Below are 227,872 nucleotides of genomic sequence, written 5' to 3'. Positions count from 1 at the left end.
TGACCACATCGAACATTCCGGGCGGCGCCTGATTGATCAGGCCGAGCATGGCTTCCCCACCCACATACTCACGGGCTACCACGGTACAGTTATGGAGCTTCTCGAACTCGGCGACAGCAAAGGGATCAGCGTGGCCCGGCCAGGTGAGGATGTTCAACGTCCGGTGCGGTTGTTGCGCAGAGGTGAAGGGAGAGAAGCCTACCGCGGCGGCTCCCATGGCTAACCCCGCAGCCTTGAGCATCTGGCGGCGAGATAAGGACGGGGCACCTGAATCAGACTTTCTAGACATGGTTGATTTCCTTGAGCTGAAGGAGGGATGTCCGGGGAAGTGCACTGCGGCGCACCGGTACTGCCCATCCCATCCAGGTAATGTCACTGCAGCGGTCGCCTTCGCACACCGCTCGCCATGAGGCGCTGCAACAGGCATGCCAGCCTTGCATAGGTATTGTTTGCGGCTTTCAGCCTGGTCCGAAGACGTGAGTGAACCCGTTTGGTGCGCTTGGCTGGCGGGGTGTCGCCGTAGTGGGACAAACCGGGGCAGGGATTCCCCGCTGTGGGGGTGTATCAGGATGTCTGTCCGACGCTGGGACGGAGGGTAGTACTGGCAGGCCGGTAGGGCGGGATCTGGCCCAGCCACTGTCGTCCCGCTACGCGACCACGGCCAGCACCTGCCGACTCTCGAATAAGAGCGTCGCCTGCTGCATGGCGGTTACAAGAAGATCAGAGCGGGTATTAGCGAAGTCTGCGAGGCTGCCGGGAGGGTCGGCAGTGGAGGTTTGGTGGATAACATGAATGGCGCACCCGACAGGATTCGAACCTGTGACCCCTGCCTTCGGAGGGCAGTACTCTATCCAGCTGAGCTACGGGTGCGTAAGGGCCGCCATGATACTCATAGATAAGCCGTTCGTCCATGGTTTCGGTACAATACCGCTGTGTTGATAAGCAACGCCCGGGTGCGGCGGCTTGTCGCTGGGCAAGGTTGCTGTTTTGCGGGATATGGGTTTACCGGTATACTCGCGCAATTGTCCGGGCACTGTACTTGGGCTCATACCTATAGCCATGATGAGGATGTATAAGTGACGATCTTGAAAAAATATCTGGCTGCGTCCGCCGCCACGCTTGCCCTTGTTGCCGGTAACTCCTTCGCCGCGACCGACGAGGCCATTGCCGAGCGTCTCAAGCCGTACGGTAGCGTTTGCTTGGTGGGTGATGAGTGCGCCAATGCAGTTGCCGCGGCACCCGCTGCTGCTGCCGCTGGTGGCGAAGAGGCTGCCGGTGGTTCCCAGGGCGAGGCGCTGTTTTCCGCCAAGACCTGTGTGGCTTGCCACAGTGTCGATAACAAGGTGGTTGGCCCGGCGATGAAGGAAGTGGCTGCCAAGTATGCGGGTGATGCAGACCACATCATTGCCAGCATCAAGAATGGCTCCCAGGGCAACTGGGGTCCGATCCCCATGCCGCCGAATGCTGTTAACGATGAAGAAGCCGCCGCGCTGGCTGAGTGGATCCTGTCCCTCAACTGAGCTGAGTCAGGCTTGACCGAAAAACCACCCGTTGCGGTGGTTTTTCTGTTTCTGGGGTGGGCATTGTGGGCGCACCGCGGTGGTACTGCTCCGGGATCTGCGGCCCTAGCGGCCGAGCAGGCTGCGGATATCCGCCAAGGCAGTATTGCCGCGGGCCTGCTTCTGCTCCACCGGAACGTCCTCGGTGCCTTCCCATTCCAGGTCTTCGGACGGAAGCTCATCGAGAAAACGGCTGGGCAGGCAGTCAATGATCTCGCCGAACTGGCGCCGGCGCGCGGCGAAGGTGAAGGTGAGATTGCGCTTGGCCCGGGTGATGGCCACGTAGGCCAGCCGGCGTTCCTCGTCCACGCTATCGGCTTCGATGCTGGAGCGGTGTGGAAGGATCTCCTCTTCCATGCCGAGCACGTAGACATGGGGATATTCCAGCCCCTTGGAGGCGTGCATGGTCATCAGCTGCACGCGGTCGGCGTCCTCTTCCTCTTCCTGGCGTTCGAGCATGTCGCGCAGCACCAGTTTGGCGATGGCGTCCTCGAAGGTGGTCTCGCCGGTTTCGTCGCGGTCCATGGTGGTTTTCAGCGAGTCCAGCAGGAACCAGACGTTGCCCATGCGCTTGGCGGCGATCTCGTCGCTGGAGCAGTTCTGCCGGATCCAGTTCTCGTAGTCCAGGTCCATCACCATGCTGCGCAGGGCGGCGATGGGCTCGTTCTGGGCGCACTGTTGGCGGACCTTTTCCAGCCAGTGACCGAAACGCTGCAGCCGCTCGCAGTAGCGTGGTTCCATGTGCTCGGCCAGGCCCATTTCGGTGCAGGCGGCGAACAGGCTGATGCCGCGCTGGTTGGCGTAGGTGCCGAGTTTTTCCAGGGTCGCCGGGCCGATCTCCCGGCGCGGTACGTTGATGACCCGCAGCAGGGCGTTGTCGTCGTCGGGATTGACCAGCAGGCGGAAGTAGGACATCACGTCCTTGACCTCCTGCCGGCTGAAGAAACTCGTGCCCCCCGACAGGTGATAGGGGATCTGATGATGCTGCAGCTTGAGTTCGATCAGCCGGGACTGGTGGTTGCCCCGGTAGAGAATGGCGATGTCCTTCCAAGGTATCCGATGCTTGAGGTGCAGGTTCTGGATGTCGGTGGCCACGCGCTCGGCCTCGGCGTCCTCGTTACGGCAACGGATCACGCGGATCGGGTCGCCGTAGCCGAGCTCACTCCACAACTGTTTTTCGAACACGTGGGGGTTATTGGCGATCAGGGTGTTGGCCGCCTTGAGGATGCGGCTGGTGGAGCGGTAGTTCTGCTCCAGCATCACTACCTTGAGCGAAGGGAAGTCTTCCTTCAGCTGGGCCAGGTTCTCGGGGCGGGCGCCGCGCCAGGCGTAGATCGACTGGTCGTCATCGCCCACCACGGTGAAGCGCGCCTGGCTGCCCACCAGCATCTTGACCAGCAGGTACTGGCTGGCATTGGTGTCCTGGTATTCGTCGACCAGCATGTAGCGGATACGGAACTGCCACTTTTCCAGCACGTCCGGGTGATCGCGAAACAGCAGGACCGGGATCAGAATCAGGTCATCGAAATCGACCGCGTTGTACGCCTTGAGGGTGCGGTTGTAGTGCATGTAGACACTGGCCGCGGTCTGCTGCTGGGGCGTCTTCGCCTGCGCCAGGGCTTCCTCGGGGGTGATCAGGTCGTTCTTCCAGGCGGAGATCTGCGCCTGGATGCCGTCTGCCCCGTCATCGGCGCCGTAATCCTTGTGCATCAGGTCGTTGATCAGCGCCTGGGCATCGTTCTGGTCGAAGATCGAGAAGCCGGGTTTGTAACCCAGGCGCTGGTGTTCCTTGCGGATGATGTTCAGGCCCAGGTTGTGGAAGGTCGAAACCGTCAATCCGCGACCTTCGGCGCCGCGCAGCAGTGCGCTGACGCGCTCCTTCATCTCCCGGGCGGCCTTGTTGGTGAAGGTGACCGCGACAATATTCTGCGCGCGCAGGCCGCATTCCTTGATCAGGTAGGCTATCTTGCGGGTGATCACGCTGGTCTTGCCGCTTCCGGCACCGGCCAGCACGAGCATGGGGCCACCGATATAGTGGACAGCTTCCTGTTGACGGGGGTTGAGTTGCGACACAATGACCTCACGCAAAGCCGGGTGCGCGATTCTAGCATAGGGTATGCTAACCGCCGGGCTGGAAATGCTCGACAGCATAATGGCCAAAAGCTAGTCTGACATGACAGTATTCAGACCCGGATTCGAGACGAGGTGCACTGTTGTCCATGGAAAGGTCATTACAACGGATTGTATTGCTGGCAGGCGACGCCGCTGCTCGGCAATTGACAGCCCGTCTCACCGCAGACGGTGCGCCGCCCGTGGTGTTGGCTGATACCTGGCAGCAGACCGCGGAGCTGGCCCTGGCCGAGCCCGCGACGGTAATCCTGGCATCCCACCGGTTTTTCCCCATTCCCCCACAGTATCAGGACAGCATGCCGGTTGTGCATCTTGCCGAGCATGATCTTCCCGCAGTGTTGCCCGCTGGTGCCGGGGACAGTATTTCCATCCAGGCCGGTAGCGGTGAGTTCCTGCGCTGCCTGCGCTTTGCCGGTGAACGCTTCGAGCTGCAGCAGGCTTTGCTGCGGGCAGCCAGCAACGATCCGCTGACCGGGTGCTGCAACCGGCAAATGTTGCAGGACCGGCTCCAGCAGGGCATCCAGCGCGCGCTGCGCTCCAATCAGCCCCTGGCGGTGCTGTCGCTGGACCTGGACAACTTCAGTCACGTCAACGATAGCCTCGGCCATGAAGCCGGCGATGCGATCATCCGCCAGGTGGCGGATCGCTTGCGCCAGGTGCTGCGCTCCACCGATACCGTCGGGCGCATGGGCAGCGATGAGTTCACGGTCATCGTTGAGGATTACCAGACGCCCGCCAACCTCATGCTGGTTGTGAAGAAGCTCATCGATGAGTTGGCCGAACCTTACCGGGTGGATCATGAAAGCCTGTTGCTGGGCTGCAGCATCGGGATCGCGACCTACCCCCAGGGCGGGGAGACGGTCGATGATCTGCTGCTGCACGCCGGACTCGCGATGCAGCAGGCGAAGGCGCAGCGGGGCTGCCATTTCCATTTCTACGACGAGCGCATCAACCTGGAGGCGTCCAGCCAGATCGAATTTGAAGCCCAGCTGCGCCGCGCCCTGCGCAATAACGAGCTGGAACTGCACTACCAACCCCGGGTGGAGCTGAGCAGCGGTCGCATCGTCGGCGTGGAGGGGCTCATTCGCTGGCGCCACCCGCAGCGCGGCCTGCTCGGGCCCAACGAGTTCATCCCCCTGGCCGAGGAAAACGGCCTGATCGTGCCGATGGGCTACTGGGTCATCGCCCGGGCCTGCCATGACCTGGCCATCCTCCAGCGCCGCGGGATCGATCTGCTGGTGGCGGTCAACATGTCCTTCCGGCAATTTCTCGACCGGCGCTTGCTGGCGACCATCGAACGGCTGGTGGAGACGACCGGCATCGATCCGCGGCGGCTGGAATTCGAGTTGACCGAAACCGCGGTGATGCAGCGCCCGGAACAGGTGCAGGTGGCCATGGCCGGCATGGCCGGGCTGGGTGTGCGCTTTTCCCTGGATGATTTCGGCACCGGCTTTTCCTCCTTCGTGCACTTGCATCGGTTGCCGATCAACATGCTCAAGCTGGACCGCAGTTTTGTCCGCGGCATCGTGGATCGCCCGGCGGACCGTCAACTGGTGGCGGCCATGATCGACATGGGCCATAGCCTTGGTTTGCAGGTGGTGGCCGAAGGCGTCGAGCTGCGGGCCCAGATGGAACTGCTGCGAGGGCTGGGCTGCGACCAGATCCAGGGCTTTTTCATCAGCCCCGCGCTGCCCTTTGACGAGTTGTGCTATTTCGCCGATGCCTATGGCGTCGGGCGCGACGAGGCCGTGCAGGGGGCAATACAGTCCCGGATGCTCAGTTGAGCGGCCGCCGGTCCAGTTGCCGGTATTGCAGCGCTTCTGCCAGGTGCGGCTTGCCGATATCACGCTGCTCCTCAAGGTCCGCCAAGGTTCGCGCTACCTTCAGGGCGCGGTGACTGGCCCGCCGGGATAACCCCAACCGTTCCACCGCCTGCTCCAGCCAACGGGCATCGGCCTGCTGCAGGGCGCAGTGCTGGCCTACCCCTTGCAAGTCGAGATGGGCATTCAGGCAACCCTGGCGCCTTAACTGGCGATCCCGGGCGGCGGCTACCGCGGCAGCGGCCTCGGCGCTATCGGGCTTGTTGTCGGTCTGGCCAGCCAGGCTGAAGGCTTCGTTGTGCATGGCCAGGTGCAGGTCGATCCGATCCAGCAGCGGGCCGGACAGCTTGCTGCGATAGCGCTCGACCTGTTCCGGTGAGCAGCGGCAGCGGCCTGAAGGGTCACCCTGGTAGCCACAGGGGCAGGGGTTCATGGCCGCGATCAATTGGAACCGGGCAGGAAACGACAGCTGTTCCCGGGCCCGGGCAATATGAATTTCCCCCGACTCCATGGGCTCGCGGAGCATCTCCAGCACCTTGCGATCGAACTCCGGTAGCTCATCGAGAAACAGCACGCCGTGGTGAGCCTGGCTTATCTCGCCGGGCCGCGGTTGGCTGCCGCCGCCGACCAGGGCCGCAGCGGATGCGCCATGATGGGGCGCGCGGAATGGGCGGCTCGGCCAGTGTTGCAGCATGCCGCGCCCACATACCGATTGGATCGCTGCCACTTCGAGCGCCTCGTCTTCCTCCAGCGCCGGCAGGATGCCGGGCAGGCGGCTGGCCAGCAGGGTCTTGCCGGTGCCCGGCGGGCCAAACAGCAGCAGGTTATGGGAGCCGGCCGCCGCCACGATCAGCGCCCGCTTGGCCTGTGCCTGGCCCTGCACGTCGCGCAGGTCGGGCAGATTGTCTGCCAGCGGCGGTCGTTGCCCGGGCGCCACCGGAGGCAGGAGTTGCTCCCCACGCAGATGCTCGCACAGCTCCAGCAAATGATCGGCGGCGATGATCTCCACACCGCGCACCAGGGAGGCCTCCGCTGCATTGGCGCGGGGCAATAGCAGGGTGCGCTGGTTATCGCGGCAGGCCAACGCCGCCGGCAGCACGCCCTGCACGGGGCGCAGTTCGCCTGACAGCGCCAGTTCGCCCAGTACCTCGCAGTGCTCCAGGCTCGTCGCCGCGATCTGCCCGCTGGCAGCGAGCAGCCCCAGGGCGATCGCCAGGTCGAAGCGGCCACCCTCTTTAGGCAGGTCAGCGGGTGCCAGGTTGATGGTGATGCGTTTGAGACTGGGGAACTCGAGCCGGGCGTTTTGCAGCGCGCTGCGCACCCGGTCCTTGCTTTCCCGTACCGCGGTTTCCGGCAGCCCGACCAGCGTCAGGCTCGGCATGCCGTTGGCCAGATGCACCTCCACCATCACGGGGGGTGCCTGGATCCCCAACTTGGCGCGGCTGTGAACGATCGCCAGGGACATTGATCACTCCTTGATCGCCTCCGCTATGGAGGCTGTGACGGCGGCGCCGTCAGGGTTGCTGTTCCAGCTCCGCCACGCGTTTTTCCAGCGCCTCCAGGCGTTCCCGGGTGCGCAGCAGGACGATCTGCTGGGTCTCGAACTCTTCACGGCTGACCACATCCAGCTTGGCCAACGCGCTTTGCAGCATGGCCTTGAGCTGTTTCTCCACCTCGGCGGTGGGCCGGGCGCCATCGTTCATCAGCAGTTTCGCGGCCTGAGAGCCGACGGTATCAAACAAGACTTTATGCAACATGGGCGTTTCCGTTTCCGGTCAATTGGGTGGCGCCGGCGACGGCCGGATCAGCTGGCAGTCTAGCATCCGCAGCCGCCTGCCCCAAACCGTAGCCGGTCCGCTGCCCATCTGTGGCGCATCGGCTCGCTCGCGCTGCACCACGCCGGTGCAAAGGCCGTGTTCAGCGGCCTCGGCAACGCCTTGGAATATCCTTAACTTGCTGAAAGAAAAGAAAATTTCAAATGTGGCAGGGTTTCTGCAGTGGTGCAGGGTAGCCGGATCATGGGCGGAACCGAAATAGCGCAGTGTCGGAACTGTGACACAGCGCACGCCGCGACGCCCCTCGGTGCGGCTGGCCCCTACAGAGCAGGGGCCGACGCCGGCGGCCAGCCGGGGTGCTGCAGGTTCTTTCTGCACACATCCGTGCAAAGTCCGATTTTAAAAGGCTTTAACTCGGCATAGACTTGTCCTGTCCCCCAGGGCAGTCCATTTAACGGGAGTATGAACATGAAATTAGTAACGGCTGTAATCAAGCCATTCAAGCTGGACGACGTGCGGGAGTCGCTTTCCGAGATCGGCGTCCAGGGCATTACCGTGACCGAGGTGAAAGGGTTTGGCCGGCAGAAGGGCCATACCGAACTGTACCGGGGCGCGGAATACGTTGTGGACTTCCTGCCCAAGGTGAAAATCGAAGTGGCCATCGGCGACGACATGCTCGACCGCGTCATCGAAGCCATCACCAAGGCGGCCAACACCGGCAAGATCGGTGACGGCAAGATCTTCGTCGTGGCGCTGGAACAGGCCATCCGCATCAGGACAGGCGAGACCGGCACCGACGCCATCTAACGTTCGTTTGCCGATTCGCTGACAGTAGTAATAAAGCCTATCTGGGGGGCTTGATTATGGAAGACATCGTACAACTGAAGTACGCGCTCGATACGTTCTACTTTCTGGTGTGTGCCGTGCTGGTGATGTGGATGGCCTGCGGTTTTGCCATGCTCGAAGCCGGTCTGGTACGCACCAAGAGTACAACCGAAATCCTCGCCAAGAACATCGCACTCTTTGCCATTGCGTCGATCATGTACCTGCTGGTCGGCTACTACATCATGTACTCATCCACCGGCCCGATCTTTCCGAGCCTGGGCATGCTGATCGGGGATGAAAACACCCTCGATGCGGTCATGGCCGGAGGAGAGGATGCGCCCTATTATTCCAGCCGCGCCGACTTCTTCTTCCAGATCGTCTTTGCCGGTGCCTGCATGTCCATCGTCTCGGGCGCCGTGGCCGAACGCATGCGCCTCTGGGCCTTCCTGCTGTTCGCCGTCATCATGACCGGCTTCATCTACCCGATCCAGGGCGCCTGGAGCTGGGGTGGTGGTTGGCTGAGCGAGATGGGCTACTCCGATTACGCGGGGTCCGGCATCGTGCACATGGCCGGCGGGGCAGCTGCGCTGGCCGGCGTCATCCTGCTGGGGCCGCGCAAGGGCAAATACGGTCCGAACGGACAGATCAACGCGATCCCTGGCTGCAACCTGGCGCTGTCTACCCTGGGTATCTTCATCCTGTGGATGGGCTGGTTCGGCTTCAACGGCGGCTCCGAGCTGAAGATCTCCGACATTGAATCGGCCAATCATGTGGCCCAGGTCATGGTGAACACCAACCTGGCGGCCGCCGGTGGCCTGATCGCCGCGATGATCGTGTCCCGCCTGCTGTTCGGCAAGACCGATCTGACCATGCTCCTCAACGGCGCGCTGGCGGGTCTGGTATCCATCACCGCTGACCCGCTTTCCCCGACCGCCCTCGGCGCGATGCTGGTCGGTGCCGTGGGTGGTGTGATCGTGGTGTTCAGCGTGCTGGCGCTGGATCGGCTGAAGATCGACGACCCGGCCGGCGCCATCTCGGCCCACGGCTCGGCCGGTATCTGGGGTGTGCTGGCGGTGCCGCTGAGCAATGCCGAGGCCACCTTCGGTGCGCAACTGGTTGGTGTGCTGGCGATCTTCGGCTGGGTGTTCATTGCCAGCCTGCTGGTCTGGGGCATCATCAAGGTGGTGATGGGAATTCGCATCTCCGAGGCGGAAGAATACGAAGGTGTGGATATCTCCGAATGCGGTATGGAGGCCTATCCCGAGTTCACCGGCAAGAAATAAACGCGGCGGGGCCTTCGCCTCGCCTCGCCATGCAACGCAAACAGGGCGCTTCGGCGCCCTGTTTGCGTTGCGCCGCCAGCCGATCATGCGCTGATTGCCCGAGAAACAGCAAACTTGCCGCCCTGGCCAGGGTCCAAGCTGGTGAACGCGTTATTTTTTACCAGGGAGATCCGCATGAAAGCCGAGACGTTCGATTATCTGCTGGAATGGACCAGAGACCTGCACACCACCGTCGCCGAGGCCCTGGAGCGCGACCTCGCGCCCGAGTCCGACCAGCGCAGTCGCTGGTTGATGGAATATATCGCCGAGCACGAGCGGGAGATCGCCGACAAGGTGGAGCAGTTCCGGGTTCAGGCCGGCGAGGCGGAAAGCCGCACCTGGCTCTACGAACACCTCGGTGAGGATCTGCCGCCGCGGGCCGACTGGGAGCTGAGCTTCGCCGGCAAGGATTTCAACGGCATCAGCGAGCAGGTATTCAAACTGCATGACCAGTTGATCGAGGTATACACCTCCATGACCGGTCGGGCTGCTATTCCGGCAGCGGCCGAACTGATGCGTAATGTGCTGGCCCTGGAGGAGGGTGAAACCCGGCGTCTAGCGGAGCAATGTGGTCGCCTGCAGGACTTGTGAGTCTTCTCGAGAGAAAAATTTTCGTTCACCCTCTGTTCAAATCCCTCTGTTGCGCTATATATAGCCAGGTTTCAAGCGGAGGAATGCCATGAGTGATGACGATATCGAAGATGAAGACCTGCAGGATGAAGAGGTAGACAACAGTGACGTTGATGAAACCGACGCCATGGAGGACGATGACGAGCCAGCGGTAAAACCGCGCAAGAAGGCGGCCAGTCAGGACGACCCGCTGGAAGGGTTATCCCTGGAAGCCAAGGCTCGTGAGCGGGAAATGCTGGCGCGGCAGATGGAGGAGTTCCTCGCCCGTGGCGGCAAGGTTCAGGAAGTCGACAACAACGCGCTGGGCGATCCGCCGAAGAAGCCTGAAGGCAAATACGGTAGTCGCCCGATCTGACGTATCGTGGTATTGGCGAGCCCGCCTCTGCGGGCTCGTTGCACGCCGAGCAGAGTAATCAGCCCCGATAGCTGCGCAGCCAGCCGGGGATCTCACTCAGGCAGCGCACCTCCCCATGGGGCCGTTCCGGCTCCGCCCATTCCAGCCCCAGTCGATTGAACCACAGCGTACGCAAGCCGGCGTCACGTGCGCCCTGGATGTCGTCGATCGGGTGATCGCCAATGTGCAGCGCCTCATGCGGCTCTACGCCGGCGCGTTCCAGCGCGGCGCGAAAGGGCGCGGGATCCGGCTTGCTCAGGCCGATCTCGTCGGCTGATACGATGATCTTGAAGTACTTTTCCAGGCCCAGGCGGCGCACATCGGCATTGCCATTGGAGATGGTCGCCAGCTGGTAGTGCCGGGACAGTTCCTCCAGCAGGGGCTCACAATGCGGGAAGAAGGTCAGCGCATGGCGGGCTTCGAGAAACACCTCAAAGCCTGCCAGGGCCAGCTCTGCGGCTTGCTCGGGCGAGTAGCCGGCCTTGCGTAACCCATGCTCCAGCACCGCGATGCGCAGGGCGGTCACCCGGTGGCGCAGCTCGGGGTCGGCCGCCAGCACCTCCTGGCGCAGGGCGCGCCGCGCCGCCTGGTCGAGCCGCTGGTTGAACAGCGGCGCATGGTGGTCCAGCCAGTTCAACAGGGTCTGTTCGGCGGCGGCGACCACCGACTCGGTCTCCCACAGGGTGTTGTCCAGATCGAAGGTCAGTAGTTGAAACATGGCATCTCCCGCGGATCAGTCGTCGGACTTGCGTTTGGCTCGGGGGTGAGCGCTATCGTACACCTCGGCCAGATGCTGGAAGTCCAGATGAGTGTACACCTGGGTGGTGCTGATATCGGTGTGGCCCAGCAGCTCCTGCACCGCGCGCAGATCGCCGGAGGACTCCAGCAGATGGCTGGCGAAGGAGTGCCTGAGCATATGCGGATGCAGGTGCTGGCCGATATGCTCCTCGCCGTAACGCTGTACCCGCAGCTGGATCGCCCGGGGCGTCAAGCGCCGGCCCTGCAGGCCGACGAACACCGGCTGGCCGGCGGCGGCCGTTGGCGGCCGGACCTTGAGCCAGGCGCGCAGGGCCTCGCGAGCCTTGCGGCCGACCGGCAGCACCCGGGTCTTGTTACCCTTGCCAAGCACCCGTACCTCGCCGCCATCGAGGTCGAGTCGGTCCAGGTCCAGGCCCGCCAGTTCGGACAGCCGCAGGCCGGAGGAATAGAAGAGCTCGAGCATGGCGTGGTCGCGGAGGGTCAGCCAGTCGTCGCTGTCGCCCCCATCGAGCAGTCGGGACGCCAGGTCCGCATCCAGGGTGCGCGGCAGCTTGCGGGGGGACTTGGGCGGACGCAGGTCCAGGGCCGGGTTGTGCCGGCACCGCCGCTCGCGCAGCAGATAGCGGTACAGGCTGCGGATGGCACTGAGCTCGCGCTGCAGGCTGCGCCCGGTCAACCCGGCCTGATGCCGACTGGCGATGTACAGGCGCAGTAGCGCGCTGTCCACGGTGTTCCAGTCGCCGATGCCACGCTCATCCAGGAACCGGCTCAGGCTGGTCAGATCGCGGCGGTAGGCCTCCAGCGTGCGGGGCGACAGCTGTCGTTCGCTGTGCAGGTGGCCGAGAAAGTTGTCCAGCTCTGCCTGCAGCGGCGCGGCGTCCATTACCGGAGCCGCGGCTCGCAGCTCAGCGGCCGCTGGCGCAGCAACACCCGCGCCAGGGCGTCGGCGATATACCCGAGAAACAGCGTGCCGGTGGCGCTCCGGTACTGCTGCGGGTCCCGGCTGCCCAGCGCCAGCACGCCATGCAAGCCCTGGTGCTGGATCGGCGCCAGGGCGGTGGAGGCCACTTGCTCTCCCTCGGGGCCGAACAAAAACAGCAGCTCATGATTGCGCAGCACCCCGCTGAGGGTCTTGTTGCTGTCCAGCAGGTGACCGATGGCGTCCCGGGCTTCGCTGTGGGTCGCGTAGCGGGCATTGCCGACGCGGGGCGTTTCGCTGAACAGGATCAGGCTGACGAAGGGCACCTGGAAGTCGTCCCGCAGGCTGTCCTCGATGTTGGCGATGACCTCTTCGACGTCCTGGGACTCCAGCAGGCTGAGAATCAGCCGGCGGCTCTTTTCGAACAGTCGGTCATTTTCCCGGGCCACGTCCATCAGTTGGCTGAGCCGGTGGCGCGCATCGATGTTGCGCTCGCGTAGCAGCTTCACCTGCCGCTCCACCAGGGACACGGCCTGGCCGGACTGGTGCGGAATAAAGAGGTCGAGCAACAGTTCGTCGTGCTCAACGAAGAACGCCGGATGGCGGCGCAGGTAATCTGCAACCACGGCGGAATCCAGTTCGGTCACGTCAGTCACGCTGGTGTCGGTCATATGCGTATCTGTCCTTCATAGACCCGGGCGGCCGGGCCGGTCATCAGCACCGGCTGGCCGGGACCGGCCCATTCGATTTTCAGGGTGCCGCCGGGTAGGCGGATGGTGACCGGTGACTTCAGGTGGCCGAGCCGGATACCGGCCACCGCTGCGGCGCAGGCGCCGGTGCCGCAGGCCTGGGTCTCGCCAGCGCCGCGCTCGTGCACACGCAGCTGGGCCTGGTGCTGGTCGATCAGCTGCAGGAAGCCGGCATTCACGCGCTTGGGGAAGCGGGGATGATGCTCGATCAGCGGGCCGAGCTCCGCCACCGGATAGCTGTCCAGATCGTCCACCAGCGTCACGCAATGGGGGTTGCCCATGGAGATGGCGGCGACCTCCAGGGTGCGAGTGCCGACCTCCAGTGGGTAGCTCACGGCTTCTCGATCGGCGGTAAAGGGGATCTCTGCCGGGGTGAAGCGGGGCGCGCCCATGTCCACCGTCACCTGGCCGTCGCGGCGAACCTTCAGGGTAATCAGCCCGCCGGCGGTCTCTACGCGGATTTCCGCTTTGGCCGTCAGGCGCTTGTCCTGGACGAAGCGGGCGAAGCAGCGCGCGCCGTTGCCGCACTGCTCCACTTCGCTGCCATCGGCATTGTAGATACGGTAGCGAAAGTCCACGTCGGGATCGCCCGGGGGCTCGACCACCAGCAACTGGTCGAAGCCGATGCCGGTATGCCGATCGCTCCACTGGCGGATCAGTCTGGGGGACAGCTGGGCGTGCTGGGTCACCAGGTCAATGACCATGAAGTCATTGCCCAGACCATGCATCTTGGTGAATCGCAGCAGCATCTCAGGCCTCGGGCAACAGCGACTCGCCGGCGAACAGCTCGCTGATCGTCTCCCGGCGGCGGATCAGGTGGGTTGTGGTGCCGTCCACCATGATCTCGGCCGCCCGCGGGCGCGAGTTGTAGTTGGAGCTCATGACGAAGCCGTAGGCGCCGGCCGAACGCACCGCCAGCAGGTCGCCCTCGGCCAGTGCCAGTTGCCGGTCCTTGCCGAGGAAGTCACCGGTTTCGCAAACCGGACCGACCAGGTCCCAGGCCTGGGCCGGAACATCATCGCGCGGGCGCACGGCATCGATCCCCATCCAGGCGCTGTACAGTGCCGGGCGGATCAGGTCGTTCATGGCGGCGTCGATGATGGCGAAGTTCTTGTGCTCGGTGGGCTTGAGCAGGTTGACCTGGGTCACCAGCAGGCCGGCATTGGCGACAATCGAGCGCCCCGGCTCGAACAGCAGGGTCAGGTCGCGGCCCGCCACTTTCTCGCGCACCTTGGCCAGGTACTCGCCGGGCGTGGGGGGCGTTTCGTCGTCATAGGTCACCCCCAGGCCACCGCCCAGATCCAGGTGACGGACTTCGATGCCTTCCTCAGCCAGCTGGTCGACCAGCAGCAGCATGCGGTCGAGCGCGTCGATCAGCGGGGTATCGTCAGTCAGCTGGGAGCCGATGTGGCAATCCGCGCCCTGCACGTCCAGGTTTGGCAGCTCGGCCGCGCGGCGATAGACCGCCAGCGCCGTGGTGATGTCGATGCCGAACTTGTTTTCCTTGAGGCCGGTAGAAATGTACGGGTGGGTCCGGGCATCCACGTCCGGGTTGACGCGAAGGGATACCGGCGCCTGGACGCCCAGCTCCGCCGCCACCTTCTGCAGGCGCTCCAGCTCGGCGGCCGACTCCACGTTGAAGCACTTGATGCCGACCTGCAGCGCCCGGCGCATTTCCTCCTCGGTCTTGCCCAGCCCCGAGAACACCACCTTGGCCGGGTCGCCGCCAGCGGCCAGAACCCGCTCCAATTCACCGACGGAGACGATGTCGAAACCGGCGCCGAGGCGGGCCAGCACATTCAGCACGGCCAGGTTGGAGTTGGCCTTGACCGCGAAGCAGACCAGGTGCGGCTGGCCCGCCAGCGCAGAATCCCAGGCCAGGAAGGCCTGCTCGATGGCGCGGCGTGAATAGACGTAGCAGGGCGTGCCATACTGCTCGGCGATGGCGGACAGGGCAACGGCTTCGGCATGCAGTTCGCCGTTCTGGTATTGAAATTCACTCATGAAAAGGGTCAGTTTCCGGTAGGTTGCTGGGTCAGTTCTTCCCGCGCCGGATCAACCGGCTGGCCGGCTGTCTCTTCGGGCATGAACAGCGGGCCTTTCTGGCCACAGCCGACGAGGATCAAAAGCATGAAGAATGCCGCAATGGATTGTTTCATGGTGGAATCCCGGTTGATAAATGGACAATATCCGGCAGTATACCCAGCCCGGGAGTCCGGCGCACCCGCCGCAGAAGTAGGGAAGGAAGGCAATGCAAGAGTTGAATGAAAGCGAGTTCCACCATCAGGTTGACCTGATCCAGGACCGGATCGAGCAGGCCCTGGATGCCGCGGATCTGGACCTGGAAATGGACCAGACCGAAGGATCACTGATATTGATGCTGGCCGCCGGGCCGCGGCTGGTCCTCGGTCGCCAGCCGGCTTCGCGGGAGCTGTGGCTGGCAACCCCGGATGGCACGCTGCATTTCGGCTATCAGCCGGGGCACGGTTGGATCCACGACAGCGACGGTGAGTCCCTGGGTGTGGTATTGGCGCAGGTGCTGAGTGATCTTTCCGGAGATGAAGTCGAGCTGGAACTGGAGGACTGATTCGATCGCAGTGGTTGGCCGCCGCTCTGTCAGCCGAGCGGCGGGTCAGGTCATCGACTTACTTGGCGCGCAGTATGGTCACCAGCGCCTGGGCATGTTCCGCCGCTTCCAGGCCAAGGCTGGTCAGATAGCCCCCATCATCCATCGTGGTGAGCCCGCGATGATGCAACCGGGCGGCCGTTTCCACCGTGGTGGCTGACGCTTCCCGCTGGTGAATCTTCAGGCCCGCCTGGGTATTGGCGAGGTCGTACTGGATCAGCAGGTTGATATCGTCGATTTCTTCGGCAGTCAATGACATGGGCAGTACCTTTTCTGATAGACGGTAAACTACCCCTGCAGTCTAGCCACGGGGTGCGGGGGTAGCAATGGGCTATTCATCCCGCCGGATTCACCGCTGTGATGTAGTGGACGCGGCCCTGATATCTGATCGACACTGGTTGCCACCAACAACAAGACGGACAGACAGGCGATGCTCAGACTTCACGGATTTGCGGTCAGCAACTACTTCAACATGGCCAAGCTGGCGCTGCTGGAAAAGGGCGTGGACTTCGAGATCAATACGGTGCGTGGCAGTCAGGATACCGAGTTCCTGGCCAAGAGCCCGCGCGGCAAGGTGCCGGTGCTGGAGACCGAGCAGGGCTTCATCAGCGAAACCAACGTCATTCTGGAATACATCGAGGATACCCAGGGCGGCAAGGCGCTGCTGCCGAGCGATCCCTTTGCCCGGGCGACGGTCAGGGCGCTGACCAAGGAAATCGAGTTGTATATCGAGTTGCCGGCGCGCAGCTGCTACCCGGCGGTGTTCTTCGGCGGCCAGGTGGACGACAACATCAAGGCCAAGGCCAAGGCTGACCTGCAGGCCGGCATCGCCGCCCTGCGCCGGCACGGCCGCTTCGCCCCCTACGTGGCGGGCAGCGAGATGAGCATCGCCGACATCATGTTCCTCTACAGCATCGACCTGGCGCAGGCCGTCGGCAAGAAACTGTTCGGCATCGACCTGTTGGGCGACTGGCCGGAAGCGCGGGCATTGCTGGAGTTACTGGGGCAGAACCCCCACGTGCAGCGCATCGAGGCCGACAAGAAAGCCGAAATGGCGGCCTTTATCGCGGCCATGTCCGGGCAGCGCAAGTAGCGCCCAACCCGTGTGGGAGCGGCCAGGGCCGCCCCACACATAAGCCGACCGCCTGCTCAGTCGAGCATGTCGGAAAAGCGCCCATCCTTCTTGAATACCAAGGGCTGGCTGAAGCCGGGGATGCGCATCTGTTCGGTGCTGATCTGGATGTCGCCTTCGTCGATCATGTCCTTGCCGAAGTTGTAGATCACATCCAGTTGCCCCAGCAGGGCTCGCTGCCCATAGGCGGCGGCCGCCTTGCGCACTTCCTCGCGGCGGATCTCGTAATCGGCGAAGCGCTCGGCGCCGTAGCGCTTGCGCAGCATGCGCTCGACCGGCTGCGGCCCCAGCACCACGGCACTGGAATTGTTGCCGCCAAAGCCCTTGGAGTTGATGAAGCAGACCTCCAGCGGATTATCGGCGCGTGACACATCGGTAGTGCTGAAGCGCAGGTGCTGCTGGTAGACATCCGGGGCAATGCTGTCGATGGTCTTGATGCCAGGGATGAGCTGATATTTGAAGGTGCCCAGGGCCGAGGCCAACTGGTCGGCGCTGGCGCTGGCCAGGGAGTGGCCGACGAAGGCCTTGACCGCGGCCACCGGCAGATCATTGATGCCGAAGGCACCGGCCACCTCATCCAGCAACTGCGACTCGGTCACCCGGTTGGCCGGGGTGCTGGAGCCATGGGCATGCACGAAGCTGCGCTGACGAACCGCCTCCGGGCCGAGGATCTGCATGGCGCTGTGCACACACTTGGCCATGGTCAGGTAGTTGCCCGGGCCGGGGGCGGAAATGGACTTCTTGAAGCCGTCGGCGCCGATAAACACATCGGTTACCGCGCCATGGATATCGGCCCCCAGCTCCAGTGCCAGCTCGTCGTCCATGAGCATGAAGAACTGCCCGGACTCGGCCAGGGTAAAGCCGCAGTTCTGGCTGAACGGGCGGCTGGCGCGGCGGAAGTCCACCTCGTCCCGGCCTTCGATATTGCGCAACCCTTCCTCGGTCGCCAGGGCGCTCATGGCGCCGTAGCCCTCGATACACTCCGCCGTGATGGGCGCTTCGCTGCTGCCAACCAGCACCACCCGGGCGCGGCCGCTGCCGATCATCTCGATGCCTTTCTGCAGGTTGTACAGGAAGCTGGCGCAGGCGCCGGTGATGGCGCCGGTGGTGCCGACGCTACCGAGCACATAGGCGTTGATAAAGTCCGCCGGCATGCTGTTCAGGCCCAGGGCCAGCTGCTTGGCGCTGACCCGGTGACCCTTCAGGCGCGACTGCATCATGCCGCCGAAGCTGTATTCATCCAACTGGCTCATGATGCTGCTGGCGAACACCGCAATTTCGTCGGGCTCGACGTGATCGAGGATATGCTGCCAGGCCAGGCCGGTGGAATGCAGGGCATCGGCCGCTGCGACGATGGCCATCTGCAGGCCGCGGGGGTGGAAGCGGGAATTGTAATGCTCGCCCGGCTCGAAACCGGTGGGCAACTGGCCGGCAGACTTGACCGGCAGCGGCCGATAGCTGTCGACCTTCAGTTCACAGTCACCAGCCAGGCTCACCCGCGCCTCGCCATTGTCCAGCAGCTCCACGCTCCAGCCTGCCGGCAGCGGCTCGGGCAACTGCTTGGCCAGAGTAATGAAGGACAGGGGCTGGCCGCCCTCCAGGCCGACCGGCAGGGTCTTGTGCCAATGCGTGGCGTCCACGTCCAGGTGGTTTTTTTCAATCCGGCGGACCAGGGTACCGTCGAGCACCTGCTGGCCGAAGCGCTGCTCGATCTCCACCGGGGTGATGACCTGGCCCGCGTCATCCAGATAGCGGTCGTTTTCCACGCGCACCAGCCCCATCAGCACAGCCAGGCCGGCCAGGGTTTCCTGACGCTCGGCAGCGGGTAGCGATTCGATCACCGTACGCCGAAAGCCATGGTGGAACGAACTGCGGCCGGCGGCGTTATAACCCCCGAAACCGACAATGACCGGAAGACGCGACATCAAGCAAGACTCCTCGCTGTTTCGTTGCGCGGGCACCGGCGCGTAGCGGCCGGAGCGGGCTGGCCTCCTGCGGTGTCGACAAGAGCATCATCCACGGGCCAGCGGGCATCGAATTGGGTTTGATTGCATAGGCAGACGAAGAATGTAACCCGGTGGTCACGTTTAGACTAGGGTGTTTTCACAACAGAGCTGCCGATCAGCATGGCAGCTCTGCACGAGCGGCAGCATCAGGGAAGGCCTGCTGCCGGCAGCGCGGTCAGGCAGTGCGCCGGATCACCCGGCCCAGGGTATCCATGATGCGATCGATATGGGCGTGGTCGATGGTCAGCGGTGGGGACAGGGCCAGGGTGTCGCCGGTGCAGCGCACCATCAAGCCTTCCCAGAAGCAGCCTTCGAATACCTCGTAGCCGCGGGTACCGGGCGCGCCGTCGCGGCTGGCCAGTTGTACCGCGCCCACCAGGCCGGTGTTGCGAATATCGATGACGTGCGGCAGGCCGGCCAGGCCGTGCAGCGCTTCCTGCCAATAAGCTTCGAGTTCGCTGGCCCGAGTCAGCAAACCTTCATCCTGGTAGATATCCAGCGTCGCGAGCGCCGCGGCGGCGGCCACCGGGTGCCCGGAATAGGTATAGCCGTGGAAGAACTCGATCTGCTCCACCGGGCCCTGCATCAGCGCCTCCTGCAGCTGCTCGTTGACCAGCACGGCGCCCATCGGAATGGCGCCGTTGGTCAGCCCCTTGGCAGCGGTGATGATGTCCGGGGTGACACCCCAGCGCTGGGCGGCAAAGGGCGCGCCGACCCGGCCGAAGCCGGTGATCACTTCATCGAAGATCAGCACTATGCCGTGCTTGCGGGTGATCTCGCGCAGCCGCTGCAGGTAGCCGACCGGCGGCAGGATGACCCCGGCCGAACCGGACAGCGGCTCGACGATCACGGCGGCGATATTCTCCGCGCCATGCAGGCTGACCAGCCGCTCCAGGTGCTCGGCCAGCTCGACGCCATGCTCAGGCAGGCCGCGGCTGAAGGCGTTACGTTGCAGATCGAGAGTGTGGGGCAGGTGATCGACCGCCGGCAGGCTGGCGAAGGCACGGCGGTTGTTGACCATGCCGCCTACCGACAGACCGCCGAAACCGACGCCGTGGTAACCGAGTTCGCGGCCGATCAACAGGGTGCGGGTGCCTTCGCCCCGGGCACGCTGGTAGGCCAGGGCAATCTTCAGTGCCGTGTCCACCGCCTCGGAACCGGAGTTGGTGAAGAACACCCGGTTCAGGCCCGCCGGGGCAAGTTCCGCCAGGCGATCGGCCAGTTCAAAGGGCAGGGGGTGGCCCATCTGGAAAGTCGGGGCGAAATCCATATTGCTGATCTGCCGGCTGACCGCCTCGGCAATTTCCCGGCGCCCGTGCCCGGCGTTGCAGCACCACAGGCCGGCAGTGCCGTCGAGCACCTCCCGCCCATGCACGTCGGTATAGAAGAGGCCCTGGGCGCTCTGCAGCATGCGGGGCCGCGCCTTGAACTGGCGGTTGGCGGTAAAGGGCATCCAGAAGCTGTCGAGATCGGCAGCCTGGGACAGGGGGAGCGCAGCCAGCGGGCTATTCATGGGACACCTTCCTGCAGTGGGAGAGTCGATCTTGTTTGTATCGAGTCTATGTCAAATAAAACCGACAGGAAAGCAGAGTGCTCGGTATCGGCATCCGCATATTTCCCGTGGGTGGGCGGCCATCTGGAAGGGTAGCAGCTGTAAAATATATTGAATGTCTGGCGTGGCCGGCGTATGTTTTTCGCCCCTTTTTCGAGCGGAAAACAGTCGATGCGCTGGAGCACCTACTGGATTGTCACGGTGGCGGTAGTCGTCGTCGGCCTGGCGATGGGCGTTACCCTGCCGCTGGTGTCCCTGCGCCTGGATCAGTGGGGATATGACGCCTTTGCCATTGGCGTGATGGCGGCCATGCCGGCGATCGGCATCCTGCTGGGCGCGCGACTGGCTGGTCGGTTGGCCGGCTATCTGGGGTCGGAAAGATGCATGCGCCTGATGTTGATCAGCGCGGCCATCTCCGTGGGGCTCCTCACGGTCTTGGCGAATTACTGGGTATGGCTGGTGTTGCGCCTGGTTCTGGGCGGCTGCCTGACCATCACCTTCATCATCGGTGAGAGCTGGATCAACCAACTGATCGAGGATCGGCTGCGGGGTCGCCTGGTCGCGGTCTATGGCAGCGCCTTTGCCTTGAGCCAGCTATGCGGGCCGCTGCTGCTGGGCGCGCTGGGCACCACCACCGACGCCGGCTTCTGGCTGTCGATCGTGCTGCTGTTGCTCGGCACCGTCGTGCTCTGGCCAGCCGATGGTGCGCCGCAGGTGGATGGCGCCAACGCCTCGGGTCGAGGCGTGATGAAATTTGTGCGGCGGATGCCCGCGGTGGCCTGGGCTGTGATGCTGTTTGCCTGCTTTGAGGCTATGGCGCTGACGCTGTTGCCGGTCTACCTGATCCGTGAAGGCTTCGCCCAGGGGCTGGCGCTGTTGATGGTCAGCACCGTGGTGGTGGGCGATGCGGTACTGCAATTGCCGATCGGCTGGTTGGCGGACCGGATGCAACGCACCACTCTCTACCGCGTCTGTGGCGCACTCCTGCTGGGCAGCAGCCTGAGTATTCCCCTGTTGCTACATACGCCCCTTATCTGGCCGGCGCTGGTGTTGTTCGGTGCGGGTGCGGGTGGGTTGTATACGCTGTCGCTGATCCTCGTCGGCCAGCGCTTTCGCGATGATGCGCTGGTCCGCGCCAACGCGCATATTGCCCTGCTCTGGGGGGCTGGATGCCTGATCGGCCCGCTCAGCACCGGCGCGGCCAGCCATTGGTTGAGCAGCCATGCACTGCCCTGGTGGATGGCAGGCATGGCGGCGATCTTCCTGCTGCTGGCGCTGCGGCGCGGCGCCTTTGATGCGGTGGTGGTAAGCCGGCCCGCCAGGGAGCCCGGCGCGGTCTAGTTGCGCTCCTTGTCGCAGGCAAAGATGTGATCCAGCGGTGGTAGCGGGGTTTCTCCGGTCAGCGGCATGTCAGCGTCGGTCTGCAGATGGAAGTTTTCCAGCGGTGCGCTGTCGCGGTCGTCATGTTCAAACACCGGCGGGCTGTACATGTAGGCGATCATCAGCCGGGTGAGGGCCTCCAGGCTGTCGTTATGGGTGCGCTCGTAACCGTGAGTGGCATCGGTGCCAAAGGCAATCAGCGCCACCCGGGTATCGTTGCCCGCGCGCACTGCCGACTCGGCATCGCTGTGGTAGTAACGGAAGATATCGCGCCGCACCGGAATCTCGTCACGGGCGCACAGCTTCAGCAGATGCCGGGTCAGATGATAGTCGTAGGGCCCGCTGGAATCCTGCATGCACAGCGTCACCGCGTGCTCGGTGGAGGTCTGGCCGGGCGCCACCGGGGCGATATCCACTCCGACAAACTCGCTCACGTCCCACGGCAGCGCCCCCGCAGCGCCGGAGCCGGTTTCCTCGGTGATGGTGAACAGCGGGTGGCAGTCCAGGGGCAGCGGCTGGCCGCTCTCCACGATCTGCTTGATGGCAGTGAGCAGGGCAGCGGCACCGGCCTTGTTGTCCAGGTGGCGGGCACTGATGTAGCCGTTGTCGGTGAACTCCTGCAAGGGGTCGAAGGCGACAAAGTCGCCCACGGCGATGCCCTGGGCCTCGGTTTCGGCACGGCTGGTGGTGGGGATGTCCAGGCGCAGCTCGATGGTGTCCCAGCTCACCGGCAGGGTGTCGACCTCGGTATTGAAGGCATGCCCCGAGGCCATCAGCGGCAGCACGCTGCCCCGGAAGCAGCCCTGCTCCGTGAACACGCTGACCCGGCTACCTTCGGCGAAGCGGCTTGACCAGCAGCCAATGGGCGCCAGGGTCAGGCGGCCGTTGTCCTTGATGTGGCTGACCATGGCACCGACGGTGTCCAGGTGACTGGCGATGGCCCGGTCGGGGGAACCCTGGCGGCCCTTGAGGGTGGCGCGGATGGTGCCGCGCCGGGTCAGTTCATAGGGCACGCCCAGGGCATCGAGATGTTCGGCAACATAGCGCACTATGCCGTCGGTGAAGCCGGTGGGGCAGGGAATGGCGAGCATTTCCAGCAACACCTGTCGCAGGTACTGCATGTCGGGTCCATGGCTGAATTGCATTGATCCTCCGTCCTGTCGGTTAGCCGGGCTGGCTGAGTGGGAACAGCAGATCGATGAAACACTCCGCTGTCGGCTGGGGTTCATGATTGGCCAGCCCCGGTCGCTCATTGGCCTCGATGATGACGTAATCGGGTTGGTCGACGGCTGGCACCAGCAGGTCCATGCCGACCACCGGGATGTCCAGGGCGCGGGCCGCAGCAATAGCGCACCCGCGCAGCGCCGGGTGCAGCGCATCGGTAACATCCACCAGGGTGCCGCCGGTGTGCAGGTTGGCGGTGCGCCGTACCTGCAGATGCTGGTCGGCAGGCAGGATGCTGTCCAAGGTGAAGCCGGCAGCCTCCACGGTGCGGATGGTTTCCTCGTCCAGTGGAATGCGGCTCTCGCCGCCGGTACTGGCCTGGCGGCGCCGGCTCTGCTTCTCGATCAGTTCCCGCACGGTCTTGCATCCATCGCCGCGGATCTCCGCAGGCTTGCGGATCGCCGCCGCCACCACCTGGAAATTGATCACCACGATCCGCAGGTCGTCCCCTTCGTGGAAGCTTTCCAGCAGGACGCAGCTGTCGAAGCGGCGCGCCGCCTCGATGGCCTGCTCCAGGGTCTCGGGGTCGCGGATGTTCACCGCCACGCCATTGCCCTGCTCGCCGTTGTCGGGCTTGACCACCAGCGCGCCGTGCTCGGCGAGGAAGGCGGCATTGGCCTCCGGATCGCCGGCGAGTTGCCAGGTGGGGGTGTTCAGGCCGTGGCGCTGCAGGCAGCGATGGGTGAGTTGCTTCTGCTGGCACAGGGTCATGCTGACGGCGGTGGTCAGGTCGCTGAGCGACTCACGGCAGCGGATACTGCGGCCACCCTGGGTCAGGGTGAACAGCCCGGCCTCGGCATCGTTGACCTGCACCTCGATACCCCGGCGCTGGGCTGCTCGGGTAATGATGCGGGCATAGGGGTTGAGTCCTTCATTTTGGTCCGGCCCCAGGAACAGCGGCTGGTTGATGCTGTTCTTGCGCTTGATGGTGAAGGTGCGCAGCTGGCGAAAGCCCAGCTTGCTGTACAGGGCCTTGGCCTGGGCATTGTCATGCAATACCGACAGATCCATATAGGCGCTGCCACGGCTCATGAAGTATTCGATCAGATGGCGCACCAGCATCTCGCCTACGCCGAAGCGCTGGGTCTGGCTGTCGGCGGCCAGGCACCAGAGGCTGGAGCCCTTGTCCGGGTCCCCATAGGCTCGGGCGTGGTTGAGGCCCATCACGGTGCCGATGATGTCGCCGGTGTCGGCGTCCTCGGCCAACCAGAAATCCGGACCCCCGGCTTCACGGGGGGTCAGCCGCTCCGGGTTGACCTGGACCATGCCGTTGGACAGATACAGGGTGTTGATACCCTGCCAATCCGCCTCGCATTGCGGCCGACGGATATGGAAACCGCGCATGCCGTTCTGCGCCGGACGGTAATTGCTCAACCACAGCCGCAGGGTATCGGACGGGTCGAGGAACAGCTGTTGTGGCGCGTAGGACAGCACCACGTGGGGATCGGCGACATAGAGCGCTATATCCCGCTCGCCGGGGGTTTCATCCAGCAGGGCCTCGGCCAGCCGTTGCGGCTCCTGGAAGGTATGGCCGACCAGCAAGCGACCCCAGCCACAGTCGAGGATCACCTCGGTCAGGTCCTCGGCAGGGGGCTGACCCTGCTGGGCGTGGGCGGCTTGCAGCCGCTCCCAGGTGGGGGTCTGGCCGCGCTTCAAACGCTCCGCCTTGGGCGGTATCGGACGACTCATGTTCATAGCCCCTGTGCATCAAGCCAAAGATCCAGCACTGCCAACTGCCACAGCTTGGAGCCGCGCAGGGGAGTGATGTGGTCCAGGGGGTTACGCAGCAGCGTATCGACATAATCGCTATTGAACAGCCCGCGCTCCCGGGCACGCTCGCTGGTAAGACTGTCGCGGACCCAATCCAGGGTGCTGCCCTGCAGGTACTTCAGGCCCGGCACCGGGAAATAGCCCTTGGGCCGGTCGATGACGGCGGCCGGGATAACCTGCCGTGCCGCCTCCTTGAGTACGTACTTGCCGTCGCCGGGGAGCTTGAAGCGCCCCGGGATGCGTGCCGACAGCTCCACCAGCTCGTGGTCGAGGAAGGGCACCCGGGCCTCCAGACCCCAGGCCATGGTCATGTTGTCGACCCGCTTGACCGGGTCCTCAACCAGCATCACCGTGCTGTCCAGCCGCAGGGCCTTGTCCAGCCCGGACTCCGCGCCGGGGCGGGCGAAATGGTCGCGCACGAATTCGCCGGCATGATCCTGCTGCGCCCAGGCGGGCTGCACGGTATTGCGATATTCATTGAAGTCGCGGTCCATGAACGCCTGCTGATAGGCCGCGACGGGGTCGGCGGCCTGGTCCACCTGGGGATACCAGTGGTAACCGGCAAAGATTTCGTCGGCGCCCTGGCCGCTTTGCACCACCCGGCAGTGCTTGGATACCTCCCGCGACAGCAGGTAGAAGGCAATGCAATCATGGCTGACCATGGGCTCGCTCATGGCCCTCAGCGCATCGGGCAGGCCGGTGAGGATCTCCTGCTCGGGGATCATCAACTGGTGGTGCCGGGTGCCGTAATGCTCGGCGATCAGGTCGGAATAGCGGAACTCGTTACCGGCCTCGCCGTTGACGTCGGCAAAACCGATGGAAAAGGTCTTCAGGTCCCGGGCGCCGGCTTCGTCCAGCAGGCCGACCAGCAGGCTGGAATCCACCCCGCCGGACAGCAGCACGCCGACGTCAACCGCCGCCAGGTTACGCCGTTTGACCGCCGCGCGCAGGCTGTCCAGCACCCGCTCTTGCCACGCCTCGAAGGGCAGCTCGCGCTCGTCGTCGCGGGCGCCATATTGCAACTGCCACCAGCACTGTTGCTCGCGCTGGCCCTTGGCGTCGATCCGCAGCCAATGGCCGGGCGGCAGTTTTTGCACGCCGTTGATGATGGTCAGCGGCGCCGGCACCACCGAATGAAATGACAGATAGTGGTTCAGCGCCACCGGGTTGATCGAGGTATCCAGGTCGCCGGCGCGCACCAAAGCCGGCAGGCTCGAGGCAAACCGCAGGCGCTGGCCCTGCTCGGACAGATACAGCGGCTTGATGCCCAGGCGATCGCGGGCCAGGAACAGGCTCTGCTTGTCACGCTCCCAGATCGCCAGGGCAAACATGCCGTTGAAGCGCTCGAGCATCTTCTCGCCCCAGGCATGGTAGGCCTTGAGCACCACCTCGGTATCGCCATCGGAGAAGAAACGGTAGCCCAGGGCCTCCAACTCGCCCCGCAGCGCCGGGTAATTGTAGATGGCGCCGTTGAACACCAGGCTCAGGCCCAGTCCGGGGTCGGTCATCGGCTGGCCGGAGGCTTCGGCCAGGTCCATGATCTTCAGCCGCTGATGGCCGAGGGCGACCGGGCCAGCGGACCAGGCACCGGAGGCATCCGGCCCGCGACTGATCATCTGCCCGGTCATCCGGGCGAGGGCCGCCAGGTCTGCCAGCTGCCCGTCAAAACGTAATTCTCCCGCCAATCCACACATCTACTGCTCCTCGGTCTGGGTGGGCCGTCAGGACGACCTGCTATATATATTCGTTTGATGTAGAAACGCTTTGCCGTTCGCTAACGGCCTGTTACTTGGGCAGCAACAACGCTGTTTGGTTTAAAGGTTTTTTGCTGGAAGCAATCGCTGCGCTTGCCGACGGGCTTTGATCCATCTACAGGCGGTTGGCTTTGTGGCAGAATGCACGCCCATTGATGATGCTGTCTGGCGGGAGTTACTTGAGATGATGCACGACCTGTATCTGGCCCTTCGGCGGCTGCAACGCGCCACGGAGATCCACGCCAAGCGCCTCGGCCGCAACAGCGGACTGACGCCCATTCAGCTGCTGATCCTGCACAGCATCCAGGCGATGGGGCAGAGCACCCTGGGAGCGCTGGCCAAACAGGTCAGCCTGTCCCAGGCGACCCTGAGTACCATTATCGACCGCTTGGAAAACCGCGAGCTGCTCAAGCGGGTACGCAGCCAGAGCGACAAGCGCAAGGTCCACCTGACCCTGACCGCCAAGGGTGAGGCGGCCATCCAGGCCGAACCGGCGCTGCTGCCCAGCGCCTTTCTCGAGCGCTTCGGCAAGCTGGCCGACTGGGAGCAATTGATGTTGCTCGCCAGCCTGCAGCGCGTAGCTGGGCTGTTCGAGGAGGGGCAGCAATCGTCCCATGTGCTGATGGATGACGAGCCCTTGGTCTGACCGCGAGCTGCACGCCTCCGAGCCGCCCCCGGGGCGGCTTGTCCGAACGGCATTTCCGCCTTAGCATGTTTGAAATTTCAAACGCTGCCGTGGCAGATGCAGGACAGGGTCGCCGTGCCGCTGCCGCAAAGAGGACTCCCCATGGAACTACTATCCCCCGATCTGTTTCGCCAGCAGGCCTTCATCGACGGTAAATGGTGTGAAGCCGAGCGCGGTCAGCGTACCGAGATTTTCAATCCCGCCACAGCCGAGCGGTTGGGCAGCGTACCGGATATGGGAGTCGACGAAACCCGCCGGGCGATTGCCGCGGCCCAGGCGGCGCAGCCGGCGTGGCGCCGGCGCACGGCGAAGGAACGGGCCGGGGTTCTACGCCGCTGGTACGAGCTGATCCTGCAGCACCAGGATGATCTGGCGCGCATCATGACGGCCGAGCAGGGCAAGCCGCTGGCGGAGGCGCGGGGGGAAATTGCCTATGCCGCTTCCTTTATCGAGTGGTTCGCCGAGGAGGCCAAGCGCGTCTACGGCGATGTGATCCCCGCCCACCAGGCCGACAAGCGCATCCTGGTGCAGAAGGAGCCGGTCGGGGTGACCGCCGCGATCACCCCTTGGAACTTCCCTTCAGCCATGATCACCCGCAAGGCCGGTCCGGCCCTGGCCGCCGGCTGCGCCATGGTACTCAAGCCAGCACCGCAAACCCCGTTCTCGGCGCTGGCGCTGGTGCATCTGGCCGAGCAGGCGGGTCTGCCCGCTGGGCTGCTCAGCGTGGTGACCGCTGGTGTCGAGAATTCCCGCGAGGTCGGCGCCGAGCTGTGTGCCAGCCCCATCGTGCGCAAGCTGTCCTTTACCGGCTCCACCGCCGTCGGCATCCAGTTGATGCAGCAGTGCGCGCCGAGCCTGAAGAAACTGTCCCTCGAGCTGGGTGGCAACGCGCCATTCATCGTCTTCGACGATGCCGATTTGGACGAGGCAGTAGAAGGCGCGATGATTTCCAAATATCGCAACGCCGGGCAGACCTGCGTCTGCGCCAACCGCCTCTACGTGCAGGACGGGGTATACGACGCCTTTGCCGAGAAACTGGCCGCAGCGGTGCGCCGGCTGGAAGTGGGCGATGGTATGCGCGAAGGCGTGACCACCGGCCCGCTGATCAATGCCGAAGCGGTACACAAGGTCGAGCGGCATATCCGCGATGCGGTGGACGGCGGCGCCACTGTCCTGGCGGGCGGCCATCCCCATGCCCTGGGCGGGCTGTTCTTCGAGCCGACCATCCTCACCGACGTCAACAGCAGTATGCTGATCGCCCGGGAGGAAACCTTCGGCCCGGTGGCGCCGCTGTTTCGCTTCAACGACGAGGCCGATGTGATTCGCCAGGCCAACGACACCGAATATGGCCTGGCCGCGTACTTCTATGCGCGGGACCTGAGCCGCGTGTTCCGGGTGGCCGAGGCGCTGGAATACGGCATGGTCGGGATCAACACCGGCCTGATTTCCACCGAAGTGGCGCCTTTTGGCGGCATGAAAGCCTCCGGGCTGGGCCGCGAAGGGTCGAAGTACGGCATCGATGAGTACCTGGAAATAAAATACCTGTGTCTTGGCGGTATCTGACGGCGAAGGAGCAGTGACATGATAGACAGCAACGAATCCCTCATGCAGCGGCGTGAGCGGGCCGTACCCCGTGGCGTGGGGCAGATCCACCCGGTCTTCATCGAGCGTGCCGAGAACGCGACAATCTGGGATGTGGAAGGGCGCCAGTACATCGACTTTGCCGGCGGCATCGCTGTGCTCAACACCGGCCATCGGCACCCGAAGGTGATCGAGGCGGTAAAGCGCCAGTTGGAGCTGTACACCCACACCTGTTTCCAGGTGGTGGCCTACGAGCCCTATGTGGAACTGTGCGAGCGCATCAATGCGCTGGTGCCGGGTGCCTTCGCCAAGAAGACGTTGCTGGTCACCACCGGCTCCGAGGCCTTGGAAAACGCGGTGAAGATTGCCCGCGCCGCCACTGGCCGGGCCGGCGTCATCGCCTTCGCCGGCGGCTACCACGGCCGCACCATGATGACCCTGGCGATGACCGGCAAGGTCATGCCCTACGCCTCCGGCATGGGCCTGATGCCAGGCGGGGTGTTTCGCGCGCGCTTCCCCGATGCCCTGCATGGTGTAAGCGAGGACGATGCCATCGACAGCATCGAACAGATCTTCAAGAACGACGCCGAACCCCGGGATATCGCTGCCCTGGTGGTCGAGCCGGTGCAGGGCGAGGGCGGCTTCCGCGTGGCTTCGCCGCAGTTCATGCAGCGGCTGCGGGCGCTCTGCGACCTGCACGGCATTGTCATGATTGCCGATGAAGTGCAGACCGGGGCCGGGCGTACCGGTACCTTCTTCGCCATGGAACAGATGGGTGTCACCGCCGACCTGACCACCTTTGCCAAGTCGGTAGCCGGTGGCTTTCCGCTGGCCGGAGTCTGCGGTCGCGCGGAACTGATGGATGCGATTTCCCCGGGCGGCCTGGGCGGCACCTACGCCGGCAACCCGGTGTCCTGCGCCGCTGCCCTGGCGGTGCTGGAGGTATTCGAGGAAGAGAACCTGCTGGCCCGCGCCCGTACTCTGGGCGACCGCATGACCGAGCGTCTGCGACAGTTTGCCGAGGGAGATAAGCGTATCGCCGAGGTACGCGGGCTCGGCGCCATGGTCGCCTGCGAGCTGATGACCGTCGACGGCGCACCGGATCCGGAACTGGCCAGCCGCCTGGTCATCCGCGCCCGGGAAAAGGGCCTGCTGCTGCTGTCCTGCGGGCAATACGCCAACGTCATCCGTATCCTGGTGCCGCTTACCGCGACGGATGTGGAGGTGGAGGAGGGGCTGGATATCATTGAAGCCTGTTTGGCGGAGATGGGCTGAGGGTTGGGGTTGGCCGGGACCTTCGCCGGTGTCGAGATGGAACTCGACACTCCCGGGGGGGGGCGGTCGGCCGGTGTGGTTGAGGCTCGACGCTGCAGTGCGTGGTTCGCCTGGGAGGGGCGAGTTCCATCTCGACCCAGAGGTTGCCTGGAGCTCCGGGCTTGTAGGTCAGTCCGTTGCCCGTGACGACTGAGCCAGCGGTAGAACGAGGAGAACAGCATGCAGGCATATGATGTGGTGATTGTGGGAGCGGGCCATGCCGGCGCGCAGGCGGCCAGCCTGCTGCGTCAACGTGGTTTTACCGGGTCGGTGGCCATGGTTGGGGAGGAACCGGAGTTGCCCTACGACCGCCCGCCGTTGTCCAAGGAATACCTTTCGGAGGAGAAACCCTTCGAGCGCCTGCTGCTGCGTCCCGAGGAATTCTGGCGCACCCACAATATCGAGGTGCTGCGCAGTACGCGGATCGTCGCAGTGGATACCGAAACGCACCAGCTGCAGACCGAGGGCGGCGAACGTCTCGGCTACGGCAGCCTGATCTGGGCAACCGGTGGCGCGCCGCGGCGCCTGGCCTGCGCCGGGCATGACCTGGCAGGCATTCATTATGTGCGCACCCGCGCCGACGTCGATGCCATGCGCACCGAACTGGCCAGCGTCGACACCGTAGTAGTCATCGGCGGCGGCTATATCGGCCTGGAGGCCGCGGCCGTGCTCAGCACCCGTGGCAAGCAGGTCACCGTATTGGAGGCCCAGGATCGCGTGCTGGCGCGGGTCGCCGGCGAGCCGCTGTCACGCTTTTATGAAAGTGCCCACCGCGCCCGGGGGGTGGATATCCAGCTCAACAGCCAGGTTGAGCAGATCCTTGGCGACGCCGGCCGGGTCAGCGGCGTGAAGCTGGCCGACGGCCGCGTGCTGCCAGCGCAGATGGTGGTGGTCGGCATCGGCATCCTGCCGGCGGTGGCCCCCCTGGCCGAGGCCGGGGTGGATATCCAGACCGGCGGGGTCATGGTCGACGAATTCTGCCGCAGCAGCGTGGCGGATGTGTTTGCCATCGGCGACTGCGCAGCGCACCACAACGGCTTCTGTGCCAACACCGGGCCGATCCGCCTGGAATCGGTGCAGAATGCCAACGACCAGGCCAGGACCGTGGCGGATTTCCTGACCGGCAATCCGCAACCCTACAACGCACTGCCCTGGTTCTGGTCCGATCAATACGACCTCAAGCTGCAGACCGTGGGCCTGTCCGCCGGGCATGACCAGATGGTGTTGCGCGGCGACCCCACCAGCGGCAGCTTCTCGGTGGTCTACCTGAAGGACGGTTGCGTGCAGGCGCTCGATAGCGTGAACCTGGTGCGCGACTTCGTGCAGGGCAAGGCCCTGGTGAAGAACCGCGTGGTGGTGGACCCGGTCGCCCTGGCGGATGCCTCGGTGCCGCTGAAATCACTGGCGGTGCTTGCCTGATGCCAATGACCTCTGCCTCAACGGGCGCATCGCCGGGGACGAGTGCCCAGCCCAATGCCGTCAACGTGGCGTGTGCCGGCCCGCCTGCTCAGAAAGTCGACAACCCCGTCGCTTCCATCAACCGGTACAGCCCGTAACGCGCGACGTTATGGTCGGCAAAGGCCGAGTAGGGCAGGCTGTACTCAACCCCCTCCGCGTTACCCCAGAGACGGTCGAAGGCGGTCCGCGCCTGCTGCAGGGCGGGGTGGTCCTGCGCCGCCACCAGCTGCACATCGGTCTCCAGGTTCAGGTTGTCCAGATTGCGCCGGGTAAAGTTGGCCGAGCCGCTGATCAGCTCGCTGCGGCCATCGCTCCGGTCCAGCCGGATCCATTTGCGGTGGCACTGCTCGCCATGGGTATTGCACCAGCGTACCGGGATGCCGGCGCGGTAGAGGTCCCAGCCGGCCTGGCGGTTAGGGATGCCGTTCTTTTCCCGCCCGAAGGCGTCCCGGTTGGGATCAAGCAGCGCGCGGATCACCACGCCCCGTTCCCGGGCCGCGATCAGCGCGTCGATCAGCGGGCGGTGGGAGAGATAGAACACCTCCATATCCAGGCGATCTCCCTCTGCGGCGCTGTTGACCAGTTCCAACAGGGCGTCGCGTATGGCGCCCTCGGTGAGCACCCGTAATTCTGCGTCGCTATCCACCGGGGCGGCTGTCGGCGGCTGCGGCCAGTGACGGGTATCTATCCTTCCCAGCCGGCCGACGGCCTGCTCCGTCTGCAGCAGGTCCAGCGCCGCGGGGCCGCTGAAGCGTAGCGCCTGGTTGGCGTGGCGACTGCTGGCATCGTGGGGGTTGGCCGAGGTCACCAGGGCGGTCCAGTGGTCGCCCGCATCGGTTATCAGCGTCTTGCGGTGATTGGCGCGGAAGTTGGCCAGATGCAGGTAGCTGCGCAGGGTGACCTTGCCGTCGCCCACCGGGTTGGGTAGCCAGCCGCCCGCCATATCATTGCCGATGAAGCGGCAGCACAGGCTCCACAGCGCGGACCACAACGGGTTGGACGCCGGCAACTCGTGCACCGGCGTCATTACCACCTTGACGCCAGCCTGCCGCAGACGCTCCAGCTGCGTATTGGGTACTCCGCCATAGAGGGTGTTGAAAGGGTCGGTGATCAGTACGACCTCGGGTGGGGCCCGCCGCTGGCGCGCGGTGATGAGCGCCTGGGTCAATTCCGACGACAGTGGACGGAAGCTGTCCTGCCCGGCGAAATCGTTGAACAGGAACATGTCCAGGACGATCAGTTCGCGGGCCTCGGCGATCATCGTCAGCGCCTGGTCGAAGATCTGCTGGTCACTTATGCGCTCACCACTGGGGTTCTGCCAGGTCTGATCCAGCAGCAACTGGACCTCGGTAGCGGGCCGCCAGGGCTGGCTGACCGCCAATCCCTCGGGCATGGGCCGGCTGGCTTCGAACACACCCATGCCGATCCACAGCAGGAGCAACAGTGGAACCAGCAGCTGGACGCGTCTGGGGCGGCGCTTGCGACGGTTGACCCGGCGGAGAATATCCATATATCTGCCTTCATGATCGGGTGGATCCCGCATGCTAACCTTGAAGCCGGTTGCTTGTCTCGTGGAGGGATGCATGCGCAAAGCGGTGGTCGGGGTGGGGGCAGTACTGGCGCTGTTGCTGCTCGTTACGGTGCTGGCGGGCCAATGGCTGCAGCGCACCCTGACGGCGGCCGGGTTTGAACAGCTGCACTGGCAGCAGGTGCGCTGGGCCGATGGCGCGCTGTGGCTGGGCGAGGCCAGCGGCGTGCAGGTGACGGAACAGGGGCGGCTGGGCTTTCGCCTGGACGGGGTTCGACTGCAGCCCACCTGGCGCGAGGGTCCGCGAATCGAGCGGCTGCTGGTCGAGGAGCTGCAACTGATCTGGCAACCGGCCCAGCAGTTGCCACCGCGGGAGGCGGAAGCCGACTGGCGTCTGCCGGATCTGGACCAACTGGCGGGTCCGCTGTCCTGGTTGCCCCGGGAATTGGCGGTGTCGAGCCTGCAGGTCCAGCTCCCCTGCGAAAACCAGTACTGCCGGCTGCAGGGCACATTGCAGTTGACGGCGCAGCAACAGCCCCTGGCGGTGACCGCCCAGCTGGGCCTGCGGGCCGACGGGCAACAGCTGCAGGGCCAATTGCAGCTGCGCGAAGACGCTGACCGCTACCTGCTGCAGGCTGAACTGGATCTGCCACAACCCCTGCCCCTGGCCGGGCTCGGTCAGCTCAGCGGCAACCTGCGGCTGGATCTGGAGAACCGCGGCGAGCAATGGTTGCTGCACGAGGGCCAGTTGGCCGCGCGGCTGGCCGAGCCGCAGCTGGCGGCACTGGCGGCATGGCCCCAAGGCCTGCGCCCGGCGGCCATCGCGGTGCAGATCAACCCGGAGCCCGGCAGTCTGGCGACCTGGCGGGACAGTATCCCCCTGGCCGTGCAGATGGTGATGGAAGGGGAGGTCAGCGGACGCCTGGATACCTTGCTGGAGCTGAAAAGCCAGCCGCAGTGGCAGGGCCAGCTGCGGGACGGGCATCTGCACCTGAGCGCACCAAGATTGGATATATCCGGGGTCCAGGCCCGCGCCCTGCAGCTCGACTGGCCGTTCCTGGCGGAGCTGAGTCAACAGGGGCTGACCCTGCAGTTGGGCAAAGATGCACGCTTAACCGCCCAGAGCCTGGCGTTACCCGACGCCGGGCTGCGGCTGACCCGTCTGCACGCGGATCTCGCTGACGCTACCCTGGCCTTGCCGTTCGCCAGCCCCGATCAATTGGCCCTGGAGATGCCGCTGCGGCTGGGCGCGGCCCGGTTGGAGCACGCTGCGCTCAAGCCCCAGGGCTGGAACTTCAATGGCAGGCTGCAACAGTCCGCAACAGGCTTGGCACTGTCTGGCAATCTGGCCCCCTTGAGTGGCCTGAACACCGAACTGCAGTTTGACTGGCCCAGGGATAAGGCCTGGCAACTGACGGTGGCCCTGCAGGACATATTCCTGCGCGCCGCCGACCCGTTGGCGGCGACCTTCGCCGACTGGCCAGCCCTGCTGAGCTTCTCCAGTGGCCGCGTCACCGGGCAGTTGCAGGCCAGCGGGCGGAGCGGGCTGGACCTGCTCACGGGCACGCTGTCACTGACGGGCGGCCAGGGCATCTATGATCGCGCCAGTTTCACCGGGTTGGCCCTGCCGCTGGCGGTCTCCCTGCGCGGCGACCAGCTGCAGCTGGACACCGAGGCCCTGCGCATCACCAGCCTGGACCCGGGCTTGCCCCTCGGCCCGCTGCAGGCCAGCGTCCGTTACCGCACCACACTGGATGCGATAGCCGCGGGCGCGCTGGATTTGCGTAGCGCCAGCCTGGGCGTGCTGGACGGACGGGTGCTGCTGGAGCCGGCGGTCATCGACCTGGGGCAAGCTCGGCAGACGCTGGTCGCGGTGGTGCAGGGTGTCGAACTGGCCCGGCTTTTCGAGGTCTACCCCGCGGAGGGATTGAGCGGGCAGGGCACCCTGGACGGGCGTTTCCCCGTGAGCCTGGTGGACGGGCAGCTGGTGATCGACGATGGTCGGCTGCAGGCCCGGGAACCCGGTGTGCTGCGTTACCAGGCCGAACAGCTGCAGGAGCTGGCGGCCAGCAACCCCAATCTGGAGCAACTGGCCCTGGCGCTGGACAACTTCCAGTATCAGGTGCTGGCCAGCGATCTGTCCTATGATGAGCAGGGCGTGCTGGTGCTTGGCTTGCGCCTGGAGGGCAGCAACCCGGCCTTCCAGCAGGGGCGACCGGTCCACCTCAACCTTCGCCTGGAAGAGGACATTCCGGCCCTGCTGACCAGTCTGCAATTGACCGGGCAGGTCAACGAGATCATTCGCAAGCGGGTCGAGCAATACTATCTGCAACGGCGCAGCCCATGACAGGAGAGGCATATGCATTGGCGTCTGGCGGTAATGGCAATGGTGGTGACAGGGTTGGCAGCCTGTACGCCCAAGGTGCAGCTGGCTGCGCCCAGTGAGCCGATCAACATCAATTTGAACGTGAAGATCCAGCATGAGATCTACATCAAGGTCGACAAGGAGCTGGACGAGCTGTTCAGCGAATCCAGCGGGCTGTTCTGAACAAGGAGACTGACATGCGTATGAGTGTTCGAGTGGGCGGGCTGTTGCTGGCCCTGCTGTTGAGTGCACCCGCGTTGGCGTTATCACTGAACCAGGCCATGTCGGCGCTGCCTGCGGCCAAGGCCGCAGGCCAGCTGGGCGAGCAGCCTGACGGTTATCTCGGAGTGGTGGCCGCAGGAGGCAATGCCGCAGAGATCGCCCGGCAGATCAACCAGGCCCGGCGGGATGAATACCAGCGCCTGGCCAAGGAAAACAACATCCAGGTGCGTGATGTCGAGTCCATGGCTGGCAAGAAGGCGCTGGAACGCACCCCCCGGGGGCAGTACATCCTGGTCAATGATGTCTGGATGAAGAAGTAGGCCTCAGTTCATCAGGCGCAACCGCTCGGTCTCGTTGAACTGCTCCTGCAACAGGCCGTTTACCGCGGCCTGGCGGTCCGCGTCGGCCAGCCCCGGCTGCGCCAGGATCTGCTCCCGTTCCGCATTGAAGGCGGCCACGCGCCGTTGCCATTCGCTCCGTTGTCGATCCAGCGCCGCCAGGCGGCTGGTGGCTTCCGGCCCCAACAGCTCCAGGCGCAGCTGTTGCACCTGCGCTTCATCCGCGCCGGCTGCCCGCAGGGCCAGCGTCTGTTGACGCAGTTCCTGATGGATCTGCGGTATCAGCAATTGCTGCATGGCCTCGGGCAGGTTCTCCCGCAGCGCTTCGATCGCGCGTCGCTGTTGCTCCTCATCCAGCGTCGGGTCCTGCAGGATGGCCAGCCGCTCCAGGGTGAAATTGTTGTAGATCTCCTCCCCGGCAAAGAAGGCTTCGTGCGCCTCGCGACTGAATAGCGTGGCGCGCAGCCGTTGCACCGCCTGCTCCCGGGCGGCCAGGTCCGCCAGACTTTCGGTGACCGGGAAGCGACTCTCCAGGTCGGCCAGTTGCTGCTGATAGGCCAGGTAGTCATCCAGCAGTGCCAGCGCCTGTCCCCGCGCCGGTTGCGCCAGCTGTTGGTTCAGGTAGCTGCGGATACGCTGTTGCGCAGTGGCGATGGACTCTTCACCCACCAGGCTCAGGAAGTAATCGAACAGATGGCGGATCTGCCCGGTGATCAGCAGATTGCCCTGGGCATCCAGTTCCAGCCGGCCATCCACCTCGGTGCCGCGCACACTGGCGGGCAACGGGGTGACAGCGGTTGCTGGCGCGGCCTGGCTGACACCTATTGGCGCGGGGCTGGTTGGGGGCGCTGCCGAGCTGGCTGCCGACACCGGGCGCTCGGGCGCAGGGTCGCGCTCGGGAGCAATCTGCCAGCCGAGCAGCAGCAGGCTCCCCAGCAGCGGAAGATAGATCAGTGCTTTCATGGGACGGCTACCATCGGCAGGTGAGGCAGGCCCGTTGCCGGGCCCGCGGTACGCTAGTTTCAGGTTCATGGGCGTTACAGGCCGGCCTTCTTCAGCCGATTGGCCTGCTGCCGATACACCGTCACCGGATCGGTCTCGAAGATGCTGGTCAGGCCGAAGAACTGGTTGACCTCGTCCAGGTGATTCATCCGGTAGTTGTCCCGGATCACCATGCCCATGCGCGAGCTGCAGCGACCGACCATGCCGTCATTGGCCTCGCCCCGGGGGAAGGTCAGCGAGGCGGTGACCATCATCAGGTCTGATGGATCCAGCGGGTTGGTCGCCGGGCTGGTACCGCTCCAGGAATAGTAGCGCACGCCATTGACCTGATAATCCCCCTCGCCGCAGGCCGTGGTGGGAATGCCCTGGGGGAACCTGGCATTGAAGCGTGCGGCCCCTTCCGAATACAGCGATTCCAGGGAGCCGAGGGAATTCATCGGGGTATCGATGGGGCTGTCGGAAATGAAATTGATCATCTTGCCGACGGCATTGACCAGGCCGGAGACGATGGCTTCGCCCGCCGAGTCCTCGGGTATCTGGCGCAGGAAGTCAGCCAGGGCCGAGCCCTTGTGGGGCGCGCCGATGCTGGTGACCGAGGCGACCAGGTCAGGGCGCACGGCGGCTACGTAACGCACGGTCGGGCCGCCATGGCTATGGCCGAACAGGTTGACCTTGGGGGCGCCGGAAATGGCGATGATTTCCTCGACCTGTTCGAGCAACTGCTCACCCCGGGCCTCGGACGTATCGAGCTGACTGACCTCGGTGATATAGACGCTGGCACCGTCCTTGCGCAGCGCCTGGGGAATGCCATACCAGTAATCGATGCCGAGCATGTTGTCCCAACCCAGCATGCCGTGGGTCAGCACTATGGGGTAGCGGGTCTTGGTGTAGTCAGAGGAGCTGAACCAGGAAGCCTGGGCCTGGCTGGTCATCCCCAGCAGGGCCACCACGCCCAGGGCCAGTGAAAGGCGGTTGTTCTTCATATTGTCTACCTTTGCCGGTTGAAGGGTGGCTCTGACTGCACAGGCGCAGGGACTCCCGACAGGCCTGACAGAGACCTGTTGAGCATAGATGCGCCGCTGGTGACCGACGAGTCCTGCTGCCAGCGGACTCATCAGCCGTGGGTCGACCGGCAGGTCATCCGCTCTGGCTGCGTTTTATTCATTGGACTTATCCGACAGGCGGTAGCGAGCTGGCGCTGTGCCGGTATTGTGTAGTCGATCGCAAATCCGGAGGTAATGCTTACCGCTGGCCTGCAGCGATCTGCTAGGCTGCGAGCTGATGCCCGTTGGGGTGCTGCAAGGATAAGGCAATGTTGTTGAACAGCTTTCTCAATGGTTATGCCTTCTGGCTCCTGCTCGGTTTCGCCCTGCTCATTTCCGAGTTCTTCGTCCCGGGGTTGGTAGCCGTTTTCTTTGGCCTGGGTGCGTTGGTAGTGGGTGTGCTGACCCTGGCTGGGGTCATCGAGAGCCTGGCAGTGCAGCTGCTGTGTTTCGGCCTGATCAGTCTGCTCGCCCTGTTTGGTCTGCGCCGCCACTGCGCCCGGTGGCTGCGCGGCAGCGTCGGTGGCCGGGCCGATACCGACCTGGATGATGTTGGCGTGGTGGGTAGCCGGGTTACTGTGCTGACCGATTTCGTCGACGGGACCGGTGATGTCCAGCTCAACGGCGCCAAGTGGGACGCCGAGTCCGCTGAGCCACTGCGCGCCGGTGATACCGCCTGGGTGGTTGGTTTGCGCGGCATTGTCCTGCGCGTCAGTGCCCGTCCCGCTACAACCGCCTGAATCAATTATTGGTAGAGGAGTTTTTCGCAATGGAATTCGCAACAATCCTGTCCCTGGCGCTGCTGGTACTGATCGTCATCACCGTCGCCAAGACCGCGCAGATCGTACCCCAGCGTTCCGCCTATGTGGTCGAGCGGCTGGGCAAGTACGCCAAGACACTGGAGGCGGGCTTTCACCTGCTCATTCCCTTCGTCGACCGCATCGCCTATCGCCACACCATGAAGGAAGAGGCGATCGACGTGGACCGCCAGGCCTGCGTCACCAAGGACAACATCCAGGTGGTGGTCAACGGGGTGATCTACCTGCAGGTCGTCGATCCCAAGGCTGCCAGCTACGGTATTTCCAACTACCGCTTTGCCGCGACCCAACTGGCGCAGACTACCCTGCGTTCGGTGATCGGCAAGATTGACCTCGACAAGACCTTCGAGGAGCGCGAAGCCATCAACAGCCAGGTGGTCGCCGCGCTGGACGAGGCGGCCCAGCCCTGGGGCGTGAAGGTCATGCGCTATGAGATTGCCGATATCGAATTGCCGGCGACCATCCTCGATGCGCTGGAAAAACAGATGCGCGCCGAGCGGGAGCGTCGCGCCGTGGTGGCGCAGTCCGAAGGCGAGCGGGAAGCCAAGATCAACATCTCCGAAGGGATCAAGCAGGAGACGATCAATCTGTCCGAAGCGGACAAGCAGCGCCAGATCAACGAAGCCGAGGGCAAGGCGCGGCAGATCGAGCTGGTGGCCCAGGCGACCGCCGACGGCTTGCGCCTGGTTGCCGATGCCATCACCACCCCCGGTGGCAAGGACGCGGTGGCGCTGCGCGTCGCGGAGCAGTACGTAACCGAGTTCGGCAAGCTGGCCAAGACCAACAACACCATGATCCTGCCAGCGGAACTGAGCAATATCGGTGCGGCAGTGGCGGCGATTACCAAGACCCTGGATACGGTGAAGCAGTAACGCTCGCAGCGCTGCGGTCAGCATTGCCTGTCTGTTGTCAGACAGGCAATGGCGCGATTGTCATCCCCGTGTCATCTGGCCCGTGCATACTCGGTGTCATCGAAGTTGAACACAACCGGCTAATGCAGTAAGTTAACTGCACGTCAACGGAGAACCCCATGTCATCCAGCACATCCATTCAGCATCATCGCAACCCGGCTCAGGCCGTGGCGACTGCTGCCTGCGCTGCTGACGCGGTTGCCGTTTATTTTTATGGGTATTGGTTTAGCCAAGGGCTGGCCTGATACCCAGGCGGCCCACTCCAGACGGGCCGCCCACCGCACTACTCAGAAACCCCCGGTCGGCCACCCGACCGGGGGTTTTGTTTTTTCGGCCAATAACGGCCAATGCATTGAGAGGATTCAGACATGAGCACTTACTTTACCTGTTCTTACCGTTACTGCAGCTGGCGATTTAGTGGTCGCGCCCAGAATCCACAGACCTTACAACGACTAACACGATAGAGCGCTGCGCGGACTGAACCGCGCAGCTGAGGACAGCACTGATGAATTCTTCCGCATCCGCCCTGCAGCTTTCCGTTGTATCCAGCCTCGAGCCGGCCCACAACCTTATCCCCCATGCCCAGCGACGCACCCGCCCGTTACCGAGCCCAGCGGTATTGCGCCAGCGCCTGCCGCTGAATGATCGGCAGGCCGATCAGGTCCATGCCCAGCGCCAGGCCATCCGCAATATTCTCAACGGCGACGACCAGCGCCTGCTGGTAGTGGTTGGGCCTTGCTCGATTCATGATGCCGACGCGGCGCTGGAATACGCCCAGCGGCTGGCCGATCTGGCCCCACAGGTTGAGGATCAACTGTTGCTGGTGATGCGTGCCTATATCGAGAAGCCGCGCACTACCATCGGCTGGAAAGGGCTGGTCTACGATCCGCAGCTGGACGGCAGTGGCGATATGGCCGGTGGTCTGGAGCTGTCGCGGCGGCTGATGTTGCAGATGATCGAGCTGGGTCTGCCGCTGGCCACCGAGCTGCTGCAACCGCTGGTGGCAGGTTACGTGGATGACCTGCTGGGCTGGGCGGCGATCGGCGCGCGCACCAGTGAGTCGCAGGTCCACCGGGAATTGGTCAGCGGCCTGGATATGGCGGTGGGTTTCAAGAACGGTACGGATGGCAGCATGGGCATCGCCATCGATGCCATGCGCTCGGCGGCCCATGGGCATCAGCACTTCGGTATCGACGAGCTGGGCCGGCCGTCGCTGGTGGAAACTCTGGGCAACTCGGATACCCATCTGGTGCTGCGGGGCGGCAATCAGGGGCCGAACCATGACGCAGCAAGCGTCGCCATGGCGCGGGCAGCACTGGAGCAAGCCGGCTTGGAGCCGAGCATCATGGTCGACTGCAGCCATGCCAACAGTGGCAAGAACCCGCTACGCCAGCCGGCGGTGCTGGAAGATGTGGTTGATCAGCGGCTGGCCGGGGATATCAGCCTGCGAGCGGTGATGCTGGAAAGTCATCTGTTCGACGGTAACCAGCCGCTGTCCGAGGACCTGCGTTACGGCGTATCGATTACCGATGGCTGCCTGGGGTGGGACGGGACCGAGCGGATGTTGCGCGGCGCTGCTGAGCGGCTGCGGCGGGGTTGAGCGCTTCGGGGTTGTCGCGCCCCCGAGCGCAAACTCAGTAGTGATACCAGCGCAGCTGCAGCATCACTTCATTCTGTGGCGCGCTCCACTGGGTGAATTCACGCTGGGCGGTCAGCCGTAGCCCGAGGTTGCGGCCCAGCTCCAGCTGCTGGGTTAGCCCCAGACTGCGGCGCACTTCGCCGTTGTGGAAATAGTCGGCCTGGGCCTCCAGCAGCAGGTTGCCGGCGCGATTGCGCCATAGCAGACCGCTGTCAAAACCGGCCGCCGGGCTGAGTTTGGCGGCAAAATCCTGATGGTGTTCGACGCGCAGTGTCGCCAGTGCGTACCCCAGTACATTCTCAGCGAGAGGCGAGGTGAAACCGGCGCCGCCATTCAGATGGCCGACCAGACGCTGCTGACCATCCTTCCCGGCTACCCGCTCCAGGCCGGTCTCGACCTGCCACGACCAGGGTTTGAGCAGCTGATTGCGAGCTGTCAGCGAGCGGATGTTGACCAGCCCCAGCTCCTCCAGCTGCCATTGGTTGCCTTCATATTGGCGAATCCGCAGCTTGCCCAGTTCGATCTGTGCGCCCAGCGGGAAACCGGCCAGATTGTCGTTCAGATCATGATAGGCCATGCGTAGACCGTATTCGGCATAGGCGCGCTGGTCCTGACTACCCAGCGCCAGTTGCCAGGTACGCGATTCGTGTCCGTCCTCGGGCAGGGTCGGGGTGTCGATTTCGAGTCGTGCCGGTGGATTCTGATTGATTGCCTGCAACAGCCGGAAACTGCGCGCCGCATTGTCCGGGTCACGCTCCTGACCAGCAGCCTGATAGCGCAGCAGGCGGTAGGCGGTTTCCTGAATCTGCGCCTGACGAGCGACCGGCAGGGCATTGAACCCATCATCTCCCAGCAGCTCGGTATCGGCGGCCACGGCCTGGGCCCAGCTGATCTCCTCCGGCTGCAGTGGCGCGGCACGGGCCAGCAGTTCCTTTTCCCGGGAAGGACGATAATTCACTTTCTGCACCAGCCCGGCGTCCTTCACCGCCCGCACCGTATCGGCGGGGATGGCGGTCAGCGGAAACTGGTCGATCAGTTTCAGACCGGGGCGGGCGATCTCCAGCAGCTCAAGCAGGCGATACGAGCAGTTTTCGTCGAAGAAGAAGTAGTCGAAGCGGATCTGCCGCAACTCCCAGACATGCTCGATCATGCGGCCGGTTTCCTCGGGTGTCAGATCGAGGCGGTATTCCCACAGGTCGCGGTTCTCCAGACTGCTGTACTCGCTGAGTTTCTCGCGGTAGGGCAGCAGCGCGAACTGGCCGGGGTAGCCGCCTGCAAGGCCTTTCCAGGCATACAGAATGCTGTTGTCCAGGCCCTCGATCATGGCGCCGAAGTTCAGCGCGTAGCTGAGCAGGGCGGTGCCGCTGTCCGCGGTCGCCGCCGAGTCGATACGCAGCAGGGTGTGGCCGAACATGGACGAGGGGCTGTTCAGATAGGCATCGGGGAACACCAGCACCGTGCTGTGCGGGTCGATGTCGGCGTACCAGGTGGCGAACTCCTGGCACCGCACCGGGGGCAGGTCAGTCAGGGCGAGTTGCTGGCGCAGCCACCGCGTGCGCGAGGGGAAGCGGCACTGCGGGTGGGCGTCGCCCAGCGACGGGTCGGCATACAAGCCGTCGAGGGTGGCCTGCAGTTCCGCCAGGGGCGAATGCTCGCCCTCGGCCGCGAGGAAAAACCCGGCATCATCCACATAGCTGCGCCAACCACCGGACAGGCGTTGCTCATAATGCCCCAGCGCGATCCAGTACGGGTGCTGTGCCAACTGCGCCAGCGGGGCGGGAGCTGGGGGTGGTGCCGCCTGGGAAGCGGTGCCGAGCAGGCTCAGCAGCAGGGGAAGGAGACGTAGGAACATGCGAGGCCGGCGTGGAAAGCGATGGGGCAGGATGCCAGAGAATCACCGGCCAGCACGATTGCCGGCCGGTGATGCACGAAGATCAGACCTGGTCGGCGTACTGCGCCAGGACCGCATCCTGCTTCATGACCGCCAGGGTGGCGGCGTGGACCTGTTCGGCGGTGACTTCGGCGGAGCTGAAGATGTCCGCGAAATGCGCGCTGGTCACTGCAGCAAAATGTGCCCGGTCCTGGGCGGGCACACCCAGTACCACGGCGTAGGTGGTCAGGGCTTCGCCCTCGCCACGGGCCATGTCTTCGGACAGTTCATCCATGATGCTGCTCAGCACCAGCATCGGCTTGCCATGGTAGGCCAGCGCGCCGCTGGTGTTGCAGCCGTTGGTGCCCGAGGTCATGCCGAAGGTGGCATTGCCGGAGGTACCGTTGGTGATGGACGCAACCAGATGTGAGGGCAGGCCACGCTGACCTTCGAACAGCATGTTACCCCAGCCGCAGCCTGGGCCGCCCGGTGCGGTAGCGAAGGCGTTGAACGAAGCAGCAGCAAGCAGGGAACCGAGCAGGATCCGTTTCATGGATGTATTCCGTGTAGGTATGAAGAAGCCCCGGAATCTACCAACCCGCTTCGCTTATTGCAATTTGATTGCCGACCCATTCAATAAACTGCGAGTGATGTCACATGCTGGCCTGGCGGGAGGTATCAGCGTTCTTATGGCGGCGTATATCCTTGCTGGATTTGCCTTTGCACAGCGTGCGCGCAGCGCTAGGGTCAGCTAACCAATAATTACAATCAAGCCGAGGAGGCGTGTCATGAACGCGAATGGGCAGTTACGCTGGCTGGACTCCTATCCCGACCCCCTGCGCTGGGATGTCGAGCTACCCACGGGGCCGGTATGGACCCTGCTGGAACAGGCCGTCACCCAGTACCCCGACCACCCGGCACTCAACTTCCTAGGCCACCGCCTCAACTATCGTCAGCTCAACGAGCTGGTCAACCGCGCCGCCTGCGGCTTCCAGCGGTTGGGCGTGAAGCCCGGCGTGCACGTCGGGCTGTACCTGCCCAATACGCCCCATTACGTCATCGCCTTCATGGGCGTGCTGCGGGCTGGCGGCACCGTGGTCAATTACTCACCCCTGGACGCCGAGCGCACCCTGGCGCACAAGATCGAGGACAGCGAAACGGCGCTGATGGTTACCCTCGACCTGGCTGCGCTGTACCCGAAAATGGCGGGGCTGTGCGCCAACAGCCGGCTGCAGACACTGATTGTCGGCCACTTCACCGAGTTCGCGCCCGATGCCAGCGCCGAGCAGGCCAACCTGCTCGGGCCGGCTACCGAGGTCGCCTTCGGTGAGCACTGCCGCTCGTTCGCCAGCCTGTTGGATAACGACGGCGACTACACGGCCTACCCGCTGGATGACGCGGCAACCGCGCTGGCGGTATTGCAGTACACCGGCGGCACCACCGGCGCGCCCAAGGGCGCCATGCTGACCCACGCCAATATCACCGCCAGCTGTTCCCAGCTGCAGGCGATCCTCGATGAGTCCCTGCGGCCCGGCGAGGAGCGGGTGCTGGCGGTGCTGCCGCCGTTCCACATCTATGCGCTGATGATCAACATGCTGTTCAGCCTGCGCATGGCGGCGGAGGTCTATCTGCACCCGCGCTTCGATGCCGAAACGGTACTGCGGGAGATCCACGACAACCGCATCACCACCTTCCCCGGCGTGCCGACCATGTTCATCGGCCTGTTGGCCCACCCGCTGACCGCGCAGCTAGACCTCACCTCGCTGAAACTGTGCAACTCCGGCGGCGCGCCGCTGCCGCTGGAAGTGCAGCAGCGCTATTCGCAGATGGCCGGTTGCGCCCTGCGCGAGGGCTGGGGCATGACCGAGACCACCACCACCGGCACCTTTACCCCACGCGATGCCACGCCGCGCCCCGGCTCCTGCGGCATCCCGGTGCCGGGTGCGCAGATCCGCATCGCCCCGCTGGATGGCGCGCCCGGCAGTTTGCCGCCCGGCGAGCGGGGCGAGGTCTGCATCGCCGGGGCGAACGTCACGGCTGGGTATTGGAAGCGTCCCGAGGCCACCGCCGAGGCGATGACCGCTGACGGTTTCCTCCGTACGGGCGATGTAGGTTACATGGACGAGGAGGGCTGGCTGTATATCGTCGACCGGACCAAGGATATGATCCTGTGCAGCGGGTACAACGTCTATCCGCGGGTAATCGAGGAAGCCATCTATGAGCACCCGGCGGTGGAGGAGGTCTCGGTGATCGGTATCGACGACGCCTACCGCGGCCAGGCGCCCAAGGCCTTCATCAAGCTCAAGGCCGGCGCCGACCCCTTCGATTTCGCCCAGCTGCAGGCCTTCCTGGAGTCACGTCTGGGCAAGCATGAGCGCCTGGCGGCGATGGAGATCCGTGCGGCGCTGCCACGTACCCCGGTGGGCAAGCTGTCGAAGAAGGAGTTGGTGGAAGAGGAGCAGCAGAAGCGGCACCGCGCGATCGCGTGATGCCGCCGGGGTTGGCCGGTCGGGTCAGACCCGGAACCGGCTGACCAGCACCTGTAATTCATTGCCCAGCCGCGCCAGCTCAATGCTGGATGTGGCGGTCTGGTCACTGCCGGTAGCGCTCTGCTCGGCCACATCGCGCACATTGACCACGCTGCGGCTGATCTCCTCGGCCACCGCGCTCTGCTGCTCGGCGGCGGCGGCAATCTGCTGGTTCATCGATTGGATGTTGGCCACGCTGTCGGTGATGCTGCCCAGGGCGGCGCCCGCGGTGCGGGTCAGCTCGACGCTGCTGCCGGCCAGGGCATGGCTGCTCTGCAGGCGGCTGGCGACCTGCTGGGTGCCGCTGTGCACCGCGGCGACCAGGGCTTCGATTTCCTCGGTGGACTGCTGGGTGCGCTGGGCCAGCGAGCGCACCTCATCGGCTACCACCGCGAAACCGCGCCCGGCCTCGCCGGCGCGCGCCGCTTCGATGGCAGCATTGAGCGCCAGCAGGTTGGTCTGGTCGGCCACGGCCTTGATCACGTCCATGACGGTGCCGATCTTGCTGCTTTCCTGCTTGAGCATTTCCATGGCTTCGGTCGACCGGGTCACCTCGTCGGCCAGGCGCTCGATCTGGCTGATGGCCTGGTTCACCACCTCATCCCCGTTGCGCGCTTCGCCGTTGGCGCTGGTGGCTGCCAGGGAAGCCTGCTCGGCATTGCGTGCCACGTCATGGACGGTCGCCGACATTTCCTGCATGGCGGTGGCCACCTGGTCGGTTTCTTCCTTCTGACTGTTGATGCCGACCCGGGTCTGTTCGGTGACGGCGGACAGTTCCTCGGCGGCGCTGGCAATCTGGGTAACACTGTCGTGGATCCGGCCGATCAGTTCGCGCAGGCTCGTGGCCATGCGCTGTACCCCGAGCTGCAGCTCACCAAACTCGTCGCGGCGGGTTATCTGCTCCTGGTGGGTCAGGTCACCATCGGCAATGCGCTGCAGGGTCAGGCGGGTAGCGTTGAGCGGCCCGGTGATCTGGCGGGTGATCAGCACCGCGCTCAGGCTGCCAATCAGCAGGGCGAGGAGGGTGACGGTGAGCTGCAGGGAGCGGGTGGCGGTGGCCTGCTCATCGCCACGCTCCAGCTGGGCCTGGCGCAACTGTTCGGTGATGCCCATGATGCCGTTGCCTTGCACGACGTTCTCCTGGCGCGCCTGGGCGATCTGCCGGGTGCCGGCTTCATAGCGGTGCTGCTGCGTCACATAGTCCGTCATTATCTGCCGGGCCTGGACCAGCGACTGCTGCTGGCCGCCCAGGGCCAGGCGCTCGAGCCGGGCGAGATCGCGGTTGGCGGCCTCGATGGCGCGGGCCAGTGCCTGTTCTGCCTCGGCGCCGCCTTCGGTCATGACCATGCGGATATCGAAACGCACTTGCAGGAAGCTGTAGGCGAAAGCGTCGACGGCCCGCGCCAGTTGCGGATCGTCGCTCTGCGCCGCCTGGCTGGTCAGTGATGCGAGCAGCTCAACCATCTTGCCGGCCTGCTGGTTCATGCTCTGCAAGGCAGCGCTGCGGTTGGCGAAGGCGTCGCGCATGCTGTCCAGGGTGGCCTGGTAGTCCGCAATGATCTGTGGCAGGGGTTCGGCGGTTTGCCGATCCTCCGGGTGCGCCAACGCACTGACCAGCTGGCGCTGTTCGGCGCCGAAGGCGTCCAGCTGCTCCTGGACCTTGGCGGAAATGGCCGCATCGCCATTGGCCGCCAGATATTGCATGCGGGTAATCCGCAGTTTGCTCAGGGCATTCTCGAGCCGGGCGAGGTCGCCGGCCCGTTTGCCGTCATCGATCAGGGTGCCCAGGCTCTGCCAGGCAGTAACCGACAGGACCAGGGTAAACAGCAGAACCAGCCGAAGCCCAGGCCGAGTTTCAGGTTGACGCTCAGGTTGGCAAACCAGCTTTTCATCTATGCTTCTTCTCCGGTGTATAAAAAATGTACAGCTGGTTGTTGTTCTTATGAATCGTGGTGTCTGGGCCCGGGATGCGGCGGCCCGCTTACGCCTGCAGCCGCGCCGCCAGTTGGTTGAGTTCGGCGGATAGTTCATGCAGCGTCGCGCTGGCCTGGGCTGTATGGTCGACATCCTGCTGGTTGGTCGCGGCAATCTGGGTGATCTCGGTGATATTGCGCGAGATGTCCTCGGATACGCTGGTCTGCTCCTCGGCCGCGGTAGCAATCTGGCGGTTCATGTCGCGGATGGACTCTACCGCCAGTGCGATCTGCTGCAGACTGTCGCCCGCCAGGGTCACCTGTTGCATGCTGGTATCACCACGGTGCTTGCCGCCTTCGATCGCCCGGGCGGCTTCCTCGGCGCCATTCTGCACGTTGCTGATGATGGTCTGGATCTCGGTGGTGGACTGGCTGGTGCGCTGGGCCAGGGTGCGTACCTCATCGGCGACCACGGCAAAACCACGGCCGGCCTCGCCCGCACGGGCGGCTTCGATGGCGGCATTCAGCGCGAGCAGGTTGGTCTGCTCGGCAATGTTCTGGATCACCTCCAATACCTTGCCGATGCGCAGGCTGTCATTTTCCAGCTGGTGGATGACCTTGGCGGTATGGCCGATTTCCCCGAGCAGCGACTGCATGGACTCGATGGTCTCGTCCATCACCAGGCGGCCCCGGCGCGCGTTATCATCGGCGGCATCTGCCGCGCCCGAGGCATCCGCGGCGTAGCGCGCCACCTCGGCGGAGGTGGCGGACATTTCCTGGATTGCGGTGGCGACCTGGTCGGTGCGGGAGAACTGTTCCCGGCTGCCATGGGCCATGCGGGTCGCCACGGTATTGAGCCCGCCGCTGGCGCGGTCGAGTTCGCTGGTGCCATGGCGTAGCCCCCGGGCGGTTTCGGCGAGAAAGCCGCGCAGTTCATTGGCGGCGCGGGCCAGTACACCCAGTTCATCCTGGCGCTGGCTGCGGATCTCTTCCTCGAAGCGGCCCTGGCTCAGCTGCGCCACCTGGCGGATCAGCCCGGTGATGGGGGTGATCAGTTGGGTCGTGATCAGCCAGCTGGCCAGGGCACCGATCAGCAGGGTCGCGCTGATCATGATCACCAGGGACAGCCAGACCGTACGCTCGACGGTGCCGCGAATCCGCTCGACCTCGCTGGCCGCATGCTGGTTGACCTCCAGCACCAGGGCCTCCAGTTGGTAGGTGGCCTCCCGGTCGATGCCGCGGACGTGGTCGTCGCCGGCCACCGGGTCGTGGCCAGCCGCCAGGAAGTATTCCAGTCCTTCCCGGTATTCGGTGCCGAGGGTCTGGTGCCGGGCCTTCACGGCCGCTACGCGCTCACGGAACGGCGGCGGCAGGTCCAGTTGGGCAACCCGTCCGAGCAGCTCCTGCACCTGTTTCTCGCTGTTCTGGAACTGCAGCCAGTAACGGTCCAGGTCGGCCTGTTCACCGCCGCGCAGCAGGACGTTCTTCCATTCCTGGACCTGGGTCTTGAACGTGAGATTGGTTTCTTCAATCAGCCTGGCGGTGGCCTGGGGGCCTTCCATCAACAACCGGTAATTGCGCAGTTCATCGGCCAGTGACCATACGCTGACCAGGGCAACGGCCAGCATCAGCAGCAGACTGCCTATGATCAGCGCCAGGCTCTGCCTGCGCAATGACGACTTGAGTAACATCTGAACCTCGTGGAAACGGGAAATGAGTACGCAGCGCTTCGGTAAGCGGCGGCGCAGAGCGTTGGGGATAGTTATTGGATGTGTGGGGTGGTATCGGCTGGCGAGGGTAATAACTTTAACTCATACTGCCCGCTTCTGATTAATTGGAATCTCGATACATGTTGTTAGCTATAGCTGCCATTATCATCGGACTGGTCGTTCTGGTCTGGAGTGCTGATCGTTTTGTTGAAGGGGCCTCGGCTGCCGCAGTGCACGGCGGAATGCCGCCGCTGCTGATCGGCATGCTCATCATCGGCTTCGGTACCTCGGCACCGGAGTTGTCCGTTTCCGCGCTGGCCTCCCTGCAGGGCAATTCGGGGATCGCCCTGGGCAATGCCTGGGGGTCTAATATCACCAATATTGCGCTGATCATCGGCCTGGTGGCGCTGATCAGTCCGATCACCGCCCATGGCCAGGTGGTGCGCCGTGAGTTGCCAATATTGCTGGGGATCACTGCCCTGGCCGGTTGGCAGGTAATTGATGGGGCACTCAGTCGCACGGACGGTATCGTGCTGCTGGTGGTATTCGCCCTGTTGATGGCGCTGTCGATCCGTGACGGCGTGCGCAACCGCGACAATGTCGCTGGCGATGAGGTCCAGAAGGAATACCTCGCCGATATCATGCCTTTGGGGCGAGCCATCATGTGGCTGGTGCTGGGGCTGTTGCTGCTGATCGCCAGCTCGCGATTGCTGGTGTGGGGGGCGGTGCATATCGCCAGCGATCTGGGCATCAGCGACATGATCATCGGCCTGACGGTGGTCGCCATAGGCACCTCGCTGCCAGAGCTGGCCTCTTCGCTGGCGGCCATTCGCAAGGGCCAGCATGACCTGGCGCTGGGCAATATCATCGGCTCGGGCTTGTTCAACACCCTGGCCGTGGTAGGGATTGCGGCGGTCATCCACCCGCTGCAGGTTGCCCCGGAGACCCTCAGCCGTGACTGGTTGCTGATGGCGGGACTGACCGTGGCGCTGCTGCTGATGTGCATCGGCTGGCGCGGGCGCCCCGGGCGCATCAATCGGCTGGAGGGGGCGGGGCTGCTGGCGGTCTTCGGCGGCTATACCGGCCTGCTGGTCTGGACGGCGATGAACGCCGCGGGCTGATGCCGCATGGCAGCTGGTCGGCTGCGCACCGCGCGCGCCCGACCACTGCGTGTATGATGTGTGCAACGAAGAAGAGAATTCCCCGGATATCATGAACGAAGCTCTGCGCGACACCCCGCAACACAAACCCCGCCCCATGGTAGATCTGCTGGTCAGCATCGTGATCCCCTCGGTGATCCTGATGAAGCTCAGCGGCGAGGCGCATTTCGGCCCCCATCAGGCCCTGGTTCTGGCGCTGGCCTTTCCCCTGGGCTGGGGCTTGTTCGAGCTGATCCGCTACCGCAAGTACAACTTCATCGCGGTACTGGGCGTCATCAGCGTGTTCCTCACCGGCGGCATCGGCCTGTTGGAGCTGGACCCGCAGTGGCTGGCCATCAAGGAAGCAACCGTGCCTGGCGTCATCGGATTGGCGGTGCTGTTTTCCACCCGCACGCGTTATCCGCTGATTCGCACCCTGCTGTACAACGAGAAGGTCCTGAATGTGCACCGCGTCGATGAGCGGCTGCAGGAGCGCGGGCTGCGCGAGGTCTTCGAACAGCGCCTGCTCAAGGCGACCTATTTCCTGGCCGGGACCTTCTTCTTCTCCTCGATCATGAATTACCTTGTCGCCAAGTGGATCGTGGTTAGCCCGGCCGGTACCGAGGCCTTCAATGCCGAGCTGGGTCGCATGACCCTGGTCAGCTACCCGATGATCGCCATCCCCTCGATGATCATGATGATGGCGATCCTGTTCTATCTGTGGCGCACCATCCACGGCCTGACCGGGCTGAAGATGGAAGAGATCATGGCGGTGAACCCGGCCGACAAGCGCTAGAGCGCTTCCAGGGCCTCCCGCAGGCTGGCTACCGTGCGCTCACGGTTATGCAGCTTGTCCAGGCCGAACAGGCCGATGCGGAAGGTCTTGAACCCGGCGGGCTCATCGCACATCAGCGGTACGCCGCTGGCCGTCTGCAGGCCGCCACTGCGAAAGCCGCTGCCGCTGTGGATCCGGTCGTCTTCGGTATAGCAGACCACCACGCCCGGGGCCTCGAAACCCGCGGCGGCCACACTGACAAAACCCTTCTCCCGCAGCAGCTCCCGCACGGCTCTGCCCAATTCCAGCTGTTCCTGCTTGACCCGGTCAAAACCGTATTCGCGGGTTTCGTGCATGGTATCGCAGAAGGCCTTCAGCGCATCGGTAGGCAGGGTGGCGTGGTAGGCGTGGCCGCCGTTCTCGTAGGCCTGCATGATCTGCAGCCACTTCTTCAGATCGGCGGCGAAGCTGTTGCTGGTGGTGTGCTCGATACGTTCCAGTGCGCGCTCGCTGAAGGCGACCAGGGCGCAGGACGGCGAAGAGCTCCAGCCCTTCTGGGGGGCGCTGATCAGGATGTCGACGCCGCAGTCCTGCATGTCCACCCAGAGCGTGCCCGAAGCCACGCAGTCCAGCACAAATAGCCCGCCTACTTCATGTACGGCTGCGGCGACCGCCTGCAGATAATCATCCGGCAGCAGAATGCCCGAGGCGGTCTCCACATGGGGGGCGAAGACCACGGCGGGCCGGTATTCCCGGATGGCCGTGACTACCTCGTCGATCGGCGCTGGTGCGAAGGGGGCCTGGTCGCCGGAATCGACCTGGCGGGCCTTGAGTACCCGCTCCTCGGCGGGGAGTTCGGTAGCGGCGAAGATCTGCGACCAGCGGTAGCTGAACCAGCCGTTGCGCAGCACCAGGCAGCGCTGGCCCCGGGCAAACTGGCGGGCCACGGCTTCCATGCCGTAGGTTCCACCGCCTGGCACCAGGGCCACGCCCTGGGCGTTGTAGACTTCCTTCAGGGTCGTGGAGATATCGCGCATCACCTGCTGGAAGGCAGCCGACATGTGATTGAGCGAGCGATCGGTAAATACCACGGAGTATTCGAGCAGGCCGTCAGGGTCGACAGTCGGAACCAGATGGGACACAGGTAATCTCCTTCGCGTCAGGGCACCGGGTGCGGTGATCCTCTGACCCTAGCCCAACGGGGGGAGATTGCAAAGGGGAAGCGCTGTCAGCCGGTACAGAGCGTCCAGCAGGCATGCCGGGCGGCGTGGATATCGGCCTCGTTCAAGCTGATATGCCCGTCGCGCACGGCCTTGATCAGGCTGACGAAGGCGCCCCAGACCAGGGTCATCAATACCTCGGCGCGCAGATCGCTGCGGAAGACGCCGCGCTGCTGCAGTGCCGCGTACTGTGCGAGGATCGGCGCCAGCACTTCACGCTCCAGCTTCCGGCTGGCCTCATCCAGGTAAGGCCGGTGGTCCTGCAGCTCGAGAAACCGGTAGGCATCCGGCGCTTCCCGGGCGAAGGACACCATGCGCTGCCAGATCTCGTTGAATACGTCCCGGGGCGCCTGGCGCAGGTCGAGGCCGCCATACAGGCGTTGGTAGAGCATCGATTTCTGTTCGCGGAACAGTTCGTTGACCAGCAGTTCCTTGCTGTCGAAATAGCGGTAGATGGTGCCGGTACCGACATTGGCCTGCTGCGCGACGACCGGGATGGGCACGCCATTGACGCCCCCTTCGGCAAACACCTTGAGGGCCGCCTGCAGGATGGCGCTGCGCTTGTCCTTGATCCGCGGTCGAACTGCTCTGACCGGGGCCGGTGTCTTTTTGTTGGCGGAACTGGAGCGAGTGTTCATGGCCGCATTCTAACCATTTTCAGCGTTACGTACAGGGTTCCCGAGCGGGGCTCGGGCCAGGGGCTATCCCGCCTGGCCGGTCGGTTCCTCATCCGGTGGGAGCATGCGGCTGCGCTTGTCCGCCCGGCGGGCGACGAACCAGATCAGCAGGGTCAGCAACGAGATGGCCAGCAGGATGACACTGGCGATAGCGTTGATCTCCGGTTTGACCCCCAGGCGCACGGCAGAAAAGATCTCCATCGGCAGGGTGGTGGAGCCTGGGCCGGAGACGAAGCTGGCCAGTACCAGGTCATCCAGCGACAGGGTGAAGGCGAGCAGCCAGCCGGCGAGAATCGAGGGTGCGATCATCGGTACGGTGATCTGCAGGAAGGTTTTCCAGGGTGGCGCACCCAGGTCCAGGGCCGCTTCCTCCATCGACTGGTCCAGCTCACCGAGGCGGCTGCTGACGACGATGGCGACATAGGCCACCGCGAAGGTGGTGTGGGCGATCCAGATGGTCAGCATGCCGCGGTCGAAGAACACCCCGAACAGCGACTCCAGTACCTGTGCCAGCGCCACGAACAGCAGCAGCAACGACAGACCGGTGATCACCTCGGGCATCACCAGCGGGGCGGTGACCATACCAGAGAACAGGGTGCGCCCACGGAAGCGGTCAAACCGGCTCATGGCGAAGGCCGCCAGGGTGCCCAGGGCCACCGCGGCCGTGGCCGTGTAGAAGGCGATCTGCAGGCTGCGCTTGACCGCGCCCATCAGCTGGGAGTTGTCCAGCAAGCCCACATACCAGTGGATCGACCAGCCGCCCCACACCGTCACCAGGCGCGAGGCGTTGAACGAGTAGATCACCAGGATGACCATCGGCAGGTAGATGAACAGCAGGCCCAGCCACAGTATCACGCTGGAAAAGTCGGGACGCCTCATCTGCTCTTCTCCATTTCCCGGGCCTGGTTGTAGTGGAACAGGGTGATGGGAATCAGCAGGATCGCCAGCATCACGATCGCCAGCGCCGAGGCTACCGGCCAGTCGCGGTTATTGAAGAATTCCTGCCAGAGCACCTTGCCGATCATCAGGGTTTCCGGGCCGCCGAGCAGCTCGGGGATGACGAATTCGCCCACCACCGGAATGAATACCAGCATGGAGCCGGCAATGATGCCGGCCCGTGACAGCGGGACCGTCACCTTCCAGAAGGCCTGGATGCGCCCGGCGCCGAGGTCGGTGGCCGCTTCGATCAGGGTGTCGTCATGCTTGACCAGGTTGGCATACAGCGGCAGCACCATGAAGGGCAGGTAGGCATAGACCACGCCGATGTATACCGCGATGTCGGTATTGAGGATCTGCAGCGGCACGTCGATCAGGCCGAGGCTCAGCAGTACCGAATTGAGCAGGCCGTTACTGCTGAGGATGCCCATCCAGGCGTAGACGCGGATCAGCAGCGCCGTCCAGGTGGGCATCATGATCAGCAGCAGGTAGATCATCTGCCGTTCCCGCGGCGCCCGGGCGATGGCATAGGCCATGGGGTAACCGAGGGCCAGGCAGATCAGCGTGGCCACCAGGGCAATCTTCAGCGAGCCGAGGTAAGCCGCGAAATACAGGCTGTCCTGGGTCAGGAAGATGTAGTTGCCCATGTTCAGGACAATCGTCAGCGCCTGGTTGGCGTACTGGAAGATCGCCTCGTAGGGCGGAATGGCAATGGCCGCCTGGGAGAAGCTGATCTTCAGCACGATGATGAAGGGCAGCAGGAAGAACAGGAACATCCACAGATAGGGAATGCTGATGACCAGCGTCTTGCCGCTGGGCCGCCGCAAACGCTTCATCATGACGGCAGCACCACGCCGCCGTCGTCATCCCAGCTCACGTAGACCTTGTCTTCCCAGGTGGGGCGGGGCAGGCGGCGTTCGGAGTTGGCGAAGAACGCCTGCACCATCTTGCCGCTGTCGAGCTTGATGTAGTAAACCGAGTGGCCCCCTAGATAGGCGATGTCATGCACTTCGCCATGGGCCCAGTTGTATTGCTGTTCCGGTTGTTCGGTAGTGACGAAGACCTTTTCCGGGCGCAGGGCGTAGATGGCGCTCTTGTCCTGGGCGCGAGTGCTGACGCCATGGCCGACGTAGATGTGCCGGTCCAGCTGCGGGCAGTGGATCATGGCGTGGTCTTCCATGTCGGCAACGATCTCGCCCTCGAAGATGTTCACGCTGCCGACGAACTCGGCCACATGCCGACTTACCGGACTCTCGTAGATATCCACCGGCGTGCCGACCTGGACGATCCAGCCCTGGTCCATGATGGCAATGCGCTGGGCCATGGTCATGGCCTCTTCCTGGTCGTGGGTGACCATGATGCAGGTCACGCCGACCCGCTCGATGATCTCCACCAGCTCCAGCTGCATCTGCGAGCGCAGCTTCTTGTCCAGAGCGCCCATGGGCTCGTCGAGCAACAGTAGCTTCGGCCGCTTGGCCAGGGAGCGGGCCAGGGCCACGCGCTGGCGCTGGCCGCCGGAGAGCTGGTGGGGCTTGCGCTTGGCATACTTGCCCATGTGTACCAGCTTGAGCATTTCCGCCACACGCTCGTTGATCTCGGCCTTGCTGAGCTTGTCCTGCTTGAGGCCGAAGGCGATGTTCTGTTCCACGGTCATGTGTGGAAACAGGGCGTAGGACTGGAACATCATGTTGATCGGCCGCTTGTGCGGCGGCAGGTCGGTGATGTTCTGGCCATCGAGCAGCACCCGGCCTTCGCTGGGTTTCTCGAAGCCGGCCAGGATCCGCAGCAGGGTCGACTTGCCCGAGCCGGAGCCACCCAGCAGGGCGAAAATCTCGCCCCGGTTGATGGTCAGTGTCACGTCATCGACGGCGAGCGCATCATCGAACTGCTTGCTGATGCGCTCGATCTTGACGAACTCCACCGGCTCGGCCTTGGCCATCGCCTGTTTCATGGCCCCAGCGGCACCCACCATATAACTCTCCTGTCTGTCTGGGGCTGCCGGTGCAGCCCCGGAATGGTTCAACGGCCGGACTTGATACGATTCCAGGCGCGGGTAATGATCCGCTGCGACGCCATGGGGCGTGGTTTGGCCACAAACAATTTGGCCATTACGTCGTCAGTGGGGTAGATCGCCGGGTCGCCCAGCACTTCGGGGTCGACAAACTCGTTGGCCGCCAGGTTGGGGTTGGCATAGGCCACGTAATCGGTAATCGGCGCGACCACTTCCGGGCGCAGGATGTAGTTGATGAAGGTATGCGCGTTCTCGGCGTTCGGCGCGCCCTTGGGAATGGCCATCATATCGAACCACAGCTGGGTGCCTTCCTTGGGAATGCTGTAGCCGATGTTGACGCCATTGTCCGCTTCCTCGGCCCGGGCCGCGGCCTGGAACACGTCACCGGAGAAACCGACGGCGACGCAGATCTCGCCATTGGCCAGGTCGGAGATATAGCGCGAGGAGTGGAAGTAGGTCACATGACCGCGCACGCTCATCAACGCTTCCTCGGCCTTCTTCAGGTCGGCGGCGTCGTTGCTGTTCGGGTCCAGGCCCAGGTACTGCAGGGTGGAGGTCAGCATGTCGTCGCCGGAGTCGAGCATGGAAATACCGCAACTGGACAGCTTGGCGGCAATCTCCGGATTGAACACCAGCTCCCAGGTATCCAGCGGGGCGTCGTCACCGAGGATGGCGCGGACCTTGTCGATGTTGTAGCCGATACCGTTGGTACCCCACATGTAGGGAATGGAGTACTGGCTGCCCGGGTCGATGCTCTCCATGTCATCCATCAGGTCGGGGTTGAGGTTCTTCATGTTCGGCAGCTTGCTGTGGTCCAGCTTCTGGTACACGCCGGCCTCGATCTGCTTGGTCAGGAAGTGGTTGGACGGCACGACGATGTCGAAGCCGGAGCGGCCGGTCAGCAGCTTGGCGTCCAATACCTCATTGGAGTCGTAGACGTCGTAGGTCACCTTGATGCCGGTTTCCTTCTCGAAATTGGCGATGGTGTCCTCGGCGATGTAGTCGGACCAGTTGTAGATCTTCAGCTGGCCGGCGGCCTGCACGGCGCTGCTGAACAACCCGGTAACGGCCATGGCCACCAATGTCTTGCGCATTGTAAGTTTCATGTCTTCTCCTTGTGCCGGCGTCGCCCGGTGACCGGGTCGGCCTGCTGCTTCTGGTGACCGGAACCCCGGCCGTCATCGGTTGTTCAGTACCCTCCAGGCTACTGTCGCGCCCCGGAAGTCGCTGCTTCCCGGGTCGGCGCTGGCTAGTGTAAGCAAGCGCGACTCGGGCGGATAGACCCCGGGGGACATTGTGCCTGCTTTTGCCCCCATCCTGCTCTAGCGCAGCTGTTCTGCCGCCATATTCAGGCTGCGCCAGGCCTTGTCGAACAGCTCGTCGATCTCCTCCGGCTGGATCACCAGCGGTGGCGACATGATCATGGTGTCGCCCACGGCGCGCATTACCAGGCCGTTGCTGATACTCAGATCGCGGCACAGGCCGCCGGCGGCGCCCTTACCCGGGAAGCGCTCCCGTGTGGCCTTGTCGCGTACCAGCTCGAAGGCCCCGAGCATGCCGACGCCGCGCACTTGGCCGACCAGCGGATGCTCGGCGAGGGCGGCAATCTTGTCCTGCAGGTAGGGCGCTGCCTCGTTACGAGCATAGTCGACGATATGTTCATCGCGCAGGATACGCAGATTCTCCAGCCCGACTGCCGCCGCAACCGGATGCCCCGAGTAGGTGTAACCATGGAAGAATTCGCCACCATCGGCGATCAGGCTAGAGGCCACCCGGTCGCCCACGATGACCCCGCCCATGGGGATGTAGCCCGAGGTCATGCCCTTGGCGATCGGCATCAGGTCCGGTTGCAGGTTGTAATACTGGCTGCCGAACCATTCGCCGGTGCGGCCGAAACCGCAGATCACCTCGTCGACCACCAGCAGGATGCCGTACTTGTCGACGATGCGCTGGATCTCCGGCCAGTAGGTGGCGGGGGGCACTATCACCCCGCCAGCCCCCTGGATCGGTTCGGCGATAAAGGCGGCGACGTGGTCGGTGCCCAGCTGCAGGATCTTCTCTTCCAGTTGCCGGGCGGCCCACAGGCCGAACTCGTTTTCATTCATCTCGCCGCCTTCGCCATACCAGTAGGGCTGGGCGATGTGCACAATGCCGGGAATCGGCAGATCCCCCTGCTCATGCATGGCGGCCATGCCGCCGAGACTGGCGCCGGCGATGGTGGAGCCGTGGTAACCATTGATGCGGCCGATGATGGTCTTCTTCTCCGGCTGGCCCTGCAGGTCCCAGTAGCGACGCACCATGCGCACCACGGTGTCGTTGGCCTCCGAGCCGGAGCCGGTGAAGAACACGTGGTTCATGTGCGCCGGAGCCTGCTCGGCGATGGCGCTGGCCAGCTGCACCGCCGGCGGGTGGGTGCACTGGAAGAAGCTGTTGTAGTAGGGCAGTTCGAGCATCTGCCGGTGCGCGGCGTCGGCCAGCTCGGTGCGGCCGTAGCCGATGTTGACGCACCAGAGGCCGGCCATGCCGTCGAGCAGGCGGTTGCCTTCGCTGTCCCAGAGATAGACTCCGGACGCCCGCTCGATGATGCGCGTGCCGCGGTTGCCCAGGTCCCGGTGATCGGTAAAGGGATGCAGATGGTGGGCTGCATCCAGTGCCCGTAGTTCGGCGGTGGTGAGTTTGCCTGCTGTCGTCATTACCCGTACTCCTGTAAAAACCACTGCATTACCGGTGGGCGCGCCGCCGTGTCGTCATACGCTGAGCAAGAGAAACTCCCGTTCCCAGGAACTGATGACGCGCTTGTAGTTCTCGTTTTCCACCCGTTTGACTGCGATATAACCGCGGCAGAATTTTTCCCCCAGTACCTCCTGGATATCGGTGCACTGCTCCATGCGCTCCAAGGCCGACTCCAGGGAGAAGGGTAGCCGCAGGTTGCGTCGCTCATAGGCGCGGCCCTGTACCGGTGCGGTGGGCTCGATGCGGTTGACCATACCCAGGTAGCCGCACAGCAGGCTGGCGGCGATGGCGATGTAGGGGTTGGCATCGGCGCCCGGCAGGCGGTTTTCCAGACGCATGTTCTGCGGCGTGGAGTCCGGCACCCGCAGCCCGGCGGTGCGGTTTTCCACACCCCATTCCACGTTCACCGGCGCGGAGGTATCCGGCAGGAAGCGGCGGAACGAGTTGACGTTCGGGGCGAACAGCGGCAACACCTCGGGGATGTAGCGCTGCATGCCGCCGATGTAATGCAGGAACAGCTCGCTCATGTTGCCGGATTCGTTGGCGAAGATGTTCTCGCCGGTCTCGGCGTCGACGATGCTCTGGTGCAGGTGCATGGCGCTGCCGGGCTCATTGGTAATCGGCTTGGCCATGAAGGTTGCGGTCACATCATGCTTGAGCGCCGCTTCGCGCATGGTGCGCTTGAATACCAGGATCTGGTCGGCCAGGTGCAGCGGATCGCCATGGCGGAAGTTGATCTCCATCTGCGCGGTGCCTTCCTCGTGGATCAGGGTATCCAGATCCAGCCCCTGAGCCTCGCACCAGTCGTACATATCCTCGAACAGCGGGTCGAATTCATTGGCCGCATCGATGGAGAAGGATTGGCGCCCGGTCTCCTGCCGTCCGGAGCGGCCGATCGGCGGTTGCAGCGGCAGGTCCGGGTCTTCGTTGCGCTTGGTCAGGTAGAACTCCATCTCCGGCGCCACCAACGGCTTCCAGCCTTTCTCGGCGTACATCCGCAGGATCTTCTTCAGGATGTTGCGCGGCGACATCTCGATCGGTTGGCCCTGCTTGTCATAGCAGTCGTGGATGATCTGCGCCGTCGGTTCGATCGCCCAGGGCACCAGGTAGATACCGTCATCATCCGGCTTGCAGATCATGTCGATGTCCGCCGGGTCCAGCAGGTCGTAGTAGATGTCATCTTCTACATAGTCGCCGGTTACCGACTGCAGCAGGATGCTTTCGGGGAGGCGCATGCCCTTTTCCGACATGAATTTGGCCGTGGGGGCAATCTTGCCCCGGGCGATGCCGGTGAGGTCGCTGACCATGCACTCGACTTCGGTGATTCTGTGTTCCTTGAGAAAGGCTTCGATCTTGTTCATACAGTCCTCTTGGGCTGGGCGGCATGCGCCCGGCAGGCGTCACCAAACGCCTTGAATATACGCAGGTAGAACGGGTTTTCCAGCACCTTCCACTCCGGGTGCCATTGCACGCCGAGGGCGAAGCTGCTCGCTCCGGTCACGGAAAACGCCTCGATAAGGCCGTCGGGCGCGGTCGCTTCAGGCTGCAACCCGGGCGCCAGACGGTCCACGCCCTGGGTATGCAGGGAGTTGACCCGCGCCGTGCTGCAGCCAGCGACGCGGTCGAGCAGTCCTCCCGGCTCGATACGGATATCGTGGGCGGGGCCATATTGCACGTCCACCGGCTGGGTGGTGTCCTCCCGGTGTTCAATAAACCCGGGCACTTCATGCAGCCGCTGGTGCAGGCTGCCGCCAAATACCACGTTCATTTCCTGGAAGCCACGGCACAGACCAAGCACGGGGACGCCGCGTTCCACCGCCAACCGGATCAGCGGCAGGGTGGTCGCATCGCGCCCCGGGTCGTGGTGGGTGCCCGGGGCGCTGGCCGGTCCGGCGTAATGGTGCGGCTCGACATTGGATGGTGAGCCGGTGAACAGCAGGCCATCGAAGGTGTTCAGTAACTGCTCGAGGGGCAATTCGTCACCCAGGGCGGGGATCAGCAGCGGCAGGCCGTCGGCGGCCTGGAGAGCGCCGCGGATGTATTTTTCACCGGCCATATGGAAGGGATGCGGGCCGAAGTGCGTGGTACAGCAGGAAATGCCGATCAACGGCTTGATAGCGGGCATGGTATGCATCTGCGCGGGTAGCGGCTTGCTTAGTGGTTGTTCAATTTTTCATACAATAGCAATAAAAATTGCCGACCAGCAAATACCGCTGCTGGCCCACCGCAGCCCCGGAAACGTCCGGACCACAGGGCCGAGCCAAGGGCATAAACGGTGCGACATGCCCTGTTTTTGAGCGCGTCGGGACTCTATTGACTCCCTGTGACCTTTCGGATTTACTCTCAACATACAGCGTCATGATTGATATTTTTTACAATAAACAGGTGACCATCATGTCCTTCCAAGCCGATGTCACGGGCGTCGGTACTGAGTCCGCTGAAGTTGTTGCCCTTACGCCAGTGGCGGTGACGCCTGCTCCGGTGCAGGAAGCCGAGGCCTTTCTCGAGGCCTATCCGGAGGTCCACTTCATTGACCTGCTGATTGCCGATATGAACGGTATCGTCCGCGGCAAGCGCATCGATCGCTCGGCGCTGGTCAAGGCCTTCGAGCGCGGTATCGCGCTGCCGGCGTCGGTATTCGCGCTGAACATCCAGGGCACCACCGTCGAGGAAACTGGCCTGGGGGTCGAGATCGGCGATGCCGACCGTATCTGCCTGCCCATCCCCGGCACCCTGTGCATCGAACCCTGGCAGAAGCGCCCGACCGGGCAACTGCTGATGACCATGTACGAGCTCGACCGCAAGACCCCGTTCTTTGCCGACCCGCGCTACGTGCTGCAACGGGTGGTGGAGCGCTTTACCGCGCTGGGGGTAAAGCCGGTCTCGGCCTTTGAGCTGGAATTCTTCCTGATCGACCAGGAAAATATTACCGGTCGACCGCAGCCGCCGCGCTCGCCCATCTCCGGCAAGCGCCCCAATTCGGTGCAGGTCTATTCCATGGACGACCTGGACGAATACGCGGAATTTCTCGAGGACGTCATCGAAGCTGCCCACGAGCAGGGCATCCCCGCTGACGCCATCGTCGCCGAATCGGCCCCTGGCCAGTTCGAAGTCAACCTCCATCACGTCGACTGCCCGGTCAAGGCCTGCGACTACAGCGTGCTGCTGAAACGGGTGATCAAGAGCGTGGCCTACGACCACGAGATGGACACCACCTTCATGGCCAAGCCCTACCACGACCAGGCGGGCAACGGCATGCACGTGCATATCAGCCTGGAGCGCGACGGGCGCAACCTGTTCGCGGCCAATGCCGATGGCAGCCTGCCCGACCACCTGCGCTGGGCGATCGGCGGGCTGCTGGAAACGCTGCCGCAGTACATGGCGTTCCTCTGTCCGAACGTCAACTCCTATCGTCGCTTCAGCCCCAGCTTCTTCGTGCCCTGCGCGCCGACCTGGGGCATCGACAACCGTACCGTAGCGGTCCGGGTGCCCGGCGGGGAAGCCGAGGCAATGCGCATCGAGCACCGGCTTGGCGGTGCGGATGCCAACCCCTACCTGTTGATGGCGGCGCTGCTGTCGGCTATCCACTACGGCATCAGCAATCGCATCGAGCCCCCACCGATGACCGAGGGCAATGCCTACGAGCAGCACGAACCCTCGCTGCCGACCAACCTGCGCGATGCCCTGCGCCAGCTGGAAGGCTCCGAGGTAATGAAGGAATACATCGGCGAGGAGTACCTCGACGTCTTCGTGCTGTGCAAGGAAAGCGAACTGGAGGAATTCGAGAAGACCATCTCGGATCTGGAATACATGTGGTACCTGCACACCGTATAGCGGGTATCGATAACCGGGGCAGGAGGCCGGGCTAACCCGCGATTGCCTGGTTGTTGAAGGTACGTCGATAGCTGGACGGTGAGGTGCCCAGCTGCGCCGCGAACTGCTGACGGAGCGCCAGCGGCGTACCGAAACCCACCGCCGCGGTGATGCGCTCGATCGACAGGTCGGTGGTCTCCAACAGCTGCTGGGCTCGGGCTACCCGCTCGGCGTTCAACCATTTGGTGACGGTAGTTCCGGTGGCCTCCCGGAAGCGCCGGGTAAAGGTGCGCCGGCTCATTTTCGCCACGTCGGCGAGGGCGTCGACGGATAGCGGCTGCGCCAGATTCGCCCGCGCCCATTCCAATACCCCGGGCAGTCGGTCGTCGTTGGCACAGCGTGGCACCGGTCGCTCGATATATTGCGCCTGGCCGCCGGCCCGGTGCGGCGGGGTGACCAACAGCCGGGCAACATGGTTGGCCGCCTCGGAACCATGGCGCTCGCGCAGCAGGTGCAGGCAGCAGTCGATGGCGGCCACCGTGCCAGCCGAGGTAACGATATTGCTGTCGGCGACATAAAGCACATCGGGCCGGAACAGGGTCTGCGGGAAGCATTCGGCGAACAGTTCGCGTGATGCCCAATGGGTGGTCGCTGCGCGGCCCTCCAGCAAGCCCGCATGGCCCAGCGCAAAGGCGCCCAGACACAGGCCCACAATCAGTTTGCCCTGCTCGTTGGCCTGTTGCAGTGCCGCTGTGAGCTCGGGGGAGGTGGGCTCCAGGGGATCGCTCCAGGCCGGCACTATGATGATGTCGGCCTCTGCCATGGCATCGAGACCGTGGGGCACTTCGATCACCATGCCCTGATCACTACGGATCGGGCCCGGCTTCTGAGCGCAGTACCGCACCTCATAGCGAGCCAGGGCGTTACCCTCATCGGCGCCGAAGACCATACCGGGGACAGAAAGGTGGAACAGGCTGACGCCATCGAAAGTCAGCACGACTACGCGGATGTCGGGCATGGATTCACCTCAGCGGGAAGTAGCAGCGGGGGGGAATGATCGGGTTGCCCAAATCTATCTTATGTAGGGTATTGGGTCAAAGCGGCATGCCACACGATTACGGCAGGGTTGGCCCGTTTATATCGAATATTGTCGTATAGGCCACTTTTCGGGGGGTGCTGCGGGGGCCGACAATGGCGCTCACGTTCATTGGCTGTTCCCTGGAGAAACACATGACCATCAAAACCCTTGCCAGCTCGCTTGCTGTGGCCCTGAGCCTGGGCGTCGCTGCCGCATTTGCCCAGGCGCAACCGGCAAGCGCACCTGCTACAGCCGACGCCGAAGCCGTGCAACTGCAGCAGATCCGTAATGCCACGGTAAAGATCACCTACGGCGACACCACCTTTCTCATCGACCCCATGCTGTCGGAAAAAGGCAGCTACCCAGGGTTTGAAGGCACCTATCGCAGTGGCCTGCGCAACCCGCTGGTAGATCTGCCCATGTCCGCGAAGGAAGTTATTGCCGGCGTCGATGCGGTGATCGTTACCCATACCCACCTCGATCATTGGGATGACGCTGCCCAGCAGTTGCTGCCAAAGGACATTCCGCTGTTCGTGCAGAACCTGGCTGATGCGCTGATGATCCGCGGGCAGGGCTTTACCAACGTGCGCGTCCTTTCCAAGGCCGAGTTCCAGGGGGTGACCCTGAGCCAGATCGGCGGCCAGCACGGCACTGACGAAATGTATGCCGTGGCGGAAGTGGCTACGGCCCTGGGCGAGGCCATGGGGGTGGTATTCCAGTCACCAGGCCATGACACGCTGTACCTGGTAGGCGACACCATCTGGCGCGATGAAGTCGATATGGCGCTGGCAGACTATGCCCCGCAGATCGTCCTGATCAACGCCGGCTATGCGGTGATGGACGGTTTTGATGGCTCGATCATCATGGGCAAGGAGGATGTGCTGCGGGCGGCCAGGACGGTGCCGGATGCCACCATCGTTGCCACGCACATGGATGCCATCAACCACATGGCGCTGACCCGCGAAGAGCTGAAGGACTACGTGCAGCAGAAGGGTATCGCGGATCGGGTTGAAATCCCCGAAGATGGCGCGACGCTCAATTTCTGAGGCTGAAAAAGCCAAGGTCAAGCCCGGCTGCTGCCCAACGCAGCCGGGCTTTTTGTGCCTGGGCTCCGCTGGCACCCGGTTGCCGGGAGGCATGCTATGGTGATGCCGTAACATCACAGGAGAACCGACATTTCCAAGGCACCTCTCATCCCGCGGTCAGGTTCGGGCTGGTGGCAGCGTCTGCGTCATTGGCGCGAAGATCGCCAGTTACGTCGACTGACGGTCAGCGCCGCGCAGTGGCAACAGGCGCTGGGCGACTGGGCGGTCTACCAGCGCTACTCACCAGCGCAGCAAGGCCGGATCCAGGAGCTGGCGCTGCGCCTGCTGCTGCGCAAGCACCTGGTGCCGGTCAACGGCGCGGAACTGGACGACAACCTGCGCCTGCGCATCGCGGGGATGGCCGTCGTCCCGGTACTGGAGCTGGGGCTGGACTGGTACGACCGTTGGCAGACGCTGATCCTGTACGAAGGCCCCTTCGTTGCCGAGCACAGCTGGGAAGACGAATTCGGCATCGTCCATGCGGAAACCAGCGAGCGCAGCGGTGAGGCCTGGGAGCGCGGGCCGGTGGTGCTGTCCCTGGAAGACGTGCGTCATTCGGGGCAGGGTGATGGTTACAATGTGGTGATTCACGAACTGGCCCACACCCTGGACATGCGCGACGCCAGCGCCAATGGCGCGCCACCCCTGCATGCAGGCATGGACCCGGCAGCCTGGCAACGGGACTTTGCCGCCGCCTGGAACGACCTGGCGCGCCGTGCCGATAACGACGAGCCGTTGCCGGTGGACGAGTATGCCCTGGAGGACCCGGCGGAATTCTTTGCGGTGTTGTCGGAGACCTTCTTCGAACAGCCCGAACCGCTGCATGCCGCCTGGCCGGCGGTGTATCGACACCTGGCTGCCTTCTACCGGCAGGAGCCGCTAACGTCAGAAAATGGCACCTACTTGCGCATCACACCCCAGCCGGCGGTGGAGACCGGCCTGGATGAAGCGTTTCCAGAGTAAAGGGACGTGGCGGCGGGTCATTCCGGCGCCACTTCCTGTCCTCGGCGTGGTCATGGGTTATGCTGTAGCCCATGTCCACTCTGCCGGAGAATGCCATGCCCCGCCTCGTTACCGTCGCCGCCACCCAGATGAGCTGTAGCTGGGATCGCCAGGCCAATATCGCCAAAGCCGAACAGCTGGTGCGTCAGGCTGCTGCCAAGGGGGCGCAGATCATCCTTATCCAGGAGTTGTTCGAGACGCCGTATTTCTGCCAGAAGCCCAATCCCGAATACCTGCAGATGGCGACCACGGTCGAAGAGAACCCGGCCATCGCCCATTTCAGCAAGCTGGCCAAGGAGTTGGAGGTCGTGCTGCCGATCAGTTTCTTCGAGCTGAGCGGTCGGGCACGCTTCAACAGTATTGCCATTATCGACGCCGATGGTCGCAATCTGGGTGTGTACCGCAAGAGCCACATTCCTGATGGCCCCGGTTACCACGAGAAGTACTACTTCAACCCTGGTGACACCGGCTTCAAGGTATGGAAGACCCGCTACGCCACCATCGGCGTGGGTATCTGCTGGGACCAGTGGTTTCCGGAAACCGCCCGGGCCATGGCGCTGCAGGGCGCGGAGATCCTGTTCTACCCTACGGCCATCGGCACGGAGCCGCATGATGCGTCGATCACCTCCAAGGATCACTGGCAGCGCGTGCAGCAGGGCCATGCCGGCGCCAACCTGATGCCGCTGGTGGCCAGCAACCGGGTCGGGCTGGAGGAGCAGGACGGTTACGACATCACTTTCTACGGTGCATCCTTCATTGCCGACCAGTTCGGCGCCAAAGTGCAGGAAGCCAACGACCGGGACGAGACGGTGCTGGTGCAGCAGTTCGACCTCGACCAGCTGGAGCATATCCGCTCCGCCTGGGGCGTGTTCCGCGATCGCCGACCGAACCTGTACGGGCCGCTGAAAACCCTGGATGGTTCGCTGGAGTCCTGATTCATGTACACCTTGCACAGTACGCCCCGCGCCGACGGTTATGCCATGCCCGCCGAGTGGGCACCCCACAGCCAGACCTGGATGATCTGGCCGGAGCGTCCGGACAACTGGCGTCTGGCCGGCGAGCCGGCCCAGGCCGCCTTTGCCGAGGTGGCGAAGGCAATCGCCAGTTTCGAGCCGGTGACGGTCGGGGTATCAGCGGCGCAGTATGCCCGGGCCAACCAGTTGCTGGACCATCCGGCTATCCGCGTGGTGGAGCTAAGCAGTGACGATGCCTGGGTGCGCGATACCGGCCCGACCTTCGTTACCAACGGCCAGGGCGGGCTGCGCGGGGTCGATTGGACCTTCAATGCCTGGGGTGGCCTTGACGGGGGGCTGTATTCCCCGTGGGATCGGGACGATCAGGTGGCAGACAAGATCCTCGGGCTGGAGCGCTGCCCGCGTTACCGTACCGAGGGCTTTGTGCTGGAGGGCGGGGCGATTCATGTGGATGGGGAAGGCACGCTGATCACCACCGAGGAATGCCTGCTCAACTCCAATCGCAACCCGCATCTGCAGCGCCACGAGATCGAGCAGATGTTGCGCGAGTATCTGGGGGTCGACAGCATCATCTGGCTGCCCGAGGGGTTGTACAACGACGAGACCGATGGGCACGTGGACAACTTCTGCTGCTTCGTGCGGCCCGGCGAAGTGCTGCTGGCCTGGACCGATGATGACAGTGACCCCAATCATGCGCGCTGCCAGGCCGCGTTGCGGGTGCTGGAAACGACCCGGGACGCCCAGGGGCGCGAACTGGTCGTGCATCGGATGCCCATTCCGGGGCCGATCCATGCCACCGAGGCGGAGTGTGCGGGCGTCGAGCAGGTCGCTGGCAGCCAGCCGCGCGATCCCGCCATTCGCCTGGCCGGCTCCTACGTGAATTTCCTTATCGTCAATGGCGGCATTATCGCGCCGAGTTTTGATGAGCCGCAGGACGCCGAGGCCCAGGCGATCCTGGAGCAGCTGTTTCCCGAGCGCCGGGTCGTGATGGTGCCGGGGCGGGAGATTTTGCTGGGGGGCGGGAATATTCACTGCATCACCCAGCAGCAGCCGGCGGTTTAAGCGAAACGGCTGCCGACGAATAACGGTTCGTATTATAGTTCATTGCCCTGGTCGGCCTTGCCGGTCGGTTTTGCCTTGAGCCCATAATAAGGACACTCCATGCGCTTCGCACTTCGTGCTGTCGCCCTGCCATTGGCAGGGTTTGCGATCCTGCTTTCCGGTTGTAATGAACCCCACCAGGCTGCCGCCCCGGCAGCGGCTGTGGTTACCACCATGCCGGCCACGCTGACCGGTGAGCTGACCAGTCAGAGCGCCGTCAACCTGAATGACGGCTCCCGTACCCAGAGCTTCGCGTTGCAGTTGCAGGCCGATACCTTCTACCGCGTCACCAGCAGTGGTGCGCTGCAGCAGCCCCTGCTGTTGCTGCTGACCGAGGACAATCGCCCGGTGGGCGGGCCGCGGGCCGAGAAACTCTATATCCAGCCAGAGCAGGACGGCGTCTATCGGCTGGCTGTCAGCGGCAACAACGCCAAGGATTTCGGGCCGTTTCAGCTTGAGGTCAATACCGCCGAGACCACCAATGAAGGTGAGCTGCAGCCGGGTGCGGATATTCTTGGCCGCCTGCAGGCGGACGGCAACCGCGCCGGCAACCGCTACACGCTGAAGATCGCCGACAGGGGGCTCTATGAAGTTCTGCTGCGCTCGGATGAATTCGATACCGTACTGAAGTTGCGCGGCAAGGGCATCAACCTGAACGACGACGATGGCGCCGGTAATACCGATTCCCGTCTGTTCACCAGCCTGGAAGCAGGGGATTACCAGTTGAGTGCTGAGGGCATTGAGGGGGGTGAAGAGGGTGTTTACAACCTGATCGTCACCCAACGCGAGATGCCCGAGGGCATTGATCTGAGCGAAGGTGCACGCTTGGAGGTGGGCAAGGAATATACCGGCCTGCTGGCAGGGTCGGCCCAGACCTATCGGCTGGTGGTCGAAGAGTCCGGGTTGCTGGAGCTGAGCATGCGTTCGCAGGATATGGACAGCATGCTCGAACTGCACGGCCCCGGTGTGGCTGTGCGCGACGACGACAGCGGCGGCGATCATGACGCGCTGATCAGCGCCGTAGTCGAGCCGGGTACCTACCGGGTCAAGGCGTCCCAGCTGAATAATCAGGAAGGGGTCTTCACGCTGCGGGGCGACATCACCGCGGTCGCCGTGCTGGGAGATGGTATCGCGCCGACGGAGACCCGGATCGGGCGCCTCGCTGCTGGCGAGCCCCATATCAGTCGCCTGCGGATCGCCGAAGCCGGATTGTATCGGGTGACCCTGCGCTCATCGGAGTTCGATGCCATGCTGCAACTGCAGGGCCAGGGTTTGAATGAAGAGGATGACGACAGTGCCGGTGGCAGCAATGCCATGCTCGAGCTTTATCTCGAAGCTGGGGAGTACGAGCTGGTCAACGGCAGCTATGGCGATGAAGGGCAGGGCGGTTTCGTCCTGTCGGTCAGCGCACCGCTGTGACCCCGACCCTGTGCCTGCTCGGTGAGCCGGCACAGGGTAACTGCAGCAAGCTGGGTTAAATTACTGGCCCAGCAGCTCCCGCCCACGCTGGACGGCAGCCTTGACCTGGGCCGGTGCGGTGCCGCCGATGTGGTCGCGGGCGTTCACCGAACCTTCCAGGGTCAGCACCTCGAAGACATCCTGGTCGATCTGGTCGCTGAAGCGGCGCAGCTCGTCCAGGCTCATCTCAGCCAGATCCTTACCGCTGTCCACACCGTATTTCACTGCATGGCCGACGATTTCATGGCAGTCGCGGAAGGGCAGGCCCTTGCGTACCAGGTAATCGGCGAGGTCAGTGGCGGTGGAGAAGCCGCGGCGGGCGGCTTCGCGCATCACCTCGACCCGCGGCTGGATCGCCGGGATCATGTCAGCAAAGGCGCGCAGGCTGTCGCGCAGGGTGTCGGCGGCGTCGAACAGCGGTTCCTTGTCTTCCTGGTTGTCCTTGTTGTAGGCCAGCGGCTGGCTCTTCATCAGGGTCAGCAGGCCCATCAGGTGGCCGTAGACGCGGCCGGATTTGCCGCGTACCAGCTCGGGTACGTCGGGGTTCTTCTTCTGCGGCATGATCGAGGAGCCGGTGCAGAAGCGGTCGGGCAGCTCGATGAAGTTGAACTGCGCGCTGGTCCACAGCACCAGCTCCTCGGAGAAGCGCGACAGGTGCATCATCGCCAGGGCGGCGGCGGCGCAGAATTCGATGGCGAAGTCGCGGTCGGAAACACCGTCCAGCGAGTTGCCGGAGACCGCCTCAAAGCCCAGCAGCTCGCAGGTCAGCTGGCGGTCGATGGGGTAGGTAGTGCCGGCCAGGGCGGCGCTGCCCAGCGGCATGCGGTTGACCCGCTTGCGGCAATCCAGCAGGCGCTCACGGTCGCGGCAGAGCATCTCGAACCAGGCCAGCAAATGGTGGCCAAAGGTGACTGGCTGGGCGGTCTGCAGGTGGGTGAAACCGGGCATGATGACCTCGGCGTGCTTTTCTGCCTGGTCCAGCAGCCCCTGCTGCAGGCGTTCCAGCTCCGTGACGATGACGTCGATCTCTTCGCGCAGCCACAGGCGGATATCGGTAGCCACCTGGTCGTTGCGCGAACGGCCGGTGTGCAACTTCTTGCCGGTGATGCCGACGCGCTCGGTCAGGCGCGCTTCGATGTTCATGTGCACATCTTCCAGATCCACCCGCCAATCGAACTGGCCAGCCTCGATCTCACCCTGAATCGCCTGCAAGCCGTCGATGATGCTGTCGCGCTCGGCTTCGCTGAGCACGCCGACCTTCGCCAGCATGGTGGCGTGGGCGATGGAGCCCTGGATGTCATGCTTGTACAGGCGCTTGTCGAAATCGACCGAGGCAGTGAAACGGGCGACAAAGGCGTCTACCGGTTCGCTGAAACGGCCACCCCAGGATTGGTTGGTAGTCTGATCTTGGCTCATGTGTCGGATCGGTCCGCTGCAATGGTGGTAAAAGGGGCATAGCATAGCATTTTCACACTTGCCTGATGGCGCCCGGCTGGCGGACACTGCGCGGATGAAGAATGGATTCTGGTCATTGTTGAGCAAGCCCCAGGCGGGGGAGGATTTCTTTCTCCCGGACCTGTGTTCGTCCGTTGCGGTCTTCACCCTGGTGGTACTGGCCGAGCTCATGGTGCTGGTGTGGGTGCTGGCGCAGCCGGTCACTGGCGGCTTCGATTGGCTGCAACTGGCGATGGCGTCGCTGTTCGTGCAGTGGATAGTGCTGTTGTCAGCCGCCTTGCTGTGCCGTTTGCGTGGATGGATGCGCCGCCGCCCGCTGGGGCTGGCGATCGGCTGCTGCTACGCCGTGGTAGTCGGGCTCGCCCTGCTGTTCACCGTGGCTGCCGACTGGGTGCTCTACCAGGGGCTGGCCGGCGCGCCGCCGGTGAACGGCAATCAGTTGCTGCGCCACGGCTTGATCGCCCTGATCATGACCAGCCTGCTATTGCGCTATTTCTACCTGCAGCAGCAGTGGCAACTGCACAACCAGGCCGCTCTCCAGGCGCGGCTGCAGTCGCTGCAATCACGCATCCGCCCGCATTTTCTGTTCAACAGCCTCAACAGCATCGTCAGCCTGATCGCCACTCACCCTGACAAGGCCGAAACTGCGGTGCTGGACCTGTCCGACCTGTTCCGCGCCAATCTCACCGAGACCGACGCCCTGGCCACCTGGGCCGAGGAATATCGATTGTGCCGCGGGTATCTGCGCATCGAGCAGTATCGCCTGGGGGATCGTTTGCGGGTCACCTGGGACGTCGGTGGGTTGCCGGACAACCTGCCGATGCCTCTGCTGACACTGCAGCCACTGCTGGAAAACGCCATTCTCCATGGGCTGCAACCAAGCATTGATGGTGGAGACGTCAGCGTTACGGGGCGCTACCGTGAGGGCTGCGTTGAACTGGTGGTGTCTAACAGCTGTCCACAACAGTCAGAGCACCGCGGAGCCAGCATGGCGCTGAACAATATCCGGGCGCGCCTCGCCGCCCTGTTCGGGCCCGCTGCCAGGGTGGAGGCATGGCAGGATGGACCGCGCTACTTCAGCAAGCTGGTCTATCCTTATAAGCAACCTTCAACGCACAGGAAGTCATTCAGGCATGAAAGTACTTATCGCCGATGATGAACCTCTTGCCCGAGAGCGCCTGGCCAGACAGGTTTCGGCTCTGGCGGGATACACCGCTCTGCCGGACATGGCTGCCAATGGGCACGAGGTGCTGGATCTGGTGGAGAAATTGCACCCTGACATTGTCCTGTTGGATATCCGCATGCCGGGCATGGACGGCCTGCAGGCAGCGGCGCGGCTATGCGAGCTGCCGGACTCCCCCGCCGTGGTGTTCTGCACCGCCCACGGTGAATATGCCCTGGAAGCCTTCGCGGTCAGCGCGGTTGGCTATCTGCTCAAACCCGTGCGCAGCGAAGACCTGGCCGAGGCCCTGGGCAAGGCACAGAAGCTCAACCGCCTGCAACTGGCCAGTCTGGGCAGGGCCGGCATCGCCAGTGAAACCCAGCAGGCGCGCAGCCATATCAGCGCGCGCACCCGCAAGGGCGTGGAGCTGGTGCCGATCGAGGATGTGCTGTACTTCGTGGCCGACCACAAATATGTGACCCTGCGCCACAGCGAAGGCGAGTTGCTGTTGGATGAGCCGCTCAAGGCGCTGGAAGACGAATTCGGTGAGCATTTCGTGCGGATTCACCGCAATGCGCTGGTGGCGCGCAATCGCATCGGCCGGCTGCAGCGCAGCTCCATGGGCCATTTTCATCTGCAGCTCAAGGGCTTGCCGGATGAGACCCTGACGGTCAGTCGCCGCCATGTGCCCGGGCTGCGCAAGCTGATGGAAGAGTTGTAAGGGGAGCTGCGTCACCGTCCCACGTGGATGATGGACGGGGCATCGCGTATCATGCCCGTTGGTACAGGACGAGAATCCCATGAGTCGACATCTGCGAATTGCCACCCGCAAGAGCGCATTGGCCCTGTGGCAGGCCGAATACGTTAAAGCGCGTCTTGAACAGCTGCACCCGGGGCTGACCGTCAGCCTGGTGCCCATGGTCAGCCGCGGCGATAAATTGCTCGACTCGCCGTTGGCGAAGATCGGCGGCAAGGGCCTGTTCGTCAAGGAACTGGAAGCGGCCTTGCTGGCCGATGAAGCCGATCTGGCCGTGCACTCCATGAAGGATGTGCCCATGCAGTTCCCCGAGGGGCTTGGGCTGTACGTTATTTGCGAGCGGGAAGACCCGCGCGATGCCTTCGTTTCCAATAGCTACGAATCCATTGATGCGCTGCCCCAGGGCAGCGTGGTTGGCACCTCCAGCCTCCGCCGTCAGGCCCAGTTGATGGCCCGGCGCCCGGATCTGCAGATCCGCTTCCTGCGCGGCAACGTCAACACCCGGCTGGCGAAACTCGATGCTGGTGAATACGACGCCATCATCCTCGCCGCGGCCGGGCTCAAGCGCCTGGGCTTCGACGAGCGCATCCGCAGCTGCATTCCCCCGGAACTGAGCCTGCCCGCCGGTGGGCAGGGCGCCGTCGGCATTGAATGCCGCAGCGACGACACCGAATTGCACGCCCTGCTGGAACCCATGAACGATCTGGACAGCGCCCTGCGGGTGCGCGCCGAGCGCGCGCTGAACAGCCACCTCAACGGCGGCTGCCAGGTACCGATTGCCTGTTACGCCGAGCGTGCCGAAGGGGAGATCTGGTTGCGGGGGCTGGTGGGTGATCCGGACGGCCAACGGCTGCTCACCGCCGAGGCCCGCGGCCCTGAGTCCGAGCCGGAAAAGCTGGGCGTGGCGGTCGCCGAAGACCTGCTGCGCCAGGGCGCGCAGGAGATCCTCGATGCGGTCTATCGGGAAGCCGAAGGCAAGTGAGCACGGCCGTACTGCTGACCCGTTCGGACGCTGACAACCAGCGTCTGGCCGAGCGGCTGCAGGCGCAGGGCATCCGAGCACTCAGCCTGCCACTGCTGCAGATCGATCCGCAGCCGGAGACCGGGGCCCAACGCAGCCTGATGCTGGACCTGGATCGCTATCACGCGGTGATGGTGGTCAGCCCGATTGCCGCGCGGTTGGGCCTTGAGCGGCTGGACGCCCTCTGGCCGCAGGCGCCGGTCGGCATCGAATGGTTTGCCGTGGGCGCAGGTACGGCAGCGGTGCTGGAGGACTATGGCCTGCCGGTGCAGATTCCGGTGGACGGCCAGGACAGCGAAGCCCTGCTGCGCCTGCCTGCTTGGCAGCGACTGCTGGCGCAGCCGGATCTGCGTGTGCTGATCTGGCGCGGGGTTGGGGGGCGGGATCACCTCGCTTCGACCGTTCGCGCGGCCGGGGGGCAGGTGGATCTGTTGGAGCTCTATCAGCGCAACATGCCGGCGACGCTGGCGCAGGATCTGGCCGCGGCGGCCGAGCAGGGCGCCGGGGCCATCGTGATACTCAGCGGTCAGGCGCTGCAACATTGGCAGCGTGCGGCTGGAACAACATGGGAGCAGCAGCGCCACTGGCGCTGCTGGGTACCCGGAATGCGGGTGGCCGAACTGGCCAGGGAACTGGGCTGTACTGATGTCATAGCCTGCCAGGGAGCGGATGATGACAGTGTACTGGCTGCCGTGATGGCGCATCCGCTCACGCCATAAGGGGAAACGCGTGGAACCGACTAAAGACAATAATCAGGGTGCCGACGCGCCCGCCACCGATAGCACCACCCCGCCCTTGGCGAGCCCCTCCTCCGGCGGTGCGTCCGCCGGCCCGGACAAGCCCGCCGCGGGGCAAGAAACCATCGCCGCGCAGTTCGGGTAGCGGCGGGGGCCGCGGCGTGGCCCTGCTGGCCCTGCTGGTGGGTCTTGCTGCCCTGGGGTTGTCTGGTTGGCAATGGTCCCAGAGTCAACAAGAGGCCGAGGCGCGGCAGCTGCAACTGGACAACCAGTTGACCGAGCTGCGCAACGCCCAGCGCCAGGAGCAGCGCAGCGCTGAACAGCGACTGGCTGGGCTACCGACCGAGGATGAGTGGCAGCAGTTGCAGCGCCTGACGGCCGATCTGCAACGCAGCCAGCAGGCGCTGAGCCAGCGCCTGGAAACGCTGCAGGGGGATGCGCGGGCCGACTGGAAGCTGGCCGAGGCCGAATACCTCCTGCGCCTGGCGTCCCTGCGGCTGATCGCCGCCCAGGATGTGGCCTCGGCCCAGGAGTTGCTCGACGCGGTCGACCATATCCTGCAGGCCCAGCCCGACAGCGGAGTGTTCGCCGTGCGCGAACAACTGGCGCGCTACCAGAGTGAGCTCGAGGCCCAGCCAATAGTGGACCGCTCCGGGCTCTACCTGCGGCTTGCCGCCCTGCATGACCAGGTCGCCAACCTGACCGCCCTGCCGGTGCCGGTATTCGATCCGAACGAGGTCACCCCCGAAGAGGAGTTCGAAGACCGCCTGGCCCGGCGCACCCGTGGTGAGCGTTTGCTGATGCGTCTGGAGCGCTATGTGCGCGTCGATTTCCAGCGTGGCAAGGTCATCACCCCCTTGCTGGACGAAGCGGAAATGCAGCGCATCCGCCGCACCCTGCAGCTGACCCTGGAGCAGGCCCAGTGGGCAGTGCTGCGTGGTGAAGGCGATATCTATCGCGACAGCCTGGAGCGGGCCGGCGCGATGCTGGAGCAGTTCTTCGAGGTGGATAACCCGCAGGTCCAGGCCATGGGCAACCGGCTGAAACAGCTGGCCGAGCAGCGCATCACCATCACCACGCCGGACATGTCGCCGCTGCAGCAGACCCTGGCGGCCTACATCCAGAGCCGCAAGACCCCCGCCAGCAGTGGGGAGAATGCCGATGAGTAAAAGCTACATTGCGGTACTGGTGGTCCTGCTGGCCGCGGCCCTGCTGGGCATGGCGGTCGCCGAGGATCCGGGCTACCTGCTGATCGCCTGGCGCAACATGTCGATCGAGACCAGCATCTGGGTGGGACTGGCCTTTCTGCTCGCCCTGTGGCTGCTGTTGGCGCTGCTGCGGGCGATAGTGCGGCTGATCAACTTCTCCAGTCGCCGGGTCAATCCCTGGTCCCGCCGCAACCGTGGCCGCCGTGCCAACCAGGTCACCACCCGGGGCCTGCTGGAGTTTGCCGAAGGCCACTGGTCCAATAGCCTGCGCCTGCTGCGCCGCGCAGCGCCCCACGCCGAGCAACCGCTGATCAATTACCTGGCCGCGGCCCGCGCCGCCCACGAGCTGGAGGATTACCGCGAAGCCGACGATCTCCTGCGCCAGGCCCACGAAACCACCCCCAACGCCGATGTCGCCATCGCCGTGACCCAGGCCCAGCTGCAGATTGCCCGCGGACAGCTGGAGCAGGCGCTGGCGACCCTGACCCGGGTGCGCAAGGATCACCCCAAGCACCTGTATGCCCTGAAGTTGATGGGTCAGCTCTACCTGCGGCTGGAGGATTGGGAACGGCTGGAGCAGTTGCTGCCGGAGCTGCGGCGCAATCATCTATACAGCGAGGCGGACCAGGTGGCGCTGGAGCGGCAGGTCTATCTGGCGTTGCTGACCCAGGCCGGCCAGCGTGGCGAGCGGCTGCCCCCCGGCGAGGCCAACCCGGTCAGCCAGGTGTGGGATCGCCTGCCCAAGCCGCACCGCCAGGACGTAACGCTGCTCGAGGTCTATTGTCTGCAGCTGCGCGCCTCGGGCGCCGAGGTACACGCGGAGAAGACCCTGCGCGAAGCACTGCAGCATGGTTACCACGACCGGCTGGTGCATATCTACGGGCTGGTACGGGGCGCCGATCCGGCCCGGCAACTGGCCACCGCCGAGCAGTGGCTGCCCGAGCACCCCCATGACGCCACGCTGCTGCTGGCGCTGGGCCGGCTGGCCCTGCGCAACAGCCTGTGGGGCAAGGCGCGGGAATACCTGGAAGCCAGCTTCGCCAGCCGCCGGGATATCCAGACCTGCGCTGAACTGGTCAGACTGCTCGAGCATATGGGCGAGCACCAGGCCAGCCAGAAGATGCTGCGCCAGGGCTTTGCCTTGATGGTGAATGATCTGCCGGAACTGCCGCAGCCAGGAAAGAACTTGCTATAACCCGGCAGTGGTGCACTCCTGGGATTGTCGAGCACCAGCTCGACAGTAACTCTGTCGGCGGGCCCATTGGTCGAGCTGGTGCTCGACCGTCCCAGGCGTTACCGGGCCCGGCTACACTGAGTCCGGCCCGTCTGGCGTCGTCTCGCGCGGCGCGTAGGCGAACACATCCGAATGGATCTGCTGTTCGACCGCGCCGGCAGCCAGCAGCGCGTCCAGCGTGCCGTACACCATGCCGGGTGATCCACACAGGAAGAACTCATAGTCCGCCAGCTCGGCCAGGTCCTCGCACACGGCCTCGGGCAGCATGCCCTGGCGGCCGCTCCAGTCCGGCGCATCACTGACCACCTGGTGCAGATAGATGTTGGCCTGTTGCTGCCAGTGCTCCCAATGCGGGGCCTGGTAGAAATCCTCGGGTTGGCGCACGCCCCAATACAGGTGAATGGGCTGGGTGAAGCCCTGGTGCAGACAGTATTGGGTAAGGCTCTGGATCTGCGCCAGGCCGGTACCGGCGGCGATCAGCACCAGCGGCCGTTCCGGCAACCGCGGCAGGCTGCAATCGCCGAAGGGGGCCTTGATGCGGGCCATGCCCTGGCGCCGGATATGCTCTACCAGCGCGATGGTGTTCTGTTCCCGGACCAGGATGTGCAGTTCCAGTAGCCGCCCCTCCGCCGGAGCGGAGGCGATGGAGAAGGCCGATAGCTCGCCGTCGAAGCGTTCCAGCAACAGGTACTGGCCGGCGTGGTAACGCAGGGGCTTGCCCGCGGGCGTGCGCAGCAGCAGCTGACAGACGTCGCCCCCCAGGTCACGGATGTCCACTACCTGGCAGGCCAGAGTGCGTAGCGGCAGTTCATCCGGCGCCAGCACGTTTTCCCACTGCACTTCGCAGTCTTCCAATGGCTCGGCGATGCAGGTGAACAACTCGCCACCGCGGCGTTCGGTGCCGTTCTGCAGCACCCGCCCGCTGATCAGGTTGGCGGCGCAGATATGGCAGTTGCCGTTGCGACAGCTCTGGGGCGCGTCAAAGCCCAGGCGGCGCGCGGCATCAATGATACGCTCGCCGGGTAACAGCTCGATGACATGCCCGGAAGGCTGGAGAGTCACTTTCATCAATCGATTCCCAGTTCCGACCAGATCGCATCGATCCGCTGTTTTACTGCGGGGTCCTGAACGATTGCCGTGCCCCATTCCCGGCTGGTCTCGCCAGGCCACTTGTTGGTGGCGTCCAGGCCCATCTTGCTGCCCAGGCCGGATACCGGCGAGGCGAAATCCAGGTAATCGATCGGGGTGTTATCGATCATCACGGTATCGCGCTTGGGGTCCATGCGCGTGGTGATGGCCCAGATCACGTCATTCCAGTCGCGTACGTTGATATCGTCATCCACCACGATAACGAACTTGGTATACATGAACTGGCGCAGGAAACTCCAGACGCCGAGCATCACGCGCTTGGCATGGCCCGGGTACTGCTTCTTCATCGACACCACCGCCATGCGGTAGGAACAGCCTTCCGGCGGCAGATAGAAGTCGGTGATTTCCGGAAATTGCTTCTGCAGGATCGGCACGAAAACTTCGTTCAGCGCCACGCCCAGTACCGCGGGTTCATCCGGCGGGCGGCCGGTGTAGGTGCTGTGGTAGATGGGCTTTTCCCGCTGGGTGATGCGCTCGACGGTAAATACCGGGAAGCTGTCCACCTCGTTGTAGTAACCGGTGTGGTCACCGAAGGGACCTTCTGCGGCCATTTCGCCGGGATGGATCACGCCTTCCAGCACGATTTCGGCACCGGCCGGCACCTGCAGCTCGGAGCCGCGGCACTTGACCAGTTCGGTGCGTTGCCCCCGCAGCAGGCCGGCAAAGGCGTATTCGGACAGGGTATCGGGTACTGGGGTGACCGCGCCGAGGATGGTGGCCGGGTCGGCGCCCAGCGCCACGGCGACCGGGAAGGGTTGGCCGGGGTGCTTCTCACACCATTCACGGAAGTCCAGGGCGCCGCCGCGGTGGCTCAGCCAGCGCATGATCACCTTGTTGCGGCCGATCACCTGCTGGCGGTAGATGCCCAGGTTCTGCCGGTCCTTGTTCGGGCCCTTGGTGATGACCAGGCCCCAGGTGATCAGCGGGCCGGCATCGCCGGGCCAGCAGGTCTGCACCGGGATCTGCGACAGATCTACATCATCGCCTTCGATCACAGTGGCCTGGCAGGGCGCGTCACGCACTACCTTGGGCGCCATGGAAATGACCTTCTTGATCAGCGGCAGCTTGGACCAGGCGTCTTTCAGGCCCTTTGGCGGATCGGGTTCCTTGAGGTAGGCCAGCAATTTGCCGATCTCGCGCAGTTCGCTGACATCATTGGCGCCCATGCCCAGGGCGACCCGCTCGGGGGTACCGAACAGGTTGCCGAGTACCGGCATGGTGAAGCCTGTGGGGTTTTCGAACAGCAGCGCCGGGCCGCCCTTGCGCAGGGTGCGGTCGCAGACTTCGGTCATTTCCAGGATGGGGGAGACGGGTGTCTGGATGCGCTTCAACTCACCGCGCTGTTCCAGGCCCTTGATGAAATCGCGAAGATCGGAATATTGCATCTGAGCTTCAAGCCTCAAGCGGCAAGCTGCAGGCAGTCCGAGGAATGCCGCAGCTCGAATGTCTGGTCGGAAGCGGGGCCGACAGCGGCTTGCCGCACAGGGCAGCCTGATCGCCGTAGGCTGCAAGCAGCACCGGACTGCTTGCAGCTTGCAACTCGCCGCTTCCGGCTGGGGGTCAGTTCTTGCTGCGCTTCATCGACTGGAAGAATTCGTCGTTGGTCTTGGTGTCCTTCAGACGATCCAGCAGGAATTCGATGGCAGCGATTTCGTCCATGGAGTGCAGGATCTTGCGCAGGATCCACATGCGCTGCAGTTCGTCCTCGCTGGTCAGCAGTTCTTCACGGCGGGTACCGGAGCGGTTGATGTTGATTGCCGGGAAGACGCGCTTCTCGGCAATCTTGCGATCCAGGTGGATCTCCATGTTACCGGTGCCCTTGAATTCCTCGTAGATCACCTCGTCCATCTTCGAGCCGGTATCGACCAGTGCGGTGGCGATGATGGTCAGGCTGCCGCCTTCTTCGATGTTCCGAGCGGCGCCGAAGAAGCGCTTGGGCTTTTCCAGGGCATGGGCGTCGACACCACCGGTCAATACCTTGCCGGAGCTGGGGATGACGGTGTTGTAGGCGCGGGCCAGACGGGTGATGGAGTCGAGCAGGATGATGACATCCTTCTTGTGCTCGACCAGGCGCTTGGCCTTCTCGATCACCATCTCGGCGACCTGTACGTGACGGCTCGGCGGCTCGTCGAAGGTCGAGGCAACCACTTCGCCGCGCACGGTGCGCTGCATTTCGGTCACTTCTTCCGGACGTTCGTCGATCAGCAGCACGATCAGGTGGCACTCGGGATTATTGCGGGCAATGTTCGAGGCGATGTTCTGCAGCATCAAGGTCTTACCGGCCTTGGGCGGCGCCACCAGCAGACCGCGCTGGCCCTTGCCGATCGGGGCGCACAGATCAATGATCCGCGCCATCAGATCCTCAGTGGAGCCATTGCCGGCTTCCATCTTCAGGCGATCATCGGGGAACAGGGGGGTGAGGTTTTCGAACAGGATCTTGCTTTTTGTGTTTTCCGGACGGTCGAAGTTGATCGAATCGACCTTCAGCAGCGCGAAGTAGCGCTCACCATCCTTGGGTGGCCGGATCTTGCCGGAAATGGTATCGCCGGTGCGCAGGTTGAAACGGCGGATCTGGCTGGGGGAGACATAGATGTCATCGGGGCCGGCCAGATAGGACGAATCGGCAGAGCGCAGAAAACCGAAACCATCCTGCAGAATTTCCAGCACGCCGTCGCCATGAATGTCTTCGCCGCTCTTGGCATGCTTCTTCAGGATGCCGAAGATCACATCCTGCTTGCGCGATCGGCCCATGTTTTCCAGGCCCATCTGGTCGGCGGTTTCCAGCAGTTCGGTTATAGGTTTTTGCTTGAGTTCAGTCAGGTTCATAGGTTCGGTGAGTTGTGGCGTCTTTCGGCAGGACGGGGTTAGTAAACAGCCGCCATATGGGATGGGGCGATGAGTTTGGCAAGTAGGGAAGCCATTGCCGCAGGGTGCGACAGAGAGTTGGAAAGCAAATCTAGCACCGCTGCGCGGTGACGTCTACATCCGGGGGTAAGAAAAGTACATCCCCGGCGGGCCGGGGATGGCGAGTCACTCAGATGTTGCTGTCGAGGAAGGCAGCCAGCTGGGACTTGGACAGGGCGCCGACCTTGGTGGCTTCCACATTGCCATCCTTGAACAGCATCAGGGTGGGGATGCCGCGCACGCCGTATTTCGGTGGCGTGTTGGCGTTCTCATCGATATTCAGCTTGCAGATCTTGAGTTTGCCTTCGTAGTCCCGGGCAATATCGTCCAGAACCGGGGCAATCATCTTGCACGGACCACACCATTCAGCCCAATAATCAACCAGAACGGGGCCGTCGGCCTTCAGCACTTCTGCTTCGAAGCTGCCGTCGGTGACGTGCACGATCAAATCACTCATGAGTTTCTCCAGGGAAAGGTTCGCTAGGTGCAATGCAAGGGATGATAGCATCACCCATGGCAACTGTGAAACGCATGGGCGTCACCGGTAATCGGTGCATATGTTGTCGCAGCATGCGGACATGCTGGCGAATGGCAGGTACCATTCCGTCCATCACGAACAGGGGATATGCATGGCGCAGACAGAACACACGGATTTTCCGCTGGTGGCGACCATCGATCTGGGGTCCAACAGCTTCCATATGGTGCTGGCGCGGGTGGATCACGGGGAAATACGAATACTCGAACGGCTGGGGGAAAAGGTCCAGCTCGGAGCGGGCCTGGATGACCAGGGCATGCTCGACGAGGAAGCCATGCAGCGGGGGGTGGACTGTCTCCGGCGTTTTGCCCAACTGATCAATGGCCTGCCTACCGGGGCGGTGCGCATCGTGGCCACCAATACGCTGCGCGTGGCGCGCAACCGCGATGTCTTCATCAACCGCGCCAAACAGGTCCTGGGGCATCCGGTGGATGTGATTTCCGGCCGGGAGGAAGCTCGGCTGATCTACCTGGGCGTCGCCCATACGTTATCCGACGATGCCGGCAAACGCCTGGTGGTGGATATTGGCGGCGGCAGCACCGAGTTCATCGTCGGCGAGCGCTTCGAATCGATCCTGCGTGAAAGCCTGCATATCGGCTGCGTCTCCTTTGGCCGACAATTCTTCGCCGACGGGCGCATTACCGCTGCCCGCTACGGCCAGGCCTATACCGCCGCGCGGCTCGAATTGATGCCCATCGAACAGAGTATCCAGCGCCTGGGCTGGGAGGGCGCGGTTGGCGCCTCCGGCACCATCCGTGCCATCGGCCAGTGTCTGCGCGGCGCTGGGCTGACCGATGGGGAAGTCACCCGGGATGGGCTGCAGTGGCTCAAGCGCAAGGTGCTCAAGGCCGGTCACGTGGACAAGCTGGACTTGCCTGGCCTGAAGGCCGACCGGCGACCGATCCTGCCCCCCGGTCTGGCGATTCTCGACGCCCTGTTCGATGCCCTCGGCGTACAGACCATGCAGCATTCCGAAGGCGCCCTGCGCGAGGGCGTGCTGTACGAGATCTACGGGCGTCGCCAGCACGAGGACGTCCGCGAGCGGACCCTCACCGCGCTGGCCGAGCGTAGCCATGTGGACACCGAACAGGCTGCCCGGGTCGAAGCCAAGGCGCTGAGCCTGCTGGGCAAGGTGGCCGATTCCTGGGAGCTGACCGACAGCAAGCATGCCGACCTGCTGCGCTGGGCCGCGCGGGTGCACGAGATCGGTATGGACATCGCCCACAGTCAGTATCACAAGCACGGCGCCTATCTGATCGAGCACGCCGATCTGCCGGGCTTTTCCCGCCAGGAGCAGCAGTCCATGGCGTTACTGGTGCGCGGCCACCGGCGCAACCTGCCGAATGATGAGCGGGTCGCCGAAGTGGGTGAGGAGGGGCCGGCACTGCGGCGGTTGTGCATGTTGCTGCGGCTGGCGATCCTCTATCACCACATTCGCGGCTTCCAGGAAATGCCCGCGCTCGAGGTCAAGGCGGCGGGCAAGCAATTGACCCTGCGCTTTCCGCCGGGCTGGCTAAAGGCCAACCCGCTGACCCAGGCCGACTTCGCCCAGGAGGCGCAGTACTGGGCGAAGATCGGTTACACGCTGACGGTGCGCTGAGGCGAGTTGGCCAGTTTCTCCAGCAGGCTGCTCTGCGCGCTGCGGGGCAGCTGGTTGCCCGTCGGCGCGCTGCGGATGTAGCTGCCGTCGGGCTGCAGCACCCAGGCCTGGGTATTGTCCGCCAGGTGCATCTGCAATTCCTGGCGGGCCCGGCTGATCAGTTTCTTGCCTTCCAGCGGGAAGCAGGTTTCCACCCGGTGATCCAGGTTGCGCTCCATCATGTCGGCACTGGACATCCAGATCTGCTCATGCCCCTCGTGGAGAAAGTAGTACACCCGGCTGTGCTCCAGGAACCGGCCGATGATCGAGCGCACGGTGATATTGTGTGACACGCCGGGAACCCCCGGGCGCAGGCAGCACATGCCGCGGATGATCAGTTCGATCTTCACCCCCGCCTGGGAGGCTTTGTACAACGCCTTGATGATCTTGGCATCGGTCAGCGCGTTGGCCTTGATGATGATGTGCGCCGGCTTGCCGGCCTGCGCTGCCAGTCCTTCCCGGTTGATCAGTTCCAGCAGCCGCTTTTTCAGCGTGAAGGGCGCCTGCAGCAGTTTCTTCATGCGCAGCGCCTTGCCCATGCCGATCAGCTGGTTGAACATCTTGTGCACGTCCTCGGTTATCGCCAGGTCCGAGGTCAGGATGCTGTAGTCGGTGTACAGGCGGGCGTTACCGGCATGGTAGTTGCCAGTGCCCAGGTGTACGTAGCGGCGCAGATCCTTGTCCTCGCGGCGCAGGATCAGCATCATCTTGGCGTGGGTCTTGAACCCGACCACCCCGTAGATCACCACGGCCCCGGCCTGCTGCAGGCGGCTGGCCAACTGCAGGTTCGACTCCTCATCAAAGCGGGCGCGCAGCTCGATCACCGCGGTCACTTCCTTGCCGTTTCGCGCCGCCTCGACCAGGGCATTGACGATTTCCGAGTTGGCGCCGGTGCGGTACAACGTCTGCTTGATGGCCAGCACACTCGGGTCCTGGGCGGCTTGGCGCAGCAGGTCCACTACCGGACTGAAGGATTCATAGGGATGCAGCAGCAGGATGTCCTGCTTGCGGATGGCCTGGAACAGGTTGTCGGCACTGGACAGCAGCTTGGGTATGCCCGGGCTGAACGGTGGAAATTGCAGCTCCGGATGGTTGTCCAGGCCGGTGATGGAGAACAGCCGGGTCAGGTTGACCGGGCCATTGACCTCATACAGCTCCGACTCGCTCAGCCCGAACTGCTTGAGCAGGAAGTCCGACAGCGGCTTGGGGCAGTTGTCGGCCACTTCCAGCCGCACCGCATCGCCGTAGCGGCGCGACAGCAGCTCGCCGCGCAGGGCGCGGGCCAGGTCATCGACCTCGTCGGGGTCGACGATCAGGTCGGCGTTGCGGGTCAGGCGGAACTGGTAGCAACCGCGTACCTTCATGCCGGGGAACAGGTCATCGGCGTGGGCGTGAATCATCGATGACAGGAACACGAAGTTGTCCCCGCCATCACACAGCTCGTCCGGCACGCGGATCAGCCGTGGCAGCGAACGGGGCGCCGGAATGATCGCCAGCCCGGAATCGCGGCCGAAGGCATCGACACCTTCCAGTTGCACGATGAAGTTCAGGCTTTTGTTCACCAGCAGCGGGAAGGGGTGCGTCGGGTCCAGCCCGATGGGGCTGATGATCGGCGCGATCTCATCGCGGAAGAAGCGGCGCACCCAGAGGGCGTGTTGCGGCGTCCACTGGCGACGCCGGATAAAGCGGATCTTCTGCCGGGCCAGCTCAGGCAGCAGGACATCATTGAGGATCGAATACTGGCGGCTCACTTCCTGGTGCGCGATCTCGCTGATCTTGTTCAGCACCTGCTGCGGTTGCAGGCCGTCGGGCCCGGTCTGCTCGCGGGCGAAGGTGATCTGCTTCTTCAGGCCGGCCACGCGGATCTCGAAGAACTCGTCCAGGTTACTGGAGAAAATCAGCAGGAACTTGAGCCGCTCCAGCAGCGGATAGGACTCATCCAGCGCCTGTTCCAGCACCCGGATATTGAACTGCAGCTGGGACAGCTCGCGGTGGATGTAGAGCTCCGGGGCGTTGATATCCGCCGCAGGAGCAACCTCTTCCAGTGGCGCCGGCGGCGCGATGACGGCCGGCACCGCCGTCGGGCGCAGGGGCGTGGCGGCGCTGGGCCGCTCTGCGGAGGACTCCGGCGGCAATTCGATCTTGTTATGGATGTCCTGCATGGCGGCCTCTAGGGGGTTATTCCAGCCCGCGCAGCTGCCGCGCGGCATGTTTCGCGTAATAGGTGAGGATGGCATCGGCCCCGGCGCGCTTGATCACGGTCAGCGACTCCATGATGACTGCCTCGCTGAGCCAGCCGTTGGCGATCGCCGCCTGGTGCATCGCATACTCGCCACTGACCTGGTAGACGAAGGTCGGCACCTTGTGCACGTCCTTCACCCGGCGAACGATATCCAGGTAGGGCATGCCGGGTTTCACCATCACCATGTCGGCGCCTTCGGCCAGGTCCTGGGCCACCTCGTGCAGGGCTTCGTCGCTGTTGGCCGGGTCCATCTGGTAGGTCGCCTTGTCGGCCTTGCCGAGGTTGCCGGCCGAGCCCACCGCGTCACGGAACGGGCCGTAGTAGGCACTGGCGTACTTGGCGGAATAGGCCAGGATGCGGGTGTTGATATGCCCGGCCGACTCCAGCGCCTCGCGGATGGCGCGGATACGGCCATCCATCATGTCCGAGGGCGCGACTATATCGGCACCGGCGTCGGCGTGGGACAGCGCCTGGCGCACCAGCGCCTCGACCGTGATGTCGTTCAGCACGTAGCCCTGGTCGTCGATGATGCCGTCCTGACCATGGGTGGTGAAGGGGTCCAGGGCGACGTCAGTGATGACGCCAAGCTCGGGAAAGCGCTCCTTCAGGGCCCGCGTGGCCCGTTGGGCCAGGCCCTCGGGGTTCCAGGCTTCGGCCGCGTCGAGGGATTTGGCCGAGAGCGGGGTCACCGGGAACAGCGCCACCGCCGGGATACCCAGTTCCACCAGCTCGGCTGCTTCTTCCAGCAGCAGGTCGATCGACAGGCGCTCGACCCCGGGCATGGAGGCTACCGCTTCGCGCTGGCCGGTACCGTCCAGCACGAACACCGGATAGATGAGGTCATCGGTGCTCAGGCGGGTTTCGCGCATCAGGCGGCGGGAAAAGGCGTCCTTGCGCGAACGGCGCATACGGGACAGGGGGAAGGGGCGAGGGGCAATCTGGTTCACTGAAACTCCCGGGGTGTCGGAACACCGGATAATGAATGACGAGAAGACCGGGGCGGGGATGGGCCGATGCCGGCAGCGGGTGCGGCTGGGTCCAGCCCGGCTACTGCTAGGCCTTCCTTATACGTCCAGATTATGACGGAATTGCGAGAGTAAACGTAGGGCCATCTTGTCGCGTAGCGGGGAATCGAGCTCGCTGCACAGCTCGACGCGGTTGCGGCCCATCGCCTTGGCGCGGTACAGGGCGGCGTCGGCGGCCGATACCAGGGCCGTGTAATCATGGCCGTGCAGGTCGGTGCTGGCCACCCCCAGGCTGATACTGAGCATCACCGGCTGGTCGGAAATACTGTCGGTATGATTGTTCACCGCCAGACGGATACGCTCGGCGATGTCCATCGCCGCCCGGGCATCCACGCCCGGCAGCAGGACCACGAACTCCTCCCCACCGAAGCGCCCCAGCAGGTCATTGCTGCGCATGTAGAGGCGGATGCGGGTCACCAGGTGACAGAGCACCGCGTCGCCGGTCTGGTGGCCGAATTCGTCGTTGATCCGCTTGAAGTGATCGGCGTCGATCATGATCAGGGTGGCGGGCTGACCCTGTTGTCGCAGCGCGTCGAGGCGACCCTGGGACTGGTCGTGCATGCTGCGGCGGTTCAGGGTGCCGGTCAGGGCGTCGTGTTCGGAGAGCTGCTGCAGCGCCATGATGGTGCGGTAGTGGGTCATCAGGATAAAGCCGCCCGCCATGCCGATCTGCGCCACCAGCACCCCCAGCAGGGTAATGTGCTGCATCGTCTCGCTGTCGCTGCTGAAGGCCATGATCGGGTCGAGCAGGCCGGTGCCGGCCCGCAGCAGCAGGCCGATGCCACTGAGCAACATGATGCTGCCGGTGAACCAGTAGGCCCGGCGCAGCGGGGCGATGGCCGGTACCAGCAGTTCCCGCGCCGACAGCAGGCAGAAGACGCCGAGGCAGAGGCCGGCCACGACCATGCGCGCGGCGTTGCTGTCCTGTACATAATGGAAATAACCCAGCACCGGCATCACTACCATGGCCGCGACGATCGGGCCCGACTGGGGTTGGCTCAAGCCCTTGAAGGCACGTACGCCGAGCCAGATGACACCGAGCCCGAGCACCATCAGGCCGACGGCAAGAATGTGGGAAAGACTGTGATAGAGCAGCCCCTGGCTGATGTCCAGAACCAGGCCGACGGTCAATGCCAGGTTGCCCAGGGCCCAGTGCCGCAGCCCCTTCTCACTGCCCGAATGGTAGGCGGCCATGAGCAGCACGACGGTCATGCTCAGGGTGGCCAGTACCAACGCTATGGCCAGGGAGAATGTATGCATATCGGTTTGCATAAAGCGGGATGATCCTTGTCCGCGATGCGGGCCGGCCTGTCCGGACATATCCTGCATGGAGCACGCAGATTAATGCGCGCCGGGAATAGGTTAAAGTCCATTCTTTACAGGATGTGCGTAGGTTGGCAGAACATGCGACCAGCGGTTTCCGGTCGCACAATGGTGTGGGCAACGGCGACCCGTTCTGTTGTAGCCATAAGCCACTATCATCCTGGGGTCGGAGTATAGACATCTTCGAGGGACACGCATGGTTTTTTTTCGACGGGCGCTGCTGGTGGCCCTGGCGGTGTGCTGGGCTGCGGGGCTGGGCTGGGCCTGGTGGTGGTTCGATGGTTATCACGCCCGCACCTTCGAGGGCGTGGCGCATTTTGCCGCGGCGCAGGTGGATCCGCCCTTCGCCCCCGGGCAGATCCAGGTGATGCATGTCTGGCAGGCAGGGTGTCCGTGCAACGCTGGCCACGAAGCCTATATCGCCGACATGACCCGGCGTTTCAGTGCCCAGGGCGTGCAGTTCGTCCGCAGTGGCAGCCCGGCGGCGCCCGGCGGTGCCCTCGCCGAGCTGTCCTACTGGCCGCTGCCGGCCGGCTGGTCCGACTGGCCAGGCGGTCCGGCCCTGGCGATCTGGGATGTCCAGGGCAAGCTGGCGTATGTCGGGCCCTACAGTGATGGCGCCAGTTGCAACAGCGACAGCAGTTTTGTCGAGCCGGTGTTGCGGACGTTGCAGCAGGGGAGGGCGGTGAATATCACCCGGCAGGATACGGTGGCCTGTCTCTGCGCGCTGGAAGAAGGCTAAACGTGCGGCTACTTGCCCAGCCCCTGGGCCAGCAGGCGGTCCAGGGCGTTGGCGAAGGACTGTTTGTCCTTGTCGCTGAAGGGGGCGGGGCCGCCGCGGCCGGCCAGGCCCGCACCGCGCAGTTCATCCATCAGGTTGCGCACGGCGAGCCGCTCGCCGATGCTGCCCTTGTCGTAAATCTCGCCACGCGGGTTGATCGCGGTGATGCCGCGGCGCACCAGCCCGTCGGCCAGGGGGATGTCAGCCGTCACCACCAGATCACCGGGCTGCGCATGCTCGATGATATAGAGGTCGGCGACATCGGCCCCGCCGGGCACCACCACCTGGCGTACGCCTGGGGCAGCGGCGAGGCCGAGGGAGCTGTTGGCCACCAGCACCAGTTGCAGTTCCCGCCGGCGAGCAGCGCGCAGCATGATGTCGCGCACCGGGCGTGGGCAGGCGTCCGCATCGATCCACAGGGTCATGTAGTCATCCTCACGAGTCCGCCAGCTCGGCCTGCAACTGTTCCAGCGCCTCGTGGGCGTCCAGCCATTGCAGCTCGAGTTCGTCGATGCGCTGGCGGCAGTCGGCCTGGCGCGCCAGCAGCTCCTTGAGGCGCTGGCGGTTGGCGTCACTGTAGAGATCGGTATCGGCCAACAGGGTTTCGATGTCCTGCATGTCCTGCTGGGCGGCTTCGAGTTGCTGCTCCAGCTTGCCGGCGACCTTCTTCAGTGGGGCCAGTCGCTGGCGCTGCTCGGCAGCGAGGCGACGCTGGGCCTTGGCGTCCACCTTGGGGGCGGATGGCGCCTGGTCGCCCGCGGCGGCGTTGGCCTGCTGCTGGCGGAACTGCGCCAGCCAGCGGGTGTAGCTGTCCAGGTCGTCGGTATAGGTGGTCAGCTTGCCATCGGCCACCAGCCAGAGTTCGTCCGTGGTATCGCGGATCAGCGCGCGGTCGTGGGAGACCAGCAGCATGGCGCCTTCGAAGTTCTGCAGCGCCATGGTCAGGGCGTGGCGCATCTCCATATCCAGGTGGTTGGTCGGCTCGTCCAGCAACAGCAGGTTGGGCTTCTGCCAGGCGATCAGCGCCAGCGCCAGGCGGGCCTTCTCGCCGCCGGAGAAATGCAGTACCGGCTCCTCGGCCCGACTGCCATGGAAGTCGAAGCCGCCGAGGAAATTGCGCAGCTCCTGTTCCCGCTGCTGCGGAGCGATGCGCGCCAGGTGCAGCAGGGGGCTGGCCTGCGGGTCGAGGCTGTCGAGCTGGTGCTGGGCAAAATAGCCGATCGCCAGGTGTTCCCCGGTCTTCAATTCACCGGCGATCAGCGGCAGGGTGCCGGCGAGGGTCTTGATCAGGGTGGATTTGCCGGCACCGTTCGGGCCGAGGATACCGATGCGCGCACCGGGCGCCAGCTGCAGCTTGACGTTGTGCAGGATGGCCGCGCCGTTATAGCCCAGCACCCCCTCGCGCAGATCCAGCAGCGGGTTGGACTGGTTGTCGGCCTCACGGAAGCTGAAGTTGAACGGGGAGTCCAGGTGCGCGGGGCTCAGCGTCTCCATGCGTTCCAGGGCCTTGAGGCGGCTCTGCGCCTGGCGGGCCTTGGTCGCCTGGGCGCGGAAGCGGGCGATGTATTTCTGCATGTGCTCGCGCTGGGCCTGCTGCTTCTCGAAGGCGGCCTGCTGCTGGCTCAGGCGCTCGGCGCGGGTCCGCTCGAACTGGCTGTAGCCGCCGCGGTAGAGCGTCAGCTTCTGGGACTCCACATGCACGATATGCTCGACCACAGCATCGAGGAAGTCCCGGTCATGGGAAATCAGCAGCAGGGTGCCCTGATAGCTCTTCAGCCATTCTTCCAGCCAGAGGATGGCGTCCAGGTCCAGGTGGTTGGTCGGCTCGTCGAGCAGCAGCAGGTCCGAGGGGCACATCAGCGCCTGGGCCAGGTTGAGCCGCATTCGCCAGCCGCCGGAAAAGTCCCCGACCCGGACATCGCACTGGGCGGCACTGAAGCCAAGCCCGGCCAGCAGGGTGCGGGCGCGGCTGTCGGCGCTGAAGCCGCCATGGGATTCCAGTTCGGCATAGAGGCTGCCGAGGCGGGTGGCGTCCTGCAGCCGTTCGGCCTCCGTCAGTTGGCCCTGGATCGCCCGCAGGCGCTGGTCGCCATCGAGCACATAGTCGACGGCCAGGCGCTCCAGGTCATTGATTTCCTGGCGCATGTGGGCGATGCGCCAGTCCGCCGGCAGCGAGCAATCGCCACCGTCCGGGGTAAGCTCGCCACGCAGCAGGGCGAACAGGCTCGACTTGCCGGCGCCATTGGTGCCAAGCAGGCCGGCCTTCTGGCCCGGGTGCAGGGTCAGATTGGCATTTTCCAGCAGCCGTAGCGGGCCGCGTTGCAGGGTCAGGGCTTCGATCTTTATCATGGCGCGGAGTATATCAGCGCGGGAGCGAACGTCGATGGGCCGATTGTCACTGCCCGAATACGCGGGTCAGCTGTATGCATGGCCGGGTGTCGAGCCCCTGCTATTGGAGCTGCAGGACGCTGCCGGGCAGGATGTCCTGCTGCTGCTCACCGCCTGCTGGCTGGGCGTGCGCGGCAGTCCGGCGGATGGGCATCATTGGCAGCTGCTACAGGCGCGGCAGGCACCCTGGCGGCAGCAGGTAATCGAGCCACTGCGGCAGGTCCGTCGGGCGCTCACCGGCAACCCCGCGGCCGCGGCGCTGCGGGCCCAGGTGAAGGAGTGCGAGCTGGCTGCGGAGTGGCACCAGCTGGCGCAGCTGGAGCATTATTGCGAGGCGCTGGAGGTCGGCAAGGTCCGGTCGGACGCGGCGGTCGCGGCGCACCTGGCGCTGTGTGTTGGCGCGGCGGAGTCTGCAAAACTGACAGCCCTGGCGCAACTGGTCCTGACGAGGGAGGAAACTGTCGCCGCCGGCTTGGCGGCGACAGCGGGCGTTACTCTGCCGGGTCCGGCGCAGCCTCGGTAGTCGCTCCGGGCTTACGCCGGCCGCGGCGCGGGGCCTGGCGATTGCCGGAGCGAGGGGTAGCGGTCGGGTTGTCGCGTTTCTCGATGGCCTGGGTGACCTGCAGATCAATGCGATCCAGGCCCTTGGCCAGACGCAGGGTCTGGCGCACATCCTGTTGCAGCTGGCGGATGTAGCCCTGGGCATCGTCACGGGCCTGATCCAGCGTTGCCAGCGAGGCGGTCAGCTCCTCGATCCTGGCGGTCACCTTTTCCACCGGCTTGCTGCCTTCCTGCTGGCGTGCGGCCAATTTTTCCTGGGCTTCGGCGAGCTTTTCCTGCAGTTTCGCCTGTTCGCGGTCGAGCTTCTCCAGCGCCTTGTTGGCATCGGCTTCGGCCTGGGTGCAGGCATCGGCCAGATGCTCGTTCAGCGTGCGCGCCAGCACCTGCAGCAGGTGCAGCGGCGTCGGTACGCGGGCGGACTTCTGGTCTTCAGTTCTACCGGTCACGAATTACTCCATTGTTTCGGTAACGGGGGTGTTGCGATAAGCGGTGTGCAGCACCTCGATCAAACAATCCTCCAGTTCGAATCGCTCCAGCAACAGTCCGCCCAGCTTCAGCAGGCGCTTGTGCATGACATCGACCTTGAGCTTGCGGGTATGGTTGACACCATAGTAATCGTTGAAGATGACCGCGAACTGGGTGATGGTTTCGATCCGGGGGATGACCTGGCGAATGAGGGCAAGGGCGCGTTCGTCCCCGGCTTCCTCGGCGCCGCGCACCAGTTGTTCGTATACTGCGAAATGACCGGCGGAAGCGTAGTCCAGCAGGCTGCTGCAGAAGTTATTGAGCAGATCCTGGGTATCGACGTCGGGATCCTCAAGATCGCGCAGAGCAATGTAATGATCTACCAGCTTCTTGCGTTCAGCCAGCCAGCGGTCGATGAGCTTGTCGACCCCACCCCAGCGTTCCTGGGCTGTTCTGCACCTTTCCAGCATGATCCACCTCATCTGTGAGTCGGGATTGGGGTTGTTTTTCCCGGGGAGGCAACAGAATAGGCCAGTCAGTGCTGCGGTATCAAGACTTGCGGCGGTCCGGCTGCCGGCGATCAGTCCTGGCGTCGGAACAGCTGCACCAGGCCAAACAGGCCCAGGCCGATGAAGGCCAGCAGGGTGCACTCGGCGATACTCAGGCCGAGGAAAGTCCAGGTCACCTTGGCGCAGTCGGCGGTACCGCTGAACAGCAGGGTCAGCATTTCGACGACCGGCAGCACGTCGATCATGTAGTCGAGGCTGGGCAGGCAGGAGGGCAACTGGTCCGCAGGCTGGTGCTGCAGCCAGATCTGCCGACTGGCGGTGGCGCCGCCAAACAGGGCGAACAGCAGGACGCCAGCGGCATAGAAGCGCGTCGCCAGGCTGCGTTTGCGGCCGGGCCGGGGCTGCGGGTTGTGCAGTACGGCCGCCAGGCAGACCAGGCCGATGAGCAGGATGGCAAAGCGCTGCACTATGCACAGCGGGCAAGGCAGTAGCCCCATGACCAGTTCCATGTAGTACGCCGCTGCCAGCAGCAGCACGCAGGCAACGAACGCGATCAGGTATAGCGGGCGTGAGGCAGGCAGGGTCATGCGCACATCCATTGATGAGGGAAAGCGGGAGCTACCTTAGATGAAGGCCAGGGCAACTGACAAGGTATCGCCGGCTGCAGGGCAGCCGGCGACCAGGACGTCAGGCGCCGGCGTCGGCTGCCTCGGCGACCCGCCGCTGTTCGGACTGGGCGAACAGGGCATCGAAGTTCACCGGAGCCAGCATCAGGGGAGGGAAGCTGCCACGCAATACCAGGTTGTCGATGGCTTCGCGGGCATAGGGGAACAGGATGTTCGGGCAGAAGGCGCCCAGCGTGTGGCGCATGCCAGCTTCATCCAGGCCGCTGATGGCGAAGATACCGGCCTGCTGTACTTCGGCAATGAAGGTCACATCCTGCTCGCCGTTGGTCACGGTCACCGACAGGCTCAGCACTACTTCGTAGATACCGTCCTGCAGCTGGTTGTGGCGGGTGTTCAGGTCGAGGTTGACCTGCGGGTTCCACTGGCTCTGGAACACCGCCGGCGCCTTCGGTGATTCGAAGGAAAGATCCTTGACGTAGATGCGCTGCAGATTGAACTGCACCTGCGGCTGGTTGCCCTGTGCGCCATTGGCAGTGGTATTGTTCTGTTGCTCGTCAGCCATGTTCGGTCCTTGTTGGTTCCATTGTCTCGGGACGCCTCTGCAGGCCAGCGTCGCTGGCCCTGAGGGCCCTGTGTGCAGGCAATCAGCCTGCCAGCATTGTATCCAGTTTGCCTGAGCGTTCCAGCGCTATCAGATCATCACAGCCGCCCACGTGCGTGTCGCCGATCCAGATCTGTGGCACCGAGGTGCGGCCAGCCAGGCGCGCCATTTCCGCACGCACCTCGGGTTTGCCGTCCACCCGGATCTCGTTGTAACTGATGCCCTTGCCGTCAAGCAGTTGCTTGGCGCGGATGCAGAAGGGGCAATAGTTGCTGCTGTAGAGGGTGATCTCAGTCATATCGTCAACTCTTTACCAGGGGCAGGTTGTCCGCACGCCAGCCACCCACGCCCTGTGCCAGGCGGTGCACATGGGTGTAGCCAGCCGCTTTCAGCTGCTTGGAAAGAGGGCCGGCATTCTGGCCGTTGGCACATACCAGGATGATGGGTTTGTCCTTGTGCTTCTCCAGTTCGACCATGCGATTGGCGAAGCTATCCTGGGGAAGGTTGATCGAGCCGACGATATGACCGGCGGCGTAGTCCTTCTTCGACCGCGTATCGACGACCACGGCGCCTTCCCGGTTGATCAGTGCCGTGGCCTGCTGCGTGGTGATGGCTTTACCGGCCTTGCGGCCCTCGGTGATGATCAACAGCGCAAGTACAACCAGAAAGGCGCTGGTGAGCCAATAATGGTTGCCTATGAATTCGATAAGGTGCTGTAGAAACTGCATGGAGGTATGATTCCGGAACCGTTGAAGGCCGCCAGTATACACAGCCCGGTCGGGCGGCAGAACCTCCGGCGTGCATGACACACCGGAGCCGGCCAAGTAAACTGGCGCCAGCATGCCTGCCGGGCACGGCAGTGCACTCCTTGCCTCTTTCATACAGCGAGTCTAATCGGATGACAGCAACTCCCAAACCCGTGGTATTGATGATTCTGGATGGCTTTGGACACAGTGAATCCCCCGAGTCCAACGCCATCATGGCCGCCAACACCCCCGTATGGGATCGTCTGTGGACGACCGCACCGCGTACCCTGGTTTCCGGCTCGGGCATGGATGTCGGCCTGCCGGACGGGCAGATGGGCAACTCCGAGGTCGGCCATATGAACCTCGGCGCCGGTCGCGTGGTGTACCAGGACTTCACCCGGGTCACCAAGGCGATCGCCGATGGCGACTTCTTCACCAACGAAGCCATTTGCCAGGCGGTGGACAAGGCGGTGGAGGCCGGCCGCGCGGTGCATGTCATGGGGCTGCTGTCCCCGGGTGGCGTGCACAGTCACGAAGAGCAATTGGTAGCCATGGTCGAGCTGGCCGCCCGCCGGGGCGCCGAGCAGATCCAGGTACATGCCTTCCTCGATGGCCGCGATACCCCGCCCAAGAGCGCCGCACCTTCCCTGGCGCTGCTGGAACAGGCCTATCAGCGTCTCGGCAAGGGTCGCACCGCCAGCCTTATCGGACGCTATTTCGCCATGGACCGGGACAACCGCTGGGAGCGGGTCGAAGCGGCCTACAATCTGATTGCCGAAGGCCAGGGTGCCTTCCAGGCCGAGACCGCGGAAGCAGCGCTGGAGGCTGCCTACCAGCGTGGCGAGAGCGACGAGTTCGTCAAGGCCACGGTGATTGGCGCGCCGGTCCGGGTGGAGGATGGCGATGCGGTGGTGTTCATGAACTTCCGCGCCGACCGTGCCCGCGAGCTGACCCGCGCCTTCGTCCAGCCGGACTTCGACGGCTTTGCCCGGCCGCGCCCGCTGAACATGGCCGGCTACGTCATGCTGACCCAGTACGCTGCCGACATTCCCGCACCCTGCGCCTTCCCGCCGTCGGCCCTGACCAACGTGCTGGGCGAATACCTGGCCAGCCAGGGCAAGACCCAGCTGCGCATTGCGGAAACCGAGAAGTATGCCCACGTCACCTTCTTCTTCTCCGGCGGCCGTGAGGAGCCCTTCGAAGGCGAAGAGCGCATCCTGATCCCGTCGCCCAAGGTCGCCACCTATGACCTGCAGCCGGAGATGAGCGCGCCGGAAGTGACTGACCGCATCGTCGAGGCTATCGAGCAGCAGCGCTACGACGCCATCATCGTCAACTATGCCAATGGCGACATGGTCGGGCATACCGGCGTGTTCGAATCGGCGGTCAAGGCGGTCGAGTGCCTGGATCACTGTATCGGTCGCATCGAGGCGGCCCTGGCCAAGGTGGGTGGTGAAGCGTTGATTACCGCTGACCACGGCAACGTCGAGCAGATGGCTGACGCCAGCACGGGGCAGGCCCATACCGCCCATACCTGCGAACCGGTGCCCTTTGTCTATGTCGGTCCGCGCAAGGTGAGCATGCGCGACGGCGGCATCCTGTCCGATGTGGCGCCCACGGTCCTGACCCTGCTGGGGCTGGAGCAGCCGGCGGAAATGACCGGCCGCTCCATCGTCAGCCTGCACGACTGAGCGCCGCCATGGGCTCGCGGTCATGGACCGGGATACTGTTGCTGTGCCTGCTGCTGCCGGTCATGCCGACGTTGGCGCAGCCCAACGACGCCGAACAGGCCCGGGCTGAGCTGAAACAGGCCGAGCAGGAAATCAGCCGCCTGAAGAAGCTGCTGGACTCGGTCAAGCAGGAAGCCTCGGGGCTGGAAAAGGAGCTGCAGGACAGCGAGCGCGAGATCGGCCGGTTGCGGCGCGAAAGTTCCGAGCTGGAGCAGCAGATCCGCGAGGGCGAAAGCCGGCTGCAGGATCTGCAGCAGCAGGCCCAGGGGCTGCAGGTGGCGCTGGAGGCCCAGCAGGAACAGATCGCCCGCCAGGTGCGGGCGGCCTATATGGCTGGGCGCCAGGATTACCTGAAGATGGTCCTCAATATGGATGATCCCTCCCGGGTCGCGCGCATGCTGCGCTATTACGGCTATGTCAGCCGCGCCCGGGTGGAGGAGATCGAACGATACGGCGAGACCATCGAGCAGATCCGCCAGGCCAGCGCCGAGATTGCTAGCCAGCAGACCGCCCTGCAGCAGGACCGGGAGACATTGGCGGTCCAGGAGCAGCAGCTGCAGGCTGAGCGGGACAAGCGCGGTCGGGTGCTGGCCGGGTTGCGCGAACGCAGCCAGTCGCAGCAACAACAGATCAGTCAGCGTGAGCGCGAACGGGCCGAGCTGGCGGCGCTGATCAAGAAACTCGATGAAGCCATCACCAGCATCGCAGCCCCCGCCGGCAGCTTGCCCTTCGCCCAGGCCAAGGGCAAGCTGCCCTTGCCGGTCAACGGGCGTATCCAGGCGCGCTTTGGCAGCCAGCGCGGTGCCGATGCCCGGCTCAAGTGGGATGGCCTGATGATTGCCGCCCGCGAGGGCGCGCCGGTGCATGCCGTGCATGGGGGGCGGGTGGTGTTCGCCGACTGGCTGCGGGGCTCGGGGCTGCTGCTGATCCTCGACCATGGCAATGGCTATCTCAGCCTGTATGGCCACAACCAGAGCCTGCTGCGCGATGTCGGCAGCTGGGTCCAGCCAGGCGAGGCGATTGCTACCGTTGGCAGCAGCGGCGGAATGGGTGAAGCCGCCCTGTATTTTTCCATTCGTCACCGCGGCCAGGCTCTGGATCCGGCTGCCTGGTGTATGCTTCCTTCCTGATTGCTTTGAAAAATCTCCGGCGCTCGGCCATGCTGCAGGGGCTCGTTACGCTTTTTCAGGCGATCGGGAAGTGTTGAGTGACCTCAAGTGGCGGCAGATCATCAATACTGTCTGGCCCTATCGGGAATCGTTCGTGGATCCAATGCCTTGACCTGGAGAATTTGATGACCGCTGTGCAGAATTTGTCCGTCGCCTGCCTTTGCCTCATGCTCGGCTGGATCCCCGTTCAGGCTCAGGAGCGAGAGGCGGCCGCGCCCTTGCCGCTCAATGAGTTGCGCACCTTCACCGAGGTGCTGGAGCGGATTCGCACTGCCTATGTCGAGCCGGTCGACGATGCCACGCTGCTGGAAAACGCCATCCGCGGCATGCTGGAGGGGCTGGATCCACATTCTGCCTATCTGGAGCCTGAAGCCTTCCAGGGCCTGCAGGACACCACCACCGGCCAGTTCGGCGGGTTGGGCATCGAGGTCGGCCAGGAAGACGGTTTCATCAAGGTCATTTCGCCAATCGACGACACTCCCGCGTCCCGGGCCGGCATCGAGCCGGGCGATCTGATTGTCAAGATCGACGATCACCCGGTCAAAGGCATGAGCCTGGTCGATGCGGTGGAGCGGATGCGTGGGCCGGCCGGCTCCAAGATTACCCTGACCCTGGTGCGGGGCGCCGGGCGACCCTTCGACCTGGAGCTGGAGCGGGCGGTGATCAAGGTCAAGAGCGTGCGCACCGAAACCCTCGAGCCGGGCTATGCCTACCTGCGAATCACCCAGTTCCAGAACAACACCGGCGAAGAGGTTCGCCGCAGTCTGCAGACCCTCACCGCCAAGAACGAACTCAAGGGGCTGGTGCTGGATCTGCGCAACAACCCCGGTGGGGTACTGCAATCCGCAGTGGAAGTAGCGGACGCCTTCCTTACCGAAGGGGTGATCGTCTACACCAAGGGTCGCCTGCCCAATAGCGAGATGCGCTTCAACGCCTCGGCGGCGAATCCCGGCAAGGAGATCCCCATGGTGGTGTTGATCAATGGCGGCTCGGCCTCGGCCTCGGAGATCGTCGCTGGCGCCCTGCAGGATCGGGGTCGGGCGGTGATCATGGGGACCGACAGTTTTGGCAAGGGCTCGGTGCAGACCGTACTGCCGCTGAACAATGACCGGGCCCTGAAGCTCACCACGGCGCTGTACTACACGCCCAACGGCCGCTCGATCCAGGCCCAGGGCATCGTGCCGGATATCCGCGTGGACCGGGCGCGGCTGACGCGCAACGATGAGGACCCGGGTTATCGCGAGGCCGACCTGCTTGGCCACCTGGACAATATCGATAGCGAGGAGGCGCCGCCCCTGCGCACGCCGCCGACCGATGCCACGGCTGAACGGGACGCCGACTACCAATTGAATCAAGCCCTGAACCTGCTCAAGGGACTCAATATTACCCGCGCTCGATGATCGCCTGGTGGCGGACGCCGGCCAGCCGCGGGCTGCTGGCCGGTTGTCTGCTTGTGCTACTCAACGGTTGTGGCGAGCCGGATGCCCCGGCGCCTGAGCGTTCCGCCGAGCCGGTGGCGACCCTCCCGCCTGAGCTCCCTGCTCCGGAGCCGGCCCGGCAGGACGAGGCCCATTACGATGAGCTGCGGGCGCGCTGGCTGGAACTGGAACATGCGGCCCGGCCGCCAGCGGCGGCCGCAGACGCTATACCCGAGCCGGCGGCAGAGCCTGTCGAACCAGCTCCCATCCCCGTTACCGATCCCGGTGCGACCCCGGCGATCGGGATCATCATCGATGATGTCGGTCATCACCTCAGTCGGGGCCGCCGGCTTATCGCCCTGCCGGTGCCGGTAGCCCTGGCGATCCTGCCCCATACCCAGTCAGCCGATGCGCTGGCCGCGGAGGCCGCCGCCGCAGGCCGTATCGTCATGCTGCACCAGCCCATGGAGAACGGCGCGGCGCTACCCATCGGGCCGGGTGGTTTGTATAGCGACATGGAGCGTGCGGAGCTGGAGCGGACCCTGCGTGCCAACCTGGACAGCATTGCGGGCATTCGTGGGCTCAACAACCATATGGGTAGCCGCCTGACCAGCGATCGCCAGGCCATGGATTGGGTGATGCCGCTACTGGCGCAGCGGGGCCTGTTCTTCGTTGATAGCCGCACCTCGGCGGCGACCCAGGCCGCCTTCGCCGCCGAGGCGGCGGGCGTACGGCACCTGTCGCGGGATGTGTTTCTCGATAACGACCGTTCCGCCGCCGGCCTCGAAGCGGCCTTCCAGCGCGCCTTGGTCCTGGCGCGCCAGCGCGGCACCGCCCTGGTGATCGGGCATCCCTATCCGGAAACGCTGGCGTATCTGGAGCGGCGGCTACCTGATCTGCAACGGCAGGAGGGAGTGGAAGTGGTCAGTGTGGAAGAGCTGCTGGCGCGCAAGTACCGGTAAGGTGACTAGGCGCGCCGCCAGCAGAACAGCGAAAGGCCTGGGTTACAAGCGCATCTCGATACCGCGCTCGGCCATATAGGCCTTGGCTTCGGCAATGGTGTATTCGCCAAAATGGAAGATGCTGGCCGCCAGCACCGCGTCGGCGCCGCCGAGCAGTACCCCGTCAGCCAGGTGCTGCAGGTTGCCCACACCCCCGGAGGCAATGACCGGCACACTGACCGCATCGCTGATGGCGCGGGTCACGCCCAGGTCGTAGCCGCTCTTGACGCCATCCTGGTCCATGCTGGTCAGCAGGATTTCACCGGCGCCGAGGCTCTCCATCTTCTTCGCCCACTCGACAGCGTCGAGCCCGGTGGGCTTGCGCCCGCCGTGGGTGAAGATCTCCCAGCGGGCCGGTTCGCCAGGGGCGGACACCCGCTTGGCGTCGATGGCCACGACGATGCACTGGGAGCCGAAGCGATCGGCGGCCTCGCCGACGAACTCGGGCGTGAATACCGCCGCGGAGTTGATCGACACCTTGTCGGCGCCGGCGTTGAGCAGGTTGCGAATGTCCTGCACGGTGCGCACACCGCCGCCTACGGTCAGCGGAATGAACACCTCGCTGGCCATGCGCTCGACGGTGTGCAGGGTGGTGTCACGGCCCTCATGGGTGGCGGTGATGTCGAGGAAGGTGATCTCGTCGGCACCCTGCTCGTTGTAGCGCCGGGCAATCTCTACCGGGTCACCGGCGTCGCGGATGTTCTCGAACTTGACGCCTTTGACGACGCGGCCATTTTCCACGTCGAGGCAGGGGATAATGCGTTTGGCGAGGCTCATGGGCAGCTCCAGGTCAGGGTGTCAGGCGATCATCGCGGCGCGGGGCCGCTCCTACTTCTGCGCGGCCCGGTCACACAGCGCCTGGGCTTCGGCCACGTCCAGCGTGCCTTCGTAGATGGCGCGGCCGGTGATAGCGCCGATGATGCCGGGGGCATTGGCATTGAGCAGGCTCTGGATATCACCCAGGTTATGGATGCCGCCGGAGGCGATCACCGGGATCGAGGTTGCATGGGCCAAGGCGGCGGTGGCGTCCACGTTGCAGCCCTGCATCATGCCGTCCTTGGCGATGTCGGTATAGACGATCGCGGAGACGCCATCGGCCTCGAAGCGCTTGGCCAGGTCGATGACCTGCAGCTCGCTGACCTCGGCCCAGCCGTCGGTGGCGACGAAGCCATCCTTGGCATCGAGGCCGACGATGACCTTGCCGGGGAAGGCGCGGCAGGCTTCACCGACAAACTCCGGCTGCTTGACCGCCTTGGTGCCGATGATCACGTAACTCACGCCGGCGCGCACGTAATGCTCGATAGTCTCCAGCGAACGGATGCCGCCGCCGATCTGGATCGGCAGGTTGGGGTAGCGCTTGGCAATGGCCGTCACGACTTCGCCATTGACCGGCTGGCCTTCGAAGGCGCCGTTCAGATCGACCAGGTGCAGGCGGCGGCAACCGGCCTCGACCCACTTGGCGGCCATGGCCACCGGATCATCGGAGAATACCGTGGCATCGTCCATCAGCCCCTGGCGCAAACGCACGCAGGCGCCATCCTTGAGGTCAATAGCGGGGATAATCAGCATAGCTTTTTCCTTCGGAAAAAGAGCTTCAAGCTTCAAGCTTCAAGCTTCAGGCGGAATGCCTTGAAGCCTGAGCTGGCAGCTTGCGGCTCGGTTTTTACCACCGCCCATCCCACGCCAGAAAATTCTGCAGCAGCTGCAGGCCGTTGGTGTGGCTCTTTTCCGGGTGGAATTGGGTGGCGAATATATTGTCCTGGGCCAGTGCGGCGGCAAAGTCCACGCCGTAGTGGCAGCGCCCGGCCATCTGGGTCTGCTTGCCCGGACGGGCGTAATAACTGTGCACGAAGTAGAAGCGCGCGTCCTGCTCGATGCGGTGCCACAGGGGGTGGTCGGCGCTCTGCTTGACCTGGTTCCAACCCATGTGCGGCACCTTCAGCCGGACATCGTTTTCCTGCAGGTCGTTGCCGAAGAACTTCACGGTGCCGGGGAACAGGCCCAGCCCGTCCACGCCGCCGTTTTCCTCGCTACGCTCGAGCAGCATCTGCATGCCAACGCAGATGCCCAGCAGGGGCTTTTCCTCGACCAGGTCACGCACCAACTGATCCAATCCCAACCGGCGCAGCTCGGTGATGCAATCGCGGATGGCGCCGACGCCGGGCAATACTACCCGGTCGGCATCCAGCAGTTGCTGCCGGTCACTGGTGACCAGTACCTGGCGCGCACCGGCGTGCTCCAGCGCCTTGGCAACCGAGTGCAGGTTGCCCATGCCGTAATCGATGACGGCGACCGAGCTCATTTACAGCGAACCCTTGGTCGAGGGAATGCGATCGCCCATGCGCGGGTCGATTTCCACGGCCATGCGCAGGGCGCGACCGAAGGCCTTGAACACGGTCTCGATCTGGTGGTGGGTGTTGACGCCACGCAGGTTGTCGATGTGCAGGGTCACCAGGGCATGGTTGACGAAACCCTGGAAAAATTCCTGGAACAGGTCCACATCGAAGCGGCCGACGACCGCGCGGGTGTAGGGCACGTGCATCTGCAGGCCGGGGCGGCCGGAGAAATCCAGGGCCACCCGCGACAGCGCCTCGTCCATGGGGACGTAGGAGTGCCCGTAGCGGCGCAGCCCCTTCTTGTCGCCCACGGCCTGGGCAAAGGCCTGGCCCAGGGTGATGCCGACATCTTCCACGGTGTGGTGGTCGTCGATGTGGAGGTCGCCGCGACATTCGATATGCATGTCGATCAGGCCGTGCCGGGCTACCTGGTCCAGCATGTGCTCGAGGAAGGGAACGCCGATATCGAAGTGCGCCTGGCCGGTACCGTCCAGGTTGATTTCCACTTTGATCTGGGTTTCCGACGTGTTGCGCTCGACACTCGCCCTGCGCTGCGTCATGGCCATTCTCCACAAATATTCTGAATCAAGGGCGGGCATTATACGGCTAGCCCCAGCCCGGGGCTATAGACAGCGGGGATTAGCGGCCCGGCTCGGGTACATCTGCCGGGTCGGCTGGCTCTTCGTCGAGCTTTTCCTCGGCCAGCGCCTGGTCGTCGGCGTTGGCATCCAGCCCCTGCTGGCTTTGCTCGGCGGCGTGGTATTGCAGCTCGACCAGGACGGGAAAGTGGTCCGAGCCGACGTGGGGCAGGCGCTGGATGCTGCGCAGGGTGAAATGGCTGCTGTGGAAGATGTGATCCAGCGGCCAGCGCAGAAACCAGTGATCGGCGTGGAAGGTGTTGAACATGCCGCGTCCGACCCGGGGGTCCAGCAGGCCGCTGATCTTGCGAAACAGCCGGGTGGTGGTCGACCAGGCGACATCGTTCAGGTCGCCGGTGACAATCACCGGGCCGTCGGCATCTTCCAGCCGCTTGGCGACCAGCAGCAGCTCGACGTCGCGCTCGGTGGATTCGTCGTTCTCGGTGGGGCTGGGGGGCGCGGGGTGCAGGAAGTGCACCTGCACGCAGTCGCCGCCCGGCAGCCGTACCCCGGTATGGATCGAGGGCACATCGTCCTCGACCAGCCAGGCGACTTCCGCGTCCTGCAACGGCAGCCGGGAATACACATGCATGCCATAGAGATTCTCCAACGGACATTTGACCGTGTGCGGGTAATCCGGCTGCAGGGCGTCGAGCTGGGTCTGCCACCAGTCGTTGGATTCCAGGGTGACGACAATATCGGGCTGATGAGCGCGGATCTGCGCCAACAGCAGGTCGGCGCGGCGGTTGGGGGTCAGCACATTGGAGACCAGGATGCGCAGGGTCTCGCCGCCCGGCTCGGTTGCCGGCTGCACTTCGCGCCGCCACAACCGGGTGTAGGGCAGTATCCACCAGGCCTGGTAGCCCAGGCACAGGGTGCAGAGCGTCAGCGGCAGCCAGCTGCGCGGTTGGCTCAGGTCCAGCAGCAGTAGGCTGGCCAGCAGCAGCAGGGCGAGCAGGGTGGCCAACTGCAGCCGCGGAAAGTCCCAGACCCGTACCCACCAGGCTTCGTTGCGGCTCAGCGGCAGCAGCGTGAGGAATGCCAGTACGCCGGTGATCAGGCAGAGGGTCAACCATACCATCGCGGATTATCTCGAATTCAGGGACTGCCATCCTAACGCATCCACCCGGCTTTGCGCGTCTTGTGTGCCTTTCCTTGCCGGTGGGCAGGGGGCAGAATGGTGGGTAAATATCCTAGCCGAGGCAGTTGTGGCCGATTTCGATGTGATGGTGGTGGGAGCGGGCGTAGTCGGACTGGCGATAGCCCAGCGGCTGGCCGTGGCGGGCCGCTCCGTGCTGGTACTGGAGCAGGAGGCCTGGATCGGTCAGCACGCTTCCAGCCGCAACAGTGAAGTGATCCATGCCGGGCTCTATTATCCGCCGGGCTCGCTCAAGGCGCGCCTCTGCCGGCAGGGCCGGGAGCTGCTGTACCGCTGGTGCGCGCAGCACCAGGTGCCGCATCGTCCGCTCGGCAAGCTGCTGGTGGCCACCAGCATGGAAGAGCTGCCGGCGCTGGCGGCACTGCGCGCTAACGCGGCGGCCAACGGAGTAGAGCTGCAGCCGTTGGACGCATCGCAAATTTACCGCTTGGAGCCGCAACTGCAGGCCGTGGCCGGGCTGCTCTCACCCACTACCGGCATTATCGACAGCCATGCTTTGATGCAATCCTTCGAGGCCATGCTGCTGCGCCACGGTGGCCAGCTCGCCCTGCGTACCCGGGTGGAACGGGTGGACCGGGAGCAGGGTCTATTGCGGGTGCATGGCAGCAGCGCGGGTGAGACGTTCGAGTTGCGCTGCCGTTACCTGATCAATGCCGGTGGCCTGTTTGCCCAGCAGTTGGCTAGCCGGGTGGAGGGCTACAACGCCGCCTCGATCCCGTCGCTGCACTACTGCCAGGGCCGGTATTACAGCTATGCCGGTCGGTCGCCGTTCCGACATCTGATCTACCCGATGCCCGAGCCCGGTACCGCCGGGCTGGGAATCCATGCCACCCTCGACCTGGGCGGGCAGCTGCGCTTCGGCCCGGATGTGCATTACACCGAGGCGCTGGACTACCGCATCGATGAGCACCTGGCCGGGCGGTTTGCCCGGGCGATCCAGCGCTACTGGCCCGGTTGCCAACCCGAGCGCCTGGTGCCCGGCTACACCGGGGTGCGCGCCAAGCTCAGCGGGCCTGGCGAGGCGGCGGCGGATTTCCAGCTGCAGGGGCCGGCGGAGCATGGCGTGCCAGGCCTCATCAGCCTGTTCGGCATCGAGTCGCCGGGCCTGACCGCCAGTCTCGCCCTGGGGGAAGAGGTGGCAACATTGCTGGACAAGCTTTAATGTTTCCCGATCAAACAGATTCACTGGAGTAATCATGAAAAAACTGGCCAAGATCATCGGTCTGGTGCTGCTGGTTGTGGTCGTGCTGGTCGTTGCGGTGCTGTTCTTCGTGACCCGCATGTTCGACCCCAACGACTACAAGGAACAGATTCGCCAGGCCGCCCGGGAGCAGGCCAATGTCGAGCTGACCCTGGGTGGTGATATCGGCTGGTCATTGTTCCCCTGGCTGGGTATCGAGCTCAAGAACGTGGGTCTCGCGCCGCTGGAGCACCCCGAGCAGGCCCTGGCCAGCATCGGCAGCATGGGGCTGGGCGTGGAAGTGTTGCCGCTGCTGCGCAAGCAGCTGCGCATGAGTGACGTGATTCTCGACAGCATCAGCCTGAACCTGGAGGTGGACGAGAACGGCGTGGCCAACTGGTCCACCATCGGGCCGCAGGGCGAAGCGCAAGCCGCTGGCAAGGGCCCGGCCGGGGAAGCCGAGGCAGAGGCCGAAGCGGAGGAGCATGGCCGGCTGGATGTGGCGGTGGAGAGCGTACGGATAACCAATGCCGCGGTGAGCTATCTGGACCGACGCACCGCCCAGAAAGTAACGCTGGAGGATGTGAACCTGAGCACCGGCGCGCTGATCGAGAACGAACCCTTCGATGTCGAGTTTCTCGGCCTGTTGGTGACCGGCCAGCCCGCCATGCGGGTGCGTATCGACCTGCGTACCGTCGCCAGTTTTGCGTTGGACAGCGAACAGTACCAGCTGGATGGCTTCGACCTGAAATTGGACGCCAGCGGCGACCCCTTCGGTGGCCGTGCGGTGAACATGCAGCTGCAGGGTGACAGCGTCATCGACCTGCAGCGGCAGGTAGCCGAGCTGAAGCAGCTGCGCCTGTCGTTGGCGGACCTGCGCGCGACCGGGCAACTGACGGCGAGCCAGCTGGATGGCGATCCGCAACTGGCCGGCACCCTGAGTATTGCCGAGTTCGACGCCCGGGCGCTGATGCATGCCTTGGGTCAGAGCCTGCCGGCCATGGCGCAGAACAACGCCCTGAGCAAGGTGGCGCTGAACGCCGATCTCGCCGGCAGCGGCAACAGCCTGATGCTGGAGAACCTCAAGCTGCTGGTCGATGGTACTGAATTGACCGGCAGCATGGGCCTGGCCGACCTGGAACGCCAGGCGGTGCGCTTCGACCTGCGTGGTGACAGTCTGAATATCGATCACTACCTGCCGCCGCCCGCGGAAAAGTCCGCGCCGGCGGCAGCAGGGCAGGGCGGTAGCGCTTCCAAGCGGGCGCCGGAGCCCTGGAGTAACGAGGCAGTACTGCCGCTGGATACCCTGACCGGGTTGAATGTCATTGGCAGCCTGGATCTGCAGCGGGTGCAACTGACCGGTCAGACCGTCAGCCCGTTCAAGGCCGCCGTGGAGGCAGTGGATGGCAATGTGCAGCTGAAGCAGTTCGAGGGCGGTGTCTTTGGCGGCCAGTTCGCCGCTACCGCCACGCTCAACGCCACCCGCGCACCGGCCGCCCTGAGCCTGAACGGCAAACTGGACGGCGTGGACTCGCTGGCGCTGCAGCGCGCCTACGAGATGGCCGAACAGTTCCGCGGCAAGCTGGACCTGAACATGCAGCTGACCACCCGTGGTAACAGCATGCGGCAGTGGATCAATGGTCTCAACGGGGATGTGCGGTTCGACGTGGCTGACGGCGCCCTGCTCGGGGTCAACCTCGAACAGAAGTTGTGCCAGGCGATTGCCCTGGCCAACCGCAAGCCGCTGAGCGCCGAGCACGGCGGCACGGATACGCCCTTTGCCAAGCTGGGCGGCAGCTTCCAGATTGTCGACGGCAACATCAACAACCGCGACCTGATTGCCGCGCTGCCGGGCATTGCGGCCAAGGGTAATGGCGACATCAACCTGCCGGAACAGCGCCTGGATTATCGCGTGGGCCTGCTGCTGGAGGGCGACAAGAGCGACATGCCCGATCCCGCCTGCCAGGTGAATGAGCGCTACGTCGGTATCGAATGGCCGGTCCGCTGCGACGGTTACCTGCACAACGCGGCGAAGAGCTGCGGGGTGGATACCCAGGGCGTGACCCGCATCGCCGGCCAGCTGCTGCGCAACGAGGCCGAGCGCAAGGTCGGCGACAAGGTGAACGAGAAGCTGGAAGAGGAGCTCGGTGACAAGGCGCCGGCAGTGCGCGACGCGCTCAAGGGGCTGTTCGGCCGGTGAGTACCTTTGCTGATGCGGTACTGGCCTGGTACGACCGGCACGGCCGCAAGGACCTGCCGTGGCAGCAGGACATGACGCCCTATCGTGTCTGGGTGTCCGAGATCATGCTGCAGCAGACCCAGGTCGCCACGGTGATCCCCTACTACCAGCGCTTCATGGCCACCCTGCCGGATGTCCAGGCGCTGGCCGCGGCGGATCCCGACGAGGTGCTGCACCTGTGGACCGGGCTCGGCTACTACAGCCGGGCGCGCAATCTGCACAAGACCGCGCAGATTGTGGTCAATGAGCACGGCGGTGTGTTTCCCGCCAGCATCGAGGGGCTGGAGGCGCTACCGGGGATCGGTCGCTCCACCGCCGGGGCCATTGCCAGTCTGAGCATGGGGCTGCGCGCGGCGATTCTGGACGGCAATGTCAAGCGCGTGCTGGCCCGTTACCATGCGGTTGAAGGCTGGCCCGGGGACAAGGCGGTGCACGATCGGCTGTGGCAGATCGCCGAAGGCTATACGCCGACGCAGCGCTTCGGTCACTACACCCAGGCGATGATGGACCTGGGTGCCACCCTGTGCACCCGCAGCAAACCGTCCTGCCTGCTGTGCCCGCTGCAGGCCGGCTGCGCCGCACGCATGCTCGGGACGCCTACTGCCTACCCCAACTCCAAGCCGCGCAAGGCATTGCCGGTGCGCCAGTGCGTGATGCCGCTACTGGTCAACCCCGACGGCGATATCTGGCTGCAGCGCCGCCCCGACAGCGGTCTGTGGGGCGGCCTGTGGTGCCCGCCGCAACTGGATGACCAGGCGGCGCTGGCGGACCTGCTGGCGCAGCTGGGTTGGCCGGTGCAGGCGACCGAAGCGCTGGAGCCACTCAGGCATACCTTCAGCCACTTCCACCTGGATATCCAGCCGCTGCTGGTGCGGGTCGAGCCGACTCCCGGCGTGGCCGAAGCCGGGCAGGTCTGGTATAACCTGCGCCAACCTTCCCGCCTGGGCCTGGCCGCACCGGTCAGCAAGCTGCTCAAGCGGGCCGAACAGATTCTCGATCCGGTTGTTTGAGGAGGTGCCCATGTCGCGCACGGTGTTATGTCGCAAATACAAGCAGGAACTGCCCGGTCTCGATCGACCGCCATACCCCGGCCCGAAGGGCGAGGCCATCTTCAAGGACGTATCGAAGAAAGCCTGGGATGAATGGCAGGCCCACCAGACCATGCTGATCAATGAGCGGCGGCTGAACATGATGGACGCCGAGGACCGCAAGTTCCTGCAGGCGGAAATGGACAAGTTCCTGGCCGGTGAAGATTATGCCCAGGCCGAGGGTTATGTACCGCCCAGCGCCTGAGAAATCGAGCGTCGGGGCTAAGCGGCTGAAAAAAGTGAAAATATCTTCAGCCGACGCTTGACATGCAAGGCGCCGAATCGTTTAATAGCGCCCCGTTGCCCAGGTAGCTCAGTCGGTAGAGCAGGGGATTGAAAATCCCCGTGTCGGCGGTTCGATTCCGTCCCTGGGCACCATTATTCCAAGCCCGCTGGCTTATACCAGCGGGCTTTTTTATTGGCGTGTGGCAGTGACCGAACGGTCGCGGCCCATGGCATGCCCATATCAGCGGCCATTGGGCTTGGCTGACCTACCAATCAGCCGGCGTCAGGTGCAGGCACCCAGGCACGGCGCGGTGTTGGTCGGCTCGCAATCACAGCATCTTGGTCGAACCCAGCGGCTGTGCTAGTTTTGCCCAATTGCTTCAAAATGGATAACGATACGTGACCCCCCCTGCTCTCGAAGTGCGCAACCTGCACAAGCGCTATGGTGATCTGGAGGTACTCAAGGGTGTTGATCTGGTTGCCCGTGATGGCGACGTGATTTCCATCCTCGGTTCGTCCGGTTCCGGCAAAAGCACCCTGCTGCGTTGCATCAATCTGCTGGAGAACCCCCACGCAGGCCAGATCCTGGTCGCCGGCGAGGAGCTCAAGCTCAAGCCCGGCCGCGATGGCGCGCTGGTTGCGGCAGACAACGCCCAGATCAATCGCCTGCGGGCCCGGGTCGGCTTCGTGTTCCAGAGCTTCAACCTCTGGCCGCACATGAGCATCCTCGACAACATCATCGAGGCCCCGCGCCGGGTGCTCGGCCAGTCCAAGGTGGATGCGGTCGCCGCTGCCGAGGTGTTCCTCGAGAAGGTCGGCATTGCCGACAAGCGCCATGCCTTCCCGGCACAGCTGTCCGGTGGTCAGCAACAACGCGCCGCCATCGCCCGTACCCTGGCCATGCAACCCAAGGTTATCCTGTTCGACGAGCCGACCTCGGCACTGGACCCGGAAATGGTCCAGGAAGTGCTCATGGTGATTCGGGCGCTGGCCGACGAAGGACGTACTATGCTGTTGGTTACCCATGAAATGGGCTTCGCCCGCCAGGTATCCAGCCAGGTGATGTTCCTGCACCAGGGGCAGGTGGAGGAGATCGGTACACCGGAGCAGGTATTCGACAATCCCAGCTCCGAGCGTTGCAAACAGTTCATGTCCAGCCACAAGAAGGAGCAGTATCGATGAAAAGCTACAAGGCAGTTCTCCTGGCGGCCCTGGCCGCTGTTCTCCTCGGCGGTCAGGCAGTAGCAGCGGATAAGCTGCGCATCGGCACCGAGGGTGCTTACCCCCCTTTCAATGAAATCGACAACACTGGCAAGGCCGTGGGCTTCGACCTGGATATCGCCCACGCCCTGTGTGAGAAGATGGGCGCCGAATGCTCCGTGGTGACCTCGGACTGGGACGGTATCATCCCGGCGCTGAACACCCGCCGCTTCGACTTCATCGTTGCGTCCATGTCGATTACCGATGAGCGCAAGCGCGCGGTGGACTTCACCAACCCCTACTACACCAACAAGCTGCAGTTCGTGGCGCCGAAGAAGAGCGACTTCGCCGTCGACAAGGGTTATCTCAAGGGCAAGACCATTGGTGCCCAGCGGGCGACCATCGCCGGCCAGTGGCTGGAAGAGAACCTGGCCGATGTGGTCAGCATCCGCCTGTATGACACCCAGGAAAACGCCTATCTCGACATGGCGTCCGGGCGCATCGATGGCGTGCTGGCAGACGTCTTCGTACAGTACGAATGGCTGGAAAGCGACGCTGGCGCCGACTTCGAGTTCAAGGGCGAGCCGGTGTTCAACGACGACAAGATCGGCATTGCCGTGCGCAAGGGCGACCCGCTGCGCGAGCGCCTGAACCAGGCCCTCGAAGCCATCGTCGAAGACGGTACCTACGAGAAGATCAACGCCAAGTACTTCCCCTTCAGCATTTACTGATGCCAGGCCGGGCCCTGCGGGGCCCGGTTGCGCTGACAACAGACCCTGACACTCATGCTTGATTTGCACGGATTCGGTCCAGCCCTGATTGAAGGGACCTGGATGACCATACGTTTGTCCCTGGCTTCGGTTGCGCTGGGCTTGCTGCTGGGCCTGCTGGGCGCCAGTGCCAAGATCTCGAGCAGCACCGGCTTGCGTGGGGTCGGCAACTTCTACACCTCGGTGGTGCGCGGCGTACCGGAAACCCTCTGGGTGCTGATGGCCTATTACGGCACCACCTCGATCATGAACTGGCTGGGTAGCCACTTCGGCAATCCCTACCTGACCCTGAGCCCCTTTGCCGCCGGCACCATCGCCCTGGCGCTGTGCTTCGGTGCCTATGCTACCGAGGTGTTCCGTGGCGCGCTGCTGTCGATCCCGCCGGGGCAGCGCGAGGCCGGCCTGGCGCTGGGCATGTCGCGGCTGCGGATCTTCTGGCGCATCACCCTGCCGCAGCTGTGGCGCGTGGCATTGCCGGGGCTGGGCAACCTGTACCTGATCCTGCTCAAGGATACCGCCCTGGTCTCGCTGATCTCGCTGGAGGAGGTCATGCGCAAGGCGCAGGTAGCAGCCAATGCGACCAAGGAACCCTTCACCTTCTACTTCATGGCCGCCATGATCTACCTGGGCCTGACCGTCATCATCATGGGAGCGCTGCACTGGTTTGAGTATCGCGCCAACCGGGGCTATACGAGGACTGAACTGTGAGCTGGGCCGAACGTTGGGAAATGATCATCCAATGGGCGCCGATGCTGTGGGACGGCACCCTGGTCACCCTGCAGCTGGTCGGCATCGCCGTGGTGGTGGGGCTGTTCTTCGCCATCCCGCTGGGGCTGGCCCGGGCGTCCCGCCACTGGTACATCCGGGCGCTGCCCTACAGCTACATCTTCTTCTTCCGCGGCACGCCGCTGCTGCTGCAGCTGTTCCTGGTGTACTACGGCCTGTCGCAGTTCGAGGTGGTGCGCGACAGTGCCCTCTGGCCCTACCTGCGTGAGCCCTACTGGTGCGCGCTGATCACCATGACCCTGCATACCGCGGCCTATATCGCCGAAATCCTGCGTGGCGCCATCCAGGCCGTGCCACCGGGTGAAGTGGAAGCGGCCCGCGCCCTGGGCATGTCCCGCCGCCAGGCGCTGCAGCACATCATCCTGCCGCGGGCCGTACGCATCGGTCTGCCGGCCTACGGCAACGAGGTCATCCTCATGCTCAAGGCTAGCGCGGTGGTCTACACCGTTACGCTGCTGGACATCATGGGCGTGGTGCGCACCCTGAATGCGCGCACCTACCAGTACGAGATGTTCTTCCTGATTGCCGGCCTGATTTATCTGGTCATCACCCTGGTGTTTACCCAGCTGTTCAAGCTAGTCGAACGCTGGCTGAAAGTGGATGCCAGCCGTAACCGCTGAGGCAGGCATGGATTTCGCTGCCCGTTTCAGCGAGCTGGACGCCTGGTTGCACCAGCACCAGGCACTCTGGCGCGCCAAGCCCTTCACCACGCCAGTACTGCCCTGGGAAGCTGACCTGCCCGAGCTCGCCCGCTGGCTGCGAGCGCGCAGCCTGGAACAGGCAGAGCAGGCACATAACCAGCCACAGCTGCTCGCCGCCCCGGAGCCATTCGCGAGCCTGGCCCGGCAAGCCATAGCCCTGACCCGCCTGCCGGACTGGAGCGAAGCAGTGCCCGCGGCAGTGCCGGAGCGGTTGACCCGGCATATCCCCGGGCGCAAGTGGCAGCAGATCACCCGGTTCGCCGAATGCACTACTCGCCAATGGCAGCAATCCACCGGCGAATGGGTGGACTGGTGCGCGGGTAAAGGACACCTGGGTCGATTGCTGGCCTGGCAGGGCGGCCAGCCGTTGCTCTGCCTGGAGCGCGACGCCGCGCTCAACCAGGCCGGCGCCGCGCTGGGCAGGGAGCTGGGCATCAGCAGCAGGCATTTGGATGTGGATGTGCTGACGCCGCCGGCCTGGCAGCAGCTCCAGCCGCGGCACAGCGTGGTCGCGCTGCATGCCTGCGGCCAGTTGCACATGACCCTGCTGCAACAGGCCGTAGCCCGGGAGTGCGCGCAGATTGCTTTGTCCCCCTGTTGCTACAACCGCATCGAAGGGCCGCTATACGAGCCCCTCTCGTGTAGCGCCCGCCACGGACAGTTGCGCCTGACGCGGGAGGACCTGGGCCTGCCACTGCAGGAAAGCATTACCGCCGGCCAGCGCGTGCGCCGGCTGCGCGACCAGTCCATGGCCTGGCGGCTGGCCTTCGATCTCTGGCAGCGCGAAACCCGAGGTATCGACCACTATCTGCCGACCCCATCGCGCCCGGAAAGCGCATTGCAGGGCGGCATTGCCCCGTTCTGCCGCGACCTGGCCGCTCACCACGGGCTGCAACTGCCTGAACCCGCCAACTGGGAGCAGTTGGAACAGCGCGGTTGGCAGCGCCTCGCCCAGGTGCGCAACCTTGAACTGCTGGCGGGCCTGTTTCGTCGCCCGCTGGAAATCTGGTTGCTGCTGGATCGTGCGCTGTTTCTCCAGGAGTCCGGCTACCGGGTGCGCCTGGGGCGCTTCTGTGAATATCAGCTCACCCCCCGCAATCTTCTCCTCACCGCAGAAAAAATCCGCCCACAAAGCACACCCATGCTGTGAACCGGTTGCGCACAGAGTTATCCACAGCAATCCACTATTCACAGTTATCCCCGACTGCTGTGCATAAAGATGTTGATGACCCCTTGGCAACTGGTCGGGAACCTTGCCTGGCGCGGCCTGCAGAGATCAGTACAAAAAATAACCAGCCTGAATAACTATGAACAAACAAGGGGTTAGGGCGCTAATGTCAAGTGAAGGTAGAGAAACAATTCACAAGTGAGGAAGAGAGGTTTGGCGGGCAAAAACGAAGAAATTGTGGCTCCGCTACCCCGCAATGCTTTACAGAATTAGCCATCCCTATATAATGCGAGCCCATGCCGGTATAGCTCAGCTGGTAGAGCAACTGACTTGTAATCAGTAGGTCCCGAGTTCGACTCTTGGTGCCGGCACCATCTTAAATGTGTTCGCAGCTGACAGATCCACGTACACCATCCACCCCCATGGAGTACGTGTCACATGCACACATACACTGTTATTTCGACGAAAGGCGGCGTAGGAAAAAGCACTACCTGCGCGCATCTCGGTGGTCTTCTCGCCGATGCGGGTCTCAGAGTCCTTCTGATCGACCTTGATAACCAACCCACCCTCTCAAGCTATTACCAGATCCAGACCGAAGCCCCTGGCGGCATCTATGAGCTGATTGCGCTCAACCAGACCCGGCCGGAGCAAGTGATATCCAGTACCGTGATCCAGGGTCTGGACATCATCGTGTCCAATGACTACAACGCCCACCTACCGCAGCTGCTGCTGTCTGCCCCGGATGGCCGCTTCAGGTTATCCAATCTCATACGTCAATTCGAAAATGACTACGACGTGGTCATCATGGACACCCAGGGCGCCCGTTCCATCACCCTCGAAGCCGCAGTCCTGGCATCCGACCAGGCCTTGTCACCCATAACGCCAGAGCTACTGTCTGCCAGAGAGTTTGTGCGCGGCACATTGGGCATGCTCGAAGAGCTGGAAGCTCTCACTCAGTACACCAACCTGACTGTTCCCCGGGTGTCGCTGTTGATCAATAGACTGGATGAAACCCGGGATGCCAATGGCGTAGCAGAGAGTCTTCGGCAGATGTTTCCTGAAGGCGGCAATAACAAGCGGGTTTCTGTTATGTCCGCCCACCTTCGGCACCTCACAGCATTCCGTCAGGCCGCAGCGCTTGGGCTGCCTATTCACCGTTTTGAGCCAGTCAAGCCTGCAGGCCGCAAATCACCTGCCGGCGCTGATCAGATACGGGCGGTAGCTATGGAGCTGAATCCCATGTGGATATCCATCCTGCAGCCTCAGCTCAGGGAGGGTGTCGCCCATGTCTGCCATTAATAAAGCGATTGCCGGTGCTCAGGATGTTGGGCGCTTGCCACCCCACTCCCTGGAGGCAGAGCAGGCGGTATTAGGTGGAGTCATGCTCGCTAACGAAGCTTGGGACGATATCTGCGAGCTGGTTACCTGTGCTGACGCTTTTTACGTCCCTGCTCACCGAGTGCTCTGGAAAGCAATTCAGACTCTGAGTGCCAAAAGCCTGCCATTTGATGTGGTTACGGTAGCCGACCAGTTTTCGGAAGAGGAGAAAAACTTTCTCGGCCTCGATTATCTGGGTGAGCTGGCCCGAAACACGCCCTCGGTGGCCAATATCCGGGTGTACGCGCAGATCGTGCGGGATCGCTATCAGCTCAGGCAGCTTTCACTCATCGGCGCAGATCTGAATCACGAGGCTTTGAGTGACGGAGCACAGGGCGAAGCCTTGGTGCAGCAGGCGGAAAAGCGACTCTGTGCGCTGGTCGAGCTACGCGGTAAGGACTATATCCCCGTCTCGGAAACGCTGGCCAGAACGATCGATCAGATTGACATCGCCTTTAACTCCGAAGGCGTCACCGGCCTATCCACAGGCTACATGGATCTGGACAAGGAAACGGCGGGGCTCCAGCCCTCTGATCTGATCATCGTGGCGGGTAGACCCTCCATGGGCAAAACCACATTTGGCCTGAATCTGGTCGAGAATGCACTGCGTGCCAGGGGCGACCAGCCCGCTTTCCTCTTCAGCCTGGAAATGCCCCGGGAACAATTGATTATGCGCCTGCTCGCCAGCATTGGCCGAGTGGATCTTCAGCGGCTGCGCAACGGCGATATCGAGGATGGGGACTGGCCAAAACTGACCCTGGCGGCTGCACAGATCCAGGCGCTGGATGATCGTCTGATCATCGAAGATGAGGCAGGTATCTCGGCTACTGCATTGAAGGCCAGAGCACGCCGGTTGGCACGGCGGTTTGGTCAGCCTTCCATCATCATGGTGGATTATCTGCAATTGCTTCAGGAGCCTGGCCGAGACAATCGCAACCTCGAAATTGCGTCAATCAGCCTGGCGCTGAAGTCACTGGCCAAGGAACTGCAAGTGCCGGTGGTCGCGCTATCGCAGCTCAACAGATCGGTTGAACAGCGCCCCAACAAGCGCCCCTCTAACGCCGACCTCCGTGACTCAGGTGCCATTGAACAGGACGCCGACGTAATCATGTTTGTATACCGGGACGAGGTGTACCACACCGACAGTCCTGACAAGGGCGTGGCAGAAATCATTATTGGGAAACAGCGCAACGGCCCTATCGGAGTGGTGCGGCTGGCCTTCAATGGCCGTTGTACCCGGTTCGACTCCCTTGAGTTCAAACAGTCGCAGGGGAACTGACATGGCCAGGCTAACGACATCGCAATCCATTACCACCCAGCAGGTCCTCGACAATACCCGCTTCCTTAGTTCGCAGAACCTCAGGTCCGTCCAGACAAAGCTGACCGCAGCCAAGGGTGAGTTGATTAAACTCGCCGACACCGCTGTGTACAGCCATCTCTTGAGCGAGAAGGAAAAAGAGTTACTGCGCAGCGCTGCCGGGATAGTCGGAGCGGTGAATTTACGAGTCGCCACAGCAAAGGAAAAAAAACAGCGCGATGAGAAACAGCGTCAAGCGAATCTGGATGCTCGGGCAAAGTCAGCCTTACGCATTGCAAAGAATGCATTTACGCTGCCGACAGGTTCCACTGCCGAGTGTATTGAGGTTGTCCGTGTCGCGCTGATCTTGAACCAGCTCCAAGTGATGAAAGGTTTTTACCCTGCAGAGGAGTTCTCCGCGAAGCTGATTGCACAGTCCAGACAGGCTCCGTCCGCATGGAAAACAGCTGAGGCATCTCTGCAGTATGCGATTGAGATTCTTCGCAGCGTTCAGGACTACATCGTTTATGAGTTAGACGACTGCGACGTTCAAGCAGGATTCGATTCGCTCGTTGCCAGAGTCGCAGAGGCCCGGCCCCGCGTTATAGAGCAACGGGCCGCGGTGCTACATGTCTGGCTTGATGCACTGGAAAGCTGCGGCAGGGAGGTGCGCGCATGAACAGTATCAGCACAGTTGGCAAGCTCAAGAAGCCCCTTCAGGATCTGGCCGAGTACGCATCCAGGCATGGCTGGAGCATCAGCCGCACCAGCGGCGGTCACATACGTTTCACCAAGCCGGGCTACCCGCCGGTTTACACGTCATCCACGCCCAGCGATCCCCGTTCATCATTGAATGCACGTGCAAAACTGCGCCGCACCCAACACGGCACGGGGGGAGGGAGTCATGAGCAAACGTAGCCTTTCGATCGCCGAAATGACGGCGCAGCTGCAGAAGCCGGGGCCTGCTCTACGAAGCCAGCGTGTCGACAAGATGACCGCTCCGCTGGCCGAGATGGGTATGCAGGTCACGTTGGACCAGCTGCGGCCGTACGACCACAACCCGCGAACGGAACGAAACCCCCGATACGATGAAATCAAGGAGTCCATCCGCCAGGTTGGCTTGAAGCATTCGCCACCGATAACCCAGCGTCCCGGTGACGACAAGTTCATGATCAGTGACGGCGGAAACACCCGGCTGGCAATTCTCAACGAGCTGTATGAGGAAACCGGCGACGACCGATTTTATCGGTTTTGGTGTGTTTACCGGCCATGGGTAACCGAGGAACAGGTGCTGGCAGGGCACTTGTCCGAGAACGAAAACCGTGCGGATCTCAGTTGGATCGAGAAGGCATTGGGTGTGGCAGAGCTGAAACGATTGTTGGAGGAGCATGAAGGCGAGGTGCTTTCCCAGCGCGAACTGGCCCGTCGTTTCAGTGAGCTGGGTTTTTCAGTCAGTCAAAGCCAGATCAGTAGGATGCTTTATACGGTTGAGCATTTCTGGCCGACATTACCGGCAACGCTGAGAAGTGGTATTGGACAGCCGCAGATCAAGAAGCTGATTGCGTATCGCGAGGCATGTCTGGAGATATGGAAGCGCTGTAACTCCAGGCAGGAGGCTGACTTCTCTGTAGCCTGGCATGACGTCGTATCGCAGTTTGACTATGAGGAGCAGACGGAGCTGCCTTGGTCGATAGTGGAAGATCGCTTGCTCGGCATGCTTGAGGATCATAGCGGCGCGCACCTGCATACCCTGGACTGGTGTCTGAAGCGGGTCCTTGAGTATCGTCAGCGTCGGCAGGACATTGATGACCCGGAAATATGGCAGCCCCTGCAGGTAGAAATGGAACGGGTTCGTAATCCAGAAGCCCACCCATTGAAGTTTTACCCGCCTCTGCCGGGTGAAGAGGACGAGCCATCGAAGCGCGAGCGCAGGCCTCGGCAGGAGGTTGATACCAGCGAGCCACTTGAATTCGAACCCTCGGGTCCATCACAAAGCCCACCCCGTACCACCGATGACCAGCCAACCTTTAGTGATGAGAACAGCTATCTACGTCAGGAGCTTAATGCGTTGCGGGCACAGAACCGCAAACTCCTTGAAGGCAGACAGGCCGCCGTTGCCTCTGAAGAGTCGGTATTACCTATTAATGAGCATGAACAGGTAACCGATCAGGACAGCATTGCCGTGCTGCGTTCAGATGATGATCTGGCAATCCCGGAGGCGGAAGAAGAAGCTGACCTGCGAACGGACGAAGAACGTATCAACAGTCTGACCTTGTCGGTGATTGATGAGCCGGAAGGCAAGCGTAAGCTACGTCACGCCGTTGCCGCCATGCACGGAGGCCAGGCAGGTGATTTTCAGGACTTTGCCGTCCAATCCATACCGCTGATGTCGGCTGGGCCGCTGACACCTGTCACCGACATCTGGTGGGTCGACGCCCATGTACAGACACCAAAGAAACTCCGATATGTGATTTATCGCCTTGCCCAGTCACTAGGCCAGTGGGCTGGATTCCCGCTTTCGGACACGGAACTGTATCCAGCTCCATTGCAGCTCAATCAGGAAGAGGGGTTGGGATATCATTTGCAGCCTCTGTCTGGAGATCTTGAGCAGGACCCTGCCGCTCAAAAAGTCTGGCAGTTGCTGGCGGCTCTATCTGGCGAAGTGCAACCGGCTTACCCATCCGATATCAGCCTGATTGGTGATTTGCTTGGCACGGCAGGTGAAGCCGAGCACTTGCCGGATGAGGTGCTGATTCGCCTGTTCAGGCTGATCCGGCTGGTCCGTGTTCTACGCACCCAGGAATCCACCAGGGGAGATAGCTGATATGGATACTGTTGTGACATTAGCGATCCTTCGTCAGGCCATAACCTATGTCCGCGAAGGAAATATGCGCAGGGCGCGAGCTCTCGGGTTCAATGATGACGAGCTTCGCGAACTGCGTCGGCTTAGCGCGACCGATATTGATGCGCTCGCCACCAGCAATCCTGTGGTGTGCCGCCTTTCAGTTGATCATGATCTTTTGGGCGGAGTATTTCGCCGGCTCAGTTCTGACATGGATCGCGAGAAGACCATTGATCGATGCCTGGAGCTCGGAGCGTCTGTTCAGATGATGTCTTCGTTTTTTGGGCTGACAGGAAACGATTGCTCGACCCGTCGTGCACTGCTTGGACTGGAATCCCGTCAGGGACGTGTGGCGATGCCGACGGAAACAGAAGAGCATGATGCCTTTCGGCGTTGGCAAGATATCAGCGCCGCTCCCACCGCACCCGATGCCGCGGATGACATCCAAGGCATGATCGTGCTCTGTGAGGAAACCTGCATACCCTTGGGCGTGGTCTGGCAACTGGTAAAGACTTGGGCGCAAACGGTCAGCTCCAGCTCTCGCAGCAAGCTCCAGCTGGCTGATGGGAGAAAGGTATGCGCTCGATAGAGGACTGGCAGGTACTGGTTGGGCGTGCAACGTCCTCCATTACCCAGAGATTCTCCGACAGCAAGCTTTCACATGCGGGCGAACTGGATGGATTACTGTTTTTCGGAAACCCCCACGAAACAGTACCCAGAGGCCTGCTACTTGATGAGTATCTTGGTGCTGTGGATGTCCTGGGGTGGCAAATGATCCGCCTGATGACCGAGGCTGATCGCAGCACCGCTTTTCCAACATACGACCAGTTGCAACCGTTGTTGCGAGCTTCGCCTGGAACGTCAGCGTCACGCGGGACGGTAGCGCGGGTGATTGCCGTACTCAGGCTCACCCGCTGGATGAGCTTATGTCATAAGGCCCGTCATGATACCGGACGCATCATGGGCAATGTCTATGCATTGCATGATGAGCCGTTGAGCTTTGAAGAAGCGGCATTACTCGATTCGGATTACAACGCGTTCGTAGTCCAGTGCCTGTCGCATAACAACAGCTCAGTCCGGTTTGTAGCTGAGCGCGTTCATTCGGCGATGGAGAGTGGAGGGCAGCAAACGCGCCTCAATCAGCGAGCCCAACGCTTTGTTGAAATGCGTGACCAGCGGCGTGGCAGCACCAAGCAAGACAGAAAGAACCATCAGTCACCGTCAGAGAACTCCCCAGTAATACCGGGTTTCGGGAGAGAACCAAGTAGCAGCCAAACGGAGAACCGCCCAAGTTCGCAGAGAGAACTAAGTGGTAAATCAATGGTTTACGGAAGATCTAGCCAAGTTCGCTCTGAGAACCAAGCGAATACAGTACCAGTACGTAATGGTATTTATTTAAAAACAAGTACAGGTACCGAGGCGGATCCAGGATTGATCTGGCATGAGCAATTGCGGATAGAACCGCAAGAGCGCCAAGAGCTCTTGGCCGTTCTTCAACGCCTAGGCTCAGAGGTTGCTCAAGCTGTGCTCGATGAAACGGCGGGACGAGTGTTGGCAGGTAAAGTTCGTACACCGAAGGGGCTGTTGCGATCCCTGATCAAAAGCGCTCAGGCAGGTGAGTTCGTTATCACTCGTTACGCCGAAAACATACGCGACATGCGTTGTGGCGAGGGTGTTGCGATAGGGCTTGAGGTCGAAGCACGACACGGTTCTGAGATGGCAGGGCAAGGACTATCCCAACCGGCGACGCAATTAACGCAAGCTCAAGCCGCAGCGAGCAGAAAAAAATTGCTCGACTCGTTAGGTCTGAGACGCTGATCCTTTAATGAGATAAACACGAAACAATCCCCGCCGGGATTCTTATTATCTATGTCCTGAAGCCAGCCAGATGCGCAGAGTTCCTGACCACAGATGAACTGTTGAGGAGCTGGATGCCATGGCTGATATAGATGTTGGAGCGCTGCGCAGCAAAATAGAGCTGACACTGCATACTTACCACGCAACGCGGACCTGGTGGGGACGAGGCGTTGAGTCCGGTAAACCCCAGATTATCGGCATGCGTCAGTTCCTGGCTCTGGTAGGCCGCATTCAGCAGAACGCCGCCAAAGATGACCCCTATTCAGACGACTGGATGTTGCGCATCGACGCCAAATTGCATGACGTCAAAAACATCCTGGACCCCATGTATGCAAAGTCCGAAGCACTGCTGGCTTCGGTTCCTGAAGAGCTGTCCATCGCTGAGAACATCTCACAGAAGCCGTTTCGCACGGGCGTGTACCCGGGTGGACAACAGGGCTGGCAGGGAATCCATCAGCTGATTCGCTATGACCGAATAGTGCGCAACATTCTGCTTGCCCAGCATATCGCCATGATCGTGAGAAGTGATGCTCATGAGGCGCTGCGCATCAGCGCAAATGCCATTCGCGGACTCTGTTCTGCTCCGCAGCGATACCCGGGGCTGAGCGGTGCTACCCGTGATGATTTTGCAGCAGCCAATGCCCGTGCCCGTGATGCCGTAGCGAAATATGGCGAACTTGCACCCGATGTACTGAGCGGCATTCGCCGAAGCCCTTACGCACCGCCCCTTCGACAGCGTGATGGTGTTGCAGATAGAAACACTCATGAAGATCCGGATGCAGACAACCTGGAGCAGTTAATAGACCAGGCGACCAAGCCAGAGCCTGTAGCAGGAGGTGGTCTGTTGGGTGCGGATGAGGACTAGGTCGGTCCTCTCATTTTGATGGCAGTGCCATCAACGGATGACTGGATCGAGGGTTTTGGTCACGCAGTGATGGCAGTGCCATCAACGGATGACTGGAATGAGGGTTTTGGTCACGCAGTGATGGCAGTGCCATCAACGGATGACTGGAATGAGGGTTTTGGTCACGCAGTGATGGCAGTGCCATCAACGGATGACTGGAATGAGGGTTATAGTCACGCAGTGATGGCAGTGCCATCAACGGATGACTGGATCGAGGGTTTTAGTCACGCAGTGATGGCAGTGCCATCAACGGATGACTGGATCGAGGGTTTTAGTCACGCAGTGATGGCAGTGCCATCAGGGTCAAGAGGAGTCGAGGTGGTATGCGAAAGAACCCAACTGTGACCGTTGAGCGTCTACCACCAGACAGCTGCGACTTGCCACGAACTTGTTACCAAAGGGTAAAGGGCCTTTACCCCTTTAAGGGTAAGGGGGGGCTGCTGAAGTATATGGCTGAGATCGAAGTCTACGCACGGCACCTGGAGCAGGCTGCTCATGATTTTGCCCAACAGCACAATCTATTACTGAAGGCATACCGGATCGTCCTTACCCCGCACACCGAATCCAAACGAGGTGATCGAGTGCCGATGGTGCGCTGGAGAAGTGTCGGTAGCCGGTCGATGGGCATGGCGCAGTTTGACCAGGTGTTTAACCAGGTGCAGTCGGAGGGAGAGCGCCGAGTGTTATATGACATTGAGGTGGAGCGCTGTTTGATCAACAACCAGGCAGGCACAGTGAACGCAACCATGCGCAGGTTACGAACAACATTGCAGTCGCTGGAACATATTGATGAGCTCACAAACCGACTGGGATAGGTGTTCACTTAGGCAGGGGCAAGCTGTCGCAGAATACCTGTCAGTCTGAAATCTGATTCAGCGTTTCAAGCTCGATCTGTCTGCGGCAGTGTGTACTCACAATAGCAAGAAGTGGAGCGCTTCTCATGAGTACACATTTCGAAGGTGAAGGTAATATTGGGTCTGACCCGCAGGTCAAGGTATTCCCCACCAGTGACAACTCACCACCCAGAGGCATTCTGCGCTTGAATGTCTTTTTTGATAATCCAGTCGCGGTTGGCGAAGGCAACTTTGAAGATCGAGGCGGTTTCTGGGCACCGGTTGAGATCTCCCGTGATGCTGATACCTGTGAGCAGTGGTCACAGCTCTATCAGCGAGGTATGCGCGTGATGGTGGCGGGCCGAATGATCCGCGACCAATGGACCGGTGTTAACAATGAAGAGCGGTCTGCAATGAAGGTGCGCGCGCGATCCGTTGGTATCTTGCCGTATCGAATTGACGAGGTGGTCATGGCCCAGAAGTCGAGCGTGTCTGATCAGGTCGTGCAGCCATCAGAGCCACTCGAACCTGCTGTACCGGAAGACTCCTTCATGGAAAATGAGGGTAGCTGTCTGACGTCTGAATGAGACCTTGTTCCGGAATGGTCTTGCGCAAGGGCGTAAGGTTTCTATCAGCCCTCTTGTTGGGTATGCCATCACCATGACAACGAGAAAACACATGAAGAACATTACATTGCTGACTGCTGGCCTTGCCGCGTTCATTCTGGTCGGCTGTGCGAACGATCAACACGTCTACTATCAGGGGAAATGCCTTAGCTGCATGAATAATCCCATGACCGGGGAACCGGTTAACTATGACCCAGATACGCTGCCTGCAGGGGCCATGGACAGCTCTCGGCCAGTGGTATCCAGAACATCGGGAGCGGATGCAGGGATGGCCACCCTTCCGGGTGTAAGTGAACGGGATGAGTTACGCATGAGTTACTCCGGAGATGTGGATTCGGCAGCGGCGCTGCTCAAGAATGCGTTTGGCTACCTGACACCACAAGAGGCTGTGGCTCAGCACGGGACCATGGCGGGAGGTATGATGTTCAACGGTGGTGGCTACACATTCAGCGCGGTTCCTGGCACCACATACTCGATGACACGTGTCTATTTCGATGGAAGCCTGACCACTTTGGTGAGCAAAGGCAAAAGCGGAGCGGACGTTCTGCTTACCTATAGCGTGTATGGCCGCAATGAGGGGCCGAGCGTGCCGGCCGTGATGCAGCGTGTCGAACGCGTAGCAAATGATGCTCTGCGCTGACAGCCAGGCATTAAACGATCTGGCCGTGTGGCTATTGATTTACGCAATCCATTGAGCGGCCCTGGGGGCGAGACATATGACGACCTTGGTGATCGTGGAGTCGCCGGGCAAAATCAAGAAAATCAGCTCGATCCTGGGCCGCGGCTACAAGGTGGTTGCCAGTGTCGGGCATGTCCGCGATCTGCCCGGGCGTGAGCTGGGTGTGGATCCGGCCAGTTTCAAGCCGACCTATGTGCCGACCGACCGGGGCAAGGGCGTGCTGGCCAAGCTGCGCAAGGAGGTGGCGGCTGCTGATCAGGTGATTCTGGCGACTGACCCGGATCGTGAAGGCGAAGCCATTGCTTGGCATCTGGCCGATGCCCTGCGGCTGAAGCAGCCCAAGCGCATCACCTTTACTGCCATCACCAAAGACAAGATCCGCGAGGCGCTGTCGCAGGTGCGGGCCATCGATCATGACCGGGTGCGCGCTCAGGAGGCGCGGCGAGTGCTGGATCGGCTGGTGGGTTACAAGGTCAGCCCGGCGTTGTCCAATAGCGCCGGTCACGCGCTCTCCGCTGGTCGGGTGCAGTCCCCTGCTGTGCGGCTAGTGGTGGATCGTGAGCGGGAAATTGCCAACTTCAAGGCGGTCACCCATTTTGGCGTGGAGCTGTCCCTGCCGATTCCCGGACACTGGCCGGACAACCCCAAAGCGCTCTGGCGGGCTCAATGGGATACCCGCCCGCATCTGCTCAAAGGTGAAGAGTATCTGCTCGACCGGGCTCTGGCCGAGCGGGTGGCGCAGGTGCGGGATGTGCAGGTGGCACGGTTCGAGAATGCCTACGCCAACCGCGCACCCGCCGCGCCCTTCACCACCTCCACGCTGCAGCAGGAGGCCGGCAAACGGTTGAAGATGAAGCCCAAGCGGGTGATGGGTCTGGCGCAGAAGCTGTATGAGCAGGGCGCCATTACCTACCACCGTACCGACAACCCCAATCTGGACGCTGCGGGCATCGAGGCGATTCGAGCGTATGCCTTGTCGGCGGGCTTGCAGCTGGCCGAGAAACAACGCAGTTGGAAAGCCAAGGAGGGTGCGCAGGAGGGGCATGAAGCAATCCGGCCTGCGGATGTCGCGGCGTTGCAGGCGGGTGAGGATGCGAGCCAGCAGGCACTCTATGAGCTGATCTGGCGGCGGGCGGTTGCCTCGCAGCTGGCCGATGCGCGCTATGCGGTGCGCAAGGTATTGTTGACCGGGGATGCTGAGGGTTTGCCGGTGCGCTTTATCGGTCGTGGCCGCAAGCTGGTCGATCCCGGCTGGATGCGGGTCTATGGGCAGGATGATCCGGAGGACGGCGCGCAGGCCGAACCGGTCAATCCGATACCGTGGCTGGACGTGGGGAAGAATATTCAGGCGGTGGATGCGGGGGTCCTGGATAAGGTGACCAAACCACCGGTGCGTTTCAAGCAATCCACTCTGGTAGCGGAGCTGGAGCGACAGGGCATCGGGCGGCCAAGTACCTATGCGGCCATTCTAGAGAACATCACCGGTCGGGTTTATCTGCTGGAGGACAGCAAGGGCTTTCTGTCGCCTTCACCGACCGGCGAGCTCATCCGGGATGCGCTGGTGGGCACCTTTGCCTTTGCCAATCTGGATTTCACCCGCGAGTTGGAGGACCAGCTGGATCTGATCGCCGAGGGACGTATGACCTATGACCAGGTTATCAGTCAGACCTGGGCACTGCTGGACAAGGAGCTGGGAGGTCTGCGGCAGAATCAGATTAGTTTGCCTGCAGCCGAGCATGCCTGTCCGCAATGCGGCTCAGCGCTACGGCGTCGCAAGGGTAGCAAAGGCTTCTTCTGGGGCTGTTCGGGCTATCCGGAGTGCAAAACCGCGCTGCCGGATGGCAAGGGCAAACCGGGCAAAGCCAGAGCACGCACCCCGCAGCCGGAACCGAGCGCGCATGCCTGTCCGAAATGCACCAAGCCCTTGCTGCATCGAATTGGGACGGGCAGGAAAGGGGCTTATGACTTCTGGGCCTGCAGTGGGTTTCCGAAGTGCAAGGCTTCGTTTGAAAATGCTAACGGCGCTCCCGCCACAGGCTGATCAACGTGATAGCGGATCCTGCCAATAATATCTGTACGCTCATAAATAAAACGCCAGCGATTCACGGGCTGGCGTTATTTTTTTGTGAAAGCAGTTTGAGCGTAATGGGAGGCTATGGGCCAGGTAGCATGAGTATGAAAGCTGCTATACGCCATGCATGTCCGGCAAGCCATGCGTCGTGTCGTACCCGAGTCTGACTGCAGCGTGTCCCGGTAGTATGTATGCACGATTCCCGCACAAAGGGAGCCCAGGGTTCAGGCAGTGGGCGCTGCCGGGGTGAGGCGATCTGAAAATTGGCCAGCCATGATGCCTCGATGAAGCGCCATGGCTGGCCAATCCCAAGCAAAAAATGAGGCCCTCGACCAAGAGGGCGACGTACAGGGAGACTGGGCTCTGGTAGCAACACCGTGGACGTTTTGGACGTTGAGCCGTGCCTTTTCACCAGTCGCAGGCACTTATAGGGCAATGAGCCACAAGGACTCAAAGGGCGCTACTGAAACCGTCAGTAGCCAGCGGGGTTAGCCTTCATTATCAGACAGCATCAGCGGTCGGTCAACGTTGAATCATTGAGCGTGGCGCGACCAACAATCGAGGAAGGCCAGCCGGGTTCGCAGAAAAACACCTGAACTCAATTAACATTCTCCATCGCTGTCCTGTACGACTTCCAGCATTGTGCCTCCGCAACGACTCATCAGGAGGGCACCCATCATGTCTTATCGCTTGCCGCATGTTCTTTTGCTTGCTGTTGTGAGCGCCACAGGTGCTCTGAGCGGTTGCGTGCAGCAGCCGGTTGAGCACAACCTGGCAGATCAATATCCGGATTCTCAGCAACTTGATCTGCTCAATTACCAGCCTGTTGCCGCCGAGCTTAATGACGAATCCAATCCCACGTCGATAGAAGTCCTGCGCACAGGGCGATACACGCTGGTGTCCACGTCGGCCCACGCAGGCCAAAGCAATCTGATGCAGCAAATGGTCCAGGTCAGGATACCGACAAGGCTCAATCCCACTGTCGGTGATGGGCTTGCACATACCTTGGATAGGTCCGGTTACCAGCTGTGTTCAGAGACAGGGAAACCGGTCATTGAAACCCTGTTCAGCCGCCCATTGCCGGCGGCGCACTACGAGTTAGGCCCCATGCCGCTGCAGGCCGCACTTCAGCTGCTCAGTGGGCCGAGTTATCAATTGCAGGTTGAGCCGGTGACACGGGAAGTGTGCTTCAGCCTGCGAGTTGCCAAGCTGGATCAAGCTGGAGACTAACCATGATCCGTAAAGCGATGTTGGCGTGCCTGGTATTGATGCTGTGCGCTTGTTCAGATTCGGAAACAGACATGCTGCTGTCCCAGCTGGCTGAGCACCATGAACGCCTGGGTGTAATGGAAACACAACTGCTGGATGCCAGAGACGGCGTTGACCAACGTCTGGTTGTGGCCAATAACAGCCTGCGAAAGCTGGCAGTGGAATATCGAGGCCAGCACAACGACGTCGTCGAACAGGTGACGGCTCTGCGGGTGTTGGTGGCTGAGCTGGGTGAGTTGCAAGACATACAGGATGCAGTGCTCAGAGGATTGAAAGACGATGTGGAGCGTATGACGGTTCAACTAAACAAGATACAGACCGCTCAATCCAGGCCAGTACGCCGCAGCGTCCAACCAGCCAGTTCAGTGCCGACAACCAAGCCGGTCGCACCCTCATTCAATGTGACCGGCATAGAGCTTCGTGGCGGGCGTCATTTTGTGGCAGTGGCGTCGCAGGGTGCACAGACACTGAATCAGGTTCGGCTGTTGGAGGAGGGTGAGTCTTTTGCCGGGTGGCGGGTTTCCCGTGTGGGCGACCGATCTGCGGAATTTATTTCTGGCAGCGGTGTGGTTGAGCTGGCAGTGCAATAGGAGGTCTCATGATTAACCTGTTGAAGGCCCAATATTTGGCAGCCCTGCTGGCGACCTGCATGGTGTTACAGGCCAATGCGCAAGAAGCACAAACCAACCAGCAAGCACTGATGATTGATCAACCCGAGCAGGTCGAGAGTCGAGTGGAACGCAGCGAGGTCAGGGCCAGCGAGTGGGGTCTTTCGGCGTTGGAATGGGATCGATACGAAGCCTTGATGGCGGGGCGGCGGGGTATTCTGTCGCCTGGCCTGGATCCGCTTACTGCGTTGGGTGTTGAGGCCCGGACAGAGCAGGAACGACGTCGCTATGCAGAGCTGCAGGCCCGGTTCGAGTATGAGCGTATCGAGCGCGAACTTGCTTACCAGCGGTCTTATGATGAGGCCATAGCGCGCATAGCAGGCGACCAGCCCCGAGTTTCTACTTTCTCGATACGGCCGCCCATGTCAGGAAAGTCTGACCCTGGGCTTTTGAGCCTTCTCGCCGCGCCGGCACGACATGATGTGGTGGTGGCACTGTCTGGCTGTGATGCCTGCAGCAAGACGGTGATGGAACTGGTGGCTGAGGGGCGCGAACTGAATGTCTGGGTCACAGACAGTGATGGCGATGACGGCAAGATCAGGCGCTGGGCATCTGAGTTGGGGATACCGACTGAACGGGTTACCAGCGGCGCGATCACGCTCAACCATGGTGCGGGCTTAGGTGCTGGCCTGACTCTGCCTCTTGTTCGCTCGCGGTGAACCGCATGCGCATGACTCTTCCAGAAGTCATGGCAATAGCCTTCTTGATAGGTTCTGTGGTGCCGGATCTGGCAGCGCAGGCCGAAGCTCCTGACCTGTTTGAATCGGTCGGAGAGCGGCATGGCGTGCCGGCAGTAATTCTCTATGCAATGGCTCGCACTGAGTCAGGTCGAGCGTACCAGGGCGAGCACAAGCCTTGGCCCTGGACACTGAACGTTGCCGGAAAGGGCCGGTATTACGACACCCGCGATCAGGCGTGCATTGCACTGAATGAGGCGCTGGGGCAGACCTCGCTGGTAGATGTGGGTATGGCCCAGCTGAATGTCCGCTGGAACCCGGATCTGTTTGGTCTCACTGGACGCTTTGCGGACCCTTGCGCTGCACTGGATCCGGCTCAGAATATGGACGCTGCAGCAGCTATCTTGCGCGCACACTTTGATACTACTGGTGACTGGCTGACCGCCGCTGGCCGTTATCACCGACCGGCTGGCGGGGATGCTGCCAGACGCTATACAGAGCTGGTTGCCGCGCGCATGGATTATCCCGTCATTGCTTCAGTTCAGCGCCCTGCTGGTCGTTCGCGCTCCCCTCATTCCCAGCCACTCAAGTCAGCGCCGGTCTCCTGGATTGAGCCGGTGGTTATGGTCTGGATTACTCCCGGAGGTTGATATGTTTTTCATGAGCCGAACAGTTTGGCCGCTGGCTGCAGGCAGTCTGGTGGTGGCAATGGGCTGGTCGCAGATAACGCTAGCCGCTCCGGACAATCAGATGTCGCTGCAAGTGGTGGCGGATATCGGGGGGGAGCCTGCCCGTCCTTATTACGTGGCTATTGGCGGCGCAGGGGTGCCAGAACATGAAGGAATTCAGGTGGCCCGTACAGCTCCCTATAGCATCGAAGATATGTTGCCGGTGGTGACAAAAACCCTGAGCCCTGGGCCAGTGGAGCGAAGGGGCCTGAGCCTGCCTGCCGGCTTCCAGCCACTGTTCATTGTCGGCGATGATCCGCTGAGCCTCAGCTGGCTGGCCGCACGAAGCCAACACCTGCTGGAGATAGGAGCCACTGGCCTGGCGGTGAATGCGCAGTCGGCCGCAACATTGCAGCTGTTGCTGGATGCCGTGCCCGGGTTGCGTATTGACCCTGTCGCAGGCGACGACCTGGCCGTCTTGCTGGGGCTGTCACATTACCCGGCGTTGATTACCCATGCGGGGGTGGAGCAGTGAGTGAGCAAGTTGGCCTGAAGGTGCCGGTGAATGCGTTTTCCAGTATGGAACTACCAAGCCTGGGCAAGCCGGTGGTGGTTGGCGAACACAGCCATTTGTTCTGGTTATGCCGTGTGATGTGGATTGCCTTGCACGCAATGAAGGAGGAGCGACAGGTATTGCCTCGCGCACTCGTAGAGCGCGTGCATACACACGAAAAACTGGATCAGCTCTGCCTGGAATACGCCCAGTCCAGCTTGCGCGCAGAGGGTGCCTGGGCTGAAATAATACGGTCGGCAGAGGCTCTGGCAGCACCATCATTACCGCTTCGGTTCAAACACAGAGACCGGCGGATCGCGGCTCTGAAGCTATACGTCGGCAAGCACGCATCGACAATCAAGGCCGACCCTGTACTTACCGGCCTTACAGCTTTGTGCGACTTCGATCCCGATCATTTCGACTCGCTGGTGGCCATGCTCGCGCAGCATGGTCTGGCTGTTGCTGAAGCAGCTTTGGCTGCTTCGACCGGCGAGCGGTATGGCATTAAGGGAGCGGAGAGGGCATGAGACAGAGACACCCAATGGAATCCATGCTGCGCCCGGCAGTCGAGCTGCAAACGGCATGGGTTTGTATTGGTTGTGCGGCACTCTGTTTGTGGGCGCCCTGGTCGGTAGCCTTGACGCCATCAATTGGCTTGGGCATGGCCGCTGGCTTTCTGGTATTTGCCGCGCATCGCGGTAGACAAGCATGGGTCGTATTGCGGTATCGCCGGAATATGCGTCGCTTGCCGCGCTTTGCCATGCGTAGCCAGCAGATCCCGGTCAGCAATCGGTACCTTTGGCTTGGCAGGGGATTTCGCTGGGAGGCGAGGCACACTCAGCGCTTGCATGAAGCGCAGCAGCCAGAGACACAGGTTTATCTGCAATCCAGGCGGTGGTATCGATTAGCTCGGCGCATGGAAATCCGGCTGGACCGGTATCGTGCAGCGCGGTTACTGGTTCGCCTGCTGGGGGTGGACTCGCCACTCAATCCCGTCAGGCCGTTACCCCCGGTTGGCGGGAACCCGGCCATACATGCTGTTGAGTGGAAAGAGCAGGACGCCTGGATGCCATTGGGTGAGCGCGTTGGCCATACCCTGGTGGAGGGCACGACCCGGGTTGGCAAGACGCGCATGGCCGAGGTAATGATTACCCAGGATATTCATCGGTCCAGCCAGGATGTAGTGATCTGTTTTGATCCAAAAGGGGATGCGGACCTGCTGGTGCGCATGTACATCGAGGCGGTTCGCGCGGGACGCCAGAATGAATTCTATGTGTTTCATCTCGGATGGCCGGCATTGTCGGCGCGCTATAACGCAGTAGGCCGGTTCGGTCGGCTCTCGGAGGTCGCTACCCGGATTGCCAATGCGTTGCCCAACGAGGGCAATAGTGCCGCTTTCAGGGAGTTCGCCTGGCGCTTTGTGAATATCGTCAATCGCGCGCGTCATGCCCTTGGGCACCGGCCAAGCTATGAACAGATTCTCGCGGATGTGGTGAATATTGATGGCCTGCTCGTGGAGTATGCCGAGCAACGGCTGGAAGCGGCGTTGCCCGGGGCATGGGCGCATGTGGCCGAGTTCGAGGGGCGGTTGAACGACAGGAACTGGCCACGAAACATGCTTGGCCGTGACAAGCGGGTGGTGGCCCTCATTCAGTACCTGCAGTCGCCAGACGTGCCGATCAAGGACCCTGTACTCGAAGGGTTGCTCTCAGCAGTGCGTTACGACAAGACCTACTTTGACAAGATAGTGGCGTCATTGCTGCCGCTACTGGAGAAATTGACCAGTGGGCGTATCAATGAATTGTTATCGCCAGACTACGATGATCTCGAAGATACCCGGCCGATATTCGATTGGCTGCAGGTAATCCGAAAGCGCGGCATTGTCTATGTGGGTCTTGATGCATTGAGCGATTTCGAGGTAGCTCAAGCAATAGGCAACTCCATGTTTGCCGATCTGGTGAGCGTGGCTGGGCATATCTATAAATTTGGCGTGGATGACGGATTGCCTGCCCCGGTCAGCGGTAAGGTGGCAATCAACCTGCATTGCGATGAGTTCAACGAGCTGATGGGGCCCGAGTTCATTCCGCTGGTAAACAAGGGCGGTGGTGCGGGCATCCAGGTAACGGCCTACACCCAGACGGTCTCGGACATTGAGGCCAGGATTGGTAGCGCTGCCAAGGCGGGTCAGGTGATAGGTAACTTTAACAACCTGATCATGTTACGAGTCAGGGAGGACAAGACCGCCGAGCTGTTGACCAACCAGCTACGCCAGGTAAACGTGCAGACCCGCATGCTGGTTTCCATGGCATCGGATAACAGCAATCCGGATTCTGACGTGGACTTCACCAGCTCGGGTGGGGATCGGATCAGCACAGTAGCGGTGCCCATGCTTGAGCCTGCCGACATCGTTAACCTACCCAAGGGGCAGGCGTTCGTATTGATGGAAGGGGGACAGCTATGGAAAATCCGTATGCCCCTGCCGCTGCCGGACAAAGGGAAAGATGTACCGCAGTCGGTGTCGGACATTGCGGTCGGCATGCGTAAACAATTCAGCGCGGGTGAGCGCTGGTGGGAAGCAGTCGCACCGCCACCAATGGAAATTGATCCTGAGTTACGCAAGGCTTTCGATGGGTTCGCCATAGCCAATCCACAGCCGCAGGACACGCATGGCCTGTTCCAGGGAGTGGTACAAAGCACCAGGGAACAGGTCGCGCCGGATGATCCGGCAGAGTACCCGGCTGATGGCTGACGACCCGCGTGTCAGGGCCGCTGAAAAGAAACGGACAGGGCTGCTTTCCAGAACCCTTTCCCTGCCGTTCAAGGTGCTGGGAGTGGTGCTGGTTTCGATCTTCATCTCGGTACTGATCGAGTGGGCCGGGATCTATTTTGCATGGTGGAGCTTGCCCGGTGCGGATCATGCCGAATACGTGATGCGGCAGGAGATGCGCTGGCTGGACAGCAACTTTTCCCGCTCCTTGCTGGTGTCGGACCCGGTCATCTTTTCCGGTCAGGCATTGGCGGCAGTGAATGAGTGGCTGTTTGTCCGAAGTGGCATAGCCGAGTGGGCATTGAATGCTGATAGTTCGGGCTGGGTTGGCAGGCTCAAGGAGTATGCCCTGGCAGCCATGTACGTCACCCTGATGACCCTGACCCGCTGTGTCATTCTCCTGCTGACCAGCCCGCTGTTCCTGCTGGCTGCGCTGGTGGGGCTGGTCGACGGGCTGGTGCTTCGCGATCTGCGGCGCTTCGGTGCTGGCCGGGAGAGCGCTTTCATCTACCACCACGCCAAGCGCACCGTGATTCCGGTGTTTCTGCTTGGCTGGCTGGTTTACCTGAGTCTGCCGTTTGCCATCCACCCCAATCTGTTCCTGTTGCCCTGTGCCGCCTTGTTCGGCCTGCTTATTGCGATTGCGACCAGTACCTTCAAAAAGTATCTCTGACCAGCAAAACCGGTGTTCTTAAGCCTGCCCTCTGCTTTCATTAAAACCCGTTGCGCTGCACTTAATGTTCTCTATCGCATTGCTTCCCGCCTGCTTTGACACTGTCGCAAAGCATAACGCCGGGGGTTGCTTGGCACATGTCCCTTATCAAACCGCTGTTTCTGTTACTGGCCGCGCCGCTCGCAATGGCGAGTCCGGCCTGGGCATCAGAGCCCTATGACGAGATCCAGCGTCGCGACCTTGCGCTGATCCAGCTTCAGCTCGAACAGGTTGTGACTGTGCTGGAGCGTCTGGAAGCAAGGCAGGCCGTCCAGGCGGGTGGTGTGGACGTGTATCTGGACGTACCGCGGGCTCGCGATGATGTGCGTGCTATTCAGCATGGATTGAATGATTACCTGTCACCCAAGCGTATGCCACCTCGGCACCTCGGCGCTATTGAAGGTGACGTGGTTGGGAGCTACCTGGAGAGGCGGCGGTGACCCCCGAGGAGGCTTTCAAGGCCGGTTCAGGTTTCAACTCGGTCGATGTCTGGGGGCTGATAGTTGGCGTTGGCTGCGTCGTTGTTTTGATGATTGCCGGCTGGATTCTTGTTTCTACATATCGTGGCTGGGCCAAGAGCAATCTGGGCGGTGATGAAGCCTTGCATGCGGCAATCAAGGCGATGCTCATCGTTGTGGTGACGTTCTGGATTTTGCTGTCCTGAGAATCAGTTTTTTCAACTCTGATACGACCCGTAAGGAGCAGTTCATGAAATTTTACCGAAGATTAAAACAAGTTGCTGTGAAAGTTTCACAAAGCCTGATTCTGGCTGGTGCAGGTGTGGGCCAGGGTTTCGCTCAAGGCTTACCGACCATGGATGCACCCAGTCAGGTCGGTGGTGGCGGGCTCCTGGCAACAGCGCAGGGGTACGTTTATGACGGCGCAATCCTGATTGGCCTGGTCTTGTGTGTGGTGGCGTTCATGGTCGTGGCCTCATCTTCAGTCGCCTCCTTCAAGGAGGCACGGGAGCGGGAAACCTGGGGCAAATTTGCAGTGACAGCCATGGTTGGTGTGGTGTTGATCGTTGCGGTGGTCTGGCTGGCGACAGTAGCAGCGCCCATTCTGTCCCAGTAACAGAGCCGGAGACCAACATGGCCAATAACATCAGCTGGGTTCCCAAGCGTTTGAATGCTGCGCCGGTGGTGTTCAGGGGTATGACCGGGAAGGAAGTGGTCACGGTGACACTGGCTGGTCTCGGCGTATTTACGCCACTGGGCATTATCGCAGCAGTGCTCTCGGGCGCTATTGCGATGGTGCCTACCGTGGCATTTTTTGGCGCCGGAGTGACGCTCTTCTTCGGTGGCACCATCATGCGGCGGTTGCGCCGGGGCAGACCGACATCGCTCATGTACCGACAGCTGCAATTCAAACTGGCGGGCAAGGGGTTTCCAACGATGGAGAAGTTGATCACGCATTCTACGAACTACAGCATCCGGAGAAACCCCACGCTCAAGCCTGGGCAGAGGAAACTGTGATGTCTCGCTACCGTAACGCCAATGCTTCGCGAGACGCGCATATCACCACTCTGAGGGCGCTTTGTGCCGTACTTGTTCTAGCTTGTGCCGCCATGTGGTGGGGTTGGTATCAGGCTCCCAAAGACCTGACCATCAGTATCCCGCCCGATCTGCGTAGTGGCTCTACACAGAAGTGGTGGGAAGTACCGCCCTCTACCGTGTACGCCTTCAGCTTCTATATCTGGCAGCAGCTCAACCGCTGGACAGTCAACGGGGAGGTTGATTATCAGCGCAACATCCATGGCTTACAGGCCTTCTTTACTCCGTCTTGCCGTATCGCGCTGTCCAGCGAGTATGACGCACGCCGTAATCGTGGCGAATTGCGTGGGCGTGTCCGGGGCGTTTTTGAGGTGCCCGGCAGAGGATACCGTGCCGAAGCGATCAAGATCCTGGGGCAGGATACCTGGGTTGCGGATCTGGATCTGGTTATCAATGAGCAGTACGGCGGCGTGGATGTACGGGATGTGTATGTCCGCTACCCGCTGCGTGTGGTGCGCGCGGATATGGATCGGGAGCAGAACCCCTTCGGACTGCAGATTGATTGCTTTGAGGGTAAACCGCAGCGTCTGACCATGCCGGGAGACACGCCATGAAAGCCTGGTGCTTGTTGAGCAAAGCGCTGTGCGGGGTATTGCTACTTTCCCCGATGGCCAATGCTATCGAACTGATGGTGTGGGATAGAACACCCTTGGCCATTGATCTGCCGGTAGGTACTGAACGGCTGGTGGTGCTGGATAGAAACGTATCGGTTGGTCTGCCGCTGAGCATTGCACAAAGCGATGTGTTGCGCGTGCAGTCAACAGGCGGGGTGCTCTACCTCAGGGCGCAGGAGGCGTTTGATACCCAGCGGGTGCAATTACGAGATGAGTCGACAGGAGAAATCCTGCTGGTAGACCTCACGGCAAAGGCCGGCGCCTCAGCAGAGCAGATTCAGGTGATCAATGCTGAACCTCGTAACGCTGACCCGGATCGGGGTGAAGATAATAAGTCCATTCAAGAAAAACGTGCACCGCTGCCGGTGTTGTTGACGCGTTTCGCTGCCCAGTCACTGTATTCGCCGTTGCGAGTGATTGAGCCGGTAACGGGCATCAACCGGGTTGCCATGCAGCTGCCGCAGTCACTCAGCACCCTGTTACCCGCGTTGCCGGTAGCCGCTACACCCATCGCAGCATGGAGCCTGGACGGGCTGCATGTTACTGCAATTGAACTGCGTAACCAGGACCCGCACCGTGCATTCGCACTTGATCCACGCTACCTGCAAGGTGCGCTGGTGGCGGCGACGTTCATGCATCCAAGCATTGGCGTGCATGGGCAGATGGATGATACGACTACCGTGATCATCGTCACCCGGGGTTCCCTGGCAGAGCGCCTGCACCTTCCTCGCATCCAGCCTGTTGGTAAGGAGGATTGAGATGGCCATGGCACTGAAAAGCAACGGCTTCCTGAAAATCCTGGTTCCGGCTGTATTGGTGATTGTTCTCTTGGTCGTTGTTATGGCCAGTGGCGGCGATAACGACGCAGAGCGGTCGCATCAGCTCTCCGACACCACGCTGGAGCTCAAACCCGAAGAGTTGAAATTGCTGGGTGTAGAGGGTGATACGCCACAGGATACCGTCGCCACCCTCGTAGGCCGGGTGAAGATGATGGAGCAGGACCTGGAAGGAACTCGATCTGAAAGCCAGCAGTTGGCAGATCAGAACCGGAAGCTGACCGAGGAGAACAGACATGTTGATCGCAAGCTCGAAACGCTGATGCAGCAGGAGCGCCGTCGGATGGAAGATGCCCAGCGCATCCGCGAGCAGTCCTTGCTGAGCCGTTTAGAGCAGCAATTTGATCAGTTGAAGAACAATTACTCCAGAGAAGCCGGTACTGGCGAGCATGGACGTATGCCGATTGGTAGCGGATGGGGTGATACCGGTCAGGGTTCAGCAAGCCCGGTTGTCTGGGTTAAACCCATGGATGGGGAGCAAGCTCAGACAGGACGAAACCAGGGCAAGTGGTCGTTCCCATCTTCCTTCGCTGACGAGGCAGGACTGCTCGCCGATTCTGTGAGTAGAGGTGCCTCAAGCCTTGAGTCCAAGGCTACCGGCCAGCCTGATGCTGCGCTGCTGGAGCCGGTTTACACTGTACCGGCCAACGCCACTTTGATGGGGTCGCTCGGCATGACGGCATTGATTGGTCGCGTGCCGGTGAACGGCACTGTCAGTGATCCGTATCCGTTCAAGGTGATCATCGGCAAGGATAACCTCACGGCAAACCACATTGAGATACCCGAGGTTCACTCGGCCATCGTCAGTGGTACGGCAACCGGCGACTGGACGTTGTCTTGTGTGAGAGGTGCCATTACCTCGATGACCTTTGTCTTTAAAGATGGAACTGTCCGTACCATTCCCCAACCTGCTACGGGTAACCTCTCACGAACGCGATCCAGTGATGACGTGCTGGGTTATATCTCCGACCCCTATGGGATTCCTTGTGTCAGTGGCATCCGTCGCAGCAATGCCAAGGAGTATCTGGGTAGCCGCGCACTGATTACAGCGGCGGGGGCGGCTGTCGCATCAAGCCTGATTGATGAGTCGACGGGCGTCGCCACTATCAACACTGACGGCTCGGTATCCACAGCCATCACCGGAAACCAGGCCGCTGCCTCAGTGCTGACTAACGGTATTTCCGATATCTCCGACTGGGTTAACCGGTTATACGGCGAAGCATTTGCAGCCGTGTACGTACAACCCGGCGTCCAGGTTGCTGTGCATATCGAGCAGCCTCTGGAAATCGACTATGACCAGGCGGGCCGCAAGGTGCGCCATCAGACACCTGCGGGGGTCTTCAATGAGCTTCCCTAATAGCCTTGTTGTGATCTTGCTGGTAGTGGCACTGACCGGATGCGCCACATCCAAGGAGGAGCTGATGCCGCATGGCGGCCAGACAATGCAAGATATCTGGCGCCAATCTGCTGGCGGCAATAGTGGTGACAATCTGAGTCAGCAAGCGCTGCTTGATGCCCGGTCGGATTTACGTCGCCCCATCGGTGACCAGCATATCGTGGAGCAGCGGATTCAGTACACCCGCAATGCGGCAAATGAAATCTACAGTCAGTTTGCACGCCTGCCCAATCCCGACCTGGTCATGTACGTCTTTCCTCACGTGGCCGGAGGGGAACCGGTTCCCGTGCCAGGCTACTCCACAGTGTTTCCGCTGTACACCATGCCTGAATATGCCATGCCGGGTGAGATGGCCATCCCGGACATGGATGCACTCGACCGTCCGATAAGGAGGCGCTGATGACCGGACTGAATGGGATCATGGCGAGATTCTACTCGTCCACGACAGACCGGCAGGAAGTCCGCTCTGAGCCGGATGCTTCGGTGAACATGGGCCAGGTTGAAGGTCTGCTGAACGATGAAGCGAACCAGCGCTTGGTACTGCCACGCGGCAAACCCACGACCATGGAGATGCTGCGCCGGATGTACCGGCGTGCTCCCAGCTTTACCAGTCGACTCCCATGGGTTGAATATCTAGAGGAGTCTGGGTGCTTTCTCTTGGAAGATGGCAAGTCGGTGGGAATAGTCGCAGAGGTTGTTCCCCTCCCTACGGAAGGCCGTTCGCCGGAATCACTGGAGCAGCTGCGCGATCAGATTGAGGCTGCCTTGCAGGACAGTCTGCCGGAAGAGGATGACTACCCCTGGGTGGTGCAGATGTATGTCAGTGACGATACCGATCCCCGAGCTGATATTGCTGCAATACAGGCATACATCAAACCGGCGGTGCGTCAGAGTCCTTTCACCCAGGACTGGCTGGAAAATATGGAGCGGCACTTGGCAGCTATTTCCCGGCCAGGTGGTCTTTTTGTCGATGAGATCGTCACTCAGGCAGAATGGCGCGGGCATACAAGAAGAGCCCGGCTGGTGCTGTACCGCTGGCTGCCGGAGCACGCCAAAAAGGGCAAGAAACGCATTGGCGACCGCAAGCGCTCGCTGAATCCCGAGGCGGCCGCAAACCATGTCTATGACCGGCTCACCGGCAGCCTGGGGGCCGCCGGCTTGCGTATGAAGCGCTACAACGGTGCGGACTTCCACAACTGGATGATGCCCTGGTTTAATCCGCGTCCGCGGCTGTCACCGGACAGCCCCAGAGCATTCCATGACTGCTTTAGATACCCAGAGCAGCCATCCTGGTCATATGACCTAGCGGAAGGTTTGCTGGCGTCCAGCCCCCGTGGCGATGCGGATACGGGCCTGTGGTATTTCGATGGCATGCCGCATTGTGTGGTGCCGGTTGAGGAAGTGAGAACGCCGCCCAAACTCGGGCATCTGACGGGCGAGTTACCCCGTGGTGACTCCAACGCGCGCAACGCCTTGTTTGACCATATGCCTGAAGGCACGGTGGCCTGCCTGACGATCATCGCTACCCCGCAGGAGCCGCTGGAAGCGCATATCAATGCCTTGCGTCAGAAAGCCATTGGCGACTCGGTACTGGCTGCCAGTGTTCGTCATGACTGTGATAAGGCGCGGGATATGCTGAGTGAGAGCCACAAGCTGTATCAGAGCAGCCTGGTGTTCTTTCTCCGTGGCAGTTCCGATGCAGAACTGGATACCCGGTTGCTGCAGCTCTGTACTCACCTCATTAACGCGAACCTCAAGCCGACCGAACTGGAAGATGAAGTCGCGGCGTTGAACAGTTACCTGCGCTGGGTGCCAATGAATTTCCAGCCGGAGCTGGACCGGAAAAACCGCTGGTACACCCAGTTTCAGTTTGTGCAGCATCTTGCCAACCTGGCGCCCGTTTTTGGTCGAGCCCGGGGCACGGGCAATCCGGGGTTGAGTTTCTTCAACCGCGGGGGCGAAACCCTGAGCTTTGATCCGCTTAACCTGGATGATCGTCAGGCCAATGCGCATATGTTGATTTTCGGCCCGACCGGGGCGGGTAAATCGGCGACGTTGAATGCCATGCTGGCTCAGCTGATGGCGGTGCGCAGGCCCCGTCTGTTCATTATTGAGAAGGGCAACAGCTTTGGGCTGCTCGGTCAGTATTTTGAGCGCCTCGGGCTGACGGTTAATCAAGTGCGTTTGTCACCTGGCAGCGGTGTCCGCCTGCCTCCCTTTGCCGAGGCTCACCGGCTGCTGGAGCCGGAAGAGTTGCGACGCAGGCAGCTGAAGGATATCGAGGCGCGGGCCGGGATGGAAGACGATCCGGCGGATCTGGAAATGGACGAAGAAGCGGAAGAGGAGCGCAATATCCTCGGTGAAATGGAGATCACCGCCAGGCTGATGATCACCGGCGGCGACCCCAAGGAGGAGGCGTTGTTTCGCCGCAGTGACCAGCGCACGGTCCGAGATGCGATCTTCCGCGCGGCACGCAGCGCGGTCAGCGAAGGCCGGCAGTGTCTGACTGAAGATGTCCGGGCCGCTTTTCGTGAGATAGCCCTTCTTACCGATACACCTGAGCATGGCCGCAGGCGAGCTTACGAAATGGGCGAAGCCATGGGGCTCTACGTTGATGGCTTTGATGGGGAGGTGTTCAACCGGCCTGGAGAAGCGTGGCCTGAGTGCGACGTTACCATTATCGACTTGGCCCATTACGCTGACGGCGGATATACCGCGCAGCTGGCGCTGTCCATCATCTCCATCACCAACGTCATTACCGCTATGGCTGAGCGCGATCAGTACGGTGGTCGTCCCATTGTCCAGGTGATCGATGAATCCCACTTGCTGACCACCAATCCGCTGCTGGCCCCGTTTCTGGTATCCGTAGGCAAGATGGGCAGAAAGTTATCGCACTGGCTGTGGATGGCTACCCAGAACCTGGAAGACTTCCCGGAAGTAGCAACCAAACTGCTGAACATGATCGAGTGGTGGGTGCTGCTGACCATGCCGCCGGATGAGGTGGCCAAGGTCATGCGCTTTAAGGAGCTCTCGGAGGATCAGCGCAAGCTGGTGCAGTCTGCGACCAAGGTCACCCGCAAATATACCGAAGGAGTGGTACTGGGCGGACGTCTTGAATCACTGTTTCGGGTGGTGCCGCCCAGCCTGTATCTGGCTCTTGCTGGCACTGAAGGTGAGGAAAAGGCCGAGCGCCGCCGGATCATGCAGGATGACGGTTGTTCTGAACTGGACGCAGCGATCGAAATAGCCCGGCGGCTGGATGAAAAGCGGGGAATAGATCGATGAGAACCCGCAGCTGGATCAAAACCTCCGTCATTACCCTGAATATCCTGGGTATCAGCATGCTCCTGTCCACTCCAGCCTTTGCAGGTATCGAAGTGTTCAGCGCCTCACACCTGACGCTGAGCAATGTCCCATCGAACGCGGTGGTGGTCGAACTGGATGCTCTGGTGGGACTGGACGAGGTGTTGTCTCTGGGCTTGCCTGCTAACCCGGATCAGGCCGGCTCTGTTGCGTTGGAGCGTATGCAGGGCGAGCGCTGGGCAGAGATGCTGGAGCGTTACGAGCACGCGGCTCTGGCCGTATCCCGAGCCTGGGTGTTAGGCGTTGAGAAGATCCCGGCGGTGGTGGTCGACGGCAATGTCGTATATGGCGAAACGGACGTGGCGCGTGCCGTCTATCTCATTGAGGAGGCCATGTCCCATGCAGAGTAGAGCGCTTCTTAACGGACTCATCGGACTCTGTCTGACCGTGCTGGCGACAACACCGGTGCAGGCTGGTGAGATCTCCACGGCGGAGATTGTGTCTTCAGCGGTTTCACCGGCCTGTGTGGATTATCAAGCGGTTGGTATATGTGCCTGGCTGTTCTGCTCGTATGGCTGCACCGTAAGAACATCAGTAAAGGTCAAACATTATGTCCCGGAGCTGGTGGTCTCCAGCTACAACAGCACCGGAGCGAATCCCTGGACAGATGTTGCTGCGATGAGTCCGCCCGTCAGCGGCCGGGCAGAAGGCGGCGGCAACATGACCGGCCGGCATGCCAATGCACGGGATATTTTGCGGTTCAAGAATGTCGATGCCATCGGCCACCCGGCCACCTCTATGTTCTCGGCGCTGAACAACATGTCGGGCATGATTTGCGCGTCGGGCACCTTCTCCATGAACCCGCACTTCTTGTCCACGCTGGACACTGTGGGCTGGCGGCATGCGTTGGTTGAGCGGCTGTATCCCCAGGCCTATACCCCCGGTATGCGCGAGCTGGGACGGCTGGGGGATAACTGGGGAAATATCTACCCACGTAGTGGCTTCGTTTCTCAATCCGATGACTATCGCGGCGGGGCGCTGGCGGCACAGCGCGTAGCCGACCTGGTCACCCGTCGCAATTCGCCGCATGTTTACCAGCCGCTCACCCCGGTTGCTCGCGACGGCTGGTGGCCGCCGTTATCGGCCGTCGTGGAGGGTGATGCGTCTACCCATAGATGGCAGGCATTGGCACCCAGTCTCGAAAGCAGCTGCTCTGTCTGGCCTGACCGCGGGCATCTTGCTTCGTATGGCGATCGAACCGATGGCAGTGGTGATTATGTTTGGGCGCTGTGGCGGCCTTACAGCTGCTGTGAGCGGCGTGGCCAGGTATTGCTCGTGCACACCGGAGGATGAAATGAAGCGCCGAATAACCCTGTTCTGCGCGATAGCGCTACTGGCCTCATGCCTGACTGTCAGCGCAGCGGATGAGGTCTATTACCGCATTGGTGGTGCCAACCCGATTTCCATTGCCGCGTCCTCCGGCATCCCTCAGTCGCCCGCCTTGGTCAACATGGGGGTGCGTTGGAACATGGACGCATCATGCGGCAATTTTGATCTCGGATACTCGGTATCAAATTCACTCAATGGCGTGACCAATACTTTCCAGAATCTGATGGGCAACGTGATTCAGAACGCCCAGGGGGCCGTTGCATCGCTGCCGGCCATGATCATCCAGCGTTCCTACCCACAGCTGTATGAGCTGCTGAGCAACGGGGTGTTGCAGGGCAGGCTGGACTTTGACCGCGGCAAGCTGTCATGCCAGAGCATGGCCGGCCAGATGGGCGACTGGATGATGGGCTCAAGATTGCAGCAGGTCGCTGCGGGTGAGGCCTGGTCAAATGCGGCAGCGAGCACTCGTGACCCCGTCCAGGCTCAGGCACAGGTGGAGCAAACGGCCGGTAATGACGGCGTGACTTGGGTGGGAGGCAGCAAGCGCGGTGGCCAGGGGCAGGAGCCGATCAATGTCGTCACCGATGTTGTGGTGGCTGGTTATAACTTGCTGCATGAGCGTAGCTCCTTGGAAACCCAGCCGATCAGCGGTGGAGGTACCGGCTGGGGAGCTGCACCCACCAACAGCGGCTCTTGGCCTGGTGGTGGCAACCAGGCGGGTAGCGTGGCGACGGCTACCGGGGTCTGCCGGGGTGGCATGTGTACTTTATGGGGCACTCCTGAAGATGCAGCGATCTGGATTACCAAGGTTATTGGCGAAACACGGCTGCAGACCTGTGATAACTGCGAGCGCGGAGCGGGCCGTGCCGGGACTGGTCTGATCAAGGATCTGGAGGAAGAACAGCAAAACATCCTGGATATTCTGACCCAGCTGCTTGCCGGGTCCCTGGAGATCAACCCCGAGAACCTGCGACAGGTATCAGGTGGTGAGGGCTTGGCTGTTTCCCGCGGCGTCATCGAAGCGATCCGGGCGGACCCGGACTCGGAGCTGCTGGCTCACCGGCTGGCAAGCGAAATGGCACTGTCACGTACCTTGATCAAAGCCATGTGGGCCCGGCGCACGTTACTGGCCGGAATGACTGAACCAGCAATAGCCGAGGTTTCGGCCAGCGTGCAGTCACCCATCGCGCCGGCGCTGAACCAGAAGTTCGACTCGCTGGATCGGGATATCGACGCCCTCAAGACAGAACTGGAGATCCGTACTGCGATGGCAAACAACACAGCCATGATCGCGCTTGAGCGCGCAGCTGGCAGATCAGAGGGTGCCAGCCAAGCAGAAACATTCTCGCCTGATTCGCTGTTCGATAGTCGTGGCCGGCCTAAACCCAGCCCGGGAACTCCCTGATGAGTCACAAAGGTAACTTCAAGCGCCTGACCCTGGTTGCGACCATTGCAACTCTGGTCATGCTTACCGTCGGCTTGATGATGGTGTACCTGGGGTCGCGGATGGCCGGCGGAATCGACGGTTATGGGCAGCTACTTAAGTCAGCTGCCCCCGCCTTTCTAGCCTGGCGCTTATTGATGTACGCCCTGCTGGTACTGGCGTGGATGGGCCAACTGCGCAAGCGGGTCGTGCGATGGTTAAAGGAGGATGCGGATGGTGGGGCTGAAAGCCTGGCTCGGTTACATCGCCTGGAGTGCGCCGTCGTAATGCTCGCCGTGGTCGTTGAGATGTACAACCTGTATGCAGCATGGGGCCACACATGAACGCCAACCTGGTTGTCACCGATTACATGGAAGCACCCTTGCTGCTGTTGGCCTGGATCGTCAATAACTCCCTGTGGAATACCCTGATGATGACCGGGCTGGCAGCAGTCCCCTTTATTGCCATGATGGTCTCTGAATGGTTCCGGGCACGCCGGGAAGGCGATGACGAAGGCAACCGGGGTAAGGTGGCAATCAACCGGATTGAGACCGGGCTGTATGCCATGGTGTTGTGTTACGCATTTACGTGCTTGCCCCTGCTCGACGTCTCAATCAACCCAGCCAACAACATTCCTCGGCTCGACGATAGCGGAAACGTCTGCTCCGTCGCGGTGGTCGGGGAAGGTGAATGGGGCAGCGCTACGCTAAATTCGATGGCCGGACAAACCGCAAGCATTCCGCTCTGGTGGGCGTTTGTGCACATCCTGTCGAAGGGGCTGACCAATACAGCTGTTGCGGCAATCCCTTGTACACCTGACTGGCAATCGATCGCTACCGAAGTCGATCTGCAGGAGATCGAGGATCAGGTGCTACAGCTCGAAGTAAGCGAGTTTCAGCTGGCATGTTACGGCGCTGCGCGTAACAAACTGTTCAGAGAACAACCCAACATGGACCGTGCTCTGGCCAAGGAAACCGCATGGCTGGGCTCTCAGCACTTGCTGAATACGCCTGGTTTATACGACTCATTCTATGCGCCTCGACCTATCCAGGGCTTCCCGTATGTCGAGGCGCGTGATTCTGCCAGAAGCAATACCGGCCCGGGACAGCCCGGCTACCCCAGTTGCTCGGAATGGTGGTCAGACAGCGTCCATGGTTTGCGCCAGCGCCTATATGATGAGGTCAATCCCAGCTTGTGGACGAGTATCCAAGCTGCGGTAGGGGTGCACGCCTCTGCCGAAGAGGCCGTCATCAGGCGTATGGTCAGCCCCCGGGAAGGCGCGGCTAACGGCAGGCACCTGCGACCGGTGGCAGGCTATCGGGATATCGGCGGTGGCGGTCGGGTAGAGAATGCCATTGATGCAGTAACAGGCGTCGCTTCTGGCATGGTAGGAAGCGTAGGCGGCGGCGCGTATGTGGCCAAAGGAAAAGCCGGTATGGATATGCTGAAGATGGCGTTGCCTATGGTCCAGGCAGTCCTGGTTATGGCGGTGATTATCCCTTTGCCCTTGATCATGGTCATGTCCGGCTACAGCTTGACTGTCGCCGGCACAGCGACCTTCGGACTGTTTGCCATCTGGTTTCTGACCTTCTGGTGGGAACTGGCCAGGTGGCTCAGCAATAACTTGATTACCATGCTGTACAGCGGCGGCGCTTCAACCACAGGTGCGCTGGAAACGGCATTTGGGATGGCCAACCTGTACGACAAATCGTTGCTGGTCATGATTGAGTGGGCGATGTTCTTGTTGTTACCGATGATCTGGATGGCGGTGATGGCGTGGGCTGGTATCAAGATAGGCAGCCAGCTTGGTCAGCAACTAGAAAAAGGCTCTTCGGGAGCAAAAAGCGCGGGGGACCAGGGTTCTAGTAGCGCGCTGGGAGCCGCCACCAAAGGCAAAGTGCGGTGATCGACGCACTTTGCTTGACCTACTGCTAATCGTCATCGATCTTGATGCCGGCCATATAGTATCCATAGCCCTCATTGCCGTTCATATATCCGTCCTGGAGTTCATCCCCGAATCCGGGAGCAGTGTCTTGATCGGTACGAATGCTTGCCTTAGCTGCCATGACTGCCAGTGCGCTTACCATGGAGAAAGTTGAAACCACCGCTCCTTGCACAAGGCGAACGCCGTTGCTCGTAGGGGGGAGCTGGTGATTTTTCTCTGCAACGGCCTGAGCATCAGCAATAACTTCCCCGAAAATATTGCATGGCTGCCCATCGGCGCGCTGTGGCAGTTCCACTGGGGGACTCGTAGCGGTGAGGTCAGGAATGGGCTCACCGTATATGTTGATGGCCATATCCACCTCCTGGATTATCGAATGGGATCATTCCTCAAAAGGTAGCAGCCAAACCTGTGGGCGTCCAAATCGGCGCTAATCCATTCGGATGGTTGGCCAGCAAAAGGTGTAAAAGGCTATAAGGGAAGGGCAAGACAAGGGGCAAGGGGCTTGCCCAAAAGGGGTAGTGGCGAAAATCCTAAATGGTTGAAATATACGTCTCTTGGCAAGCGTCAGGTCATTTCTGACCCCTGTACTTTCACCTCCCATTTTCGCCACGCTGCAGCTGAGCAGGCAAAGCTACCGACTAAAGCAGAAAATCAGCGGCCACCCATTTTTGCATGGAACGTAGACGTGTATAGCGTGAAGTTTTGATTGATGTACCCCACTCGATTATAAACAAAAGGATAATTCCTTTAATTTACAACCACTTAAAAACAGAAATATTAGCAATGCCATGAAAAATACCATATCCAGCTTAAACAGCCGAAAATGGATTGTTCAGCCGGCGCTCGCGCTCTAGGACAGCAATCTCGCCCGGCTGCGATGCCAGCTCGGTATCACTCATACCCTCCAGCACGTCGCGCAGACGCATCGTGCAGGCAAGGGGCGGCGGCTCGAACTCGTAACCGGCAGCGATCATCTTAACCTCGGCTTCGTCAGTAACAAAGAACGGTTCGCTTTCGTCATGCTGTTTCACGCTGTCTTCTTAACGGCTTCCTTGAATCAGAAAGGAATGCTGCCTCCAACGCGTTAGCCGTTCTTATTGCCTCCACCTTGGCCTTAATCTTGGTCTCCAGAGACTTGATGAACCGGATCGACGCCGCGAGGTGGTTAACGATCAACAGGCCCAGACTCATCCCAAGCAATCTCCCCAGTTTTCTCCTCTCGCTTCCCGTGACATCAGACACCAATCATCCATTAATTTGATGAATCATACCGGCCTGAATAATGTCGCCGAGGAAATTTTTGACTGTAGCGCCTGAATAATCATCTCAAGTTCGACCCGTGCTTCTGCTTGCAACCCCAAGCAAACTCCCATTCCATCCGCATCTGTACTCAAACGAGACGTCATAGAAAGGTGAAGAGAACCTGGATTAGTACGATCTAAACTATAGGCGTGAAAGTGCATAGAATCCCCAATCATCGCAGGGCTTTTTAAATGATCAAACTTAAACTCCTTGCTCATGTAGGAAAGAAGTTTATCCTGAACCACTAGAACTAATTTTTTATTAACATGTTCAAAAGTCTGAACTTTATGATGCATCTGCACAAGAATAGTCTTGGCAGTCATCTTCCAGTTCATGCCATAGGGTTTTTTTAAATTTTCAGCCTCATCACCACGAGGAACACCAAGCTCCCTTAAAAGCCTTTGTCTTTCAGGCCAAACAGTTCCTGTAGTGTCAAGAGTTTGAAGCTCTATACCTACAAAGTCTTTAACCCTACCATTCCTAACCGACACTAAAAAATAGTCAACACTTCCACCTGGAATAGACACTTCAGGAACAATATGCAGCTCATTCCCAGGCTCATGCGTGGTTAGCAAATGAAAGCAGTCAGTAAAAATTTGCCCTCGCTCAATTAATCTTGTCGGACATATCATAACTGGCTCAAGAGGCTTGCCGTACAAAACCGTACAAGTACCAATAGATATTCCAGGATCAGACTTCCTAACCTTATAGCACCGCTTTTCGGAAAAAGGACAGACCTGCCCAGAAATAATCTGACTCCAATTCAAATCACTTCTATCTGTAGCCTTACCAAAAAGCTCCACAACTTTACTCATAGCAGCGCCCCACACCTTTCCTTCGTAATTTCCAAGTAACTCTGTGAAATATCAATCCCGACTGATTTCCGCCCAAGCATATGCGCTGCAACAAGGGTCGTTCCTGTGCCACAGAATGGATCAATAACTACCCCACCCTCTGGGCAAGTCGCAAGCAATGGAATACGACATAGATCAATAGGATATGGCGCAAAATGCGCCTTCCGGCGCTGCGTATCCTCTGGAATAATGTCCCACACATCAAAAGGTTTACTTCCTTTTGGATGATATTTTAAAAAGTAGAAACCTTTATCCCGAAGCTCTTTGGCACGCCCTGAAACTCTTTCCTTATCTGAATGCGTCGCTCGTTGCTGACCACGAATCACCATACGAAAATCAGAAATCACCCCTGCAGAAATATCAGCCAGCATCTTTTCAAGAGCCAAAGTAGCAGCTCTCTTTTCTGATTCAGATAACTCAGTCGACAGTTCTATTTGCCGCTTATACCGAACACCAGACACACCTGTCCCTGACACAACAGCACCATTCACAACTTTTGCCTCTCTTGGCTTAGAGCGAATAGCATCGGCATCATAGTAATAACCTTTGGGCTTTTTAACAAAATGAAAAACATTTTCATGCACATTCCCAAGCCGATCTTTACTATTATCCATCCCACCTTTTATCTTATTCCACACCACACTATTACGAAGAATCCATCCTTGATTATCTGTTAATTCAAAAACTACACGCCACGGAATCCCAACAAGCCCCTTGGCGCTGTAAGTATCTCCCAAATTCAACCAAAAAGAGCCTGTCGACTTAAGAACTCGCTTCAATTCCAAGAAAATCTCTGCTAACGCTGCAACGAATTCTCTATAGTCTCCCTCTAGACCAATCCCACCGCCCTCATACTCTCTTTTCCCCCAGTACGGAGGCGATGTCATAGCAAAGTCAATGGACTCTTCTGGAAGTTTCCGAAGCACATCTAAAGCATCACCAGCCAAGAGAAGTGGGGTGGTAGCGTCGCCATCCAAATAATCAGAGAATGATCTAGCATGATTAGATGTATGAATGCCCGTATCTTGGCTATTGCCAGACATTTCCAGGCTCGTAGAGCTGACAAGACCTACTGCTTTCGTAGCCTCAAAAATCATTCATAAGCTCCGCTTTAATTAATTCAAACCCACACAACTGATTCACTTAACTCCACCCTAATTAGCCAGGCGTAACTACGCCAACATATTTGTATAAAGTAGTTCGGGATACACTATATCGGCGTGCCACCTCTGCCACTTTAATATCTGGATCCCGCAATAGGGCTTTGATCTCTCGCACCTGCTTGTCGTCTAACTTTGGCTTGCGGCCACCGGCCCGGCCACGGGCGCGTGCTGCTGCCAGCCCGGCCCGCGTCCGCTCACGGATCAAGCTGCGCTCGAACTCGGCCAGCGCCGCGAACACATGAAATTGCAACTTGCCCGATGCACTGCCTGTCTCGATTTTCTCGGTCAGGCTTTCAAAATACACGCCGCACTGCTCAAGCTCGGCCACGATCTGCACTAGATCTGGCAGGCTGCGCCCGAGGCGATCTAGCCGCCATACCACGAGGGTATCTCCGGCCCGCAGTGCCTTACGGCATTGCTCAAGCTCCGGGCGTAACGCACTCTTTCCGCTGGCCGCTTCCTCATAGATCACGCTGCACCCGGCCTGCTGGAGCGCGTCGCGCTGCAGGTCTAGGTGCTGATCATCGGTCGATACGCGAGCGTACCCTATACGTTGATTCATGAACTAAACCAGGACATTGAAAACTTGACGGATATATTAACACCCATGAACGACCTTAACGACGGAAAATTTGTCGTTTTCAGAAGACGGCTGCACTGAACGTCAGAAGCCGACTGCACTATAGCAGCGGAGGGGTTGGATCCATCAGGCAACGACGGGCTGCTGCCGGCCATCAGCGGACGCAGGGAGGACTTTCCGCAACCGGCCGTTCGATGCGGCACCGATGGCCTTCGCGCAGGGGTAGTGAATCCGCCAGGATTGACTTGCGCTGCCCTACCTCTCACTAGTGAGGGGCGGCAGCGCATCAAGCGGTGAGCGCACTCCGGCACCGCCAACTTTCAGCACATGCGTGTAAATCATCGTCGTAGAGACGTCGGAATGGCCGAGCAGATCCTGCACGGTTCGAATGTCGTAACCGCTGCGGAGCAAGGCCGTCGCGAACGAGTGGCGGAGGGTGTGCGGTGTGGCGGGCTTCGTGATGCCTGCTTGTTGGGGTCGTTTGCGGGAGAGGGCGAAATCCTACGCTAAGGCTTTGGCCAACGATATTCTCCGGTAAGATTGATGTGTTCCCAGGGGATAGGAGAAGTCGCTTGATATCTAGTATGACGTCTGTCGCACCTGCTTGATCGCGGCCGCGATAGCTAGATCGCGTTGCTCCTCTTCTCCATCCGCGTTCCAAGCTGCGGAAAGGCACCCATAAGCGTACGCCTGGTCGAGCAGGCGACGCGGATCGACGTCCAGCGCACGAGAGAATGCGTCCGCCATCTGTGCAATGCGTCTAGGATCGAGACAAAGGTCGTCTCTGTCAGCCGGATCGTAGAACATATTGGCGGCGCCAAAGCCCACTTCACCGACCAGACCGACGGGATCTATCACCAGCCAGCCGCGACTGGAGAACATGATGTTTTCATGATGCAGATCGCCATGTAGCCCACGCAGTTCCGAGGCATTGCTCATCATTTGATCGGCTATAATCGCCGCGTGGACGTAGTCAGTTTGACAACCTGCGTTTTGATCATCGCGCGCCCGCTGAAACAAAGCTGCAAAGCGATCCCGGATCGGGAGAAGGGCAGAAGGCAGGGGTTCCTCAGATGCGGCATACAGCTTCGCCATTAGTTCCGCTGCAATTTCGGTCGCCTGGTAGTCGCCGTGCTCGGCAACGATGTGAGAGAGCATTCGCTCCCCGGCATATTCGAGCAACATCAGATTGTTCTCACGACCGAGCAACCGGACTGCTCCCCTCCCATTGCGCCATACCAGATAGTCGGCCCCGCGCAGTTCATCAGCAATGTCTTCTATAGGTTTCAATCCCTTGACGATTGCAGGAGTCCCGTCTGGCAATGAAACTTTCCAAACGAGGCTGGAAAAGGTGTCCGCAATGAGAACAGGTTGCGAAACGTGCCAATGAGCAGGAAAAACAGGCGGCATGAACATCAACCCCAAGTCAGAGGGTCCAATCGCAGATAGAAGGCAAGGCGTTCGCGGTCGGGGGCTTCGATCCCCAATACATTGAATAGGACAGCGAAGGCGCGCTCTGCTTCATCTGGCGCTGCCCAGTTCTCTTCGGCGTTAGCAATCATGAGTGCCAAATCGGCATAGCGATCTGCTGTTCCGAGCCGCCCAAGGTCGATCAGACCCGTGCATTGAAGAGTTTTAGGGTCCACCATGAAGTTCGGCATGCAGGGATCACCATGGCAAACAACCATATCGGTGCGCTCTTGGTCGAGCCGCACCGGTAGCTCTCGTTCGACACGAGCCAAAAGATCGAGCTGCGGCGTACTCTTGTCCTCGTCCGGTAAGAAGTCGGGATTGACGGCATTGCGGGACACCACATCAACGGCGCGTCCGAACATTCGCGACAGCCTGCGCTCAAACGGACATTGATCAACCGATAGGCTGTGAACAGCGCCAAGTTGCTGCCCCATTGACGGCCACGCTTTGAGCAAATCCGCTCCAGACAGATCAGCCGCCGGTACTCCCGGAATTGCCGTTATCACCAAGCATGCACCCTCCTGTTCCTCCTGCCAGTTGATCACCTCGGGGCAAGCCACACCTCGACCTTTGAGCCAAATGAGGCGGTCACGCTCTCCAGCGAGCTCACCGCGGCGGGAAGCAGGTGCGATTTTCGCGAAGGCATGCCCGTCACCACGTCGAAAAACAAAATCACCAGATTCTCCGCCTCTGACAGGCAACCAGTCAGAATGCGATTCACCAAAAAAAATATTAGTTCGATTCAATGGAGGTTCCTTCAGTTTTCTGATGAAGCGCGGAGGTGGCTCAACCTGCGAAAAGAAACGAGTTGCTACGTAAGTCCGAGAACATGCTTTCCATGGTCTCTGAGCTCGCCTTTGGGACCGACATATCGGTAGAGAGTGACGCGCTCGATGCCGAGTTCCTTGCAGAGATCGGAAACTGAAGTATCGCGCTGGGCCATGGCGGCTTGCGCGAGACGCACCTGAGCTTTGGTGAGCGCGAATTTTCGTCCGCCCTTGCGACCGCGCGCTCTCGCGGAGGCGAGACCCGCCATGGTGCGCTCTCGGATCAGATCCCGCTCGAACTCGGCCAAGGTGGCGAAGATTCCGAACACCATGCGACCGGACGCAGTCGTGGTGTCGATCTGAGCGCCCTTTCCAGTCAGAACCCGCAGGCCGATCTTGCGGTCTGACAGCTCCTTCACCGTGTTGACCAGATGGGCAAGCGATCGTCCGAGGCGATCGAGCTTCCAGACCACCAGCACATCGCCGTCACGCAATGACTTGAGGCAGGCAGTCAAGCCAGGGCGATCATCACGACCGCCGGAAGCAAGATCATCATAGATATTGTCCCGTTCGACACCTGCGGCGCGCAAGGCGTCGTGCTGCAGGTCGAGAGACTGCGAGCCATCGGCTTTGGAGACGCGGGCATATCCGATCAGCATGTATCACAAACGTTCGATTATGTGACAGTGTGCGCCGGAAAGTTCTGGTCGTCAAAATTTGTCACTTAACCCGTCACTCTATCTAAGACATGCAAAGGGTCCATCAGGCTCGTAATGTGACAGAAATTCCGGAGGGATGCCTTCCTTTGCAAAGGTGGCGCGCAACTGTTCCTGGGAAGCGGGGTCGCGCCGACCATAGGAAGCCAACGCGAACAGCGAGCGAGCCGTCTCGGGGTTGTGCCGCGCTTCAATGATCGCCTCATTGATAGCCTGGACCGCCCGTTGCCAGTGATCGACGGGTTCGGGCTTCGGCGTTTTCGCCGACAGGCCACTGGTGAAACCGGTTTGGGGTTCGGACCAGAACAGCTTTGCATGCTCGCCCGGCGGGCTTATATCCCTCACCTCAATCAAGCTGATTGCCGTTGCCGCCGCCTCCAGCATCTGCAACCGTACTGCCGGGTTCAGGGTTTCATACGGTCGCCACAGACTTTGCCCAGCACGCAGCGGATGCCCGCAGCCTTCCCAGACTTGGCGGAGATACCCCGCGCAGGTTCCGCACGTCGAAAGCGGGGTGTTCAGCTCATCGAGCAGCGTGCGTAGTAGCCGAAACCACAATCCAGCGTGGATGCGTCGGCGCGGCAGCTCCACATGGCCGGTCGTCAGTGCCTGCCAGGTGCGCCGGTCCATCACCGCAATCGCGTCGCTGGCGGTGCGCGGCGCAGTGTCGGCGTTCTCCCAGCCGAGAAACCGCCCAGGCACGCCCCAATAGGATTCCAGCCAGCAGCCATGCAGCGGGCAGCTCAGCATCAGGGGCAGCTTCCATGCAAGCAGTACGGCTTGGTTTGCCGGGTCGTTCAGACAGAGCGGGCAGGCGCGATGTATCGGCTGGCTGGGCAGCCAGGCACGCCAGCTCGTGATGGATCGCGTCCTACGGCGGAGTTTCGGCAGCAGCACCGAGAGCTGGAACGCATAGGTTTCCAATGCGTCTGGAATCTGATCATCAAGGCTGTCCAGTAGCCAAGGCACCCAGCCGGCGAAACTCATGCAACGCAGCCGGTCCGGCTCGATGCCGCTCCGCTGGGAGAGCATCGCCAGCAGCGCCAGTGGTGGCGCGGTGTCCAGGTCATCAACCTGGCCGTGACCAAGATCGTGCTCCAGCAGCTCGGACACCTCCATGTGATAGCAAAGGGCCACGCGGTTGAGCCACGAAGACAAGGCTTCGCCTTCCCTGGGAGCCGGATGCAGTGGCCAGTGTGGCGCTGGCTTCACATCAGTTCCCGCTCGAATTGCCGCCGCCGCTCACTGGGACCGGTGTAATCGGCCATGCTGAGCGTGCGATGGTTGATCGCTTCCTCACCGCTCTCCACGGCAGCGACGGCCGCCGCCATCAACAGGTGCGCCAGCTCGCCGATGGTGCCCTCGCTGCGCGTGAGCAGGTAGCGGGCCATATCCAGCGTGGCAATCGACGAGGGTCGCCGCAGCGGGAGTGAAGCCGCGAAGCTGGCCAGCAGTGAGCAGCAATCGTCGTTGGCCTCCCACACCGGCAGCATCATCGGCTCGAAGCGGTTTTCCAACTGGTCGTCCGAGCGGATCGCCAAGTAGGCATCGCGTGTGCCGACCCCGACCAGCGGGATGCGCAGCTCGTTGCCGAGGAAACGCAACAGATTGAGGAATTCCCGGCGGTTGACGCTGTTGCCGGCCAGGACGTTGTGCAACTCGTCGATCACCAGCATGCGCACGCCGACCTTGCGCAGCAGTGCCAGCGCCAATTGCTCCATTTCCGGCAGCCGTGGGCGCGGGCGCAATGGCGCGCCCATCGCGGCAAGTAGCGCGATGTAGAAGCGGATCACCGACGGCTCGGACGGCATCTGCACAACCAACACTGGGATGTGCTCCTGGTCGGCGTCGGAGCTGGCCGGATGGGTGCGGCGGAATTTCTCGACGATCATCGACTTGCCGTTGTTGGTTGGACCGACCAACAGCAGGTTGGGCATGCGTTGTTTGTTCGGCCACGCATACAGGGCTTCCAGCCGATTCAGCGCCTCGACTGCTCGCGGATAGCCGATCCAGCGGTCAGCGCGAAGGCGATGGATGCGTTCGTCCGCCGGAAGACGGGCCAAGCCCTGGGCCACCGGCATCAGGTGGGACAAGTCGATGATGGGATATTCTTCCACGGCTACCACTCCTCAATCTGGTCGAACGGTTTGGCAGGTGGCTGGTTGTCTGCCTGCGGGTCAGCCATGTCCGCGTCCGGTGGTGGCGTGGTTTTGAAAAGAACTGCCGTTGCCTTGAGATGCTGGCGTCGATCCGCGTCGCGCCGCGCCTTGCGCGTAGCTTTCTGCGCGGTGGACACGATTTCGCGCATCTGGCCGATCATGCGAAACAGCGCCGACTCATCCACCTGTTCGCGCCCTTGCTGCCGCAATTTCGCCAGCGCCTGTCGTTGTTCCCAGAGGGTGACAGCCGGGTGCGACAAGGTGCGGTATGGAATTTCCAGATAGTGCTGCCCCTCCGGCTCCAGCACCCAAATGCGGCTGATGTCGCGCGGGTCGCGCCGGATCAGGAACGCAGGCAAGCGGTCGCGCCGAGCTATCCACGGCTTGAGCGCATCGGCGTAGTAATGGATGTGGTCGATGACGAAGCCGGTGCGGGTCAGCGTGCGGCGGATGATGGGCAGAAAATCGACCAGAAAAGCCGTGGTGCGAGTGATGACGGTTGGCACGCCGGTCCGCGCGATAGCTTCGGCCCAGCGCGCTGCCGGCGGCTGGAGCAGGCCGTTGTGCACGGAGCCGTGGTAGGTGCCGACCGCCAATGTGAGCCAGCGCTCCAGCTCACGCAGCGTCAGGGCGGCCTTGTTTTCGGAATCGTAGTCGCCGCGCTGGTCAGGGTTGGAGAAGGTCGTCCCTGGCAATTCGTCGTGGATCATCTGCATCGCCGTGCCGATGATCCGTTCCACGATGCCGCCGTAGTGCGGCTGCCCGAGCGGGCGATAGTCAAGCCGGATGCCATGCTGCTCGCAGCCTCGGCGTAGCGCTTCGCTCTTGAACTCGGCCGCGTTGTCCAGGTAGAGCAGCCTGGGCTTGCCGCTCATCGGCCACTCCATTTCTATGTTCAGACCCTCCAGCCAGGGACGCTTGTCGCAGGCGACATGCACAAGGCACAGGCCGACCGAAACAGATGACGGCGCTTCCAGCGTGACGACCATGCCGAGCACGCAGCGGGTAAACACGTCGATGGCGATGGTCAGATACGGACGGCCAATCGGTTGCCGGTCGCGCTCGTCCACCACGATCAGGTCGATGACCGTGTGATCAATCTGCACTTGTTCCAGTGGCGCGGTCACGGCGGGAGGCTCACCACCGACACCTTGCAGGCTGCGGGACGCATCCTGACCTTCCCGGCGGCGAGTGGCCTTGAGCGGATCGAGGCCGGCGATCCGCAGAGCCACGGTGTTGCGCGCCGGCGCCCGCAGCTTTTGCGCTTTGCAAGCCTGCGCGACCTCGCGGTGGAACGCTGCCAGGCTACGCTTCTGCTTGGTCAGGAAGCGCTTTTGCAGCAACTCGCGGATGATGCGCTCAACTGATTCCGGCAAGCGTCCCTTGCCTTTTCCGCCGCCGGATCGGCTGCGAGCCAGGTCCGTCACAAGCCCAGCACCTTGCCGGGCACGGCGGATTAGGACATACACCTGCCGCCTGGACAGGCCAAGCGCGTGAGCAGCGGCATCGGCGGCTTCATGCCCGACCACATCAAGCGCTGCCAGCGGCCCGATGATTTCCGCCCGTTGCCGGGCCTGCGCCCAAGCCGCATCGGGCAGGGTGGCCACGCCTTGCTCGGCAATCAATGATGTGTCTGACGCCATGCTCACACCTCGCTTTGGTGCACACGAGTATTGAGCATAGTCGAGATTGGTGCAGATGACTTCTGATATTGCGTTGTCAGGAGTCGCCTGCACATCTGGCGTTACGCCCCGTCAATTGGTGCAGTCGTCTTCTGAAAATGACAGGAACGGCACCACTGACATGGGGGATCTCGATGTTGTTGTGCGGCTTACTGTTTGCAACGGTAGACGGAGCTGGCAGGTTAACCGGAAGGAACGCTGGAATCGACGTGAGCGCATTATCGGTTCGGCGTGACTCACTGATCCAGCGTCGCACCAGATTGGCGTGGAGGCCGTTATCCAGCGCAACGCGTGAGACGGAGGCTCCCGGTTCATTGCAAGTGGCGACGACGTTTTTGACAAGGCTTGGTTACGCTTACAGTGCTCATATTAAGTGTCCACTAGAAAATAAGTGGACACTATCCTGACGCCGGAGACGACAGGCTCAAGACGGGATTACCGGACGCTTACGGAAAAGGCACTAAATATCTTTTGGGAAAAACAACGTAAAGACGGTCGACTCTCCTGGAATACTGGCAACCGTAACCATTCCTTCATGTAAGTCCATGATTGCTCTTACTATAGACAGTCCGAGACCAGTACCAACAAGCTGGCGGGAGCGGCTAGAGGGAACACGATAGAATCTGTCAAATATCCGTGTCATATGCTCTGCAGCTATTCCCTCGCCGCTGTTTCGTACAGCTATAATGGCATAATCTTTATTTTCGCTTAGCTCCAAGCTTATTATGCTTCGAGAAGAGCTGTGTCGAATAGCGTTCGATAAGAGATTGTAAATAGCTCTTTGCATCATCAAGCTGTCTGCTTTAGTGTGGGCATCACCCACTACCTCAAGAGATATATTTTTCTCTTGGGCTTCGTCTAAAAACAAATCAACCACTTTGACAACCTCCTCGCGAAGATTAATAGAAGCAAGGGTCAAAGAGAGAGTTGGGCTGTTGGCGGAAACAATAAACAACATCTGCGATATCACTTGCGATATGCGCTCAAGCTCTTCCGCACAGCTTTCGAGCGCCTGTTTGTATATTTCAGGAGTTCGCGCTCTGGACAGCGTCACCTGTACTTTCCCTAAAATATTATTGAGTGGAGAGCGCAACTCATGTGCGAGATCATCAGAGAACTGCAGTAATTTTTGAATATCCCTATCTAATCGCTCCAGCATAAAATTTATCGCGTGCGCAGAATTTTTCAGCTCCTCAGGAAAAGTCGTAAAATCTATACGATGATCAAGATCGTGAGCAGAGATTCGAGCGGCAATCGCACTAAATTTATATAAAGGGGATAATCCATGGCGGACTAGCCACCATCCACATCCACCCACAAGAATCAAAATAAGTGGAAGAGATAAGATGGTAGATTTTATGTAGGACTTTAATAGAACCGCATCACTTTCACGCTCCAACAGCAAAGTGACTACTATCTCATTGCCGTCAGCCAGCCTAATCACCTTACTCATGCCGAGTATAGCGTAGCCTGTGGGTGGAAAATATTCCTCGTACCCAGAGGTATATTTAGCGATATTCGAGAATACCTTAATAGCCGCCTCATTTCCCACACTCAATATAGGAGCACCTGGATGCTCTGCATTCCTAACAATTAATGCAAGATAATCGTGCCCAATAACATAATCGTTCAATATGTGTGGAGTCAATATAACTTCGGATTTCGCACTATAGCTTTCCAAAAGGCCATGTTCTATTTGGTTTAGCTTTTCGCTTAAGGAGCCACGTGCTCGGATGTCAAGTTGCCGGCCAATTTCGAAATAGGTGAAAGCGACTATCAAAAGCACCACGATCACACCCATGAGGCCTACTGCAATACCTAGGCGGGTCGATAAACGTTTCGGCCTCATGCTCTCGACTCTAAAACATAGCCCACACCACGCAACGTATGTATCAACTTGCGATCAAACGGGTCATCAATTTTTGCACGAAGCCGTCGAATCGCTACTTCGACAACATTGGTATCACAATCGAAGTTTATGTCCCATACCGTTGATACTATCTGCGTGCGTGTAAGAACTTCACCAGCGTGTCGCATCAAAAAATGCAGAAGAGTGAACTCCTTGGCTGTCAGGTCGATACGCTTTCCCGCACGCACCGCTCTATGGCGCCCTTGGTCTAGTTGCAAGTCATCAACTACAAGCACATCCGGGGAGAGAGGGCTACTATCAGTTCGGCGGATCAAGGTTTTTATTCTGGCTAGTAGCTCAGGAAACTGAAAAGGTTTGACTATATAATCATCTGCCCCTAGATCGAGACCGCGCACCTTCTCTTCAAGGCGGCCTCGTGCCGACACTATGATTATCCCCGCCCCTTTATGCTCTCTAATCTTTTTAAGAACATCCCATCCTTCCATTTCAGGGAGATTAATATCCAATATGATTACTTCATAATTATAAGTCAATGCTAGATGACAGCCGTTCACGCCGTTATTGGAAACATCTACGACATAACCACTCTCAGTCAATCCTTGACGCATATAGTCAGCAGTTTTTACTTCATCCTCAATAAGGAGAATCCGCATCATTCTTTTCCATACAGGTCTGGAGGGTGACGGATGACATTGGTATTCACGCATGATCGCGATAGGCAAGTAATCGAAGTGCGTTGAAGACGACGATCAAGGTAGAACCTTCGTGTATCGCAACTGCTGGCCCAATGGTAATTGCTCGTTGGGACGGACGAGTACGGCGTCACCAATGACCAGCTCTTCAACCGGTACCTGGTGGGCTCTGCCGTCCCGACGCACTGTTGCGCGCTTCGGTGCGAGCTCTGCTAGTGCCTCAATGGCCCGTTTCGCACGGCCCATGGCGTAGTGCTCGAGCGCGTGACCGAGGCTGAACAGGAATAGTAATAATGCCCCTTCAGCCCAGGCACCCAATGCAGCAGCGCCAGCCGCTGCCACCAGCATCAGCGTGTCGATCTCGAATTTCTTGAGTCGCAGGTTATCCAGCGCCTCGCGCACAGTGAAGAAGCAGCCAAAGAAGTAAGCGCTGATATAACAGGTTACCGGTAACCACGGCGGCGTGCCGAACACCAGCTTTTCCATGGCGAATCCAAGCACCAACAAAACGCCACTGGTGAGGGCAAAGATCAGTTCGCTGTTCGACCCGAAAATACCGCCGTGGCCGTGATGATGCTTGCCGCGATGCTTGTGACCCTCCTCTTGATCGTGCGGCTGCGCCCCTTCGCCCCGAGCCGCCGGGGCGTCAATATCGGTGGGTTTCACGCCTAGGTCTTTCAGCAGCTCCAGGATCGCCTGTTCCGAGTATTGTTCACGGTCATACTCAACACGGATCCTGCCGACTGCGCTCACATCCGCTTCTAATACACCTATTAGAGCGCGCAGCTGATCGGCTATCGTCTGTGCACGGCGCTGATGGGTGATACCTTCTACTTCCCACAGTCCATGACCAAAACGCTCCGTGACCTGCGCACCGGCCGCCGTCACAAATTCACGGATGCGCGCCAAATTCAGCGCATCCGGATCGTAATGGACACACAGCTGGCTTGTCCCATCGTCTTGCGTATAGAGGTAAACCCTTTTCACCCCCGGCTGACCGCGTAACGCAGCGACCAGCCGTTCCACGCAGGCGTCGGCAACATCCGGAACATTCGGCAGCAAAATAGGCAGATCGATGCGCAGCGGCGTGCCGGGAGCCATCGTTTGCTCATTGCCATAGGCTTGCATGTACTTGCTCCTCAGTCTAATCAGTGGGCGCGGGTTCCAGCCGGGGCTTGGTGATGCGCGCGGCAAAGGTGGGTAGCACCAACAACGTGAGGATTGTTGCCGTCAGCAGGCCGCCAATGACCACGGTCGCCAGCGGCTTTTGTACTTCTGCTCCCGCTCCACTGGCAATGGCCATCGGGATAAAGCCCACGATGGCGACCAGAGCAGTTGTAAACACTGCTCGTAGGCGACTCGCGGCACCAACAGCTGCTGCCTCCAAGCTGGAAAGGCCAGTATCCAGGCGTTCGCGGATTGCCTGCATGAGGACCAAGCCGTTGAGTGTTGCCACCCCCGAAACGGCGATGAAGCCGACCGCTGCCGACACCGAGAACGGCATGTCCCGTACCAGCAACGAAAGCGCGCCGCCCACTAATGCCAGCGGTACGCAGGCGAACACCAATGCGGCTTCGCGTACGGTGCCGAGCGCCATGTACAACAGACTCCAGATCACCAGAAATACCACCGGAATCACGAGCATTAGCCGGGCTTCGGCGCGTTGAAGGTTTTCGAACTGGCCGCCCCAATCGAGATAGACTCCGGCCGGTAATGAGACATCCGCCACTGCCTCCTGGGCCTCAGCGACGAAACCGCCAAGATCGCGGCCGCGTACGTTGGCCTGCACAACAATTCGGCGGCTACCGTTATTGCGGCTGATCTGGTTGGGGCCTTCGCTAACTTCAATGCGAGCGACGGATGAAAGGGGAGCGACCGTACCGTCCGCACTGATGACGGGCAGAGCAGCTAATTGAGCCGGGTCGTTGCGTGTCGCTTCGTCGAAGCGAACTATGACATCGAAACGGCGATCGCCTTCGAATATCTGACCCGCTGCGGTGCCGCCGATGCCGGTGGCCAATGCCTCACTGACGTCTGCCGCAGTCAATCCGTAATGCGCCGCAGCAGTATGGTCTATGCGTACGGTTAGTGTCGGCAAACCAGATACCTGCTCAACGCGCACGTCCGCTGCGCCGTCCACGTTACGCAGTTGTTGCGAAATCTGATTGGCCACGCCCTCCAGAATACCGAAATCATCGCCATACACCATTACCGCCAGATCCGTACGTACACCCGAGATCAGCTCGTTAAAGCGCAGTTCGATGGGCTGGCTGAACTCAAAAGCATTGCCGATCTGATTGCTGACCACCGACTCAAGCCGGCTGATCAGAGCGTCTTTTGCGAGAGACGGATCCGGCCACTCAGACTTCGGTTTGAGTACAATCACACTGTCACTGATGTTGACCGGCATAGGGTCAAGGGCTGCTTCTGCAGTTCCTGTTCGCGAGAAAATGGTTTCGATCTCGGGCTCATTCGTGATCGCCTTCTCCAACGCAAGCTGCATCGCGAGAGATTGCTCCAGCGATGCAGAAGGTACCCGTAATGCCTGTAGTGCCAGGTTGCCTTCATCAAGGGTCGGTACGAATTCCCGTCCCAGCGACATGAACGCGGTAGAACCGATCGCCAGCATGACGGCCGCGCCTGCGAGGACGGTGCGTGGCCGCCGCACCGCAGCGCGGATGATAGGCTCTACTTTGCTCCGAACGTAGCGGATGATTCGCGTCTCGTGTTCGCCGTCGTACCCCGCATCACCTTCGTGCGATACATTGACCTTGGGTTCACGGACAAATAGCGCTGCCATTGCTGGCACGAAGGTAAAGGAGAAGATAAAGGCACCGGCCAAGGCGAGCATGAAGGTTGCGGCCATAGGCTGGAACGTCTTGCCTTCCACCCCTTCAAGGGTGAGCAGCGGTACAAACACCAACAGAATGATGAGCTGACCGAATGCGGCAGGCCGCACCATTTTGCGCGTCGCTTGGATCGCCACTCCCATGCGTTCGCTGGCCGAAAGCGAACGACCCAGTTCCGCCCGCTTTTGCCCAAGCATGAGCAATGTCGCTTCTACCACGATCACCGCGCCATCGACCAGCAAGCCGAAATCGAGTGCGCCCAGGCTCATCAGGTTCCCGCTGATGCCGAAGCGATTCATCCCAATCACCGCAAACAGGAAGGACAACGGTATAACCAGTGCAGTGATCGCAGCGGCGCGGATGTTGCCCAACAGCAGGAACAATACGACAACGACCAGCAGGGCACCTTCAGTCAGGTTCTTGGCCACTGTTTTAATCGTGGCGTTAACTAGCACACTGCGATCGAGCACCGGTTGGGCCACAATCCCTGGTGGTAGGGAGCGGCCGACCTCTGTCAGACGCTCAGCGGCAGCTTGTGCGACGGTGCGGCTGTTGCCCCCGGCGATCATCAATGCCGTACCGAGTACCGCTTCATGACCGTCTCGGGTCGCAGCGCCTAGCCGCGGTGCCTGGCCTAAGCCAACATCTGCCACATCAGCAACGCGGATCACCATGCCGTTGCGGTTGGCGACCGGAGCCCGCGCCAGATCATCAACGGTTTGCGCCAGAGCATCGGCTCGGACGATGAGGCCGTCGCCGGCACGTTGTATGAAGCCTGCACCAGCCTGCACGTTCGAACGTTTCAGCCCCTGCACCAAGTCATTCAAGCTCAGGCCATAAGCGGCCAAGCGGTCGGCATCAGGCCTGATCGCATATTCCTTAACATAACCGCCAATCGTGTCGACGCCCGCGAGTCCCGGCGTAGACCGCATTTGTGGCGCGACGATCCAGTCCTGTACAGTACGCAAATACGTGGCACGTTCCTGGGGGGTTGTCAGCCGATCGCCTTCCGGTGTCAGATAGCTTTCATCAGTTTGCCAGCCAGGCGTACTGGACGTGCTCGCGGTTTCTGGATCGAACGGTATGAAATCCACCGTCCACATTAGCACCTCACCCAGCCCGGTGGTGACGGGCGACATCATCGGCGTGACCTCCTCGGGGAGTTCCTCCTGCACCTCACGCATCCTTTCGGCGACTTGCTGACGCGCGAAATAGATATCAGTCTGGTCGGTAAAGATGGCTGTTACCTGTGAGAAGCCATTACGCGACAGGGAGCGTGTGCTAGTCAGGCCGGGGATACCGGCGAGCGCGGTTTCGAGCGGATAGGTGACTTGGCGCTCGATCTGATCTGGTGCCAATGCAGGCGCTACGGTGTTGATTTGTACCTGTCTATTGGTGATATCAGGCACCGCGTCGATCGGCAACTGGCTAAGCTGGAAAAGGCCATAGGTACAGATGAGTGCCGCGATGAACACCACCGCCCAGCGGAAGCGAACCGCTGTTTCGATAATCAACTTGAACATGATGGTGTCCTCAGTGAACGTGCTCGGCTTCGCCTTTGGCGAGTTCGGCTTTTAGCAAGAAGGCATTAGTGCCGGCAATGCGCTCATTACCCGATAGTCCCTTGAGGATTTCGATCTGACCGCCAGCGCGACGCCCGGCAAGTACCGGTGTGGCACGGAAATCCTCTTCGGTAAACACGAACACCACAGATTGACCATCCACCATTTGAACTGCGTCGGCTGGCACTGTCAGGCCGCCATCCTGCTGGTTGGTAATGATGCTCCCAGACACGGGCGAGCCAATAGGCGGTAGCTTTCCAGCGGTCGGAGTGGCACGTACAAGTGCAGCACCACTGCGCTCGCTGGCATCAAGAGCGACTCCCACCACCACCGCTTCCACACTCCCAGCAGGGCTAGTGACGCGCATGCGGGCACCTGGCGCGACTTGTGCGGCGAAGGCTGCCGGCATGGAGAAGGCTAATTCTGTTCTAGCTGGGTCGGACACTTCTGCGACAATGCCACCGGATGACATAAAACCACCGGGCGTGACTTCGACAGCACCGACCGTACCTGCCAGCGGGCTGGTGATCGCAATGCGCCCTTGGGCGTCCGGTGAACCGACAGCCTCCATCTGTGCCCGGGCGGCGCGTGCGGCCGCATCAGCAGCCAGCGACTTGGCACGGGAGGCCTCCAGCTCTTGACGGGCAACTACGCCTTGTTCAACCAGCTTCAGGTCGCGCTGGTAGATGAGACGTGCAGCTTCCGCTGCTGCAATAGCAGTGTCGGTGTCTGCATAGAGTGTTGCAGCCTCACCGCTGACGAGTATGGCGAGAGCCTGACCTGCTTCAACCGTGTTGCCGGGGGCAACATTTACCTGCACGACACGACCGCTTACCGGTGCGGCGATGGCTGCCTTGGCATCTATAGCTGAGATGACTCGTCCGGTCAGCCTGGTTTCGTGGCCACCGCCACGGCCCACCATGACAATGGATATATTGGAGGCCTCTATCTGTCGAGAGGTCAGGCTAACGACACCCTCGTCTTCATGTTCGGCGCCACTCTCGCTGCCATGATCGTCATTATCATCGTGAGCGGGGCCGTTATCCTCGTGATCATGATTCGCATCTTCAGCAGTGCTGTGAACGAGAGCCTGAGCTGGCCAGTCCACGAGGTTGGCCAAGCCAAATCCCACGAGTACCGCTACAAACAAGGCGATGATAGAGAAACGGCGATTTCTTACATTAATCATGGTGCTTCCCCAAAAGGTACGCGCCCTTCCAGGCGCGCCAGGTCAATTTCTGCGCGGACGCGCGCGAGGCGGGCATCTACAGCTGCGTAACGGGCGTCAATTAATGCTGTACGGATGCTGCGCAATTCCAACTGCGAGATACGTCCCGCGTCGTAACCGATACGTGCCAGGCGATAGGCTTCCGTAGCCGCCGCCACGCCACTATCAGCAGCGTGCGTTCTACTATTGGAGGCGCCGAGGCTGGCTTGGGCCGCCCGGTGGGCCGCCAGGACTTCCGACCTGCTATAGGCGAGTCTCGCCTCGGCGGCCCGCTGCTGAGCTTGTGCTGCGCTAATAGCACCCTTGTTACGGTCAAATATTGGAATTGATAGACTGACCCCAAACATGAAAGCCTTATCACTGGTCTCACCGAATCGTTGCATGCCAAGCGATGCTGTGACGTCCGGACGAGCACGGCGCTGCTCTACGGTGACAAGGCCCTCAGCAGCGTCCAGCTCAGCTTCCGCGACCCTCACTGCCATTGGCACAGTTGAAAATGCATCAGGCTCTTCGGGTACGCGGTCGAGCAGGCTGTAACTGATCGAGCTGGCTGGTTCGTCCAATGACGCCAGTGCGGTAAGTTGAGCCAAGGCGGCGTCACGGTTTGCCCGGGCCTCGTCCAATATCGCCTGTGCAGCGGCCACCTCGCTGTTTGCTTGAAGAGCGCGCAACGTGGGTTCCCGGCCTTGATCCACGAGCGCTTGCGCCGCTCGCAATTCGTCCTGTGTCAAAGATAATGCCTCACCCGCCAGCTTGTGGCGCAAGGCGGCAGCTTCTGCCTCAGCATAGGCGATGGCCAGGCGGCCAGCTGTCATCCAGCGTGTCTGGTCTCGACGTAGCCCAGCTGCTTCCGCTTCGGCCTGCGCCGCACGGATACGCGCTCCGCGTTGTCCCCAGAGTTCCAGCGGCTGGCTGATAGATATCGTGGAATCCGCGCTACCGTAACCGGAGTAAGGACCGCTGCCATAGGCATTTTCTGCCTCCAGCGTTATAGAGGGGTTGGGTAAGGCTCGTGCCTGCCGCGCCTGAGCTTCTGCAGCGTCGTACAGAGCTTCGGCTTCGAGCGTGGCAGGTGACAGACCGAGTTGGTCGATCAGAACTTCATAAGATGGTGCCGGGGCAGCCAGTATCGATGGTGTCGATATTAATGAGGCGGCCACCATGGTACACCCGATCGCGCGTAGCGATCGGTTAGGTAGCATAGGCATGCAAAACTCCCAAAGCGATAGTTGACAAAGCACCTGCGGAAGCAGGTATAGAAGCTCGTCAAGCTTTGGGGGGGCGTATTAATCCGTCGGGGGTATGAGAGGGAGCTTTATTGAAACCCATCAAGTCATATCTTACGCGGTCGACCGGCGCTGTGCCTGAGGCACGTGCGGAGACATGTGATGTTGTATGATGGCAATGGCCATGATCGCAATGGCCATCCACGAAAGCAAAAGAACTTCCTTTTTCTTGTGCCTGATGATCAGGCTGTTTACCCCCATCGGCAGCGATGGGGACATCAACCGTCCCAACCTCTATCATACAAGCAGCAGCATCAACAAGAGGTATGATCGCGAATGCTCCCAGAAGCAACGCGACGATCATTAGCCTATGTAGATGGGAAAATCTGTTCATGATCGGGAGGCTATCAGAGATGCAAACATCGCGCAATATACCTGGCTAGTGAAAATCTGTAACCGCAAAAAACTTAGTCAGTGTAATCCACCCCTACCTTATCTGGGTTGCAGCCTAGCTTTGGTTGCGATGACTGTCGGTCTCCCTAGTATCTATACATACATTGCTGTCCAGCTCCATTTCAAGTGTCGAGTGGTCAACTTTGAATTGCTCATGAAGCACACGTTTTAATTCAGCCTTCAGCCGCTCGATGTCGGGCAAATCAACCGTCCTTATGACAACATGGGCTTCCAAGGCAATAGTATGTTCGGCGATTTCCCAAACATGTACATGATGGACGCTCTCAACGCCGCTCATATCCTCCATGACATAGATGATATCAGGAATGGACACTCCTTCCGGCACCCCCTCCATTAGTAGATGAATGGTTTTGGGTAGCATACTAAACCCCTGCCACAACACGTATCCAGCAATGATTAATGTCAGTACAGTATCCGCCCAGTACCAGCCATACAGAAGGATCAATGTCCCAGCTATAACAACACCAACGGAGGCTAATGCATCCGAAACATTATGCAAGAACGCCGCCTTTATATTCATGCTGTTCTTAGACATCGTGTAGGTTAGGCTGGCTGTGACGACATCTACAATCAAGGCTATTCCCGCCACCACGACCACTGTCCACCCCTCAATCGGTTGGGGAGAAAAAAATCGACCTATAGCCTCGTAAATAAGGTAGAGACCGATGATAATCAGTGTGACCAAGTTGATCAAAGCCGCTATGGTTTCACTACGTCGATAGCCAAAGGTTTTAAACGCATCTGGTGGTCTGCGGCCGATCTTACGTGCGATGAGCGCTATTACCAGCGATGCGGCATCACTCAAATTATGTAGCGCGTCAGCTATGAGTGATAGGCTACCAGAGAGCACTCCGCCTACGACTTGTGCGAATGTCAGTACGATGTTGACACCAATAGCAGCAACCAGACGCTTATCGCCTAAGGTTTCGGGGTTATGGTTATGGCTCATTTTTCTTAACCGCTCCTAGAAAAAACCAACGTAAGGCCAAAGGATAGATCCGAACGACCCAAGGGCAATAGCGTCAACGCCGTTTGACCAGGTAACAATTTGCCGTCACTCCACTGATCACAATACGACCAATGCTGTGCGAATTCGTGCCGTCACTGACGTCAACATACCGATAACTGGACGATCCCGCGAGACGCCTCGCCATGTAGGTAAGCTATTAATTGTTATGCCACCTGACAAATTTTGCAATCTCTGTACGGTGCTTTTTGTTAAGCCAAAGCGGCGCCAAAACTGCCTGTCAGTTTTGTAATTTCTCAGTCATCTTCAGGACAGCTTAAATCGGTATTCTATTGGAAATACACTTATGGGGGCGAGGCATGATTAAAGCTTCAATAGCGGCTTTACTTTTTGTTTTTACACTAACGGCGCAAGCCACGTCATTCTACACTGATAACCGAATTCTCCTGGAAGAACATGAGCGCTTTGTAGAGTCTTATGCCGAAAAAACAGGACAAAAAGTCCCTACAGTAAAAGATTATGAATACGGAATGAAGCTTGATATCGCAAACACGATTCGAGTTTCAAGAGACCCAAAGAGTTGCGGTGTTTTCAAAAGAATGTCGACATTTGAAAATTCAAAAGGGGAGTTGGAAACCATAAGGTATTCCATGCTATCAAGATGCCCAGGTGAAAATTAGGGCAGCTGCAAGAACTAGAACAAATTGAAATGCCAGGCATTTCCTGGCATTTCACCCTCGCTTATGTCAGAAAATAACAGCAAGCGTTAACCATTATCCCTGGATCCATCAGAAACTTTTTCTTTCTCTTGATCGCTTTCGGTTACTTGGGCCGCTGACGCCCGTTCAGCTCGCAAGCGCTCTTGATTGGACTTAAAGTCCTCATGGAACGCTCTCATACGATCAAGACCACCATTTGCTTGCTCGTTAACTGCGTAAACTGGACTCAAAAAGCCCATCAGCATCCCTACAGCTAATAGACGTATAATAATGGTCATCGGAAGCCTCACTTAGTCGAGTGTTGATGATGAAATTTCTTCTTTAGTTTAAACGGCTTCCGATAACGCAAGGATGAGCAGAATATTACAATTCTGTAATCTTGCAGCTAGCCATGGCGTGCGCTGACCAAGCCCATACAGCACCGCAGTTTCGGTGATATTTTGATTTATTTCAGCGCCGTAAATTTACGCTGCAACAAAGCCTTGGGGCTATGCCGGCGCTTGGCCATGAGCAGATGAGACTTTGTCCTGGAATTCAGGCCTCAGTTTCGGGGTTTAGGGCTTTACCTACTGTTGGTACATGCTTCCCTCTCGAATTCCAGCAAGAACACCACATCGCTCGACTTCTCGGTCATCATTACAACCCGCTCTCAGTGAAACGAGCTGCTTCTCAACCGCTTGCAGAGCTGCTATCTGTGATCGCACATGAGAGATGTGCTCATCGAGCAAGGCGTTGACGGCTGAACAAGGTTGATGAGGATCATCCTGATAACTCTGTAGCTCTGAAGTCTCGGCAAGTGAGAGATCAAGGATTCTGCAGCGACGGATAAAGGCCAGCCGCTTACCATGTTCTTCGGTATAGACACGATAACCGTTTTTTTGCCGATCAGGAGGCGGTAACAAGCCCTGCTGTTCATAGAAGCGGATCGTCTGCGTATCGATCCCTACTAACCGTGCCAATTGACCAATGCGCATGAGGCTCCTCCCTTAGCTAATCCTCTGTCCGGTTGACCTTATAGCTACTATATAGTTTTAAATAGTATCACCTTACCGTTGGAGAGAAACCTTATCATGAGCAAATCCTGTGTCGGCCCCTGTGGCTGCGATGCAACGCCCTCAGCGGGTAACGAAAAGCTAGACTCCTCCGAAGCATTGGGAAAATGGATCAGTGTTTATGCCGTGCCGAAGATGGACTGCCCATCAGAAGAACGAATGATCCGCCTGGCACTGAACGGCTTCGAGGAAATTCAGGCGTTGTCCTTCGATTTACCAAACCGCCGGCTTAAGGTCGTGCATTGCGGCGAGGCTGAACCTATTACGGCGAAGCTAGTGACCTTGGGGTTGGGTGCGTCTCTTCAGGAAACCGTCATTGCCGACCAAGATACGATAAATGCAGCTGAAGTTTCAGCGGCCTCTGCTTCGCAGGAATCCGGCACCCTACGCATATTGCTCGGCATCAATGCGTTTATGTTCGTTGTGGAGATGGCTGCTGGCTTGATCGCCCAGTCTACCGGATTGATCGCTGATTCCTTGGATATGTTTGCCGATGCAGCCGTCTATGGCCTTGCTCTTTATGCCGTAGGTCATGGTGTAAAAATGCAGGTACGCGCCGCGCATCTAGCAGGTTGGCTGCAGCTAATTCTAGCTATAGGCGTACTTGTGGAAGTGGGACGACGTTTTGTGTTTGGTAGCGAGCCAGAATCGGGAATGATGATGGCAACAGCCTTCGTCGCTTTGATCGCTAATATAGGTTGCCTGTTGTTGATATCCAAGCACCGCGAGGGGGGGGCACACATGAAGGCAAGCTGGATATTTTCAGCTAATGATGTAGTGATCAATATGGGGGTTATCATTGCCGGCGCTTTGGTTGCCTGGACAGGATCCAGTTATCCAGATTTGGTTATCGGTACAATTGTGGTCCTGATCGTGATCAATGGCGCTCGGCGCATTCTGGCGCTCAAAGGTTAAAATACTCGCGACCTCCTTGATCGAGTCTATGCATAACTAAAGCTTTCGGGGCAGTGAATGATCTAGAATTTAGCAGATTCCCCAGAAAATCGGTGCTAACCGTTCTATCGCAAAATTCTTTGTGGCCGACCGGCAAGAGCTGATTGCGTATCTGTTCACAGTGAGCAAAAAGGAATTCAGTATCGCTGCAGCGTTTGTGACAGCGTCTGGCTTACCCTCGGAAATTGCTGTACCAGCCGCGTTCTTTGCCGTCATTCAGATGATTACATCGCCGATTGCCGCAAAGATACTTGCCTCGAAAACCTCTACCGTCGCAGCCGCCCCACATTGAGGCTATCAATAAATTCTTCTAGCCGGCTGGAGTAAGGTTTTGGCAGTTTCCCCTTTCCACGGCTCCTACGCACTGGGATTGGAAAATACCGTACTTTGAGTGCTAGCTGCCTGGCATGAAGGCAGCTCTTAGCCTCTGGCGGTCTGCAACGATAACGACTACAAAGGTGGTCCAGATACCGGCCTTGAAATGCCTCTTCCGGGTGCAGGCTTATCTCGACTGGATCAGTGCCACGGGATTGCCCGCGGCACAGTGTTCTGTCGCCTGGATCGCAGGGGGACTTTCGGCAGGCTGACGCGATGAGCAAGTCCCCGCAAGTCGCTACCGGCGCCAACGCTCAGATCCAGCGGCGCACTCGTACACGGTAGCGAACAAATGATTCGCCGAACAGCGCTTCCAGGGCCCGCTCTTCTGGTGCGATCTGGAAACGATTCATGTACAACACAAAGACAACGACGCCCAGCAGGGCGAGAGGCGAGACCAGAATCAACGCCCAAGCCGTCAGTATGATGGCGAAACCCAAGTACATGGGGTTGCGGCTATACCGGTAGATGCCAGCCTCTACCAATTCTGAAGCCTGCTGTGGCTGCAATGGATTAACCGTAGTGCACGCGCGGCGAAACGATAGCACACCGAAGAGACACACGCCGAGCCCCAGGAACAGTACCGACAAAGCGAAAGTCAGGCGCGCGGTCCATGCCAGCTCAATGTCTGGTAACTTGGAGGCCGCCAAACTCATCAGCAGAGCAATCAGGCCCACCACCAGCAGCGGTGGTACGCGGTTCTCCAGCGCGCTCATAGTGTCATTCCCGTGCCTTGGCTGTTTCGCTGCTCACCAACCGGCGCAGCGGCTCGGGGCCGAACTCGCTGAGCGCACGACCATTGACAAAAAAGGTCGGGGTGCCACGAATCCCAACAGCCATGACGTCCTGCATATCCGTTTCCAGCACGGCGTTGACGCCAGGTGCGTGCATATCCTGGCGGGCCTGCTCGAGGTTCAGGCCGACGCGCTCGGCAGCAGCCCATGCCTGCGCCACCTTGGGATCGTCGTGCCAACCGGGCTGGGCCTCCAACACAGCCTCCAGCACCTGTTCATGGAGGTTTTGCTTGCGCGCCGCCTCAAGCATCCGCGCTACTTCTTCCGAGCCCGGATGGAACAGCACATAGCGCAATACCAAACGTACATCTTCCGGATTCTCAGCGAGAATCTGCTTCACATAAGGATGGAAGGCGCGACATGCCTCGCAGGAAGGATCGAAGAACTCCACGATGGTTACTGGTGCCTGCACCGGACCGAAGACCGGCGAGTGGGGGCGGACCAGTTGGCCGCCGCTCTGTTTGGGTTGTGTCGCGGTCTTTTGAGCTGTCGAACCGGGAGCCACGGACTGTTGAGGTGATTGTAACTGTGAGGAATAGAAGAATACGGCGGCAGCAAAGACGGCCAGGATCACGGCACTGATGATCAGGACCACGGAACGGCGATTCATAAAGTTGTTATCCGACGGATGAGAATGAGCAGAATGGCTATCAGGATAAAGGAGAAAAGAGCGAGTGCGGGCAGTGGCACTACGCCGAAGAGTGTCATCCCGGCGCCCGAGCAGGATGGGCCGGTGGCTGTGCAAGGCTGGATCGGCTGTGGAGTGAGCCCTGCATAGAGTAGCGTATGAAAAAATGCCAGCGCCGCACCGATAGTGGTCAGCGGTAGGGCATAACGCCAAATTGTGAAATCCGAGCGGTAGCAAGCTATGGCCAGAATCACTGCCAGCGGAAACATGAATGCACGCTGGAACCAGCACAGCACGCAAGGTGCTTGCCCCATCACCTCGCCAATGAATAGCGCGGACAGGGTCGATACCAGTGCAACCAGCCAAGTTAGCAGCAGCAGGCTCCAGGTCGCCCTCGAAGGTTGGGCATTCATTTCGGTGAGCTCTTGAAGATGACAAACACTTGCGGTAGATCCGCCACCCAGTTGATTCGGAACATCATACTTCCTCTTATCGGCAAGGCTCCTTAGAAGCATTGCAGGCTTCGCCCAACGGCACACCAAAGCGAAAAGCAACCAGAAACCCGCTGCGCAACCAGTCTCACCGCTGGGTTAAATCCGGTGTCAGCGCACAGTCCAGACTATGCATTGACAACGTTAAAATTGCTAGGCACATGCTGCGCATTGTCATCCGTCTGTAGTGATCAATTGATTCCGGACACGGATTTACCACGCCCTCATTAAGCAAATGACACTACGGGGGCAATCTTGACAAACCTTTAAAGGTCGACAATCATCATCACGTACCGCGTCGTCCACGCCCGGTAATCGTGGAACCCTTAGCGCTGCGAAGCGTCACCCTTTGAGCGGCTGCGCATTCTGAAAAGCCGCCAACATCCGTGCTGAATGCCCCTGCTAATCAGCTTCATCGCCTGACCTAAAACCGCTGTACCCACCTGCGGGGATGCTCTCCCTGCCGGGAAAAGCCGTCTCCGCTTTCCAGTACGTTTAGAAATCGGAGAATCGCCATGAGCGCTACTCAAACCTCAGAAACTAAGTACTTTGATCTTCATACCACTGGTATCGGCTATCTCAACCGCCTGCGGGAAGTGACTCCGCGTAAGGGAAAGCCTTTCATGGCTGTGACTGTCGCTGCTTTGAAGGGGGCAGCAGATGCTGTTGAGTACACCTATATCGACTGCAATGTAGTCGGTGAGGAGGCTGAGAAGCAGATCCGTCGTTGCCAGCAGGCAGTGGACGCAGAAATGAAGGTTCTGGTTGGTTTTCGGATCGGTGATATTTGGCCGGATATGTTTACCTACCAAAATGGCCCCAGACAGGGCCAGACCGGTGTTTCATTGAAAGGGCGCTTGCTTTACATCGGCTGGATCAAGATAAACGGCAAAATGGTTTACCAAGCCAAGCCCGTGATGGACACCGCGGAGCCTGAACAAGACGTAGCCTGAATACGAAGCACAGCCTGAACCAGCGGCATTCGTACGATTAAGTTACTCATACCCATCGGGGAGCAATCTCACTCCCGACGGGCGTGGTGATTCTCCCCTCATTTCTGTTTGGAGAATCGACATGCTTTCAAATCAATTGTTGGTGGAAAATCCGCAGGGACATTACGCCCCGGCAACCATGGATCAGTTATTCGAGGCTGCTCGGGACGCGATGCAGCAAAAGTTCCACCGCGGAACAGCCTTCACCACCCCCGGAGCCGTCAAAGACTACCTTTGGGTCCAGATGGTCAACTATGAGCATGAAGTATTCGTGGCCCTATTTCTCGATAATCAGCATCGCTTGATTGCTTGTATCGAACTATTCAGAGGCACGATTGATCAGGCTGTCGTGTATCCACGGGAGGTGGTCAAGGAAGCGTTGCGCGTTAACGCCGCCGCAGTGATCTTTTCTCACAACCACCCCAGTGGCTCGCCTTCTCCCAGTGAAGCCGATAAACGGCTGACTCATCGTTTGGTTCAGGCCATGGGATCTGTAGATATCCGCGTTCTGGATCACATCATCGTTGCCGGTACTGAAACAGCGTCGTTTGCCGAGCAAGGACTGATATGACCAAGGGTTGTTACATGGATCCACAATCAACGGATCTTCATTTGATCCGCTTTAAGCATAGGTGTGATTACAGCGCCATGGCGTCGTAGGGCATCTAGATCTAAACCCTGCCGGGGTTCCCGGTAAGGGACTCCGGCCACTTCATGAGGATTCATTTCATGGGATGGTTATTTTCATATCGCAATAGAATGGATTTGATTCAGGAGCTGCTGGCTCCTGACAGAAACTATATTCGTAACCGTAAGGTGCTGCAGCATGCTCTGGTGGGCAACGAGCTGTGGATGGTGGTGAGACTGAAGCTGAAGATTGCCGGGGTGGTGAACGACAACGCAGTCGGCGACGTCTACACCTACATAGTCTGCGAGCTGCTCGCGTGTGCGGATGGTCTGTGGGGTCACAAATCAATTCCGGAGAAAATGGGTCCGTTCTATTATGGATGCCCGCTTCATTTTCTCGATATTACTCCAGACGGTAATAATCTTGAGTGGCGCGCTAAGCTACGCGAGATCCATCGCCAGCGTGCCCCTGCGCATTCAGTGCAAGAGCGTGACACGGCTTTATTCCCTACTGGGAAAGTCGTCATAACGCGCGCTGTATATGAGCTTGTGTGTCGAGGTCTGGTTAATCCGTACCAGTACCTGCGGCGGCACGTGGCTGGGGATTGGGGAGATCTTTGTGACGAGGACAAAGCAACAAACCTGATGGCGTTAGATGAGCACGGTCAGTTGTTCTCCAGTTATGGGATTCCGGTAGAGGGGGCGTCCAAGCTATGGGTCATCACGGAAGGAGACCGCAGCGTAACGACCTTGTTGTTGCCTTCCGATTATTAGCGATCAGCGCATGCGAGGAAGACAGAAGCTTGATCTATTATTCGAAGTGGAATTAGAAATGGCCACCCGCAGGTGGCCAGTTTTTTTAAGCTATATCAATTGATCCAGGGATCCTCGCAGCCGGTAGCGCTGCGGAGGGTTATCGTTGAACTGCGCTTTGTACCATTGCTCCAGGCTGACGCCGCTCCGGCGCGCAAAAGCCGGCGACTCGTAGTCTGACCAGTCTCTGTTTTCAGCCAAGGGGTTATTGAATTGCTTTTTTGCTGCGTTGATTAAGCCGGAGATACCAAACAATAACGGGGTCATGTGAATACTCCTGAGTAACGCGGGACACACAAGCGTCGAGGCGGCTTGCGCTTGCCAAGCGGATGGGAATATGACGAGACCCTGCCCAGACGGGAAAGGCCCGTCTGGGTTGGTTTGAATAGCATTCAGCGCTACAGAGCGCCATCGACTTTTCAGAATGCGCAGTCGTTCAAAGGGGTAGCGCTTCTCAGCGTTGAGGTTTCCACGATCACCGGGCGTGGACAACGGTTGCACACAATAATTGGATTACTTTGAGTACCTGTCAAGCTGCTAAAGAAATACCAGAAATGGATATTTCATTTCTCCTGTGCCTGGCCAGAAGATTGCGCTGTAGTAACCCTGAACATAGGTGGATTACGGAGTGATCATGACAATGCAGGCTATCCTGAGGCGTCTTGGATTCGGGCTGGACGAAGACATTGAGGAGCTGACAGATCCTCAATGGTCGCGCCTGCAAACAGCTAATGATCTATTGGGCACCCCATACCGCCAGGGCTTGTTGCAGCTGTTGTATGAGATGAGCGCAACACCGAGAGCAACATTCAACACCTACGTCATGGCACCGATAGAACGTTACGCTGCACTTGTTCAGCTTTTACCTGCGTCTGAAGCTCATCATCATTCTTACCCGGGTGGAATGCTGGATCACGGGCTGGAGATCATGTGTTATGCCCTGCGGATCCGCCGGAAGCATTTATTGCCTGCGGGAGCCAGGCCAGAGGATCAGGTCTCGGTAGGCGAGCTGTGGAGCATGGGTATTCTGTACGCTGCACTACTGCATGACGTGTCAAAAGCGGCTGTGGATGTCGATATCCTGTTGCAGGATGGCTCGTTGTGGTGTTTGTGGAATGGTCCCATTCCAGGGACTTATCGCGTGCGCTACAAGTCAGGTCGTGATTACCACCTACATGCAGCAACCGGCGCTCTTTTTGCCCGTGACATTCTAGGCGGTGCGGTGCTGGATTGGTTGTATAGCGATGCCGTTTTGTTTGGACAGGTGATGTATTCGATCTCTGGCCATATGGAGCGGGCTGGCATTGTCGGCGAGATCGTCCATCAAGCAGATAAAAGCAGTGTCAGCAAGGCGATGGGCGGCGATCTGCGTCGGCTTGATGCAGCACCCAAACAATCTCTACAAAGGAAGTTGATCGATGCCCTACGTCATCTCGTGAAAAGTGAGCACTTGCCCTTGAATGGGACTAAAGGTTCCGCCGTTTTCTTGTCCGAAGATGCTGTTTGGTTTGTCACACCAACGGTGCCGCGTTCGCTTAAGACGTACCTATATGAACAGGGGATACCCGGCGTCCCGGCAGATGAAAGTCGTTTATACGATGAAATGCTCGCGCATGGCCTGGTATTGCCAAACCCTGAAGGATTGGCAGTGTGGTCTGGCTGCACTGTGAAAGTCGGTGAATGGAGTACCTCCAAACTGCATTTGCTCAAAGCAACTCCGTCGCTCATCTGGGCAGCGGGAGACGAGCGCCCGGAAGCTAAAGCTGTCGTGACGTCCCCAGACGTTGAGCAGAGCATGGATTCAAGCGATCCAGCGCTGGAGACAGGGGCAAGTATCGGCGATACGAGGAATCGGTTGATTTCCGATGAGCTTGGTGGGAATGTAATTCCCGCCGCTGATGCGTCGTTGCCGCTGGTTCCACAAGCAACGCACCAGCGGCTACATGGTGAAACTGAGAAGATCGGCGAAGTAGCTCACGACCAAGGGGATGAATTTATCTCTTGGGTAAGGGAAGGCATTCACTCCAAGAAACTCGGGGTTAACCACGCCAAGGCCGTTGTCCATGTTGTGGCCGGTTCATGGTTCCTGGTGAGCCCGAATATCTTCAAGAAATACTGTGTAGACCGTTACGGACACGATGGGGCATGGGAACAGGTTCAAATCCGGTTCCAAAAAAAGAAGTTACATGTCCGTTGTCCAGGTCCAGAAAAGCGAAATATCGTTTCTGTATCCGTCGCTGGCCCCAGCGGTAAGACCAGCACCCTCAAGGGAGTGCTGCTCAGTAAACCTGACATCCTGGGCGTTCCTCCTGCAAACAATATTTATCTCGAACTTCGAGAAGGAAATTGATGTGCACGGTTTAACGTTTGATGAGCTAATGACTGAGCTGTTCACGGAACGCTGGTCTTCTCTGAAAACACAGTCAGGCTATGCCATGTGCGTTCGTGTGATGAAGAGACACATAAAAACTGATTATCCGGCAGAGGTTACCAAGCAGCAGGTATTGGCTTGGCGGGCAGCGGTTGTAAAGCGCCCGGGGAGGCCCGAGGGCATCTCAGAAGTAAGCTGGAATACATATAGTCGACACTTGAAGGCCCTCTACAACTTTGGAATTGAGCGGGGGTACGTTACAGAGAACCCTTTTCTTCGGGTCAATCTGAAGCCCCCCATACTGAAGACCAAAACGCTACCGGACGGGGCTATATCGAAAATACGACAGCTGCTCAGGTATTGCATGGATCTTGAGGAGAAGGGTGAGCCTCGGGGCGCTTATATCCATCCAGCCTGGTTCTGGCTGGTGGTGGTGGAGATGCTTTACCACACCGGCATAAGACAGAGGCAACTGCTATGCATCAAGCTGCATGACATCGACCTGCGGAACGCCCGCTTTATATGTTCGGCGGAAGGGGCAAAGAACTCGAAAGAAAGCCTGCTACCGCTGCACAGGGAGTTGATTCCGTTGCTGGACCATCTGTTGGACCAAGCGGTGCGCAGAGGTGCCAAACCGTCTGACCAGCTGTTCAATGTGAACCTTCACAGCAAGAGGCACCGGCTCGAAACAATGAACACCTGGCAGGTGGGCATGTTTTTCACCCGGTTATCTCGCAAGCTGGGCATGACAATCTCTCCGCACCGATTCCGCCACAGCTTCGCTACCGAACTGATGGCCGGTGATAACGCGGATATTCACCTGACCCAGCTGTTGATGGGGCATTCGGATATCCGGTCCACGATGATCTATGTGGATGTGCCGGTTGATAAGCTGAGAAGCTATTTGATGCAGCGATCCGGGGCGTAACCCGGAGTCTTACCCCCCACCTCACGAGCGAATGGAATCGCTCAATCCCTCACGCACTTTTGGGCTCATCTTGAATCTAGCAGAAGCTGCTCATCAGTCTCTCTTCTTTGTAGTGTTCAGTACAGCACGCCCCTCTACCGTTAGACGGTATTTCTGTAAACGGCTGCGCGGCTTGTCGGGGATGGTCATTGCTATCAGCCCTGCATCCAGACCGGGGCGCAGGTAGGCATTGCGGAAATGATCTTCATGCTTGAGCCCCAAGGAGTCTTGAAGTTCTGATCTGCTCATCTCTCCTTGAAGCACCTGTAACAACTTTTTGACTTCCCCGGTGACTTCCCCGGTGACTTCCCCGGTGACTACCCCGGTGACTTCCCCACCAGTTACCGGGGTAGTCGGCGGTAAATGTGTATCGGCGTCGGTCAGCAGGTCTTGCGGCGTATCCGGCCATCTGTATCGAGTACCCTTCCCGTGCCCTTGCTTGATCAGCCAGCCCGCGCTTGTCAGTTGGCTCAAGTGCTCGCCAATCACCCTTGGGTGTTCATCACGCTGCGCCTGTAAATCAACATTGCGTACCTCGCCGAAACTGTACGCCATGATCAGAACGGTGCGGCTCAACTCGTCCAAGGCAGGATAGGTGTCAGGCTTCTGGGCAGCTGAATCAGTCCGCTCCCGCGGTTTTTGACCTTCACGAGACGCCAGTCGCACATGTCGCTGACTGTTCGGAACGCTCCGGCCTGCCGATTCTTGACATTCGTCCAAGGTCGATTATGATCTTTATCAGCAACATTGTGGATTAGTGGCAGTAGCCACGAACCCGTTTAGGATCAGGCCCTGACTTGTAATCAGTAGGTCCCGAGTTCGACTCTTGGTGCCGGCACCATCATCAAAAAGGCTCGCAGATTTGCGAGCCTTTTTTCGTTCTGCACCTGGCTAGCGATCACCAGGTCCATCGTCATTCTTGATCATTCACCTGCTCTTCGGCCTGCTCGCGCAGGTTTTCCACCATCTCCCGGTAACGCATGCTGCCGTTCTCCGCGAAGGCGGCTGCGGTCAGGTTCAGAGCCAGGAGGGATACCACTACGGTTGCTAAAGTCTTCATGGGTTTACCTTAAATTCATGGGTGAAAGCCGGCTTCAGTGTCATACCAAAGCGGTCTGTTTCGAGGGATGGCCAGCGGTGCAAGGCGCGGGGCCGGCCTGACGTTCGATGTGGCAATAGAGTGGAGCAGCGCCCGGTTATAGGGAAATAGCTTGTTGGCATGGGGCTTATCCGGTCTATCAATCGGCTGGGGTTGGTGGCGTGGGCACGCAGCCGCCCGGGTGCTTATTAAGGACGCATAACTTCCAGGCTGTGCTTCCTATTTGTGCACGCAGTGCCCGCTCCAGGCCCCGGCGAGGGCTCTAGCGAGGCGGCACGGTTATTGCTCCGGTCCGAGTGATCCATTCACCGAGGACTTGCCATGCCTTTTCGCCGCCACGCTTTCCCCCGCTGCCTGCCCGTTGTGTTGCTCCCGCTGGCCGCCGCCGTTCACGCCGACACCCGGGAATCCTTCGTTATTCTCGAGCAGCTTGCCCCGACAGCCACTCGGTTGGAGCAAGGAGAATATGCGGGGAATTTCTACGTGCCATCGTCCCTGGATAATATGACCTGGGGCTACCTGCCAAACCGTACCGCCAAGCCGGTCCTGAGCGTGCCGTCGGGCAGCGTGGTTACCTTCGACACCGTGTCCCACGAGGGGCTGCTGGAGGATCAGGGGCGGGACCCTGCTGCCTACTTCGGCTCGCATGGTGTGAAGCCCGACCATGTGCTGCAGGAAGCGGTTGCGCTGACCTCGTCCGAGCGGGCCCACGACTTCGCCAAGGACGGCCCGCATGTGGTCACGGGTCCCGTGGCCATCGAAGGTGCCGAGCCGGGCGACGTGCTCAAGGTGGAGATCCTGGCGGTCGAGCCGCGTGTGCCCTATGGGGTGATTTCCAACCGGCATGGCAAGGGCGCGTTGTTCGGCGAGTATCCAAAAACCCCCGCGCAGGCGGATGCCAGTACCGCGCATCCCGAGCGGTACGGCAACCTGTCGATATTCACGCCGATCGAACAGGCGGGCGATGGCTATGTCGGGGTGCTGGACGGCGGCGACGGGCGGAAGATCAAATTTCCGTTGCAACCCTTCATGGGCATCATGGGCGTGGCGGCCGATACCGATCAGCCGGTCCATTCCGTACCGCCCGCGCATTATGGCGGCAATGTGGATGTGAACGACCTGGGCGCTGGTGCGACCGCCTATTACCCCGTTGCGGTTCCCGGCGCGCTGTTCTACACCGGCGACAGCCACTTCGTACAGGGCGATGGCGAGGTTGCCCTGACCGCGCTGGAAGGTTCGGCCCGAGCGACCTTCCGCCTGACGCTACTCAAGAGCGGCGCCAGTGAGATTCCCGGCAAGCAGCTTTCCCAGCCGATGGGTGAAAACGATGATTTCTGGATCACCCTGGGCCTGGATGAGGATCTGGACGAAGCCATGAAGAAGTCCACGCGGGAAGCCATCCGCTTTCTGACCGAGCAGTACGGGATTGATGACACCGTCGCCTACGCCTATCTCAGCGCGGCCACCGACTTCGAGGTATCCCAGGTAGTGGACAAGACCAAGGGCATCAATTCGATGATCCGAAAATCGGACTTCGCCGAGTTCAACGAGTAAGTCGCTAGCTATCCATTCTTTTGACGCCGAGCGGATCAGCAGTGTGTTCGCTGATCCGTGACAATGAGGAAGCACCCCATGATTTCCAGCCGAGAAGAAGTAACCCGTATGATCATCGCTGCCAAGGTCCGCAAGGGCCTGCGGTGGCAACAGGCAGCGGAGGCGGTGGGCCTGTCCAAGGAGTTCGTGACGGCGGGCTGCCTGGGCCAGATGACCTTCGACAAGACGCAGGCCGAGGCCCTGGGGCAGCTGTTTGAATTACCGGATGTGGCCGTCGCCTGGCTGCAGATCGTGCCCTACAAGGGATCGCTGCCCAGCGCGGTACCCACGGACCCGCTGATCTATCGTTGGTACGAGATCGTCAGTGTGTACGGTACGACCATCAAGGAGCTCATCCATGAGGAGTTCGGCGATGGCATCATGAGCGCGATCGATTTCTCCATGGATATCCAGCGGCAGGCGGATCCGAAGGGCGATCGGGTGCAGGTGGTGCTATCGGGTAAATTCCTGCCTTACCGTAGCTACTGAACATCGCTTCCAGTAACCGGATGCTGCGGACGAAAACTTAACGCAGCATCCGGTGTCAGTTGACCACGGCAGCTCGACCTCGGTAATGGAGGTCAGCTGGTGAGGCAATGACTTTGGAAGGTATTCAATGCAAGCAACTATCAGGACGCTGGTCCTGCTCGTGGTCCTGGCCGCGATGGCCGGCTGCAGCAACCTCTATCGCCCCGGCCACGGCGGTAACTGGGTAGGGCATACAGAGACAGGCAAGGCGTCGTTCTATGCCGACCGTTTCCAGAACCGGAAGACCGCCAGCGGCGAGCTTTACAAGATCGGTCGGAATACCGCCGCACACCGGACGCTACCGTTCGGCTCGCAGGTCAGGGTGACCAATGTGCGCAACGGCAGGAGCGTGGTGGTGCGTATCAATGACCGGGGCCCCTTTGTGCGTGGCCGGGTTATCGATCTGTCCCGTTCTGCCTTCGCCAGCATCGGCGATACTTCCGCCGGACTACTGAACGTGCGGATGGAGGTCATCCGGTAGCTGCGGGCAGCCCGACCAGTCTGCCGCGCATTCAGCGCAACATGAGCAGGGGCGTGGTGCAGAGGCGCAGCATGGTGGTCGTGGTGCTGCCGATGAAGAACTCGCGGATGCGTGAATGTCCATAGGCGCCCATGGCCAGCAGGTCCAGTTGATGCGTCTGCTGGTAGGCCAGCAGGCTGTCTACCACTTCACCGGACAATAGCGCGGTTTGGGTGACATAACCGGCTGTGCGCAGGCGTTCGGCCGCAGCGGACAGCTGCTGCTGGTGCTTGTCGTTGTCGGCAGCGACCATCACCAGGTGGACCGGTAGGCCGCGCAGCAGTGGACTGGCGCAGAGCATGTCGATGCCCTTGTCGGCCGTGGCGCTGCCATCAAAGGCGAGCAGTACGCTGCGCGGGATGCAAAATGTGGCGGGAGTCACCAGCACCGGGCGGCGCATGCTGCGGATGGCGCTTTCCAGCTGGCTGCCGATCACCTGGCCGGGGCGGGTGCTGTCTTCGCCGCGCTTGCCGATCACCAGCAGGCGTATCTCCGCTTCGTGCTCCATCAAGGTGTCGACCAGACTGCCGTGGCGCTGCAGCATCTGCGGCCGGGCATAGCCGGCGTCCTGTACTCGCTGGCAGGCGGCCTGAAGCACCAGCTCGCCCTGCTCGCGGGCCAGGCGGGCGCGCTTTTCATCCAGCTGGGCCAGCTCTTCCAGCAACTGCTCGCGGCTGTCCAGGCCGATGTTGCCGCTCAGGTCGCCGGATTGCGGGTACAGCGCGCGGTCGAGCACATGGAGCAATACCAGCGGCGCCTGCAGCTGCTGGCTGGCCCAGGCGGCGTAATCGCACACCGAAGACGCCGAGGCGGAGCCGTCGATGCAGGCGATGATATTGGTCATGGGGCGGTCCTCCTGTCAGTGACTGATCAGCTTGTCGACAGCATCCGGCCTGTCGTGCACCCCGAACCGGTCGACGATGGTAGCGCTGGCCTCGTTGAGCCCGAGTACCTCAACATCGGTGCCCTCACGGCGGAACTTGATCACCACCTTGTCCAGCGAGGATACCGCGGTGATATCCCAGAAGTGGGCCTGGCTCAGGTCGATGACGACTTTATCAAGCACTTCCCTGAAATCGAAGGCGGCAATGAACTTGTCCGAAGAACTGAAGAACACCTGCCCCGTCACCCGGTAGGTGCGCTGCCGGCCGGCCTCATCCAGGTCGGAGGTAATGGCCAGATAATGCCCGACCTTGTTGGCAAAGAACAGCGAGGCCAGGAGCACGCCGGCCAGTACGCCGAAAGCCAGGTTATGGGTCCATACCACCACGGCGACGGTGACCAGCATGACGATGTTGGTCGACAGCGGGTGGCGCTTCAGGTCCCGCACCGAGGCCCAGCTGAAGGTGCCAATGGATACCATGATCATCACGGCCACCAGCGCGGCCATGGGAATCTGGCTGACCCAGTCGCTGAGGAATACCACCATCAGCAGCAACACCACGCCGGCAATCAGGCAGGATAGGCGGGTGCGACCGCCGGATTTCACGTTGATCACCGACTGGCCGATCATCGCGCAGCCGGCCATGCCGCCCATCAGCCCGGCGCCGATGTTGGCCAGGCCCTGGCCCTTGCATTCGCGGTTCTTGTCGCTGGGCGTGTCGGTCAGGTCATCGACGATGGTGGCGGTCATCATGGACTCCAGCAGGCCGACGACCGCCAGCGCCGCGGAATAGGGGAAAATGATCGCCAGCGTCTCGAAGGTCAGCGGCACGTCCGGCCAGAGGAACACCGGCAGGGTGTCGGGCAGCTCGCCCATGTCACCCACGGTGCGGATCTCCAGCCCCAGGTACAGCGACACCGCGGTCAGCGTGAGAATGCACACCAGTGGCGAGGGAATCAACTTGCCGATGCGCGGCACGTAGGGGAACAGGTAGATGACGCCCAGGCCCGCCGCGCACATGGCGTAGACATGCCAGGTGACGTTGATCAGCTCCGGCAGCTGGGCCATGAAGATCAGGATCGCCAGGGCGTTGACGAAGCCGGTTACCACCGAGCGCGATACGAAGCGCATCAGCGAGCCGAGCTTGAGATACCCCGCCAGAATCTGCAGCGCCCCGCACAACAGGGTGGCGGCCAGCAGGTATTCCAGGCCGTGCTCCCGGACCAGGGTTACCATCAGCAGGGCCATGGCCCCGGTCGCGGCGGAGATCATGCCCGGCCTCCCGCCGGCAAAGGCAATCACCACGGCGATACAGAAGGAGGCGTAGAGCCCGACCTTGGGATCGACCCCGGCGATGATGGAGAAGGCGATAGCTTCGGGAATCAGCGCCAGGGCCACTACCAGGCCGGAGAGGACGTCGCCGCGGATGTTGGAAAACCATTCCTGTTTCAGGGAGTGAAGCATTGTTGTTTCTCGATTGTGCGCGCGTGAGGAACCGGGGGCTCGATGCGGGTAATTCGGGGGAGCTGTCAGCGGGGCATACGGACGTGCCGGGCGCGCAGACAGCAGGTGAACGGGGGGTATTCTAACCGGGCAGGCAGTGAAAGGTCATGCCCAGGGCACCGCGCATCACTTCCGGTAGCCCTGGTATGGCCGAACTGGGCGTCAGGCAGACCCAGCGCCACAGTGCCGGCGCTGGGTTATCCGATGCTCAGCTGGAGTGAGCCGACAGCGCGGCGGCCGCCGGGGCGCCGGCCGCAGGGACATTATCCCCGGCGTTGCGCAGGCGACGGGCGTAGATGACACCCCAGACCATCCCCAGCGCGGCTGCGGCTACCGAGCCCAGCAATACGCCCAGTTTGGCAGCGCCGAGCAGGTTATCGTCGGTAAAGGCGAGCATGGCGATGAACATGGACATGGTGAAGCCGACCCCGGCAAACAGACCGATCAGCCAGATGCCACCCCAGGATACACCGGGTGGCAAGGCGCACCAGCCCAGGCGCACCAGCAACCAGCTGCCGCCGACAATGCCTATCGGTTTGCCGATGACCAGGGCAAACATGATGCCCGTCGTCACCCAGTGCGCGCCGCCCAAGGCCAGGTCGACACCGTCCAGGCTGACGCCGGCATTGGCCAAGGCAAATAGCGGCATGATGCCAAACGCCACCCAGGGATGCAGTGCCGACTGCAGGCGCACCACCGGCGGCAGCAATTCTCGCTGGGCCAGGCGCAGCTCGCGCAAGTGCAGGTTCATATGCTCCAGGTCAGCGCTGGCGGATGATCCGCGGCTGGTGAGCTCGCCCACGATCCGCGCCAGCTTGTCCAGCGGGCGTTCGCGCATGCGTACCGGGATTACCGGCGTCATCAGTCCCAGCACCACACCCGCCAGCGTCGGATGGGCGCCGGTTTTCAATAGCCCGACCCAGAGCACCGCACCGGGAAGGATGTAGGCGTAGGCGGTGCCGATACCCAGCCGCTGCAACCCGATCACCATCAATAGGCCCAGCCCAGCTATCGCAAAGCCGCTGTAATCCAGCCCGCCGGAGTAGAACAGGGCGATGATGAGCACGGCGACGATATCATCGATGATCGCCAGCGCCAGGAGAAATACCCGCACGTTGGCCGGAATGGAACGGCCCAGCAGCGCCAGCAGGCCAACCGCGAAAGCGATATCGGTGGCAGTCGGCACGGCCCAGCCGTGCTGCCGGATGGCATCATTATTCAGGCTCAGGTACACAAGCGCGGGCAGGATCACGCCGCCCGCTGCGGCGGCAATTGGCAGCGAGGCCTGGCGCAGGTCGCGCAGCGAGCCCTCATGGATCTCTCGCCGGACTTCCATGCCGACCACCAGGAAGAACACCGTCATCAAGGCATCGTTGATCCAGAAGTGCAGCGACTGGGAGAAGCTGATATGGCCAACGCCAAAGGAAATCGGTGTATGCCAGAGCGCATGGTAATGCGGTGCAAAGGACGAGTTGGCCCAGAGCAGGGCGATGGCCGCGGCGATCAGCAGCACGACGCCGCTGGCAGCCTGCACATGGGTGAAGCGCTCGAAGGTGGCCAGAGCGCGTTCGGCAAGGAGTTGCGCGCGCGGCAGATCCTGCCGCAAAACAGGGCGATGCATGGTCAGTTTCCTCGCATAGGCGGCCCGACCTATGCAAAAAACCTGTCCTTCCGCTGTATTGCGGTGACACCCTGGCGGCGCAGTATAACGACAGCGCCGGGGCTCACCAACCCAAGCGCAGCCGCCGTGCGACCAAAGTCTAGTGCGTGACTGAATCAGCCAGCGGCGGAACGGACCGTTCGTTGCACGGTGTCCGCCAGTTGCCTGAGCCGGGGCAGGTAGTCGTCCAGCAGCACTTCCAGGGGCACCCGCGCGGCATTGGTGCTGATATTGATGGCCCCGAGCAGATCACCGTTGCCGGCAAATACGGGTGTGGCGACCGAGCGCAGGCCCAGGTCCAGCTCCTGGTCCACCAGTGAGTAGCCCTGGATTCTGACCTGCGCTATATCGGCGCGCAATGCGGCCATATCGGTCAGCGAATAGGGCGTGTGCGCCCGGAGCTCGATACCGCCGAGCAATTGTTCCAGTTCCGCCTCCGGCAGTTGCGCCAGCAATACCCGCCCCATCGAGGTATAGGCCGCCGGCAGCCGCGTACCCACCGACAGGGTGATCGCCATCAACCGATGGGGCGCCGCCGAGCGCACCACGTACACCACGTCCGCGCCATCGAGGACGCTGAGCGAGGACGACTCGCCAATCTCCGCGGTAATGTCCTGCAGGTAGTGCTGGATGACCGCGCGGTACGGGTTGGACGCCTGGAAGGCATGGCCCAGCTCCAGCACCCGGGGAGTCAACTCGAAATCTCGGCCGCTGCGGCGCACGTAGCCCAGGGCTTCCAGCGTCAGCAGGAAGCGGCGGGCCTTGGCCCGGTCCATGGCGGTGCGATTGGCCATTTCCGTCAGCGTCATGCGCGGATGCTCGGCGTCGAAGGCGCCAAGAATCTGCAGCCCCGAGGCCAAAGCGGCGACGTAATCCCGGTCGCCGGGTTGAAGTTTGGTGTCCAGAACAATTTCTCCTTAATGATAGCGAGGCGATCTTAGCATTGTTCGCATGGCGAACATTAGGGCGATATTGCCGTTAAGACCAAAGACGGTATTGACGGCCCGAAAACAACTGGGTCATTATGTTCGCATATAAAACATATGTTCGTCATGCGAACTTGCGTAACAATCTCAGTGGAGACATGTGATGGCTGAATTCCTTTCTCTCCAGGACGCGGTGACCAAGCACATCCACGACGGTGATACCGTCGCGATGGAAGGCTTCACCCACCTGATTCCCTTCGCCGCGGGTCACGAAATCATTCGCCAGGGCAAACGTGATCTGACACTGATCCGCATGACCCCGGACCTGGTCTACGACCAGATGATTGGCGCCGGTTGTGCCAAGAAGCTCATCTTCTCCTGGGGTGGCAACCCCGGTGTCGGCTCCCTGCATCGCATGCGGGACGCCGTACAGAAGGGCTGGCCGCGCAGCCTCGAACTGGTCGAGCACAGCCACGCGGCGATGGCCAACGCCTATGAAGCCGGTGCCGCGGGTCTGCCCCTGGCGGTATTGCGCGGTTATATCGGCAGCGACCTGCCCAAGGTCAACGACCAGATCAAGTTCATCGAATGCCCCTTCACTGGCGAGCGCCTGGCGGCCGTGCCGTCGATCCGCCCGGATGTGACGGTGATCCATGCGCAGCGCGCCGACCGCAAGGGCAACGTGCTGGTGGAAGGTATTGTCGGCGTCCAGAAGGAAGCGGTGCTGGCCGCCAAGCGCAGCATCGTCACGGTCGAGGAGATCGTCGATGACCTGGGCGCAACGGTAAATGCCTGTGTGTTGCCGTCCTGGGCGATCACCGCCATCGCGGTAGCGGAAAAGGGCGCAGCGCCTTCCTATGCGCTGGGTTACTACGAGCGTGACAACGCCTTCTACAAGGATTGGGATGCCATCGGCCGTGACCGCGATCAGTTCCAGGCCTGGCTGCAAGACAACGTATTCAACAATGGAGCGGCTTGAGATGAGCGACTTCAACTCTTCGGAAATGATGAGCGTCACGGCAGCCCGTGCGCTGAACAATGACATGACCTGCTTCGTCGGCATCGGCCTGCCCAGCGAGGCCGCGAACCTGGCCCGGCTGACCCATGCCCCGGATATCACCCTGATCTACGAATCCGGCACCCTGCAGACCAAGCCCGACGTGCTGCCCCTGTCGATTGGTGATGGCGAGCTGTGCTCCTCGGCACTGACCACGGTCTCGGTACCGGAAATGTTCCGCTACTGGCTGCAGGGTGGCCACGTCAGCGTCGGCTTTCTCGGCACTGCCCAGATCGACCGCTACGCCAACCTGAACACCACCCTGATCGGCGACTACCGCGATCCCCAGGTGCGGCTGCCTGGTGGTGGCGGCGCTCCGGAAATCGCCACCAATGCCAAGGAAGTCTTCATTACCGTCAAGCATTCCAAGCGCACCTTTGTGAAGGACGTGGACTTCATCACCACCGTGGGCTTCGGTCGCGACGGCAAGGTGCGGGACGGCGTACCGAATATTGGCCGCGGCCCGACCCTGGTGATCACCGATCTGTGCATTCTCAAGCCCGATCCGGACAGCAAGGAGCTGGTGGTCACGTCCCTGCATCCCGGCGTCACCCGCGAGCAGGTGATCGAGGCTACCGGCTGGGAAATCCGCTTTGCCGACAGCCTGGACACCACGCCGCCGCCCACCACCGAGGAGCTGACGGTGCTGCGCGAGCTGAAAGCCCGCACTGCGGCCCACCACGCCGGTCAATAATTCGAGGATTACCATGAGCAACGTCTATATCTGTCATCCCCGCCGTTCGGCCATCGGCCGCTTCGGCGGCACCCTGGCCAGCGTTCGGCCCGACGACCTGGCGGCGCATATCTTCAAGGCGGTGCTGGAACAGGCGCCCGAGCTGGACCCGGCGGCCATCGACGAAGTCATCATGGGCTGCGCCAACCAGGCCGGTGAAGACAACCGCAACGTCGCGCGCATGTCCGCGCTGCTGGCCGGGCTGCCCACCAGCGTCCCGGGCACCACGCTCAACCGCCTGTGCGGCTCGGGGATGGATGCGGTTGGTACCGCGTTCCGCGCGATCCGCGCCGGCGAGATGGATCTGGTGCTGGCCGGCGGTGTCGAGTCCATGTCCCGCGCGCCCTACGTCATGGGCAAGGCCGACAGCGCCTTTGCCCGCGGTCAGAAGATCGAGGACACCACCATTGGCTGGCGCTTCGTCAACCCGCTGATGAAAAAGCAGCACGGCATCGACTCCATGCCGGAGACCGCGGAAAACGTCGCCGCGCAGTTCAATATCTCCCGCGAAGACCAGGACCTGTTCGCCCTGCGTTCCCAGGAAAAGACCGCCAAGGCCCAGGCCGACGGCATCTTCGCCGAAGAGATCGTGCCGGTGAGTATTCCGCGCCGCAAGCAGGAGCCGCTGGTGTTCGACACCGACGAGCACCCCCGCGCCTCTACCCTGGACAAACTGGCGGCCCTGCCGGCCCCGTTCCGGGAGAACGGCACGGTTACTGCGGGCAACGCCTCGGGCGTCAATGATGGTGCCGCCGCCATGCTGGTCGCCAGTGAAGCCGCAGTAAACGCCCACGGCCTCAAGCCGGTGGCGAAGATCCTCGGCATGGCCACGGCCGGCGTCGAACCGCGCATCATGGGCATCGGCCCGGTCCCGGCTACCCGCAAACTGCTGGACAAGCATGGCCTCAGCGTCAATGACATCGACGTCTTCGAGCTGAACGAGGCTTTTGCCGCCCAGGGCTTGGCGGTGATGCGCGAACTGGGCGTCGCTGACGACGACTCCCGGGTCAACCCCAACGGCGGCGCCATCGCCCTGGGCCACCCGCTGGGCATGTCCGGCGCCCGCCTGCTGATGACTGCTGCACTGCAATTGCAGCGCACGGGCGGCCGCTATGCTGTCTGCACCATGTGTGTCGGGGTGGGGCAGGGGATTGCCATGCTGATCGAGCGGGTGTGATCCAGTCGATAGCAGGGCGTCCACAAGGCGCTCTGCTGTCGGCATTTTAATGCCTTTAACGGGTCCGTAGCACTCGATTAAAGGCATTAAAATGCCGTTTCTATTGTCCGGCGCTCGGTTTTAGGTACTATAATGCCTCTCTGGATTCCAAAGACAGGCGATCATGGACTTGAACAAGGTCACCCTACAAACCCATCTCGATGGTCGCTGGCAGGATGCGATGGTGATCCGTTTCGATCAGCCGGAGCAGGGACTGGCGAGTGTTTGTTCAGCGGAGTATGTCAGCCGTTATCTCGTTGAGCATCTGCATGCGCTGGATTCTGTCCTCCAACCCTCTGTCAGTGCAGGGTATCCCCTGTCATGGGATATCTACCGCGGTATCGCTCCCGCCTTTCTACACGACATCATCCCTGCTGGCGCAGCCCGGCGGCATATCCTCGCTCGCATGTCCGTGCCTCTCGGCACAGGAGAAGATTTCTTCCTGTTACAGCAATGTACGACCGCCCCTATCGGTCATCTGCGCATCCTGGAAGGCGTTGAGGGATTGCCGTCCAGCCCACTGATCGGCTTCTCCCGGTCTGATGTCATTCGGCGCGATGTCCGCTTTCTTGATCATGCCTATGAGCATGGCGCTGCCGTTGGGGGGGCTTCGGGAGCTGGCGGTGAAGCGCCGAAGCTGTTGCTCGCAGAAGATGTTAACGGCGCCCTGTATCCAGATGCTTCGTTGCCCGACGATCAGGTTCGACGGCACTGGTTCGTCAAGTTTCCAAGGCACCCGGCGCAGGCGACGGATCGCAATATCCTGTTTAGCGAATACTGCTACTACCGAGCGCTGGGGGCATTGGGCTTCAGTACCATCGCAAGCGAAGGGCTGGCCTATGAAGAGGGGAAACTCCCCAGCCTGTGGATGCCCCGTTTTGACAGACAAGTTGCGGATGGAGTCGTCAAACGTATTGCCGTTGAATCCATTTACTCACTATGTGGTGTAACTCGGCCAGGCAGCCGAATGAGCCATGTTGCCGTGGCCGAGCGGTTAGCAGAGGTCTGGACAGCGACGGGGCAGCAGCAGGAAATACCCGACATGCTCCGCGAGTACCTGCGACGTGATTTGATCAATCAGCTACTCGGTAATACTGACAATCACGGGCGCAACCTATCTGTATTGCGGGGGAAAGACCATATCTGCCTGGCGCCCATGTATGACATCGCACCCATGGTGATGGACCCGGCTGGCGTGGTGAGAACGACGCGGTGGCCGGATGGCATCGAGCAGCTCAATCAAGTGGATTGGCGCAGGGCCTGTCAACAGCTTGCGCACTGGGCTGATGCTGATGAGTTATTCGAGGGCTTGCGGGCAGATGCCGCAGCGCTGCTGGCCTTGCCCGACCTGCTCAGCACCCTGCAGTTACCCGAGGAAACCTGGAACGCGCCGCTGATACCACTCAGACGCTTGCCGGCAACCTTGCAGAAATGGGGGCTGATATGAAAGAGCAGAGCCGTGCAGAGGTGTTCGATGATATCTGGCGTCAGCTTGATGAAGGCAGCATCAGTCTCGGCGAAACCGTCCGCCAGCTACGCACCCGCATTACTGGACTAACGCAAGCCGACTTTGCCCGCATGTGCAAGATCTCCCTGCGCACCCTGCGGCAGCTGGAACAGGATAGCGGCAACCCGACGCTGGAGACGATTAACAGTGTACTGCGTGGCTTCGGTATGCAGATGGGTGTGGTGCCGCTGCGGCGCGGGCAGCGCTAATACGGTGCAAGGGAACGCATGGACCAGGCACAGATCATTGCAACCTGTGCCTGTAATCTTCAATCGCCTGTGTTCATACCCACTTTTTAAATAGCTCTCCCAGCTTCTCCGGACTTTCCACCGCCGGCACATGCCCCACGCCTTCCAACACCACTGGCTCAGCCGCGTCCAAGGCTGTGGCCAATGCTTGCAATGACGCTGGCGGGGTGGAGATGTCGTCGCTGCCGGCGATGATCTGCAGCGGCACCTGCACATTGCTGAAGGCTTCGCTGAAGTCGCTGCGGCCGAGCATCAGGCACAGCAGGGCGTAGCTGCGGTTGTCGCTGCGGCCCAGTTGGACGCACCAGCCGGGGACCAGCGCCGGTTGGGCGGCGCACGCTTGGGGGCCGAACCAGCGGGGGACCAGGTCCGGGGCCATGGTTTGCAGGCCCTTTTCCATGACCATATCGGCACGCTGGCGCCAGGCTGCGGGGGTGCCGATCACCGGGCCGGTGTTGGTCAGGGTGGCGGAGAGCAGCTTGTCAGCGTGCTGGCTCAGCAGCTGCTGACCAATGACGCCGCCAATGGAGGTGCCGGCGAAGTGGAACTGCTTGGCGCCAGCCAACCCTGCCAGCATCAGTGCTTCCTGGGCCAGGTCCTCTGCATCGATAGCGTCGTTGTCATCTGGCCAGGCGCTGCTGGCGCCATGGCCGGGCAGGTCCCAGGTCAGGACGCGAAAGCGGCCGAGCAGCTCGGGAAGCATGTCATCCCAGATACCTTGGGTCATGCCCAGTGGGTGGGCGAGCATCAACAGGGGATTGCTGGACTTGCCGAGCAGGCGGTAACTGATGGTGCGACCTTGATGAATGCAGAATGTCATGGGAAATGTCCTGTCCGGTGAATGTTAAATATGTTCGCAGTACGAACATAAGTTTTTAATGCGAACATCTTGCGGTCAGGCGATTTGCTCCGTCAAGTAGCCAGGGCCGTTGTCCGTCGAAAGTCGTAGCTATATCTGGCGCGGTTCATGGGTAGCGACCGGCAATCCGGTTTTCCACCAGCTCCGCCAGAATAGTGTTGGTCAGGCGCATGATGGCGTTCGGGTTTTCGCCGTGGCGGCGGGAGGCCAGCACCGGCACGGTGATGCCGCTATCGGCCAGTGGCACGTACTCCACGTCCTCCCGTTGCAGCCGCCGAACCTGCTCCGGCACCAGGGTAAAGCCCATGTCGGAGGCCACCAGCGATAGCGCCGTCTGCAGATCGTTGACCTGCTGGATCACATTGACCTTGAGGCCGCGGCGCCGGAACAGCCCATGCACCAGGTCGGAGAAGTTGGGCCCCGCTCCGGAGGGGAAGACGATCATGTTCATATCCGCCAGCTCTTTCATGGTGGGGGGCGCGGCGGTCAGCGGGTGGGCAACGGGCAGGGCGGCGATCAGCGGCTCGTCGAACAGCTTTTCCTGGTCCACTTCCGGGTCTTCGATGCGTATGCGGCCAAAGCCGATATCGATCTTGCCCGACTTCAGCGCCTCGACCTGCTCCCGAGTCTTGAGCTCATGCAGCACGATTTCCAGGTTCTTGTTCTGCCGCAGCCGGCGCACCATCAAGGGTAGCTGGCCGTAGAACACCGAGGGCACGAAGCCGATGGAAAAAATGGTCTTGCGATGGGAGGCGATGCGCCGGGTATCGGCGATGGTGGCCTCGACCTTGTCGAGGATCTGCTGGGCGTGGGCGAGAAAGTAGCTGCCCCCGGAGGTCAGCTCCAGGCCCCGGGCCTTGCGAATGAACAGCTCCACACCGATCTCTTCTTCCAGCTGCTTGATGGCCCGGGTCAGGGGCGGCTGGGCGATGAAGAGTTTTTCTGCCGCACGGGTGAAATTGCGTTGTTCCGCGACTGCGACGAAATAACGCAGGTGTCTGAGCTCCATCCATACCTCCAGGGTATCGCTAGCTACTTATTCAATATTGGTTGGCACGGCTGAAACTTCGTACTGTTCGACTCACGGTCCTTTTGTCGCCCATTCGGAGAACACATGTCAGCCACCATTCAGTCCATAGAAGCCATCCTGGTCGATATCCCGACCATCCGGCCGCACAAGCTGTCGATGACCACTATGGGCGTGCAGACCATGGTAATCGTGCGTCTCAAGGATTCCGAGGGTCTCGAGGGGCTGGGCGAAGCGACTACCATCGGCGGCCTGGCTTACGGCCCGGAGAGTCCCGAGAGCGTCAAACTTACCATCGACACCTATTTCAAGCCACAGTTGTTGAACCAGCCGGCCGACAACATCAATACCCTCAGGGTAATGCTGGATCGGTCGAGCCGCGGCAACAATCTGGCCAAGTCAGCCATCGAGACGGCGTTGCTGGATCTCTACGGCAAGCGCATGAACCGTCCCTTGTCCGACCTGCTCGGCGGCGCCGTGCACCAGCACATCCCGGTGCTCTGGACCCTGGCCAGCGGGGATACCGCCAAGGACATCGACGAAGCGAAAACCCTGATGGCCGCCAAGCGCCACTGTGACTTCAAGCTGAAGATCGGCTCGCGCCCGGTGATGGACGATGTGCGCCACGTGGCCGCCATCAAGGCCGCCGTCGGCGAACAGGCCAGTGTGCGGGTGGATGTGAACCAGGCATGGGACGAGGCTACCGCCGCCAGGGGGATGGCCGAGCTGCAGGCAGCCGGTATCGATCTGGTCGAGCAGCCCATCCCCATGAAGGATTACGCCGCCCTGGCCCGGCTGTCGGCCAAATTCCATATCCCGATCCTGGCTGACGAGGCCGTGGCCGACGCCACCGACATGTACAAGCTGGCCGCCGAAGGGTTCAGCGGTGCAGTGGCGATGAAGATTGCCAAGGCCGGTGGTCCGCTGCGCGCGCTGGAGCAGGCCGCGGTCGCCAAGGCAGCGGGCATCGGCCTGTACGGCGGCACCCTGCTGGAAGGCACCATCGGCACTGCGGCCTCGCTGCATGCCTGGTCCACCCTGGAAACCCTGCACTGGGGCAGCGAGATGTTCGGTCCGCTGCTGATGAAAGACGACATTGTGGTTCAACCGTTGCACTTCCATGACAACGGTGTGGATCTGCCCCGCGGTCCCGGCCTGGGCGTCGAGATCGATGAAGCCAAGCTGGCTGAATACCGCCGCAAGTAACGAGGAAGCGAACATGCTGTTCAAAGTCGAAATGAAGGTCAACATTCCCCACGATCTGCCGGCAGATGTGGCCAATGAGATCAAGGCGCGGGAGAAGGCGTATTCCCACGAGCTGCAGCGCCAGGGCAAATGGCGCCACCTGTGGCGGGTAGCTGGCAGCTACGCCAACGTCAGTATCTTCGACGTGCAGGACAACGCGGAGCTGCAGGAGCTGATCAGCAACCTGCCGCTGTTCCCCTACATGGATATCACCGTGGCGCCGCTGTGCCGTCACCCCTCCTCGATCCACGAGGACGACCGCTGATAGACCGCTGTACACCAGGCGCCACCCAGGCAAGGCAGCGCCGTCGATAACATTGCCGCCTTTTGCACGATGATTGGGCGATAAGAAAAATAGATGAGGAAGCACAACCATGTCAGTCAAAACTACCCACACTGCCGATGTTCGTGAATTGCTGGAAAAAGTAGCTGGCTTCCATGTGGAAGCGGGCAATGAGCGGGTCAAGAAGATCGTTCACCGGTTCATGAGCGATGTCTTCCAGCTGATTGAAGACTTCGACGTCACCCCCGAAGAATTCTGGTCCGCGGTCTATTACGTCGGCGAACTGGGCAAGAACGGGGAAGCTTCCCTGCTGGCCCCGGGGCTGGGCATGGACAAGTATCTCGATATCCGCATGGACGCCCAGGACGAGGCCGCCGGTCTGGCTGGCGGCACGCCGCGCACCATCGAAGGCCCGCTGTACGTTGCTGGCGCGCCGCTGGCCGAGGGCTTTGCGCGGATGGACGACGGTACCGACGAGACCGGCGAGGCCATGCTGCTGACCGGCCAGGTCACCGACGAAGACGGCAAGCCCCTGGCCAATGCCATCGTCGATGTCTGGCATGCCGACTCCAAGGGCAACTATTCCTACTTCGACAAGTCGCAGAGCGATTTCAACCTGCGTCGTCGGATCAAGACCGATGAAAACGGTCGCTATGTCGCCCGCTCGATCATTCCGTCCGGCTACGGCTGCCCGCCCGAGGGTTCGACCCAGGCGCTGCTGAACCTGCTGGGTCGCCATGGCCAGCGTCCGGCGCATATCCATTTCTTCATCTCCGCGCCGGGTCACAAGCACCTGACCACCCAGATCAACCTGGCCGGTGACCAGTTCACCTACGACGATTTCGCCTTCGCGACCCGCGATGAGCTGGTGGTCGAAGCCCGCCCGGTCGAACACTCCGCCATCGGCGAGCAGCACGGTGTGACCGGTCCGATCACGGAGGTGGTCTTCGACTTCCAGCTGGTTTCTACCGACAAGGCCGAGCTGCAAGCCCGCCATGAGCGCAAGCGCGCCCTGGAAGACGCAGTCGTCGCCTGAACCACCCCGCTTCACCAGTACGCAGGACCCCGCCAGCCCGATACCGGGCTGGTGCGGGTGGCTGTACCCGCGTCGGTGATCACCTAACAAGAAGGAGTTATGCACATGACTCGGCAACTCGACCAACTCGAGAAGAAAATTCGCGGCGCGGTGGAAGCAGATCCGGCCAGCGGTAACTACCGTTGCGATCGCAGCATCTTTACCGATCAGCAATTGTTCGACCTGGAGATGAAATACATCTTCGAGGGCAACTGGGTCTTTCTCGGCCATGAAAGCCAGGTGGAAAACCCCGGTGACTATTTCACCCTGACCCTGGGTCGCCAGCCGGTGGTCATCACCCGCACCAAGGAAGGCGAGCTGCAGGGGCTGCTCAATACCTGTTCGCACCGCGGCGCTACCCTGTGCCGCAAGAAGCGCGGCAACAAGAGCTCGTTCACCTGCCCGTTCCACGGCTGGACCTTCAAGAACGATGGCAAGCTGCTCAAGGCCCGTGACCAGAAGAAGGGCGGCTACCCGGAGAGCTTCAATACCGATGGCTCCCACGATCTCAAGCGCCTGGCGCGGTTCGAGAACTACCGCGGCTTCCTGTTCGGCAGCTTGAATGCAGACGTGCTGCCGCTGCAGGAATACCTGGGCGAGACCACCAAGATCATCGACAACATCGTCGATCAGGCCGAAGACGGCCTGGAAGTATTGCGTGGCACCTCGACCTACACCTATGAAGGCAACTGGAAGCTGACCGCGGAAAACGGCGCCGATGGCTACCACGTGGGCACGGTGCACTGGAACTACCTGTCGACCATGGGCCAGCGCGATTACGAAAAGGGCGGCACCGAGGCCGTGGACGCCAAGAGCTGGTCCAGCGACGGCGGTTTCTATGCCTTCGAGAACGGCCACATGATGCTCTGGACCCGCCTGACCAACCCCCAGGTGCGGCCGGTATACAAGCACCTTGCGCGGCTGCAGGAGAAGGTCGGCGAGGCGCGGGCCGATGCCATCGTCAACACCACCAAGAACCTGTGCGTCTATCCCAACCTGTACCTGATGGACCAGTTCTCCACCCAGATCCGCGTGTTGCGCCCGATCTCCGTGGACAAGACCGAGATCACCATCTACTGCTGGGCACCGAAGAACGAGCCGGCGGAGGAGCGCACCAAGCGCATCCGCCAGTACGAAGACTTCTTCAACGTCAGCGGCATGGGTACGCCGGACGACCTGGAAGAATTCCGCGCCTGCCAGCAGGGCTATAACGCCGAAGGCTTGAAGTGGAACGACATGAGCCGCGGCGCCGCGCATTGGATCGAAGGGGCCGATGAGGGCGCCCAGCGTATCGATCTGAAGCCGACACTCAGTGGCCTCAAGCCTGAAGACGAAGGCCTGTATGTCACCCACCACGAACACTGGGTCGCGGAAATGCTGCGTGCGGTCGAGACCGAGCGCGCCCGCTTCGTCGCCCTCACTGCACAGGAGTCGCTGGCATGAGCATGACCTTCGAACAGATCCAGGCGTTCATCAATCGCGAAGCGCGGTTGCTGGACGACCGTCAGTGGGACGAGTGGCTGACCTGCTACCACGAGGAAGCGGTGTACTGGATGCCCTGCTGGGATGACGAGGACACCCTTACCGAGGATCCGCAGACCGAGCTGTCGCTGATCTACTACGCCAACCGCAAGGGCTTGGAGGATCGCGTCTACCGGATCAAGACCGAGCGCTCCGGTGCCACTTCCATGCCCGAGCCGCGCACCACCCACCTGCGCACCAATCTGGAGATCCTGGAGCGGGACGAGAGTCAGGTGAAGCTGCGCTTCAACTGGCAGACCAACAGCCATCGCTACCACACCACCCAGATGTTCTTCGGCACCGCCTTCTACACGCTGGATATCACCGGTGAACAGCCGGTGATCACCAACAAGAAGGCCATTCTGAACAACGACTACATCAACCAGGTGATCGACATCTATCACCTGTGATCGAGCGGGAGAACCGACATGAGCTACAGCATCGCACTCAATTTCGAAGACGGCGTCACCCGCTTCATCAACTGCAACAGCGGCGAGACCGTGCTGGATGCGGCCTACCGCAACAAGATCAACCTGCCGATGGACTGCTCCGACGGCGTCTGCGGCACCTGCAAGGGCAGCTGCCAGCAGGGCGTGTACGATCTGGGCGAGGAATACATCGACGAAGCGCTGACCGAGGACGAGGCGGCCCAGGGCCTGGTGCTGACCTGCCAAATGGTGCCGTCCAGCGATTGCGTGGTGAACGTCCCGGTGGCCTCCAACATGTGCAAGACCGGCATCATGGAGACCACCGGTACCGTGGCCGAGGTGAACCTGATTTCACCCACTACCATCGAGCTGAAGGTCACCGCTGATACCGATATCGTCTTTCTGCCCGGCCAGTACGTGAATATCCAGGTGCCCGGTAGCAGCGAGACCCGTGCCTATTCCTTCAGTTCCGCCCCCGGCAGCCGGGAGCTGAGCTTCCTGATTCGCAACGTGCCGGGCGGCCTGATGAGCACCTGGCTGGTGGGCAGCGCCAAGACTGGCGACCAGATCAAGCTGGCCGGGCCCATGGGCATCTTCTACCTGCGCGCAGTCGAGCGGCCGGTGGTGATGCTGGCCGGCGGTACCGGTCTGGCGCCGATCCTGTCGATGCTGGAGCAGCTCAAGGTCAGCGGCAGTGAGCAACCGGTGCACCTGGTCTATGGCGTGTCCAACGACGAGGACCTGGTCTGCGTACCGGCGCTGCAAGCCTTTGCCAGTGCGATCGATGCCTTCACCTTTACTACCGTGGTGTCCAGCTCCGAGAGCGCACACCCGCAGAAGGGCTATGTCACCAACCACATGGATGCAGCGCCGCTCAACGGCGGCGATGTGGATGTCTATCTGTGCGGGCCGCCGGCCATGGTTGATGCCGTGCTGGGCTACTTCCGCGAGCAGGGCATCGAGCCGAACTCCTTCCATTACGAACGCTTCACACCGAGCGTGACGGTGCAGGAGGTCGCATGAGCGCCCGCTTCGCAGGCAAGGTGCTGGTCATTACCGGCGCCGCCCAGGGCATCGGCCGGCGGGTAGCCGAGCTGGCCGGCGCCGAGGGTGCCCGGCTGGTGCTGGTGGATATCGCCGATTATGTGCAGGGCGTGGCCGGTGAACTGCGCGACCAGGGCATCGAGGTGCTGGCGCTGCAGGCCGACCTGGAAACCTGGGCCGGGGCCGAAAGTGTCATGGCCCGGGCCCACCAGGAATATGGCCGTATCGATGTGCTGATCAACAACGTTGGTGGCACCATCTGGGCCCAGCCCTTCGAGCACTACCAGCCCGAGCAGATCCAGAAGGAGATCCAGCGCTCGCTGTTTCCGACCCTGTGGTGCTGCCGCGCGGTATTGCCCTACATGGTTGCCCAGCAGAAGGGTGCCATCGTCAACGTCTCGTCCGTCGCCACCCGCGGCCTGATGCGCGTGCCCTACGGCGCCGCCAAGGCCGGGGTGAACGGGCTGACGGTGAACCTGGCGTTCGAGTATGCCGAGCAGGGCATTCGCGTCAACGCCACCGCCCCCGGCGGCACCGAAGCGCCACCGCGGCTGACGCCGCGCAATACCGAGGCGCAGGGCGAGCGGGAGCAGGGCTGGTACCAGACGCTGATCGAGCAGACCAACAACAGCAGCTTCATGCATCGCTACGGCACCCTGGATGAGCAGGCTGAACCCATCCTATTCCTGGCCTCGGATGCGGCCAGCTATATCACTGGCACCATCCTGCCAGTGGCCGGGGGCGATCAGGGCTGATCAGCGGTCCCGGCGACAGCCTCCTGGGAGGTTCGAGCACCAGCTCGTACCTTGCTGACGATGGCCTCGGTGCCGTCCGCGGAAATGCTGTCGAGCTGGTGCTCGACAATCCCAGGGAGGTTGATCAGCGTCGCCGGTCCAGCCTCTTGGGAGGTTCGAGCACCAGCTCGTACCTTGCTGGCGGTGGCATCAGTGTTGTCCGGCGGAAAACGCTGTCGAGCTGGTGCTCGACAATCCCAGGGGGCTGACCAACCAGGGCGTGGTCCGCGTTGAGCAGGCTGCTGCAGGAAGCCCGCCTTGTTACCTCAAATTAACCAGGCTTCCAGCTGCTCCCGCAGCGCTGGCGTAATCGGCACTGGCCGGCTGGTGGCCGGATCAATCACCACCATCACGCTGCAGGCGCTGACCTGCACCGCGTCCTTGTGCAGGGCGCAGGTGGTGAACAGGAAGGAGCTGTTGCCGATACGGCTGATCCCGGCGGCCAGCGCCACGGGCGACCAGCCCGCCTGATAGTGCTCGAAGCTGACATCCACCGAGGCTACCAACACCCCCAAACCATCGAAATCCAGTTGCCGGATGCCGGTCGAGCGGGCCTGCTCCATGTACAGCGCCAAAGCGGCTTCGCTGCGCTGGCTGTCCGCATCCACGTCCGCATAGCGCGGTATGAGCTGTTCGCGAATGGCGAAGTTGTGGGCATGCTGCAGGTGGTCGCGGTACTCGGCCGGCGCCAGCGGGCTGGCGCTGCCGTTGCTGACGCCGGCCATCACCGTCCGGATGTCATCGGGTAGCGCCACCCGGTGGCCCTTTTCAAAGGCGCCCATCAGCGTTTCCTGCGTCCCCACCAGCACGCCGTTCTGGTACAGCTCGCTGTGCAGCCGGAAACTGTCCTCGTGGCAATCTGTCACGCTGATCCAGGCATTGATGTCACTGCCGTACCAGCTGACCTGGCGATAGTCGGTGATGGTCCGCAGCGGCCGCAGGCGCACATCGTCGGAGAACCAGGCGTCCTCACCGAAGCGGCTGACATGGGCACGCACCCGGGCTTCCAGGTGCAACTGGTAAATCCGCGAGTTGTTCACGTGCCGCCAGGTATCCAGATCGGTATAGCGGGGCGAGAAGCTGAAGCTCAGGGGCAAGGTCTTGTCTTGGTCGGTCATGGCATGGTGTATCCGTCATGGGCTATGGCCAGAGCATCCGGTTTTGCAGCGGCGGACGCAATCTCATCAATGGGGTAAATGCCGGTCGATCAGGAAAAATCCACCTGAACCCGGCCGATGACCCCCGGTCACAATCTCAGCAGCGCCCGTCACCCCAGCCGTGTTCGGGTCGATAACGTTGAGCCGAGGAGGGTGATCCCATGGCAACCACAGTCAGTGATTATTTCGTCGAGCGTCTGTACGAATGGGGCATCCGGCGCATCTATGGTTACCCCGGTGACGGCATCAACGGGGTGATGGGAGCCTTGAATCGGGCCAATGGCAAGATCCGCTTCATCCAGGCGCGCCATGAGGAAATGGCCGCCTTCATGGCCTCGGCCGATGCCAAGTTCAGTGGCGGCCTGGGGGTTTGCCTGGCGACCTCGGGGCCGGGTGCCAGCCACCTGATCACCGGCCTGTATGATGCCCGCCTGGATCACATGCCGGTGCTGGCGATCGTCGGCCAGCAGGCACTGACCAGCCTGGGCAGCCATTACCAGCAGGAGGTTGACCTGGCGGCCATGTTCAAGGACGTATCCGGCGCCTTCGTGCAGCAGGCCGCCACGCCCGCCCAGGTTCGCCATCTGGTGGACCGCGGCATCCGCACCGCCTATGGCGAACGCCGGGTAGCGACCATCATCCTGCCCAATGATCTGCAGGACCAGGAATACGTCGAGCCGGCCCATGCCCACGGCATGGCGCACTCGGGGATCGGCTACAGTCGGCCGAAGGTCGTGCCCTACCGGGAGGATCTGGAGCTGGCCGCCGAGGCGCTCAATGCCGGGCGCAAGGTCGCCATCCTGGTGGGCGCCGGGGCCTTGGGCGCGACCGATGAGGTTATCCAGGTGGCGGAGCGGCTGGGCGCCGGGGTGGCCAAGGCGCTGCTGGGCAAGGCGGTGCTGCCCGATGAGTTGCCCTGGGTCACCGGCTCCATTGGCCTGCTGGGCACCGAGCCCAGCTACAAGCTGATGACCGAGTGCGACACCCTGCTGATGATCGGCTCGGGCTTCCCCTACGCCGAATTCCTGCCCAAGGAAGGCCAGGCGCGGGGCGTGCAGATCGATATCAAGGCCGACATGCTGAGCCTGCGCTACCCGATGGAGGTCTGCCTGCAGGGCGACGCAGCGGAAACCCTGCGCCTGCTGCTGCCCCTGCTCACGGAAAAGACCGATCGCAGCTGGCGCCGCCAGGTGGAAGCCTGGCGGGCCGACTGGGAGAAGACCCTGGAAGCCCGGGCCATGGTGGCGGCGAACCCGATCAACCCGCAGCGGGTGGTCTATGAACTGTCGCCGCGCCTGCCGGACCGGGCGGTAGTCACCTGCGACTCGGGCTCCTGCGCCAACTGGTTCGCCCGGGATTTGAAGATCCGCCGCGACATGCTGTGTTCGCTGTCGGGCGGGCTGGCGTCCATGGGCGCGGCGGTACCCTACGCCATTGCAGCCAAGTTTGCCAATCCGGACCGGCCGGTGGTGGCCCTGGTGGGTGATGGGGCGATGCAGATGAACAACATGGCCGAGTTGATCACGGTGGCCAAGTATTGGCGGGAGTGGGACAACCATCACTGGATCTGCGCCGTGTTCAACAACGAAGACCTCAACCAGGTGACCTGGGAGCAGCGGGCCATGCAGGGCGATCCGAAGTTCGAGGCCTCGCAGAATATCCCCGATGTGCCCTACCACCGGTTCGCGGAATCCATTGGCCTCAAGGGCATCTATGTGGATCGCGAGGACGCCGTGGCTGCCGCCTGGGAAGAAGCGCTCGCAGCTGACCGGCCGGTGGTGATCGAGTTCAAGACCGATCCGGATGTGCCACCGCTGCCGCCACATATGACCTTGGCCCAGGCCAAGGCCTATACCCAGACGCTAATGCAGGGTGATCCGGACCAGCGCGGCATCATCAAGCAGACGGCCAAGCAGGTGTTCAGCCGCATGCTGCCCAAATCCGGTGATTGACGTCGTGGCGTGAACTGTCGGGCCGATGGGCGGGTCGAAACCTTACACCCCCTGAAAATGGAGTCATTATGCTCAAGTTTCTCGCCAGCACCGTGGGTATCATCTTTCTGGTCGGCCTGCTCGTCATCATCGGTCTGTTGATGCTGATCTTCTGATCCGCCCCAGCCAGCTGTCCCAGCGTAGATTCAACCAGAGTGACAGGCCGATCACCGCGCCGCCCAACAGCAGGCGGAGCAGATCGGCCTGCTGATTCCAGATCAACAGGTTCACCACCAACCCCGCTGGAATCAGGGCGTTGTTCATGATGCCCAGGGTCCCGGCGTCCACCTGGGTCGCTCCGCGATTCCAGAAGAAAAACCCCAGCCCCGAGGCGACCAGTCCCAGCCAACCGAGCACACTCCAGTGCAGCAGCGTCTGGGGTAGGCGCTGGGCATCCCCCAATACCAGCCAGGCCGGCAGCGCCACCAGCAGCGCTCCGATGAAAAAGAAGCCGAAGCCGTGCCACTGCTGGCGCCTATCCACCTGGAAATGCCGTACCAGGTGGGCGTAGCCAACCTGACCGGCAGCGAAAGCAAGGTTGGCCAGTTGCAGCAGCAGGAAGCCCTTCACGTACGCATCACTGATACCGTCATAACGGATGATGGCCGCACCCAGTACGGCGATGACCGTGGCGACCACCGGCCCGATGCTGAATCGCCGGCGCAGGGCGTTGTCCACCAGCGCGACGTAGAGCGGGGTGAAGATGGTGAACAACAGCACCTCGGGCACCGTCAGCAATTCGAAGGATAGGTAGAGGCAGATGTAGGTCAGGCCGAACTGCAACGCGCCGACCGCCAACAGGCCAGGCGCCACGCCGCGGGGCAGTTGGCGCGGGCGCAGCAGCGGCAGGAACAGGGCGCCAGCCAGCACGATGCGGGTCAGCACGGAGAAATAGCTGTCGACCTGCCCGGCCAGGTATTCGCCGATCAGGCTGAACGAAACGGCCCAGAGCAGGGTGACGGCGACGAGATAGAGCATGGGTATCCTTCGAATGGCGATAACGCCCCCGGGACAGGGGCCAGGGATGATAGTCGTCTTCGCGAAAGGAGTGCAATCCGACCGGCGCTGTGGCAGATTTATCGGTTCGCCGCAGGGCGAATCAATCCTATTCATCATAAGGACAACACCATGAACAAGGCAGGGATCGCAGCGGGCACGCTCGCACTATTGGTGGCCGCGGCTGGCGCCGGCAGCTGGTATACGGGTACGCAGCTGGAGTCGGTATTGCGCGACTCCGTGGGCAAGGCCAACCAGCAGCTGGCCGCGCAGTTTCCGGGCAGCGAGATGGCGCTCGAAATAGTCGAGTTCAAGCGCGGCGTGCTGGCCAGCGAGGCGCGGTACCGGCTGGCGCTGCCAGCCTCCGGCGACGACGCGGCACCGAGTGAGCTGTTCATCAGAGACCGGATCGAACATGGCCCGCTGCCCCTGTCGCGCCTGGTATCGCTGCGCTGGATGCCGGTGATGGCGGTCAGCCATGCGGAGCTGGAGCCGAGCGAGGCGCTGAGTGGGCTGTTTGCCGCCAGTCGTGAGCGGGCTCCGGTGATGGTCAACAGCAGCATCGGCTACCGCAACGATATCACCGGCAACGTCCGCGTCGCGCCGATGACCCATGTCGAGGATGACATCCATCTGAGCTTCTCGGGGCTGGATGCGCAGTTCGCAACCGATACCCTTGGCAGCCGGGTGGTGATGAACGGACGGGTTGATTCCCTGACGATCGAAGGCGACGAGCAGGCGAACCTGGTCGGGGTCGAGTTCGAATTGGACCGCCGCCGGGAGGGCGAGTATGGCCTCTACCTCGGCGATGGCCAGATGACCCTGGACAGTATTGCCATGGAAGGGCCGCAGGGGCCGACGTTGGTGCTGCAGGACATCGTGCAGACCGACAGCACTACCCTCGGCGCTGATGGCGTGAAGGGTGTGCTCAACGTCCAGATGGGGGCGATCAGCTATGCCGGCAAGCCCCTGGGCTCGCTGCGCATGGACTGGAGCTTGAGCCGATTGGATCCGGCGGCGACAGCGACGCTCGGCGGCGTGTACAACACTTTCAGCATGGGCATCGAGCCGGATGACACCTCGGCCTTGCAGGAGCAGGTGGTCGCGGCCCTGGAGCAATTGCTCCAGGGCAAACCGCGGCTGGCGCTGGACAACCTGTCGATTCGCACCGCCAATGGCGAAAGCCGCTTCAACCTGGGCGTCGATTTCAACCAGCCGGTATCCTTCGACCTGGAGCCGGGCTTGCTGGCGCAGCAGCTGGTCGGCGGCCTGGATGCCAATCTGACCCTGTCCAAGCCCATGCTGAGCGACATGGTGCGCTATCGAGCGTTATTTGAGCCGGGCGCGGATGCGGCGGCGGTGGAGCAGGAAGCGCAGATGGCGGCCGAGATGGCCGGCGGTATGGCGGAGATGATGCAGCTGGGCCGGATCGAGGGCGACAATATCCTCTCCAGCCTGCGCTACGCTGACGGCATGATCGACCTCAATGGCCAGAGCATCCCGCTGGAGGACTTCCTCGGCCTGCTGGCGATGATGTCTCCCGAGGCCAGTTCTGCGCTGCTGGAGTAACGTGCGGCACTTGCCCGCCTTGGCACTGTCATGGTGGGCAAGTACCATAGCCGGTAGGCCCGCGACAGGCAGTTCGCGGGCGGCCATCTAGGGATGAATAATGACCGAGACTGATCAGTTCCACCTCATGCTGAGCTTGCTGGTGTTCGGCTTCATATTGCTGGGCACGGGGTTCAGCTTCCGTGACAAGGGGTGGGGAGTGGCATTGATGCTGTTTGGCTCAGCCGTGCTGCTGGTAACCGTGGGCGCCCGCATTCTGGAGGCGGTGTCGCTGAGCTGACGCGACGCACCGGGCGAGCGCCCGGTACGTGCGACAGGACGTCATCCCTGGATCAGAAGTGCACCTTGACCAGCAGGTTGGTGACGTTCTGGTTGGTATCGAAGTCCGCGGTGTTCTCGATACCGTATTTGTCCTTCCAGTAGCTGTACTCAATGCCGGTGTACAGCTGCTTGGCCTTCCAGCCCAGCGCCTTGCCCAGGTCATATTTGACCTGCGGGTTGAAGTGCAGGTTGGCGTGCTTGCCGTCCCCATCGTTATCGACGATCCAGTCGATATAGCCATCAATCAGGATGTCCGACTTGCCAACCGGCAGGGTCACGGCCCATACCGGGGTGATTTGCCAGGAGCCACGCACGCCGTCCGGGCTGTCGGAATGGCGATAGTAGGTATTGAGCTGGAAGTAGTCGAAGCCGGGCACAGCCAGGTCGAAGCCCGGCCCCAGTAGGTAGTTCTTGATGTCGCCACGGCCGCGCTCGTAGGTAGCGGCCAGCAGCACGTCGGTGATCGGGCCGAACTGGATCTGCTGCCCACTCAGCTTGCCGAAGGACAGCCGCGGCGCCACTTCCCCATACCAGGTGCTGTTGTTGCCATTGGCATCCTGGGCACCGTTGTAGTGGATGCTGTCCACGAACAGGAACAGGTCGCCGAAGCTCCAGCCGCTGACGTGCTCGAAGGTCACCGCCTGCTGGGTCTTGGGATCGACTTCGAAGTCGTTGCCATAGAGATAGGTCAGGCTGTTGTTCTGCCATTGCAGGGGGGAGGCGGTAGCCACGCCGCTGGTGGCCAGGAGGGCGGTGGCGGCTATGCCGGTAAGGGTTGTGCGCATGTTGTTGTCCGACTGCTGGGTTAAGGAGCGCGCATATTAAAGCCTTTGCCGGAAAAGCAAAACGGCTGCGCGTCGAGGGCGTCACTGGAACGCCTGGGGCAATTTCCTGTCACAGGGAATACGCGTCGTGAGCTGCACCCCCGGGCTTCTGTTCATGTCCCTGTAGTGGTCGCGCATTATTCGGGTACCGCCTGGACCCTCGGTACCTGCCGTTATTCTTTCTTCCGTTCAAGGAGTTGCACAGATGGAACTCGATCCGCTGCTGCTATCTCGCCTGCAATTTGCGTTCGTCGTCTGCTTCCATGCCATTTTTCCCGTGTTTACCATCGGCCTGGCGACCTTCATTGCCTTTCTCGAAGCCCTGGCATTCAAGACCGGCAACCCGCTGTGGACGCGGTTGTCGCGCTTCTGGATCCAGGTATTTGCGGTGGCCTTTGCCATGGGGGTGGTGTCCGGCATCGTGATGTCGTTCCAGTTCGGCACCAACTGGAGCAACTTCTCCTACGCCGCGGCCAATTTCATCGGGCCGATGCTCAGTTACGAAGTGGTCACGGCGTTCTTCCTCGAGGCAGCGTTCCTGGGTGTGCTGCTGTTCGGGCGCAACCGCGTACCGCCGGGCGTGCATCTTTTTGCGGCCTGCATGGTGGCGCTGGGCACGCTGATCTCAACATTCTGGATTCTCGCCGCCAATAGCTGGATGCATACGCCGGTCGGCACCGAATTCGTGGATGGCGTGTTCACTGTAGGCAGCTGGCGCGAAGCCATCTTCAACCCCTCGTTCCCCTACCGTTTCGCCCATATGGTGCTGGCGTCTTTCCTGACCGGCTCCTTCGTGGTGGCTGGGGTCAGCTCCTGGTATCTGTTGACCGGGCGGGAAGTGGAAACCAACCGCCGGGCGCTGTCGATGTGTCTATGGCTGATCCTGATCCTGGCGCCGACCCAGGCGGTGGTGGGCGATTACCACGGCCTCAATACCCTGGAACATCAACCGACCAAGGTGGCGGCGATCGAGGGCAACTGGGAAACCATGAACGGCATGCCGCTGCTGCTGTTTGCCATTCCGGACCAGGAAGCGGAGACCAACCACTTCGAGATAGGCATACCCAAGCTGGGTAGCCTGATCCTGACCCACGACTTGAACGGCGAAGTGCCGGGCCTCAAGGAAGTGGCCCCAGAGGAGCGGCCGCCGGTATGGATAGTGTTCTGGGCGTTCCGCATCATGGTCGGCATCGGCCTGTTGATGATTGGCTGCGCGCTGGCCGGCCTGTTCCTGCGCGCCGGTGGGCGCTACTGGCGCCAGCCGCTGTTTCTCAATGCCATGCGGCTGATGACCTTCGCACCCTTCGCCGCAGTGCTGTGCGGCTGGGTAGTGACCGAAGTAGGGCGCTTCCCCTGGGTGGTGTACGGTCAGATGAGCCACACGGAGGGGGTGACCCCGTCGCTGACCGGCGGCATGGTGCTCTTCACCCTGCTGGGCTACATCGTCGTCTATGGAATGATCTTCAGCGCGGGATTGTACTACCTGATGATGGTGCTGCGCGCCGGGCTGGAGAGTATCGACCACGACGACGAGACGCACGATATCGACCGTCCGAAACGGCCGCTGTCGGCGGCCCATGTCAGCATCGAAGAAGGGGGACACTGAAATGCATGGCATTGATCTGACCATCATCTGGGCGGTGATCATCGCCTTCGCCATCATGATGTACGTGCTGATGGACGGCTTCGACCTGGGCGTGGGCATCCTCTTTCCCTTCGCGCCCGACGAGGATGCGCGGGACGTGATGATGAACTCGGTGGCGCCGGTATGGGACGGCAACGAAACCTGGTTGATCCTGGGCGGCGCCGGGTTGCTGGCAGCCTTTCCGCTGGTCTATTCGGTATTGATGCCGGCGCTGTATATCGGTGTGTTCCTGATGCTGGCAGGGTTGATCTTCCGCGGTGTCGCCTTCGAGTTCCGTTTCAAGTCCAGTTCCTCGCGCAACCTGTGGAACTGGGCCTTCGCCGGCGGCTCCATGGTGGCGACCTTTGCCCAGGGGGCGGTGGTGGGTGCTTACATCGAAGGCTTCAATACCGTGGATGGACGCTACGTGGGCGGCGCGCTGGATTGGCTGACGCCGTTCACTGTGTTGACCGGGCTGGGCCTGGTAGCGGGCTACGCGCTGCTGGGCAGCACCTGGCTGATCATGAAGACCGTCGGCCATATCCAGCAGTGGGTGTATCGCCTGGCGCCATGGCTGCTGGCCGCGGTGCTGGGGGTATTTGCCATCGTCAGCCTCTGGACGCCGACAGTGGACCCCTCGGCCTTCGAGCGCTGGTTCAGTGTCATCCGGTTGATCTGGGTGTTCCCGGCACTGGCGCTGCTGTTCGCCTTCCTGGTGATACGCGGGCTGCGCCGCCACCAGCAATCCATGCCCTTTGTCGCCACCATGGGCATGTTCATCTTCACCTATCTCGGCCTGCTGTTCACCAAGTGGCCCTATGTGGTGCCGCCTGATCACACCCTGTGGGATGCGGCTGCCGCGCCGGGCTCGCAGCTGTTTCTGCTGATCGGCATGCTGTTCGTGATTCCGGTGATCCTGGCCTATACCGCCTGGACCTACTGGGTCTTCCGCGGCAAGGTGCGGGTGGGCGAGGGTTATCATTGATCGTGTTGGCGAGATGACGGCCCGTAAAGACGCCGATGCCGGGTTGCCCTGGCTGCTGGTGCCCCAGAAGCGACTGCTGAACGGGGCCCTTGTCCTCGAGGTGCTGGCCGCTGGGCTGCTGATTTTGCGCAGCTGGTTCCTGGCGGGCCTGTTTGGCTATTGGTTGGTCGCCTGGCAGGAGGGCAGCCCGACGAGCTTCGCTCCAGCCGATTGGGGGATCTGGCTGGTGGGCCTGCCATTGTGTCTCCTGATTCGGCCGGCCCTGCAATATTGCCGCGAACGCCTGGCCCAGCGAGCCAGCATGCGGGTCCGCCAGACACTGCGCGAGCAGTTGCTGCAACGGCTGGCAATGCTGGGGCCGGCGCGGCGTATGCTGGGAGCTGATGCCGAGCTGGGTAGCCGCGTGCTGGAGCAGGTGGATGCGCTGGATGGCTATGTGAGCCGTTACCACGTGCAGCGCCGGCTGGTCATCATCGTCCCGCTGATGCTGCTGCTGGCCACCGCGTGGCACAGTCTGTTCGCCGCAGCCTTGCTGCTGGCCACCGCGCCGTTGGTGCCGCTGTTCATGGTGCTGCTGGGGCACGCCGCGGCAAGTGCCAACCAGCGTCAATTCATGGCGCTGGAGCAGATGAGTGGACGCTTCCTGGACTTATTGCGCGGCATGGCAACCTTGCAACATCTGCAGACGCTGGATAGTGCGCAGCTGGCGGTAGAGCAAGCCGCCGAGGATTACCGCAGCCGCACCATGCGTGTGCTGCGCATGGCTTTTCTTTCCGGCGCGGTGTTGGAACTGTTTGCCTCGATAGCCATTGCCATGGTTGCCCTTTATCTCGGCCTGGGCCTGCTGGGTATGCTGCCTTGGGCCCAGGGCGAAGTGCCTGTTTCCTATCAGAGTGCCCTGTTCATTCTGCTGCATGCCCCGGAGTTCTACGGGCCGCTGCGGCAACTGGGTAGCGATTATCACGCCCGGGCCGAGGCCGAGGGTGCGCTCGCAGAACTGAAGCCATTGCTGCAGCTGGAGCTGTGGCAGCATCCCGGCACAGAACCGTTGCAGCTGCCTGGGGCGCCGGCCATAACCTGCTGCCAGGTGCAGGTCGATCTGCCCGGGGCACCGGCGCGCCTGGGCCCGCTGGACCTGGCTCTGCGCGCTGGCGAGCGGGTCTGGTTGCGAGGGCCCAGCGGCAGTGGCAAATCGACCCTGTTATATGTCCTGCTGGGCTTTCTGCCCCACACTGGCGAGGTATTGATCAATGGGCTGCCGTTGGCCTCGGTGCGACGTGGCGACTGGCATCGGCATGTGGGATTTCTTGCTCAGCAACCAGAGCTTGTACCAGGTACGCTCGCGGAGAATTTGCGCCTGGCCGCGCCGGATGCCAGCGACCAGCAACTGGTTGCGGTATTGCGTGAAGTCGGCCTGTGGCCGTTGCTGCAGCAGTTGCCCCTGCAATTGGCAACGCCGTTGGGGGAGCGGGGGCTGGGGCTGTCCGGCGGCCAACTCAGCCGTCTGGCCCTGGCTCGCTTGCTATTGCGTGACACCCGGGTCTGGCTTCTCGATGAGCCCTTGGCGCATCTGGACCCCGACACCGCTGAACGGATCGGCGAGTTGCTGGAGCGGCTCAGCCGCGGTCGTACGGTAGTGCTGGTCAGCCATGATGCGGTTGGGCTTGACTGGCTGGACCGGCAAGTGACGCTGCGAGGGGGCGGGCATGACTGAACCGCGCCGGCCAGTGGTTCGCCTGCGCAGTTTGCTCAACAGCCGTCTGGGCGGTTGGTGGGGCGCGGGTGTGCTGGGTTTCATCACGCTGTTTTCAGCCGTTGCGCTGTTGGCGGTTTCCGGCTGGTTTATCAGCGCTGCGGCCCTGGCTGGCCTGACGCTTGCTGGTGCAGCCTTTGACATTTTTCGTCCGGCTGCCGTTATCCGCCTGCTGGCGCTGACCCGCACCGTCGGGCGCTATACCGAGCGGCTGACATCGCACCATGCCGCGCTGGGCCTGCTGCTCGATCTACGCAGCCGCCTGTTCCGGCAAGTCTCTCAGGCGCGGCGTCTGCCGTTGCGCACGCCGGGCGCCATGCATCGGCTGGTGGCGGATATCGATCTGCTGGATCAGTTTCCGCTGCGCGTGGTGTTGCCCTGGGCCTGGGCCAGCCTGCTGCTGGTCATGCTGCTGGTCTGGTTGGCATTGCTCGACCAGACCCTGTTGCTGGCGGCACTGCCCGGCCTGCTGCTGGCCTGGCTATCGCCCTGGCTCGGTTATTGGCGGGGCGGGCGGTTGGCGCGGGAGGAAGTGGAGCGGGCAGAGCTGCGACGGGAATACTTGCTCGACAGCCTGGCATTGCTGACGCCCTTGTTGATCTGGCAGCGCTGGGGCGAGCGCAGTGCCGCATTTGCCCGGCAGGACCGCGCCCAGCTTGCCCAGCAGGACCGGCAGCTGCGATTGGGCAGCCGCATTGCGCTGTTGCAGCAGTGGGCATTGGCCGGCAGCCTGATGGCAGTACTATGGCACGGCTGGCCGTTACTGACTGAAACGGGGCTATCGGTGCCCATGTTGCTGGCAGTGGTGCTGACCTTGCTGGGCCTGAGTGAAGCGCTGTTGCCGCTTGCCGGGAGTTTTGTCGCGCTGGGCCTGAGCCAGGCGGCGCGGGATCGGCTCAATGTCCTGGCCGGCGACCCGCCACCGCCGCCACCGCCGCGGCCTCAGCCTGCAGGCCCCTGGCGACTGCAGATGCAGGAGCTCACCGTTCGCTGGCCCGGTGCGCTGAATGGGCCGGAGCGGATCAACCTGCAGTTGGAGCAAGGCGCAGTGCTGCACCTGCAGGGAGCCTCCGGGGGCGGCAAATCCACGCTCCTGCAGCTGCTGGCGGGTGAGCCGCTACCCTTCAGTGGCGAATGTCATCTCAATGGCCAGCCCCTGGCGCACTGGGATCTGCACAAAACCATCGGTTATCTGCCCCAGGATATCGACATCTTCAACCTGCCGCTGGCGGCCAATCTGCGTCTGGGCAACCTGCAGGCCAGCGATGAGCAATTGTGGCAGGTGTTGCAGGAGGTAGCGCTGGCGGACTGGGTCCGGGCGCACCCGCAGCAGTTGCAACTACTGCCTGGCGAGGTGGGTTCGGCCGTATCCGGCGGGCAGGCGCGGCGGATTGCACTGGCCAGGCTCCTGCTGGCCGAGCGTCCGATCCTGCTGCTCGACGAACCCTTTGCCGGCCTGGATGCGGTTACCCGGGAACAGGTCATGGCGGCGCTGGTGCGGCGCCAGCGCCATGGCTTGCTGGTAATTGCCAGTCACCAGGCTATCCATGCCGAGCGCCTGCAACGCCTGCGAATTAGCGATTGACCCGGGCGGCCGCAGGCCCGCCGCTAACCGCTCGCGCGCGTTACCAGGTATCCACAAACGGCCGCTGACCGGCCTGCAGGGACTCCGGCGGGGCGGAGTTGAGCCCGCGCAGCAGCCAGTTCCGGGTTTCCAGCGGATCGATGACCGCGTCGATTTCCAGGAAGCTGGCCATGCTCAGGCCCTTGCCCCGCGCATACAGCTCACCCACCAGCCGGTCGAACAGGGCCTGCTGCTCGGCGGGATCTTCCAGCGCCGCCAGCTCCTTGGCAAACCCGAGCCGGACTGCGCCCTCCAGTCCCATGGCACCGAACTCGCTGCTGGGCCAGCCGATGGTGAACAGCGGCGCGTGGAAGCTGCCGGCGGCCATGGCCTGGGCGCCGAGGCCGTAGCCCTTGCGCAGCACCACGGTAAAAAATGGAATACTCAGGCTGGCGGCGGTGACAAACATGCGCGAGACGTGGCGCACGGTGGCCTGCTGTTCCGATTCCGGCCCGACCATGAAGCCGGGGGTATCGCAAAGCGACACCATGGGCAGGCCATGGGCCTGGCATAGCTGCATGAAGCGCGCGGCCTTGTCACCGCCAGCGGCATCGATGGCGCCGCCCAGGTGCATGGGGTTGTTGGCAATCAGCCCGAAGGGCTTGCCGCCGATGCGGATCAGCGCGGTGATCATGCCCGGGGCAAACTGCCGGCGCAGCTCCAGCACCGAGTCGGTATCAGCCAGCGTCTCGATTACCTCGCGGATGTCGTAAACCCGCAGGCGGTTTTCCGGGATCAGGTGGCGCAGCCGGCGCTGGTCGGCACACTCGCCGCCTGGCAGGTCGCCCTGGAAATAGGAGAGGTACTGTTTGGCTATACGGGTGGCTTCGGCTTCGTCTTCGACCAGCACATCAATCACTCCGTTGGGCGCCTGCATGTGGGTCGGACCAACCTCCTCGGGTGTGTAGCTGCCCAGCCCGCCGCCTTCGATCATCGCCGGCCCGGCCATGCCAATGGTGGCATTTTCCGTGGCGATGATCACATCACAGCAGCCGAGCAGGGCGGCGTTGCCGGCAAAGCAGCGCCCGGACACCACGCCGACCAAGGGCACCTGCCCGCTGAGGCGGGCCATGCGCATGAAGGTGGTACAGTCCAGCCCCGCGACGCCGACCTTGTCCACATCCCCGGGCCGGCCACCGCCGCCTTCGGTGAAGAACACCAGCGGCAGTCGCCATTGCTCGGCCAGCTCCAGCATGCGGTCGGTCTTCTTGTGATTCATCACCCCCTGGGTGCCGGCAAATACCGTGTAGTCGTAACTCATGGCCATGCAGCGGGCGGCCTCGGCACCGAATAGCTCGGCATTGACCGTGCCGATGCCGGCGATCAGGCCATCGGCCGGGCTCATCTTCAACAGCTCCTCGTGGCTGCGGCGGGTGCGCTGGGCGGCCAGGGCGAAGCCGCCATATTCCATGAAGCTGCCCTCATCCAGCAGCTCGGCGAGATTCTCCCGGGCGGTGCGCTGGCCGGTCCTGCGGCGGCGGCGTCGGGGCGCTGGGCGTCGGTAAGCTGCGCCTGGCGGTCGAGCACTTCCTGCAGGTCGGCGCGGATATGCGCCAGGTCGACCTGCTCTTCGGTGAGCTGTTCAAGGTCGCCCTCACCGGTGGCCTCGATAAACAGCAGTGGGCTGCCTTCGAACAGGTTATCCCCCGCAGCGGCCGCTAACGCGCGGACGATCCCGCTGCAGTCGGCCTTGACCACGAACTCCATCTTCATGGCTTCCATGACGGCAATCTGCTGCCCTGCCGCTACGCTGTCGCCCGGCTGCACATCCAGGCTGACCAGCACGCCCTGCACCGGCGTATTCACCGGTTGGCTACCAGCGGGGGCGCTCTGCTCGCTGTGGGCCTGTTGCTGCCGGCTGGCATGGCCGCGCGCATACAGGTGCGGGTGGGGCTGGCTATTGGTGCCCAGCAGGCCGGCGGCATTGGCCTCGATAAAACCAGTGGTAACCCGATTGGCCTGTACCTCGGGATGCTGCAGCAGGTTCTGCAGGAAGGGCAGGTTGCTGGTGACGCCTTCCAGGCGAAATTCACATAGCGCCCGGTAGGCCCGGCGCAGTACGGCGGGATAATCCGCATCGGCATGCACGATCAGCTTGGCCAGCAACGAGTCGAAGCCGGGGTTGGTGGTGTAGCCGCTGTAGCCGTAGCCATCGACTCGCACGCCATGGCCGCTCGGCGCCTCGTAGGCGCCCAGGGTGCCGCCGCTGGGGCGCGCGCTGCCGTCGGGCTGCATGGCTTCCAGGTTGATCCGTAGTTGCACGGCGAAGCCCCGCGGAGACGGGACGCTGGATTGCGCCACGCCCAGCTCGGCGAGGCTGGCGCCAGCGGCCACGCGGATCTGCAGCTGCGCCAGATCCAGCCCGGTGACCGCCTCGGTGACCGTATGCTCGACCTGGATGCGGGGGTTGGCCTCCATGAATACGAAGTCGCCGCGCTCCTCGTCCAGCAGGAATTCGACAGTGCACAAGCCTCGATAGCCAACGGCGGCAGTCAGGGTGCAGGCAGCGTCCAGCAGTTGACGGCGCAGGTCGGGATCCAGGCCCGGTGCGGGCGCGACCTCCAGCACCTTCTGATGGCGGCGCTGCAGGGTGCATTCGCGCTCCCACAGGTGACTGACCTGCTGGCCGTCGCCGATGATCTGCACCTCGATATGCCGGGCGCGGGGAATCAGCCGCTCGATATACAGATCGCCATTGCCGAAGGCCGCTGTGGCTTCCGAGCTGCAGCGAGCGAAAGCCTGCTCCAGCTCAGCCGCGTCGTGCACCACCCGCATGCCCCGGCCACCGCCGCCGGCCAGCGCCTTGAGCATCACCGGCGTGCCGGCGGGCAGCTCGGCCATGAAGGCCCTGGCCTGTTCCGGTCCGGTTGCCTGGTCGGTGCCCTGGACCACGGGGACGCCCTCACGCTGGGCCAGTTGCCGCGCCCGGGCCTTGTCGCCGAACAGCTCCAACACACTGGCAGTCGGGCCAATGAAGGTGATACCGGCGGCCTCGCAGGCCCGGGCGAGTTCGGCGCTCTCGCTGAGAAAGCCGTAGCCGGGGTGGATGGCATCGCAGCCATGTTCCCGGGCCAGGGCGAGCAATTGGGAAATGTCCAGATAAGCCGCCGCGCCACGGCCCTGCAGGGGCGCGGCGGCATCGGCCCGGTGCCGGTGCAGGGACTCGGCATCATCCTCGGAATAGACCGCCAGGCTGGGGATATCCAGCTCGGCGGCGGCCCGGGCCAGGCGGATGGCAATTTCGCCACGGTTGGCAATCAGCAGACGTTTGAAGGGCATCAGATCCAGTCCTTGAGTTCGTTCTTCTTTACCTTGCCAGTAGCGGTCATCGGCAGGGATTCGACCAGCCGCACCTCCGGCACCTTGTACCCGGACATGGCCTGCCGGCACCACGCGGTCAACTGCTCGGCGTCCAGCCCGCTGCCCGGTTTGGCAATCACGAAGGCGACCGGGACTTCGCCACGCTGCGCATCGGGCCGGCCGACGACCGCCGAGGCGAGCAGGTCTGGATGCTGGCCGAGCATGGCTTCCAGTTCGGCGGGGAATACGCTCATGCCGTTGACCTTGAGCATCTCCTTGCGCCGTCCGAGGTAGCGAATAAAGCCCTGCTCGGTGATCACGCCGTTGTCGCCGGTGTGCAGCCAGCCGTCGCGCAGGGCCTCGGCGCTGGCTTGCGGACGGTTCCAGTAGCCCTTGAGCAGCGACGGCGAGCGCACGCAGAGCTCGCCTTCACTACCTAGCGGCAGCAGCGCGCCGGTGTCGAAGTCGCAGACCTTGAACTCGGTGCCCGGTACCGGCAGCCCGACGAAGGTGGGCGCGGATTTCAGATCGAAGTCGTCGTTCTGCAGACCGGCGGTAAAGGTGTCGCAGGTATGGGTTTCGGTCATGCCGAAGCTGGTCTCGAACAGGGTGCAGCCGGTCAGCTCACGCCAGCGGCGGCGGTATTCCGGGGTCAGCTTCTTGATGAAGGACACACAACTGGTGACCTGCAGCGAGCTGAGGTCGAAGCTGTCGCGCTGGGCGTGATCTAAAATCTCCGCAGCGCTGTCCACCAGCAACCCGGTGTGATTGACCCGGTAGTGCTGCACGGCGCCCATGAACGCCAGCGCGTCCCAGCGCGCTAGCAGCACCAGGGTGGTGCCGCCGAACACCGGGAACAGCAGGCCGGCGTTCTCCCCGGCAATCCAGAATTCGGGCATGAAGTTGAGGCTGACCCGCTCGCTATCCAGGCCCAGCGCGGCGGGCATGAAACTCGCGCAGGTGTAGAGCATGTCGCCATGGGTGTGGATGCAGCCCTTGGGCAGGCCGGTGGTGCCGCCGGTGTAGTTCAGCGCCGCCATGGCGTCGAGCGCTGGTGGGGGCAGGTCCGGGCGGGGTTCGGTGGCGGCCAGGGCCGGCAGCAGGTCGATGCTGTCCGAGACATCCAGCTTGGGTGCTTGCAGCAGCTCCGGTACGGCGAAGGGCGGCTCGGCCGGGCAGACCTCCGCCAGGCTGGTACTGATCAGCACGCGCAGGGCGGTCTGGTCAGAGGCAGCCCGGACCACCGGCAACAACTGGTCGAAACAGACCATGACGCTGGCGCCGCAATCCTTGAGCTGGTAGGCCAGCTCGGTCGCGGTGGCCATGGGGCTGACCGGCGCATGAACCGCACCGGCCTTGAGGATGCCGTAGAAGACGATGTGCAGCTGCGGGCAGTTGGGCAGGAACACGGCAATGCGGTCCCCGGCTTGCACGCCCTGGTCCAACAGCAGCGCTGCAAAGCGATCGCTGAGCTCGTTCAGCTCGGCGTAGCTCAGGTCGTGACCGTAGAAGCGCACGGCCGGCTTATCCGGCGTCGTGGTAGCCCAATGACGCAGATACTCGGTCAGCGGTCGCTGGCCGAGCGGGTACTGGGGATCGGTTGGGTGGCCGGCGGGCCAGGCCTGGCGCTGCAGGGCGCGGAGCTGCTCCAGATAGTCACGCTCGTGCATGATCGACACCTGCCTTGTTCTTGTTGGTGGCAGGTCAGAGTAGAGCGGTTCGGCGGCAAAAGCAGCAAGCTTGCCGTGGCGAATGGCGGGACAGTACCGATGTTTATAGCGGAGGCCGCAGCGCTGCGGTCAGAACAGCTCCAGCGGGGTGATGCCGCCATCACTGCTATAGCCGCCGGCATCCAGTTCGCTGGCCGGGGGCGGGATGTCCTCTTCCTTGAATATCTCCAGGTATGCCCCCGGGGTGCCGGGCCGGGCACTGCGTCCGGTCAGCGGATCGATACGGGTCACCATCAGCCCTTCGGGTTGTTCCAGATCATGCTCGGGCTTGCCTTCGAGGGCTCCGGCCATGAAATCCATCCAGATCGGCAGGGCGGTGGTGCCGCCATACTCCCGGCGGCCGAGGGTCGCGGGCTGGTCGAAGCCGACCCATACGGCGGCGACATGATCGCCATTGAAACCGGCGAACCAGCCATCCTTCTGGTCGTTGGTGGTACCGGTCTTGCCGCCCAGATCGCTGCGCTCCAGGGAGCGGGCGCGGGCCCCAGTGCCACGGTTGATCACGTCCTTGAGCATGCTGGTCAGCTGGTAGGTGGTGCGCGGGTCGATCACCTGCTCGGCGACCTGGGCCAGCGGTGGCGTCTGGCCGGGCGTCAGGCCGACATAGGCGTCGATGCGCCGCTGTTCTTGCTCCTGCACGGCAGGCACCACCGCCGGGCGGGCAAAATCGATTACCTGATGTTCGCTGTTCTCGATGCGTTCGATCAGCCAGGGCCTGACCGCGTGGCCGCCGTTGGCGATCACCGCGTAGCCCGTGGCAATCTGCAGAGGCGTCAGCTCCGGGGTGCCGAGCGAGGCGGAGAGGTTACGCGGCAGCTCATCCCGATTGAAGCCGAAACGTTCCATATAGGTCAGCGACTCGTCGATGCCGATGTCCCGCATCAGGCGGATGGATACCAGGTTGCGCGAACGATAGAAGGCTTCGCGCAGGCGGATCGGGCCGAGGAAGTCGCCACTGGAGTTGCGTGGGCGCCAGTCATCGCCCTGGGTACCATCGCTGAAGACCAGGGGCGCATCGTTGACCAGGCTGGCCGGGGTGTAGCCATGATCCAGCGCCGCGCTGTAGAGGAACGGCTTGAACGAGGAGCCGGGCTGGCGGCGCGCCTGGGTTACCCGGTTGTAGTTGCTCTGGACAAAGGAGAAGCCGCCGGTCAATGCCTGGATGGCGCCGGTCTCCGGGGACAGCACCACCAGGGCGCTCTGCGCCTGGGGGATTTGCGCCAGCTTGTACTGGTCCTCCTGATCCAGCGGTTGTACCCGGATCAGGTCGCCGCGCTGCAACACGTCAGCGGGCTTGCGCGGGTTCGGTCCCATGCTGTTGGCGCTCAGGTAGGGGCGCGCCCAGCGCATGGCTTCCCAGCTGATGGTGCCGCGCTCGCCGTTGCGCAGTATCACGCTGACCGACTCCGGGCCCACCTCGCTGACAATGGCGGGCCGCAGGCCGCCCATGCTGCGCTGGGACCGCAGCACCTGCTGCCATTGCTCCGGTGTGGCCTCCGGGTGGCGCGCTTCCGGGCCGCGATAGCCGTGGCGCTGGTCATAGGTCATCAGCCCGGCGCGCAGGGACTGGTTGGCCAGCGTCTGCAGTTTGCTGTCGACCGCGGTATATACGTGGTAGCCATCGATATAGGCGTTGGTACCGAAGCGCTCGAGCATCTCCAGGCGCGCCATTTCGGCTACGTAGGGCGCCTCGAGTTCGGGATTGGCGCCATGGTTGCGCGCGGTGATCGGGGCGGCGATGGCCTCGTCATAGGCGGCCTGGTCGATACTGCCCAGCTGCAACATGCGCTGCAGGATCCAGTCGCGGCGAATGCGGGCGCGCTCGGGGTTGGCGACCGGGTTGTAGGCAGAGGGCGCCTTGGGCAGCCCGGCGATCATCGCCAGCTCCGCCAGCGGCAACTCGGCAATCGGCTTGCCATAGTAGACATGGGCCGCGGCCTCGATCCCGTAGGCGCGATTGCCCAGGTAGATCTTGTTCACATAGAGCTCGAAAATTTCCCGCTTGCTGAGGTTGCGTTCAATCTGCAATGCCAGCAGAATTTCGTTGAGCTTGCGTGAGAAGACCCGCTCACTGCTGAGGAAGTAATTCTTTGCCACCTGCATGGTAATGGTACTGCCGCCGGTCTGGATCTGACCGGTGCTGAGCAGTTCGGAAGTGGCGCGCAACAGGCTCATGGGATCTACCCCATGATGGTTGAGAAAGTTATCATCCTCGGCGGCCAGAATGGCATCGATGAACCCCTGCGGGACCTGGTCAAACGTGATCGGCAGGCGGCGCATTTCCCCGAATTCGGCGATCAGTTTGCGGTCTGCGCTATAAATCCGCAAAGGAGTTTGCAATTTGACATCACGCAGTGTATCTACGTCTGGTAAGGTCGGACTGAGATACAGGGCGACGCCACTGATGGCCAGTAGCGGAGCACTGGCAATGGCGACCAGCAACCAGAATAGAATAATTAGAAAACGCATGAGGGACTGATCATTTCCCTGTCAATTGGAACGGTTGATATGGGATGGTGTTGAGAACGGGTTAACAGTCCGCATTATAAGCGAATTATTTTCCGTTTAGCCATTTGCGCTGGGACAGGGACTGTTATTTAATGCGGTAAAACATAAACCGCCCGTAAGTGGCGGATGCTGATAGGAAATTGGCTGTGCTAGGGCTCCTCAAGAAAAAGGCGAATACTCTGCTGGGTATCGATATCAGTTCCACGACCGTGAAACTGCTAGAACTCAGCCGATCAGGGAACCGCTACAAGGTGGAAGCTTATGCGGTTGAACCGCTCCCACCCGGCGCTGTGGCGGAAAAGAACATCATCGAACTCGAAGGCGTTGGCCAGACCCTGGAAAAGGTGCTGGCCCGCTCGCGTACGTCCTTGAAACAGGCGGCGGTGGCCGTGGCTGGCTCGGCGGTGATCACCAAGCTCATCGAAATGGACGCCGGTCTCGATGACGACGAGATGGAAGAACAGATCAAGCTGGAAGCGGATCAGTACATTCCCTACCCGCTGGACGAGGTTTCCATCGACTTCGAGGTCCAGGGCGTTTCGCCGCGCAACCCCGATCGGGTCGAAGTGCTGCTGGCTGCCTGTCGACGGGAGAACGTCGATATCCGCGAAGCCGCGCTGGCCCTGGCCGGTCTGGACGTCAAGGTGGTCGAGGTCGAAGCCTACGCCATGGAGCGTGCCTGCGAGCTGGTGATCGACCAGCTCGACGGCGATCCGAAACAGCTGACCATCGCCGTTATCGACATTGGTGCCACCATGATGACCCTGAGCGTCTTGAGCGAAGGGCGCACCATCTATACCCGCGAGCAGTTGTTCGGCGGCAAGCAGTTGACCGACGAGATCCAGCGCCGCTACGGCCTGTCCCAGGATGAAGCCGGCCGCGCCAAGAAGCAGGGTGGCCTGCCCGATGACTACGAAGGCGAGGTGCTGGGGCCCTTCAAGGATGCGGTGGTGCAGCAGGTGTCGCGCTCCTTGCAGTTCTTCTTTGCCGGTGGCCAGTATCAGGACGTCGACTACATCCTGCTAGCGGGCGGAACAGCCTCGATTCCGGGGCTGGACCAGTTGATCCAGCAGAAACTCGGCACCACCACCCTGGTGGCCAACCCCTTTGCAAACATGACCCTGTCGAACAAGGTGAATGCGGTCGCGCTCAGCAATGACGCGCCGGCACTGATGATCGCCTGTGGGTTGGCAATGAGGAGTTTCGACTAATGGCTCGCATTAACCTGTTGCCCTGGCGCGAGCAGCTCAGGGAAGAGCGCAAGAAACAGTTCATCAGCATTTTGGTCCTCATTGTGCTGTTTGCCGGTCTGCTGATCTTTCTCGGCGACCGCAACCTCAACGGCAAGATCGACCAGCAGAATGCCCGCAATGACTTCCTGCGCAAGGAAATCAGCCTGCTGGATGGGCGGATCAAGGAAATCGAACAGCTGCAGGCGCGGCGTACCCAGTTGCTGGACCGGATGAAGATCATCCAGGACCTGCAGGGTAACCGTCCGATCATTGTGCGCGTGTTCGACGAACTGGCGCGGACCCTGCCGGAGGGCGTGTACTTCACTTCGGTGGATATGAAGGGGCCGGTGATCAGTATCAAGGGTGGAGCGGAGTCGAACAGCCGGGTATCCAACCTCATGCGTCAGATGGATGCCTCGGATTGGCTGACCACGCCGAACCTGACTGCCGTGAAGGCCGTCACCCAGGGAGCTTTGGATCAGGCCAACGTATTCGAGATGTCGGTTCGTCAGACCGAGCCGGGTGCGCCAGCCGCTGAGGGAGAACAGCAGCAATGAGTTTTGCTCAATCCATGGAAAGTCTGAAGAAGGTCGATATCAACGACCTCGACTTCAACAACATGGGCTCATGGCCCGGGGCGTTGAAGGTTATCGTCGGTGTGTTGCTATTCGCCGTACTGTTGTTTCTCGGTTATCACTTCCACTTGAAGGATCTGCAGGCAAACCTGGAGCGTACCGAGCGTGATGAAGTGGCGCTGCGCAAGGAGTTTGCCGATAAGTCCTTCAAGGCGGCCAACCTGGAAGCCTATAAGGAGCAACTGGTCGAAATCGAGGAGCGTTTCGGCACCCTGCTCAAGCAACTGCCCAGCGACACCGAGGTGCCCGGCCTGCTGGAAGACATTACCCAGATGGGGCTGAACAGCGGTCTCGAGTTCGAATCCATCACCCTGCAGCCCGAGGTGGCCCAGCAGTTCTATATCGAGCTGCCGATTCGTATCGTGGTGCAGGGCAACTACCACGACATCGCTACCTTCGTCAGCAGCGTGGCTGGCTTGCCGCGGATCGTGACGCTGCATGACTTCGATATCGCGCCGGTCAGCGCCGGCAATCCCGACCTGCTGAAGATGAACATCCTGGCCAGAACCTATCGCTATCACGATGCGGAGGAGCAGCCATGAGCATGTTCAAGCCCGTCTCGGGTCTGGTCATGGTCGGTGCGCTGCTCCTGGGCGGCTGCGGTGGCAATGACTTCAGCGATCTGCAGGCCTTCATGGAGGAAACCCGGGCGCGTCCGGCCGGCAAGATCGAGCCGCTGCCGCGGTTCAAGCCCTATGAGGCCTTCACCTACAGTGCATCCTCCCTGCGCAGCCCCTTCCAGCCGCCGGTGCGTATCGACCTGACGCAGCGGCAAAAGGGTTCGCAGGATATCAAGCCGGACGAGAACCGGGTCAGGCAGTTCCTCGAGGGCTTCAATATCGAAGGGTTCGAGATGGTCGGCGTGCTGAGCAACAGCCAGGGCATGCAGGCACTTATTCGTGGCGCAGGAAGCGTCCACAGGGTCAAGGTCGGTGATTATCTGGGCCGTAACCACGGTCGGGTGACCAGCATCGAAGAAGGGCGTGTCGATGTGGTTGAGATAGTCCCGGACGGGGAAGGTGGTTGGTTGGAGCGGCCGCGCACACTCAGCTTGCCTGAGCGCGGATAAGGTCAACCAGGGAGAGATAACATGAACTGTAAACAGTCACGCGTGGAACGCAATCAAATGCCTCTAACCAGGAAGTTTTCATTCGCAGCCGTGCTTGCGCTGCTCAGCCCGCTGGTTCTGGCGGCCGACCTTGAACGTCTCGATGTGGCTTCACTGCCTGGCGAGCGGGTAGAACTCAAACTGTCCTTCGACGAGCCGGTTGCTGCTGCCCCCAAGGGCTACACCATTGACCAGCCGGCGCGGATCGCCATTGATCTGCCCGGCGTCAAGAACAAGCTGGGTGAGCGCTCGCGCGAACTCGGGCTGGGCAACGCGCGCAGCCTGACCGTGGTGGAGGCCAACGACCGCACCCGCCTGATCATCAATCTGACCGACCTGGCGCCCTATACCACCCGGATTGAAGGCAACAATCTGTTTATCCTGGTCGGCGCCGATCAGGCGCCGGGTTATGCGGCGGCCGCCCCGGCAACCGCGAGTGCCCCCGCCCAGGTCTCCGCCAACAACTGGCGCAGCAGTGACCAGCCCGCTGTGGGCAACCCGGCAGCCGTATCCAGCGGTCCGGCCATTCGCAGCCTGGACTTCCAGCGCGGCGAGCAGGGTGAAGGCAATGTCATCGTCGACCTGTCCGATCCGTCGATCCGCGTGGATGTGCAGGAGCAGGGCGGCCGCGTGCGGCTGAACTTCCCCAACACCAGCCTGCCGGACGAGCTGCGGGTACGCCTGGACGTCAAGGACTTCGCCACCCCGGTTAATTTCGTCAGCGCCAGCAGCTCCGGCAATGACACCACCATCGCCATCGAGCCCAGCGGCTTCTTCGAGCACCTGGTATACCAGGCCGACAGCCGGCTGATCGTCAGCTTCAAGCCGTTGAGCCGTACCGAGGTTGAACAGCGCCGCGCCGACACCTTCTCCTATTCCGGCGAGAAACTGTCACTCAACTTCCAGGACATCGAAGTGCGTTCGGTCCTGCAGCTGATCGCTGACTTCACCGACCTCAACCTGGTGGCCAGTGACACGGTGCAGGGCAGTATCACCCTGCGGTTGCAAAATGTGCCCTGGGACCAGGCGCTGGACCTGGTGTTGAAAACCAAGGGTCTGGACAAGCGTCAGATCGGTAACGTGCTGCTGGTCGCACCCGCTGAAGAGATCGCCGCCCGCGAACGCCAGGAGCTGGAATCCCAGAAGCAGATCGCCGAGCTGGCGCCGCTGCGCCGTGAGCTGATCCAGGTGAACTATGCCAAGGCCTCCGACATCGCCACCCTGTTCGCCTCGGTCACCGCGGGCGAGGGTGAGCAGCGTGGATCGATCACAGTGGATGATCGCACCAATAGCATCATTGCCCTGGAAACCCAGGACAAGCTGGATGAACTGCGCCGCATCGTCACCCAACTGGACATCCCGGTACGTCAGGTCATGATCGAGGCGCGCATCGTCGAAGCCAACGTCGGTTTCGACAAGGCGCTGGGCGTGCGCTGGGGGGGTAACGTCAACCTGGGCAGCCGGTTCAATGCTTATGGTCAGAACCCTCAGTCACGGATGAATATTGTCGACAACCCCAATCCGCGCGAGCGTGAGTACGTTTACACCAATCCGGTCACCGGGGAGCAGGAAGTACGCACTGAAACCGTGCAGGACGTCACCGCTGGCTTCATGGGGATTCCGGAAATTCCGTTGAATATTCCCTTCGTCGACATGGGCGTAGCGGGCGCCACCTCCGGTATCGGCATCGGTTTCATCACCGACAACGCCATCCTTGACCTGCAACTGTCGGCGATGGAGAGCACCGGTAACGGCGAGATTATTTCGCAGCCCAAGGTGGTTACCTCCGACAAGGAAACCGCCAAGATCCTCAGAGGGTCGGAGATTCCCTACCAGGAAGCCAGCTCCAGCGGCGCCACCACCACGGCCTTTGCCGAAGCGGTGCTGTCGCTTGAGGTGACCCCGCAGATCACCCCGGACAACCAGGTGATCATGGAAGTCATCGTGACCAAGGATGAGCCCGACTTCACCAACCAGGTCAACGGTGTGCCGACCATTCGCAAGAATGAGGTCAATGCCAAGATTCTGGTGGCCGATGGTGAAACCATTGTCATTGGTGGTGTATTCTCCAGTGAATCGCAGAAGAGCCAGGAGAAGGTACCCTTCCTCGGGGACCTTCCAGTGGTCGGCCGAGCCTTCCGACGTGACCTCAGTTACGAAAGCAAGACCGAGCTGCTGGTGTTCCTGACTCCGCGCATCATCAATAACGGAGCCATCAGCCTTGCCAGGTAACCGCGTTGCGTAATGTCTTTCTAGTAGGCCCGATGGGTGCAGGAAAAAGCACCATCGGGCGCCTGCTTGCCAAGGAGCTCAGATATCCCTTCAAGGACTCGGACCGGGAAATCGAAGCCAAGACCGGAGCCGATATTCCCTGGATCTTCGATGTGGAGGGGGAAGAGGGCTTTCGTCAGCGTGAAGAATCCATGATTGCCGAACTGGTGCAGGAACGGGGTATCGTTCTCGCCACCGGCGGCGGAGTGGTCATGCGCGAAGCCAATCGCCGGGCACTGGCCGATAACGGTCTGGTGGTCTACCTGCGCACCAGCGTGGACCAGCAACTGCAGCGCACCAGCAAGGACCGCCAGCGCCCCCTGTTGCAGACGCCCGATCCGGAAAAGGTATTGCGCGAGCTCATGGCTCGTCGCGATCCCCTGTACCGGGAAATTGCCCACCTCACCATCGATACCGACCAGCGCGGGCCCAAGGTCGTGGTCAATACCATCATGCACCAGCTGGAACGCGATCTGGATTAACGCCGGCGGGCCGTTTTATTTGGCATCGTGCGTTGCATGCGCCGGTATCGGGACTGATGTATCCTTGGCGGGTTACCAGGGAGAGTTTCATGCAGCAACTGACCGTTAATCTCGATGATCGCAGTTACCCCATTCATATTGGCAGCGGGCTATTGGATCGTGTGGAGCTGCTGGCTCCCCATATCGCCGGCCGCCAGGTCTGTATCGTTACCGACGACACCGTCGCGCCCCTGTATCTCGATCGCCTGATCCGCACCTTGGCCGACTATAAGGTCCTGCCGGTGGTATTGCCGACCGGCGAGGCATTCAAGAACTGGGCTACCCTGCAGCAGATCTTTGACGCCCTGCTCGGCGCCCGCCATGACCGGCGCACCACCCTGATTGCCCTCGGTGGCGGGGTGATCGGCGACATGACCGGCTTTGCCGCGGCCTGTTATCAGCGTGGCGTGGACTTCATCCAGATTCCCACCACCTTGCTGTCCCAGGTGGATTCCTCGGTGGGCGGCAAGACCGGGATCAACCATCCCGCCGGCAAGAACATGATTGGCGCTTTCTACCAGCCCAAGGCAGTGCTCATTGATACCGACAGTCTGCGCACGCTGCCGGACCGTGAGGTCAGCGCGGGGCTGGCAGAGATCATCAAGTACGGCCTGATCCGCGATGAGGCCTTCCTCGACTGGCTCGAGCAGAACATGGCGGGCCTGCTCGCCCTGGAGCCGTCGTTGGTGACCGCAGCCATCGCCCGCTCCTGCGCGATCAAGGCTGAGGTCGTTGCTGCCGATGAGCGAGAAGGCGGGGTGCGGGCCATTCTCAACTTTGGCCATACCTTCGGCCATGCGATTGAAGCCCACCAGGGCTACGGCACCTGGCTGCATGGGGAAGCGGTAGGGGCCGGCATGGTCATGGCATTGCAGCTGTCCGCTGCCCTGGGCTGGATCAGCGCTGCGCAGCAGCAGCGCGGCACCGCGTTGATCGGCGCCGCCGGCTTGCCGACCGCCCCACCGCCGAACATGGCTGCCGCGGACTTCACGCGGTTGATGGCAGTGGACAAGAAGGTGCTGGACGGCCAGCTGCGCCTGGTGCTGCTCAAGCGTCTGGGCGAGGCGGTGGTGACCGCCGACTTTGATAACCAGACGCTGCGCTCCGTGTTGGCGGCGGCTGGCTGATGAATGACCAACCGGAAGTGAATATGAGCGACTTGAGCGCAACCGACGATTTTCTGAGTCACTATCAGCTGGACCACGATCCCTTCGCGGGACGTACCCCGGGTTTTCGCTTCTTCACCCCCAAGCGCAAGCCGGTGCTGGCGCAGCTGCACCATATGGCGCATTTCTCCGAGCAGGTGCAGGTCGTGGTGGGGCCTGCGGGGGCGGGCAAGACGCTGTTGCGCCAGGCGCTGGTGGCCAGCTGCAACAAGGACAATGTGCAGTGCGTCGTCACCTCGGGACGCGAAATCAGCGAGGCGCCGGCGCTGACGCGCTTTCTCTGTCAGGCGCTGAATGTCACGGATATTCGCGGGCTGCGTGAGCGCGCCGAGCAGTTGCACGCCACGGGCATGCAGCTGTATCTGGTGGTGGATGATGCGCATTGCCTGAGCAGCGAGTCCGTGCAGCTGCTGGCGGATCTGAGCCAGTCGGGCGGGCGGGCTGCGCCGCGGGTATTTCTATTCGCCGATGAAAGCATTGCTGGTCTGCTCGACCAGGTTGATATGCCGGCGGATCGGGTCTGGCTGCAGCTGATAGATCTGGCCCCGTTCAATCTGGAGGAGACCCGTGACTATCTGGGGCAGCGACTGGAAGCGGCCGGGCAGGGTATCGAGCTGCTGGATGATGAGCAGATCAGCGAGATTCACCGGGAAAGTGGTGGCTGGCCGGGCGCCATCAACGAGGTGGCCAAGCAGGTGATGATCGACGCCATCGAGCCGGTACGGCCGGTGGCCGCCCGTGGACGCAAGGGTCCGGCACTGCCCCTGCGCTCCATCGTCGCGCTGGTGCTGGTCGGCGCCGGCGTCGCCCTCGCCTGGATGATGGGGGGCGATGAGCCCGAGCCCACCCGCGCGGTGATCAATCTACCTGGCCAGCCTGCTACGGTGGACGTCACCGGTGAGGATGAGCTGGTCCTGCAGATGCCCGGTGATGAGGCGACCAATACGCTGGAGCGTATCGGCCAGGATCCGGACGCCGAGCCGGCCTGGCCGGCCACGTCCCCGGCGGCTCCCAGCGCTCCGCTGCCGAACGCCACGACACCCAGGGACGACGACTTGCCCGCCCCGGTCGCCA

215 protein-coding genes, 3 tRNA genes and 4 pseudogenes (1 of these 222 running past the window's edge) are annotated in these 227,872 nt (G+C 61.6%); 126 read left to right on the top strand and 96 right to left on the bottom strand.

Annotated elements, in window-relative coordinates; translation table 11 throughout:
* Both VG99_RS07190 and VG99_RS07185 read right to left on the bottom strand, forming a co-directional pair.
* A protein-coding gene (locus VG99_RS07190) for a polyamine ABC transporter substrate-binding protein (protein WP_044499063.1) crosses the window boundary here: on the bottom strand, positions 1-289 show its start. The gene continues 851 nt to the left of window position 1, outside the view; only the first 289 of its 1,140 coding nucleotides appear in the window; the start codon lies at positions 287-289; its stop codon lies off the left edge, out of view.
* A 504-nt stretch (positions 290-793) separates the two neighbouring features.
* Positions 794-870 (bottom strand) — tRNA-Arg (locus VG99_RS07185).
* A 332-nt stretch (positions 871-1,202) separates the two neighbouring features.
* On the opposite strand from VG99_RS07185, the gene VG99_RS16395 reads away from it, so the two are divergent.
* Entirely contained in the window at positions 1,203-1,520 is a 318-nt protein-coding gene (locus VG99_RS16395; protein ID WP_076939784.1) for a c-type cytochrome, read from the top strand.
* Positions 1,521-1,625: 105 nt separating this feature from the next.
* On the opposite strand, the gene rep is transcribed toward VG99_RS16395, so the two are convergent.
* The gene (rep, locus tag VG99_RS07175) at positions 1,626-3,632 is read right to left on the bottom strand and encodes a DNA helicase Rep (protein WP_044499062.1); all 2,007 of its coding nucleotides are present in this window, start codon (positions 3,630-3,632) and stop codon (positions 1,626-1,628) included.
* Between the two features lie 146 nt (positions 3,633-3,778).
* On the opposite strand from rep, the gene VG99_RS07170 reads away from it, so the two are divergent.
* Entirely contained in the window at positions 3,779-5,473 is a 1,695-nt protein-coding gene (locus tag VG99_RS07170; RefSeq protein ID WP_044499061.1) for a putative bifunctional diguanylate cyclase/phosphodiesterase, read from the top strand.
* Here VG99_RS07170 and VG99_RS07165 read toward each other — a convergent pair.
* The gene (locus tag VG99_RS07165; RefSeq protein WP_044499060.1) at positions 5,466-6,974 is read right to left on the bottom strand and encodes a YifB family Mg chelatase-like AAA ATPase; all 1,509 of its coding nucleotides are present in this window, start codon (positions 6,972-6,974) and stop codon (positions 5,466-5,468) included. The genes VG99_RS07170 and VG99_RS07165 overlap by 8 nt on opposite strands.
* A gap of 49 nt (positions 6,975-7,023) precedes the next feature.
* Positions 7,024-7,266: an accessory factor UbiK family protein gene (locus VG99_RS07160; RefSeq protein WP_044499058.1), complete on the bottom strand. Its 243-nt coding sequence runs from the start codon at positions 7,264-7,266 to the stop codon at positions 7,024-7,026.
* Between the two features lie 486 nt (positions 7,267-7,752).
* Between VG99_RS07160 and glnK the strand changes: the two genes are divergently transcribed.
* From glnK to VG99_RS07140, 4 genes are all read left to right on the top strand, one after another.
* Complete coding sequence (glnK, locus tag VG99_RS07155; protein ID WP_036988956.1) at positions 7,753-8,091, top strand: P-II family nitrogen regulator; 339 nt, start codon at positions 7,753-7,755, stop codon at positions 8,089-8,091.
* Positions 8,092-8,147: 56 nt separating this feature from the next.
* Positions 8,148-9,392 carry an ammonium transporter gene (locus tag VG99_RS07150; RefSeq protein WP_044499056.1) on the top strand — a complete coding sequence of 415 codons (1,245 nt, stop codon included), beginning with the start codon at positions 8,148-8,150 and terminating at the stop codon, positions 9,390-9,392.
* Positions 9,393-9,566: 174 nt separating this feature from the next.
* On the top strand, positions 9,567-10,022 hold the full coding sequence (locus VG99_RS07145) for a hypothetical protein (protein WP_044499053.1): 456 nt from the start codon (positions 9,567-9,569) through the stop codon (positions 10,020-10,022).
* Positions 10,023-10,110: 88 nt separating this feature from the next.
* Entirely contained in the window at positions 10,111-10,416 is a 306-nt protein-coding gene (locus VG99_RS07140) for a hypothetical protein (protein ID WP_044499052.1), read from the top strand.
* Between the two features lie 58 nt (positions 10,417-10,474).
* Here the strand turns inward: VG99_RS07140 and VG99_RS07135 are convergent, their stop codons facing one another.
* Genes VG99_RS07135 through lptM form a run of 6 tightly spaced genes read right to left on the bottom strand, consistent with a single transcriptional unit; the run spans position 10,475 to position 15,041 of the window.
* Complete coding sequence (locus VG99_RS07135) at positions 10,475-11,173, bottom strand: HAD family hydrolase (protein ID WP_044499050.1); 699 nt, start codon at positions 11,171-11,173, stop codon at positions 10,475-10,477.
* 15 nt (positions 11,174-11,188) lie between these two features.
* On the bottom strand, positions 11,189-12,082 hold the full coding sequence (gene xerC / locus VG99_RS07130; RefSeq protein ID WP_044501507.1) for a tyrosine recombinase XerC: 894 nt from the start codon (positions 12,080-12,082) through the stop codon (positions 11,189-11,191).
* A 14-nt stretch (positions 12,083-12,096) separates the two neighbouring features.
* Entirely contained in the window at positions 12,097-12,804 is a 708-nt protein-coding gene (locus tag VG99_RS07125) for a DUF484 family protein (protein WP_044499048.1), read from the bottom strand.
* Entirely contained in the window at positions 12,801-13,631 is an 831-nt protein-coding gene (gene dapF / locus VG99_RS07120; RefSeq protein WP_044499047.1) for a diaminopimelate epimerase, read from the bottom strand. The genes VG99_RS07125 and dapF overlap by 4 nt, the downstream gene beginning before the upstream one ends.
* Before the next feature lies 1 nt (position 13,632).
* Positions 13,633-14,886, bottom strand: a complete 1,254-nt coding sequence (gene lysA / locus VG99_RS07115) for a diaminopimelate decarboxylase (RefSeq protein ID WP_044499046.1) — start codon at positions 14,884-14,886, stop codon at positions 13,633-13,635.
* A gap of 8 nt (positions 14,887-14,894) precedes the next feature.
* Positions 14,895-15,041, bottom strand: a complete 147-nt coding sequence (lptM, locus tag VG99_RS16075; RefSeq protein ID WP_158023890.1) for an LPS translocon maturation chaperone LptM — start codon at positions 15,039-15,041, stop codon at positions 14,895-14,897.
* A gap of 92 nt (positions 15,042-15,133) precedes the next feature.
* On the opposite strand from lptM, the gene cyaY reads away from it, so the two are divergent.
* Positions 15,134-15,469 carry an iron donor protein CyaY gene (gene cyaY, locus VG99_RS07110; RefSeq protein WP_044499045.1) on the top strand — a complete coding sequence of 112 codons (336 nt, stop codon included), beginning with the start codon at positions 15,134-15,136 and terminating at the stop codon, positions 15,467-15,469.
* A gap of 58 nt (positions 15,470-15,527) precedes the next feature.
* On the opposite strand, the gene VG99_RS07105 is transcribed toward cyaY, so the two are convergent.
* A complete protein-coding gene (locus VG99_RS07105) occupies positions 15,528-15,767 on the bottom strand; it encodes a TIGR02647 family protein (protein WP_044499044.1) in 240 nt (79 codons plus the stop codon).
* A gap of 171 nt (positions 15,768-15,938) precedes the next feature.
* Between VG99_RS07105 and VG99_RS07100 the strand changes: the two genes are divergently transcribed.
* The gene (locus VG99_RS07100) at positions 15,939-16,601 is read left to right on the top strand and encodes a glutathione S-transferase family protein (protein ID WP_044499043.1); all 663 of its coding nucleotides are present in this window, start codon (positions 15,939-15,941) and stop codon (positions 16,599-16,601) included.
* A gap of 56 nt (positions 16,602-16,657) precedes the next feature.
* On the opposite strand, the gene VG99_RS07095 is transcribed toward VG99_RS07100, so the two are convergent.
* Positions 16,658-18,565, bottom strand: coding sequence for a beta-ketoacyl synthase (locus VG99_RS07095; protein WP_044499042.1), 1,908 nt, complete (start codon positions 18,563-18,565; stop codon positions 16,658-16,660).
* A 256-nt stretch (positions 18,566-18,821) separates the two neighbouring features.
* The gene (aptA, locus tag VG99_RS07090; RefSeq protein WP_044499041.1) at positions 18,822-20,159 is read right to left on the bottom strand and encodes an omega-aminotransferase AptA; all 1,338 of its coding nucleotides are present in this window, start codon (positions 20,157-20,159) and stop codon (positions 18,822-18,824) included.
* Positions 20,160-20,369: 210 nt separating this feature from the next.
* Here aptA and VG99_RS07085 point away from each other — a divergent pair, with 210 nt between their 5' ends.
* Positions 20,370-21,539: an MFS transporter gene (locus tag VG99_RS07085; protein WP_044499040.1), complete on the top strand. Its 1,170-nt coding sequence runs from the start codon at positions 20,370-20,372 to the stop codon at positions 21,537-21,539.
* Here VG99_RS07085 and VG99_RS07080 read toward each other — a convergent pair.
* From VG99_RS07080 to VG99_RS07070, 3 genes are read right to left on the bottom strand one after another with little or no spacing between them, the layout of a single operon-like run.
* Positions 21,536-22,723, bottom strand: a complete 1,188-nt coding sequence (locus VG99_RS07080) for an osmoprotectant NAGGN system M42 family peptidase (protein WP_044499038.1) — start codon at positions 22,721-22,723, stop codon at positions 21,536-21,538. The two genes, VG99_RS07085 and VG99_RS07080, sit on opposite strands and share 4 nt — an antisense overlap.
* Positions 22,724-22,742: 19 nt before the next feature.
* Positions 22,743-24,491, bottom strand: a complete 1,749-nt coding sequence (gene ngg / locus VG99_RS07075; RefSeq protein ID WP_158023889.1) for an N-acetylglutaminylglutamine synthetase — start codon at positions 24,489-24,491, stop codon at positions 22,743-22,745.
* 2 nt (positions 24,492-24,493) lie between these two features.
* The gene (locus VG99_RS07070) at positions 24,494-26,266 is read right to left on the bottom strand and encodes an N-acetylglutaminylglutamine amidotransferase (RefSeq protein ID WP_044499036.1); all 1,773 of its coding nucleotides are present in this window, start codon (positions 26,264-26,266) and stop codon (positions 24,494-24,496) included.
* A 244-nt stretch (positions 26,267-26,510) separates the two neighbouring features.
* On the opposite strand from VG99_RS07070, the gene VG99_RS07065 reads away from it, so the two are divergent.
* The 4 genes from VG99_RS07065 to VG99_RS07050 all read left to right on the top strand — a co-directional run bounded on the left by VG99_RS07065 (position 26,511) and on the right by VG99_RS07050 (position 31,325).
* Positions 26,511-26,972, top strand: coding sequence for a MarR family winged helix-turn-helix transcriptional regulator (locus tag VG99_RS07065; RefSeq protein WP_044499035.1), 462 nt, complete (start codon positions 26,511-26,513; stop codon positions 26,970-26,972).
* A 141-nt stretch (positions 26,973-27,113) separates the two neighbouring features.
* Positions 27,114-28,574 carry an NADP-dependent succinate-semialdehyde dehydrogenase gene (gabD, locus tag VG99_RS07060; protein WP_044499034.1) on the top strand — a complete coding sequence of 487 codons (1,461 nt, stop codon included), beginning with the start codon at positions 27,114-27,116 and terminating at the stop codon, positions 28,572-28,574.
* Positions 28,575-28,592: 18 nt separating this feature from the next.
* Entirely contained in the window at positions 28,593-29,867 is a 1,275-nt protein-coding gene (gene gabT, locus VG99_RS07055; protein WP_044499033.1) for a 4-aminobutyrate--2-oxoglutarate transaminase, read from the top strand.
* Positions 29,868-30,086: 219 nt separating this feature from the next.
* Positions 30,087-31,325 (top strand): NAD(P)/FAD-dependent oxidoreductase, encoded by a 1,239-nt coding sequence (locus tag VG99_RS07050; RefSeq protein ID WP_044499032.1) that lies wholly within the window; start codon positions 30,087-30,089, stop codon positions 31,323-31,325.
* Between the two features lie 88 nt (positions 31,326-31,413).
* On the opposite strand, the gene VG99_RS07045 is transcribed toward VG99_RS07050, so the two are convergent.
* A complete protein-coding gene (locus VG99_RS07045; protein ID WP_044499031.1) occupies positions 31,414-32,874 on the bottom strand; it encodes a phospholipase D-like domain-containing protein in 1,461 nt (486 codons plus the stop codon).
* Between the two features lie 73 nt (positions 32,875-32,947).
* Here VG99_RS07045 and VG99_RS07040 point away from each other — a divergent pair, with 73 nt between their 5' ends.
* The 3 genes from VG99_RS07040 to VG99_RS07030 are packed head-to-tail and all read left to right on the top strand — an operon-like array spanning position 32,948 to position 35,799.
* The gene (locus VG99_RS07040) at positions 32,948-35,239 is read left to right on the top strand and encodes an intermembrane phospholipid transport YdbH family protein (RefSeq protein WP_044499030.1); all 2,292 of its coding nucleotides are present in this window, start codon (positions 32,948-32,950) and stop codon (positions 35,237-35,239) included.
* Between the two features lie 12 nt (positions 35,240-35,251).
* Positions 35,252-35,440, top strand: coding sequence for a YnbE family lipoprotein (locus VG99_RS07035; protein WP_044499028.1), 189 nt, complete (start codon positions 35,252-35,254; stop codon positions 35,438-35,440).
* Between the two features lie 14 nt (positions 35,441-35,454).
* Positions 35,455-35,799, top strand: a complete 345-nt coding sequence (locus VG99_RS07030; RefSeq protein ID WP_044499027.1) for a YdbL family probable chaperone protein — start codon at positions 35,455-35,457, stop codon at positions 35,797-35,799.
* A 3-nt stretch (positions 35,800-35,802) separates the two neighbouring features.
* On the opposite strand, the gene VG99_RS07025 is transcribed toward VG99_RS07030, so the two are convergent.
* Together VG99_RS07025 and VG99_RS07020 are read right to left on the bottom strand one after the other, a co-directional pair.
* Complete coding sequence (locus tag VG99_RS07025) at positions 35,803-36,780, bottom strand: lipase secretion chaperone (protein ID WP_044499026.1); 978 nt, start codon at positions 36,778-36,780, stop codon at positions 35,803-35,805.
* Between the two features lie 74 nt (positions 36,781-36,854).
* Positions 36,855-37,802: a triacylglycerol lipase gene (locus tag VG99_RS07020; protein ID WP_044499025.1), complete on the bottom strand. Its 948-nt coding sequence runs from the start codon at positions 37,800-37,802 to the stop codon at positions 36,855-36,857.
* Positions 37,803-38,131: 329 nt separating this feature from the next.
* Here VG99_RS07020 and VG99_RS07015 point away from each other — a divergent pair, with 329 nt between their 5' ends.
* From VG99_RS07015 to VG99_RS07005, 3 genes are all read left to right on the top strand, one after another.
* Positions 38,132-38,602, top strand: coding sequence for an NfeD family protein (locus tag VG99_RS07015; protein ID WP_044499024.1), 471 nt, complete (start codon positions 38,132-38,134; stop codon positions 38,600-38,602).
* A gap of 29 nt (positions 38,603-38,631) precedes the next feature.
* Positions 38,632-39,552 carry an SPFH domain-containing protein gene (locus VG99_RS07010; RefSeq protein WP_044499022.1) on the top strand — a complete coding sequence of 307 codons (921 nt, stop codon included), beginning with the start codon at positions 38,632-38,634 and terminating at the stop codon, positions 39,550-39,552.
* Positions 39,553-40,096: 544 nt separating this feature from the next.
* Positions 40,097-41,191, top strand: a complete 1,095-nt coding sequence (locus VG99_RS07005; protein ID WP_044499021.1) for a 3-deoxy-7-phosphoheptulonate synthase — start codon at positions 40,097-40,099, stop codon at positions 41,189-41,191.
* Between the two features lie 34 nt (positions 41,192-41,225).
* Here VG99_RS07005 and VG99_RS07000 read toward each other — a convergent pair whose 3' ends face one another.
* Complete coding sequence (locus tag VG99_RS07000) at positions 41,226-43,082, bottom strand: Lnb N-terminal periplasmic domain-containing protein (RefSeq protein ID WP_044499020.1); 1,857 nt, start codon at positions 43,080-43,082, stop codon at positions 41,226-41,228.
* Positions 43,083-43,164: 82 nt separating this feature from the next.
* The gene (locus VG99_RS06995; RefSeq protein WP_044499019.1) at positions 43,165-43,653 is read right to left on the bottom strand and encodes a DUF3015 domain-containing protein; all 489 of its coding nucleotides are present in this window, start codon (positions 43,651-43,653) and stop codon (positions 43,165-43,167) included.
* Here VG99_RS06995 and VG99_RS06990 point away from each other — a divergent pair.
* Positions 43,652-43,855 (top strand): hypothetical protein, encoded by a 204-nt coding sequence (locus tag VG99_RS06990; RefSeq protein WP_044499018.1) that lies wholly within the window; start codon positions 43,652-43,654, stop codon positions 43,853-43,855. The two genes, VG99_RS06995 and VG99_RS06990, sit on opposite strands and share 2 nt — an antisense overlap.
* A 33-nt stretch (positions 43,856-43,888) precedes the next feature.
* The gene (locus VG99_RS06985) at positions 43,889-45,589 is read left to right on the top strand and encodes a long-chain-fatty-acid--CoA ligase (RefSeq protein ID WP_044499017.1); all 1,701 of its coding nucleotides are present in this window, start codon (positions 43,889-43,891) and stop codon (positions 45,587-45,589) included.
* A 24-nt stretch (positions 45,590-45,613) separates the two neighbouring features.
* Here VG99_RS06985 and VG99_RS16470 read toward each other — a convergent pair whose 3' ends face one another.
* From VG99_RS16470 to VG99_RS16460, 3 genes and pseudogenes are all read right to left on the bottom strand, one after another.
* Complete coding sequence (locus VG99_RS16470; RefSeq protein ID WP_420848292.1) at positions 45,614-46,318, bottom strand: methyl-accepting chemotaxis protein; 705 nt, start codon at positions 46,316-46,318, stop codon at positions 45,614-45,616.
* Between the two features lie 198 nt (positions 46,319-46,516).
* Positions 46,517-47,659: pseudogene (locus tag VG99_RS16465) on the bottom strand (methyl-accepting chemotaxis protein); the annotation flags it as partial.
* Positions 47,610-48,218 carry a methyl-accepting chemotaxis protein gene (locus VG99_RS16460; RefSeq protein ID WP_420848291.1) on the bottom strand — a complete coding sequence of 203 codons (609 nt, stop codon included), beginning with the start codon at positions 48,216-48,218 and terminating at the stop codon, positions 47,610-47,612. The pseudogene VG99_RS16465 and the gene VG99_RS16460, both read right to left, overlap by 50 nt.
* Positions 48,219-49,390: 1,172 nt before the next feature.
* Between VG99_RS16460 and VG99_RS06970 the strand changes: the two genes are divergently transcribed.
* Together VG99_RS06970 and VG99_RS06965 are read left to right on the top strand one after the other, a co-directional pair.
* A complete protein-coding gene (locus VG99_RS06970) occupies positions 49,391-50,371 on the top strand; it encodes a calcium/sodium antiporter (protein WP_044499015.1) in 981 nt (326 codons plus the stop codon).
* 91 nt (positions 50,372-50,462) lie between these two features.
* The gene (locus VG99_RS06965) at positions 50,463-51,185 is read left to right on the top strand and encodes a VC0807 family protein (RefSeq protein WP_044499014.1); all 723 of its coding nucleotides are present in this window, start codon (positions 50,463-50,465) and stop codon (positions 51,183-51,185) included.
* Here VG99_RS06965 and VG99_RS06960 read toward each other — a convergent pair.
* The 9 genes from VG99_RS06960 to VG99_RS06920 all read right to left on the bottom strand — a co-directional run bounded on the left by VG99_RS06960 (position 51,182) and on the right by VG99_RS06920 (position 60,866).
* On the bottom strand, positions 51,182-52,306 hold the full coding sequence (locus VG99_RS06960) for an aminotransferase class V-fold PLP-dependent enzyme (RefSeq protein ID WP_044499013.1): 1,125 nt from the start codon (positions 52,304-52,306) through the stop codon (positions 51,182-51,184). The two genes, VG99_RS06965 and VG99_RS06960, sit on opposite strands and share 4 nt — an antisense overlap.
* 86 nt (positions 52,307-52,392) lie before the next feature.
* Positions 52,393-53,022 carry a TetR/AcrR family transcriptional regulator gene (locus tag VG99_RS06955; protein WP_052508729.1) on the bottom strand — a complete coding sequence of 210 codons (630 nt, stop codon included), beginning with the start codon at positions 53,020-53,022 and terminating at the stop codon, positions 52,393-52,395.
* A 63-nt stretch (positions 53,023-53,085) separates the two neighbouring features.
* Entirely contained in the window at positions 53,086-53,940 is an 855-nt protein-coding gene (locus VG99_RS06950; RefSeq protein WP_044499012.1) for an ABC transporter permease subunit, read from the bottom strand.
* Positions 53,937-54,833 (bottom strand): ABC transporter permease subunit, encoded by an 897-nt coding sequence (locus VG99_RS06945; RefSeq protein ID WP_044501505.1) that lies wholly within the window; start codon positions 54,831-54,833, stop codon positions 53,937-53,939. Before VG99_RS06945 ends, VG99_RS06950 begins: the two co-directional genes overlap by 4 nt.
* Positions 54,833-55,969 carry an ABC transporter ATP-binding protein gene (locus VG99_RS06940; protein WP_044499011.1) on the bottom strand — a complete coding sequence of 379 codons (1,137 nt, stop codon included), beginning with the start codon at positions 55,967-55,969 and terminating at the stop codon, positions 54,833-54,835. The genes VG99_RS06945 and VG99_RS06940 overlap by 1 nt, the downstream gene beginning before the upstream one ends.
* A 47-nt stretch (positions 55,970-56,016) precedes the next feature.
* Positions 56,017-57,114: a polyamine ABC transporter substrate-binding protein gene (locus VG99_RS06935; RefSeq protein ID WP_044499010.1), complete on the bottom strand. Its 1,098-nt coding sequence runs from the start codon at positions 57,112-57,114 to the stop codon at positions 56,017-56,019.
* 216 nt (positions 57,115-57,330) lie between these two features.
* Entirely contained in the window at positions 57,331-58,701 is a 1,371-nt protein-coding gene (locus VG99_RS06930; RefSeq protein ID WP_044499009.1) for an aspartate aminotransferase family protein, read from the bottom strand.
* A gap of 54 nt (positions 58,702-58,755) precedes the next feature.
* A complete protein-coding gene (locus VG99_RS06925) occupies positions 58,756-60,102 on the bottom strand; it encodes a glutamine synthetase family protein (protein WP_044499008.1) in 1,347 nt (448 codons plus the stop codon).
* On the bottom strand, positions 60,099-60,866 hold the full coding sequence (locus VG99_RS06920; protein WP_044501504.1) for a gamma-glutamyl-gamma-aminobutyrate hydrolase family protein: 768 nt from the start codon (positions 60,864-60,866) through the stop codon (positions 60,099-60,101). The genes VG99_RS06925 and VG99_RS06920 overlap by 4 nt, the downstream gene beginning before the upstream one ends.
* 335 nt (positions 60,867-61,201) lie before the next feature.
* On the opposite strand from VG99_RS06920, the gene VG99_RS06915 reads away from it, so the two are divergent.
* On the top strand, positions 61,202-62,575 hold the full coding sequence (locus VG99_RS06915) for a glutamine synthetase family protein (RefSeq protein ID WP_044501503.1): 1,374 nt from the start codon (positions 61,202-61,204) through the stop codon (positions 62,573-62,575).
* 31 nt (positions 62,576-62,606) lie between these two features.
* Here the strand turns inward: VG99_RS06915 and VG99_RS06910 are convergent, their stop codons facing one another.
* Positions 62,607-63,572, bottom strand: a complete 966-nt coding sequence (locus VG99_RS06910; protein WP_044499007.1) for a GlxA family transcriptional regulator — start codon at positions 63,570-63,572, stop codon at positions 62,607-62,609.
* A gap of 212 nt (positions 63,573-63,784) precedes the next feature.
* Here VG99_RS06910 and VG99_RS06905 point away from each other — a divergent pair, with 212 nt between their 5' ends.
* From VG99_RS06905 to VG99_RS06885, 5 genes are all read left to right on the top strand, one after another.
* A complete protein-coding gene (locus VG99_RS06905; RefSeq protein WP_044499006.1) occupies positions 63,785-64,678 on the top strand; it encodes an MBL fold metallo-hydrolase in 894 nt (297 codons plus the stop codon).
* Between the two features lie 129 nt (positions 64,679-64,807).
* Positions 64,808-65,680, top strand: coding sequence for a zinc-dependent peptidase (locus VG99_RS06900; RefSeq protein WP_204216749.1), 873 nt, complete (start codon positions 64,808-64,810; stop codon positions 65,678-65,680).
* Positions 65,681-65,775: 95 nt separating this feature from the next.
* Positions 65,776-66,654 (top strand): N-carbamoylputrescine amidase, encoded by an 879-nt coding sequence (aguB, locus tag VG99_RS06895; protein WP_044499005.1) that lies wholly within the window; start codon positions 65,776-65,778, stop codon positions 66,652-66,654.
* A gap of 3 nt (positions 66,655-66,657) precedes the next feature.
* Positions 66,658-67,755: an agmatine deiminase gene (gene aguA, locus VG99_RS06890; RefSeq protein WP_044499004.1), complete on the top strand. Its 1,098-nt coding sequence runs from the start codon at positions 66,658-66,660 to the stop codon at positions 67,753-67,755.
* 99 nt (positions 67,756-67,854) lie between these two features.
* Positions 67,855-69,213: a hypothetical protein gene (locus VG99_RS06885; protein WP_044499003.1), complete on the top strand. Its 1,359-nt coding sequence runs from the start codon at positions 67,855-67,857 to the stop codon at positions 69,211-69,213.
* A 60-nt stretch (positions 69,214-69,273) separates the two neighbouring features.
* On the opposite strand, the gene argH is transcribed toward VG99_RS06885, so the two are convergent.
* Positions 69,274-70,668, bottom strand: coding sequence for an argininosuccinate lyase (gene argH, locus VG99_RS06880; RefSeq protein ID WP_044499002.1), 1,395 nt, complete (start codon positions 70,666-70,668; stop codon positions 69,274-69,276).
* Positions 70,669-70,762: 94 nt separating this feature from the next.
* Between argH and VG99_RS06875 the strand changes: the two genes are divergently transcribed.
* The 7 genes from VG99_RS06875 (at position 70,763) to VG99_RS06850 (ending at position 76,787) form a co-directional block, all read left to right on the top strand.
* Positions 70,763-71,863 carry a sensor histidine kinase gene (locus VG99_RS06875; protein ID WP_044499001.1) on the top strand — a complete coding sequence of 367 codons (1,101 nt, stop codon included), beginning with the start codon at positions 70,763-70,765 and terminating at the stop codon, positions 71,861-71,863.
* Positions 71,841-72,590 carry a LytR/AlgR family response regulator transcription factor gene (locus tag VG99_RS06870; RefSeq protein WP_044498999.1) on the top strand — a complete coding sequence of 250 codons (750 nt, stop codon included), beginning with the start codon at positions 71,841-71,843 and terminating at the stop codon, positions 72,588-72,590. Before VG99_RS06875 ends, VG99_RS06870 begins: the two co-directional genes overlap by 23 nt.
* Before the next feature lie 79 nt (positions 72,591-72,669).
* Entirely contained in the window at positions 72,670-73,608 is a 939-nt protein-coding gene (hemC, locus tag VG99_RS06865; protein ID WP_044498998.1) for a hydroxymethylbilane synthase, read from the top strand.
* Positions 73,605-74,366, top strand: coding sequence for a uroporphyrinogen-III synthase (locus tag VG99_RS06860; RefSeq protein WP_044498996.1), 762 nt, complete (start codon positions 73,605-73,607; stop codon positions 74,364-74,366). The genes hemC and VG99_RS06860 overlap by 4 nt, the downstream gene beginning before the upstream one ends.
* A gap of 10 nt (positions 74,367-74,376) precedes the next feature.
* Entirely contained in the window at positions 74,377-74,529 is a 153-nt protein-coding gene (locus VG99_RS16070; RefSeq protein ID WP_158023888.1) for a hypothetical protein, read from the top strand.
* Positions 74,530-74,545: 16 nt separating this feature from the next.
* Entirely contained in the window at positions 74,546-75,553 is a 1,008-nt protein-coding gene (locus VG99_RS06855; RefSeq protein ID WP_052508728.1) for a uroporphyrinogen-III C-methyltransferase, read from the top strand.
* Positions 75,546-76,787 carry a heme biosynthesis HemY N-terminal domain-containing protein gene (locus VG99_RS06850; protein ID WP_044501501.1) on the top strand — a complete coding sequence of 414 codons (1,242 nt, stop codon included), beginning with the start codon at positions 75,546-75,548 and terminating at the stop codon, positions 76,785-76,787. The genes VG99_RS06855 and VG99_RS06850 overlap by 8 nt, the downstream gene beginning before the upstream one ends.
* 111 nt (positions 76,788-76,898) lie before the next feature.
* On the opposite strand, the gene VG99_RS06845 is transcribed toward VG99_RS06850, so the two are convergent.
* From VG99_RS06845 to trxA, 4 genes are all read right to left on the bottom strand, one after another.
* Positions 76,899-77,894: a 2Fe-2S iron-sulfur cluster-binding protein gene (locus VG99_RS06845; protein ID WP_044498994.1), complete on the bottom strand. Its 996-nt coding sequence runs from the start codon at positions 77,892-77,894 to the stop codon at positions 76,899-76,901.
* The gene (gene ubiD / locus VG99_RS06840) at positions 77,894-79,360 is read right to left on the bottom strand and encodes a 4-hydroxy-3-polyprenylbenzoate decarboxylase (RefSeq protein WP_044498993.1); all 1,467 of its coding nucleotides are present in this window, start codon (positions 79,358-79,360) and stop codon (positions 77,894-77,896) included. The genes VG99_RS06845 and ubiD overlap by 1 nt, the downstream gene beginning before the upstream one ends.
* Positions 79,361-79,535: 175 nt before the next feature.
* A complete protein-coding gene (gene rho, locus VG99_RS06835; RefSeq protein WP_044498992.1) occupies positions 79,536-80,801 on the bottom strand; it encodes a transcription termination factor Rho in 1,266 nt (421 codons plus the stop codon).
* Between the two features lie 208 nt (positions 80,802-81,009).
* Complete coding sequence (gene trxA / locus VG99_RS06830; protein WP_036989038.1) at positions 81,010-81,336, bottom strand: thioredoxin TrxA; 327 nt, start codon at positions 81,334-81,336, stop codon at positions 81,010-81,012.
* A 172-nt stretch (positions 81,337-81,508) separates the two neighbouring features.
* Here trxA and ppx point away from each other — a divergent pair, with 172 nt between their 5' ends.
* A complete protein-coding gene (gene ppx, locus VG99_RS06825) occupies positions 81,509-83,014 on the top strand; it encodes an exopolyphosphatase (protein WP_044498989.1) in 1,506 nt (501 codons plus the stop codon).
* Here the strand turns inward: ppx and ppk1 are convergent.
* From ppk1 to VG99_RS15495, 3 genes are all read right to left on the bottom strand, one after another.
* The gene (gene ppk1 / locus VG99_RS06820; protein ID WP_082050008.1) at positions 82,993-85,215 is read right to left on the bottom strand and encodes a polyphosphate kinase 1; all 2,223 of its coding nucleotides are present in this window, start codon (positions 85,213-85,215) and stop codon (positions 82,993-82,995) included. The genes ppx and ppk1 overlap by 22 nt on opposite strands.
* 16 nt (positions 85,216-85,231) lie before the next feature.
* Positions 85,232-86,242 (bottom strand): porphobilinogen synthase, encoded by a 1,011-nt coding sequence (gene hemB / locus VG99_RS06815; protein WP_275425467.1) that lies wholly within the window; start codon positions 86,240-86,242, stop codon positions 85,232-85,234.
* A gap of 117 nt (positions 86,243-86,359) precedes the next feature.
* Complete coding sequence (locus VG99_RS15495) at positions 86,360-87,580, bottom strand: GGDEF domain-containing protein (protein ID WP_162182778.1); 1,221 nt, start codon at positions 87,578-87,580, stop codon at positions 86,360-86,362.
* Positions 87,581-87,839: 259 nt separating this feature from the next.
* Here VG99_RS15495 and VG99_RS06805 point away from each other — a divergent pair, with 259 nt between their 5' ends.
* Positions 87,840-88,385 (top strand): DUF6436 domain-containing protein, encoded by a 546-nt coding sequence (locus VG99_RS06805; RefSeq protein ID WP_044498986.1) that lies wholly within the window; start codon positions 87,840-87,842, stop codon positions 88,383-88,385.
* 8 nt (positions 88,386-88,393) lie between these two features.
* Here the strand turns inward: VG99_RS06805 and VG99_RS06800 are convergent, their stop codons facing one another.
* Together VG99_RS06800 and VG99_RS06795 are read right to left on the bottom strand one after the other, a co-directional pair.
* On the bottom strand, positions 88,394-88,849 hold the full coding sequence (locus VG99_RS06800) for a YaiI/YqxD family protein (RefSeq protein WP_044498985.1): 456 nt from the start codon (positions 88,847-88,849) through the stop codon (positions 88,394-88,396).
* A gap of 10 nt (positions 88,850-88,859) precedes the next feature.
* Positions 88,860-90,773, bottom strand: a complete 1,914-nt coding sequence (locus VG99_RS06795) for an ATP-binding cassette domain-containing protein (RefSeq protein WP_044498982.1) — start codon at positions 90,771-90,773, stop codon at positions 88,860-88,862.
* A gap of 34 nt (positions 90,774-90,807) precedes the next feature.
* Between VG99_RS06795 and VG99_RS15490 the strand changes: the two genes are divergently transcribed.
* Positions 90,808-91,335 carry a TIGR02444 family protein gene (locus VG99_RS15490; protein ID WP_052508725.1) on the top strand — a complete coding sequence of 176 codons (528 nt, stop codon included), beginning with the start codon at positions 90,808-90,810 and terminating at the stop codon, positions 91,333-91,335.
* On the opposite strand, the gene VG99_RS06785 is transcribed toward VG99_RS15490, so the two are convergent.
* The 6 genes from VG99_RS06785 to VG99_RS06760 all read right to left on the bottom strand — a co-directional run bounded on the left by VG99_RS06785 (position 91,304) and on the right by VG99_RS06760 (position 94,302).
* Positions 91,304-91,819, bottom strand: coding sequence for a hypothetical protein (locus VG99_RS06785; protein ID WP_052508724.1), 516 nt, complete (start codon positions 91,817-91,819; stop codon positions 91,304-91,306). The genes VG99_RS15490 and VG99_RS06785 overlap by 32 nt on opposite strands.
* A gap of 3 nt (positions 91,820-91,822) precedes the next feature.
* The gene (locus tag VG99_RS06780; RefSeq protein ID WP_044498981.1) at positions 91,823-92,308 is read right to left on the bottom strand and encodes an Rsd/AlgQ family anti-sigma factor; all 486 of its coding nucleotides are present in this window, start codon (positions 92,306-92,308) and stop codon (positions 91,823-91,825) included.
* A 110-nt stretch (positions 92,309-92,418) separates the two neighbouring features.
* Complete coding sequence (locus VG99_RS06775) at positions 92,419-92,934, bottom strand: disulfide bond formation protein B (RefSeq protein ID WP_044498980.1); 516 nt, start codon at positions 92,932-92,934, stop codon at positions 92,419-92,421.
* Positions 92,935-93,034: 100 nt separating this feature from the next.
* Positions 93,035-93,535: a protein-export chaperone SecB gene (gene secB / locus VG99_RS06770; RefSeq protein ID WP_044498979.1), complete on the bottom strand. Its 501-nt coding sequence runs from the start codon at positions 93,533-93,535 to the stop codon at positions 93,035-93,037.
* An 82-nt stretch (positions 93,536-93,617) separates the two neighbouring features.
* Positions 93,618-93,872 (bottom strand): glutaredoxin 3, encoded by a 255-nt coding sequence (gene grxC, locus VG99_RS06765; RefSeq protein WP_044498978.1) that lies wholly within the window; start codon positions 93,870-93,872, stop codon positions 93,618-93,620.
* Positions 93,873-93,876: 4 nt separating this feature from the next.
* Positions 93,877-94,302 (bottom strand): rhodanese-like domain-containing protein, encoded by a 426-nt coding sequence (locus VG99_RS06760; RefSeq protein WP_044501496.1) that lies wholly within the window; start codon positions 94,300-94,302, stop codon positions 93,877-93,879.
* Between the two features lie 170 nt (positions 94,303-94,472).
* Here VG99_RS06760 and gpmI point away from each other — a divergent pair, with 170 nt between their 5' ends.
* The 4 genes from gpmI (at position 94,473) to VG99_RS06740 (ending at position 99,599) form a co-directional block, all read left to right on the top strand.
* Positions 94,473-96,011: a 2,3-bisphosphoglycerate-independent phosphoglycerate mutase gene (gene gpmI / locus VG99_RS06755; RefSeq protein WP_044498977.1), complete on the top strand. Its 1,539-nt coding sequence runs from the start codon at positions 94,473-94,475 to the stop codon at positions 96,009-96,011.
* Between the two features lie 8 nt (positions 96,012-96,019).
* Positions 96,020-97,180, top strand: a complete 1,161-nt coding sequence (locus VG99_RS06750) for a murein hydrolase activator EnvC family protein (RefSeq protein ID WP_044498976.1) — start codon at positions 96,020-96,022, stop codon at positions 97,178-97,180.
* Between the two features lie 164 nt (positions 97,181-97,344).
* Positions 97,345-98,619 carry a S41 family peptidase gene (locus tag VG99_RS06745; protein WP_044498975.1) on the top strand — a complete coding sequence of 425 codons (1,275 nt, stop codon included), beginning with the start codon at positions 97,345-97,347 and terminating at the stop codon, positions 98,617-98,619.
* Positions 98,616-99,599 carry a divergent polysaccharide deacetylase family protein gene (locus VG99_RS06740; protein ID WP_052508723.1) on the top strand — a complete coding sequence of 328 codons (984 nt, stop codon included), beginning with the start codon at positions 98,616-98,618 and terminating at the stop codon, positions 99,597-99,599. The genes VG99_RS06745 and VG99_RS06740 overlap by 4 nt, the downstream gene beginning before the upstream one ends.
* A 42-nt stretch (positions 99,600-99,641) precedes the next feature.
* Here the strand turns inward: VG99_RS06740 and hisF are convergent, their stop codons facing one another.
* From hisF to VG99_RS06715, 5 genes are all read right to left on the bottom strand, one after another.
* Positions 99,642-100,415, bottom strand: coding sequence for an imidazole glycerol phosphate synthase subunit HisF (gene hisF / locus VG99_RS06735; protein WP_044498974.1), 774 nt, complete (start codon positions 100,413-100,415; stop codon positions 99,642-99,644).
* A 51-nt stretch (positions 100,416-100,466) separates the two neighbouring features.
* Positions 100,467-101,207, bottom strand: coding sequence for a 1-(5-phosphoribosyl)-5-[(5-phosphoribosylamino)methylideneamino]imidazole-4-carboxamide isomerase (gene hisA / locus VG99_RS06730; RefSeq protein ID WP_044498973.1), 741 nt, complete (start codon positions 101,205-101,207; stop codon positions 100,467-100,469).
* A gap of 94 nt (positions 101,208-101,301) precedes the next feature.
* Positions 101,302-101,940: an imidazole glycerol phosphate synthase subunit HisH gene (gene hisH, locus VG99_RS06725; RefSeq protein ID WP_044498972.1), complete on the bottom strand. Its 639-nt coding sequence runs from the start codon at positions 101,938-101,940 to the stop codon at positions 101,302-101,304.
* On the bottom strand, positions 101,941-102,534 hold the full coding sequence (gene hisB, locus VG99_RS06720) for an imidazoleglycerol-phosphate dehydratase HisB (protein ID WP_044498971.1): 594 nt from the start codon (positions 102,532-102,534) through the stop codon (positions 101,941-101,943).
* A 79-nt stretch (positions 102,535-102,613) separates the two neighbouring features.
* Positions 102,614-103,693, bottom strand: a complete 1,080-nt coding sequence (locus tag VG99_RS06715; RefSeq protein WP_044498970.1) for an endonuclease/exonuclease/phosphatase family protein — start codon at positions 103,691-103,693, stop codon at positions 102,614-102,616.
* A gap of 127 nt (positions 103,694-103,820) precedes the next feature.
* On the opposite strand from VG99_RS06715, the gene VG99_RS06710 reads away from it, so the two are divergent.
* The 45 genes from VG99_RS06710 to VG99_RS06500 all read left to right on the top strand — a co-directional run bounded on the left by VG99_RS06710 (position 103,821) and on the right by VG99_RS06500 (position 145,348).
* Positions 103,821-104,933: an NAD(P)/FAD-dependent oxidoreductase gene (locus VG99_RS06710; RefSeq protein WP_044498969.1), complete on the top strand. Its 1,113-nt coding sequence runs from the start codon at positions 103,821-103,823 to the stop codon at positions 104,931-104,933.
* Positions 104,934-104,967: 34 nt separating this feature from the next.
* Entirely contained in the window at positions 104,968-107,151 is a 2,184-nt protein-coding gene (locus tag VG99_RS06705) for an AsmA family protein (RefSeq protein ID WP_044498968.1), read from the top strand.
* The gene (mutY, locus tag VG99_RS06700) at positions 107,148-108,200 is read left to right on the top strand and encodes an A/G-specific adenine glycosylase (RefSeq protein WP_044498967.1); all 1,053 of its coding nucleotides are present in this window, start codon (positions 107,148-107,150) and stop codon (positions 108,198-108,200) included. The genes VG99_RS06705 and mutY overlap by 4 nt, the downstream gene beginning before the upstream one ends.
* A gap of 10 nt (positions 108,201-108,210) precedes the next feature.
* Positions 108,211-108,483, top strand: a complete 273-nt coding sequence (locus VG99_RS06695) for an oxidative damage protection protein (protein ID WP_044498966.1) — start codon at positions 108,211-108,213, stop codon at positions 108,481-108,483.
* Between the two features lie 97 nt (positions 108,484-108,580).
* Positions 108,581-108,656 (top strand) — tRNA-Phe (locus VG99_RS06690).
* Positions 108,657-108,902: 246 nt separating this feature from the next.
* Positions 108,903-109,685 carry an ABC transporter ATP-binding protein gene (locus VG99_RS06685; protein ID WP_044498965.1) on the top strand — a complete coding sequence of 261 codons (783 nt, stop codon included), beginning with the start codon at positions 108,903-108,905 and terminating at the stop codon, positions 109,683-109,685.
* Positions 109,682-110,434, top strand: a complete 753-nt coding sequence (locus VG99_RS06680) for an ABC transporter substrate-binding protein (protein WP_044498964.1) — start codon at positions 109,682-109,684, stop codon at positions 110,432-110,434. Before VG99_RS06685 ends, VG99_RS06680 begins: the two co-directional genes overlap by 4 nt.
* A gap of 54 nt (positions 110,435-110,488) precedes the next feature.
* Positions 110,489-111,181: an ABC transporter permease gene (locus VG99_RS06675; protein ID WP_044498963.1), complete on the top strand. Its 693-nt coding sequence runs from the start codon at positions 110,489-110,491 to the stop codon at positions 111,179-111,181.
* A gap of 20 nt (positions 111,182-111,201) precedes the next feature.
* Positions 111,202-111,879 (top strand): ABC transporter permease, encoded by a 678-nt coding sequence (locus VG99_RS06670; protein WP_044501494.1) that lies wholly within the window; start codon positions 111,202-111,204, stop codon positions 111,877-111,879.
* Between the two features lie 7 nt (positions 111,880-111,886).
* Positions 111,887-113,110, top strand: a complete 1,224-nt coding sequence (locus VG99_RS06665) for a methyltransferase (protein WP_239419834.1) — start codon at positions 111,887-111,889, stop codon at positions 113,108-113,110.
* Positions 113,111-113,426: 316 nt separating this feature from the next.
* Positions 113,427-113,502 (top strand) — tRNA-Thr (locus tag VG99_RS06660).
* A 64-nt stretch (positions 113,503-113,566) separates the two neighbouring features.
* Positions 113,567-114,427, top strand: a complete 861-nt coding sequence (locus VG99_RS06655; RefSeq protein ID WP_044498961.1) for a ParA family protein — start codon at positions 113,567-113,569, stop codon at positions 114,425-114,427.
* Entirely contained in the window at positions 114,414-115,784 is a 1,371-nt protein-coding gene (gene dnaB / locus VG99_RS06650; RefSeq protein WP_044498960.1) for a replicative DNA helicase, read from the top strand. Before VG99_RS06655 ends, dnaB begins: the two co-directional genes overlap by 14 nt.
* A gap of 1 nt (position 115,785) precedes the next feature.
* Positions 115,786-116,481 carry a hypothetical protein gene (locus tag VG99_RS06645; protein WP_044498959.1) on the top strand — a complete coding sequence of 232 codons (696 nt, stop codon included), beginning with the start codon at positions 115,786-115,788 and terminating at the stop codon, positions 116,479-116,481.
* Positions 116,478-116,720 carry a type II toxin-antitoxin system HicA family toxin gene (locus VG99_RS15715; RefSeq protein ID WP_076939734.1) on the top strand — a complete coding sequence of 81 codons (243 nt, stop codon included), beginning with the start codon at positions 116,478-116,480 and terminating at the stop codon, positions 116,718-116,720. Before VG99_RS06645 ends, VG99_RS15715 begins: the two co-directional genes overlap by 4 nt.
* Positions 116,707-118,626, top strand: a complete 1,920-nt coding sequence (locus VG99_RS15485; RefSeq protein WP_052508722.1) for a ParB family protein — start codon at positions 116,707-116,709, stop codon at positions 118,624-118,626. Before VG99_RS15715 ends, VG99_RS15485 begins: the two co-directional genes overlap by 14 nt.
* Before the next feature lies 1 nt (position 118,627).
* Positions 118,628-119,233 carry a DUF2857 domain-containing protein gene (locus VG99_RS06635; protein WP_044498958.1) on the top strand — a complete coding sequence of 202 codons (606 nt, stop codon included), beginning with the start codon at positions 118,628-118,630 and terminating at the stop codon, positions 119,231-119,233.
* Positions 119,221-120,462, top strand: coding sequence for an STY4528 family pathogenicity island replication protein (locus VG99_RS16065; RefSeq protein WP_074779415.1), 1,242 nt, complete (start codon positions 119,221-119,223; stop codon positions 120,460-120,462). The genes VG99_RS06635 and VG99_RS16065 overlap by 13 nt, the downstream gene beginning before the upstream one ends.
* A gap of 118 nt (positions 120,463-120,580) precedes the next feature.
* A complete protein-coding gene (locus tag VG99_RS06630; RefSeq protein ID WP_052508721.1) occupies positions 120,581-121,366 on the top strand; it encodes a PFL_4669 family integrating conjugative element protein in 786 nt (261 codons plus the stop codon).
* Between the two features lie 488 nt (positions 121,367-121,854).
* Positions 121,855-122,220 (top strand): DUF3158 family protein, encoded by a 366-nt coding sequence (locus VG99_RS06625; RefSeq protein WP_235818261.1) that lies wholly within the window; start codon positions 121,855-121,857, stop codon positions 122,218-122,220.
* Positions 122,221-122,345: 125 nt separating this feature from the next.
* A complete protein-coding gene (locus VG99_RS06620; RefSeq protein ID WP_044498956.1) occupies positions 122,346-122,825 on the top strand; it encodes a single-stranded DNA-binding protein in 480 nt (159 codons plus the stop codon).
* 91 nt (positions 122,826-122,916) lie between these two features.
* Entirely contained in the window at positions 122,917-123,504 is a 588-nt protein-coding gene (locus tag VG99_RS06615; RefSeq protein WP_044498955.1) for a hypothetical protein, read from the top strand.
* 76 nt (positions 123,505-123,580) lie between these two features.
* Positions 123,581-125,584 (top strand): type I DNA topoisomerase, encoded by a 2,004-nt coding sequence (gene topA / locus VG99_RS06610; protein WP_044498954.1) that lies wholly within the window; start codon positions 123,581-123,583, stop codon positions 125,582-125,584.
* 708 nt (positions 125,585-126,292) lie between these two features.
* Positions 126,293-126,844 (top strand): PFGI-1 class ICE element type IV pilus protein PilL2, encoded by a 552-nt coding sequence (gene pilL2 / locus VG99_RS06605; protein ID WP_052508720.1) that lies wholly within the window; start codon positions 126,293-126,295, stop codon positions 126,842-126,844.
* Between the two features lie 2 nt (positions 126,845-126,846).
* Entirely contained in the window at positions 126,847-127,473 is a 627-nt protein-coding gene (locus VG99_RS06600) for a hypothetical protein (RefSeq protein WP_044498953.1), read from the top strand.
* A gap of 8 nt (positions 127,474-127,481) precedes the next feature.
* Positions 127,482-128,210 carry a TIGR03759 family integrating conjugative element protein gene (locus VG99_RS06595; protein WP_044498952.1) on the top strand — a complete coding sequence of 243 codons (729 nt, stop codon included), beginning with the start codon at positions 127,482-127,484 and terminating at the stop codon, positions 128,208-128,210.
* Between the two features lie 5 nt (positions 128,211-128,215).
* Positions 128,216-128,878: a transglycosylase SLT domain-containing protein gene (locus tag VG99_RS06590; RefSeq protein WP_052508719.1), complete on the top strand. Its 663-nt coding sequence runs from the start codon at positions 128,216-128,218 to the stop codon at positions 128,876-128,878.
* 1 nt (position 128,879) lies between these two features.
* Positions 128,880-129,431, top strand: a complete 552-nt coding sequence (locus VG99_RS06585) for an integrating conjugative element protein (RefSeq protein WP_052508718.1) — start codon at positions 128,880-128,882, stop codon at positions 129,429-129,431.
* Positions 129,428-129,976 carry a hypothetical protein gene (locus VG99_RS06580; protein ID WP_090274516.1) on the top strand — a complete coding sequence of 183 codons (549 nt, stop codon included), beginning with the start codon at positions 129,428-129,430 and terminating at the stop codon, positions 129,974-129,976. The genes VG99_RS06585 and VG99_RS06580 overlap by 4 nt, the downstream gene beginning before the upstream one ends.
* Positions 129,973-132,198, top strand: coding sequence for a type IV conjugative transfer system coupling protein TraD (gene traD, locus VG99_RS06575; RefSeq protein ID WP_082050003.1), 2,226 nt, complete (start codon positions 129,973-129,975; stop codon positions 132,196-132,198). The genes VG99_RS06580 and traD overlap by 4 nt, the downstream gene beginning before the upstream one ends.
* The gene (locus VG99_RS06570; protein ID WP_338052297.1) at positions 132,116-132,889 is read left to right on the top strand and encodes a TIGR03747 family integrating conjugative element membrane protein; all 774 of its coding nucleotides are present in this window, start codon (positions 132,116-132,118) and stop codon (positions 132,887-132,889) included. The genes traD and VG99_RS06570 overlap by 83 nt, the downstream gene beginning before the upstream one ends.
* A gap of 137 nt (positions 132,890-133,026) precedes the next feature.
* A complete protein-coding gene (locus VG99_RS06565; protein WP_044498949.1) occupies positions 133,027-133,368 on the top strand; it encodes an integrative conjugative element protein, RAQPRD family in 342 nt (113 codons plus the stop codon).
* Complete coding sequence (locus VG99_RS06560; protein ID WP_044498948.1) at positions 133,365-133,592, top strand: TIGR03758 family integrating conjugative element protein; 228 nt, start codon at positions 133,365-133,367, stop codon at positions 133,590-133,592. Before VG99_RS06565 ends, VG99_RS06560 begins: the two co-directional genes overlap by 4 nt.
* A 44-nt stretch (positions 133,593-133,636) precedes the next feature.
* Entirely contained in the window at positions 133,637-134,002 is a 366-nt protein-coding gene (locus VG99_RS06555) for a TIGR03745 family integrating conjugative element membrane protein (RefSeq protein WP_044498947.1), read from the top strand.
* Between the two features lie 17 nt (positions 134,003-134,019).
* A complete protein-coding gene (locus tag VG99_RS06550) occupies positions 134,020-134,403 on the top strand; it encodes a TIGR03750 family conjugal transfer protein (RefSeq protein WP_044498946.1) in 384 nt (127 codons plus the stop codon).
* Complete coding sequence (locus VG99_RS06545; protein ID WP_044498945.1) at positions 134,403-135,035, top strand: PFL_4703 family integrating conjugative element protein; 633 nt, start codon at positions 134,403-134,405, stop codon at positions 135,033-135,035. Before VG99_RS06550 ends, VG99_RS06545 begins: the two co-directional genes overlap by 1 nt.
* Positions 135,032-135,853 carry a TIGR03749 family integrating conjugative element protein gene (locus tag VG99_RS06540; RefSeq protein WP_044498943.1) on the top strand — a complete coding sequence of 274 codons (822 nt, stop codon included), beginning with the start codon at positions 135,032-135,034 and terminating at the stop codon, positions 135,851-135,853. The genes VG99_RS06545 and VG99_RS06540 overlap by 4 nt, the downstream gene beginning before the upstream one ends.
* A gap of 1 nt (position 135,854) precedes the next feature.
* Positions 135,855-137,288 carry a TIGR03752 family integrating conjugative element protein gene (locus tag VG99_RS06535; protein ID WP_239419827.1) on the top strand — a complete coding sequence of 478 codons (1,434 nt, stop codon included), beginning with the start codon at positions 135,855-135,857 and terminating at the stop codon, positions 137,286-137,288.
* The gene (locus VG99_RS06530) at positions 137,275-137,727 is read left to right on the top strand and encodes a TIGR03751 family conjugal transfer lipoprotein (RefSeq protein ID WP_044498942.1); all 453 of its coding nucleotides are present in this window, start codon (positions 137,275-137,277) and stop codon (positions 137,725-137,727) included. The genes VG99_RS06535 and VG99_RS06530 overlap by 14 nt, the downstream gene beginning before the upstream one ends.
* On the top strand, positions 137,727-140,612 hold the full coding sequence (locus VG99_RS06525) for a conjugative transfer ATPase (RefSeq protein ID WP_204216695.1): 2,886 nt from the start codon (positions 137,727-137,729) through the stop codon (positions 140,610-140,612). The genes VG99_RS06530 and VG99_RS06525 overlap by 1 nt, the downstream gene beginning before the upstream one ends.
* Positions 140,609-141,040, top strand: coding sequence for a TIGR03757 family integrating conjugative element protein (locus tag VG99_RS06520; protein WP_044498941.1), 432 nt, complete (start codon positions 140,609-140,611; stop codon positions 141,038-141,040). The genes VG99_RS06525 and VG99_RS06520 overlap by 4 nt, the downstream gene beginning before the upstream one ends.
* Positions 141,030-141,983 carry a TIGR03756 family integrating conjugative element protein gene (locus VG99_RS06515; RefSeq protein ID WP_052508717.1) on the top strand — a complete coding sequence of 318 codons (954 nt, stop codon included), beginning with the start codon at positions 141,030-141,032 and terminating at the stop codon, positions 141,981-141,983. Before VG99_RS06520 ends, VG99_RS06515 begins: the two co-directional genes overlap by 11 nt.
* Position 141,984: 1 nt before the next feature.
* On the top strand, positions 141,985-143,424 hold the full coding sequence (locus VG99_RS06510; RefSeq protein WP_044498939.1) for a hypothetical protein: 1,440 nt from the start codon (positions 141,985-141,987) through the stop codon (positions 143,422-143,424).
* A complete protein-coding gene (locus tag VG99_RS06505) occupies positions 143,424-143,786 on the top strand; it encodes a hypothetical protein (protein ID WP_044498938.1) in 363 nt (120 codons plus the stop codon). The genes VG99_RS06510 and VG99_RS06505 overlap by 1 nt, the downstream gene beginning before the upstream one ends.
* Positions 143,783-145,348 (top strand): conjugal transfer protein TraG N-terminal domain-containing protein, encoded by a 1,566-nt coding sequence (locus VG99_RS06500; protein ID WP_044498937.1) that lies wholly within the window; start codon positions 143,783-143,785, stop codon positions 145,346-145,348. The genes VG99_RS06505 and VG99_RS06500 overlap by 4 nt, the downstream gene beginning before the upstream one ends.
* A 25-nt stretch (positions 145,349-145,373) precedes the next feature.
* On the opposite strand, the gene VG99_RS06495 is transcribed toward VG99_RS06500, so the two are convergent.
* From VG99_RS06495 to VG99_RS06405, 20 genes and pseudogenes are all read right to left on the bottom strand, one after another.
* Positions 145,374-145,739 (bottom strand): hypothetical protein, encoded by a 366-nt coding sequence (locus tag VG99_RS06495; RefSeq protein ID WP_044498936.1) that lies wholly within the window; start codon positions 145,737-145,739, stop codon positions 145,374-145,376.
* 457 nt (positions 145,740-146,196) lie between these two features.
* Positions 146,197-146,418: a hypothetical protein gene (locus tag VG99_RS06490; protein ID WP_044498935.1), complete on the bottom strand. Its 222-nt coding sequence runs from the start codon at positions 146,416-146,418 to the stop codon at positions 146,197-146,199.
* Positions 146,405-146,629, bottom strand: a complete 225-nt coding sequence (locus VG99_RS16060) for a hypothetical protein (protein ID WP_158023887.1) — start codon at positions 146,627-146,629, stop codon at positions 146,405-146,407. The genes VG99_RS06490 and VG99_RS16060 overlap by 14 nt, the downstream gene beginning before the upstream one ends.
* Positions 146,630-146,652: 23 nt before the next feature.
* Positions 146,653-147,504 (bottom strand): NotI family restriction endonuclease, encoded by an 852-nt coding sequence (locus VG99_RS06485; RefSeq protein WP_044498934.1) that lies wholly within the window; start codon positions 147,502-147,504, stop codon positions 146,653-146,655.
* A complete protein-coding gene (locus VG99_RS15710) occupies positions 147,501-148,640 on the bottom strand; it encodes a DNA-methyltransferase (RefSeq protein WP_044498933.1) in 1,140 nt (379 codons plus the stop codon). The genes VG99_RS06485 and VG99_RS15710 overlap by 4 nt, the downstream gene beginning before the upstream one ends.
* A 61-nt stretch (positions 148,641-148,701) precedes the next feature.
* Entirely contained in the window at positions 148,702-149,268 is a 567-nt protein-coding gene (locus VG99_RS06475; protein WP_044498932.1) for a recombinase family protein, read from the bottom strand.
* Between the two features lie 273 nt (positions 149,269-149,541).
* Positions 149,542-149,760: pseudogene (locus tag VG99_RS15700) on the bottom strand (tyrosine-type recombinase/integrase); the annotation flags it as partial.
* 105 nt (positions 149,761-149,865) lie between these two features.
* Positions 149,866-150,702 (bottom strand): aminoglycoside O-phosphotransferase APH(6)-Id, encoded by an 837-nt coding sequence (locus VG99_RS06470; protein WP_000480968.1) that lies wholly within the window; start codon positions 150,700-150,702, stop codon positions 149,866-149,868.
* Complete coding sequence (gene aph(3'')-Ib, locus VG99_RS06465; RefSeq protein WP_001082319.1) at positions 150,702-151,505, bottom strand: aminoglycoside O-phosphotransferase APH(3'')-Ib; 804 nt, start codon at positions 151,503-151,505, stop codon at positions 150,702-150,704. Before aph(3'')-Ib ends, VG99_RS06470 begins: the two co-directional genes overlap by 1 nt.
* 65 nt (positions 151,506-151,570) lie before the next feature.
* The gene (locus tag VG99_RS06460) at positions 151,571-152,185 is read right to left on the bottom strand and encodes a recombinase family protein (RefSeq protein ID WP_000904906.1); all 615 of its coding nucleotides are present in this window, start codon (positions 152,183-152,185) and stop codon (positions 151,571-151,573) included.
* 78 nt (positions 152,186-152,263) lie between these two features.
* Entirely contained in the window at positions 152,264-153,400 is a 1,137-nt protein-coding gene (locus tag VG99_RS06455) for a TniQ family protein (protein ID WP_430308200.1), read from the bottom strand.
* A 50-nt stretch (positions 153,401-153,450) separates the two neighbouring features.
* The gene (locus tag VG99_RS06450; RefSeq protein ID WP_038612208.1) at positions 153,451-154,359 is read right to left on the bottom strand and encodes a TniB family NTP-binding protein; all 909 of its coding nucleotides are present in this window, start codon (positions 154,357-154,359) and stop codon (positions 153,451-153,453) included.
* 2 nt (positions 154,360-154,361) lie between these two features.
* A complete protein-coding gene (locus VG99_RS06445) occupies positions 154,362-156,044 on the bottom strand; it encodes a Mu transposase C-terminal domain-containing protein (protein WP_010791757.1) in 1,683 nt (560 codons plus the stop codon).
* Between the two features lie 499 nt (positions 156,045-156,543).
* Positions 156,544-157,932: a heavy metal sensor histidine kinase gene (locus VG99_RS06440; RefSeq protein ID WP_044498925.1), complete on the bottom strand. Its 1,389-nt coding sequence runs from the start codon at positions 157,930-157,932 to the stop codon at positions 156,544-156,546.
* A complete protein-coding gene (locus VG99_RS06435) occupies positions 157,929-158,606 on the bottom strand; it encodes a heavy metal response regulator transcription factor (RefSeq protein WP_044498924.1) in 678 nt (225 codons plus the stop codon). The genes VG99_RS06440 and VG99_RS06435 overlap by 4 nt, the downstream gene beginning before the upstream one ends.
* A gap of 96 nt (positions 158,607-158,702) precedes the next feature.
* The gene (locus tag VG99_RS06430) at positions 158,703-159,773 is read right to left on the bottom strand and encodes a heavy metal translocating P-type ATPase (RefSeq protein WP_052508716.1); all 1,071 of its coding nucleotides are present in this window, start codon (positions 159,771-159,773) and stop codon (positions 158,703-158,705) included.
* Positions 159,774-159,789: 16 nt separating this feature from the next.
* Positions 159,790-163,017, bottom strand: a complete 3,228-nt coding sequence (locus tag VG99_RS06425; RefSeq protein WP_044498923.1) for an efflux RND transporter permease subunit — start codon at positions 163,015-163,017, stop codon at positions 159,790-159,792.
* 10 nt (positions 163,018-163,027) lie between these two features.
* The gene (locus tag VG99_RS06420; RefSeq protein ID WP_044498922.1) at positions 163,028-164,245 is read right to left on the bottom strand and encodes an efflux RND transporter periplasmic adaptor subunit; all 1,218 of its coding nucleotides are present in this window, start codon (positions 164,243-164,245) and stop codon (positions 163,028-163,030) included.
* A complete protein-coding gene (locus VG99_RS06415) occupies positions 164,242-165,447 on the bottom strand; it encodes a TolC family protein (protein WP_239419824.1) in 1,206 nt (401 codons plus the stop codon). The genes VG99_RS06420 and VG99_RS06415 overlap by 4 nt, the downstream gene beginning before the upstream one ends.
* Positions 165,448-166,018: 571 nt before the next feature.
* Entirely contained in the window at positions 166,019-166,933 is a 915-nt protein-coding gene (locus VG99_RS06405) for a cation diffusion facilitator family transporter (RefSeq protein WP_044498919.1), read from the bottom strand.
* A 377-nt stretch (positions 166,934-167,310) separates the two neighbouring features.
* Here VG99_RS06405 and VG99_RS15690 point away from each other — a divergent pair, with 377 nt between their 5' ends.
* A complete protein-coding gene (locus tag VG99_RS15690) occupies positions 167,311-167,631 on the top strand; it encodes a DUF2790 domain-containing protein (protein ID WP_076939733.1) in 321 nt (106 codons plus the stop codon).
* An 86-nt stretch (positions 167,632-167,717) separates the two neighbouring features.
* On the opposite strand, the gene VG99_RS16055 is transcribed toward VG99_RS15690, so the two are convergent.
* Positions 167,718-167,948 carry a hypothetical protein gene (locus VG99_RS16055; RefSeq protein WP_158023886.1) on the bottom strand — a complete coding sequence of 77 codons (231 nt, stop codon included), beginning with the start codon at positions 167,946-167,948 and terminating at the stop codon, positions 167,718-167,720.
* A 288-nt stretch (positions 167,949-168,236) separates the two neighbouring features.
* The gene (cadR, locus tag VG99_RS15685) at positions 168,237-168,644 is read right to left on the bottom strand and encodes a Cd(II)/Pb(II)-responsive transcriptional regulator (RefSeq protein WP_076939732.1); all 408 of its coding nucleotides are present in this window, start codon (positions 168,642-168,644) and stop codon (positions 168,237-168,239) included.
* A gap of 96 nt (positions 168,645-168,740) precedes the next feature.
* Here cadR and VG99_RS06400 point away from each other — a divergent pair, with 96 nt between their 5' ends.
* Positions 168,741-169,637, top strand: a complete 897-nt coding sequence (locus tag VG99_RS06400) for a cation efflux transmembrane domain-containing protein (RefSeq protein ID WP_044498918.1) — start codon at positions 168,741-168,743, stop codon at positions 169,635-169,637.
* A gap of 668 nt (positions 169,638-170,305) precedes the next feature.
* Here VG99_RS06400 and VG99_RS06395 read toward each other — a convergent pair.
* The 3 genes from VG99_RS06395 to VG99_RS06385 are packed head-to-tail and all read right to left on the bottom strand — an operon-like array spanning position 170,306 to position 171,886.
* Positions 170,306-170,767: a methyltransferase family protein gene (locus VG99_RS06395; protein WP_044498916.1), complete on the bottom strand. Its 462-nt coding sequence runs from the start codon at positions 170,765-170,767 to the stop codon at positions 170,306-170,308.
* A gap of 4 nt (positions 170,768-170,771) precedes the next feature.
* Positions 170,772-171,455: a DsbA family protein gene (locus tag VG99_RS06390; protein ID WP_044498915.1), complete on the bottom strand. Its 684-nt coding sequence runs from the start codon at positions 171,453-171,455 to the stop codon at positions 170,772-170,774.
* Positions 171,452-171,886: a disulfide bond formation protein B gene (locus VG99_RS06385; RefSeq protein ID WP_044501483.1), complete on the bottom strand. Its 435-nt coding sequence runs from the start codon at positions 171,884-171,886 to the stop codon at positions 171,452-171,454. The genes VG99_RS06390 and VG99_RS06385 overlap by 4 nt, the downstream gene beginning before the upstream one ends.
* A 593-nt stretch (positions 171,887-172,479) precedes the next feature.
* On the opposite strand from VG99_RS06385, the pseudogene VG99_RS06380 reads away from it, so the two are divergent.
* The 3 genes and pseudogenes from VG99_RS06380 to VG99_RS16300 form a co-directional block, all read left to right on the top strand.
* Positions 172,480-172,872 (top strand): annotated as a pseudogene (locus tag VG99_RS06380) (STY4534 family ICE replication protein); the annotation flags it as partial.
* 166 nt (positions 172,873-173,038) lie between these two features.
* On the top strand, positions 173,039-173,527 hold the full coding sequence (locus tag VG99_RS06375) for a JAB domain-containing protein (RefSeq protein ID WP_044498912.1): 489 nt from the start codon (positions 173,039-173,041) through the stop codon (positions 173,525-173,527).
* Positions 173,528-173,685: 158 nt separating this feature from the next.
* On the top strand, positions 173,686-174,357 hold the full coding sequence (locus VG99_RS16300) for a hypothetical protein (RefSeq protein WP_052508715.1): 672 nt from the start codon (positions 173,686-173,688) through the stop codon (positions 174,355-174,357).
* 90 nt (positions 174,358-174,447) lie between these two features.
* On the opposite strand, the gene VG99_RS06365 is transcribed toward VG99_RS16300, so the two are convergent.
* The gene (locus VG99_RS06365) at positions 174,448-174,663 is read right to left on the bottom strand and encodes a hypothetical protein (RefSeq protein ID WP_044498910.1); all 216 of its coding nucleotides are present in this window, start codon (positions 174,661-174,663) and stop codon (positions 174,448-174,450) included.
* Positions 174,664-175,030: 367 nt separating this feature from the next.
* Between VG99_RS06365 and mobH the strand changes: the two genes are divergently transcribed.
* On the top strand, positions 175,031-176,746 hold the full coding sequence (gene mobH / locus VG99_RS06360; RefSeq protein ID WP_052508714.1) for a MobH family relaxase: 1,716 nt from the start codon (positions 175,031-175,033) through the stop codon (positions 176,744-176,746).
* A 385-nt stretch (positions 176,747-177,131) separates the two neighbouring features.
* On the top strand, positions 177,132-177,695 hold the full coding sequence (locus VG99_RS16045; protein ID WP_158023885.1) for a tyrosine-type recombinase/integrase: 564 nt from the start codon (positions 177,132-177,134) through the stop codon (positions 177,693-177,695).
* 93 nt (positions 177,696-177,788) lie between these two features.
* Here the strand turns inward: VG99_RS16045 and VG99_RS16205 are convergent, their stop codons facing one another.
* Together VG99_RS16205 and VG99_RS16040 are read right to left on the bottom strand one after the other, a co-directional pair.
* Positions 177,789-178,454, bottom strand: a complete 666-nt coding sequence (locus VG99_RS16205; RefSeq protein ID WP_204216694.1) for a Fic family protein — start codon at positions 178,452-178,454, stop codon at positions 177,789-177,791.
* Positions 178,455-178,647: 193 nt separating this feature from the next.
* Positions 178,648-178,794 (bottom strand): hypothetical protein, encoded by a 147-nt coding sequence (locus VG99_RS16040; protein WP_158023884.1) that lies wholly within the window; start codon positions 178,792-178,794, stop codon positions 178,648-178,650.
* A 360-nt stretch (positions 178,795-179,154) separates the two neighbouring features.
* Between VG99_RS16040 and VG99_RS06345 the strand changes: the two genes are divergently transcribed.
* From VG99_RS06345 to VG99_RS06335, 3 genes are all read left to right on the top strand, one after another.
* The gene (locus VG99_RS06345; RefSeq protein ID WP_082050001.1) at positions 179,155-180,387 is read left to right on the top strand and encodes an acetamidase/formamidase family protein; all 1,233 of its coding nucleotides are present in this window, start codon (positions 179,155-179,157) and stop codon (positions 180,385-180,387) included.
* 78 nt (positions 180,388-180,465) lie between these two features.
* Positions 180,466-180,915, top strand: coding sequence for a cyanase (gene cynS, locus VG99_RS06340; protein WP_044498906.1), 450 nt, complete (start codon positions 180,466-180,468; stop codon positions 180,913-180,915).
* Between the two features lie 127 nt (positions 180,916-181,042).
* The gene (locus VG99_RS06335; protein ID WP_044498905.1) at positions 181,043-181,435 is read left to right on the top strand and encodes a septal ring lytic transglycosylase RlpA family protein; all 393 of its coding nucleotides are present in this window, start codon (positions 181,043-181,045) and stop codon (positions 181,433-181,435) included.
* 31 nt (positions 181,436-181,466) lie between these two features.
* Here VG99_RS06335 and VG99_RS06330 read toward each other — a convergent pair whose 3' ends face one another.
* The 4 genes from VG99_RS06330 to VG99_RS06315 all read right to left on the bottom strand — a co-directional run bounded on the left by VG99_RS06330 (position 181,467) and on the right by VG99_RS06315 (position 186,425).
* A complete protein-coding gene (locus VG99_RS06330) occupies positions 181,467-182,318 on the bottom strand; it encodes a universal stress protein (RefSeq protein WP_044498904.1) in 852 nt (283 codons plus the stop codon).
* Positions 182,319-182,333: 15 nt separating this feature from the next.
* Positions 182,334-183,821, bottom strand: a complete 1,488-nt coding sequence (locus VG99_RS06325; protein WP_044498902.1) for a SulP family inorganic anion transporter — start codon at positions 183,819-183,821, stop codon at positions 182,334-182,336.
* A gap of 247 nt (positions 183,822-184,068) precedes the next feature.
* Positions 184,069-185,481, bottom strand: a complete 1,413-nt coding sequence (nhaA, locus tag VG99_RS06320) for a Na+/H+ antiporter NhaA (protein ID WP_044498900.1) — start codon at positions 185,479-185,481, stop codon at positions 184,069-184,071.
* A 155-nt stretch (positions 185,482-185,636) separates the two neighbouring features.
* Positions 185,637-186,425 carry an IclR family transcriptional regulator domain-containing protein gene (locus VG99_RS06315; protein WP_044498899.1) on the bottom strand — a complete coding sequence of 263 codons (789 nt, stop codon included), beginning with the start codon at positions 186,423-186,425 and terminating at the stop codon, positions 185,637-185,639.
* Positions 186,426-186,609: 184 nt separating this feature from the next.
* Between VG99_RS06315 and VG99_RS06310 the strand changes: the two genes are divergently transcribed.
* The 5 genes from VG99_RS06310 (at position 186,610) to VG99_RS06290 (ending at position 191,168) form a co-directional block, all read left to right on the top strand.
* Positions 186,610-187,425 (top strand): CoA transferase subunit A, encoded by an 816-nt coding sequence (locus VG99_RS06310; RefSeq protein ID WP_044498897.1) that lies wholly within the window; start codon positions 186,610-186,612, stop codon positions 187,423-187,425.
* 1 nt (position 187,426) lies between these two features.
* Entirely contained in the window at positions 187,427-188,197 is a 771-nt protein-coding gene (locus VG99_RS06305) for a CoA-transferase subunit beta (protein ID WP_044498896.1), read from the top strand.
* 13 nt (positions 188,198-188,210) lie between these two features.
* Positions 188,211-189,413 carry a 3-oxoadipyl-CoA thiolase gene (gene pcaF / locus VG99_RS06300; RefSeq protein WP_044498894.1) on the top strand — a complete coding sequence of 401 codons (1,203 nt, stop codon included), beginning with the start codon at positions 188,211-188,213 and terminating at the stop codon, positions 189,411-189,413.
* Positions 189,414-189,582: 169 nt separating this feature from the next.
* The gene (locus tag VG99_RS06295; RefSeq protein WP_158023883.1) at positions 189,583-190,899 is read left to right on the top strand and encodes a type II toxin-antitoxin system HipA family toxin; all 1,317 of its coding nucleotides are present in this window, start codon (positions 189,583-189,585) and stop codon (positions 190,897-190,899) included.
* Positions 190,896-191,168, top strand: a complete 273-nt coding sequence (locus VG99_RS06290; protein WP_044498891.1) for a helix-turn-helix domain-containing protein — start codon at positions 190,896-190,898, stop codon at positions 191,166-191,168. The genes VG99_RS06295 and VG99_RS06290 overlap by 4 nt, the downstream gene beginning before the upstream one ends.
* 73 nt (positions 191,169-191,241) lie before the next feature.
* On the opposite strand, the gene VG99_RS06285 is transcribed toward VG99_RS06290, so the two are convergent.
* Positions 191,242-192,027 (bottom strand): alpha/beta fold hydrolase, encoded by a 786-nt coding sequence (locus VG99_RS06285; protein WP_044498890.1) that lies wholly within the window; start codon positions 192,025-192,027, stop codon positions 191,242-191,244.
* A gap of 145 nt (positions 192,028-192,172) precedes the next feature.
* Entirely contained in the window at positions 192,173-193,075 is a 903-nt protein-coding gene (locus VG99_RS06280; protein ID WP_044498889.1) for a LysR family transcriptional regulator, read from the bottom strand.
* 105 nt (positions 193,076-193,180) lie between these two features.
* Here VG99_RS06280 and VG99_RS06275 point away from each other — a divergent pair, with 105 nt between their 5' ends.
* The 7 genes from VG99_RS06275 to benD all read left to right on the top strand — a co-directional run bounded on the left by VG99_RS06275 (position 193,181) and on the right by benD (position 199,444).
* Positions 193,181-194,299 carry a muconate/chloromuconate family cycloisomerase gene (locus tag VG99_RS06275; RefSeq protein WP_044498888.1) on the top strand — a complete coding sequence of 373 codons (1,119 nt, stop codon included), beginning with the start codon at positions 193,181-193,183 and terminating at the stop codon, positions 194,297-194,299.
* Positions 194,300-194,312: 13 nt separating this feature from the next.
* Positions 194,313-194,603, top strand: a complete 291-nt coding sequence (gene catC, locus VG99_RS06270) for a muconolactone Delta-isomerase (protein WP_044498887.1) — start codon at positions 194,313-194,315, stop codon at positions 194,601-194,603.
* 109 nt (positions 194,604-194,712) lie between these two features.
* On the top strand, positions 194,713-195,657 hold the full coding sequence (catA, locus tag VG99_RS06265; RefSeq protein WP_044498886.1) for a catechol 1,2-dioxygenase: 945 nt from the start codon (positions 194,713-194,715) through the stop codon (positions 195,655-195,657).
* A gap of 105 nt (positions 195,658-195,762) precedes the next feature.
* On the top strand, positions 195,763-197,139 hold the full coding sequence (locus VG99_RS06260; protein ID WP_044498885.1) for an SRPBCC family protein: 1,377 nt from the start codon (positions 195,763-195,765) through the stop codon (positions 197,137-197,139).
* A complete protein-coding gene (benB, locus tag VG99_RS06255) occupies positions 197,136-197,627 on the top strand; it encodes a benzoate 1,2-dioxygenase small subunit (RefSeq protein ID WP_044498883.1) in 492 nt (163 codons plus the stop codon). Before VG99_RS06260 ends, benB begins: the two co-directional genes overlap by 4 nt.
* A gap of 18 nt (positions 197,628-197,645) precedes the next feature.
* Complete coding sequence (gene benC / locus VG99_RS06250) at positions 197,646-198,668, top strand: benzoate 1,2-dioxygenase electron transfer component BenC (protein ID WP_044498882.1); 1,023 nt, start codon at positions 197,646-197,648, stop codon at positions 198,666-198,668.
* Entirely contained in the window at positions 198,665-199,444 is a 780-nt protein-coding gene (benD, locus tag VG99_RS06245; RefSeq protein ID WP_044498881.1) for a benzoate diol dehydrogenase BenD, read from the top strand. The genes benC and benD overlap by 4 nt, the downstream gene beginning before the upstream one ends.
* Before the next feature lie 305 nt (positions 199,445-199,749).
* Here the strand turns inward: benD and VG99_RS15475 are convergent, their stop codons facing one another.
* Entirely contained in the window at positions 199,750-200,601 is an 852-nt protein-coding gene (locus VG99_RS15475) for an acyl-CoA thioesterase family protein (protein WP_052508712.1), read from the bottom strand.
* A 200-nt stretch (positions 200,602-200,801) separates the two neighbouring features.
* Here VG99_RS15475 and VG99_RS06235 point away from each other — a divergent pair, with 200 nt between their 5' ends.
* Both VG99_RS06235 and VG99_RS16510 read left to right on the top strand, forming a co-directional pair.
* Positions 200,802-202,592, top strand: coding sequence for a thiamine pyrophosphate-requiring protein (locus tag VG99_RS06235; protein ID WP_044498879.1), 1,791 nt, complete (start codon positions 200,802-200,804; stop codon positions 202,590-202,592).
* 68 nt (positions 202,593-202,660) lie between these two features.
* Positions 202,661-202,747 carry a small membrane protein YohP gene (locus VG99_RS16510; protein WP_158023955.1) on the top strand — a complete coding sequence of 29 codons (87 nt, stop codon included), beginning with the start codon at positions 202,661-202,663 and terminating at the stop codon, positions 202,745-202,747.
* Here the strand turns inward: VG99_RS16510 and VG99_RS06230 are convergent.
* On the bottom strand, positions 202,719-203,609 hold the full coding sequence (locus VG99_RS06230; protein ID WP_044498878.1) for a DMT family transporter: 891 nt from the start codon (positions 203,607-203,609) through the stop codon (positions 202,719-202,721). The genes VG99_RS16510 and VG99_RS06230 overlap by 29 nt on opposite strands.
* 150 nt (positions 203,610-203,759) lie before the next feature.
* Here VG99_RS06230 and VG99_RS06225 point away from each other — a divergent pair, with 150 nt between their 5' ends.
* Both VG99_RS06225 and VG99_RS06220 read left to right on the top strand, forming a co-directional pair.
* Positions 203,760-205,196, top strand: coding sequence for a YdgA family protein (locus VG99_RS06225; protein ID WP_044498876.1), 1,437 nt, complete (start codon positions 203,760-203,762; stop codon positions 205,194-205,196).
* A gap of 100 nt (positions 205,197-205,296) precedes the next feature.
* Positions 205,297-205,476 carry a hypothetical protein gene (locus tag VG99_RS06220; RefSeq protein ID WP_044498875.1) on the top strand — a complete coding sequence of 60 codons (180 nt, stop codon included), beginning with the start codon at positions 205,297-205,299 and terminating at the stop codon, positions 205,474-205,476.
* A gap of 52 nt (positions 205,477-205,528) precedes the next feature.
* Here the strand turns inward: VG99_RS06220 and VG99_RS06215 are convergent, their stop codons facing one another.
* Positions 205,529-206,302 carry an outer membrane protein OmpK gene (locus VG99_RS06215; protein WP_044498874.1) on the bottom strand — a complete coding sequence of 258 codons (774 nt, stop codon included), beginning with the start codon at positions 206,300-206,302 and terminating at the stop codon, positions 205,529-205,531.
* Between the two features lie 244 nt (positions 206,303-206,546).
* On the opposite strand from VG99_RS06215, the gene VG99_RS06210 reads away from it, so the two are divergent.
* From VG99_RS06210 to VG99_RS06195, 4 genes are read left to right on the top strand one after another with little or no spacing between them, the layout of a single operon-like run.
* A complete protein-coding gene (locus VG99_RS06210; protein WP_044498872.1) occupies positions 206,547-207,947 on the top strand; it encodes a cytochrome ubiquinol oxidase subunit I in 1,401 nt (466 codons plus the stop codon).
* A 1-nt stretch (position 207,948) separates the two neighbouring features.
* A complete protein-coding gene (gene cydB, locus VG99_RS06205; protein ID WP_044498871.1) occupies positions 207,949-208,950 on the top strand; it encodes a cytochrome d ubiquinol oxidase subunit II in 1,002 nt (333 codons plus the stop codon).
* Positions 208,951-208,963: 13 nt separating this feature from the next.
* Entirely contained in the window at positions 208,964-210,664 is a 1,701-nt protein-coding gene (gene cydD, locus VG99_RS06200; protein ID WP_044498870.1) for a thiol reductant ABC exporter subunit CydD, read from the top strand.
* Positions 210,657-212,288 (top strand): amino acid ABC transporter ATP-binding/permease protein, encoded by a 1,632-nt coding sequence (locus VG99_RS06195; protein WP_044498868.1) that lies wholly within the window; start codon positions 210,657-210,659, stop codon positions 212,286-212,288. Before cydD ends, VG99_RS06195 begins: the two co-directional genes overlap by 8 nt.
* A 40-nt stretch (positions 212,289-212,328) precedes the next feature.
* Here the strand turns inward: VG99_RS06195 and VG99_RS06190 are convergent.
* The 3 genes and pseudogenes from VG99_RS06190 to VG99_RS06180 all read right to left on the bottom strand — a co-directional run bounded on the left by VG99_RS06190 (position 212,329) and on the right by VG99_RS06180 (position 219,826).
* Positions 212,329-215,606: pseudogene (locus tag VG99_RS06190) on the bottom strand (carboxyl transferase domain-containing protein).
* Positions 215,606-217,297 (bottom strand): AMP-binding protein, encoded by a 1,692-nt coding sequence (locus VG99_RS06185; protein WP_044498867.1) that lies wholly within the window; start codon positions 217,295-217,297, stop codon positions 215,606-215,608. The pseudogene VG99_RS06190 and the gene VG99_RS06185 overlap by 1 nt, the downstream one beginning before the upstream one ends.
* 129 nt (positions 217,298-217,426) lie before the next feature.
* Entirely contained in the window at positions 217,427-219,826 is a 2,400-nt protein-coding gene (locus VG99_RS06180) for a penicillin-binding protein 1A (protein ID WP_044498866.1), read from the bottom strand.
* 185 nt (positions 219,827-220,011) lie between these two features.
* Between VG99_RS06180 and VG99_RS06175 the strand changes: the two genes are divergently transcribed.
* The 8 genes from VG99_RS06175 to VG99_RS16160 form a co-directional block, all read left to right on the top strand.
* The gene (locus tag VG99_RS06175; RefSeq protein ID WP_044498864.1) at positions 220,012-221,076 is read left to right on the top strand and encodes a pilus assembly protein PilM; all 1,065 of its coding nucleotides are present in this window, start codon (positions 220,012-220,014) and stop codon (positions 221,074-221,076) included.
* Positions 221,076-221,654, top strand: coding sequence for a PilN domain-containing protein (locus VG99_RS06170; protein ID WP_044498862.1), 579 nt, complete (start codon positions 221,076-221,078; stop codon positions 221,652-221,654). The genes VG99_RS06175 and VG99_RS06170 overlap by 1 nt, the downstream gene beginning before the upstream one ends.
* Entirely contained in the window at positions 221,651-222,274 is a 624-nt protein-coding gene (locus VG99_RS06165; protein ID WP_044498861.1) for a type IV pilus inner membrane component PilO, read from the top strand. Before VG99_RS06170 ends, VG99_RS06165 begins: the two co-directional genes overlap by 4 nt.
* Before the next feature lie 29 nt (positions 222,275-222,303).
* Positions 222,304-222,801, top strand: a complete 498-nt coding sequence (pilP, locus tag VG99_RS06160; protein ID WP_420848290.1) for a type 4a pilus biogenesis lipoprotein PilP — start codon at positions 222,304-222,306, stop codon at positions 222,799-222,801.
* Between the two features lie 57 nt (positions 222,802-222,858).
* The gene (locus tag VG99_RS06155) at positions 222,859-225,072 is read left to right on the top strand and encodes a type IV pilus secretin PilQ (protein ID WP_044498860.1); all 2,214 of its coding nucleotides are present in this window, start codon (positions 222,859-222,861) and stop codon (positions 225,070-225,072) included.
* Between the two features lie 5 nt (positions 225,073-225,077).
* Positions 225,078-225,593, top strand: a complete 516-nt coding sequence (gene aroK, locus VG99_RS06150) for a shikimate kinase AroK (protein ID WP_076939731.1) — start codon at positions 225,078-225,080, stop codon at positions 225,591-225,593.
* An 89-nt stretch (positions 225,594-225,682) separates the two neighbouring features.
* Entirely contained in the window at positions 225,683-226,759 is a 1,077-nt protein-coding gene (gene aroB, locus VG99_RS06145; protein ID WP_044498858.1) for a 3-dehydroquinate synthase, read from the top strand.
* Between the two features lie 23 nt (positions 226,760-226,782).
* A partial coding sequence (locus VG99_RS16160; RefSeq protein ID WP_052508711.1) for an ExeA family protein occupies positions 226,783-227,872 on the top strand: 1,090 nt, incomplete at its 3' end.

This window comes from Pseudomonas saudimassiliensis (assembly GCF_000939975.1).
Classification (GTDB): domain Bacteria; phylum Pseudomonadota; class Gammaproteobacteria; order Pseudomonadales; family Pseudomonadaceae; genus Halopseudomonas; species Halopseudomonas saudimassiliensis.
The sequence above is the reverse complement of the archived record's forward strand: the minus strand, read 5'-3'. Positions and strand labels throughout refer to the sequence as shown.

Excerpts from the sequence above, each read along its gene's own strand:
- VG99_RS06210 (WP_044498872.1), top strand. The coding sequence starts at position 206,547 with ATGGAACTCGATCCGCTGCTGCTATCTCGCCTGCAATTTGCGTTCGTC.
- catC (WP_044498887.1), top strand. The coding sequence starts at position 194,313 with ATGCTGTTCAAAGTCGAAATGAAGGTCAACATTCCCCACGATCTGCCG.
- VG99_RS16045 (WP_158023885.1), top strand. The coding sequence starts at position 177,132 with ATGGATCTTGAGGAGAAGGGTGAGCCTCGGGGCGCTTATATCCATCCA.
- VG99_RS06285 (WP_044498890.1), bottom strand. The coding sequence starts at position 192,027 with ATGACATTCTGCATTCATCAAGGTCGCACCATCAGTTACCGCCTGCTC.
- VG99_RS06335 (WP_044498905.1), top strand. The coding sequence starts at position 181,043 with ATGCAAGCAACTATCAGGACGCTGGTCCTGCTCGTGGTCCTGGCCGCG.
- VG99_RS06655 (WP_044498961.1), top strand. The coding sequence starts at position 113,567 with ATGCACACATACACTGTTATTTCGACGAAAGGCGGCGTAGGAAAAAGC.
- VG99_RS06260 (WP_044498885.1), top strand. The coding sequence starts at position 195,763 with ATGACTCGGCAACTCGACCAACTCGAGAAGAAAATTCGCGGCGCGGTG.
- VG99_RS15710 (WP_044498933.1), bottom strand. The coding sequence starts at position 148,640 with ATGATTTTTGAGGCTACGAAAGCAGTAGGTCTTGTCAGCTCTACGAGC.
- VG99_RS06970 (WP_044499015.1), top strand. The coding sequence starts at position 49,391 with ATGTTGTTAGCTATAGCTGCCATTATCATCGGACTGGTCGTTCTGGTC.
- VG99_RS06515 (WP_052508717.1), top strand. The coding sequence starts at position 141,030 with ATGCAGAGTAGAGCGCTTCTTAACGGACTCATCGGACTCTGTCTGACC.
- VG99_RS07045 (WP_044499031.1), bottom strand. The coding sequence starts at position 32,874 with ATGGATATTCTCCGCCGGGTCAACCGTCGCAAGCGCCGCCCCAGACGC.
- benD (WP_044498881.1), top strand. The coding sequence starts at position 198,665 with ATGAGCGCCCGCTTCGCAGGCAAGGTGCTGGTCATTACCGGCGCCGCC.
- VG99_RS06795 (WP_044498982.1), bottom strand. The coding sequence starts at position 90,773 with ATGATAAAGATCGAAGCCCTGACCCTGCAACGCGGCCCGCTACGGCTG.
- VG99_RS07145 (WP_044499053.1), top strand. The coding sequence starts at position 9,567 with ATGAAAGCCGAGACGTTCGATTATCTGCTGGAATGGACCAGAGACCTG.
- VG99_RS07105 (WP_044499044.1), bottom strand. The coding sequence starts at position 15,767 with ATGTCATTGACTGCCGAAGAAATCGACGATATCAACCTGCTGATCCAG.
- VG99_RS07165 (WP_044499060.1), bottom strand. The coding sequence starts at position 6,974 with ATGTCCCTGGCGATCGTTCACAGCCGCGCCAAGTTGGGGATCCAGGCA.
- VG99_RS16040 (WP_158023884.1), bottom strand. The coding sequence starts at position 178,794 with ATGAAGACTTTAGCAACCGTAGTGGTATCCCTCCTGGCTCTGAACCTG.
- ngg (WP_158023889.1), bottom strand. The coding sequence starts at position 24,491 with ATGAGTCGTCCGATACCGCCCAAGGCGGAGCGTTTGAAGCGCGGCCAG.
- VG99_RS06155 (WP_044498860.1), top strand. The coding sequence starts at position 222,859 with ATGCCTCTAACCAGGAAGTTTTCATTCGCAGCCGTGCTTGCGCTGCTC.
- benC (WP_044498882.1), top strand. The coding sequence starts at position 197,646 with ATGAGCTACAGCATCGCACTCAATTTCGAAGACGGCGTCACCCGCTTC.
- cydB (WP_044498871.1), top strand. The coding sequence starts at position 207,949 with ATGCATGGCATTGATCTGACCATCATCTGGGCGGTGATCATCGCCTTC.
- VG99_RS06435 (WP_044498924.1), bottom strand. The coding sequence starts at position 158,606 with ATGCGGATTCTCCTTATTGAGGATGAAGTAAAAACTGCTGACTATATG.
- VG99_RS06615 (WP_044498955.1), top strand. The coding sequence starts at position 122,917 with ATGAAGAACATTACATTGCTGACTGCTGGCCTTGCCGCGTTCATTCTG.
- hisB (WP_044498971.1), bottom strand. The coding sequence starts at position 102,534 with ATGACGCAGCGCAGGGCGAGTGTCGAGCGCAACACGTCGGAAACCCAG.
- VG99_RS07040 (WP_044499030.1), top strand. The coding sequence starts at position 32,948 with ATGCGCAAAGCGGTGGTCGGGGTGGGGGCAGTACTGGCGCTGTTGCTG.
- VG99_RS06745 (WP_044498975.1), top strand. The coding sequence starts at position 97,345 with ATGACCGCTGTGCAGAATTTGTCCGTCGCCTGCCTTTGCCTCATGCTC.
- VG99_RS06430 (WP_052508716.1), bottom strand. The coding sequence starts at position 159,773 with ATGCAAGCCTATGGCAATGAGCAAACGATGGCTCCCGGCACGCCGCTG.
- VG99_RS06775 (WP_044498980.1), bottom strand. The coding sequence starts at position 92,934 with ATGACCCTGCCTGCCTCACGCCCGCTATACCTGATCGCGTTCGTTGCC.
- aguB (WP_044499005.1), top strand. The coding sequence starts at position 65,776 with ATGCCCCGCCTCGTTACCGTCGCCGCCACCCAGATGAGCTGTAGCTGG.
- VG99_RS06220 (WP_044498875.1), top strand. The coding sequence starts at position 205,297 with ATGACCGAGACTGATCAGTTCCACCTCATGCTGAGCTTGCTGGTGTTC.
- VG99_RS16470 (WP_420848292.1), bottom strand. The coding sequence starts at position 46,318 with ATGTCGGCGACCGTCCATGACGTGGCACGCAATGCCGAGCAGGCTTCC.
- VG99_RS06950 (WP_044499012.1), bottom strand. The coding sequence starts at position 53,940 with ATGAGGCGTCCCGACTTTTCCAGCGTGATACTGTGGCTGGGCCTGCTG.
- VG99_RS06670 (WP_044501494.1), top strand. The coding sequence starts at position 111,202 with ATGATCATCCAATGGGCGCCGATGCTGTGGGACGGCACCCTGGTCACC.
- cydD (WP_044498870.1), top strand. The coding sequence starts at position 208,964 with ATGACGGCCCGTAAAGACGCCGATGCCGGGTTGCCCTGGCTGCTGGTG.
- catA (WP_044498886.1), top strand. The coding sequence starts at position 194,713 with ATGTCAGTCAAAACTACCCACACTGCCGATGTTCGTGAATTGCTGGAA.
- VG99_RS06500 (WP_044498937.1), top strand. The coding sequence starts at position 143,783 with ATGAACGCCAACCTGGTTGTCACCGATTACATGGAAGCACCCTTGCTG.
- gabT (WP_044499033.1), top strand. The coding sequence starts at position 28,593 with ATGATAGACAGCAACGAATCCCTCATGCAGCGGCGTGAGCGGGCCGTA.
- VG99_RS06585 (WP_052508718.1), top strand. The coding sequence starts at position 128,880 with ATGTTTTTCATGAGCCGAACAGTTTGGCCGCTGGCTGCAGGCAGTCTG.
- traD (WP_082050003.1), top strand. The coding sequence starts at position 129,973 with ATGAGACAGAGACACCCAATGGAATCCATGCTGCGCCCGGCAGTCGAG.
- cadR (WP_076939732.1), bottom strand. The coding sequence starts at position 168,644 with ATGCGCATTGGTCAATTGGCACGGTTAGTAGGGATCGATACGCAGACG.
- VG99_RS06460 (WP_000904906.1), bottom strand. The coding sequence starts at position 152,185 with ATGCTGATCGGATATGCCCGCGTCTCCAAAGCCGATGGCTCGCAGTCT.
- VG99_RS07085 (WP_044499040.1), top strand. The coding sequence starts at position 20,370 with ATGCGCTGGAGCACCTACTGGATTGTCACGGTGGCGGTAGTCGTCGTC.
- VG99_RS06595 (WP_044498952.1), top strand. The coding sequence starts at position 127,482 with ATGATTAACCTGTTGAAGGCCCAATATTTGGCAGCCCTGCTGGCGACC.
- VG99_RS06875 (WP_044499001.1), top strand. The coding sequence starts at position 70,763 with ATGAAGAATGGATTCTGGTCATTGTTGAGCAAGCCCCAGGCGGGGGAG.
- VG99_RS06995 (WP_044499019.1), bottom strand. The coding sequence starts at position 43,653 with ATGAAACGGATCCTGCTCGGTTCCCTGCTTGCTGCTGCTTCGTTCAAC.
- VG99_RS06885 (WP_044499003.1), top strand. The coding sequence starts at position 67,855 with ATGCGCTTCGCACTTCGTGCTGTCGCCCTGCCATTGGCAGGGTTTGCG.
- VG99_RS06715 (WP_044498970.1), bottom strand. The coding sequence starts at position 103,693 with ATGGTATGGTTGACCCTCTGCCTGATCACCGGCGTACTGGCATTCCTC.
- VG99_RS06470 (WP_000480968.1), bottom strand. The coding sequence starts at position 150,702 with ATGTTCATGCCGCCTGTTTTTCCTGCTCATTGGCACGTTTCGCAACCT.
- VG99_RS06445 (WP_010791757.1), bottom strand. The coding sequence starts at position 156,044 with ATGGCGTCAGACACATCATTGATTGCCGAGCAAGGCGTGGCCACCCTG.
- VG99_RS06625 (WP_235818261.1), top strand. The coding sequence starts at position 121,855 with ATGGCTGAGATCGAAGTCTACGCACGGCACCTGGAGCAGGCTGCTCAT.
- VG99_RS07095 (WP_044499042.1), bottom strand. The coding sequence starts at position 18,565 with ATGTCGCGTCTTCCGGTCATTGTCGGTTTCGGGGGTTATAACGCCGCC.
- VG99_RS06505 (WP_044498938.1), top strand. The coding sequence starts at position 143,424 with ATGAGTCACAAAGGTAACTTCAAGCGCCTGACCCTGGTTGCGACCATT.
- VG99_RS07160 (WP_044499058.1), bottom strand. The coding sequence starts at position 7,266 with ATGTTGCATAAAGTCTTGTTTGATACCGTCGGCTCTCAGGCCGCGAAA.
- hisA (WP_044498973.1), bottom strand. The coding sequence starts at position 101,207 with ATGCTGATTATCCCCGCTATTGACCTCAAGGATGGCGCCTGCGTGCGT.
- grxC (WP_044498978.1), bottom strand. The coding sequence starts at position 93,872 with ATGACTGAGATCACCCTCTACAGCAGCAACTATTGCCCCTTCTGCATC.
- VG99_RS07005 (WP_044499021.1), top strand. The coding sequence starts at position 40,097 with ATGAATTCTTCCGCATCCGCCCTGCAGCTTTCCGTTGTATCCAGCCTC.
- argH (WP_044499002.1), bottom strand. The coding sequence starts at position 70,668 with ATGAGCCAAGATCAGACTACCAACCAATCCTGGGGTGGCCGTTTCAGC.
- VG99_RS06330 (WP_044498904.1), bottom strand. The coding sequence starts at position 182,318 with ATGACCAATATCATCGCCTGCATCGACGGCTCCGCCTCGGCGTCTTCG.
- VG99_RS16460 (WP_420848291.1), bottom strand. The coding sequence starts at position 48,218 with ATGGACGAGACCATCGAGTCCATGCAGTCGCTGCTCGGGGAAATCGGC.
- VG99_RS06185 (WP_044498867.1), bottom strand. The coding sequence starts at position 217,297 with ATGCACGAGCGTGACTATCTGGAGCAGCTCCGCGCCCTGCAGCGCCAG.
- VG99_RS07065 (WP_044499035.1), top strand. The coding sequence starts at position 26,511 with ATGATGCACGACCTGTATCTGGCCCTTCGGCGGCTGCAACGCGCCACG.
- VG99_RS07030 (WP_044499027.1), top strand. The coding sequence starts at position 35,455 with ATGCGTATGAGTGTTCGAGTGGGCGGGCTGTTGCTGGCCCTGCTGTTG.
- VG99_RS06920 (WP_044501504.1), bottom strand. The coding sequence starts at position 60,866 with ATGCCCGCTATCAAGCCGTTGATCGGCATTTCCTGCTGTACCACGCAC.
- hisF (WP_044498974.1), bottom strand. The coding sequence starts at position 100,415 with ATGAGCCTCGCCAAACGCATTATCCCCTGCCTCGACGTGGAAAATGGC.
- VG99_RS06630 (WP_052508721.1), top strand. The coding sequence starts at position 120,581 with ATGGCTGATATAGATGTTGGAGCGCTGCGCAGCAAAATAGAGCTGACA.
- VG99_RS06680 (WP_044498964.1), top strand. The coding sequence starts at position 109,682 with ATGAAAAGCTACAAGGCAGTTCTCCTGGCGGCCCTGGCCGCTGTTCTC.
- VG99_RS06305 (WP_044498896.1), top strand. The coding sequence starts at position 187,427 with ATGAGCGACTTCAACTCTTCGGAAATGATGAGCGTCACGGCAGCCCGT.
- VG99_RS06935 (WP_044499010.1), bottom strand. The coding sequence starts at position 57,114 with ATGAAACTTACAATGCGCAAGACATTGGTGGCCATGGCCGTTACCGGG.
- aptA (WP_044499041.1), bottom strand. The coding sequence starts at position 20,159 with ATGAATAGCCCGCTGGCTGCGCTCCCCCTGTCCCAGGCTGCCGATCTC.
- VG99_RS07050 (WP_044499032.1), top strand. The coding sequence starts at position 30,087 with ATGCAGGCATATGATGTGGTGATTGTGGGAGCGGGCCATGCCGGCGCG.
- VG99_RS06345 (WP_082050001.1), top strand. The coding sequence starts at position 179,155 with ATGCCTTTTCGCCGCCACGCTTTCCCCCGCTGCCTGCCCGTTGTGTTG.
- VG99_RS07100 (WP_044499043.1), top strand. The coding sequence starts at position 15,939 with ATGCTCAGACTTCACGGATTTGCGGTCAGCAACTACTTCAACATGGCC.
- VG99_RS15475 (WP_052508712.1), bottom strand. The coding sequence starts at position 200,601 with ATGACCGACCAAGACAAGACCTTGCCCCTGAGCTTCAGCTTCTCGCCC.
- pcaF (WP_044498894.1), top strand. The coding sequence starts at position 188,211 with ATGAGCAACGTCTATATCTGTCATCCCCGCCGTTCGGCCATCGGCCGC.
- VG99_RS06540 (WP_044498943.1), top strand. The coding sequence starts at position 135,032 with ATGAAAGCCTGGTGCTTGTTGAGCAAAGCGCTGTGCGGGGTATTGCTA.
- VG99_RS06275 (WP_044498888.1), top strand. The coding sequence starts at position 193,181 with ATGTCAGCCACCATTCAGTCCATAGAAGCCATCCTGGTCGATATCCCG.
- VG99_RS06415 (WP_239419824.1), bottom strand. The coding sequence starts at position 165,447 with ATGGTGGCCGCCTCATTAATATCGACACCATCGATACTGGCTGCCCCG.
- VG99_RS06985 (WP_044499017.1), top strand. The coding sequence starts at position 43,889 with ATGAACGCGAATGGGCAGTTACGCTGGCTGGACTCCTATCCCGACCCC.
- VG99_RS06565 (WP_044498949.1), top strand. The coding sequence starts at position 133,027 with ATGTCCCTTATCAAACCGCTGTTTCTGTTACTGGCCGCGCCGCTCGCA.
- VG99_RS07135 (WP_044499050.1), bottom strand. The coding sequence starts at position 11,173 with ATGTTTCAACTACTGACCTTCGATCTGGACAACACCCTGTGGGAGACC.
- VG99_RS06420 (WP_044498922.1), bottom strand. The coding sequence starts at position 164,245 with ATGATTAATGTAAGAAATCGCCGTTTCTCTATCATCGCCTTGTTTGTA.
- VG99_RS07000 (WP_044499020.1), bottom strand. The coding sequence starts at position 43,082 with ATGTTCCTACGTCTCCTTCCCCTGCTGCTGAGCCTGCTCGGCACCGCT.
- hemC (WP_044498998.1), top strand. The coding sequence starts at position 72,670 with ATGAGTCGACATCTGCGAATTGCCACCCGCAAGAGCGCATTGGCCCTG.
- VG99_RS06405 (WP_044498919.1), bottom strand. The coding sequence starts at position 166,933 with ATGAGCCATAACCATAACCCCGAAACCTTAGGCGATAAGCGTCTGGTT.
- VG99_RS07035 (WP_044499028.1), top strand. The coding sequence starts at position 35,252 with ATGCATTGGCGTCTGGCGGTAATGGCAATGGTGGTGACAGGGTTGGCA.
- VG99_RS06635 (WP_044498958.1), top strand. The coding sequence starts at position 118,628 with ATGGATACTGTTGTGACATTAGCGATCCTTCGTCAGGCCATAACCTAT.
- glnK (WP_036988956.1), top strand. The coding sequence starts at position 7,753 with ATGAAATTAGTAACGGCTGTAATCAAGCCATTCAAGCTGGACGACGTG.
- VG99_RS06740 (WP_052508723.1), top strand. The coding sequence starts at position 98,616 with ATGATCGCCTGGTGGCGGACGCCGGCCAGCCGCGGGCTGCTGGCCGGT.
- VG99_RS06475 (WP_044498932.1), bottom strand. The coding sequence starts at position 149,268 with ATGAATCAACGTATAGGGTACGCTCGCGTATCGACCGATGATCAGCAC.
- VG99_RS06325 (WP_044498902.1), bottom strand. The coding sequence starts at position 183,821 with ATGCTTCACTCCCTGAAACAGGAATGGTTTTCCAACATCCGCGGCGAC.
- VG99_RS06385 (WP_044501483.1), bottom strand. The coding sequence starts at position 171,886 with ATGAATGCCCAACCTTCGAGGGCGACCTGGAGCCTGCTGCTGCTAACT.
- VG99_RS06365 (WP_044498910.1), bottom strand. The coding sequence starts at position 174,663 with ATGACCCCGTTATTGTTTGGTATCTCCGGCTTAATCAACGCAGCAAAA.
- VG99_RS06910 (WP_044499007.1), bottom strand. The coding sequence starts at position 63,572 with ATGCCCGACATCCGCGTAGTCGTGCTGACTTTCGATGGCGTCAGCCTG.
- VG99_RS06805 (WP_044498986.1), top strand. The coding sequence starts at position 87,840 with ATGGTTTTTTTTCGACGGGCGCTGCTGGTGGCCCTGGCGGTGTGCTGG.
- VG99_RS15485 (WP_052508722.1), top strand. The coding sequence starts at position 116,707 with ATGAGCAAACGTAGCCTTTCGATCGCCGAAATGACGGCGCAGCTGCAG.
- VG99_RS15490 (WP_052508725.1), top strand. The coding sequence starts at position 90,808 with ATGGGCCGATTGTCACTGCCCGAATACGCGGGTCAGCTGTATGCATGG.
- secB (WP_044498979.1), bottom strand. The coding sequence starts at position 93,535 with ATGGCTGACGAGCAACAGAACAATACCACTGCCAATGGCGCACAGGGC.
- pilP (WP_420848290.1), top strand. The coding sequence starts at position 222,304 with ATGGTCGGTGCGCTGCTCCTGGGCGGCTGCGGTGGCAATGACTTCAGC.
- VG99_RS15690 (WP_076939733.1), top strand. The coding sequence starts at position 167,311 with ATGATTAAAGCTTCAATAGCGGCTTTACTTTTTGTTTTTACACTAACG.
- VG99_RS07150 (WP_044499056.1), top strand. The coding sequence starts at position 8,148 with ATGGAAGACATCGTACAACTGAAGTACGCGCTCGATACGTTCTACTTT.
- VG99_RS06705 (WP_044498968.1), top strand. The coding sequence starts at position 104,968 with ATGAAAAAACTGGCCAAGATCATCGGTCTGGTGCTGCTGGTTGTGGTC.
- VG99_RS06750 (WP_044498976.1), top strand. The coding sequence starts at position 96,020 with ATGGGCTCGCGGTCATGGACCGGGATACTGTTGCTGTGCCTGCTGCTG.
- VG99_RS06800 (WP_044498985.1), bottom strand. The coding sequence starts at position 88,849 with ATGACCCTGTGGATCGATGCGGACGCCTGCCCACGCCCGGTGCGCGAC.
- hisH (WP_044498972.1), bottom strand. The coding sequence starts at position 101,940 with ATGAGCTCGGTCGCCGTCATCGATTACGGCATGGGCAACCTGCACTCG.
- VG99_RS06645 (WP_044498959.1), top strand. The coding sequence starts at position 115,786 with ATGGCCAGGCTAACGACATCGCAATCCATTACCACCCAGCAGGTCCTC.
- VG99_RS06945 (WP_044501505.1), bottom strand. The coding sequence starts at position 54,833 with ATGAAGCGTTTGCGGCGGCCCAGCGGCAAGACGCTGGTCATCAGCATT.
- VG99_RS06955 (WP_052508729.1), bottom strand. The coding sequence starts at position 53,022 with ATGAACACTCGCTCCAGTTCCGCCAACAAAAAGACACCGGCCCCGGTC.
- ppx (WP_044498989.1), top strand. The coding sequence starts at position 81,509 with ATGGCGCAGACAGAACACACGGATTTTCCGCTGGTGGCGACCATCGAT.
- VG99_RS06225 (WP_044498876.1), top strand. The coding sequence starts at position 203,760 with ATGAACAAGGCAGGGATCGCAGCGGGCACGCTCGCACTATTGGTGGCC.
- cyaY (WP_044499045.1), top strand. The coding sequence starts at position 15,134 with ATGCAAGAGTTGAATGAAAGCGAGTTCCACCATCAGGTTGACCTGATC.
- VG99_RS06570 (WP_338052297.1), top strand. The coding sequence starts at position 132,116 with ATGGCCTGTTCCAGGGAGTGGTACAAAGCACCAGGGAACAGGTCGCGC.
- VG99_RS06425 (WP_044498923.1), bottom strand. The coding sequence starts at position 163,017 with ATGTTCAAGTTGATTATCGAAACAGCGGTTCGCTTCCGCTGGGCGGTG.
- VG99_RS06695 (WP_044498966.1), top strand. The coding sequence starts at position 108,211 with ATGTCGCGCACGGTGTTATGTCGCAAATACAAGCAGGAACTGCCCGGT.
- mobH (WP_052508714.1), top strand. The coding sequence starts at position 175,031 with ATGACAATGCAGGCTATCCTGAGGCGTCTTGGATTCGGGCTGGACGAA.
- VG99_RS06170 (WP_044498862.1), top strand. The coding sequence starts at position 221,076 with ATGGCTCGCATTAACCTGTTGCCCTGGCGCGAGCAGCTCAGGGAAGAG.
- VG99_RS16300 (WP_052508715.1), top strand. The coding sequence starts at position 173,686 with ATGGGATGGTTATTTTCATATCGCAATAGAATGGATTTGATTCAGGAG.
- trxA (WP_036989038.1), bottom strand. The coding sequence starts at position 81,336 with ATGAGTGATTTGATCGTGCACGTCACCGACGGCAGCTTCGAAGCAGAA.
- VG99_RS06525 (WP_204216695.1), top strand. The coding sequence starts at position 137,727 with ATGACCGGACTGAATGGGATCATGGCGAGATTCTACTCGTCCACGACA.
- VG99_RS07125 (WP_044499048.1), bottom strand. The coding sequence starts at position 12,804 with ATGACCGACACCAGCGTGACTGACGTGACCGAACTGGATTCCGCCGTG.
- lptM (WP_158023890.1), bottom strand. The coding sequence starts at position 15,041 with ATGAAACAATCCATTGCGGCATTCTTCATGCTTTTGATCCTCGTCGGC.
- VG99_RS15495 (WP_162182778.1), bottom strand. The coding sequence starts at position 87,580 with ATGCATACATTCTCCCTGGCCATAGCGTTGGTACTGGCCACCCTGAGC.
- VG99_RS06230 (WP_044498878.1), bottom strand. The coding sequence starts at position 203,609 with ATGCTCTATCTCGTCGCCGTCACCCTGCTCTGGGCCGTTTCGTTCAGC.
- VG99_RS06530 (WP_044498942.1), top strand. The coding sequence starts at position 137,275 with ATGAGCTTCCCTAATAGCCTTGTTGTGATCTTGCTGGTAGTGGCACTG.
- aroB (WP_044498858.1), top strand. The coding sequence starts at position 225,683 with ATGCAGCAACTGACCGTTAATCTCGATGATCGCAGTTACCCCATTCAT.
- VG99_RS06780 (WP_044498981.1), bottom strand. The coding sequence starts at position 92,308 with ATGCTGGAAAGGTGCAGAACAGCCCAGGAACGCTGGGGTGGGGTCGAC.
- VG99_RS06665 (WP_239419834.1), top strand. The coding sequence starts at position 111,887 with ATGGATTTCGCTGCCCGTTTCAGCGAGCTGGACGCCTGGTTGCACCAG.
- VG99_RS07070 (WP_044499036.1), bottom strand. The coding sequence starts at position 26,266 with ATGTGTGGATTGGCGGGAGAATTACGTTTTGACGGGCAGCTGGCAGAC.
- VG99_RS06600 (WP_044498953.1), top strand. The coding sequence starts at position 126,847 with ATGATCCGTAAAGCGATGTTGGCGTGCCTGGTATTGATGCTGTGCGCT.
- VG99_RS06965 (WP_044499014.1), top strand. The coding sequence starts at position 50,463 with ATGAACGAAGCTCTGCGCGACACCCCGCAACACAAACCCCGCCCCATG.
- VG99_RS06550 (WP_044498946.1), top strand. The coding sequence starts at position 134,020 with ATGGCCAATAACATCAGCTGGGTTCCCAAGCGTTTGAATGCTGCGCCG.
- VG99_RS07020 (WP_044499025.1), bottom strand. The coding sequence starts at position 37,802 with ATGAAGAACAACCGCCTTTCACTGGCCCTGGGCGTGGTGGCCCTGCTG.
- VG99_RS06215 (WP_044498874.1), bottom strand. The coding sequence starts at position 206,302 with ATGCGCACAACCCTTACCGGCATAGCCGCCACCGCCCTCCTGGCCACC.
- VG99_RS06620 (WP_044498956.1), top strand. The coding sequence starts at position 122,346 with ATGAGTACACATTTCGAAGGTGAAGGTAATATTGGGTCTGACCCGCAG.
- VG99_RS06310 (WP_044498897.1), top strand. The coding sequence starts at position 186,610 with ATGGCTGAATTCCTTTCTCTCCAGGACGCGGTGACCAAGCACATCCAC.
- VG99_RS06440 (WP_044498925.1), bottom strand. The coding sequence starts at position 157,932 with ATGAGGCCGAAACGTTTATCGACCCGCCTAGGTATTGCAGTAGGCCTC.
- nhaA (WP_044498900.1), bottom strand. The coding sequence starts at position 185,481 with ATGCATCGCCCTGTTTTGCGGCAGGATCTGCCGCGCGCGCAACTCCTT.
- VG99_RS06485 (WP_044498934.1), bottom strand. The coding sequence starts at position 147,504 with ATGAGTAAAGTTGTGGAGCTTTTTGGTAAGGCTACAGATAGAAGTGAT.
- VG99_RS07140 (WP_044499052.1), top strand. The coding sequence starts at position 10,111 with ATGAGTGATGACGATATCGAAGATGAAGACCTGCAGGATGAAGAGGTA.
- VG99_RS06590 (WP_052508719.1), top strand. The coding sequence starts at position 128,216 with ATGCGCATGACTCTTCCAGAAGTCATGGCAATAGCCTTCTTGATAGGT.
- VG99_RS06845 (WP_044498994.1), bottom strand. The coding sequence starts at position 77,894 with ATGAAAGTGACTCTCCAGCCTTCCGGGCATGTCATCGAGCTGTTACCC.
- VG99_RS06535 (WP_239419827.1), top strand. The coding sequence starts at position 135,855 with ATGGCCATGGCACTGAAAAGCAACGGCTTCCTGAAAATCCTGGTTCCG.
- rho (WP_044498992.1), bottom strand. The coding sequence starts at position 80,801 with ATGAACCTGACTGAACTCAAGCAAAAACCTATAACCGAACTGCTGGAA.
- ppk1 (WP_082050008.1), bottom strand. The coding sequence starts at position 85,215 with ATGCAGGACATCCATAACAAGATCGAATTGCCGCCGGAGTCCTCCGCA.
- VG99_RS06390 (WP_044498915.1), bottom strand. The coding sequence starts at position 171,455 with ATGAATCGCCGTTCCGTGGTCCTGATCATCAGTGCCGTGATCCTGGCC.
- VG99_RS06510 (WP_044498939.1), top strand. The coding sequence starts at position 141,985 with ATGAAGCGCCGAATAACCCTGTTCTGCGCGATAGCGCTACTGGCCTCA.
- gpmI (WP_044498977.1), top strand. The coding sequence starts at position 94,473 with ATGACAGCAACTCCCAAACCCGTGGTATTGATGATTCTGGATGGCTTT.
- VG99_RS06165 (WP_044498861.1), top strand. The coding sequence starts at position 221,651 with ATGAGTTTTGCTCAATCCATGGAAAGTCTGAAGAAGGTCGATATCAAC.
- VG99_RS07015 (WP_044499024.1), top strand. The coding sequence starts at position 38,132 with ATGTTGTTGAACAGCTTTCTCAATGGTTATGCCTTCTGGCTCCTGCTC.
- VG99_RS06280 (WP_044498889.1), bottom strand. The coding sequence starts at position 193,075 with ATGGAGCTCAGACACCTGCGTTATTTCGTCGCAGTCGCGGAACAACGC.
- benB (WP_044498883.1), top strand. The coding sequence starts at position 197,136 with ATGAGCATGACCTTCGAACAGATCCAGGCGTTCATCAATCGCGAAGCG.
- VG99_RS06235 (WP_044498879.1), top strand. The coding sequence starts at position 200,802 with ATGGCAACCACAGTCAGTGATTATTTCGTCGAGCGTCTGTACGAATGG.
- VG99_RS06375 (WP_044498912.1), top strand. The coding sequence starts at position 173,039 with ATGCTTTCAAATCAATTGTTGGTGGAAAATCCGCAGGGACATTACGCC.
- VG99_RS06495 (WP_044498936.1), bottom strand. The coding sequence starts at position 145,739 with ATGGCCATCAACATATACGGTGAGCCCATTCCTGACCTCACCGCTACG.
- VG99_RS06400 (WP_044498918.1), top strand. The coding sequence starts at position 168,741 with ATGAGCAAATCCTGTGTCGGCCCCTGTGGCTGCGATGCAACGCCCTCA.
- VG99_RS06760 (WP_044501496.1), bottom strand. The coding sequence starts at position 94,302 with ATGCAGTTTCTACAGCACCTTATCGAATTCATAGGCAACCATTATTGG.
- VG99_RS07025 (WP_044499026.1), bottom strand. The coding sequence starts at position 36,780 with ATGAAAGCACTGATCTATCTTCCGCTGCTGGGGAGCCTGCTGCTGCTC.
- VG99_RS06930 (WP_044499009.1), bottom strand. The coding sequence starts at position 58,701 with ATGACGACAGCAGGCAAACTCACCACCGCCGAACTACGGGCACTGGAT.
- gabD (WP_044499034.1), top strand. The coding sequence starts at position 27,114 with ATGGAACTACTATCCCCCGATCTGTTTCGCCAGCAGGCCTTCATCGAC.
- VG99_RS07010 (WP_044499022.1), top strand. The coding sequence starts at position 38,632 with ATGGAATTCGCAACAATCCTGTCCCTGGCGCTGCTGGTACTGATCGTC.
- pilL2 (WP_052508720.1), top strand. The coding sequence starts at position 126,293 with ATGTCTTATCGCTTGCCGCATGTTCTTTTGCTTGCTGTTGTGAGCGCC.
- topA (WP_044498954.1), top strand. The coding sequence starts at position 123,581 with ATGACGACCTTGGTGATCGTGGAGTCGCCGGGCAAAATCAAGAAAATC.
- VG99_RS16055 (WP_158023886.1), bottom strand. The coding sequence starts at position 167,948 with ATGACCATTATTATACGTCTATTAGCTGTAGGGATGCTGATGGGCTTT.
- cynS (WP_044498906.1), top strand. The coding sequence starts at position 180,466 with ATGATTTCCAGCCGAGAAGAAGTAACCCGTATGATCATCGCTGCCAAG.
- lysA (WP_044499046.1), bottom strand. The coding sequence starts at position 14,886 with ATGAGTGAATTTCAATACCAGAACGGCGAACTGCATGCCGAAGCCGTT.
- VG99_RS06990 (WP_044499018.1), top strand. The coding sequence starts at position 43,652 with ATGGATGTATTCCGTGTAGGTATGAAGAAGCCCCGGAATCTACCAACC.
- VG99_RS06520 (WP_044498941.1), top strand. The coding sequence starts at position 140,609 with ATGAGAACCCGCAGCTGGATCAAAACCTCCGTCATTACCCTGAATATC.
- VG99_RS06905 (WP_044499006.1), top strand. The coding sequence starts at position 63,785 with ATGACCATCAAAACCCTTGCCAGCTCGCTTGCTGTGGCCCTGAGCCTG.
- VG99_RS06675 (WP_044498963.1), top strand. The coding sequence starts at position 110,489 with ATGCTTGATTTGCACGGATTCGGTCCAGCCCTGATTGAAGGGACCTGG.
- VG99_RS06870 (WP_044498999.1), top strand. The coding sequence starts at position 71,841 with ATGAAAGTACTTATCGCCGATGATGAACCTCTTGCCCGAGAGCGCCTG.
- aguA (WP_044499004.1), top strand. The coding sequence starts at position 66,658 with ATGTACACCTTGCACAGTACGCCCCGCGCCGACGGTTATGCCATGCCC.
- VG99_RS06555 (WP_044498947.1), top strand. The coding sequence starts at position 133,637 with ATGAAATTTTACCGAAGATTAAAACAAGTTGCTGTGAAAGTTTCACAA.
- VG99_RS06395 (WP_044498916.1), bottom strand. The coding sequence starts at position 170,767 with ATGAGCGCGCTGGAGAACCGCGTACCACCGCTGCTGGTGGTGGGCCTG.
- dnaB (WP_044498960.1), top strand. The coding sequence starts at position 114,414 with ATGTCTGCCATTAATAAAGCGATTGCCGGTGCTCAGGATGTTGGGCGC.
- VG99_RS07080 (WP_044499038.1), bottom strand. The coding sequence starts at position 22,723 with ATGCAATTCAGCCATGGACCCGACATGCAGTACCTGCGACAGGTGTTG.
- VG99_RS06925 (WP_044499008.1), bottom strand. The coding sequence starts at position 60,102 with ATGAACAAGATCGAAGCCTTTCTCAAGGAACACAGAATCACCGAAGTC.
- VG99_RS06290 (WP_044498891.1), top strand. The coding sequence starts at position 190,896 with ATGAAAGAGCAGAGCCGTGCAGAGGTGTTCGATGATATCTGGCGTCAG.
- VG99_RS06940 (WP_044499011.1), bottom strand. The coding sequence starts at position 55,969 with ATGGTGGGTGCCGCTGGGGCCATGAAACAGGCGATGGCCAAGGCCGAG.
- VG99_RS06195 (WP_044498868.1), top strand. The coding sequence starts at position 210,657 with ATGACTGAACCGCGCCGGCCAGTGGTTCGCCTGCGCAGTTTGCTCAAC.
- VG99_RS15715 (WP_076939734.1), top strand. The coding sequence starts at position 116,478 with ATGAACAGTATCAGCACAGTTGGCAAGCTCAAGAAGCCCCTTCAGGAT.
- VG99_RS16065 (WP_074779415.1), top strand. The coding sequence starts at position 119,221 with ATGCGCTCGATAGAGGACTGGCAGGTACTGGTTGGGCGTGCAACGTCC.
- VG99_RS06180 (WP_044498866.1), bottom strand. The coding sequence starts at position 219,826 with ATGCGTTTTCTAATTATTCTATTCTGGTTGCTGGTCGCCATTGCCAGT.
- dapF (WP_044499047.1), bottom strand. The coding sequence starts at position 13,631 with ATGCTGCTGCGATTCACCAAGATGCATGGTCTGGGCAATGACTTCATG.
- VG99_RS16510 (WP_158023955.1), top strand. The coding sequence starts at position 202,661 with ATGCTCAAGTTTCTCGCCAGCACCGTGGGTATCATCTTTCTGGTCGGC.
- VG99_RS06545 (WP_044498945.1), top strand. The coding sequence starts at position 134,403 with ATGTCTCGCTACCGTAACGCCAATGCTTCGCGAGACGCGCATATCACC.
- VG99_RS06850 (WP_044501501.1), top strand. The coding sequence starts at position 75,546 with ATGAGTAAAAGCTACATTGCGGTACTGGTGGTCCTGCTGGCCGCGGCC.
- ubiD (WP_044498993.1), bottom strand. The coding sequence starts at position 79,360 with ATGCAATATTCCGATCTTCGCGATTTCATCAAGGGCCTGGAACAGCGC.
- VG99_RS07170 (WP_044499061.1), top strand. The coding sequence starts at position 3,779 with ATGGAAAGGTCATTACAACGGATTGTATTGCTGGCAGGCGACGCCGCT.